This window comes from Psychrobacillus psychrodurans, from assembly GCF_050209195.1.
Lineage (GTDB): Bacteria > Bacillota > Bacilli > Bacillales_A > Planococcaceae > Psychrobacillus > Psychrobacillus psychrodurans.
The window spans coordinates 3111793-3342478 of the sequence record NZ_CP189791.1 but is presented as its reverse complement, the minus strand read 5'-3'; the positions used below and the strand labels follow the sequence as shown (position 1 = coordinate 3342478).

Below are 230686 nucleotides of genomic sequence, written 5' to 3'. Positions count from 1 at the left end.
TAGTGTATACTGAGGTAACAAGAATGAAGAAATACCAGTGATAGCTACAATCATAACCATCGGCGCTGAAACTAGTCCTGCTTGTATCGCTGCTTGTCCAATGACCAAAGTGCCTACTATACTTACCGTTGAACCCATTTGTTTTGGTAAACGAATTCCAGCCTCTCGAAGTACTTCAAATATCACTTGCATGATTAAAGCTTCTAAAAATGCAGGAAAAGGGATTTCCTCTCTACTCTGCGCTATGCGTAGTAAAAGTGTAGTAGGAATCATTTCTTGATGAAAAGTCAAAATAGCTATATAAGCTGATGGTGCCAGTAATGCAACCATTAGAAAAAAGTATCTAAGCCACCTACTAAGTGTTCCGTTTATGAACCTTTCTGTGTAATCTTCAGGGGTTTGCAAAAGGGTAAAGAGTGTGACTGGGACCATTAAAACAAATGGAACACCATCGATAAAAATAGCTACCCTTCCCTCTAAAAGGGCAGCGGCTACCACTTCCGGCCGTTCGCTGTATTGAACTTGTGGAAACGGAGAAGACCAATTATCTTCTAATGCTTCTTCGATAGAAGCATTAGAAAGAACGGCATCAACATTAAGCTTCTTTAACTTTTCTTTTACATCCTCTACAATTTGTAAACTGGCGATACCTTCGATATAAGATATATAAATAGAAGTATGAGAATATGTTCCGATTACCATAGAACTCATTTTTAAAGAAGGAGTTTTTATTTTTCTTCTAACAAGAGACAAGTTTGTACTGACTGACTCAATAAATCCTTCTCTTGACCCAATAATAACAGATTCCGCTTGGGGCTCTTCTATTGATCTTTTTTCATAACTCGTAATACGATAGGAAACTGCCTTATTTTCTATATCATTAAAGAGAATGGCATTTCCATCTGCAATCTCGTCAATAATTTCAAGTGTATTAGACAGAATCTTTGTATTTGTTATATTTGTTACATGAGATATAATCAACGGTAATTCTGGGGACACTATGCTTGTATGTTGTATTGGTCTAACAATATGTTCATGTATCTTTTCTTCGTCACATAGTCCACTTACAAAAATAAGAAGATAAGCAGATTGTTTAGAGAAAAAAGGATGAAAAACTATATCATCACAATTTTTATAGATTTTTTTCAATATTTTTGTTTTCTCTTCAAGTGATGATGGTAGAAATTCATAGGATTTAATAAATTCTTTTAGATGAAGATCTGCTGTTTTCATCAAAACTCCTCTTCCTAAATGTTTATTTAATTATTTCCAAGTTAGCTTGTTATCATTCAACTATGGAAATCTTAGAAAGAATAAAACAAACATTTTGGGGGGGATTTTCAAATCTGCATGTTCCAACTAAAAGACAACATTATTCTATAAGAATTATATTGTGCGTCATTAAGCATATAATTTAAAAGAAGTAGGTTTTTGCTAAAGACGAGCGAATGTGAGATGATTTGGATATACAATGAATCGCGAATAAAACCATTAGTATGTGAAATACTATATGGGCGTAACAGGTTGATAAATTTTGTGTAAATGAAAGCAGTAGTGGGTAAATGAATGATAGAAAGAATATCGTAACAATATGAGGAGGAATTTTGAATGGAAGAAAAAATGGGTAGCATCGAAGTGGGAGAAATCCTAACAGTATTAGATGAAGATGATCGCGAACAAGAAATCGAAGTAATCGGGCTTCTAACAATTGAAGATAAAGAATATGCAGCGGTTGCTTTTGCGGAGGATACTCAAGAAGAAACAGACGAAGACATGGACGTTTTCTTTTTCCAAGTGGTTGAAGGAGAAGACTTAGCGGAAATCGAAACGGATGAGGAATTTGAAAAAGTATCTGCAGCATTTCTTGAGGCTGAAGAAGCGGTAGAAGACGAAGAATAGGGAATTAGAAAGAGAGGAGTATTTCCTCTTTTTTTCAATTCACAAGTAAGGTAGTTTTGGTAGGAGGTATAAGGGATGTTACAGAATGAAGGTAAACTAGATATTGGCAAAACATTTAAGGTGTTAGACGAAAATGATCAAGAACAGGAAATGAAGGTTTTAGGTTATTTGAATATAGAAGACACTGAGTACGTAGCAGTTAGTTTTATAGAGGACATACAAGAAGATTCAGAAGAAGAAATAGGTATTTTCTTTTTCCGAGTAAACGACGACAATAACTTTGTCATGATGGAAAGCGAAGAAGAGTTCGAGCGTGTCTCAGCAGCATATATTAAGCTTGAGAAAAATAACTTTACTAAACAGAAAAAAAGATAATAGCTAATTAAATGAGAACATGGTACCTGATTCAATAGGTATCATGTTTTTTTTACAACTATATCTCGCTGGTTTTAAGAAATAATACAACGTGTTTAATAGAAAGGCTGAATATAAATTATTACTTAGTTACTACATTCTTTGTGATTGTAATGGAAGACGACGACTTCAGTAGATTAGAGCTTGCAATAAGCTCCATTAACACTTCCAAATACCAATTATGCTTCCGCTTTTTTCCACTACTTCTTCAGACGGAGAGACAACCGACCCTCGGACCAATTTAATAACAACTGTAATAAGCTATAATGAATCATAATAGTAATAGATAAGGGGTATGAAAAGATGGATACATATAGATGGAAAGTTGAGGAGGAACTTTTTCTTTGGAAGAGGAAAATGACAAAACGAACTGGACTAATAGGGCGTACATCTAAAAACATACAATCAAAGATTAATGGGATTATCCCTGAAAAGGTCCACCAAGTCATGACCGAAAGCATTAAAACCATGGTAAAAGCAACGCTAGTTGGCTCGAATATAAAGATGAAAAAAAGGCTACCACTAGAGCATAGCCTTCAGGAGCGGGATGACCTATTAAAGGAAAAACTCACTACGTTTAGGAAAACGGCCGTTGTAGAAGGGGCAGGAACGGGGGCGGGAGGTATTTTCCTTGGACTTGCTGACTTTCCACTACTGTTATCCATTAAAATGAAATTTCTATTTGAAGCAGCTGGGGTTTATGGGTTTGATACGGATGAATACGAGGAACGACTTTTCATTTTGCATATATTCCTTTTAGCTTTTTCTAGTGAGGAAAAACGAAAAGAAACGTTGGAAATAATAGAAAACTGGGAGCAGCAAAAGCATTTAATTGGTGAGATGGATTGGAGAGACTTTCAACAGGAATATCGGGATTATATTGATCTTGTGAAAATGTTCCAATTACTACCCGGAATTGGAGCGATGGTAGGTGCTGTTGCTAACTATAATTTGCTTGACCAACTTGGTGAAACAGCCATGAATTCATATAGATTACGTTTATTATCTAAAGATGCATAACAGTGAAATAGCTAAAAAAGTAATTCAGTAAGTTAGTTAGACTTGCTATGATAGACTAAATATAATAATAAGAAAAGAGGGTTTTATGTTTAAGAAAATAATGAAACAAATCAAAAATGCTTCCAGAGGAAGTAGTGAGCGCAAACATGGCCATTATCGTAAAGGGAGCAGCAGCGATCGTCATAGAAACTATTATAAACGAGGAAGTAGCAGCAGTAGTAACCGATTTAAACGTAATCCGTTAGGTGGGAGTAACTACTACAAACGTAAAGGACGCAGTAGTAGCTAAATTAATTTTTAGTGATTTCTAAAAGTGCAGCTTCTACATCTTTTACAATGCATTCAAAGGTGGTATAGGCTTCATCGATTTGTAGTAATTTTTTCAGTAATTTAACAGTTTTCTTTTCTAATGAAAGTTCTTCTGTCCAAGGAAGGGCTTTTTTATTTTTCGAAGAAAAGGTCGTGTATAGTAAATATAGGAGTACTTCGCCTAAATCATAATAGTCCCCTTGTTTCATCTCTAAAAATTTGGAGTCGTTCTGTTCTACCTTTGACAAGCCAAAATCAATAAGGAAAAGTTTACCTTTGTTAGTTAAAATGTTAGAAATTCGTATATCTCCATGGAGAATATACCTTTCGTGTAAGTGATCTATTAAAGAAAGTAAATCTAATATAAATGCTATTGAATGTTTGATTTATTGAGAAGATCAAGTCCTCCATGTTTATACCCTCTATGTAATTCATCGAGTAAAAATAAGAACCATTCACTGAAAAAGCTTCGTAAAACTGTGGCATGTTAGAGTGTTGCAACCTACTAATAATCGAAATTTCGTTTTCAAATAAAGCTACTCCGCTTTTTGTTCGATTTTTGCTCGGTCGCAGTTGTTTCAGGACTTTTATTTCATTTGTTTGTATATCTTTACAATAATAAATAATTCCATAGCTACCAGAACCAATAACATGTGAAATCTGATAAAGATTATTTATAATAGTCCCGCTGTCAAGAGGTCTATCTACAAAAAATTGGTATATTTTTCGAATTGAACGTATGAAAGAAAAATTACTCACCTCCTATTTACTCATTATAATTCAATTGCACTTTAATTGGATTAAATAGTTCCATATCAAATAATTGGCATTTTCTTTCTTCGTCAATCATAGAATTCAAAGACTGCAAAAGAAGGAGAGATTTTTTTATGGGTTTTAAACATGTTGGTATCATATTAGGGGCTTCTGCATTATCATTTGGACTTTTTTCTGCTAACGTAAATGCAACTTCAACTTTGAATGAACAACTGCCTGTACAAATTAAAGCAGCATCAACAGAGAATGTTTTCACAAAAGAAGATTTGATCAAGAAGTTTCGTGGATTGTTTCCGAAGCAATTCGATTTTATAACGAATGCTGATTTTCAAATGAACGGTGGATATTATTACCCTGGTGAAGAGACAATGCGTTATGATCTATACTTTACGAAAACCATCAACGGAAAGCAGTTATATGGAAATGTTTCATTTGTAGGAAAGGATCTACAAATAGAGAATTTTTCTTATCAACCGGCGACTGTAACAGATGCACTCTTTCCAGCTAAAGTTTCCAAAGAGGAAGCACAGAAAATTGCAGGAGATTTTATGAAAAAATATCTTCAGGGTGGGGAATACCAATTAGAAACAGATGCTTATGGATATTATCCGACTCAATTATTAACTGAACCTATCCGATACTCATTCTCTTACACTCGCTTAAAAAACAAAGTTTCTATTGCTGATCAACGAATAGAAGTTTCAGTTTTAGGTAATGGAGAGATAGTTGGTTTTTATAGAAATCTGAACTCTAACAAAGCATCTACCTTTGATGATGTAAAAAAAGCCCAAGCAAAGGATGCCATATTAAAAAAGATAAAAGAAAATCTATACGTAGAAAAACAATATCAGATAGAAACAGATAACCAAACCGGTGAACGCCATGTTCGACTTGTTTATCAGCCGTCACCTAATTTTCTTGGAGTACATGCTTCATCTGGAAAATATCTAACATTAAATGGATACTCAACAGCCTTTCCTAAGAAATCAAATATAGTTATGCTGGCATCAAAACCACTCCCAACAAAGAAAGAGGGAGGGACAACTATGGAAGAGGCAAAAAAAGTAGCTGAACAACTACTAAAAGTCGATTTGAAAGATGTTAAATTGAACATAGAATCAATTAGAGAGATCGATAATTATAATGGACAGGAAGTTATAAGTATTCAATATATGTACAGTTTACCAAATGGTGGTGGTACAGGAGCAAGCCTAGAAATTAATAAACAAACAGGCGAAGTCATCCAGTACCAAAATATGAAGAGTCAAATTTTAGAGCAACTAGGAGAGAAGCCTAGTGAAGTGAAGCCATTGTCGGAGAAACAGGCTCTTGAAAAAGCAATTGCCTATATTAAGAAATGGGTTCCATCTTACCTGCATAACTATGCAAAACCTATGGAAGCAGCATATTTGGATGAAATGCAAGGGGGATATATGTTTAATTTTCCGAGAGTTGCAAACGGAGTGATTGTTTCTGGTGATTATATTAGTGTAGGTGTAACGAAGGATGGTTCGTTAAATAATCTTTATGTAAATTATCAAGAGGTAGAAAACTGGCCATCGCCAGAAAAGGCTATTTCAGAAAAAGAAGCGAAAAATATATTGAATAAGGCCTTAAGTTTAAAACTAAATTATATGAAGACAGACCATAAACAAGATAATAATCATTATGATCTTGTTTACTCACCACTATTTAATGACAAGTCTTTTAGTTCTCTAGATGCTATCACTGGAGAATGGCAAAGTCTTTACGGAGAAAATACATCAACACAAGTTTCACATCCATGGGCAGAAGATGAGTTAAATTATCTTATTAGCACAAATGTGTTAGATATAAAAGATCCAAAAAAGTTTGATGGAGATGCTTCTATTTCAAAAGGAGAAGCTCTAAAGGTAATTATGAAATCACTAACTTATATGTATGATGGCTATTATTATCCTGAGCAGGAGAATCAGAAACAAACATTCGAAAATATAGATGCTGCACATCCATTATATCAATCCGTTGAGCGCGCTGTTGAAATGGGTGTAATAAAACCTGATACGAAGAACTTTGCAATAGATGAATCGATTAGTAAAGAACAGTTAGCGGTTTGGTATATACGGGCATTAGGACTGGAGCAGGCAGCTGAAAATTCTACAATCTATAAACTTCCATTTACAGATGCTGATAAAGTACAAAAGGAACTCCTAGGTTATGTCGCATTAGCTAACTCGACTGCTTTATTAGAGGCAGATGAAGGTACATTCAATCCTAAAAAAGAAGTAACATACGCAGAGTTAGCAGTTTCAACGATTCGACTTGCACATAAAATTTCGGAAAAAGGAAGAACTTTTCTTTATTAAACTGTAGATGTTTTCGATCACATAAATTTAGGTTGCATTCTTGAACCTTTGATGATATTATCGGATTATAAATACACATATTGGTCACATGTTACTGAACTTTCAGGCATGGTGGTAAAACGAGAGAGAATATTATTATTCTTTTCCTTTGCCCCATGTCTTTTTATGTTCTTATAGGCATCTTGAATCAATATATATTAATAAAACGGTTTTTTTACAACTAGAAAATACATCTACACAAAGGAGTTCTACTAATGTTTTCTAAATTTATGAAAAAAAACAAAGTACAAGTATTCGCACCACTAAATGGTCAAGTAGTTCCTTTAGAACAGGTACCAGATCCAGTTTTTAGCCAAAAAATGATGGGCGAGGGAGTAGCTATTATGCCAATCGGAGGAGATGTTGTCGCGCCAATCGATGGTACGGTTGTGCTAATCTCCAAAACAAAGCATGCTATAGGGATTCGTACAAAAGATGATACTGAGCTGCTAATTCACGTCGGATTGGAAACGGTTACATTAAAAGGTGAAGGTTTTAATGTATTTGTAAAAGAAGGAGACGTAGTTTCTGTCGGACAAAAGATTATGGCAGTGGATTGGGATTTTATTAAAGATAAAGTGCCAAGTATTATTACACCAATCGTAATTACTAATAGTACAGATAGATCTGTAGAATATGCTGATGACACAGCAAGTGTTGCGGGTGAAACGTTAGTAATGTCTGTTTCTTCGAAGTAAGTGCAGATGGTAAGTATGTGAAAGGAGGCTGACTTTCCATTAAGATCACAAAGATACTTAATAATAACGCTGTGATTGTTATACAAGATGGAAGAGAAAAAATAGCAATTGGCTCTGGCATAGCTTTTCAAAAGAAACGAAATGATATTATCATTGGTTCCAAAATTGAGAAGATTTTTGTCATGCAAGAAAATGACAAGTTAGTGCAGCTATTAAGCAGAATTCCAGAAGAACATTTTACTATCTCAGAAGAAATAATCACCTACGCTGAAGAATATTTAAACACAAGATTGAATGAGCATATTCATATAGCGTTGACAGACCATATTTCGTTTGCAATTGAACGAGCTAAGGATGGTATTAATCTTAATAACAGATTACTCCATGAGATTCGTGTTTTATATAGATCGGAGTTTGAAATCGGTCTTTGGGCAATCCAGCATATAAATAATACGTGTCAGGTAGAAATGCCTGTTGATGAAGCGGCTTACATAGCGCTTCACATACATACGATGAAAATTCAAGGGGGGGATTTACATCAGACTATAAGACAAACGAATTTAATAAAAGGTATGGTTTTATCGATTAAACAGTACTTGAACATTGAGATGGAGGAAAACGACATTTCCTATCATCGATTAATTACCCATCTGCGTTTTGCATTAACAAGGTTAAATCAGTCTGAGCTTCATATGATGGATGAAGAAATGTTAGTAATGATTCAAAAGAAATTCCCGGTTGGTTATAGTTGTGCAACTCACATAGCAAAAGAACTGAAGGATGAACATGGTATTGAGTTTCCCGAAGAAGAGTTAGGCTATATTGCACTGCATATTGAACGTTTAAGAAAGCAAGTTTAGTAATTTGGCATTATTTTATATTATTATATTTTATTTATGAACAGTAAAAAGGGGGAAAAAGATTATGATGAAATTTTTACAAAGGCTGGGACGTTCTTTAATGCTTCCAGTTGCTGTACTACCTGCAGCTGCTATATTAATGGGTATTGGATACGGGATCGATCATGAAGGTTGGGGATCTGGAAATGTCTTAGCTGCCTTTTTGATAAAAGCTGGCGGATCCATCCTCGACAATATTCCTATTCTATTTGCAGTAGGAGTTGCAATCGGGATGTCCAAAGCAAAGGATGGTGCGTCTGCTTTAAGTGGATTAGTTGCTTTCCTAGTTGTCACAACAATGCTTTCAAGTGGAACAGTTTCATTATTACAAGGAATCGATGTGGAGAACGTTGATCCTGCATTTGGAAAAATTAATAATGCATTTATAGGTATTCTTTCTGGTCTTGTCGCTGCAGTAATGTACAACCGCTTCAGTCACGTAAAATTACCTGACTTCTTAGCATTCTTCAGTGGAAAACGTTTAGTTCCTATCATGTCAGCTGTTGCAATGTTAGTTGCTTCTGCAGCACTATTTTATATTTGGCCAATCGTTTTTGGTGGTTTAGTTAACTTTGGTGAATCAATTAGTAATCTAGGAGCAGTAGGTGCTGGGCTTTATGGATTCTTTAATAGACTTCTAATACCTACAGGATTGCATCATGCACTAAACGCAGTATTTTGGTTTGATACAGTTGGTATTAATGATATTGGTAAGTTCTGGGCAAGTGAAGGTGTTAAGGGTGTAACTGGTATGTATCAGGCTGGATTCTTCCCGATTATGATGTTCGGGTTACCGGCGGCAGCTCTCGCGATGTATCATACAGCTAAAACGAAAAGAAAAAAACAAGCAGCTTCTCTTATGCTTGCAGCTGGCTTTGCAGCCTTCTTTACAGGTGTAACTGAACCGTTAGAATTTGCATTTATGTTCTTAGCTCCTGCCCTTTATGTAGTTCATGCAGCATTAACAGGTTTATCTTTATTCATCGCTGCATCCTTTAACTGGACAGCAGGCTTCGGATTTAGTGCAGGACTTGTCGATTACCTTTTGAGTCTTAGTGTACCTATAGCAAATCAACCACTTATGCTAGTACTTCAAGGGTTAGTATTTGCAGTTATCTATTATTTCTTATTCCGATTCTTAATCGTGAAGTTTAACTTAAAAACTCCTGGTAGAGAAGATGATACAGATGAGACGGATGATACTGTTGAAGTTTCAACTGATGATAAGTTTTCAAATATGGCAGCTAGAATTTATGATGGTCTAGGTGGAGATGCGAATGTTGCTTCTGTAGATCACTGTACAACCCGTTTACGTGTAGAAGTATTAGACATGGATAAGGTCGATCAAAAGAAAATTAAAGACACTGGTGTTCCAGGTATTAATGTAGTGGGACCGAAAAGTATTCAAGTTATTGTAGGAACAAGCGTACAATTTGTTGCTGACGAAATTGATAAAATTCGTAAATAGTTATTAATTGAGTTGATTTCATTTCATTTCATTTATTGGAGAGCAAGGCGCGACTCCAGAGCAAGCTGACCTATGTTTTGGCGAAGAGTAACTGAGGGAGCATATGTTTTCGCAGTAATTAGGAGATTGAAGCCTTGCGCAGAAAGCGTCCGCCTAGAGCGAAAATCAACGTTAATTATATTTGATTGCTACTTACTTTTATTCAAATTGATTTAATTGAAAAAGCCGTTTAATATGGGATTCCACATTAAACGGCTTTTCTTTATCCTTTTAGGTTTTATTAATCTATACTGTTACTAAGCAAACTGCGGAGGTGTTATAAATGAAACAAACCATTCTCATTTCAAATGTAACTATTGTGAATTATGACCAAGAGTGTATTGGAGATCTATTTATCCGAGAGGGTAAAATTGAACAAATAGGACAAGCTTTACAAGTAGAGGCAGATGTCTATATAGATGGAACTTCAAAAAATTGGATAATTATGCCCGGTTTCATCGATATGCATATTCATGGATCAGCTGGTTTTGACATGATGGATGCTACGGAAGAAGCACTTAGGGGGATTTCACGTTCTTTAGTAAAAGAAGGGACTACAAGCTACTTACCGACGACAATTACTCAGGCAGTGGAAGCAATTGAAGTTGCACTCAAGAATGTAAGTACGTTTGTAAATAATGAAGATGAAGCTGAAGTTTTAGGAATCCATGTAGAAGGACCATATATATCTACAAAATGGGCAGGTGCACAGCCGGTAGAGCATATTACAGAACCATCTGTTGAACAATTTCTAAACTGGCAACAACTAAGTGGTAATCGTATTAAACAAGTGACAGTTGCTCCTGAAATATCTGGTGGTTTTGAATTTGTACAGGTTATGAGTAAGGAAGGTATTGTCGTTTCAATTGGACATTCAGATGCCAATTCAGAAGAAGTAGAAAAGGCAGTTCAATTAGGAGCTAAACAGGCTACTCATTTATATAACCAAATGCGTCCGTTCCATCATCGAGAACCAGGTGTAGTCGGATCAGTATTGATGGAAGACCGCATGCAAGTCGAAATTATCGTCGATTATATACATAGTCATACGAGGGCAGTAAATTTTGCATACCGTTTAAAAGGTGCAGAAGAAATAATATTAATAACTGATGCTATGCGTGCAAAAGGATTAGAGTATGGGGATTATGATCTTGGTGGACAAACTGTTCATGTCACAGAAAAGGGTGCTCATCTTTCTAGTGGTGCTTTAGCGGGAAGTATACTTACAATGGATCAGGCCGTTCGGAATATGAAACTGTCGACGAATTGTTCATTGAAGGAACTTGTTTCAATGTCCTCTACAAATGCTGCGAAACAATTAGGCTTATCCCACAAAGGATATATTGGTGAAGGCTATGATGCGGATTTAGTTATATTAGATATGGAATTGAATGTACAAAAAACAATCTGTCGTGGAAATATTGTATTTGAAAATTATATGAAAATGGAGGTGATCATTTGCAGTCCTATTGGAAAGAAATAAATATTTTACTGGAGAAGGTTGCACAACAAGAAAATGAGAATATAGAGAATGCTTCAAAACTGATTGCTGAGCGAATTAAAAAGGGCGGAATACTTCAATTATTTGGTTGTGGACATTCTCATCTTTTGGCCCAGGAAGCATATTACCGTGCAGGTGGGCTAGTACCTGTTGCTCCCATTAATATAGAGCCTTTAATGCTACATAAAGGTGCACTGACTTCTTCAAGTAACGAGAAAGATCCTACGCTCATCGGACAATATAAGGATCAAGTAAGCTTTGAACCGAATGACATTCTAATTGTTATTTCTACTTCTGGTCGCAATCCAGCACCAATAGATATGGCTTTCTTAGGGAAGGAAGCTGGAATTTTGGTCATCTCACTTCAATCTTTATCTTACAGAGACCAGGAAGGCCGACATGCGAGTGGTCAAAGACTAGAGGAAGTAGTAGATATCGTATTAAATACATATGTTCCTGTCGGTGACGGACTATTAAGTAATAAGGGACTGCAATACGGACCGGCTTCGACGGTTGTTGGTGCTGCACTTCTTAATGCACTCATATGCCAAGTTATCGAGGAGATAAGTAAAGAGTCTGAAGAATTACCTGTTTTTAAAAGCGCAAATTTATCAGATAGCCAGTTTCATAATGAAACCATGTTGAAGAAATACAGAAATAGAATAGATTTTACCTAGAGTAATCATTAGTGCCAGTGACTTCACTACTTGAAGCAAATGGAGAAATTAAATAAAATGATTTTTCATTAACTGTAAGTAAATAGTGCGTAATTGCAATTTAGGAAAAAGGTGGTTTAAATATGACATTAAATTTAGAAGTATGGGAAGATAAGGATGATTTATATAGTCGTGCAGAAGAATTATTTTCAGCGCAATTAAAGAATGGTGCAACTACATTTGGATTAGCAACGGGTGGTACCATGATTCCGCTATATGAAAAACTACGAAATAGTTCGTTGGATTTTTCTCATTGTAAGAGTGTGAACTTGGATGAGTACGTGGGAATTCCACAAGGGCATCCCGAAAGCTATTATACGTTTATGCAGAATCATCTCTTCGAATCAAAACCATTCAAAGCTACATATATTCCAGATGGTGTAGCAGAAGATGTACATGCCGAAGCATTACGATATGAAGACTTATTGAAATCACTAACAGTGGATATGCAATTACTAGGTGTTGGTGTGAATGGTCATATAGGTTTCAATGAACCAGGAACGTCGTTTCATAGTGAGACAGATGTTGTCGAATTAACAGTTTCCACAAGATCTGCAAACGCAAGATTTTTTGATACAATCAATGAGGTTCCTAAGCAAGCCATTACAATGGGCATTGCCTCAATAATGAGAGCAAAATGCATTCTTTTAATAGCAGTTGGAGAAGAAAAAAGAACGGCCATAAAAGCGTTGTTAAGGGGAGATATAACGGAAGATATTCCAGTTACAAGACTTTGCAATCACCCCAATGTTATCGTTTTAACTGATTTGAAGATGAATTGAAGTTTAGTGGAGTAATTACCTTAATGGTGATTACTTTTTTTCGTTCAGATAACTTGTTGATTAGGTATTTAGTTTTAGGGTAAATTATATCAAATAGCTATTAATAATGATGAAATAACTACACTACACTTAAGTAAACAGTGATCTAACTATCGTTTAGTTAAGTGGAGTTTTTCTTCAGAATCTATAGATAATGTGTGCAAGAAAAGTATAAGAGAAAAAGAATCCCACTACTTCCCCTCGAAGGAACCTTCAAGTCGGAAGTCTTCTACCAAATATTTCCCTAAAACCTATCCTTTTTATGGTCCGATTGACTGATTCATTTTTGGAAGAAATAAAATAAAATTTACTTAAAATTAGTACGGAAAGTTCAAATAGTAGTATGGAAGGAAAATCTATATGGAAAGATTATTTAATAGTATTTCAATTGATATGTATCGATTTTTAATAAGCAATAATCCTGATGCTATTTTCTTGTTAGATGAAAGTGGCCACGTGTTGGATATTAATAAAGCAGGCACTAATATATTCGGGTACACTAATGCAGAACGATCAGAGTTACATTATCAGAATATCTTAGTTCCAAGTAGGGATTATAATGTGAAACGATTATTCGTAAAAACCTTACTTGGTGAATCCTGTGCTTATGAAGCAGACGCCTATCGAAGGAACGGGGATATTCTTCATTTACAAGTGAAAAATATTCCGATGTTAGACAATGGAGAAATTTTTGCTGTGATGATAATAGCGAAAGATGTAACTGAACTAGTTCAAACTAAAGCAACCCTGCTAGAAACTGCAGAGAGGCTGCATTCATTACTACATTCCTCTGCGGATGCGATTGATTTAATTGATACAAACGGGAATGTTTTGACAGTTAATCCGGCATTTGAAGAAATGTACGGTTGGAAAGTCGATGAACTGGTTGGCAAGCCATTGCCGACGATTCCAAAGGAGAGAATGGATACGGTAAATAAACAACGTGAGGAACTGAAAAATGGTCACCATATAAAAGGGCTGGAAGCAACCTGTTTAAAGAAAGATGGATCACCTATAGAAGTAAGTTTCACCTTATCCCCTTTGAATGACCAAAATGGTAATGTGGTTGCATTTTCTGGGATATCTAGAGACATTACTGAGAGAAAGAAAATGGAAGTAGCCCTTAGAAATAGCAAAGATAGGTACAAATCTTTACTAAATGCATCACCGGAACCCATTTATGTTTTAAGTTACGGAGTCATACGCTACATTAATCTTGCAGCAGTAGAAATGTTCGGATTTAAAAGGCCAGAGCAAATGCTAGGGAGACATGTGCTAGATTTTGTTCATCCTGATTCATGGGAAGTAGTCCAAAGTAAAATTCGACGTATTACAGTAGAGGGGAATTTCCCAAAAGAAATTGTAGAGCAAAAAATGTTACGTGCAGATCGTTCGACGTTCCTAACAGAAACAACTTCTGTAGGTATTGAGTATGAAGATGAGTCAGCAGTTCAAGTGATTTTACGAGACATTACAGAAAAAAAGGTTCTTTTAGAGAACTTAGTTCATAATGAAGAAAAGTACCGATTAATCGCAGAAAATATGACGGATTTAGTTTCGGTAATTGATGAAAATGGGCAGACGAACTATGTATCTCCTTCTTACTTTACTGTATTAGGAATACCTTTAAATAAATTGGAAGGGGTTTCTGCAAAGGATTTTGTGCATCCAGAAGACTTACCAAATGTTACGAAGGTGTTTAAACAAATTATGAGCACAAAAGGTTCCGCCAATTTGGATTTTAGACTTAAGCATACGACTAAGACTTGGTTATGGGTAGAGTCAAAAGCAACCTTCTTTATCGATGAACAATATGGAAAACCTTTTCTGTTAATCGTTTCTCGTGATGTGGAAGAAAAGAAGCAATTGAGAGAAGAACTAAAATTAATGGCTTTCCACGATAGTTTAACTGGATTGCCAAACCGAAGATTATTCGAAGAAAAAATGCAACAATCATTAAAAGAAGCGAAGCGCCAACAACGAAAATGTGCTTTACTCTATATGGATATCGATAAGTTTAAATGGGTAAATGACAATCTTGGTCATTCAATCGGGGATGAATTATTGAAATTATTTGCACATAGGGTGAGTAAATGCATTCGTGACAGAGACATATTAGCACGTCAAGGTGGAGATGAGTTCACCATTTTATTGTCTGATATCGAACATGAGGAAGATGCCCGTGCTTGTGCAGAGCGTATTCTAGAAAGCTTGCAGCAAGTTTGGGAAATCGGTGAACATAACTTTAAAACAACCTCAAGTATCGGTATTGCCTTCTTTCCACAAGACGGCGACAATATAAATAATTTATTCACTAATGCAGACTATGCATTGTATGAAGCAAAAAAGAGTGGACGTAATACTTATAGATTTTTTTCTCACTAACAATACGAAAAATTATAAATTTTGAAGGGTAAATGGTACTTAGCAAGGTAGAGTTTTAAATAATCAAACTTTTATATTAAATTTAGAGGCTGGTACAGCACCCCAAAACAGCATTTTTCTCTGTGAGAAAAATGCTGTTTTTTTTGCTGTGTACAAAACTGAGTTCCATTCCAGGGACGCTTTCCACGGGCGTGGCCTGAGCCAGTAGTCTCAGGCGTCACGCTATTCCCGTAGGAGTCGCCCCTCCATTCCCATCAATTTGATTAAATATCCATTATTTAGTAAAGCTTTCTCCTTATCCAATAAAATTTTTACTTCTGTCCTAGCCTCTTTTTTTGTGTGTAGCATTTATAGGGTTACTCGGATACTAAGACTTTTTGGTAAGTGTTAAGTTGCATAATCTAATAGTGACAGGAGTTATTAGATTGAAAAATTTCCGTTTAACAAAATAGCCTTCCTTTCATTCATTGACACTCAATCTATTAAAACATATGATTTATATAAATAGAATGAAAATTTAGATTTCTAAAAGGTTGGTGACGTTTTAGATGCAGAGTACTATGGTGGAATATGCGAAAAGTTTAGACGAGCAAGATGCTTTGGGAAAGTATAGAAATGAATTTTATATCCAACCGAATGTCATTTACATGGATGGGAATTCCCTCGGGTTACTATCTAAGCGGGCAGAAAAGTCTGTATTAACGCTGCTAGATTCATGGAAACAATATGGAATAGACGGATGGACGCAGGGGGAGCACCCATGGTTTTATTTCCCTGAAACATTAAGTGAGATGTGTGCCCCTCTAGTAGGAGCTTCAAAAGAAGAGGTTATCATAACAGGCTCTACCTCGGCAAACTTACATCAATTAGTCGCTAGTTTTTATAGACCAGAAGGAATTCGTAATAAAATATTAGCGGATGAACTGAATTTTCCATCCGATTTATATGCAATTAGCAGTCAGCTATCATTGCATGGATTTAATGGTGATGAACATATGAAACTGGTAAAAAGTTATGATGGCTATACATTACAAGATGAAGATATTATAAGCGCGATGACTGATGACGTAGCTTTAATAATACTACCTAGTGTGTTATATCGAAGTGGTCAGGTATTAGACATCAAAATGCTGACCGAAGCAGCTCATGAGCGAAGTATTATGATTGGCTTTGATTTATGTCATTCAATTGGATCTGTACCACATGAACTGGATAAATGGGATGTGGACTTTGCGTTTTGGTGTAACTATAAGCATGTGAACGGTGGGCCTGGAGCAACAGGGGGGTTATATGTAAATCGTAAGCATTTTGGTGGGAAGCCTGGACTTGCGGGATGGTTTGGTTCTGATAAAGAAAAACAATTTGATTTGTCGACTCAAATGACTCCAGCAACAAATGCAGGAGCCTATCAAATCGGAACTCCGCATATAATGAGTAGTGCTCCGCTATATGGATCTTTAGAAATGTTCGCAGAAGTTGGAATAGATGCCATTCGAGAAAAGTCACTAAAGTTAACCAATTATATGATGACGTTAATCGAACACGAATTAAGTGAATATAATTTTGTAATTGCTAATCCACGGGAAACAGAGAAGCGTGGAGGTCATATCTTTTTAGTACATGATGAGGCAGCTCGTATATGCAAAGCGTTAAAAGTGCAACAAGTTATTCCAGATTTTCGTTCACCAAATGGCATTCGTTTAGCACCAGTTGCATTGTATAACTCGTATGAGGATGTATGGAAAACAGTGCGGATTTTAAAATTGATTATGAAGGAAGAGCTTTATAAAAAGTATGAAAATAAACGTGATGTTATTGCTTAAGAAAGGAGGTATAGCATGCTAGATGATAATAGGGAAAGTGGAATACATACAGATTTTCGAGAAGAAATGACGTATGGTGAATACTTACAGCTAGATAATTTATTGGCCAGTCAACAAAGGTTATCAGGACATCATGATGAAATGCTATTCATAATTATTCATCAGGTTAGTGAACTTTGGATGAAACTTATATTGCATGAACTTACGAGTGCAATTCAAGCTATACAAGCGGATAAAATGCAATCTGCATTTAAAATGTTAGCACGAGTGACGAAAATTCAAACACAAATTATCCAGGCTTGGGATGTCCTTTCCACACTAACACCTGCAGAGTATTTAGAGTTTCGAGATAAGCTGGGCAAGGCTTCTGGCTTTCAATCCTTTCAATATAGGCAAATTGAATTTGCCCTTGGCTATAGGACTAAGCATATACTGAAGATTTACGAACAAGAGACAGAATTGTATGAAGAGCTGCAAGATGCTTTTCATGCACCAAGTATTTATGATGTTTCAATTCAAGCTTTGGCTCGAGCTGGGTTTCCGATAAATACTCAGTTATTGAATCGAGATTATTCCATTACGTACGTCGGAGATGAATCAGTAGCAAATGCATGGAAGGAAGTTTACCAAAACGTCGATAAGTACTGGAATTTGTATCAATTAGCAGAAAAGTTAGTAGACGTAGAAGACTGGCTCCAGCAGTGGCGCTTTCGTCATATGAAAACGGTAGAAAGAATAATAGGATTTAAAAAAGGCACTGGAGGATCATCTGGTGTGAATTATTTACGGCATGTATTAGACCATCGTTTCTTCCCAGAGCTTTGGGATTTACGTACAAATTTATAGGGAGGTCAGGAAAATGAACAAAGAATGGATTGATATTACACAAACTATCTCGACTAGAATAGCAACATGGCCAGGGGATACTATTTTTGAGTATGAACTAACCGCTACAAAGGAAGAGGGGGGTGCTGCAAATGTTGGGACGATAACAGCAAGTTTGCATACAGGAACTCATGCAGATGCTCCATTTCATTATGTAAGTGAAGGAAAGACACTGGATATGCTTGACGTTAATATGTATATTGGACGTGCAAAAGTGGTTAGTGTCGTTGGTGCTTCCGAGATTGGTAGGGAGGAATTAGAGGGGTTTGATTTAACGGGTGTAGAGCGTTTGCTTTTAAAAACGACGAATACAGCATCACCTGAAAAATTCCCTGAGAAGATTAATACATTGAAAGAAAATATTGGACCATTTTTAAAGGAAAAGGGTATTTTTCTAATCGGCACGGACCAACCATCAGTTGATGGGATAGAAAGTAAGGAGCTATTAGCGCATCATTCGCTGTTTAGAAATGATGTATATATTATAGAAAATCTCTTGCTGGAAAATGTGGAGCCTGGTGATTATGATTTAATCGCTTTACCCCTGAAAATTGAAGGGGCGGACGGAAGCCCCATACGTGCAGTGCTAAAAAAAATATAATAGACGGGATAGATAGCACTTTAATATGCTAGTCTATCCTTTTCTATTTTAAAAGGAGGAGCTAGAATGAAAAGGTTTTTATTTATTTTCTTTTCAACAGCAGTAATTGGATTTGTTTTTTATTTTGGGATGGATTATCAAATGAGATTAAGAGAAAAGTCAGCAATCATATTTGATATTAAGCCTTATATATCATTTGCAAGCTTTTTCTCTATTTTTATTGGAATGTTGTTACGATTACCCAAACTAATTTTAGAAATTAGAGATAAACAAAGGTGGTCGTTCGATTGGATGAAGATTATAGTAATTGGAATACCATCTCTCTATATTGCAATGATTCCACTTTTTGCTCTTGTCTACGGAATGAATTTATGGTTTTCAAATGTGGTTATGCTAGTAGGGGATATTACATTCACAACAATAGCTGGGGTTATATTTGGCTATGTATTGTTAGATAGCTTGAACAGTAAAGCTTCCACAACTAACAAAAATTAGAAATCAGGGTGAAATAGAATCCAGGTGGATAAGAGAAATGGATTTAGATTTCGTCTTCAATGCATCTGCATTAATTATCGGGATATCAGTTTTAATTTTTATTGTTTGGACTTTTATTGAGAAAAGAACCTAATAATTGGTCCTTTTTATAAGAAAGCCCAAAGTGCTAATAGTGTGCAAAAGGCTGTACTATAAATAAAATAATAGATATTACTTCAAGTTTTATATCCCAAAACTGCTGTTTTCAAAATAGTCTTCACATAAATTTAATCCTCTGTATACGTATTATCTCCTCCTACTCATATTTATTATTAGAACTACCTTCTTTATTTGTTCATAATTTACCTTCTAGCAGTGATGTAAATCATATCGGTAATTTTCAAAAACGCTTATACTAGTTGTATGAATTGATATAAGGAGTGGTTAGGTTGAAAAAAATAGTGGTTATTGGTGGCGGAATCACAGGGCTTTCTACTATGCATTATTTGCAAAAACTTAAAAATGAACAATCGTTAGATATAGAGCTAGTATTAGTTGAAGCGAACGAGTACTTAGGTGGCAAGATCCATACCATGCAGGAAGACAACTTCATTATGGAGGTTGGAGCTGATTCAATTGTTGCAAGAAACGAAGCAATCACAAATTTAATTGAAGAGCTAAATCTTGAAGATGAAAAAGTGTATAACTCTACAGGCATTTCGTATATTTACACAAACAATGAGTTACATGCGATTCCTGCAGACACTGTATTCGGTATTCCCACAAGTATTGAATCATTAAATAGCAGTACGCTAATATCAGATGCTGGGAAAAAAGAAGCTTTAAAAGATTTAGAATTACAAAATGAGAGCTTTACAAAAGAAAGCTCAGTCGGGTCATTTTTAGAGTATTTCTTAGGGAAAGAATTAGTTGAAAAACAAATTGTGCCTGTGTTATCAGGCGTTTACTCTGGTGATCTAAATAAACTTTCTATCGCTACCACACTACCTTATTTGATTGACTATAAAAATAAATACGGCAGTATAATTAAGGGGTTAGAGGAAAACAGAGCACAATTCCAAGCTGCAGCTAATAAAAAGTTCATTTCTTTCCAAAATGGACTTTCCACACTAATTGATCGCTTAGAGGAAGTGCTGAGCGAATCTACGATTATTAAAGGTGTGGCAACAAAGAAAGTAGAGAAGAAGGATGGACGTTATTCGGTTTTATTGACTAATGGGGAAACGGTTGAAGCAGATAGTGTAGTGCTAGCTACTCCTCATAATGTAGCGCAGCTGATTCTTCAAGATGAACAGTTGGATACCGATTTCAATAGACTAAAAAATTCATCCCTTATTAGTGTATATCTTGGATTTGATATTCCAGATAATCAGATTCCAGCAGAGGGCACTGGTTTTATCGTATCCGAAAATAGTGATGTGAAATGTAATGCATGTACGTGGACAAGTCGTAAATGGACACACACGTCAAAAGACAATCAATTACTTGTTCGTATGTTCTATAAGAGCTCAAGTTCAGCCTTTGAGAGTATGAAGAATATGAGTGAAGAAGAGCTAGTAGAAGTTGCGCTCCAAGATATTAAAATGAGCTTGAAATTAACAGGCAAACCTGAGGTAATAGAAGTAACAAAATGGAATGATCAAATGCCAAATTATCATCTAGCACACGGGGATGCAATTCAATCATTAACAGCTAAGATGGCTGATGAGATGCCAAATGTGGTGTTGGCTGGTTGTTCTTATTACGGGGTTGGAATTGTAGCTTGCATTAAGAACGGTAGAGAAACAGCAGAAAATATTATAAATTCAATAGTTGATTAAGTTTGCTGGCCAAAATTCATTTTTGGCCATTTTTTTATGAGGAAAATTGAATAGTAGCTTATTTGGTGAAATTTACATTTTCTTTTGTTGTGCTACGATTCAATTGGAGGTGAAGTATGCTTAAAGTAATGGATTCTTGCGAATATAATTTAATTGGTCTACAAATGTTAGCAAAAAGATTGAATGATACACATCCTCAAAAGGAGATAATCTTAGCTAAAGAAAAGGCAGCAAGAGCTGGACTGCAAGGTGAACGTAGAATAAGTGAAGTTTTTGCGAAATATACATTTCCTTTTGAATACTTTTTCGTTGAAAATATCGGATTAAATTCAAACGGTAAGTTCCAAATAGATGCTATTTTTCTTACTCCCTATTTCTTAGTAATTCTCGAAAGTAAAAATATAAGTGGGAAGTTATTTTTCAAACAAAACCCTGCGCAGTTAGAGCGCGAAACACCCAATGGTAAAGTCGATGTTTTTGAAAGCCCAGAAATTCAGTTATCGCGAAATATTCAATTACTACAAGAATGGCTGGGGAATCATGGGCTGACAATCCCAATATACGGTGTTATTGTTCTTAGCAATCCAAAAGTGAGAGTAATTGAACCACCGAAAAAACTTAGTGCTATTCTCCCGCAAACCATCCCAGTATATTTACGTAATCTTCCCCGCGAAAATGTATATTTTGATTCTGAAAAAATGAAAAAATTTGAAAATCAAATAAAAGTAGGTCAACAAACTTATATTCCTTTTCCAATGTGCACACGCTGGGGTATTAATCCTGAAAATTTAAGAAGCGGTGTCCAGTGTGAAAGCTGTAATTTTCATGGAATGGAAAAAAGAAAAAATGGCTGGACTTGTCCTCGTTGTGGTTATTTTGATAAGCTCGGACATGAAAGGGCCATAAGGGATTGGTTTATGCTGATTAGCGATACTATAACTAATAAACAATGTAGAGACTTTCTACATTTAGAATCAAAATATATCGCGCACAGAATCTTGCAATCAATGAATTTAACCAAGATAGGAACATCCAGAAACACTAAGTATAAATGGATATGGTAAAGAACCTGTGCATATACTGAAAAAGATAGAAAAAGAGAGAATCGCTAGAATGTAGCGGAGAATCACTAGAATGTAGTGGAGAATCGCTAGAATGAAGCGGAGAATCGCTAGAATGTAGTGGAGAATCGCTAGAATGTAGTGGAGAATCGCTAGAATGTAGTGGAGAATCGCTAGAATGTAGTGGAGAATCGCTAGAATGTAGTGGAGAATCGCTAGAATGTAGTGGAGAATCGCTAGAATGTAGTGGAGAATCACTAGAATGAAGCGAAGAATCGCTAGAATGAAGAAGAAAATCACTTAAATAGGATAAATAAACACTTAGCGAAGTGTATAGAAAATTCAAAACACATCTTGACGCTTTAGTGGAATAAAGGTACGATATGTTTAATTAAAAAATTGAATAATGAAATTCTTATCAAGAGAAGCCGAGGGACTGGCCCTACGAAGCTTCAGCAACCAGCCAATTAATTGGTCAGGTGCTAAATCCAGCAGACTTTACAAAGTCTGAAAGATGAGAAGGTGGTATCTAGCATACTCGTAAAGCCTTCTTTTCATGGAAGGCTTTTTTATATGGAGAGGATGGATACAAATGAGGTTATTAGAGAAATTACAGTCGTCTATACTGACAGCGGATGGGGCAATGGGTACGCTACTTTATTCGTACGGAATTGACTATTGCAATGAGGAATTAAACATTCAAAAGCCGGAAATTATTGAGAAGATACATCAGGATTATATTGAGGCCGGAGCAGATATTATTCAAACGAATACGTATGGAGCGAATGCCATTAAATTGGCGCGTTACGGGCTAGAAAACCAACTGAAAGAAATAAATGAAGCGGCTATCCAAATTGCTAAAAGAGCTGCTGCACCGGGCAACCAATTTGTCCTCGGTACGATTGGGGGCATTCGAGGAATTCGGAAAAGTGATGCCACTCTCGATGAGATTATCCATTCACTTGATCAGCAAGCCATCCAACTGTTAGCGGGAGATCCAGATGGTTTATTACTCGAAACCTATTATGACTTGGAAGAATTAAAGACTACTGTGACTTATCTTCGTACCTTAACTGATATACCAATTATAGCCCAAGTATCCATGCATGAGCCCGGTATTCTTCAAAATGGCTTACCACTTAATGATGCTCTACTTCAGCTTGAAGCAATTGGGGCGAACATAGTTGGAGTCAACTGTCGACTAGGTCCCCATCATACAATTCAAGCATTTGAAGGAGTAAACCTTCCGAATAAGGCTTTTCTCTCTGCTTATCCAAATGCGAGTTTACTGGATATAGATGAAGGGCGAATTGTCTATGAGTCCGATGCTGAATATTTTGGAAAAGCGGCGTTATATCTTAGGGATGCTGGAGTACGACTAATAGGAGGTTGCTGCGGGACGACACCAAAGCATATCGAAGCAGTAAAAAAACATATTGGTCATTTAGCACCGATTACGAGTAAGGTTGTTGAAAACAGAAAGCCGATTATTATTCAAGACGCCAAGCCGACTAACACACTGGCTCTCCATGAAAAAGCAAAAACAGAAAGGACGATTATTGTTGAGCTAGACACTCCTCGTCACCTTGACACGACTACATTCATGGAAGGTTCGGAAAAACTATATGCTGCTGGAATTGATGCAGTGACAATGGCGGATAACTCATTAGCCTCCCCGCGTATTAGTAATATGGCAATGGGCTCGATGTTAAAGCACCAAAAAAATATTAGACCGCTTGCTCATATTACATGCCGTGATCGTAATTTAATCGGTCTTCAATCTCATTTAATGGGGCTGGATGCGCTTGGAATCCATGATATTCTTGCTGTAACAGGAGACCCGACGAAAATTGGTGATTTCCCTGGAGCAACAAGTGTTTATGATGTATCAAGCCTAGAATTGATACAACTAATCAAACAATTAAACGAAGGTATTTCTTTCTCAGGAAAGTCACTACGAAAAAAAGCTAATTTCTCCGTAGCTGCTGCTTTTAATCCGAACGTTCGTGTTCTGGACCGTGCAGTGAAGCGACTAGAGAAGAAAATAGAATGTGGAGCAGATTATTTCATCACACAACCTGTCTACTCGAAAGATAAAATTCATGAAATTTATGAAGCGACTAAGCATTTATCAACCCCTATTTTCATTGGAATTATGCCACTGACTAATAGTCGTAATTCAGAATTCCTTCACAATGAAGTGCCAGGTATAAAATTGTCCGAAGAGGTACTGGAGCGTATGCGTTTATGTGGAGATGATAGAGAGCTAGCTACTGCAGAAGGTATCCAAATTTCAAAGGAATTAATAGATACAGCAGCGAAGCTATTCAACGGTATTTATATAATTACGCCATTTTTCCGATACGATATGTCTCTTGAATTAATTCATTATATTCAAGAGATTGATCGAAAGAAAGAGAGAGGGTTCAGCTATGTCCAAACATCTAATTGAGCAACAACTCCAGGAAAGAATACTAATTATTGACGGTGCAATGGGAACGATGATTCAAAATGCAGATCTTAATCCCGAAGATTTCGGAGGGGATGAATACGACGGTTGTAATGAGTATTTAAATATAGTAAAACCGGATGTTATTGAACACGTCCATCGTGAATATTTAGCTGCTGGAGCTGATATTATTTGTACGAATACATTTGGTGGGACTCCTGTCGTGTTAAATGAATATGATCTCGGTAATCAAGCACATGATATTAACTTTCGAGCAGCCCAGCTAGCTAAAATATGTGCAGAGGAATTTTCTACTTCGGATTGGCCGAGATTTGTAGCGGGGGCAATTGGACCGACGACAAAAACATTATCAGTCACAGGTGGTATCACATTCGATGAACTTACGAACGACTTTTATGTGCAAGCAAAGGCTTTAGTAGAAGGTGGAGTAGATGTTATCTTACTGGAAACTAGTCAAGATATGCTGAATGTGAAGGCTGCAACAATAGGTATCAAACAGGCGTTTAAGGAATTGAATAAAGAGCTACCTATTATGATTTCAGGAACCATTGAACCAATGGGAACGACACTTGCAGGGCAAAGTATCGAAGCGTTCTATATTTCAATCGAGCATATTAAACCACTTTCGGTAGGCTTAAATTGTGCGACAGGACCAGAATTTATGACAGATCATATCCGCTCGTTATCTGAGTTGTCGGATGGATATGTGAGCTGTTATCCAAATGCCGGCTTACCAGATGAAGAAGGGCATTACCATGAATCTCCAGAATCACTCTCTAAAAAGCTAAGAGGCTTTGCCGAAAAGGGATGGTTGAATGTTGTGGGTGGATGCTGTGGAACGACCCCTGCTCATATTCGAGCAGTCCGAGAAGCAGTACAAGATCTTGCTCCACGTAAACCGGTAGAGTCGGGTCGACAAGGGCATGTTGTTTCTGGAATTGAGCCTCTTCAATATGATGAGTCAATGCGTCCTTTATTTATAGGGGAGCGTACGAATGTAATAGGTTCTCGGAAGTTTAAACGTTTAATCGTGGATGAAAAGTTTGAAGAAGCATCTGAAATTGCGCGAGCACAGGTTAAAGGTGGAGCTCATGTTATTGATATTTGCCTCGCAAATCCCGACCGCGATGAACTAGAGGATATGACTAACTTCATGAAAGAGGTCGTGAAAAAAGTTAAAGTACCACTTGTTATTGATTCGACAGATGAAAAAGTAATAGAAGTAGCACTTAAATATTCCCAAGGAAAAGCAATCATCAATTCCATTAACTTAGAGGACGGGGAAGAGCGATTTGAAGCAGTAATGCCTCTAGTGAAAAAGTACGGTGCGGCAGTAGTAGTTGGAACAATTGATGAAGTAGGAATGGCAGTGACAAGGGAGAGGAAGTTAGAAATCGCAGAACGTTCCTATGATTTACTAGTAAATAAATGGGGACTTGCACCAGAAGATATAATTTTTGATCCTCTTGTATTCCCAGTCGGAACAGGAGACCAACAATATATAGGATCAGCAGTTGAGACAATTGAAGGTATCCGTCTAATAAAAGAGAAGCTACCACGAGCATTGACTATTTTAGGAGTTAGTAATGTATCATTTGGTCTTCCACCAGTTGGTCGTGAAGTGCTGAATGCTGTCTATTTATACCACTGTACGCAAGCTGGACTGGACTACGCGATTGTAAATACTGAAAAGCTTGAAAGATATGCGTCTATTCCTAAACTGGAAATCGACATGGCAAATGAGCTATTATTTACAACGACTGATCAGACACTTGCTGATTTTACCGATTTTTACCGCGATAAAAAGAAAGAAAAGACCGAGGATGATATACCAAAAACAGTACCAGAACGTCTTGCTTATTATGTTATTGAGGGGACAAAAGAGGGACTTATCCCTGATTTAGAAGCTGCACTTCAAATGTATGATGCTCCGCTAGATGTCATTAATGGCCCTTTGATGAAGGGGATGGCTGAAGTAGGGCGACTGTTTAATGACAATCAGTTAATAGTTGCAGAGGTTCTTCAAAGTGCAGGTGTAATGAAGGCATCTGTTGCTTATTTGGAGCAGTTCATGGAGAAAAAAGAGGATGACTCTGGTAAAGGTAAAATCGTTCTAGCTACTGTTAAGGGCGATGTGCATGATATCGGAAAAAACTTAGTAGACATCATATTAAGTAACAATGGATATAAAGTAATCGATGTCGGAATTAAAGTAACTCCAGCGACTTTAATAGAGGTTATTCGAAAGGAAAAGCCCGATATTATTGGACTTTCTGGACTCCTTGTAAAGTCAGCACAGCAAATGGTTATTACTGCTCAAGATTTTAAAGAAGCAGGTATTGATGTCCCTATACTTGTAGGGGGGGCAGCTCTCTCTCGTCGTTTTACGGAAACGAAAATTTCCGCTCAATATGATGGACCAGTCCTATATGCAAAAGATGCGATGCAGGGACTAGATCTTGCCAATCGATTGCAAAATGAAGAGGATAAAGAGACTTTATTAGTCGAACTTGGTGTTCAACAGGAAAAAAGAAAAATTGCAGAAGCTAATCGCTCAGCAAAGCAGGCAGTGGCTGTTTTAGAAAAACCAGTAAAAACCGTACGTGATGATGTTCGGGTATATGTACCAAAGGATGTTCGTAGACATGTACTAAAGGATTACTCCGTCGCGCACTTACACCCATATGTGAATATGCGAACATTGATAGGTCATCATTTAGGATTAAAAGGGTATAGTGAAAAACTATTAGCAGAGAAAGACGAGCGGGCAACAACTTTACATGAATTAGTCACTGGATATTTACAATCGGATATTTTGAAGCCACAAGGGGTATATCAATTTTTCCCTGCACAAGCGGATGGAGATGATGTAATTATCTATGACCCAACCGACTCGAAAACAGAAATCGAGCGTTTCACATTCCCACGTCAATCTGCCCAACCATTCCTTTGTCTAGCAGATTATTTAAAATCTGTAGATAGAGGAGAAATGGATTATGTGGCACTAATGTTAGTTACTGCGGGACATGGAGTTCGTGGGGAAGCAGCAAAACTGAAAGAACAAGGGAAATTCTTAGAAAGTCATGCATTACAAGCAACTGCGCTAGAACTAGCAGAGGGATTTGCCGAACGAATTCATCAAGAAATCCGAGACCAATGGGGTTTTCCTGATGCAACCGATTTTACCATGCGCGATCGTTTTGCTGCAAAATACCAAGGCCAGCGATTTTCCTTCGGCTATCCAGCCTGTCCAAATCTAGATGATCAAGCAAAACTGTTTGGCTTGATAAAACCTGAAATCATTGGAGTAGAGCTTACTGAAGAATTCATGATGGAACCAGAAGCATCCGTTTCTGCCATTGTATTTGCACATCCAGATGCTAGGTACTTTGTTGTAGATTAAAAATAAAACACTGCCTTCTTGGCAGTGTTTTTATGATGATGAAATCGATTAATGCTGAACAATAATCAATCACCTAAACAAAACAACAATCACAAAGTACGACTCTTCACTCGTTTCAATTGTGCAACGATAATTACGCTAATAATCACTAGTAAAAACCACGAGCTAATTTTCCCGATATGGACGAGAGACCAAGTTTCCGCTTGGTTAGGGTATTGCCATGCTCCTAAAAAGGTCACGATATTTTCAGCGATCCAAATAAAGAAACCAATCAATAAAAATGCGAGAATCATGGGCATTTTAAAAACCTTTTCCTTCAATTGAAAAGTTACTACTGTGCGGAAAAAGATGATTAAAAGTAAGCATTTAAGAACCCAACGAATGTCATAAGTAAAATGATGGGTAAAAAAATTGAAATAGATAAGAGTGCTAATTCCAACTGCCCAAATTGGTTTCGGCCAATTATACATATGTAGATTCATTCTTCGCCAACTTTGACAAATATAACTCGCAACACTAGCATACATAAATCCGCTATATAAAGGCACGCCACCCACCTTACTATATGCCTCCTCTGGATATGACCAAGAACCCATATGTACTTTATATAACTCTAAACCAAGACCAATAATATGAAATAAACAAATTACCTTAAACTCATCCCAAGTCTCTAATTTTGAAACAAGCATAAATACTTGTCCAATTATACAAATGAGGAGGATAAAGTCGTATCTAGGAATAAATGGGATAGCTACAAATTTTGAAAGGGCTAGAGCTGCAAATATGATTACTGGAAATATACAAGATAGTGCCTGTAAATATGTAAATAGTAGAAAAGAACGCATACGAGTACTCCTTTTAAACAGATATAGGAATATGGACGAACTTAAAAGAGTTTGGTTCAAGGTAGGCTAATCATGTATAATTTTCACTATGTATAAAACAATGGAGGAATGCTCATCAATTCAGAAAATCACTCAATAGCGAAGAACAAAATTTCTTTAAAGAGCATTTTGTCCAGCAGGTGAAAGAAAAAAGGATACAATAATGTAACTGTCACAAATATCGTGGAAAAGGCAGATTATGAATTGACTCAAGTCTAATAATAAAAAAGTTGGTCTTGACGGATGTCAGGACCAACCAGTTTTATTTCTTGTCTAGGTTTACTTCAGATGCTTCGACTTTCTTATCATCTTTTTCTTCATCATTTATAATATCTCGAGTCGAGGTTTTGAATTCTTTTAATGTTTGTCCAACTGCTTTGCCTAATTGAGGTAATTTAGATGGACCAAAGATAATCAAAGCAATAATTAATACAAGTATTAAACCGGGTATTCCTATGTTTGGCATAGAATCTCCTCCTTCTATATATAGAATCGTTATTAATATAACACATTCCGTGCAAAAATGTAAAAACGACGTTTTTTTTAGTATTCGACCATACCTTCAACTGCTCGATAAGCTAACATACCTACATTTGTATGGTGTTGGATTTGTTGGATTGAAATGAGGGAATGCCGAAGCTCCACAAACGATTAAATTTTCTACATCCGACATTAGCATGTCATTATTGATAGCAAAGTTATCAGGGCTATCTCCCATCATGCTAGAATGTGGATCTTCCACCAAAGTGAACAGCGATTGGGATTGTGTCAATAATGTGTGCTTTCATTTCCTTTACTACTTCATACCATTTTTCTACTAAAAATTCATTACATTTATGGTCCAACTACACGGATAAGTAAATCTCCATATTCATCTGTATATACTAAATCTAAGTCTAGATATTGATCTTCTTGCGGTTAGATAGCTCTTTAAGTTTATTATAAATTTCCGGTTATTTTAAGCGGATATACAAAATGGATGGAAAGTATAGCATTCAAAGATGACTATTTTTTTTCGCCCCTATTTAACTAGGAATCTAATTGTTAATCATATACGTCTTAGGTCTTAGTAATTTTCCACCTTAAGTACGTATGGAATAATTAGCAGATAGAGCATGATTAAAATAATAGAAAAGAGGCAAAAATGTCTCTTATGAACGAGGTGGCAAAAATGGGGAAAAAGATTTATATCATTCTTAGCAATACGGGTACACTATTTTCGAAGGCGATTGGCATGTACACAAGAAAAGAATTAAACCATGCTTCTATTGCTTTTGATGAGGAATTAAATGAAATGTATAGCTTTGGTCGGAAAAGTAGTCATAATCCATTCAATGGGGGTTTCGTAAAGGAAAATCCTGTTGAAGGACTGTTCCAAAGAGCTACCTGTGCCATTTATGAGTGCGAAGTTACAGATTCTGAATATATGCGGATGAAGAGTAAAATTAGCCAAATGGAACAGCAAAAGCAATTATACAAATATAATCTAATAGGTTTGGTGTTAGTTGCAGTAAATATTGAAATGGAACGTGAGAATGCTTTCTTTTGTTCTCAATTTGTCGCTACTATTATGAAAGAATGTCCATCTTCGCGATTTCATATTGCGCCACCTTTGGCACAACCGCATCACTTTGAACAACTTTCAGCATTAACCTTAAAATTTAAAGGAAATCTTCAAACATATGTAAGTAGTAAAAGGAACGTAGAACAACCTATTCATGTATCAGTTTGGAGAAAGTATGCGTTTTCGATAGCAAGCTTTATGTAATTTTGGAATATTTACTCATCGTTCTGGACAGTATATAGGGGAATGTAAATTCTATCTATAATGTTTAGGAGGATGAAGAATGGCAGAAGAGCAACCAAATAACGAGACAAATGTGGAAAATGAGGATACGCTCACTAATAGACAGGGGCATCCTGTAACGAATAATCAGCATATTAGAACTGTCGGAAACAGAGGGCCAGCAACTTTAGAAAACTATGATTTCATTGAAAAAATTAGTCACTTTGACAGGGAACAAGTACCAGAGCGCGTCGTACATGCAAGGGGTGCAGGTGCGCATGGTTATTTCGAAGCTTACGGTGCTGTTGGGGACGAGGAAGTTTCTAAATATACTCGAGCTAAGCTGTTTCAGGTAAAAGGAAAGAAAACTCCTGTATTTGTTAGATTTTCTTCCGTTATTCATGGAGGACATTCTCCAGAAACATTGCGTGATCCACGCGGATTTGCAGTTAAATTTTATACAGAGGATGGAAACTGGGATTTAGTAGGGAATAATTTAAAAATATTCTTTATTCGTGATGCGATAAAGTTCCCAGATATGATTCATGCGTTTAAGCCAGATCCTGTAACGAATATTCAGGATTCTGAACGCTTCTTTGACTTTTGTGCTAGTTCACCTGAGTCCTTCCATATGGTTACCTTTGTATATTCGCCGTGGGGAATTCCAGCAAATTATCGAATGATGCAAGGCTCTGGTGTGAATACGTATAAATGGGTAAACAATGAAGGTAAAGCAGTACTCGTAAAATATCACTGGGAACCCAAGCAAGGTATACGAAATTTAACTCAAAAGGAAGCAGAGGAAATTCAGGCAAAGAACTTTAATCATGCCACACAAGATTTATATGATGCAATTGAAAAAGGTGACTTTCCTGAATGGGAGCTTCTAGTTCAAACGATGAGCGATGATGATCATCCAGAGCTCGATTTTGATCCATTAGATGATACGAAGCTTTGGCCAGAAGATTTATTTCCATGGAAAGCCGTGGGCAAAATGGTGTTAGATAGAAACCCTGAGGATTACTTTACAGAAGTGGAGCAGGCGGCGTTTGGTACAGGGGTGCTCGTAGATGGGTTAGACTTTTCAGACGATAAAATGCTGCAAGGTCGCACATTTTCGTACTCGGATACTCAGCGACATCGTGTTGGAGCGAACTATTTACAGCTTCCAATCAATGCTCCTAAGAAGCGCGTCGCAACCAATCAAAAGGGAGGACAGATGGCGTACCGGTTAGATAGAGGACCTTTCCAAAATCCACATATCAACTATGAGCCTTCTATATTAGATGGATTAAAGGAAGCAACACAGGTAGGCAAAGAATATACTCCTATGATAAAAGGAAACTTAGTTCGCGAATCCATCGATCGTCAAAGTAATACCAAGCAAGCTGGGGAAACTTATCGCCAATTTGAACAATGGGAAAAAACGGAGCTCATCTCTAATTTAGTAAATGACCTATCTGCATGTGACCCGCGAATTCAAGAGAAAATGATTGCACTAGCGGAGGAAGCGGATGCCGATTATGGGCGACATTTAAGGGAAGGACTTGCTCAAGCTAAAAATAATGGTTCCTCTCAAAAACCGTTAGGAAATAAAGGCGGAGATCAAGCACCAGAACAAGCGGTCAAAAAAGGTCATGAAGCCGATCCATATTAACAGTAAAAACCCTGCTCTTTCTTGAGCAGGTTTTTTTATTGTTGTGGATGCGTGCAATTGGATTGTGTTTGTACGTTCAACATACTCCCCTCATGCTTGTAGTAAGGGTCTTTTAACGATAGACACCTTGTGTATTTTCAATAAAGAAATATAATAAAGGAAAGAAACTGCATAGGGGGTATACATATGAGTTTACTAGCATTCGGAGCTATTTCATTGGTTATTTTGTTTGGATTATTTGCGCTGGCTATTGCAATATTCGTATTACTGAGGATGTCTAAAAAGTAAGAGGATGACCGATCACATTATGGTTCTCATTTAATAGCCTGCAAAGCCTAGGATACCAATTGTTTTTCGTTAAACTAAGATTTTGTTATGATTAACATAAAACTAGTTACATAGGTTTCTATTTTGGAGGAAATAAAATGAAGTTGGTTTCATGGAATGTGAATGGCTTAAGAGCCTGCGTGAAAAAAGGATTTTTGGAATATTTTAATGAAGTAAATGCAGATATTTTCTGTTTACAGGAAACGAAGCTACAAGCAGGTCAAATAGAACTATCATTAGATGGGTATGAGCAGTATTGGAATTACGCTTTGAAAAAGGGGTATTCTGGAACCGCAGTGTTCACCAAGGTAAAACCGTTGTCTGTGAAATATGGAGTTGGGGATAATGATTCAGAGGATGAAGGTAGAATTATTACGCTTGAGTATGACCAATTTTATTTGGTGAATGTATATACGCCTAATGCAAAACGAGATTTAACAAGACTTCCTTATCGACTTGAATGGGAAGATGAAATGCGTAACTATTTGAATATGTTAGATGCGATAAAACCTGTTATCATTTGTGGCGATTTAAATGTGGCTCACGGGGATATAGATTTGAAAAATGCTAAGTCTAATAGAGGAAACTCTGGGTTTACAGAAGAAGAACGTGGCAAAATGACAGCTTTACTTTCAGAAGGATTTGTAGATACATTTCGTTATTTTTATCCAGACAAAGAGGGTGCCTACACTTGGTGGTCCTATATGAGTAAGGTGAGAGAGCGGAATATAGGGTGGAGGATTGATTACTTTATTGCCTCTGAAACAATTGCCCCCTTATTAAAGGACGCTTCTATAGATGCTCATGTCCTTGGAAGTGATCATTGTCCTGTCATTTTAGAGTTGAAGCAGTAACAAGGTTAGAACGATATAATTTATGAAAGGGTATTATACTTTAGGTAAATAGAGTACAATATTTTTAAATCAAACATTTCGGAGGGACCAATAGATGAATGCTTTAGCAGCCCAATTAAACGAGAAAATGCAAAATGAAAATCCAGCTATTTATAATATGTTATCGGACTTAGGTAAAAACTTATACTATCCGAAAGGTATTTTAAGTCAAAGTGCAGAAGCAGGGAAAAAAGCACATCGATTTAATGCTACCATTGGAATCGCAACGGAAAATGGCGAACCGATGCATTTCCGTCATATACAAAACAAACTAGATTATAAGCCAAATGATATATATCCATATGCAGCTCCTCAAGGTAAGGAAGCTTTACGATCAATATGGAAAGAAAAACTTTTAGTAGATAACCCTTCTATGAAAGGTAAATCGATTGGCACACCGATTGTGACAAGTGCACTAACACACGGCTTAAGTATCGCTGCAGACTTGTTCATGGATGCTGGTGATGTATTAGTAACACCACAGCAATACTGGGGTAATTACAATACTGTATTCCAAGTAAGAAGAGGCGGACGTGTCGAGACTTTCCCTCTATTCAACGAAGCCGGCGGTTTCCATGTAGAAGCCTTCCGTGAAACAATTGCTAAGCAAACGGAAAAAGCGATTGTATTGTTAAACTTTCCTAACAATCCTACTGGTTTTACTCCTTCTGTAGAAGAAGCTGAAGCAATCGTCCAAGTGTTGAAGGATGCTGCTGAAGGTGGATTGAAATTAGTTGTTTTACTAGATGATGCTTATTTTGGATTATTTTATGAGGATTCTATTAAGGAATCATTGTTCGGATTACTAGCAGACAGCCATATGAATATTCTGCCAGTAAAAATTGATGGTGCGACGAAAGAAAACTACGTTTGGGGATTACGTGTAGGATTTATCACGTATGCAGCTGATCCAGATACACTAGATGCTTTAGAACAAAAAACAAAAGGTATCATTCGTGGGACTATTTCAAGCGGATCTCATATTTCTCAAACAATTCTTTTAGAGTCGCTTCAATCCGAAGAGTTTTTACAAGAAAAAGAAGAGAAATTCCAAATCATGCAAGGTCGAGCTATAAAAACGAAGCAGGTCTTAGCGGATGAAAAGTACGCACCATACTGGACATACTATCCGTTCAATTCTGGTTACTTCATGTGCTTGAAGTTAAATTCAGTGGATGCTGAAACTTTAAGACTGCATTTACTCGATCAATACGGTGTAGGTGTAATCGCGAGCAATCAAACAGATATCCGAGTAGCATTCTCCTGTGTAGAAGAAAACGATATTCAAGAGTTATTTGATCTAATCTATGAAGGTTGCAAGGACTTAACTAAATAAGAATATTATAAAGAAAACTGTTCCAGGGTCTAAACTCTGGAACAGTTTTTTATTTGGTTCGATTTCAGAAGGAACGGCATTTCTTTCAAATTCGAAACATAAACTATTTAATCAGCACATTTCAACAGGTTGGAGGGAGGGTCAGATGCGAAGTAGGGGATTATCGGTATCCGCACTAATCTTTATAGGTTCATTAAGTATTTTTGTAGCTTTTTTTATGGTATTTCTAGTAGTAAACTTTGAAAAATCGGATGATGGAAACGATGAAGTTCCATATGCCAGCATTACAGTAAAAGAAGAACCTGATAAAGAAGGCCAAGTTGAACCTAGTCCATCAAATGATGATGAAGTTGTAAATTATGCTTCTACAGAGTGGACAACACATGGTGGAGATTACTACAACAGACGCTATTCTATGCTAAACCAAATTACTACTGAAAACATTGTGGATTTAAAACCTACCTGGGTTTCAAGCTTAGGTTCTGGAGCAGAAAATAAATATTCTGGTGAAGCAACGCCAATTGTTGTAGAAGGAATAATGTATATTGCCACAGGGGCTAATGATATTTTTGCAATTGACGCAAAAACAGGAGAACAAATTTGGGCATATACTCCAGAAATTCCTCAAGAAATGGATACTGTATGCTGTGGGTGGACAACGCGCGGGGTTGCAGTCGGCGATGGAAAAGTATACGCGGGTTTGCTTGATGCACGTTTAATCGCACTTGATCAAAAAACAGGTGAATTACTATGGGAAACAACAGTAGCGGAATGGGAAGAAGGATATACAGTAACAAGTGCACCACTTTACTACAACGGTAAAGTTTATACTGGGGTAGCTGGTGGAGAATATGGTATACGTGGTCGTGTAATGGCTTACGATTCTGACTTAGGATCAGAAGTATGGAGATTTTATACGATTCCAGGACCAGCTGACGAACATGGAGATACTTGGCCATCAGATAATGATGCTTGGTTAACAGGTGGAGGGCCGGTTTGGAATACTCCAGCAGTTGACCCAGAACTAGGTTACATTTACTTTGCTACAGGTAATACCGCTCCAGATTTAGACGGGAGTAATCGTGAGGGCGATAATTTATATGCCAACTCTGTAGTAGCGGTAAATGCGGAAAACGGCGAGTATGTATGGCACTTTCAAGAAGTGCATCACGATATATGGGATATGGATCCTGCAAATCCAGTTATTCTTTTTGATGTTGAAAAAGATGGAGAAATGCGTAAAGGACTCGGGCAGGCCGGTAAAACTGGGTGGATTTATTTCTTAGATCGTACAGACGGTACTCCACTTGTAGGTATTGAGGAAAAACCAGTGCCTCAAGATGAACGACAAAAAACAGCTGCGACTCAACCATTCCCGGTAGGAGATGCATTTGTCCCTCAAGGTGTAACTGAGGAAGACATTGAACGAGATTTAGTTAATACCTTTGAAGGTGAAATAGGTGATATTTTTACACCTTTCTGGGATGTGCCGGTTACTCTAAAACCAAGTCCTCAAGGTGGAGCAAACTGGCCGCCATCTGCATATAACCCAGACACGGAACTATTTTATGTACTAGGCAATGATACTTATGTGGCACTTTCCAAAGAAGATGAGGCCGCTTATGAGGAAGGCTCAATGTATATAGGAAGTATTATGGCACCTGTTTCCAATGCTCCTCAACGAGGAACTATTACAGCAATGGATGTTAAAACAAACAAAATTGTATGGCAAGTTGATTGGGATGCAATTGCATATAGTGGAGTTTTAACAACTGCTGGAAATTTAGTATTTGTTGGACATAATGACGGACGTTTAATAGCTTTTGATGCAAAAACAGGAGGGCAAGTTTGGGAATATATGATGGATGCAGGTGCGAATGCGCCATCTGTTACTTATGAAATAGATGGCGAACAGTATATTTCTATTTATGTTGCTGGGAATGCACTTGCTGGAACAAAGCATGGCGACAAAGTTTATACATTTAAATTAGGAGGAGCTTTACAAGAAGGGCAGGTTATAGATGCCTCGGCAAAAGGTAAAGCCGCTAAAGTGGAAACTGAAGTAACGGTAAGTGTAGATACTGGGCTTACTAGTTACAAAAATAGCTGTATAGCTTGTCACGGAGATCAAGGTGCTAATGGACACAATGGTCCAAACTTGCAAAATAGTACAGTAGCAGAAAACAAAGAGGAAGTGATTGATCGTATAATAAACGGCAAAGGCGCAATGCCATCATTTAAGGATACACTTACAGCAGAAGAAATAGATGCGATAGCGGAGTACGTAGCTACTGTCATTTCTCCGTTAGGCGATTAATAAATTTAAAACCAGTCATCCCTGGATGTCTGGTTTTATTCGTGATGGCATATTGCCATAAAATTATACGCTACACTCTATAAGCAACAAAATCTGTGTCATTAACGCTCTACTAAGTATGTGTTTCTCTGAATGGTTTGCTTCCACTCCTTAGAGATGATTACTTGCCAAGAAAAAGGGTAAATAGTGTATACTTAGTTCAATAGTTATGGAGAAGGGGATTTTCATGAAAAAAAATTATCCAGATGACGGTTTAGCATTACATACAGACTTATATCAAATAAATATGGTAGAGGCCTATTGGGCAGATAATATGCATGAACGAAAAGCGGTATTTGAGCTATTTTTCCGCAAACTTCCATTTGGTAATGGTTATGGAGTTTTTGCGGGGCTGGAAAGATGTCTCGATTATTTGCGAAACTTTCATTTTACCGATAGTGATTTAGCTTACTTACAAGATGAGCTTGGATATAGAGAAGACTTTATAGCTTATTTACGTACTGTTCGTTTCACTGGAAATGTGTATTCAATGGTAGAAGGGGAGCTTGTATTCCCAAACGAACCGATTATTAGAATTGAGTCAACGCTTGCGGAAGCACAACTTGTGGAAACAGCTTTACTTAATATTGTCAATTACCAAACGTTGATAGCGACAAAAGGATCTCGAATTAAACAGGTGATAAAAGATGAAGTTGCAATGGAGTTTGGTTCAAGGCGTGCGCAAGAAATGGATGCGGCCATTTGGGGTACTAGAGCTGCATACATAGGCGGGATAGATGGAACTAGTAATGTTCGTGCTGGGAAAATGTTTGGAATTCCTGTTACTGGCACGCATGCTCATTCGCTAGTACAAGCATATAAAAATGAATATGAAGCTTTTCATTCTTATGCGAAGCGACATAAAGATTGCGTATTTTTAGTGGATACATATAATACGTTGAAAACGGGAGTGCCAACAGCTATAAAAGTGGCAAAAGAGCTTGGCGATAAGATTAACTTCATCGGTATTCGACTAGATTCAGGTGATATTTCCTTTTTATCGAAGGAAGCAAGAAAAATGTTAGATCAAGCCGGATTCCATGATGCAAAAATTGTTGTTTCCAATGATCTGGATGAATATACAATTCTAAACCTAAAAGCACAGGGAGCTAAGGTTGATAGCTGGGGTATTGGTACGAAGCTAATAACTGGATATGATCAGCCAGCACTTGGAGCTGTTTATAAAATTGTTTCGATAGAAAACGAAGCTGGGGTAATGGAAGATACGATTAAAATTTCTTCTACTACTGAAAAAGTTACAACTCCAGGTCAGAAAAAACTATATCGAATTATAGATAAAGAAAATGGGAAAGCGGAAGGCGACTATATTACGATGCACGACGAGGATCCTACGCATGAGGAACGTTTAAAGATGTTCCATCCAGTGCATACATTTGTCTCTAAGTTTGTGACGAATTTTGAAGCAAGGGATTTACATGTAAAAGTGATCGAAAATGGTCAAATAATCTATGATATACCTGAGTTATCCAAGGTTCGAGAATACGCTCATGATAACCTTGATTTATTATGGGAAGAGTATAAACGTTCACTAAATCCCGAGGAGTATCCAGTGGATTTAAGTCAAAAATGTTGGGATAATAAAATGCGTAATATTCAAGAGATCAAGGAGATGGAACACAATTTTATTGATCAAAATGGAGGTAGGTATTAATGTCAGCTAAACAACAAGAAATTATAGCAGCGTTAAAAGTGAACCCGACCATTGATGTACAAAAAGAAATACGTATTAGTATCGATTTTATGAAGGACTATTTAAAAAAACATCCATTTTTAACTAGTATGGTTTTAGGTATTTCTGGTGGTCAGGATTCTACATTAGTTGGTAAACTTGCACAGCTCACGATAGACGAATTAAATAAAGAGCTTGGTGAGGATAAATATTCATTTATAGCAGTAAGCTTGCCATATGGTGTTCAATTTGATGAACCAGATCGTCAGGATGCACTCGATTTTATAAGACCAAGTAAACGAGTGACGATCAATATAAAAGAAGCAGTAGATGCTAGCGATAAAGCTTTAGAAGATGCCGGTATCATCCTATCCGATTTCGCTAAAGGGAACGAAAAAGCTCGCGAGCGTATGAAAGCTCAATACTCTATTGCAGCTATGCATAATGGAGTAGTTCTTGGTACCGATCATGCTGCAGAAGCGGTAACTGGTTTCTATACAAAATACGGGGATGGTGGAGTAGATATCACCCCAATCTTTCGCCTAAACAAGCGTCAAGGTAAGCAATTATTAAAAGAATTAGGTTGTCCTGAGCATCTTTATACGAAAGTCCCAACAGCTGATTTGGAAGAAAACAGACCAGCTCTACCAGATGAAGTTGCACTTGGAGTAACGTATGAAGTAATTGATGATTATTTAGAAGGTAAAACGGTACCTGAGGAAGCTCAAGAAAAAATTGAAGGTTTCTATAATCGTTCTATGCATAAGCGTCATTTACCAATCACCGTTTTTGATGACTTTTGGAAATAAGATAGAGCAGAAATAATATATAACAAAAAGTCGAACTGTCATTAAAAAGACAGCTCGACTTTTTGCTTTGTATTGTACTTAAGGCAAATTTTGGGTATGCTTATAGCGTATTGTATAAATTTTCACGCAAGTCAATATATAGGGGACCTGAGGGGGAGAATGAATGAAAGAACGAGCACAGATAGAAGCAATTATTGAAAATATAGAAAAAGTAATGATTGGTAAAAAAAATATTGCCGAACTTGCTGTAGTAGCATTATTGGCGCAGGGCCATGTGTTATTAGAGGATGTACCAGGTGTAGGGAAAACGATGATGGTGCGTGCACTTGCTAAGTCGATCGGAGCAGATTTTAAAAGAATTCAATTCACACCGGATTTATTGCCTTCAGATGTATTAGGTGTATCTATTTACAATCCAAAGGAAATGGAGTTTGAATTTAGACCAGGTCCGATTTTAGGAAATATCGTTCTTGCTGATGAAATCAATCGTACATCTCCGAAAACACAATCTGCGCTTCTAGAAGGAATGGAGGAGGCTTCGGTTACAATTGATGGAGTAACAATGCCAATTCCAAAGCCGTTTTTTGTTATGGCAACGCAAAACCCAATTGAACATGAAGGAACATATCCACTACCAGAAGCACAATTAGACAGGTTCTTATTAAAGTTAAAGATGGGCTACCCACATCCGAGCGAAGAAATTGAAGTATTAAATAGGTTAGAGCATGCATCACCGATTGATACATTAGTACCCGTCATCTCTCTAGAGGAATTAATCGAACTTCAAAAACAAGTGAAGCAAGTAAAAGTAGATGAAACGATGAAGAACTATATTGTTGACCTGTCTAATCGTACAAGACAGGATACATATATTTATCTAGGCGTTAGTCCACGTGCATCTATTGCACTAATGCGTGCTTCACAAGGCCTTGCTCTACTTAATGGCAGAGAGTATGTTACTCCAGATGATATTCAGTATTTGATGCCTTATGTATTTGGACATCGTGTCATCTTACGCCCGGAAGCACGATATGATGGAATTTCTTCTGAAGAAGTGCTTGCTCGAATTGTGAAGCGAACTCCGGTACCTATTAAAAGGAAAGTAAGTCAATGAAGCAATTGCTTAATCGATGGAAGAAGATTCGAGGAGTAATAGGCATACTGTTTCTACTAGTAATCGCATTCATATATGCAATGTTTCAAGGTGGATTTGTGAGTTGGTTTTTGTTTTATTTAATTGTCCCTATTTCTTTCTATTCGTTGCTGTTATATATGAATTCGTTAACTGATATCGTTGTTGAGAGAATTATTGAAACGCGCAAGGTTCAAAGTGGTGGGCTGTTCTCGGCAACAATTCGTGTGACTAGGAAAAGTCGTTTTCCTCTTATGTACGTTCAAATGGAGGAGAAAGTCAGCCCTTCTCTTGCAACAGAAGCTTCTTGGAAGCAACTTACCTTTTGGGGTATGAAAAAAGAATTTACATGGACCTATGAAATAGAACATATTCCTCGTGGTGAGCATGTTTTAGAGGGGACGAGTATTCAAGTAAGCGACCTATTCGGGTGGGTAAAAAAGGAAGTATTTATAACTAATCCTAAAACCATTCTAGTATTTCCTAATTTGACAGAGATGGTCTACATACCAATAGAAACGAGGTACGATCAAGGTGCTGCAGCTTCAAGAATTCAGGCAATGAAAGATACATCTATGGCAACTGGAGTTAGATCTTACCAACCTGGTGATAGGGTATCATGGATTCACTGGAAATCCTTTGCGAGAACACAAACATTAAAAACAAAAGAATTTGAAGATCGTCAATCTCAGGATATGTTTGTAGTAGTTGATCGAACTCCTTCACCTCTGTTTGAGGAAGTGGTCGATTTAACTGCTTCTATTATGCAAGCAATCGTAAGACACCAGGCATCCTCTGCGTTTCTGTCTGTTGGAGAGGATCGAATGTTTTTACCTGAAGTTCAGACGGAACAACATCTACAACGAGTACTATACCATTTAACAAAAGTAAAAGATGATTTAACAAAGCCACTAGAGCAAGTAATTTTACACGATCAGTCGTTATCCAATGCGACAACGCTTTTATATGTTACTAGTAACCTGACTTATGAATGGATGGATAGTGTTCAAAAAAATGCTACGAATCTACGAGCTTGTACTTGTTTTGTCATAAAAACCAAAACTGAAAAAAATACCAGTGAAGAGAATGCAATGTACAAGTATGCAGCTAGCAGAGGTTTTCAGGTACAGCCAATTACGAAGGATCGATTTGCCCAAGCCTTCATGGAGGTGAAACGTTCGTGAGTAAAAAAACACAGCAAACTATAATATCTGTATTTGTTTATTCATTTGTTTTAATCCTCATGATGGAATGGTTAAAGCCAGTAATTGAGCTAACAGATACGGGTCATTTAAACTTATTTGGTTGGTATTTAGTTATTTCATTTGTATTCTATTTATTAAAATTGAAATGGGTATATGTATTTCCGATTAAGCTAGTATATATTTGTTGGGTAATTGTAAATATCTATACAGATTTATCTATCTTATCAGTAGAATCTTTTAAGTTAATTTTGGAGATGTTCAAAGAAAATATTGCATCTCTTATAAGTCAAGACTGGGTACAGGTTACAGATCCCTTCCGAACATTTTTGTTTTTTATTTTATTATGGATGACTACTTATTTACTAAACTACTGGATCAGAGTACGTAAAAATTTAATGTTGTTCTTTCTATTTACAGTTCTATTTATAACGATTCTAGATACGTTTAGTCCATATAGTGGCGAAAAGAGTATCGTTATTGTATTAACTTCAGGATTTATCATTTTAGGTTTGTTATATGCACAAAAAATGATTCATGAGCAAGAAGGGAAACTTCATGGTGCATTTTTAATAGCTGGAATTGGAAGTTTAATAGGTATAGTGGTAATTAGTAGCTCACTTGCCTACGCACTACCAAAAGCTGGTCCAAGCTGGCCGGATCCAGTGCCTTTTCTATTATCAACGAGCCCAAATGCTGCGAACGGTGACGATGGAAAAGGTGTGGGAGGAGCTACACAAAAGGTTGGATATGGGGAAAATGATGAACGCTTAGGCGGAGCTTTCGCAAGCGATGATACTCCAGTATTTTATGCAACTACTCCAACTAAGCAATATTGGAAGATTGAAACGAAGGATACGTATACTTCAAAAGGATGGATAAATTCAGCATTGGAGACTCCAGTTCTTAGGGGGTATGAGTTGGGAGAGCCGATTGAATCTGATATAGCACCTGGAACAGAAGAGGAATCATTAAAGGCTAGTATTTATATGTCCCAGGCTTATTCTTTTATCATGCAGCCTTATGGAATCGAGCAAGTTGATTCAATGGAGCCAATTTATTTATCGATGAATGAAAGAAATCAAAAACTATATACTTTTAATGGAGGCAATGAAACACCTGTTGGAACCTATGATGTAACTTACAATGAGCCGTTGTATAGCTTAAAAGCACTTAGGGAAACAGTGCCTGCAGATTTAGAAGGATTACCTAATGAATTCGATCGTTATTTGCAGCTTCCCGAAACATTACCAACAAGAGTAAAAGATTTAGCAACCTCTATTACTTCTGACAGTGATAGTTTATACGATAAAGCAAAAGCAATTGAACGGTATTTCCGTTTGAATGGTTTCAGCTATAATCAGGATATGGCTGCGGTACCAGAAGGTGATACCGATTATGTGGATCAGTTTTTATTTGATACAAAGATAGGCTATTGTGATAACTTCTCGACATCGATGGTTGTTTTGCTACGTTCTAAAGGAATTCCTGCACGTTGGGTAAAGGGTTTTGCATCAGGAGAAGTAGTCGAACGTGAAAATGGTCTTCCAGTATACGAAGTGACAAATAATAATGCTCACTCATGGGTAGAGGCTTACTTCCCAGGTATAGGGTGGATGACGTTCGAGCCAACTATTGGATTTACGAATTCTGTCAATTTAAATTATGATATAGATACTGAAAAAGATCAGTTGGAAACACCTGAAAATACTCCTGAGAAAGCTACTGAAAAACCAAAAGGAGAGAAAGAAGAGAAGGAAGTTTCTATAGGATTCAGTGAAATTATGAGCAATATTGCTAAATGGGTAAATAATAATAAAGCGTCTATTTTTTGGACAATACTCGGTTTGGCTTTACTATCTATGTTTGCATATCACCATCGAAGAAAGTGGTTAGCAAAAGTATTAATACCAGTTAATCGCATGCGAAAAAATGACTGGGATACGTTTGAAAAGATGTATCATCAATTGTTAAAACAATTAGATGGATATGGAATGGCAAGAGAGCAAGGACAGACGTTATCTGCATATGCAAAATATGTAGATGCAGGCTTTGGAGAAACGCATATGCGCAAATTAACAGCAGCATATGAAAAAGGTCTATATGGTAATAATCGAGAGGGTATAGATTATGTATCGATGAGAGAAAGTTGGGAAAATTTAATCAATCGGCTTAGCGGTTGATTTTGAGAGCAACAACCTGTAAACTGAAGTCAAATAAAATGACCGATGTTGCCCTCGTATATGTCCGATGATATGGTTCGGATGTTTCTACCAAGTTGCCATTAACAACTTGACTATGAAGGTGGATGCAGTCATGTCTTTTTCAGACATATGCATTCACCTTTTTGATGTAGAAAACATAAACGCGTAGAAAGAGGTATGCTTTCTAACGCGTTTTTTTATCATTCAATGAGACAGAGGGTATAATTGGATTACTTATAAGAAGAGGTGGAGCTAATGTCTTTAACACCATTGTTAAAAGAACAAGAAAAGATTGTCGTTCTAGATTTCGGAAGTCAATATAACCAACTTATTACACGTCGTATTCGTGAATTTGGCGTATATAGCGAACTACTTCCACATACAGTTACAGCTGAGGAATTGAAGAAAATAAATGCAACGGGAATTATCTTCTCGGGTGGTCCTAATTCAGTTTATGATGAAAATGCATTCCATATCGACTCTGCAATTTATGACTTAGGTGTGCCAATTTTAGGTATTTGCTACGGTATGCAGTTAATGTCTCAGCATTTTGGTGGGAAAGTAGAAAAAGCTTCTCATCGAGAATATGGTAAAGCAGAGATCAATGTGAAAAACGCAACACCTTTATTTGGACAACTTCCGGAAAACCAAGTCGTTTGGATGAGCCATGGAGATCATGTAACAGTTGCTCCTGAAGGCTTTGAAGTTATTGCAACAAGTCCATCTTGTTCAGTAGCTGCAATGGCAAATGAAGCTAAAAATTTCTATGCTGTACAATTCCATCCTGAAGTTAGACATTCTATCTACGGGATTGAGTTAATCCGTCAATTCGTATTTGATGTTTGTCATGCAAAAGGTGACTGGTCGATGGAAAGCTTTGTTGAAATGCAGCTTCATAACATTCGCCAAGAAGTTGGAGATAAAAAAGTTCTTTGTGCATTAAGTGGCGGTGTAGATTCGTCAGTAGTTGCGGTATTAATCCATAAAGCAATTGGTGACCAACTAACTTGTATGTTTGTCGATCATAACTTAAACCGTAAAGGTGAAGTGGAACAAGTTATGAAGACTTTCACAGAAGGCTTTAACATGAACGTCATAAAAATTGATGCTCGTGAACGCTTCATGAATAAATTAGCTGGTGTTTCAGATCCAGAGAAAAAACGTAAAATTATTGGTAACGAATTTATTTATGTATTCGATGAAGAAGCATCTAAATTAGATGGTATGGACTTCTTAGCACAGGGTACTCTTTACACAGATATTATTGAGTCTGGAACTGCAACAGCTCAAACGATTAAATCTCACCATAATGTTGGTGGACTTCCTGAAGATATGCAGTTTAAACTAATCGAGCCGCTAAAAACTCTGTTTAAAGATGAAGTGCGTGCTTTAGGTTTGGAACTTGGTTTAGATGAAAAAATTGTTTGGCGTCAACCTTTCCCAGGTCCTGGTTTAGGAATTCGTGTGCTAGGTGAAATAACAGAAGAAAAATTAAAAATAGTTCGTGAATCTGATTTCATCCTTCGTGAAGAAATTGCAAAAGCTGGACTTGACCGTGATATTTGGCAGTACTTCACAGTGCTTCCTGATATCCGCAGCGTTGGAGTAATGGGCGATGCACGTACGTACGATTACGCAATCGGTATCCGTGCAGTAACCTCTATCGACGGAATGACATCTGACTGGGCACGTATCCCATGGGATGTTCTAGAAAAAGTAAGTGTTCGTCTTGTCAATGAAGTGCCTCACATTAACCGCGTAGTGTATGACATTACGAGTAAACCACCAGCTACTATTGAGTGGGAATAGGACTGTATTTTATTAGTAATTAAAGTGTCTTGAAAACCTTATATACCAACGCTTGTTTAGGGTTTCGTATAAGGTAATAATTACTTACCTGCAACTATCGGTTTCATAAATTACTCTCTTTTATTTGTGTTATTTCACAAGTAGAAGAGAGTTTTTTTCATGACTAAAATTAGATGTCTTTCGATTAAAACAGAAAATAGGAGGGAGGAATCAAGGTTAACTGAACCACTTTTAAAAACTAAAAAAAATCCAAACTGCTAGATTTGGATAATTGAAACAGTAATAACTTATCGTGGGGGAGTTTGTACAGAACATTAAAATGAAAAAGAAAAACCAGTGTAACACTTTATTTTCGTGTTTATGAATGGTTTTTCTTTTTTTGGGTGACTAATTAGTGAACAGTTATTTTGTAAATGAACTAAATGCTGATTTTAAAAAAAGAATATACCCAAGTACTTGGACGATTCTATCCCTCTGTTTTAGCATATTTTTTAGTTTCAAAGCTTCCCTAATGATGCCCGATGCCGTACATAGCCAATCAGCATGGGAGTGGCTATCAGAAGACTGATCATAACCGGCACAATAGAGCCCTCGAGTCCAAAATCCCCCCCCGTGAGAAGTTCAGCACCGTTTACTTTCACAGTAAACAGACCGACTGAAGAGTGTCCAGAAACCGGAATACCAAGTAAACCCTCACATGCATTCCAGGCAAAATGCAGTCCCATGGCAAACCACAAATTCCGTCGCCACATGAATGCTGCTCCGAGCAGAAGACCTGCTTCTATAGAAATGGCGAACGAGCTCCATAGTGTTGCCCCTGTATTTCCAAGATGGGCAACTCCAAAGAATAGTGAGGTCACAGCGAGTGCGAGCCAGTTTCCTGCTAATTTACTGATGGCTTGGAACATAAGCCCACGAAAGATGAGTTCCTCAATAATGGCTGCGCCTAAAGCTGCTTCAATGGAGGATATAAGAACAGAACCCATATCCGCACTCGCCCATTGAAAGGAGTAACCTCCCATAGCAACTATTATAAAAGTGGATACTATGATAAAGATTGCCCCAGTTAGTAATCCCATGCCAGCTTCAAATCCTATGCGGTGTGTTGATATCTCTGGAATTGACCGACTTGCCAGGTATTTCATCGTAAGCTTGTAGACCATAATGGCAACAAAACCCGCTGTTAATGTTAAAAGAAGGGAAAAAATTCCCTCTACTTGTTCTGCTAGAGCACGGAATAGTGAATCCACGAGAATAATACCGATTGACCCTGCAATCATCCAGATGATTGGAAAGCGCCAAAATCGACTCCATGTACTTAATTTTCCACCAATCTGCTGCTTCACTTTGTGTGCAGACGTTTTCTTCATTCTTGCTTCAGCTCCTCTATTGCTTGATAGTTATGAGTATAGGTTGAAAAAGTCATAAAGAGAAAGTGAGCTTTTGTCATTATTTAAACATGACCAAAAAAGCCAGCAACAATAATAAGTTGCTAGCTTCTTAGATATCGGTTTCTTAATGATCCATGATTCCGGAATCTCGGGCTTTACGGGCGGCCTCACGCCTTCCACTCACATTAAGTTTCGAATAAATGGTTGAGATGTAATTTTTAATAGTTCCTTCACTAAGAAATAGTGCCTCAGCAATGTCTTGATTGCGCAAGCCTAAAGCCAGCTTATGCAGCACTTCAATTTCACGGGTACTGAGTCCGTATTCATTACTTTTTGTGGAGGAGTTATTGTTCATACTTTTAATCATTTTACTCGCCATCTCCTGAGTGATTAAAGTCCCTCCCGCATGAACTACCCGTATGCCTGCAGCCAGATCCCTAGGATGAATAGCTTTGAGCAGATAACCTTCTGCTCCATGGCTTAATGCTGCCAATACATACTCTACTTCTCGATAGGAGGTCAGCATAATAACTTTGATTGCAGGTATACGTTCTTTTATCATGGCAGTTGCGGCAACGCCGTCCATGACCGGCATATTGATATCCATCAGCACAATATCTGGATGATACTGCTCACAGCCTTTAATTGCTTCTTCGCCATTCTTGGCTAACCCGACAATTTCTAAATCTTCTTCCATGGAGAGTACTATGTGCAGACTCTCCAGAATTAATTCCTGATCATCGGCAAGCAGCACTTTGATTTTCGCCATGCAGCATCAATCCTTTCAGCGGAATTTCACAACTGACTTCGGTGATTGCTGCATTTCCCACTTTAGGTGACACAAACAGTCTACCTCCCAATCGCTCAACTCGATGTTTCATAGTAGTCAAGCCAAAGCCATATTCCAAATTGTTTTCAATCGGTTTTCCATTATTTTGAATTAATAATTGCAAATTGGACTCGGAAAATCGAAGCTCCAAATGCAGTTGAGACGCTTTTCCATGTTTTAGTGCGTTTGTAAAAGACTCCTGAATGACTCGAAGGATTGCTTGCCGCACTTCAAAACGCATCGGTTGCTCTGTTCCAAACAGACTCAAAGTGAGGACTGTTCCAGTGTACTCCCGGAAACTGACCACAAGCGCCTCAACCTGTCGTATAAGATTCGACTCCTCTTCTTCTCCCATCTCGTGGACAATGTTTCTCATTTCGTCCAGGTTTTGTTCAGCTAATGCTCTTAAACGAATTAACCGATCTTTTACCTCGGCAGGTTTGCTATCCAAAAGGGCAATGGAAGCATCAAGACTCATAATGAGTGAGATAAAGGAGTGCCCCAGTGTATCATGGAGTTCCTTGGACATGCGGTTGCGCTCTTCAAGTAAAGTCATCTTCTCAATCTCATCTGCATAGTGGGTTAACAGCTTATTTTGTTGCTCCACTTCAGCTACCAGTTCATTTTTCTGGTAATACGCTTTGGCTATTAAGCTTACCCATAAGCCGATGAAGCAGAATAACAGATTGTCTGCTCCGATACTCAAGGTTTGTTCCCATGGTAACTTTAAGAAAGACTGAAAGGTAAAAGGAATCAAAGTAACTGCAGGAATGATCCAGAACGTCTGCTTAGTCAATAAGTATCCCATTGTAAGGCTCGGTAATAAGTAGTCTGCTTTTGATGTCAAAGCCGGATCGAAGACAGAATTCACATAATAAGAGCCACCTAGCAATAGCTCCAGTATACAGAACCAGACTTTGTTCATCCGTCGTTGAGGAAACCAAAATATCATAGGGATGATAAGTGCTATCATCAACCAGATGAAGTTTAATAATGTTCTGTTCGAAAGCTCACTTTCTGTGAAAAACCGGGACAATAGCAAAATATAATGGTATAAACGCAGGGCAAATATGCCCCAATCCATGAAAGATAATATTTTTTTTATATCGCCATCCCCACTTTTCCAATAAAGTAAATCACACCAATGAATCAAGTGTATCATTAAAGCTTTCTTCCAACAATTTACTTTTTCTTATAAGGAGAAATCTTTTTGCAACTATTCCATACTCCATTAGTTGCTTCGTTAATGACTTATGAGGTACTACGCTATGTAACCTGAAACTCAGCAAGTTCAGCAAGTATTGTCTCGATTTATTGTAGTATCACCTCACACTAACCTTGTAGTGTATTACATAAAGTATAAGCCCCAGCTACTTTTAGAGGGAATAGTTAATTAATAATAGCCTTGTGTCCATATTGCAAAAGGACGCAAGGCTATTTTTTAAGACTTAGGTAAAACAGATAAATAAATGGCTATACTTCCGTTAGTTTTATAAATTTCAAAATCCGTTTTATAAGCTCTCGGTAAATCACTTTCCCAAATTTCTTTCCATGCCATACCAACGCCATTTAAATCTTTAGATTCTACTTCCCAAACGTAATATTCTCCACTATCAATAGTGATGCTATCTTCTCCAGCCATTTCTTCCGTTCCAATCATAAAGTCAAAGTCACCGGTAAAATCACTTTCATAGTTACTATAGACTGCATAAATATCGCTATTTACTTTATTCTGTAAAAATTCCTCCCACTTCTTCGGAAATATACTACTATCATTATTGTTTGTTCTAACCTTATTTCCATAGATTACTTTAGTATCTTTCACTTAAAATCTCCACCCTTCTATAAGGAATATATCATGGTATATATGACAACTGATTGTCATCATTTATTTTTTTGTGGATTTTATTCAATTCATTGTAATATTCTTGTTTCAATGTTTGTGGGTTAATCACATCAACCGTACTACCGAACATTAATAAAAAAGGTGTCAGATTTCTATTGCTATCATATTTGAAATTGACCTTTATATAATTGTTTTGTATTTCAATTTCTTCTTCCAAAAAAAAATCATATAATTTCCCTAATTGATTTCTATGGAAAATTAACTCAGCCTGCTCGTAAATAGTTGTTAAGTCAATTTCTTTTCCTTCCATTTGGATAGATTTTTCATCTATTAAGAGGTGCTCTCTAATTCGAGTAAGTTTGAACATTCTTCTATCTTTTCTTTTTTCACAATATGCTTCCAAATACCAGCTACCATTTGTTAGAACTATGTTACTAGGAGAAATAACGCGACTAGTAATATCTCCATTTAAAGAAATGTACTTTATTTTTAACTTTTTTTTCTGTGATATGGCACCTCTTAAAGTAGTTAGCTTTTCTTTGGTCTCTTGTTCTATTTCTGTTCTATGGATGGTAGGAGAGTAGAAGGAAAGGTTACTAAAAGATTCATCACCCTTTAAATTCTCTAGCTTTTCAATGAGAACTTGGTTATCCTCTTGTAATATATTATGTTGCATTCTTAAAGATTCTATAATTTTTAGTTTCTCCTTATCTGAAAACAAATATTTATCCATCTTGTAGGATGGCATCAGTCCAACACCTCCATTTCGACCATGAATGGTTATGACTGGGAGGCCAGATAATCCTAATGATTCAATATCTCTATAAATCGTTCTTTTACTTACTTCTAGTTTTTTGGCTAGTTCATCGGCTGATACTACTTCTTTATTTAACAAAGCAACTAGTATAGACAATAGTCGTTCGATTTTTATCATTATGCACACTCCCTCTATACGAAATTGAGATTATCGGTCAGATTCATTTATTATACTATGGCTGAAATATACGTCAGTGTTTTGTTTTTTGAACTCTTAGAATTAATATATTAACGAACTATTTTGTTGTTTATTCGAATAATGTTCGGATTTTGTATTGATTTTCTAAAATAATGATGTTATATTACTAACATAATTTAATTATGTCGTCGTATAACGTTGGGAATAAGGCCCAAAAGTCTCTACCGAATCACCGTAAATGATTCGACTACGATTAAGTGGAAGAAGAATAATTTTTCCCTTACTAGAGATACTAAAGCAGACGACTGATTCACTAGTCGTCTGCTTTTTTCTGTTATACGGACAATAACTGGAGGAAATTATGAAAAAGTATTTTCAGTTTGAAGAATTAGGAACTAACTATCGCAGTGAAATTATTGGTGGTTTAACAACTTTCCTAGCAATGGCGTATATTCTTGTAGTTAACCCAATGATACTATCACTTGAGTCGGTTGAAGGATTACCTGATTTTATGCATATGGATAAAGGAGCGGTGTTTACAGCTACTGCACTAGCGGCAGGTCTTGGTTCTATATTAATGGGCGTATTAGCAAAATACCCAATCGCACTTGCTCCAGGAATGGGATTAAATGCATTTTTTGCTTTTACAGTTGTTTTGGATTTTGGGATATCGTGGCAAATCGCTTTAACCGGAGTTTTTGTAGCAGGAATTATCTTTATTCTTCTTTCTTTAACCGGTATTCGTGAAACAATTATTAATGCAATTCCAACGGAGCTAAAATTTGCAGTTGGCGCTGGAATTGGTTTATTCATAACCTTCGTAGGTTTGCAAAACTCTAAGATTATCATTAGTGATCCTTCTGTAATCGTAGGTCTAGGAGACTTAACAGATCCTAATATTTTATTAACAATTTTTGGCCTTGTAATTACTGTAATTATGATGGTAAAAGGCGTTAAGGGCGGAATTTTTTACGGAATGCTGATTACTGCAATCGTTGGGATGATTTTCAGCCTAGTACCATTACCAACTGGAATCGTTAGTAGTATTCCAGATGTCAGCCCAACATTTGGGGCTGCACTTGATCCAATTTTTAACGATCCATCTTCTTTATTAACAACGCAATTCTTAGTTGTAGTACTTACTTTCTTGTTTGTAAACTTCTTTGATACAGCCGGAACATTAATATCTGTAGCAAACCAAGCTGGATTGATGAAAGATAACAAATTACCGCGTGCGGGTAAAGCGCTACTAGCAGATGCAATTGCTACAACAGCTGGAGCGGTAGCAGGAACTTCTACTACTACTAGTTATGTAGAATCGACTGCGGGTGTAGCAGCTGGTGCTCGTTCAGGATTTGCAGCAGTAGTGACAGGAGTATTAATGTTATTGGCATTATTCTTCTATCCAATATTAAGTGTAGTTACTTCTTATGTTACTGCACCTGCATTAATAATAGTTGGTGTGTTAATGGTATCTTCTTTAGGTAATATAGATTGGAAGAAATTTGAAGTTGCAGTGCCTGCATTCTTCGTAATTATTGCAATGCCATTAACATATTCTATTGCAACAGGTATCGCAATTGGATTCTTATTTTACCCAATTACAATGATTGTTGCTGGACGTATTAAAGAAATACATCCAATTATGTATGGTCTATGGGTAATATTCCTTTGTTACTTTATTTTCCTATAAAATGTTTCAACAAAGAGGGGGCATCTTGCCTCTCTTTTTTTGTTCCTTCTATAAAGAGAGTTTCTAATTAGGGAATGGTTGTCATGTAAAAGAATTGGGTGGCTTAAACGTATTTAAGTTTATGATGAAATACAAATAAGAAGATATAACATACTGAGTTAAACTAAACTCATAAAGTTTAATACTAAAAAAAATAGACTAATTTAAGTTTGTAGTAGGGCTATGAAGCTAGTGTTCTAAAGGGTTGTAATCAAATCTAACTTATTGTTGCATTTGTCAGAATAAAGTGTTATCATATTTTACACAACTTCTTTACTAAAAGGTGTTGACGAAGTTGTTAAAAGGGTGTTAAGATACAAAGGTCGCTGAAACAAGACGACAACTTACAACAACATGAACATTGAAAACTGAACATGCAAAACGTTAAGACATACAGCTTATCAGCTAACTTTGTTAGTCTGATAGCAAAACAAATTTGACATCATTTAATGATGATGCCAGCAAAACAAAATGAGCTTTTAAACTAGTTCTATTTGTTGGGTTTCGAGATGCAAGTAGTTCGAGGAAACAAGTGAGTGAAAGAGGGAGCGTACTAACGTACGTGACCGACTGAGCGAACGAAGTTGACGAAGAAATGCGCCGCATATCGGAAACCAACTATTATGGAGAGTTTGATCCTGGCTCAGGACGAACGCTGGCGGCATGCCTAATACATGCAAGTCGAGCGAATGACGAAGAAGCTTGCTTCTTCTGATTTAGCGGCGGACGGGTGAGTAACACGTGGGCAACCTGCCCTGTAGATTGGGATAACTCCGGGAAACCGGGGCTAATACCGAATAATCCATTTCCTCACATGGGGAGATGTTAAAAGACGGCATCTCGCTGTCACTACAGGATGGGCCCGCGGCGCATTAGCTAGTTGGTGAGGTAACGGCTCACCAAGGCGACGATGCGTAGCCGACCTGAGAGGGTGATCGGCCACACTGGGACTGAGACACGGCCCAGACTCCTACGGGAGGCAGCAGTAGGGAATCTTCCACAATGGACGAAAGTCTGATGGAGCAATGCCGCGTGAGTGAAGAAGGTTTTCGGATCGTAAAACTCTGTTGTGAGGGAAGAACAAGTACGAGAGTAACTGCTCGTACCTTGACGGTACCTCATTAGAAAGCCACGGCTAACTACGTGCCAGCAGCCGCGGTAATACGTAGGTGGCAAGCGTTGTCCGGAATTATTGGGCGTAAAGCGCGCGCAGGCGGTCCTTTAAGTCTGATGTGAAATCCCACGGCTCAACCGTGGAAGGTCATTGGAAACTGGGGGACTTGAGTACAGAAGAGGAAAGCGGAATTCCAAGTGTAGCGGTGAAATGCGTAGAGATTTGGAGGAACACCAGTGGCGAAGGCGGCTTTCTGGTCTGTAACTGACGCTGAGGCGCGAAAGCGTGGGGAGCAAACAGGATTAGATACCCTGGTAGTCCACGCCGTAAACGATGAGTGCTAAGTGTTAGGGGGTTTCCGCCCCTTAGTGCTGCAGCTAACGCATTAAGCACTCCGCCTGGGGAGTACGGTCGCAAGACTGAAACTCAAAGGAATTGACGGGGGCCCGCACAAGCGGTGGAGCATGTGGTTTAATTCGAAGCAACGCGAAGAACCTTACCAGGTCTTGACATCCCGCTGACCGGCCTAGAGATAGGCTTTTCCCTTCGGGGACAGCGGTGACAGGTGGTGCATGGTTGTCGTCAGCTCGTGTCGTGAGATGTTGGGTTAAGTCCCGCAACGAGCGCAACCCTTGATCTTAGTTGCCAGCATTCAGTTGGGCACTCTAAGGTGACTGCCGGTGATAAACCGGAGGAAGGTGGGGATGACGTCAAATCATCATGCCCCTTATGACCTGGGCTACACACGTGCTACAATGGACGGTACAGAGGGTCGCAACCCCGCGAGGGTGAGCAAATCCCATAAAACCGTTCTCAGTTCGGATTGTAGGCTGCAACTCGCCTACATGAAGCCGGAATCGCTAGTAATCGTGGATCAGCATGCCACGGTGAATACGTTCCCGGGCCTTGTACACACCGCCCGTCACACCACGAGAGTTTGTAACACCCGAAGTCGGTGGGGTAACCCTTACGGGAGCCAGCCGCCGAAGGTGGGACAGATGATTGGGGTGAAGTCGTAACAAGGTAGCCGTATCGGAAGGTGCGGCTGGATCACCTCCTTTCTAAGGATAATATCGGAATACGAATCTTTATTCGTATCTTAACGTTTTGCAGTTCAGTTTTGAATGTTCATTTTTATATGAAGATTCGATACTTGTTCTTTGAAAACTGGATAAAACGACATTGAAACAATAAACAACAAGAAATTCTGTTGTGATTATTTACGTAATCACAACGTGTAAGACTTTTTAACTTTTAGGTTAAGTTAATAAGGGCGCACGGTGAATGCCTTGGCACTAGGAGTCGACGAAGGACGGCACTAACACCGATATGCTTCGGGGAGCTGTAAGTGAGCTTTGATCCGGAGATTTCCGAATGGGGAAACCCACTGTTCGTAATGGAGCAGTACATTTGCGTGAATACATAGCGCATCTGAGACACACCCAGGGAACTGAAACATCTAAGTACCTGGAGGAAGAGAAAGAAAAATCGATTCCCTGAGTAGCGGCGAGCGAAACGGGAATAGCCCAAACCAAGAGGCTTGCCTCTTGGGGTTGTAGGACGCTCTATATAGAGTTACAAAGGAATGAGTTAGACGAAGCGATCTGGAAAGGTCCGCAGGATAGGGTAAAAGCCCCGTAGTCCAAAATTCATTCTCTCTTGAGTGTATCCTGAGTACGGCGGAACACGTGAAATTCCGTCGGAATCCGGGAGGACCATCTCCCAAGGCTAAATACTACCTAGTGACCGATAGTGAACCAGTACCGTGAGGGAAAGGTGAAAAGCACCCCGGAAGGGGAGTGAAATAGATCCTGAAACCGTGTGCCTACAAGTAGTTAGAGCCCGTTAATGGGTGATAGCGTGCCTTTTGTAGAATGAACCGGCGAGTTACGATTACATGCAAGGTTAAGTTGAGAAGACGGAGCCGCAGCGAAAGCGAGTCTGAATAGGGCGAATGAGTATGTGGTCGTAGACCCGAAACCAGGTGATCTACCCATGTCCAGGATGAAGGTAAGGTAACACTTACTGGAGGTCCGAACCCACGCACGTTGAAAAGTGCGGGGATGAGGTGTGGGTAGCGGAGAAATTCCAATCGAACCTGGAGATAGCTGGTTCTCTCCGAAATAGCTTTAGGGCTAGCCTCAAATGTTAGAATCTTGGAGGTAGAGCACTGTTTGGACTAGGGGCCCATCCCGGGTTACCGAATTCAGACAAACTCCGAATGCCAATGATTTATGTTTGGGAGTCAGACTGCGAGTGATAAGATCCGTAGTCAAGAGGGAAACAGCCCAGACCACCAGCTAAGGTCCCAAAGTATTTGTTAAGTGGAAAAGGATGTGGCGTTGCTTAGACAACCAGGATGTTGGCTTAGAAGCAGCCATCATTTAAAGAGTGCGTAATAGCTCACTGGTCGAGTGACGCTGCGCCGAAAATGTATCGGGGCTAAACAAATCACCGAAGCTGTGGATTGATACCTTTGGTATCAGTGGTAGGAGAGCGTTCTAAGGGCGTTGAAGTCAGACCGGAAGGACTGGTGGAGCGCTTAGAAGTGAGAATGCCGGTATGAGTAGCGAAAGACGGGTGAGAATCCCGTCCACCGTATGACTAAGGTTTCCTGAGGAAGGCTCGTCCGCTCAGGGTTAGTCGGGACCTAAGCCGAGGCCGATAGGCGTAGGCGATGGATAACAGGTTGATATTCCTGTACCACCAAACCACCGTTTGAGTAATGGGGGGACGCAGAAGGATAGGGTAAGCATGCTGTTGGTTATGCATGTCCAAGCAGTAAGGTGTGAATGTAGGCAAATCCGCATTCTATAACATTGAGCTGTGATGGCGAGGACGTATGTCCGGAGTTCCTGATTTCACACTGCCAAGAAAAGCCTCTAGCGAGGTGATAGGTGCCCGTACCGCAAACCGACACAGGTAGTCGAGGAGAGAATCCTAAGGTGAGCGAGAGAACTCTCGTTAAGGAACTCGGCAAAATGACCCCGTAACTTCGGGAGAAGGGGTGCTCTTTTGGGTGCATAGCCTAGAAGAGCCGCAGTGAATAGGCCCAGGCGACTGTTTAGCAAAAACACAGGTCTCTGCAAAACCGTAAGGTGAAGTATAGGGGCTGACGCCTGCCCGGTGCTGGAAGGTTAAGAGGAGTGCTTAGCGCAAGCGAAGGTGCGAATTGAAGCCCCAGTAAACGGCGGCCGTAACTATAACGGTCCTAAGGTAGCGAAATTCCTTGTCGGGTAAGTTCCGACCCGCACGAAAGGCGTAACGATCTGGGCACTGTCTCAACGAGAGACTCGGTGAAATTATAGTACCTGTGAAGATGCAGGTTACCCGCGACAGGACGGAAAGACCCCGTGGAGCTTTACTATAGCTTGATATTGAATTTTGGTGCAACTTGTACAGGATAGGCAGGAGCCTTAGAGCCCGGAGCGCCAGCTTCGGAGGAGGCGTCGGTGGGATACTGCCCTGGTTGTATTGAAATTCTAACCCATACCCGTAACCCGGGTAGGAGACAGTGTCAGGCGGGTAGTTTGACTGGGGCGGTCGCCTCCTAAAGTGTAACGGAGGCGCCCAAAGGTTCCCTCAGAATGGTTGGAAATCATTCGAAGAGTGTAAAGGCAGAAGGGAGCTTGACTGCGAGACCTACAAGTCGAGCAGGGTCGAAAGACGGGCTTAGTGATCCGGTGGTTCCGCATGGAAGGGCCATCGCTCAACGGATAAAAGCTACCCCGGGGATAACAGGCTTATCTCCCCCAAGAGTCCACATCGACGGGGAGGTTTGGCACCTCGATGTCGGCTCATCGCATCCTGGGGCTGTAGTCGGTCCCAAGGGTTGGGCTGTTCGCCCATTAAAGCGGTACGCGAGCTGGGTTCAGAACGTCGTGAGACAGTTCGGTCCCTATCCGTCGTGGGCGTAGGAAATTTGAGAGGAGCTGTCCTTAGTACGAGAGGACCGGGATGGACACACCGCTGGTGTACCAGTTGTTCTGCCAAGAGCATCGCTGGGTAGCTATGTGTGGACGGGATAAGTGCTGAAAGCATCTAAGCACGAAGCCCCCCTCAAGATGAGATTTCCCATTACGCAAGTAAGTAAGATCCCTCAAAGACGATGAGGTAGATAGGTTCGGGGTGGAAGCGTGGCGACACGTGCAGCTGACGAATACTAATCGATCGAGGACTTAACCAAATTTGTTTAACGTAACAATGTCGTTTATCCAGTTTTGAGTGAACAAACACTCTATATATGAGGGTTTCAAGATACAAGTAGTGCTAGGAAACAAGTGAGAGAAGGAAGGAACGTACTAACGTACGTGACTGACAGATCGAATGAAGTTGACAACGCAATGCGCCGTATATTGAAAGCCGAATGAGTCTAGTGATGATGGCGAAGAGGTCACACCCGTTCCCATACCGAACACGGAAGTTAAGCTCTTCAGCGCCGATGGTAGTTGGGGGTCTCCCCCTGTGAGAGTAGGACGTCGCTGGGCACCAAGGAAAAGTCGTTATCGAATTATCGGTAGCGGCTTTTTTGTATAATAAATAAGCCGTAGGCAGTCTATATCTATAAGAGAGTATGCGAGGAAGTAGAGGGGCAAAGAGTTCGAGGAAGCAAGCAAGAGAGACTCGGAGCGTATAACATACGCGAGAATTGAAAGAGTGCGGCTGACGAAGAAATCTGCCGACCATCTGCTTTCGCAGCCCCGGAGACGGAAGTTAAGCTCTTGCGCCGATGGTAGTTGGGGGTCTCCCCCTATGAGAAGTAAGAGCCGCTGGCATCAAAGAAAAAGTAGGTACCGAGTTATCAGTACCTACTTTTTTGTAAGTTGATATAAGAGAGTAAAAATTTCCGAGCTTAATTTCATTCTAGAGCACTATAGTCACTTTTAAAGAAAGAGTTTCTTCCATATGTTACTTGCTCACTCCATTCAGAATAGCAAAAGGTTTTTATATAGTAGTTGCTAAGAATAAGAAAATATCTTTCAAAGCTTCTTTACCATTTTAGGATATGGAAGATTTTTCAAGTGTATATAAATGGGAAGCTTTTTAAGCAACTCCAGTGCCTTCTGTTCATTGTATTTTTTTTCTATCTCTTTAAGTCGCATTATTTCTTCTTGTGAGTAGGAGGAGAAACCATTCTCTCCAGCTTCTTTAAATTTTCTTATCCATGTAGTGATTGAATTGACGCTTACATTCAATTCTAATGCTAGCTCTTTACGCCCTCGTCCATTTTTTAGAACTTCTAGTACTGCATACATCTTTTGTTCCTGCGTTGTTTGTGTATATCTTTTCCTAAATTGTCCATGCATTGTCTGATCCCCCTATTTAGAAATTGGTGACACTTTTACTAATCTTCATGAAATAAGAGTACAACTATTCTTCATTTTAACACTTCACTCAATTAGTGTATTGTACTACCTATTATATAATTTGTCATCAGAATATTTAAAATTTATCCGAAGTATAGTCATAATTACTGTTTAAAACACTAGTTATAGCTTGAATTCCTTGAAATTGTGACTCTATATGCGATAATGAAGAACAATATAAAACAAATAGTAGGAGTTGGTTGGGTGGATTCATCAGCAATTTTGATGGTAGTAATAATTTTTGTTATCAATATTGTCTACGTTACATTCTTTACTTTGCGAATGATCCTTACACTGAAGGGTTACCGCTATATTGCTGCTTTAATAAGTATGGTAGAAGTGGTTATATATATAGTAGGGCTGGGTTTAGTTTTAGATAATTTAAATGAAGTTCAAAACCTGATTGCTTATGCGGTAGGATATGGAACAGGAGTTATCATTGGTACTAAAATTGAAGAGAAAATGGCACTTGGTTATATTATGGTTAATGCGATCTCCACAGAAATGGAATTAAAATTACCAGAAATTTTAAGAGCAGAAGGCTATGGTGTGACAGATTGGCAAGCAAATGGGCGTGAAGGGAATAGACAAGCTCTTCAAATTTTAACTCCTCGTAAATACGAGTTAAAGCTATATATGCGACTGAAAGAAATTGATCCGAAAATATTTATCATCGCATATGAAGCTAAAACGATTCACGGTGGATTTTGGGTAAAATCAGTGAAGAAAGGAAAATTATTTAAATGAAGAAAGAGACAAAATGGTTTGAAGTGGAAGAGAATGAAAGCATTACTGAGTGTATAGAAAGAATGACAACAGATGGTTTCCAGATCGCTGGACGGAGAGAGGAACCGCTTTTTGCAGAGGTTGATGGTCAACCTATTCCGGTAAGACAATTAATAATGTTAAAAGGAATTAAAGAAATATAATAGCGATAATTAGACCTAAAACCGAACATTAAAGTTATCTGAAAATTAATCGTTCGTATTTAAGCGTTGACGTCTTCCATTTAACTTGTTAAAATATGAATAGAAATAGACGATTATATCCCCATATATGCTAAAGGATTGGCTTTAGCGTCTCTACCAAGTCACCGTAATGACTGGACTATGAGGGAAAGCGACTTATGGATACTGCAAAAGGATGTGTTTGTTTATGTTTTTTCCGACACAAACTGGGCATTTATGTTCCCTAAGTAAACTGCTTTTCTTTCATAGAGAGAAAGTAGTTTATTTGGGGAATTTTTTATGCTTACAACATTTATGCCTTAGGTTAATCCATTAAGCTCGATGTAATCGCCTGAGTTTTAGTTTCGATGCCGAGGTGAATTTGACAGAAGGGACGATAAATTTTGAATACAAAAATTGGTGTGATAATGGGTAGTTCTAGTGACTGGGAGACAATGAAATATAGCTGCGAGATTCTTGAAGAGCTTCATATACCTTATGAAAAACGAGTAGTATCTGCACATCGAACACCAGATTTAATGTTTGAATATGCAGAGGAAGCAAGATCACGCGGAATACAGGTCATTATTGCAGGAGCTGGAGGCGCAGCGCATTTACCAGGTATGGTTGCGGCTAAGACAACACTTCCGGTTATCGGGGTGCCAGTTCAATCTAAAGCACTAAACGGATTAGATTCATTATTATCGATTGTTCAAATGCCAGGTGGAGTACCGGTGGCAACCGTTGCAATCGGAAAGGCTGGGGCTACAAATGCAGGATTACTTGCCGCTCAAATCCTTTCTATCCTAGATCATGAGTTAGCAGAACGTCTGGAAAAGCGAAGAGAAGATACGAAAAACAAAGTATTTGAAAGCAATGGTGAGCTTCAATGACAAAAGTTATTTATCCGGGACAGACGATAGGAATAATTGGTGGAGGGCAGCTTGGTAGAATGATGGCATTAGCTGCAAAGGAAGCTGGATTTAAGGTAGCAGTTTTAGATCCTATGATAGATTCACCTTGCGGACAGGTTTCCGATATACAGATTGTTGCGTCATACAATGACGAGGCTGCGTTAGAGGAGTTAGCAGAGGTAAGTGATGTCATAACTTATGAGTTTGAGAATATAGATTATGCTGGATTAAAAAGACTATCAGAGATTGCTTATGTTCCTCAAGGAGCGGAATTAGTGAGAATTACACAAGATCGTATTCTTGAAAAAACAGAAATTCAGGCAGCTGGCGTGCCAGTTGCGAAATTTGTCGAAGCTAATACGTATGAAGAGCTAGAACAAAGAATCGATAAAGTCAGCTTTCCATGCGTAGTCAAAACCTCTCGTGGAGGATATGACGGCAAAGGGCAGCAAACAATTCAATCAAAAGAACAACTAACCTTAGCTAAAAATTTGTTTGCTCATTCTGCATGTATCGCAGAGGCATTTGTACCATTTACAAAAGAAATTTCGGTCATTGTACAGCGCAATGGAAATGGTGAAACATACTGCTTACCAATTGGTGAAAATATTCATGTAAATCATATTTTGCACGAAACGATTGTTCCAGCGCGTATTGATGAATCACTTGCTTCAATGGCAATAGAGGCTGCTGAAAAAATTGCTAACCATCTAAATTTAATAGGCACACTTGCGGTTGAAATGTTCGTTTTAGAGAATAATGAATTATTAATAAACGAATTGGCACCAAGACCACATAACTCTGGTCATTACTCGATTGAAACATGCAATATTTCTCAATTCCATCAGCATGTAAGAGCAATCTGCGGATGGCCACTTAGAGAACCAAAACTTTGGACAGGAACAGTTATGGTGAACATATTAGGACAGCATGTAATTCCTGTGACGAATAGTCTTTCCAAATACCCCAACTGGTCAATTCATTTATATGGCAAAAACGAAGCGAAAGAGAATAGAAAGATGGGACATGTCACCATCCTATCATCAGATATCGAACAGACATTAATGGAGATAGAACAATCTAAAATTTGGTTATAGCCTAGGAGGAAGTTAAATGATAGAACGTTATACACGCCCGGAAATGGGAGCAATTTGGACAGAACAAAATAAATACAATGCGTGGTTAGAAGTAGAAATCCTTGCCTGTGAAGCTTGGGCTGAAATTGGAGATATTCCTAAAGAAGACACAGTGCTTCTTCGTAAAAATGCTTCCTTCGATGTAGACCGTATTTTAGAAATTGAAAAAGAAACTAGGCATGACGTAGTAGCGTTCACTCGTGCCGTATCAGAAACTTTAGGAGAAGAGCGCAAGTGGGTACATTACGGTCTGACTTCTACTGACGTAGTAGATACAGCTCTTTCTTATATTATTAAACAAGCAAATGTTGTTTTACGTAAAGATATTGAAAACTTTATCGAAATCTTAGAAAACAAAGCAAAAGAGCATAAATACACAGTAATGATGGGGCGTACGCATGGAGTTCATGCAGAGCCAACTACTTTCGGTCTAAAGCTAGCTCTATGGACAGAGGAAATGAAACGTAACCTAGAACGATTTGAAGCTGCTGCAAAAGTAATTGAAACAGGTAAAATGTCCGGTGCTGTTGGAACATATGCAAATATTGATCCGTTTGTAGAGCAATATGTATGTGAAAAATTAGGTTTAGCCGCATCACCAATTTCTACGCAAACATTACAACGTGATCGTCATGCACAATACTTAAGTGTTATCGCATTAGTTGCTACATCAATCGAGAAATTTGCTACAGAAATTCGTGGTCTTCAAAAATCAGAAACACGTGAAGTAGAGGAATTCTTCTCAAAAGGTCAAAAAGGTTCTTCTGCAATGCCACATAAGCGCAATCCTATTGGGTCTGAAAACATGGTTGGGCTATCAAGACTTATCCGTGGTTACATGATGACGGCATATGAAAATGTTGCTTTATGGCATGAAAGAGATATTTCTCATTCGTCTGCAGAACGAGTAATCTTACCTGATGCAACAATTGCACTTAACTATATGTTAAACCGCTTTGGTAATATCGTGAAAAACTTAACTGTGTTCCCAGAAAACATGAAACGCAATATGGATTCAACTTTAGGTCTAATATACTCTCAACGAGTTTTGTTAGCATTAATTGATAAAGGGCTAGCTCGTGAAACGGCATATGATACTGTACAACCACTTGCGATGCAAGCGTGGGAGTCTCAAACTGCTTTCCGTACTTTTGTAGATGCGAATGAGCAAGTTACTTCATTGTTATCAAAAGAAGAGCTAGATGACTGCTTTGACTATAACTATCACATTCAACATGTAGATATGATTTTTGAACGTTTAGGACTTAACTAAGCTTTAAATTGATTAGGGGGAATTGAAAGTGGAAAAAGGTCGCCTATTATACGAAGGTAAAGCAAAACAATTATTCGAAACAGAGGATGAAAATATCCTCTTTGTATCATATAAGGACAGTGCTACAGCATTTAACGGTGAGAAAAAGGAAAACATCGATGGAAAAGGTATTTTAAACAATAAAATCACTACTATCCTTTTTGAGCAGTTAAAAAGTCAAGGAATTGAATCCCACTTTGTAGAACAAATCTCAGATAATGAGCAACTTGTTCGCAAAGTGGATATCATTCCACTTGAAGTAGTAGTCCGTAATATTGCAGCTGGTAGTCTATCAAAGAGATTAGGAATTAAAGAGGGAACACCTTTAAAGCACACTATCGTAGAATTTTATTACAAGGATGATGAACTCGGAGATCCTTTATTAACAAATGCTCATCTAGAATTACTAGCACTTGCTACACCAGAGGAAATAGATACCCTTCAATCAAAAGCATTAGAAATCAATCAAGTGCTTATGCCCATTTTCAAGGAAATAGGAGTTACCCTAATCGATTTTAAACTAGAGTTTGGAAAAACAGCAAACGGAGAAATCCTACTTGCGGATGAAATTTCTCCCGACACTTGTAGATTGTGGGACGACAAAACAAATAACAAACTAGACAAAGATGTGTTTAGACGTAATTTAGGAAGCTTAACAGAAGTTTATGAAATAATACTTTCCCGCCTAGGAGGATTATCAAAATGAAAAAAGTTAAAGTATATGTGACATTACGTGAAAGTGTTTTAGATCCACAAGGTTCTGCAGTTATGGGAGCTCTTCACTCGATGGACTATAAAGAAGTGAAGGACGTTCGTATAGGGAAATTTTTAGAGCTTCAAATTGAAGAGGGAACACGTGACATAGATTCAGTAATAAAGGAAATGTGTGAAAAGCTTTTAGCTAATACAGTAATCGAAGACTATCGTTATGAAGTTGAGGAGGCTGTAAGCAAATGAAGTTTGCGGTAATCGTATTTCCTGGATCGAACTGTGATTTAGATATGTATCACGCGATCAAAGACGAGCTTGGGGAAGAAGTAGAATATGTTTGGCATGATGCAAAAGATTTAAGCAGTTTTGATGGTATTTTATTGCCAGGCGGATTCTCATACGGCGATTATTTACGCTGTGGAGCTATGGCTAACCAATCAAATGTTATGTCTGAAGTCGTTAAAGCAGCTGAGGCTGGTAAACCTGTTCTAGGTATTTGTAATGGATTCCAAGTGCTAACAGAAGCTGGATTACTACCTGGAGCCCTTCTACGCAATAAAAACCTAAAATTCATGTGTCGTACAGTTGACTTAAAAGTGGTGAACAATGAAACTCAGTTTACAACTGTATATGAAAAAGACGAAATAATTCAAATTCCAATTGCACATGGTGAAGGAAACTATTATTGCGACGAAGAAACACTTGCTAGATTAAAAGCTAACAATCAGATTGTTTTTAAATACGCATCAGAGGGTCCTAATGGAAGCATCGAAGATATCGCAGGTATTGTCAATGAAAAGGGAAATGTCCTTGGTATGATGCCACATCCAGAACGTGCTGTAAATGAACTAATAGGTGGATCAGATGGGCTAGCGTTATTCAAATCAATAGTGAAACAGTGGAGGGAAACTCATGTCAGTCATGCTTGAACCAAATCCAACGCAAATTAAAGAACAAAAAATATATGCTCAAATGGGTATGTCAGATTCAGAATTTGAAATGGTTGAGAAAATTCTAGGTCGTCTACCGAACTATACTGAAACTGGCTTATTTTCAGTTATGTGGTCGGAACATTGTTCGTATAAAAACTCTAAACCTGTTTTAAGTAAGTTCCCTACAAAAGGGGAACATGTTTTACAAGGACCGGGTGAAGGTGCTGGAATCGTTGATATTGGCGATGGTCAAGCAGTCGTATTCAAAATGGAGTCTCATAATCATCCATCTGCGATTGAACCTTATCAAGGTGCCGCAACAGGCGTAGGCGGTATTATCCGTGATGTTTTTTCGATGGGAGCACGTCCAATTGCAATGCTGAATTCACTTCGTTTTGGAGAACTCAAGACTCCACGTGTGAAATACTTATTTGAAGAGGTAGTAGCTGGTATCGCTGGTTATGGTAACTGCATAGGAATTCCAACAGTAGGCGGAGAAATTCAATTTGACGATTGTTACGAAGGAAATCCACTTGTTAATGCAATGTGTGTTGGACTGATCAATCATGAGGATATTCAAAAAGGGATAGCAGCTGGTGAAGGTAACACAGTAATGTATGCTGGAGCAAAAACTGGACGTGACGGTATTCATGGTGCAACATTCGCATCGGAAGAGTTAACTGAAGCTTCTGAAGAAAAACGTCCAGCCGTTCAAGTAGGAGATCCTTTCATGGAGAAACTTCTATTAGAGGCTTGTTTAGAAGTGATTAAGTCGGATGCATTAATTGGTATTCAAGATATGGGAGCAGCTGGATTAACTTCCTCGTCTGCAGAAATGGCTTCTAAAGCTGGCTTCGGTGTAGAAATGAACTTAGATTTCGTACCACAACGTGAAACTGGGATGACAGCCTATGAAATGATGCTTTCTGAATCACAGGAACGTATGTTAATCGTTGTGAAAAAAGGTCGTGAAGATGAGATTGTTAAAATCTTTGAAAAATATGACTTAGATTGTGTAGCTGTTGGTAAAGTTACAAGTGATAAAATGCTTCGTTTAATTCATAACGGAGAAATAGTAGCAAATGTACCTGCAGATGCACTTGCAGAAGAAGCACCAGTTTACTATAAACCCTCATCAGTACCTGCTTACTATACAGAATTCCAAGCGTTGGAAAATGTAGAGCCAGCAGTGTCAGATTATAAAGAGACTTTACTAAATCTACTTCAACAACCTACAATTGCTTCTAAAGAATGGGTTTACGATCAATACGATTATCAAGTACGCACAAGTACAGTTGTAACACCTGGTTCAGATGCTGCGGTAGTTCGAGTTCGTGGGACTAATAAAGGACTAGCTATGACAACAGATTGTAATTCACGTTATATCTATTTAGACCCAGTTGTTGGCGGTAAGATTGCAGTAGCTGAAGCTGCTCGAAATGTTGTTTGTTCAGGTGCAAAACCGCTTGCTATTACGGACTGTTTAAACTTTGGTAACCCAGAGAATCCAGAAATCTTCTGGCAAATTGAGAAATCTGCAGACGGTATTTCTGAGGCATGTATCGCATTAGAATCACCAGTAATCGGTGGGAATGTATCTTTATATAACGAACGTAGTGGGACTGCAGTTTATCCAACACCAACAATTGGCATGGTTGGACTTGTAGAAGACCTTGCACATGTAACGACCCAATCGGTGAAACAAACTGGAGATATTGTATACGTAATTGGTGAAACAAAAACAGAATTTGGTGGATCAGAGCTTCAAAAATTAGTAGAAAAACGTATTTTTGGACAAGCACCATCAATCGATTTAGAAGTAGAAGTAGCACGTCAAAAAGCTCTTTTAAACGCAATCAAATCTGGGGTTGTACAGTCTGCACATGATATCTCGGAGGGGGGATTTGCAGTAGCTTTAGCTGAAAAAGCTTTCGGTGCTACTGGTCTTGGAGTAGAAGTAACTATTACTGGATCGGCTACAAGTGCGTTATTCAGTGAATCTCAATCACGCTTTATCGTAACGGTAAAACCCGAACATGCTAAGAAGTTTAAAGAAATCGTAGCAGATGCAGTACAAATTGGTACAGTAACTGATTCTAATAATATAGTAATCTCACATGAAGACGGAACTACTTGGATTAGCGGTTCTGTTGATGAATTCCGTTCCGCTTGGAAAGGAGCAATATCATGCTTGCTGAACTCAGAGGCTTAAACGAAGAATGTGGTGTATTCGGGATATGGGGACATCCAAATCCTGCAGCCATGTCTTATTACGGATTACACGCACTTCAACACAGGGGTCAAGAAGGTGCTGGAATTATCGTGACGGATGGCAAGTACCTACGTGCAGTAAAAGGGGAAGGTCTAGTAAACGATGTATTTAATAACGGCAAACTAGAGAAATTAGAGGGGCACGCTGCAATAGGCCATGTTCGCTATGCTACCTCTGGTGGCTCTGGCATTGAAAATGTTCAGCCTTTGTTATTTAATTCGACAACTGGAGGCCTTGCGATTGCACACAACGGGAATATCGTAAATGCAACACGTTTAAAACGTAACTTAGAGCAGCAGGGTAGTATTTTCCAAACTACATCTGATACAGAAGTTCTTGCGCATTTGTTGAAGAAGAGTAATCTTGCTTCATTTGAAGATCGTGCAAAACAAGCATTACGCTTATTAGATGGAGCTTTTGCTGTTATTATCATGACCGAGCATGCGATGTATGTGGCGCAGGATCCACAGGGCATGCGACCTCTTTCTTTAGGGATGTTAGACGGTGCATGGGTAGTTGCATCTGAAACAAGTGCATTCGATTTAATTGGTGCAGAGTTGGTCCGTTCGATTGACCCAGGTGAATTATTAGTAATAAATGAAGAAGGGTGTCGTTCAGAGCGTTATGTAGAAAAAAAAGACCGTGCTATTTGTACGATGGAGTATGTCTACTTTTCTCGTCCTGATTCAGATATTGATGGTATTAATATTCATATGGCTAGAAAACGTCTTGGTAAGCAGCTTGCAAAAGAATTATCTATTGATGCAGACGTTGTAACAGGTGTACCAGATTCAAGTATTTCTGCTGCCATTGGTTTTTCAGAGGCAACAGGTATTCCTTATGAGCTTGGTCTTATTAAAAACCGTTATGTTGGCAGAACATTTATTCAGCCATCACAAGATCTGCGTGAGCGTGGTGTCAAGATGAAGCTGTCACCAGTACGACAGGTTGTGAATGGCAAACGGGTAGTTATGGTAGATGATTCAATTGTTCGTGGAACTACTTCTCGTCGCATTGTGAAAATGTTGAAGGAAGCTGGAGCAACAGAAGTTCATGTTGTTATTAGCTCTCCTCCTTTGAAGAATCCTTGTTTTTATGGCATTGATATTAGTTCGGATTCTGAACTGATTGCTGCTAATAATACAATTGATGAGATGTGTGAATTGATCGGAGCGGATTCGTTAACATTCTTATCGGTTGAAGGAATGGTAGAGGCAATTGGTAGATCAGATGCTGAAAAAAACTGTGGGCAATGCTTAGCATGCTTCACTGGAGAATATCCGACAAGTATTTACGCGGATACGAAATTACCACATGAAAAAGAGCTTGTTCGATAGGAGGATTTTACATGTCAAAAGCATATGAAAAAGCAGGCGTTAATATTGAAGCTGGATATGAAGCCGTGCAAAGAATGAAATCACATGTCGAGCGTACAGCTAGAAAAGGAATCATGGGCACTTTCGGTGGTTTCGGTGGAATGTTCGATTTATCTTCATTGAATTATAAGGAACCTGTTTTGATCTCTGGAACAGATGGTGTTGGAACAAAATTGAAGCTTGCATTTATGACAGATTCACACGATACAATCGGTGTAGACTGTGTAGCAATGTGTGTTAATGATATCGTAGCACAAGGGGCCGAGCCCTTATTTTTCTTAGATTACGTAGCAGTTGGTAAAGCTATTCCTGAAAGAATTGAACAAATTGTTAAGGGTGTAGCAGACGGCTGTGTACAATCTGGAGCAGCATTAATCGGTGGAGAAACAGCAGAAATGCCTGGTCTTTACGAGGAAGATGAGTATGATCTTGCTGGATTTGCTGTAGGAGCTTGTGAAAAATCAAAAATCGTAACAGGTGAGAATATTACAGAAGGCGATGTGCTAGTAGGTATTGCATCAAGCGGTGTTCATTCAAATGGATATTCACTTGTACGCAAAATAGTATTTGAAGAGCGAGGCTACTCTCCGAGTGATGTTGTGGAAGGATATGAGGCGTTAGGTGAAATTGGTAAAGCCCTTTTAACCCCTACGAAAATTTATGCAAAGCCTGTAATGGAAATGCATCAAGAGCTTTTTATTCATGGGATGGCACATGTGACTGGCGGAGGGTTTTACGAAAATTTACCACGGATGATGCCTGATGGTCTTGCTGTTGAAGTTGAACTGGGTTCATGGGAAGTGCTGCCTGTCTTTGATTTCTTAAAAGAAAAGGGCGAGCTAGCGGACCGTGATTTATATAATGTGTTTAATATGGGAATAGGCTTTGTACTTGCACTTTCTACAGAAGAAGCGGAAAAAGCAATTTCAATTGCTGAAGCTCATGGAGAAAAGGCATTTACAATTGGTCGTGTTGTGCAAGGTGAAGGGGTAATCTTCAACGGAACACATGACGGGAGTTTAGTGTAATGACCGAAGTAGTAACGAAATTTGCTGTATTTGCCTCAGGAAGTGGTACAAACTTTCAGGCAATTTATGATGCAGTGCAAGAAGGAAAACTCGCTGGTGAAGCAGTGCTAGTAGTTACAGATAAGCCAGATGCTTTTATAGTAGAACGTGCCGAGAAAGCGGGCATAGCTACGTTGGCTATTAAGCCTTCAAGTTTTTCTTCTAAGTCAGCTTATGAACAAGCAATTTTAGAAAAACTAACCGAACTAAACGTGGAATGGATTGTCCTTGCAGGATATATGCGGCTGATTGGAGATGTTTTATTAGAAGCATTTCCAAATCGAATTATCAATATCCATCCTTCCTTACTACCCGCATTTCCGGGAAAAGATGCCATCGGACAAGCTATGGAGCACGGAGTAAAGGTAACTGGAGTCACGGTTCACTATGTGGACGCAGGCATGGATACTGGCACTATCATAGCACAGCAAGCAGTAGAGGTAGTGGAAGGCGATAGAGTACAAACCGAAAAACGAATCCATGATGTAGAGCATGCATTATATACGAAAGCTTTACAGCAGTTATTTGGGAAGTAATTAATACTTAGGATGTGCGCCATACATGCCGCAAGAGCACGAAGAGTGGATAAACTTGAAAAAGGATGTAGGGACAGAGCGACTCATCCTTGAAAGCCTAGTGTGCGGCAGTGCATGTCCAACCGTATGAATAGTCATCTATAGGCAAATATTTTGTTTACTTGCTTTGGCGCGTTAGTTACTTGCGTTTAGCATAGCAATACTTGCTTAACTTTATAAGATACTTGCGCTTATGATACGGTTACTTGCTCTCGGGTATGATTTACTTGCGTAGCGGTAAAAATATCCATTTCATTCGGTGTATAGCAGCAAGTAGCCGTAAAAGTAATAGGCAAATATTTTGTTTACTTGCTTTGGCGCGTTAGTTACTTGCGTTTAGCATAGCAATACTTGCTTAACTTTATAAGATACTTGCGCTTATGATACGGTTACTTGCTCTCGGGTATGTTTTACTTGCGTAGTGGTAAAAATATCCATTTAATAACTTTATTACAACTCTTGTTTGCGGATGCGGCAGCGCATGTCCAGCTGATGCGGCAAAGTTTAAGTTCTAATCTCAGCGGTAATATTCCAACAACAATGAACACAAATAGAACTACCAATTTAAGGAGGAATTATGGTGTCAAAACGTGCGTTAATTAGTCTTTCAGATAAATCAGGAATTCTCGAGTTTGCAAAAGAGTTGGATCTACTTGGCTATGAAATTTTATCAACTGGTGGAACGAAATCATTTTTAGAACAAAATGGTGTGGCAATTACATCAGTAGACCAAGTTACGAAATTTCCAGAAATTTTGGATGGTCGAGTAAAAACATTGAACCCAATGATACATGGTGGTTTATTGGCAAAGCATGACGACCCTTCACACCAAGCACAGCTAGAAGAGCATCAAATAACTCCTATTCAAGTAGTTTGTGTAAATTTATATCCTTTCCGTGAAACGATTTCTAAACAAGATGTGACATTTGAAGATGCTATTGAAAATATTGATATCGGCGGACCATCAATGCTTCGTTCGGCAGCGAAAAATCATCAATACGTAACAGTTGTAACAGATGCATCTGACTATGCTGAAGTACTTGCTCAGTTAAAAGAGAGTGGTGAGACGACAATTGAAACAAGACGCAAACTTGCTGCAAAAGTGTTCCGTCACACTGCTGCATACGATGCATTGATTGCTGGTTATATGACCGATTTAGCTGGTGAAGAATTCCCAGAATTGTTGACACTTACATATGAACGTAAGCAATCTTTACGTTATGGTGAAAATCCTCATCAACAAGCAGCATTTTACAAACGACCACTTGGTTCTGATTTTTCGATTGCTTCTGCAACACAACTACATGGTAAAGAGCTATCCTATAATAATATCCAGGATGCTAATGCTGCTATTCAAATCGTAAAAGAGTTTAAACTTCCAGCTGCAGTAGCGGTGAAACATATGAATCCGTGTGGTGTTGGGACAGGCGAAACAATTTCGGATGCTTTCAATAAAGCCTATGAAGCAGATTCAACGTCTATTTTTGGTGGGATTGTTGCATTAAACCGTGAAGTAGATGCAGCAACTGCAAAAGTATTAGCAGGTATTTTCTTAGAAATTATTATTGCTCCTTCATTCTCAGATGAGGCGATTGCTATGCTAACAGCGAAAAAGAACATTCGTCTTTTAACTATTTCTTATGAGCAAACCAAAAAGGATGCGTGGAATACAGTCTCTGTGGAGGGTGGATTACTTGTTCAATCCCCTGATACATTCGGGTTAAAGGATGCAGATGTAAAAGTAGTAACCGATCGGGAGCCAACTGCCGATGAATGGAAAGCATTAGAGCTTGGTTGGAGCGTAGTTAAACATGTTAAATCAAATGCAATTGTAGTGGCAACTGAAGATATGACCATTGGTGTTGGTGCAGGTCAGATGAACCGTGTAGGCTCAGCTAAAATTGCTTTAGAGCAAGCAGGACAACGTGCAATAGGAGCAGGTCTTGCTTCAGATGCATTTTTCCCAATGAACGATACAGTGGAGATAGCTGCTAAAGCAGGTATTACAGCTATTATTCAAACAGGTGGGTCAGTGAAAGACCAAGATTCTATCGACAAAGCGAATGAATATGGTATTGCGATGGTATTCACTGGCGTTCGTCATTTCAAACACTAAGGAGGAATATCTAGATGAATATTCTCGTAATTGGTAGTGGTGGCCGTGAGCATGCAATAGCCAAACAATTCATGGATTCACCTTCAGTTGAAAATGTATTTGTAGCTCCGGGTAATGACGGCATTGCAAAGGATGTCCAGATTGTTCCCATTGATGTGCTGGCTTTTGAAGAACTGGTAACCTTCGCAAAGGATAATAACATTGACTTAACATTTGTAGGACCAGAGCAACCACTGGCAGCCGGCATCGTAGATTATTTTGAAGCAGAAGGTTTACGAATATTTGGCCCCACAAAAGCAGCAGCTCAAATTGAAGGAAGTAAGGCGTTCGCAAAAGAAATTATGGATAAATACAATATTCCTACAGCTGCATATGAAACTTTCACAGATGTAGCTAGTGCGAAGGCATATATTGAAAAGCTAGGAGCTCCAATCGTTGTAAAAGCAGATGGACTTGCAGCTGGTAAAGGTGTCGTAGTTGCCATGACAGTGGAAGAGGCAAACCAAGCTGTGGAAGACATGATTGGCAATCAGTTATACGGAGAGTCCTCATCACGAGTAGTTATTGAAGAGTTTTTAGCCGGAGAAGAATTCTCTTTTATGTCATTTGTCCATAAAGGACAAATTTATCCAATGGTCATCGCACAGGATCATAAGCGTGCCTATGATGGCGATAAAGGACCTAATACAGGGGGAATGGGTGCTTATTCACCAGTTCCACAAATCTCCTCGGACATAGTTGACATAGCGTACGAAACTGTCGTAGTTCCAACTGTGAAAGCAATGACAGCAGAAGGAATCACTTTTACAGGTATTCTTTACGCAGGATTGATTTTGACGAATGAAGGACCAAAAGTGATCGAGTTCAACGCGCGCTTCGGAGACCCGGAGACGCAAGTAGTATTGCCCCGAATGACTAGTGATTTTGGAAAGTTCATGTTAGCCTTGATGAATGAAACACCATTTGAATTAACATGGTCAGATGAAGCGGTGCTTGGTGTTGTAATCGCATCCGATGGTTACCCAGTTGACGTGAAAAAAGGAGCTAAGCTTCCAGATTTAACTACATTAACTAGCGCAGGATTATATGTTTTCCACGCCGGGACTAAAGTAGAAGACGAAGACTTTATAGCTAATGGTGGACGTGTCATCCTCGTGGCAGCGAGCGAGTCTAATCTAAAGGAAGCACAACAAAAAGTATATGAAGGCTTAGCTGATTTTGAATGGGATGGTCTATTCTATCGTAAAGATATTGGCTGGCGTACATTTCAATAATTGATGAACAGGCAAAGAAAAACAATATGTTTTTCTTTGCTTTTTTAAAGAAAGTATATAAAAGCCTCTCTTGAATATTGATTATTAATTAAATATAATCCTGCAATGATTTCCGTGGTATATACACATTTATGCTATAAAATAGTAAACTAATTTGGTGAAAATATCCTTCCAACAGTATATAAAGACATAAAGCAAGTAGCCTACAGAAGGAAACAAGTAATGATAAAATAAAATTGAATCAGTCATAAACGTTCAAGCCTGTCGATGTCTACTGAAAACGCTAGAAATAGTTTTTAACTTAAAGTATTGTGACTCCATTTTGTTAGATTTTACATGTGGATTTCAAGTCTTTATTTCCTAACTTTACCATTATATTTCAATGAAATTAAAATTCGCTACTTTGCTTTACTAAAGTACTATGCTAATATTATTTTTATGAGTAAACAAAAAGAAAGGAGAATGGATGGAATGCAATATCCCATTTGGAAGATTGAAGAAATAAGGCATCAGCTCGATGTGGTCAATGGAATGCAGTCACCAGACATTGTTATTACTAATGCAACGTTTCTGCATAGTCATTTAAAGAAATGGATTACAGGAAACATTTGGATTGTAAAAGATCGGATTGTTTATACGGGTTCTGAAATGCCGTTAGTTTCCGACCAAACAGAGGTATATGATGCAACTGGTCAAAAAATTGTACCAGGTTATATTGAGCCTCATGTACATCCATTCCAGCTTTATAATCCACAAACCTTTGCAGATTATGCTGCTCAATTAGGAACAACTACATTTATCGCAGATAACTTAACTTTTTTCTTGATGCTTGAAAATAAGAAAGCGTTTTCATTAATAGATGAACTACAAAAAAGGCCATTTTCTTTTTATTGGTGGGCACGTTTTGATTCTCAAACGGAGTTAGAGAATGAAGAAGAATTGTTTACTTCAAAAACGGTAGGAGAATGGATAAAGCGTCATGATGTCATAATGGGCGGTGAGTTGACAGGTTGGCCACGCTTACTTTCAGGTGATGATCAAATGCTTTATTGGCTGCAGCAAGCTAAGACAAATGGTATGAAAATTGAAGGGCATTTTCCTGGAGCCTCTGAGCGCACGCTTGCAAGGATGCGTTTATTAGGAGCAGATGGAGATCATGAGGCGATGACCATTGAAGAAGTGGAGCGGCGTATTCTTCATGGATATGCGGTAACACTCCGTCACTCGTCGATACGTCCAGATTTACCACAACTATTAAAGGATATTTTAGAAAAAGATCTTCATATTTTTGATCATTTAATGATGACGACAGATGGAGCAACTCCTTCGTTTCATGTGGATGGAGTTATGGATAAATGCATTCAAGTCGCACTAGATGCAGGAGTGAAACCGATTGATGCATATTTGATGGCATCCTTTAATGTGGCGAAATACTATAATTTGTCTAATTTACATGGCGTAATTGCAACGGGACGTTTTGCAAATCTCAATTTCTTAAAGGATGAGCAAAGTCCTGTCCCATTAAGTGTGTTATCCAAAGGAGTATGGTTGAAGAAAGAGCAACAAAAGACTAGAACATTAGAGCCAATTGACTGGTCTCCTATGCCAGACTTAAACTTGTCGTTTGATGTATCAGAAGCAGACTTTCAGTTCTCGATACCGTTTGGAATAGAAATGGTAAATGATGTAATTACTAAACCCTATTCCATCTCATTTGATACAACCGACATCGAGCTATCAAAAGATCACGATGAAAGTTTTCTATTGTTATTAGACCGTAAAGGGAAGTGGAAGGTATCCACACTTATTAAAGGTTTCGCAACTTCTCTAATGGGCTTCGCTTCTTCGTACTCTAATACAGGAGATATTATATTAATTGGGAAGAATAAAAAAAGTATGCAACAAGCCTTTCGGGAAGTTAAGAAAATGAATGGTGGAATAGTCATTGTAGAAGATGAGCAAGTTGTTTGTTCTATTGAACTTCCAATAGGCGGAGTACTTTCTAATAAGTCAGTAGAAGAATTAATAGAAGAAGAGCTAGTATTAAAAAAAGAACTAGCTAATAGAGGATTTAAGCATGGGGATGCGATTTATACATTGTTATTTCTACAAGCGACACACTTACCATATGTAAGGATTACGCAAAGAGGAATTTTTGATGTGATGAAAAAACAAGTATTATTTCCAGCATTAATGAGGTAGGGGGACGTTGGTTGTGTTCAAACGATGGGGAATTTTAATAGCTGCTAGTGTACTTCTCGTAGCTTGTTCCAGTAAAGAAGAAGTAGCAGATCCAGTAGAAGAGATCATAGAAGATGTAGTGGAAGAAGTAGAAGTACAAGCGGAGGAAGAAGTGCTGCCGTATAGGGCTCCCTTCACTGGTATTGGCTCAGAAAAAGAATTGACACAAAGACCCGTATTAGTCACTATCAACAATCATCCGCTCGCACGTCCACAGTCGGGAATAGCAAAAGCAGATATCATTTATGAAATGTTAGCAGAAGGCAATGTGACAAGATTTTTAGCAGTGTACCAAAGTGAGATTCCAGAAAAACTTGGACCTGTTAGAAGTGCTAGAGATTACTTTGTTGACGTTGCCAAAGGGCTAGACGCATTTTATATTGCACATGGATATAGTCCAGATGCTCAAAAAATGCTGAGTTCTAGAGTAGTTGATAATATAAATGGAATGCAATACGATGGCATATTATTTGAGCGATCAAGTGAAAGAAAAGCTCCTCATAATTCGTATATTACAAAAGAAAAGATTTTAGCAGGTGCGGAAAAAGTAGGAGCTTCGATGGAAATGAGTAAAATACCTAGGTTCTCTTTCTATGAATCCTTTGAAGGGATAAAAATTGGTAATCCCGTATCTAATTTTTCTATCCATTACGGATCGGGCTCATCTTTTGAGAATGAATATACGTATATATCGGATGAGGGTATTTATGAGAGAGAGACCGCTGGAGTTCTTACAACAGATAAAGAGACAGACAAAGCTATTAAAATTGCAAATGTAATATGCATGGAAATTCCACATAAAGTTATTGATAGTTCTGGTAGACGTCAGTTATCTTTGAATGATGGAGGAAGAGCTTATATATTCCAAGCAGGTATTATGAAGGAAATCGAATGGGAAAATATTGATGGAATTCTTATGCCGATGGAAAATGGGGTTCCTGCAAAACTAGTACCGGGACAGACTTGGATCAATTTTATACCAACTAGTCCTGGATTAGAGGAAATGGTAACTTATTTACCTTAACTAGCCTAGGTATTGTATGTAATAAGTGAAAATCCAGATACGAAATAATATAGCCAATTAAATAAAGAGGAGATGACCGCAATGCAGATTGAAAAAATTAAAGGTAATCAAACCGAACAACTATTTAAAGCGGTACTAGAATTAAAGGATATGGAAGAGTGCTATCGATTTTTTGATGATCTATGTACGATAAGTGAAATTCAATCCTTGGCACAGCGTTTCGAGGTCGCACATTTATTGCGCTTGAAAAAAACATATGAATCTATAAAAAAAGAAACTGGGGCAAGTACTGCAACAATATCACGTGTAAGACGTGCATATGACTATGGTAATGGTACCTACGATGAGATGTTAGGGCGACTATATCCTGATGAAAATCCAGTACCAACAATAAAAGAGTAGGAAGAAAAATATAAGTTTTCAAAATATGTTAGAACATGTACTGAACAGCGATGTCTGTTCAGTTTTTTTGTTATAATGGATGAATGTTAACTAATTAGATGTAGGTGAAAAAAATGGAATATAAAGATTGGCGACATATATTTAAGTTAGACCCGGCAAAACCTATAGGTGCAGATGCTCTAGAAAAAATCTGCGAATCTGGTACAGATGCAATTATCATCGGTGGATCTGACAATGTAACACTCGACAATGTGATTGATTTGCTCATGCGTATTAGAAGGTATGCAGTTCCTGTGGCATTAGAAGTATCTACGATTGAATCTATTACACCTGGGTTCGATTATTATTTTATACCGAGTGTATTAAATAGCTCTGAAACGAAGTGGGTAAAGGATTTACATCATGCAGCTACCAAGGAGTTCGGAGAAGTTATGAATTGGGATGAGATTATCCCAGAGGGGTATTGCATTTTAAATCCCGATTGTAAAGCGGCAAAATTGACGAATGCAGTGAATCCGAGCAGTGAAGAAGATATAATAGCTTATGCGGAAATGGTGGAGTATTTATTTAAATTTCCAGTCTTCTACATGGAATATAGCGGAATGTATGGAAACGTAGAAACTGTGAAAAAAGTAAAGAATCGTATAAAAAACACAAAGCTATTTTATGGTGGGGGTATACTAACAGAGGAGCATGCAAGACAAATGGCTACCTATGCGGATACAATCATTGTGGGCAATCAAGTATATGACAACTTGGCAGAGGCATTAAAGACAGTTCAAGCTGTAAAGACATTGAGTAAACAATAGAATTACGATATGATTAGGGAACAAATGTTCTCGAAAGGAAGTGCACTATGGAAATCATCGCGAAAAACCTATTGAATGGTATGAATAAAGAACAAGAAGAAGCCGTGAAGACAACAGAAGGTCCACTTCTTATTATGGCTGGTGCAGGTTCAGGGAAAACGCGTGTATTAACGCATCGAATCGCATATTTAATCGTGGAAAAAGAAGTATACCCATCGAAAATCTTAGCAATCACCTTTACAAACAAAGCGGCAAGAGAAATGCGTGAACGTATTAACGGCTTATTGGGAGCAGGAACAGGGGAAAGAATGTGGGTGTCAACATTCCACTCCATGTGCGTACGTATTTTAAGAAGAGATATTGATCGAATTGGATACACAAAAAACTTTTCGATATTAGATACAAGTGATCAATTAACGGTTATTAAAAATGTGCTAAAAGAACAAAATATTGATTCGAAACAATATGACCCTCGCTCGATGCTTAATGCCATCAGTGGTGCCAAAAATATTTGTATCGATTCGGATACGTATCGTGCGCAGATGAATGAGATGAATCCATTTGAAAAGACAGTGGCAAATGTGTATCAAAGCTATCAAAAAAAATTGAGAAAGAACCAATCCCTCGATTTTGATGATTTAATCATGTTGACATTGACATTATTTAAACGAGTTCCTGATGTGCTTGAATTTTACCAAAACAAGTTCCAGTATATCCATGTAGATGAATATCAGGATACGAACAAAGCACAGTATGAACTAGTGCAGATGCTTGCTAAAAAGTTCAAAAATATTTGTGTCGTTGGTGACTCGGACCAATCAATTTATCGTTGGCGTGGAGCTGATATTCAGAATATCTTATCGTTTGAAAAAGATTACCCAAATGCAAAAGCAATTATGCTAGAGCAAAATTATCGTTCATCACAACGAATCTTACAGGCAGCAAATGACGTCATTGGTAATAACACGAGTAGATATCCGAAGGTTTTGCGAACGGAGAATCTAGAAGGGGAAAAAATCGAGTTATTCCGAGCGATGAATGAACAGCAGGAAGCACAATATGTAGTTCAAAAAATTCAAGACTTGATGGAACTAGAAAATCGTACTTTAAATGATTTTGCTATTTTATACCGTACGAATGCTCAATCCCGTGTGATGGAGGAAGTGCTCGTTAAATCGAATATGGCTTACACAATTGTGGGCGGCACAAAATTCTATGATCGTAAAGAGATTAAAGATTTACTTGCCTATCTACGTTTGATAGCCAACAACGATGATGATTTGTCTCTTGCTCGGATTATTAATGAGCCTAAACGAAACATTGGAGCGACATCCTTTGAACGTATGGCGCTCTATGCACTGGACCAGGACCGCTCGATTTTAGACGCGTTAAGTGAAGTGGACTTTATGGGGATACCAGCTCGTGCAGTAAACTCAGTTATTCAATTTCAAGGGTTAATCAATAACCTGACCCAAATGCAGGAGTTTTTGTCTGTAACAGAAATTGTCGAGCAAGTGCTAGATAAGACAGGATATCGCACGATGTTGAAAAATGAAAAAACAATTGAAGCCGAAAGTCGCTTAGAAAATATTGAAGAGTTTCTGTCTGTAACGAAAGAATTTGAGAAACAGAGTGATGACAAGTCGTTAGTTGCATTTTTAACTGATTTGGCACTTATCTCAGATATAGATAAATTGGATGAAGATGAAGATGTATCTAAAGGGAATATTATTTTAATGACAATGCATGCGGCAAAAGGGTTAGAATTCCCTGTAGTATTTATCATTGGGATGGAAGAAAACATCTTCCCACATTCACGATCACTTGGTGACGATGATGAAATGGAAGAGGAACGACGCTTGGCCTACGTGGGAATCACTAGAGCAGAAGAAAGACTTGTAATTACCTGTGCGCAGTCTCGAACTATTTTTGGTCGTGGAAGTTTTAATAGCCCATCTCGTTTTATCAAAGAAATTTCAGATGATATTCTGGAAGTCGTTGGTTGGACAAAAGATATTGGCAAAAATCCAGAAAGACATGCAAAAGCTATTGGTAATACTCGTAAAGCAGTAGTTACTCGTCCAGCATACAACGAGTCTGGTGGAGAAAAAATGGGCTGGCAAGTTGGAGACAAAGCGACTCATAAAAAATGGGGTGAAGGTATGGTTGTCAGTGTTCGTGGAGAAGGTGAGAATACTGAGCTAGATATTGCATTCCCAAGTCCTACGGGTATTAAGCGTCTGCTTGCAAAATTTGCCCCAATCGAAAAAGTATAATCACAACAGGAGGAACCCTGGATGGATCAGTTAGAACAACGAGTACAAGAGCTACACAAATTGTTGAATGATTATGGACATGCCTATTATGTATTAGATGATCCTATTGTTCCGGATGCCGTATACGACCAATACTTGCATGAACTAATAGCTTTGGAGGAACAAAATCCAGATTTAATATTACCAGATTCTCCTACTCAGCGAGTTGGTTCCATCGTAAGTGAAGGCTTTAAAAAAGTAACTCATGCCAATCCAATGCTAAGCCTATCCAATGCATTTGGCGAAGAGGATTTACGTGATTTTGATAAACGCATTCAAGGTATTATCGGTGAGTCACCAACGTATGTATGTGAATTGAAAATTGATGGTCTTGCAATTTCCTTATTGTATGAGGATGGACTTTTAAAAAGAGGAGCTACCCGTGGGGATGGTTCCACCGGTGAAGATATTACAAGTAATATTAAAACCATTCGTTCGATTCCAATGCGCTTAAAAGAAAAGGTAACCATAGAGGCAAGAGGGGAAGCATACATGCCAAAGTCTTCCTTCTCTAAGTTGAATGAAGAACGTACAGCACAAGCAGAAGTCTTATTTGCCAATCCACGCAATGCGGCAGCAGGTTCCTTACGTCAGCTCGACCCTAAAATTACTGCTAGTCGTAATTTAGCCATGTTCGTATATGGTATGGGTGGTGATGGTGAGGATCAGAATATAGACAATCATTTGGATGCACTAGGATTTATGAAGAAACAGGGGTTACCAACTAATAAGGAAACAAAAAAATGTACATCCATTGAAGAAGTACTTAGCTTTATAGAAGAATGGACGAAAAAAAGACATGACATTCCATATGAAATTGATGGGATTGTTATTAAAGTAAATGACTATGCACAGCAAGAAGAGCTAGGGTTTACCGCGAAGAGTCCACGCTTTGCGATAGCGTACAAATTTCCGGCAGAGGAAGTAGTTACTAAAATTATCGATATTGACTTAACGGTTGGTCGTACGGGTGTTGTCACTCCAACTGCTATTTTAGAACCGGCACAAGTAGCTGGATCTACTGTGCAACGTGCAACACTTCATAACGAAGATTTAATCCGTGAAAAGGATATTAGAATTGGTGATCATGTTATTATCAGAAAAGCTGGAGATATTATTCCAGAAGTAGTTTCCGTTATAATGGAAGAGAGAAAAGGCACGGAAGTACCATACGAAATGCCAAGCCATTGTCCTGTTTGTGAAAGTGAATTAGTTAGAATCGAACAAGAAGTCGCACTTCGTTGTGTAAATCCACAATGTCCCGCTCAAATCCAAGAAGGTATTTACCACTTTGCGTCTCGCAATGCCATGAATATTGATGGACTTGGTGAAAAAGTGGTTGAACAGCTGTTTAGAGAACAATTAATAAAAGATATTTCAGATCTATATAATCTGACAGTGGACGATTTAGTAAAGCTTGAGCGTATGGGACTCAAATCGGCAACTAATTTAGTGGAAGCAATAGAAGCATCTAAAGCAAACTCAATGGAAAAAGTATTATTTGGACTTGGAATTCGCCATATTGGGGAAAAAGCGGCAAAAATATTATCCGAGAGTTTTCATAGCTTTGATGCGCTAATGAAAGCAACAAGAGAAGAGCTTATAGCGATTTTTGAAATTGGAGACAAAATGGCTGATTCATTAGTGACCTATTTTGAGCAAGAAGAAGTCCGATTATTGGTTAATCGCTTAAAAGAAGCAGGATTGACACTAAAGTATACTGGTAGAATTATTGATGCGAATGTAATGGAAAAAAGTCCATTTGCAGGGAAAATAGTTGTTTTAACAGGTAAACTAATGCAACTATCTCGTACAGAAGCAAAAGAAAAAATAGAGTCATTAGGTGGTAAAGTTGCTGGAAGTGTCAGTAAGAAAACAGATTTGGTCATTGCTGGAGAAGAAGCAGGATCAAAACTTGAAAAAGCCACAAGCCTCGGTATTGAGGTTTGGGATGAACAAAAATTATTAGACTCCATAGCGGAGTAAAGGGAGTGGCGAACATGACCAAAAAACATATAGGCATGTTGACGCTGGCTTTATTACTAATGGTCTCTGGTTGTACTCCTTCTTTAGATGACAAAACAGAGGTTATACAAAATACAGAAGAAGAAGAGACCAAATCAGTAATAATTCCGAGTTTGCAGCTAGACGAAACATATTATCGAACATTATTACCTTACGAGGAAAGTGCGAGTAGAGGATTAGTAGTATCCAACTTATCTAGTAAGTATGATATGAAGGAAGTGGAAAATGGACTTCTTCGTATTTCTCAAAATGAGTTTTCGCCAGAAAAGTATTTGTTCCAGGAAGGGCAGTACTTAGATACGAGTACCTTAAAAGATTGGCTAGCAAGAAGCAATCAAGAAGAAGGTGGATTAAATCCCAGTGATGTAGGTTTAACTGGAGAGGAAAAAGCAAAAAAAGCTCCGGTTTATATTACGCATATCGTGGAACAAAACTATTTAGAAAAAGTAGATAATAAGGTAAGTCTCTCAGGAATTTCCATAGGATTGGCGTTAAATTCAACTTATTACTACGAGAAAGAAAAATATGGTGCTATATATGAAGAGAAACTGACCCAGGCTCAGATTGAAGAGAATGGCAAACGAATTGCTGAAGAAGTAGTTACCCGTTTACGTAAAATGGATGGTCTTGCTGATATTCCAATTGTAGTCGGCTTGTTCAAACAAAATAGTCGGAACGCAGTTGTTCCAGGAACATATTTTACGTATAGTACAGCGGCTGCAGGAAAAAATGTATCTGACTGGAAAGCAATTGACGAGGAGTATGTTCTATTTCCTACTGCGGACTCTCAAGAAAAATACCGTGATTTAGATACAGTTTTCCGCGGCTTCAAACAAGATGTAGAAACATACTTTTCCAATTATACGAGTATTATTGGGACAGGTTATTTCAAAGATAAGCAACTTCAAAAGTTGACAGTCACTATTCCTATACAGTTTTATGGAACTGCAGAGGTTATTGGGTTTACACAGCATCTTGCAGGCTTAGTAAAAAATCTCCCTGCGATGAATATTGAAGTACAAGTGAATTCTATAGATGGTGCAGAGGCATTACTAGTGAAAAAAGCTGGTGATGAAGAACCGTATGTGCATATATACACACAATAAGCAGTAAAGAGGTACTCTCTGTTCAAGCAGAGTGAAAAATGATATGATATTTCGTATGGTTACCTGAATTCGGAGGTGTGATAAATGGCGGAGTTAACGAAAGAAGAAGTAAAGCATGTTGCCCATCTTGCGAGACTTGCAATTACAGAGGAAGAAGCAGAAAAGTTTGCACTTCAACTAGGAGCAATCACGGAATTTGCTGAGCAATTAAAAGAGTTGGATACAACAAATGTAGAACCTACTACACATGTCCTTCCATTAGTAAACGTGCTACGTGAAGACGTAGCTACTAAAGGTTTGGAAAGAGATACGATGATGTTAAATGTGAAAGACCAAGAAGCTGGTCAAGTAAAAGTACCATCAATTATGGATTAATAAATGTAAGGAGGGAAAATCATGACGTTATTTAATCGCTCATCGAAAGAATTACAAGGGCTTATACATAATAAAGAAGTTTCTTTAGTGGATTTGACAAACGAAGCTTTTGCACGTGTAGAAAAACTTGATGGCGAAGTAGAAGCCTTCTTAGCTTTGAATAAAGAAAAAGCATTAGAAACAGCTACAGAATTAGAAAAAATACCTTTTGAAGAACGTGGACCATTATTCGGTTTACCAATCGGAGTAAAGGATAATATCGTAACAGAAGGATTAGAAACTACTTGTGCAAGTAAAATTTTACAAGGATTCAATCCTATTTATGATGCAACGGTTGTGAAAAAGTTACGCGAGGCTGGTATGATCACAATCGGTAAATTGAATATGGATGAATTTGCAATGGGTTCTTCTAATGAAAATTCAGCCTATAAAACAACTAAAAACCCTTGGTCATTAGACCGTGTTCCTGGTGGTTCTTCAGGTGCATCAGCAGCAGCAGTAGCAGCTGGTGAGGTGCCGTTCTCGCTAGGTTCAGATACTGGTGGATCTATTCGTCAACCAGCATCCTATTGTGGTGTTGTCGGTATGAAACCTACGTACGGACGTGTTTCTCGTTTCGGTCTAGTAGCGTTTGCTTCTTCTTTAGACCAAATTGGTCCGATCACTCGTAACGTAGAAGACAATGCACTACTTCTAGAAGCAATTTCTGGAGTTGATGCAAATGATTCTACTTCAGCAGATGTTGATGTTCCAAACTTTGTAGCAGCTTTGACAGGAGATATTAAAGGTCTTCGTATCGCCGTACCTAAAGAATATTTAGGAGAAGGTGTAAGTGAAGCAGTTCGCCAATCTATTATGGATGCGTTGAAAGTATTAGAAGAACAGGGAGCAACTTGGGAAGAGGTTTCATTGCCACATTCTAAATACGCTTTAGCTACATACTATATTCTTTCATCTTCTGAGGCTTCTTCCAACCTTTCTCGTTTTGATGGAATTCGTTATGGCTTCCGTGCTGAAAACGTTGAAAACTTATTGGATCTTTATAAAGAAACTCGTGCACAAGGATTTGGTGACGAAGTTAAACGTCGTATTATGCTAGGTACTTATTCATTAAGCGCAGGTACTTACGATGCTTACTATAAAAAAGCACAGCAAGTTCGTACACTTATCAAACAAGATTTCGATAAAGTTTTAGCGGATTATGATGTAATTGTCGGACCAACGGCACCAACTCCAGCATTCAAAATTGGAGAAAACGTAGAAGATCCATTGACGATGTATGCAAATGATATTTTAACAATTCCAATTAACCTTGCAGGTGTACCAGCAATTTCTATCCCTTGTGGATTTGAAGATGGATTACCACTAGGTCTACAAATTATCGGGAATTATTTTGACGAGTCAACGATTTATCGCGTAGCACATGCTTATGAGCAATCTACTGATTTCCATAAACAAACTCCTCAGATTTGGGAGGGAAAATAACATGAACTTTGAAACAGTTATTGGATTAGAAGTACACGTAGAGTTAAAAACTAACTCGAAAATCTTCTCATCAGCACCTAATCATTTTGGGGCTGAACCAAACACAAACACAACAGTAATAGACCTAGGATACCCGGGTGTATTACCTGTATTGAATAAAAACGTAGTCGATTTTGCAATGCGTGCAGCACTTGCGCTAAATATGGAAATCGAGCAGAATACAAAGTTTGACCGTAAAAACTATTTCTATCCAGATAATCCGAAAGCATATCAAATTTCGCAATTTGATAAACCAATCGGTAAAAATGGTTGGGTTGAAATTGAAGTAAACGGTGAGAAAAAACGTATTGGAATTACTCGTCTTCATATGGAAGAAGATGCTGGGAAACTTTCCCATGCAGATGGATATTCTTTAGTTGACTTTAACCGTCAAGGAACTCCGCTAGTTGAAATCGTTTCAGAACCAGATATCCGTACACCTGAGGAAGCTTATGCTTACTTAGAAAAAGTAAAATCTATTATCCAATATACAGACGTTTCAGATTGTAAAATGGAAGAAGGATCTTTACGCTGTGATGCGAATATTTCTATTCGCCCTTATGGTCAAGAAGAATTTGGTACTAAAACTGAGTTGAAAAACTTAAACTCGTTCAACTTTGTACGTAGAGGACTAGAGCACGAAGAAGTTCGTCAAGCAGAAGTATTATCTGCTGGTGGAATCATTGAACAAGAAACTCGTCGCTATGATGAGAAAACTGGTAAAACGATTCTTATGCGTGTTAAAGAAGGTACGGATGATTATCGTTATTTCCCAGAGCCAGATTTGGTGGATCTTGTAATTGATGACGCATGGTTAGAACGTGTGCGCTCAGAAATCCCGGAGCTACCAGATGCTCGCAAACAACGCTATATAGAAGAGTTAGGATTATCTCCATACGATGCACATGTATTAACATTATCTAAGGATATGGCTAACTTCTTTGAAGCAACTATTGCTGATGGAGCTGACGTAAAACTATCTGCTAACTGGATGATGGGTGAGGTGTCTGCATACTTAAACGCAGACCAAAAAGAATTGAAGGATATAGAACTAACTCCTGCTAATCTTTCTGGAATGATTAAATTGATCTCGGATGGTACTATCTCATCAAAAATCGCGAAAAAAGTTTTCAAAGAGCTTGCTGACAACGGTGGAGACGCTGCAGAAGTCGTAAAAGCTAAAGGCTTAGTACAAATTTCTGACGAAGGCGCACTACGCGAAATCGTAACAGCAACACTTGATGCTAATCCCCAATCTATCGAAGACTTCAAAAACGGGAAAGACCGCGCAATTGGCTTCCTAGTTGGACAAATCATGAAAGCAACAAAAGGCCAAGCAAATCCGCCTCTTGTTAACAAAATCTTGAACGAAGAAATCGTAAAACGCTAATACTCAAGGATGCCCATTTCATTTGGGCATCCTTTTTGTATGGAAGTATCCGCTCCGGAGCACAAGTAAAGCCCAATAAGGAAGCTTTTCGGCAAGGCGAAAAGCTAAGAGCATTTAAATCTTCCAGATAATCCCTCTTAGCAAGTAAAAGCATCAACTCCGCAAGTAAACCGGTCTCGAGCGCAAGTATCTAACCAACTCCGCAAGTAAATCCACCCTGAGCGCAAGTAAAGCCCACCCCGCCGCAAGTAAATCCCAATAAGGAGGCTTTTCGCCTTGGCGAAAAGCTAAGAGCATTTAAATCTTCCAGATAATCCCGTTTAGCAAGTAAAAGCATCTACTCCGCAAATAAACCGGTCTCGAGCGCAAGTATCTAACCAACTCCGGAAGTAAATTCACCTCGAGTGCAAGTAAAGCCCATCCCACCGCAAGTAAATTCAAATAAGGAAGCTTTTCACCAAGGCGAAAAGCAAAGAGCATTTAAATCTTCCAGATAATCCCGTTTAGCAAGTAAAAGCATCAACTCCGCAAGTAAACCGGTCTCGAGCGCAAGTATCTAGCCAACTCCGCAAGTAAATCCACCTCGAGCGCAAGTAAAACCCATCCCACCGCAAGTAAACCCAAATAAGGAAGCTTTTCACCAAGGCAAAAAGCAAAGAGTATTTAAATCTTCCAGATAATCCCTTTTAGCAAGCAAAAGCATCTACTCCGCAAGTAAACCGATTCCGAGCGCAAGTATCTAACCAACTCCGCAAGTAAATCCACCTCGAGCGCAAGTAAAGCCCATCCCACCGCAAGTAAACCCACTTATAGAAGGTTTTTCTTATATATAATCGGTGCTCTCTCGTATAGCATACAAGCCTCTCATTCACCCATATTTTAGGGATACAAAAACTAAATAGTATTTATTTCGATGTGTGTTGATGCTATGATGAAAGAATATTTTACGTAATGGGGAGTATGCAAAGTGGAGTTATGTTTTATTGGTGGTGGGCACGTTTTAAAAGGTGAGTTGGATGAAGTATTTGAAGAATTGTCGAAGAGGATTAAACCAAATTCGAAAGTTTTAGTTGTTCCTTTTGCAACGGAAATTTCAAAGTATGATAGCTGGATGGAAAGTTTAATACAGGTTTTCTCTAACATTTCAAATGTTAGACTAGATTTATTACATGAGGAACTTTCCACAAAAGAAATGGTTTCGATGATAAATGAGAGTGATGTTCTATATTTAATAGGTGGCAGACCAGAAAAGTTACTCAAGATAATCGAAGAAAAAGAACTTTCTTCAAGCATTAGAAATTATCCTAGGTTACAAATTGGTTATAGTGCAGGTGCTTTGGCATTTTGCCGGGAATGTATTTTAACAAAAGACGATGATTATCCAGAGTCGTTAGTGATAAAAGGTTTAGGTTTAGTAAACTTTAGCGTGGAAGTACATTATAACGAAGCATCTGATGATGAATTATTTGCACTTTCCACTGAACGTACTATTTATGCTCTCCCAGATGGAGGCGCCATTTTTTATAGGGATGGAGAAATACATAAAAAAGTGAATGACGTTATTTTATTTCAAGCGAAGAAGAAATCAATAGTATAAAAAGGTTATGGAATAGTCTAGCTTGTTTGAATAACGATTGAAAACGAAGTATACTTAGAAAAAAGGAGGCAACTCACTTGTCTACAGAACAACAATATTTTGAAAATGCAAAGCCACTAACTCAATATATGGATGATATGACTACGAAGAAAGAAGAATCTTTCAGCATCTACAATAAATTCGATGTACCCGCAGATGATGAATTTATTGAAGTATTAAAGGAAAAAACACCACATATACTAGTTATTACAGAAGACTGGTGTGGCGATGCGATGATGAATAATGCTATTTTACGTAAAATTGCAGAGGCTGCTAATATTGAAGTACGTGCTGTTTATCGCGATGAAAACTTGGATTTAATAGATCAGCATTTAACAAATGGTGGCCGTTCAATTCCTGTTTATTTGTTGTTAAATAGAGAAGGTGAAGTGGTTTCTAAATGGGGTCCACGCGCAGAGTTAGTTCAACAGTTCGTAATGGATGGTAGAGCAAAGTTTCCTGCAAAAGAAGATCCTTCTTTTGAGGAAGTACAAAAAGAATTTTATGCGCAAATGACTAATGAGTTTGTCAGCAATCAGGAATTTCATCTAGCTGTATATGAAAGCATACGTAATACTTGGATTCAAGCACTACAAAAATAAAATATTACTAACCATATTCCTAAAGGAGTCGGCTAGAGTCGACTCTTTTAATAGTGTCATGGAACTTTTTGTAATGATATATAGTCTTTATGAGAAGTAAGTATTGTGAAGCAGAAAGGAAATAAGTATGAAACGTGCAAGAATTATCTATAATCCAACTTCCGGAAGAGAGTTATTTAAAAAACATTTACCAGAGGTTTTGGAAAGCTTAGAGATCGCTGGATATGAAACATCATGTCATGCGACCACAGCTGAAGGTGATGCCATCGAGGCAGCGAAGAAGGCGGTAGAAAATGGCTTTGATATTATCATTGCATCTGGAGGAGATGGAACGCTTAATGAGGTAGTTGCAGGTGTAAGTGAATTTGAGAAACGTCCTAAAATTGGGCTAATTCCGATGGGAACGACAAATGACTTTGCTAGAGCTGTTCATATTCCAAGAGACATAAAAAAAGCAGTGGATATTATTATTAAAGGTGATTCGATTCCAGTGGATGTAGGCTTAGTTAATGATCGCTATTTTATTAATATTGCTGGTGGCGGTCGAATTACGGAACTTACTTACGAAGTACCGAGCAAACTTAAAACGATGCTTGGGCAGCTTGCCTATTATTTAAAAGGTATAGAGATGCTTCCATCGATCAACGCAACAAAGGTTAGAATTGAATATGATGGGGAAGTATTTGAAGACGAAGTAATGATGTTCTTAGTTGGTTTAACGAATTCAGTAGGTGGATTTGAAAAACTTGCTCCAAATTCGAGTATTAACGATGGGTTATTTTCTTTATTGATTCTAAAAAAAGTGAACATTGCTGAATTTATTCGTGTAGCGTCTTTAGCCTTACGCGGAGATCATTTAGCAGATCCACATGTGATTCATAAAAAAGCAAAACATATTAAAGTTACTTCTGATGATAAAGTTCTTCTTAATCTAGACGGGGAATACGGTGGGAATATTCCTGCAACATTCCAAAATTTATATAGACATATAGAGGTCTTTGTTCCAATCGATGAAATTCGAGAACAGGATAGACCGTAAGCAAAAGCTCAGCATTATATATGTTGAGCTTTTTTGTATGCAATTTTAAAGCCTTAGAAAATCGAAATTCCCTGCCTAGCTATCATAATTTTGTATTACCTTCATAATAATAAAGTTCAATAACTTTTATTTTGGGTATTATGTAGGTAAAGGAGTGAAGCACATGTATAAGAAACAGGAAAAGTATTTAATGTGGCTTGCTTTTATTGTGGCAGGAATCATGATGCTATCGATTGCGGGGAGAATATTTGGTAATTAGAAAGGGGGAAGAATGATGAATGAAGAATCCGTATTTTTTAGTCGCGTACTAACCGAATTGACCTTATCGTTTCATATTATTTACGCAACTATTGGTGTTGGTGTTCCTTTAATGATTATGATAGCCCAATGGGTAGGTATTAAAAAGAATGATGAACATTACATATTACTAGCAAGAAGATGGGCAAGAGGATTCGTAATTACTGTAGCGGTTGGTGTAGTGACTGGAACAGCGATTGGTATGCAACTTTCTTTACTCTGGCCGAACTTTATGGAACTAGCGGGAAATATTATTGCCCTTCCACTATTTATGGAGACATTTGCTTTCTTTTTTGAAGCTATTTTCCTAGGAATTTACTTATACACATGGGATCGATTTGAGAATCAAAAGAAGCATCTTCTGTTACTTATTCCAGTAGCTGTTGGAGCATCATTTTCCGCTGTTTTTATCACAATTGTAAATGCATTTATGAATGCACCCCAAGGGTTTGATGTATTAAATGGAGAGTTAGTGAATATTAGCCCACTGCTAGCTATGTTCAATCCTGCTATGCCCACAAAGGTAGCACATGTAGTAGTGACTGCGTATATGACGTCTGCATTTGTGTTAGCGGCAATTGCAGCTTTCCGTTTATTGAAAGGCTCGAATCATATATATCATAAAAAAGCATTATTCTTAACGATGAAGGTTGGCTTAGTATTCTCAATTGCTACTGCTATTATTGGTGACTTTTCAGGGAAATATTTAGCTGAATATCAGCCAGAAAAGCTAGCAGCTGCGGAATGGCATTTTGAAACGGAAGAAAGTGCACCACTAATTTTATATGGAATCTTAGATGATGGAGAAGTGAAGTATGCGATAGAAATACCTTTTGCTTTAAGTATTCTAGCGCATTTTAATCCGACTGCTGAAGTAATTGGTTTAGATCAGTTCCCTGCAGATGAAACACCACCGTTATATATCCACTATCTTTTCGATATTATGGTGACGATTGGTATGTCGATGGTAGTACTTTCGGGATTATACTGGCTAGGTACGAAGCTAAAATGGGCATTTGTTAACTCCAAGTGGTATCGTTGGCTCATTGTTCTAGGTGGACCGGCATCAATTATAGCGATTGAAGCAGGATGGTGGCTTGCAGAAGTCGGAAGGCAACCTTGGATTCTAAGAGGTATTATGCGAGTCGAAGATGCTGCAACGACCAGTCCCCATGTGGATATTATGCTCATACTATTTGCAGGACTGTACTTGGTACTTGGTATCGGAAGTATTGTAGTTTTAACACGTATGTTTAGGAAAAACCCAGTGGAACAGGAAATAGAGGATAGACATGTAGAAAAAGGCGGTGATATATTATGACATTAGAAATCATCGGAATCTTTGTGTTATGGACGTTTCTTTTTGGCTATTTGGTCGTTGCATCTATAGACTTTGGCGCAGGTTTTTTTAATGCTTACAGTTTACTCACTGGTAAGCAACGAATTCTAACGAATATTATACAGCGCTACTTGTCACCAGTTTGGGAAGTAACGAATGTGTTTCTTGTATTTTTCTTTGTTGGCATTATCGGATTTTTCCCGAAGACTGCTTTTTATTATGGTACGACCTTACTAGTACCTGCGAGTATAGCGTTAATATTACTTGCAATCCGTGGCTCCTACTATGCTTTTGAAACGTATGGTTCTAGAGGGCATAAGGGATATTCATTTATGTATGGTCTTGCTGGTCTATTTATCCCAGCAGCACTTTCCATTGTATTAACTATTTCAGAGGGCGGCTTTGTTCATATGATTAATGAATCACCAACTCTCGATTATGAAGCGCTATTTACAAGTCCTCTCACATGGTCGATTGTAGTGCTAAGCCTTTCTTCTGTTTTGTATATTTCATCAGTGTTTTTGACCTGGTATGCCAATAAAGCAGGTGATTTAGATGCAACAAGGCTGATGAGAAAGTATGCGCTCATTTGGGCACTTCCCACCATTATAACAGCGGGCGGAATTATGGTGGAGCTCCGTTCACATAATCTGGAGCACTATGAAAATATGCTCGATATATGGTGGGCATTTGCATTGTCGTTATTGCTCTTTATCGGAACAGTATGGTTATTATGGTCGAAACGAAGTTACGGACTGGCATTTGTGCTACTAGGAGGGCAATTCTTAATAGCGTTCTTCTCATACGGATTTGCGCATCTTCCATATTTATTGTATCCACACTTAACGATATATGACAGCTTTACAAATGAAGCGATGGCTATTGCCTTAATCGTCGCTTTTATAGCTGGGCTTGCTCTGTTAATCCCATCGTTGTATTTATTACTAAGATTATTTTTATTCAATAAAGACTATGTACGTGGAAAAAAAGAAAATAACCACGCGTAAGGAGGAGAGATTATATGACAGAGTTTATGATATTTTACGCACCATTCATCGTATTAATCGGCTCCATTATCGTAGCCTTTTGGGCTGCTTCTAGGGACGGAGCAGTGAAGGACGAATAAAAGGTAATGACCTCAATCGTATAGATTGAGGTCATTTTTTATATTGAGGATAGCCCTAAAAAGATTAAAATAGCCCATAGACAATTAAATAGATCCCATAAATCTAAAAATCTCCACTAAAACTTGCACTAAAACCCTAAAATTTATTAAAATAGCCCATAACTTATCAAATATAGCTCATAAAATACATTTTTGCCAATAAAATAGTCTCTTAATACTGGATAACAATAAAGGCTATTCCAGTATTATATTAAACTTAATATGCTAAAATTATAGGAGTATGAAAGGTGGAATTTATATGAGATACGATGTACTATTGTTTGACTTGGATGATACATTGCTCGATTTTGGAATGACTGAACAGAATGCACTCCGTCTTTTATTTGAAGAGTATGGACTTCCAAATGGTTTAGAAGATTATTTTACTAGTTATAAATCGATTAGTAAGGTGTTATGGGATGACCTTGAGTATGGTCGCACATCTTTAGCAGAATTAAAGGTCGAACGTTTTAAACGATTATTTATAGAACATTCCTTAGATATAGATCCGATACTATGCGGTCAAAAGTACATAGAAAATTTAGGAAAAGAAGTTCATATGATTGATGGAGTAGAGGAATTGTTTGCAAGCTTAACAGATTTTCGAATTGCACTCCTTACTAATGGATTTAAAGACGCCCAACATGCTAGAGTAAATGGCTCGGCATTAAAAAATCTCTTTGAAATCATAATTACCTCTGAAGAAACAGGATTTCAAAAACCGCAAAAAGAAATTTTTGCATATGCATTAGAACGACTTCAAATTTCCGATCCATCGCGTGTATTAATGATAGGAGATTCACTTTCATCCGACATCCAAGGTGGAAATAATTTTGGAATTGATACATGTTGGTTTAATCCAAAAAGAAAACTAAATCATACTGATATCCAACCGACATTTGAAATTCATACCTGGGATCAGTTATCAAAAATCGTAAACAAGCAAATTACAGAAGTAAAACAATAATTAAGGGACCTCAAAATTGAGGTTTTTTTGTTTATATCCACCTTTAGAAACTATACAGTTTTTCAAAAAAAGGATAAATGATGTCAAATAGCACACGATAAAACAAAACAAGAGAGGAGGAAATGTAAATGAGTAAACGTTGGTTAAGTGTAATGACAGCGATTTTAATGACTGTTGGGTTGATGGGTTTGACGTCAATGGAGGCAAAGGCCGACATGCCAACAGATGTAAAATTAACGTCGGAGCAGCAAGAAGAGATGAAGGCCTTACAACAAGAAGCTCTTAAGCAAAAGAAAGAAATTATCAACAAATACGTTGAGTACGGCGTCTTTTCGAAAGAAAAAGGTCAAAAAATAATAACTCATTTAGAGCAACGTTATATAAAAATGGAACAGAATGGGTTTGTTCCAATCTTTCATGACGACTATAAAAGACATCGAAGTAAAGAATCCTAACCAATAAAGTATTAGCAACCAAAGTAATAATTTTGGTTGCTTTTTTTGATTTTTAGCGTAAGTTAAAATGTATGGAATTTCACGAGAAACTTTATGCAGAAAGCTAATCGTATTCCAGGAAAAGCAATAAATCGAGCTAGAAGACCCCAAAAATACATATACAGATAAAATAACGGAAAAATATATGATTATGCGTATGAGTCAGCAGACTTGTACGCATTCTTTTTGGTATAATGAATCAATCATAACTAGAACGGAGTTTAACATTGAATACACCAGTACAAAAAAATGATCAGTTAACAGTCCATATTGAAGATTTAACACATGACGGAGCAGGAGTCGCAAAGGTCGATGGATATCCTCTATTTATAACTGGAGGCTTACCGAACGAAACTGTCGAAGTACATGTGCTAAAAACATTAAAAAACTATGGCTTTGCCAAATTGAAAAATATCGTGGAACCTTCACCATTTCGTGTAGAAGCACCATGCCCAGTGTTTTATGAATGTGGGGGCTGTCAGCTTCAGCATATGACGTATGAAGGGCAGCTTGAGTGGAAAGAAAGTATGGTTCGCAATGTCATGAAACGTATAGGGAAGATAGATGCGCCTGTGCTTCCTGTAAAAGGCATGGACAAGCCGTGGGAATACCGCAACAAATCTCAAATTCCATTCGATTTAGAAGATGGTGAAGTAATCGCAGGATTCTATCAATCGAAATCACATCGAATTGCAGACACGAATACTTGTTTAATACAAACAGATGAAGCAGATAGATTACTAAGAGCAGTAAAAGAAAATGCGTTGAAACTAGATTTAATTCCATACAATGAAGAAACGAAAAAAGGCCAGCTTCGCCACCTAGTCGTACGTAAAGGACGAGCAACTGGAGAAGTGATGGTTGTACTAGTAACGAAGCATGCGAAATTATCGAAGCAAGAGGAAATTATTCAGTTCATTCGTGAAGTAGAGCCGAATGTGAAATCGATTGTTCATAATGTAAATAACCGAAACACAAATGTGATCTTTGGAAATGAAACAAACGTTATCTGGGGCAAAGCTGTTATTGAAGACTTAATCGGAGATGTTCGCTTTGAAATTTCGGCTCGCTCATTTTATCAAGTAAATCCAGAACAAACTGAAGTACTTTATAAACAAGCTTTGGATTATGCTCAGCTTACAGGTGATGAAACAGTTGTTGATGCTTATTGTGGTATTGGTACAATCTCTCTATTCTTAGCACAAAAAGCAAAACAAGTACTTGGTGTAGAAATTGTTCCACAGGCTATTGAAGATGCAAAAAGAAATGCGGAGCTGAACGGTTTTACTAATACTTATTTTGAGGCTGGTCCTGCAGAGGAAGTTATACCTAAATGGTACAAAGAAGGAAAACAAGCGGATGTCTTGGTAGTTGATCCGCCAAGAAAGGGCTGTGACGAAGCACTACTTACGACAATTATTGAGCAACGTCCTAAGCGTGTTGTTTATGTTTCTTGTAACCCTGCCACCCTTGCTCGTGATTTGAGAATTTTAGAAGATGGCGGCTATAAAACAAAAGAGGTTCAACCAGTGGATATGTTCCCGCAATCAACGCATTGTGAAGTGGTTACTTGGTTAGAGTTGTTATAAGAAACTTTTAAGAGCGGATTCTGATTAGTAGAATTCGTTCTTTTGTTGTTTTAAAAAGGAGTAAAGATGTTTTATTGTTGAAGTTATTGAACGAAATAGGCTATTGGGCATGCACACTTGAATGGCGGATTTATATGAGCGAGTGATAGCCTGGAACGCTATAAGTCTTTAATGAAAATAGGTGTCACCGAGAAATTAATAAACAAAGCAATATTGCGACAAATTTTAATCTATTTTTTAGTACCACTAGGTTTGGCAATTGTTCATTCAATAGTAGGAATAATTGCAGTTAGTAATATTTTTACATTCCATTACCAAAGTATATTAGTAAGTTCTTTAATCCTTATACTAATCTATAGCGGATATTTTTATGCAACATATGTTGGTGTAAAAAATGGCTATGATAAAGTTGAAATAACATGGTGGCAATAGGTTTAGTGGATTTTAGTTGAATACTGAAGTGTGTTTTATGTTCCCCTGGTCTAATAGTCGGGGGATTTTTTGAACTCCGATGAGGATTAATGAATATCTGATACTCATGCATAGAGATAGATAAGAATACACACCCTGTTATTAGTAAAGAATGGGGGAGTTTTGTTGCATATTACAAAAGTATTTTGGTATGCCATTACTATATGTATTGCAATTGTGCTTTTGGGAACTCTTGCTCCCGATTATTTAAATGAATTTACCGCATCCGTGACCGATTTTATTTCTAATCAGTTTGGATGGTTTTACACACTTGTTATCGTTTCACTAATCAGTTTTTGTATTTATATGATGTTCTCACGTTTTGGTAATATAAAGCTGGGAAAAGATGATGATGAACCGGATTTCAGCTTGCCTGCCTGGTTTGCGATGTTATTTAGTGCAGGTATGGGAATCGGACTCATGTTTTTTACGACAGCAGAGACCATCTCCCATGCTTTTATAAAATCACCAAACGCGGAGCCGGGTTCGGAGCAGGCGATTTTGGAATCGCTTCAATACACTTCGTTACATTGGGGTTTCCACGGCTGGGGATTATACGCTGTAGTTGCACTAATCTTTGCTTATTTTAAATTCCGTGTAGGCGCTCCTGGTTTGATCAGCGCAACTCTTGAACCGCTATTCGGCAAAAAAATGATGCGCGGCACGGTTGGCCGAGTAGTCGATACACTTGCTATTTTTGCTACAGTGGTCGGCGTTGCCTCTACACTTGGATTTGGCTCGGCCCAAATCAACAGTGGGTTAACCTTTTTATTTAACGCACCGAATGCTTTTTGGTTTCAACTAATTATTTTAGTTGTAGCCACTGTCATTTTCATCGCATCCGCATGGTCAGGTATTGGAAACGGCATTAAATATCTAAGTTCGATCAACTTGTGGCTCGCACTTTTACTGTTGCTTGCACTATTTATCGTAGGGCCAACAATGTATATTACAAATATGTTTGTAACGACAATCGGTAATTATATAAGCAACTTTATACAAATGAGTTTCGATTTAAAGCCAGTAAACGAAGCTCAAAGGGGCTGGGTTAACGACTGGACCATCTTTTATTGGTCATGGTGGATATCATGGGCACCATTTGTTGGAATGTTTATTGCGCGTGTATCAAAGGGACGTACAATTAGACAATTTATAATTGGTGTATTAATCGCCCCTACCCTTGTGACGTTCATTTTTTTCGCTGTTTTTGGTGGGTCAGCATTGAACTTAGAACAACATGGCATTGCCAAACTGTCCAAATTGGCTACAGAAACAGTAACATTCGGCATGTATGAACATTATCCAATTGGTATGATACTATCTTTTTTGACGATAGTTGTGATTGCGATATTTTTCATTACATCTGCCGATTCAGCAACATTCGTACTCGGTATGTTTAGTACAGGAGGACAACTTAATCCATCAAACGTCGTGAAAATAGTTTGGGGCCTGCTTCTCTCAGCGATGGCTGCAATTGTTATGTACTCCGGCGGTCTTGACGGTTTTCAAAATATGCTCATAATTGCAGCACTCCCATTTTCTATTATTCTTATTCTAATGGTCATATCGTTTTACAAAACAATCAAACGAACCGAATGATTGGAGATCAACAATATTTTACAGCGAGGTGGAATGATAAATGAAGCTTGTAAACGTACGTAAAGGCCAATTTGTTTATTATCAAAATAAATTGCATAAAGTGTATTCAGTAAAGGCATTTTTTAAACAGTCAATTCATCTCATTCGCCTTGAGAATTTTAAACAACAGCTTGCTATGGCGAAAGAAATTGATTTTTATAAGCCTAAACATTTAGATAGTTTTGCTTACAATCAAAAACGTTTTACACTCAATAAGGACGTCAAGGCTAAAGTCGGTGATTACATTTTAGTGATCAATCCAAAACCTGATTCGCTGGATCATCACCATCTCAATGCTATTGAAATCGTATCCTCGGTTGAAAGAAATGGCGTGATTAGTAATCTGTCGAATGGAATCAGACACGATGAATACTGGGTGATGGTTCCTGGACTTGAGGATGGCGCGACGATTATCGACTTACAGGACCCGAATGCAGAAATGGCTGAGGAGTTGGAATCACAACCGGTAGAAACCGATTTGTCGGAAACGTATACACCTAGAATTGGCGATGTCTATCAAAAAAATGACAGTGATCCAATCGTGCAAGCAATGGTTGTTTCCATTCAAGGGCAGAATGTTTATCTAGGTGGCAATTTAGAAGTAGAAATGTCCATATTAACCGACAATGAAAAGTGGAGTTATGTGCTAAATGTGATGGACTAATGCGAGCGAGGTAGGAGCGGATGGCTACACACTTATTAACCTAATTTCCTCCTCCTACCCCTTCTCCTTACTAAACTTAGGGAAAAAAAGGGAATCACAACTTTATTGTAACTCGAAAAGAATGGGAGCAAAGAGTGTGAAAAGAACGTTTGGTCTCAAGACTTTTAGTTAACCGTGAAATGAGGGTTTGGACGATTTATAGATGGAACATTAATTCAATAAATTAATAAAGCAGATTGTTTAGAAGTGCAATGATGCATTTCTAAACCGACTGCTTTTACATTTATACTAGTTTTAAATCATGAATGGTGGTGGTAAGTAAGTATTGTAGAATTAGTTTGAGAAGAATAGATGATTTTACATTATAGAGAAGCTTAATAGACCTTGTTTTAAATGTCTACATTAGTGTTGGTATTCCATTACTCGCTAAAATTTTCTGATTATTTAATGAATAATATCCCTTTCTAGTGTATATTTAGGATATATAAATAACTAATTACGCAGCAGGACAGTTGCGTTAGTTGAAAGGAATGTTCAATGAAAAGGATTATTTTTTCGACAGAGAGTGGAGCGGATTTACCGAAGGACCTGGTTGAAAAATATCAAATTCAAGTCGTACCCATGCACGTCATTATGGACGGGAAGGATTATTTAGATGGTGAGCTATCGGTAGAGGAAGTTTTTGATTATCATAGTCGCACAAAAAAAATACCATCTACTACAGCAACGAATGTACATGAGTATCATGAATTGTTTACAAAAATTAGAATAGATTTTCCAGATAGCATCATTATTCACATTGGATATACCTCTAAAGCATCTGCGTCCTTTCAGAGTGCGTTAATTGCCGCGGAAGGTTTTGAAGATCTTTTTTTCATTGATGCACTAAACGTTACAGGTGGATTAGCTGCAATCGTGATGTATGCGGCAACTTTACTCGAGGAAGAACCTTCCATTAGTCATGTTCACTTAATAGAAAAAATAGAATCTGTGGTTCCTAAAACAAGATTGGCTTTCCTTCCCGGTAGTTTAGACTTTCTCAGAGCGGGTGGACGGGTAAGTAATGTAGCTTATATTGGAGGGTTATTATTAAAAATAAAGCCCTGTATAGAGTTAATAGAAGGAAAGCTTGTTTCCACTAGAAAATATCGTGGGAGTATGAACATTGTGGCGGAAAAGCTCATGCGAGATTTCTTAAATCAATACGATATTGATAGAAAACAGCTGTATTTGATCTACTCTATCGGACTAGATGAGAGTATTAAGAGTCGAATGAATGAAATTGCAAATGAAACAGGTTTCGAGAAAGTAACATGGATGCAAGCTGGCGCAATGATTTCTACCCATGCAGGACCTGGTGGTTTTGGAATTGCAGGAATGGAATGTTAGAAATAATTACTATTAATTATACTTAACATATAAAATTATCTATAATTTGCGCTCGCATGGTGTACTAAGAATATATTAGCTCTGTGTCTAAACCGAACCGAGCATATATTAAAGATTTATTTATATTTTTCAAGGAAGAGCTTTTTCTTTAGAAAAAAGTTTAGTTAAAAGAAATTTAATTTGGCTGAATTTTATGGGCTATAAATGAAGGAATCACTAAAATAATTAATCTATAAGTATATGAAAATTTCATTTATAATTTTATAACTAATATTACTTTGTGTGTGCAGTTATAAAATTTGGAATATAAAACCTAACCTCAACAAAAGTAACTGTAGGAATGAATTAGATTTAATCCGTTTTATCAATATAAAATAAGGGGAATTGAATTTATTCCCAATGGGGAGTAATATACTTAAAGTAGAAATGAACTAGAGGGTAACAGTTAGTCGCGTTTGTAGAAAAAAGCTTGTTAGAAAATCGTTAATATTTGTTATGAAATATTCCATATTGGGGTGATTGTTTGTTTAATGGTGTGATACCAGCTATTCGTAATATGAAGGATTTCGAGAAAGTACTTAAAACAGATCATGAATACATCATTTTTTTAGAGTCTCGTCTCTCACAGGTAGAGAGTATTGTTAAGTATGCTAAGCAGAATAAGAAAAAAGTGTTAATGCATGCAGATCTTATTCAAGGGTTAAAAGCAGATGAATATGGACTTGAATATTTAATTAATAATGTGAAGGTGGACGGGATAATTTCAACGAGAGTAAACTTTGTTGCTTCTGCAAAAAAAAATAATCTAATAGGTATTCAACGTTTATTTGCATTAGACAGTCATGCACTTGATCATAATTTAAAAGTTTGTAAAAAAATTCAACCAGATTATATAGAGGTTCTACCAGGCATCATTCCTAGTATTTTGAAGGAAATTCACGATAAAACAGGAATTCCAGTTATTGCTGGCGGACTAATTCGTACAAAAGATGATGTTGAAAATTCTTTGAATAGTGGTGCTTTTGCAGTTACAACCTCTAATACAGATCTTTGGTAAGAGAGTTATTTAAAAATACTAAATAAGGTTTGACAGCGTTTTCAAGAAAATATATACTAGCTATTAAGTTAATAATTTGTGAAGAGAACAGGAGACACATTATTTCCTTGAATGCAATTTATTCAAGGGGATTTTAATGTGTCTTTTTTTGTTCTCTAAATACCTTATTAAAAACAAACCAAAATGGGGGTGGAAAGGAGGTCATTGTATTACGTTTTGGGAATTCTGAATACAATATTTTTAAGTAGAGTACTATTTTAAAATTAAGGGGAGGAAATTTTATGAAAAGGTTAAAGAATCCAGTTGTATTGTTAGTGATTTCTTTACTGATAATTTTGGTCGGAAGTTTTACTGCTTCCCAATTTAACAATTCTAGTGGGGATGTTGATGTTTCACGGATTTATTTTGATACGCCAAGAGGGGAACTTTCTGGTCTTTTGTATAAGCCAGATGGAGCCAGTGAACAACCAAAACCAACAATTATAGCAACACATGGCTATTTGAACTCTGCTGAAATGCAGGATGCTCAAGCTATCGAAATGTCAAAAAGAGGTTATGTGGTTTTAGCATTGGATCAATATGATCATGGTCATTCAACAGGTACAATGGAGAAACCAGTTCCATTCTTCTCTTTTTGGCCACATGCAATCTATGATGCTGTTCAATATATGTATGAACAAGATTATGTGTTAAAAGATGAAAATGGAGATGGGATCATTGCAGTTTCAGGTCACTCGATGGGTGGTTTTTCTTCAACTAACGCAGTTATGTTAGATGAAGTTGATTTTCAAACAACGGGAGTTCGTAAAATCCATAGTTCTCTAACAATGGGTTCGGATTATCAATGGTTGAAGACACTTGGATTTACAGATGAACAAATTAACAATTCTTATGGGCCAAGAACTTCTGGAAAAATTGCTGGTCAATATGATGAGTTTTTCTTTGATGCAGCAGCATCAGGAGCTGGAGCACCTGTTGTGAAGAAAGATTATGTTGGCACAGAAGAAGGGTTGGGATTCTTAGGAAATCCAAAAACTCCAAAAGCTGGCGAAGTATATGAAGTTAATGGTGGAAAAAGGGTTATCTATCAACCCAATGAAACACACCCGTGGAATCACTTTTCAAAAACAACTACAGGGTACGCAATTAATTTCTATGAAATGGCATTTGCTGATTACAGCAACCTTGTAACAACTGAAGAAAAAGGACAAACTTGGATGTTTAAAGAGTGGTTCTCGTTCGTGGCACTAATTGGATTCTTTATGATATTTATTCCAATTATTACACTTTTAACTAAGTTACCATTCTTTAATAGCATTTATACGAAAAAAACAGCATCACTTCCTGAAGCAAAAACAAATGGTGCAAAGTTAACAGGCTTACTACTAGTAGTATTCGGTGGGTTATTCCCAGCATTATTCTTCTCTGCTTTATATAGTGGTAATGGTTACGGAATGACATTATTAAGACAAGGTAGTATGATCATAATTGCTTTATCTATCATTGTTCTGATTTACTCATTTGCGAAAAATTTAGAGCGTAATATTAAAACTGGGTCGCTTATTATGCTTGGGTTAGGTATAATTCAATATTTCTACTTAAAGAATCAAGCTGATTTAATTAAGACAACAGAATATTTTGGAGCACCAACTGTAAACCCAATTGTTTTTTGGGCAATCAATGTAGCGATTGTAACCTTAATGATTATGGTCGGATACCACTATTCTTCTAAAAAATCTGAAGGTGCAACAATTGAGAGTTATGGAGTAAAATCAAGTATTAAAACAATCATTGCTTCATTTTTAATAGTGGTTGTAGCTGTTGTTATTGGTTATGCAGTACTTTATCTTGTGGATGCTCTCTTCAAAACTGACTTCCGTATCTGGACATTAGCTGTTAAAACATTTGAAGATCAGCATGTGATCGCATTACTAAAGTATGCACCATTATTCTTCATTTACTACTTTATTATTGGTATATCTGTCAACATGAATACTGCTACTAAAAACTATGACGGATTTAAGGGATATCTTATCTCTATATTCCATTTTATAGGTGGTTTAGTACTTTACTTGGGTTACCAATATGGACTACTGTTTATGACGGGAACGGCAGGATATCCAGGAGAATCATTATCATCGATTATAGTAATTGGACTTGTACCAGTCCTCTTAGTTGCTGCAATCTTTAATCGTTACTTCTATAGAAAGACTGGAAACGTTTATGTAGCAGCTTTTCTTAATACATTATTAATGACAATGATTACACTAGCAAATACAGCACTTTATACAATACTTTAATAGCTTGCGATAATTAAAACATTAAAAAAGAGCAAGGAACAAGTTCCTAAGCTCTTTTTTATACCCACTGGGTTTTGACAGTAATATGTTATAAGCGCTGTCCTTTTATCGAGGTTTTATGTAGCTTGCATACTAGTAGTTACAACTAGATTTTTACTATAAGATTATTATCGAATTAGATTGATAGGCTATTAGTAGAATATAATTTTCACAATTTGGGAGGAAAACATATGGAAAAGTATATTTTAGCTCTTGATCAAGGTACAACAAGTTCTCGTGCTATTATATTCAATAAACAAGGAGAGATAGTCGGAACGGCACAACATGAATTCGAGCAGTTTTTTCCAAAACCAGGCTGGGTGGAACATGACGCAAATGAAATTTGGACTTCAATTCTGGCTTGTATTGCTGAAGTTTTACGTAAGGCAGATATTGATCCTGGGGATATAGCAAGTATTGGAATTTCAAATCAACGCGAAACAACCGTAGTATGGGATAAAAACAGCGGAAAACCAATTTACAAAGCGATTGTTTGGCAGTCTCGTCAAACAGAAGGTATTTGCCGAGAGCTAAGAGGAAAAGGATACAATGATCTTTTTAATGAAAAAACTGGACTGCTTTTAGATCCCTATTTTTCCGGTACAAAGGTAAAATGGATTCTTGATAATGTGAAAGGTGCTAGAGAAAAAGCGGATAATGGCGACTTACTTTTCGGAACAATTGATTCGTGGTTAGTTTACAAGCTATCTGGTGGAAAAGTCCATGTAACAGATTATTCAAATGCATCTCGTACACTAATGTTCAATATTTATGACTTGAAATGGGACGATGAGCTACTAAACATTTTAACAGTACCAAAGAGCATGCTTCCTGAAGTACGTCAATCCTCTGAGGTATATGCAAATACGGTGGACTATCACTTCTTTGGTTACAATGTACCGATTTCAGGTATTGCTGGTGACCAGCAAGCAGCTTTATTTGGGCAGGCTTGCTTTGAAAAAGGAATGGTTAAAAACACTTACGGAACCGGTTGTTTTATGTTGATGAATACTGGTAAGAAAGGCGTTAAATCTAAACATGGTCTTCTAACTACTCTGGCCTGGGGCGTTAATGGAGAAGTAGAATATGCTTTAGAAGGCAGTATTTTTGTAGCAGGTTCTGCAATCCAATGGTTACGTGATGGTTTACGTATGATTGAGAACGCACCTCAAAGTGAAAACTATTCAACTAAAGTTGATTCAGCAGATGGGGTGTACTTTGTTCCAGCATTTGTTGGTTTAGGAACACCTTATTGGGATAGTGACGCTCGAGGTGCTGTTTTTGGACTAACTCGTGGGACAACAAAAGAGCACTTCATCCGTGCAACACTTGAATCACTAGCTTATCAAACAAGAGATGTTTTAGAGGCAATGGTTGCAGATTCTGGAATTGAATTGAAATCTCTTCGTGTTGATGGCGGAGCTGTCAAAAACGACTTCTTAATGCAATTCCAAAGTGATATCTTAGGTGTTCCAGTTGATCGTCCAGTTGTTAATGAAACAACAGCTTTAGGTGCAGCCTTCCTTGCAGGTCTAGCTGTTGGATATTGGTCTGAAAAAGAAGAAATTGCGAAACAGTGGAAGAAACAACAGACATTTACGGAGGAATTAGCCGAAGATAAACGTGAAGAACTATACAAGGGATGGAAGAAAGCAGTCGCTGCAACAAGACAATTTAAATAAGAATATAAAAGATAGGATTTTTACCTTTCTTCACGAAATGAACAACTTTCACCAAGTAAAAAGATTTTGAATCATATTAGTATCGTGATATACTATAAACAAGTTAATATTATGGATGGAGACTTCGAGAGACCAAGTCACTCTACTTTTTTCAGTATTGAAAAGTAGAGTTGATTTGTGGTCTCTTTTTTTGTTTTCTGATATTTCTTGAAACAAAGAGGAACGTCGAGGATATATGAACTATCTGAGTTCTTTTGTAGGGGTTAAGAAACTAAATAGATAAAAACATTTAAATATTTTCATAATGAAGGGAACGATTGGTATGCAATTTACAAACTTATTAAGATCGGAAATTAAGGAGACCATTAACAAGGAATCCTTAGACCTCCTTGTTATAGGTGGGGGTATTACAAGTGCAGGAATTGCTTTAGATGCTATTACAAGGGGACTAAAAGTGGCAGTTGTCGAAATGCAGGATTTTGCTGCTGGTACGTCTAGCAGATCTACAAAGCTTGTACATGGCGGATTACGTTATTTAAAGCAATTTGAAATCGGAGTAGTAGCAGAAGTTGGCAAGGAACGTGCGATAGTGTACGAAAATGGTCCACATGTTACGACCCCAGAGTGGATGATGCTTCCATTCTATAAAGGAGGAACGTTTGGTCCATTCACAACTAATATTGGTCTAAGGGTGTATGACTTACTAGCTGGAGTTAAGAAGAGTGAAAGAAGAAAGATGTTTAAACCTGAAGTGGCGCTTGGGCGTGAGCCTTTATTGAAACAAGAGGGAATAAAGGGTGCGGGATATTATGTAGAATATAAAACAGATGATGCGCGCCTAACCCTTGAAGTCATGAAAAAGGCTGTAGAGGAAGGTGCATACGCTCTAAATTATATGAAAGTTAGTGATTTAGTGTACGAAAACAGCAAGGTGGTTGGAGTGAAAGCCGAAGATTTAGTAGATGGCTCTGTACAAGAAATAAGGGCTAAGAAAATTGTTAATGCTGCTGGTCCCTGGGTAGATACCTTAAGAGAAATTGACAAATCTAAAAAAGGTAAAACATTGAAATTAACAAAAGGGATACACTTAGTTTTTGACGGAAAAAGATTTCCTTTAAAACAGGCAATTTATTTTGATACTCCTGATCGTCGTATGGTATTTGCGATTCCAAGGGAAGGTAAAACTTACGTAGGTACAACCGACACAGTCTACAAAGGGGACATTGCACATCCTAAAATGACTGTCCAGGATCGGGACTATGTCCTAAATGCAATAGACTTTATATTCCCAAAAGTAAAGATTACAGCGGAGGATGTAGAGTCAAGCTGGGCTGGACTTAGACCTTTGATTCATGAAGATGGAAAGTCCCCATCTGAAATTTCTCGTAAGGATGAAATATTTGTCTCAAATTCAGGGCTTATTTCCATTGCTGGTGGTAAATTAACTGGCTATCGAAAAATGGCAGAAAGTATAGTTGATTTAGTAACCAAGCAGCTTCATGAAGAAGATGGAAATAGTTTTCCTAAGAAACAAACAAAGAACTTACCTATCTCCGGTGGTGATGTTGGTGGTTCAGAAGGTTTTAAAACATTCTTGATCAATAAAATGAACACGGGTAAGAAAATAGGCTTATCAGAAGAAGAAGCTAAGAAGCTTATTTATCGCTATGGTTCAAATGTAGATATTGTCTTTAACACTTACAGAGATGATAAAGTAAAGGCTAAAGAGGAAAAGCTTGATCCAGTAGTTTATGCTAGTTTAAGATACGCTATTGATCATGAGCTTGCTTATAAACCAGTAGACTTCTTCATTAGACGTACAGGAGCTATCTTTTTTGATATTGACTGGGTTCGAGAGCATAAAGATTCTGTTACCCAGTTTATGAAAAAAGAATTTAACTGGACCGATGAGCAGGAAGAAGATTATAAACAAGAACTGGAACAGCTTATTTATGAAGCAACTCATCCCGTTGAAAAAGAAGAATTTTAATAAAAGAGCGATTTGCCTTTAATCACAGGCAAATTGCTTTTTTTATAGCGATAGAACTTAAATTTCCGAAGATGTTAAATGTATCAATTAGATAAAAGGATATAGATGTTCAATATAAAACAAGATATATAGGGTTGATGCACAGATTGTATTTAAATTTATATTAGCTAAAAAAGATGGAAAAAATGTTCATAACGTTTGGAGTATTAAACACTTAACAGTGGAATTGGAGATTGGTCGATATTCGGAGATGGAGCATCTAAACTTCCAGGATAAAACAAGGTAATAGTGAAATTTTAAACATTGAACTTTTTAGCAAACATGTTTGGAGATAATTTTAAAAAGCTAGGTTATACTATAATAATGACTTGTAGAAGTCGATTTCATAATTACTTATTTAATTTAAATATACGAGTGTTACATTGGAGGGGAAGGCAGCAACTCCAACGGGACCAACACGAGTGATAGACTACAGGCTCGAGACGCCCATGGAAACCGCCCGCCTAAAGCCGAAATCAATGCTATAGGGATTTCATAAATTAGTATGATTGAATGAAATTAATTTATATATTTACTCGCCGATTACACCATGATGAGAGGAATTGAACTTTGAATATGAAAGAGAATTTTTGGCTTGATTTACCACGACCATTTTTTGTACTTGCACCAATGGAAGATGTGACGGATGTTGTTTTTCGTCATGTCGTAAGTAAAGCAGGTAGACCGGATGTATTTTTTACAGAGTTTACAAATACTGAGAGCTATTGTCATCCGGAAGGACAGAAAAGTGTTCGTGGACGTTTGATATTTACAGAAGATGAACAGCCAATGGTTGCACATATATGGGGAGACAAGCCCGACCATTTCCGTGAAATGAGTATTGGCATGGCAGAACTTGGCTTTAAAGGAATAGATATTAATATGGGTTGTCCTGTACCGAATGTAGCAACGAGAGGGAAAGGAAGCGGCCTAATTTTACGTCCAGATGTTGCAGCTGAAATTATACAAGCAGCAAAAGCGGGAGGATTACCTGTCAGTGTTAAGACGAGGCTTGGTTACTCGGAGTTAGAGGAGTGGCAGGACTGGCTAACACATATTTTGGAACAAGATATTGCTAATCTATCAATTCATCTACGTACAAGAAAAGAATTGAGCCAAGTAGATGCACATTGGGAGCTAATCCCGGAAATTAAAAAATTACGTGATCGTATCGCACCGAATACGCTATTAACGATTAACGGTGATATTCCTGACCGGGAAACTGGGTTGAAGCTCGTCCGCCAATATGGCGTTGACGGGGTTATGATTGGACGTGGTATTTTTAAAAATCCTTTTGCATTTGAAAAGGAACCGAAAGAGCATAGTACTTCAGAATATCTAGATCTTCTAAGATTACAACTAGATCTTCAAGATCAATATTCAGCAGAATTGCCACGTTCCATCACAGCACTACACCGCTTCTTCAAAATATATGTCAAAGGATTCCGTGGAGCTGGCGAACTAAGAAATCAATTGATGAACACAAAATCGACGGATGAAGTGCGTGCATTGCTTGATAACTTTGGAGAAGAGGGTTGATGTAACTCTCAATTCACTATCTTTTGTTTTAAGGATGTATTAAACCACCATCCCCCTTATTCCCACCTACAGTCTGCACACTCCGAAACAGTGTGGGGTTAAAATCATTATAGAAACCCTTGGATGTGTCTGATTTTAGGCATTTCAAGGGTTGTTTTTATGTTAGGAATTTGTATGAGAATTATGGAGATTAAGATAGGGCGAAAGGCAATGCAGTATTCAATGAAGAAGATAATTTTATATATTGCTACTTAATTCCTTCTTTATTAAATAAGTATATCCATAAATTTACACCCTTAAATTCAATTTAATGTATACTATAAATATCCTGTTAAACAAGTAGGAAAGTCTTTTTCTAGGAGATTTACGATGAAATTAGATTGTTTAATTGTAGATGACGAAATTGCATTAGCAGAAACAACTTGTGAATATTTTAATATGTTTGAAGTCAAAACAGCATTTGTGACAAATGCGGAAGAGTGCGAACGTTTTTTGGAAGAACATAAACCATCTTTGATTCTTCTAGACATCAATCTCGGTAATGAATCGGGGTTTGATTTGTGTAAAAAATTGCGTGAAACAACGCAGATTCCTATCTTATTTATAAGTGCTCGTTCTAGTGATGATGATGTTTTAATTGCTCTTAATATAGGTGGCGACGATTATATTCATAAGCCATATACATTAAGTATTTTATTAGCTAAAGTAAAAGCGGTACTCAAAAGATATGGCAATAGTTCTAGCATTCAACAAGATGTATTAGAGTACGGACAGATCCAAATTGATACGAGACTTCATCGTGTACGAGTAGATGGTATTGATATTCAACTAAAAACAATGGAATATAAGCTTTTGTATTATTTAGCGAAAAATAAAAACCGCATCATCACAAAAGATGAACTGTTTCAAAATGTATGGAAAGATACCTTTGTAGGGGATGGGACCCTAAATGTACATATTCGGCATTTACGTGAGAAAATTGAACGTAATCCAAAGGACCCGCAAATTATAAAAACTGTATGGGGAACAGGATATGTATTAGAGGATACTAACAGATGAAAATAAAGCTGCTAATGTGTATGATTTTGGTTGTTTTTGCTATAGGAATTACTTTCTCGATAATTATTATTAACAATAAAGATATTTCAAAAGTGGATCTTGTAGCCATAAATGATGTAGTTAAAACGGTCGAAAAAAATTGGGGACAAGTTAGTGAAGAAACTTTTTATAATAGCGATATAAAACAACCATTTTCTATTATAGATCACTTAGAAAACGTGATTTACCAAACACCAGGAAATCATTTTAACAATATATACGATGCCATAGAAAATAGAGATACATTTATAGATTTGAAGCAAAATAACGAAATTGTAGGGAAGATAATTATCCGTAATAATGAGCAAGAATTAATAGATCAAATGAAAAGGGAACTCGTCATTTCCGTAAGTTTCATTTTCGGTTTATTAGCGATATTTAGTATATTTTATCTTTACTATATTAACAGAACGTTATTGAAACCTTTTCAGCAGCTTCAATATTTCGCAGTGAATGTGGCAAGAGGTAATTTGGAGATGCCTTTAAAAATGGACGCGAACAATTACTTTGGTGCGTTCACGGAAAGCTTTGATTTGTTGCGTGATGAACTCGATGCTTCACGTCAAAGAGAGTATGAATCCAACCGTAGTAAAAAAGAGCTTGTTGCCACATTAAGTCATGATATTAAAACACCGGTTGCTTCAATAAAAGCGGTTAGTGAATTAATGCTTATGCAGGTAAAAGACGATAAGGTGATCAAGCAAGTAAATACTATTTATTCGAAAGCTGATCAAATCGACTTACTTGTTACGGATATGTTTCATGCCACATTAGAAGAGCTGCAACAATTAAAGTTAACGGTATCCGAAGAATCGAGCGAAGTGCTTGTTGATATGATTGAAAATGTCAATTATGATCATCAAATCGTATATGATTCAATTCCACACTGTATTATTTTAACGGATCCACTACGTATGCAGCAGGTATTAGACAATATTATAAGTAATTCATATAAATATGCAGGAACAAAGGTCACTATTAAGTCCGAGATCAAACATGGCTACCTTGAGCTCTACATTATAGACTTTGGATCGGGAATTGAAGAAGAAGAATTACCTCTACTGTTCAATAAATATTATCGTGGGAAAAATGTCGGTGGCAAGAATGGTTCAGGTCTTGGTCTATATATATCGAAGTACTTCATGGAGAATATGTATGGTCAAATTAGCTGTTACAACCGAAAAGATGGTTTTACAGTTGTCCTGAAAATCATGCTAGCATAAGAATTAAGAATTAGTTAAGAATTGCACAAAGATTTAATAAGAATTCATTTTGTATGATAAGACTGTAATCTACATTACGGTCTTTTTTCTTTGAGTTGAAAATACAAACATGAGCTTAATAAAGGGAGAGTGCTAAAAGCATGACAGAGGTAATTATTAAAACGGAGAAGCTATGTAAAACCTTTTCGAACGGTGGAAATCAACAGCATGTATTAAAAAATCTAGATATTAGTCTAATAGAAGGGGATTTTACAATCATAATGGGTAGTTCAGGATCTGGAAAATCCACTCTACTGTATGCAATTAGTGGTATAGATAAACCAACATTAGGTGAAATCGATTTTGGTGGTAAAAATTTAGCTAAATTGAACAACGATCAACTGGCGATATTTCGAAGAAACAATTGCGGCTTTGTCTTTCAGCAGATTTATTTACTAGATAATATGAGTGTCCTCGATAATGTACTGGCTAGTGGTCTTTTAGTAAATAAGAATAAGCGTGAAGTCGTGCAAAAAGCGAAAGAATTATTAATACAAGTAGGGATTAGTGAAAACGCATGGACTAAATTTCCGACACAACTTTCTGGTGGGGAGGCACAGCGAGTTGGAATTGTTCGTGCATTGATTAACAGTCCAAGAATACTTTTTGCTGATGAGCCAACCGGTGCATTAAACTCAGCATCAAGTGAAAGTGTGTTAGATATTTTTACAAAGGCAAATCAAAACGGGCAAAGTATTGTCATGGTCACTCATGATATGAAAACAGCATTACGTGGAAATCGAATTTTATATTTGCGAGACGGTGTTATTTGTGGTGATTTGAAATTGGGTGAATACAGTGAACAAAAAAATCTAGAACGGCATGAAAAGATAAAACATTTTCTAGCAGAAATGGGGTGGTAAGATGAAAATCTTGAACCTTGCAATGGCAAATATTAGGAAAAGTAAGTCTGCTACCGTTTCTTTATGTATATTCATTTTGGTTGCTACGCTACTTCTTAATGTTGGCCTAATGGTTGTTACTCAACTAAATGCATTTTTTGATCAAAAAGCAGAGCTATTAAAAGATCCTCACGTAACGATTGTGATGGATCAAACAAGTTATCATTCAACTCATGAAGATTTTTTAAAGAAATATTCTGGGATAAAAAAGACCGAAACAGAAGAGATTATCCATATGAACCTTGCTAATTATAAATTTGGTAACGGTGAATTAACGAACAGTGCTGTTATTTTTAATGCAGATGCTAATCGAAATATTGGACCGTTAAAGTTAATCGAAAAGGTGAATACTTCAAGTTCCAATGATATATATGTACCTTACACTTTTAAAACGGATGGTGGTTATGAGTTAGGCGATGGCTTTAGAATCACATATCAAGACAAGGACTTTGAATATCGAGTTGCAGGATTTTTTGAAACAACGATAATGGGTACACATAACATCGGTGTTATGAAATTTATGTTACCTAAGACTTCCTATCAAACACTAGCAGAGGAACTTGACTATCAATCAAATGAGTTAATCATATCGGCAGTGATGGAGGATAGAACAAAATCATCACAGTTAAAAAATGATTTTATTCAGAATGTAAAGAAGTCTCAACTAGAGGACACTACTTACATTTTTGGTTTAGATATCGAATTAGTTAAAAATGTAAATTCATTAACTATCAATCTAATAGCCACAATATTAGTAGCTTTTTCTGCGATTATTGTACTGGTCTCACTAATTGTCATTAAGTTCCGTGTTTCTAATAGTATTGAAGATGGAATGGTAAATATAGGAGTACTTAAATCAATTGGCTATACAAGTCGGCAAATTTTAACATCAACTCTTCTTCAATATATCATGATTACTCTTAGTGCGAGCGTGGTAGGAATTGCATTATCATATACTTTAATGCCCTTGTTTGGAGGTATTATTTCGACTATTTCTGGTTTAATATGGATTCAAAGCTTTGATATGGTTGTTAATATGATCAGTATTTTCTTTGTAACCATCTGTGTTGTGATCGTAACTTTGTTATCTACCTTTCGCATAAGAAAAATTCTACCTGTTGCGGCACTTCGTGGAGGAGTTCATACACACAGTTTTAGAAAAAACCACATTCCTTTGGCAAAAGCAAGAGGTGGTCTTCATTTTCTACTTGCTATAAAGTCAATGTTGGTAAATTTAAAACAAAATATAATGATTAGTCTAATTGTTATGGCGTTAACTTTTGCGACAGTTTTTTCAGTTGTGATGTATTACAATATTGCTTCAGACAAATCGGCATTCGTTAACTTATTTGGATCAGAACCTGCAAATGTTTATATAGCTGTTAAGTCAGATGCAGACATAAGAAATCTTATAAGCGACATTGAACAAATCGATCATGTAAGGAAAGTGAATATATTAGACACAATTGAAACAAGTATTGATGGTGAAACAGTTTATACAAACGTTACTGATCAGTATTCCCAGTTAGAGAATAATGTTGTTTATGAAGGGCGTCAGCCAAAGTATGAAAACGAAATAGCTATCTCCTGGGTAGTTTCAAATCAAACCAATAAAGGAATTGGCGATACGGTTGACGTAGAATATGGGGCTGAAACAGTAAGTTATTTAGTAACAGGTCTTAGTCAATCGGTTGGTAATTTAGGACAGATATCTTCATTAACAATGGAAGGTATTCAACAATTACAATCAGATTATAAAGGTACTACTCTCTATGTCTATTTAGACGGAGTATCTAATAAAGACTTTATCAAGAATGTCCAGGAACGGTACGGGAATTTTATAGGTGAAACATTAGATATCGATGAAAATATAGAAAGCCAAACCGGAATGTATACATCTGCAGTGTTTGCAGTTATGCTATTAGTTTTGACAATTACCGTTCTAGTTGTTGTGATGATTCTGTATTTGGTTATAAAAACAATGATTATTAAGCGAAAGAAAGAATTTGGAGTAATGAAAACAATAGGCTATTCAACAATTCAACTGATGAACCAAATATCTATCAGTTTTCTACCCGTGATTTTTACAGGTGTTACAATTGGTGGGGTGCTAGGCTATTTTTTCACTAATCCTATGCTTTCCGTATTACTTTCAAGCGCAGGGGTTAAACGTATGGAGTTTACTATTAATTTACAAATTATTCTAATGCTTTGTGCAAGCATCCTTATACTAGCCTATTGTATTTCAATGTTAGTATCCTTAAAAATAAAGAAAATTTCCGCTTATAGTTTAATTACAGAATAGATCGATTGATTCCATGATTAAAACAAGTGAAAGGAGTTAGAAAATATTTAGATTTGTAAGCTGAATATTTCTAAAAACATTGCTATACTAACTTTTGAGTAACAATATATAAATTTGATAATTCCCCATTTTTGAAAGAATAAAATGGTACTGAATGAGTTAGACAAATTTGGTTGTATAGTCCCGAAATAACCTAAAATATTTATAATAAACCTGTGCCTTCAAGTTGGGTAATATTACGAAACCTAGTAAAAAGATAAGGAGGAATTAATATGACAAAGAGTAATACGGAGTTGACATTAGAACAACGAGAGGGATTACTCACAGTATTAAAAAGCCGTTTTGAGAAAAATATGAACCGTCATGATGAGATTGAATGGATTAGTGTCCAGACAAAACTAGAAACAAATAATGACAAATTGTGGTCGCTTAATGAAATGGAAAAAACAGAAGGGGAACCGGATGTTGTTGGTTATGATAAAGAGAAAGACGAATATATTTTTATAGACTGTTCAGCAGAAAGTCCTAAAGGCCGTAGAAGTGTTTGTTACGACCGTGAAGCGTTGGAGTCAAGAAAAAAACATAAACCAGAAAATAGCGCTATTGATATGGCAAATGAGATGGGCATTGAACTGTTAACGGAAGAACAATATCGAGAGTTGCAAAAACTTGGAAATTTCGATTTGAAAACGTCGAGTTGGGTTCAAACACCTGATGATATAAGAAAACTCGGTGGGGCTCTATTTTGTGATAGTCGCTACGAGACTGTTTTTGTGTACCACAATGGAGCAGACTCGTACTATGCTGCAAGGGGATTCAGAGGCACTCTAAGAGTTTAGATTTATCCCGCATTAACGGGTAGTAATACACCCACTTCAAGGCTTGGTTTAAGCAACAAAGCATAAGTGGGAGACAACTGACCGTAAACGCCCGAATGGTTCAACTAACAATCAGTGGGGGATGATGGAAACCCCCACTGATTTAAGTTTCACTTTATACAAAGCACTATTTGTATTTTAGAGTTAAGGTGTCAGCTCGTCATACAGTTTTGAATTGTATGGGGAGCTGACACCTTTTAATACGTAGATAACATTAATAAAGTCGAAAATAACAGCAAAATGTATTATTAAAAATGAGGGTAGTTATGAAAGTTGAATTTGAAAATAATATAATTGAATATAATGTTCAGTATGGAAATGGGAAGAAGCTGTCTATTCATATAGATTCGTCGGGTTTCATTACTGTTAAAGTTCCAAAAGGTACAAGTAAAGAAATGATTGATAGTGCAATATTAAGCAAAGGGAAATGGATACTAGAAAAAATCCATGAAATTAGAAAAGCTCGAGAATTACCTAAGGCAAGAGAGTATCACGCTAATGGAAAGTTCTTGTACATTGGTAAAGAAAGATTTCTCCACGAATTAATAGATTGTAGTGATTTAAATGAAGAGGTTCTTAAGAAAAATCTCAAGAAGTTCTATAAGGATAGATGCAAGACTATTGTAGAGGAACGTATAAAAATATATCAAAAACTGCTGAAAGTTAAACCTAAAATCATTGAAATAGTTGAGTCTAAAGTCAAGTGGGGTAGCTGTAGTTCGGATAAAAAGATTACCTTTAACTTTCGTCTTGCTATGGCTCCAGTAGAAGTAATCGATTATGTGATAATCCATGAATTATGTCATATAACTCATATGAATCATGATCGATCCTTTTGGAGGCGCGTTGGAAGTATTATGCCAGATTATAAAGACAAGGAAGAGTACTTAGCAAGGCACAGTAATTCGATGTCTCTTTAAGAAACGACCACATTTCCGAAAAATGTGATCGTTTTTTTGCACTTAACAACTTTATCTGGTAGATACATTCGTGTGAATTCAAGCAAACGTGAGTGTTGTGATTTCCATGTTTGTTTCTGACACAGGAGACGTTACAATTTTCATCTTCAATGCATATCTAATTAAATCTTTTAACTGTGCTTATACCCTCCGTGTATCTTAGTTGTTTGCATATTTTATAAAGAGGGGAAAAGTTGTATTGTCCTCTTTGATTAATTTATAGGAGGGAGGAATGGACATGCTATTTTTTGTAAAGGAAATACAGAAAGTAAGTAAAAAAGTGGGGCCGGAGGGACGGAATGCAATGAGATTACAAGATCCTCGCATAAATGGTCAATTGCTGAGGGACCATAAAGCCCGGGAGACAGAAGCTAAGGAATTAGAGAATCGTAGAAATCGCTTATTGAACGGAGATAACTGATATGGATATAAGGCGTTGCTTCACCGAGTAAGGTGTGGCTACGTCTTTTATTTTATCAATATGAATCTATAATATTTGATGATATAAAGTGCAATCTGGAACTATTTAAACTAATTTTAAGAAGTAACAATTTCAACAAAGCAAGTAAAAGTTCTTTATAATGCTCAAGTTGTGTTGAATATTTAGTTATAGATTAAAGTGCCTTCAACTTCCACCAATTTGTTTCTATTCGGTTGATTTCTGAAAAACTTTGCAGGAATGATTGATAGAAAAAGCGAATCTAAAGGAGATAACATAGTAAAAGGAGACGATAAAATGCATACGAATCATTCGATAATAACGATTGAAGCAACTGTACATGCACCGATTGAAAAAGTGTGGGAATATTGGACAGTGCCTGCCCATATAACGAAGTGGAATAATGCTTCTGATGAATGGCATACACCATACGCAGAAAATGATTTAAGAGCCGGTGGGAAATTTGTTTCTAGAATGGAAGCGAAAGATGGAAGCTTTGGTTTTGATTTTGGAGGCATTTATGATGAAGTACGTAACCACGAGTTCATTTCTTATAAATTAGAGGATGGAAGAAAAGTTCAAATCACTTTTATCGCCGAAGAAAACGACACGAAAGTGGTAGAAGTATTTGAAGCTGAAGCAGCTAATCCGATTGAAATGCAGCAAGAAGGATGGCAGGCGATATTAGACAATTTCAAAAGACATGCGGAGCAACAGTAATTTTACATGTATAGAAAAGGTGCTTGGTTCTATTAGTGAACCAAGCAACTTTTCTATACTTTTTTATTGCTGAAAAAAATAGATTTTTGATCACTTCACAGCCTTTAAAATAATCCGATAAACAAGTATAAGGTTATAGAGAGTCAGTTTTCTTATTGTGAGAATGTGTTGATAATCGTAAGTTTATAAAGGGTTTTATAGGAAATAGAGTTTGAGTTGTTAAGAACAGGGGGGGCAAAGTTGAAACTAAAAGGAAAGCTGATTAGTACTTATTTGATAATTACGGTATTCATCTTTGTAGTGGCAGGCGTGTCATTGTTAGCACTTGGTGCTACTAACCAACACTCGAAAGAAATGTATCATAATCGTGTTATACCTTTAACGGTTGTTGTTGAAATGGCAAGCTTAACAGAAAATACGAGGGTACAAATGCTGTCTGCAGTGTTAAATGAAAGTCCTGAAAAGACGCAAACAGCAAAATCGAATATGGAAGAAGTGTCGTTACTCATCGAACAGTACCGGGGGCTAGTACTTGATGAGAATGGAGAAAAAGCCATTACGAAATTTGAAACAGATTGGAATGCATTTACAACTATAGTACAATCGAATATCGGATTAGTTAATGCTGGTAACTATAATGATGCCCTTGTTGGTCTAAGAGCGGGTGAGGAAGCATTTGCGGTTTCTAGAGATAGTTTACTAGTATTAAAAGATAGAAATATCTCCCTTGCGGAGGAACTGAATAATATCAACAAGTCAGCATTTGAAACAAATCGATTCATCGTATTTGTTATTACATTTGTTGCATTGATAGTAGCCATTGTTATTGGTGTTGTTATGGGCAACAAAATTGGAAATCCAACACGTAAAGTAGCAGAAAGACTGGTGGAAATTGCATCTGGTGATTTAACTAAGTCACCATTAATTACGAAGCGAAAAGATGAAATTGGAATATTGGTCAATGCCACAAATGAGATGCAACAAGATTTACAAAATGTTATTTCTGAAATACATTTGGCTTCCAATACATTATCAAGTCAATCTGAGCAATTATCTCAATCAGCAGAACAAGTTAAAGTTGGTAGTGAGCAAATCGCAACCACAATGCATGAGCTTGCAAATGGGGCCGAGACACAGGCGTCCAGTGCATCGGATATTTCTGAAATGATGGATGGTTTTGCACAAGCTATTCAAAGTTCAGACGAGTCGAGCAGAGGTATTGTTGAAGATTCTCACCTTGTGACACTAGGTGCCGAGGATGGACAGAAGTTAATGGAACTATCCGTTAATAAAATGAAAGATATCGATGGAATTGTCAAAGGCTCTGTGGACCGAGTAAAAGGATTAGACGACAAGACGAATGAAATATCAACTCTAGTTGAGGTTATTCAATCTATCGCCGATCAAACAAACTTACTGGCTTTGAATGCAGCAATTGAAGCAGCAAGAGCAGGCGAGCATGGAAAAGGATTTGCAGTTGTAGCGGATGAGGTGAGAAAGCTTGCCGAGCAAGTATCCCATTCAGTTGGAGAAATTACCGATATTGTCGCAACCATACAAAATGAATCTCAATCAGTAGTTACCACTTTAGAAAACGGTTATAAAGAAGTAACAGATGGAACAGAACAGATTCAACGTACTGGTGAAAAATTTAAAGAAATTACAAGTGGTATTCATGCAATGACAGAAAAAGTTGAGCAGATTTCAAAGAATTTAGCACAAGTTAGCGCAAATAGCCAACAGATTAATGCATCTGTTCAAGAAATTGCTTCAGTTTCAGAGGAATCTGCTGCAGGTGTAGAAGAAACAGCTGCGTCTGCTGAGGAATCCGTTGGTTCAATGGAAGAAGTAGTAGCAAGTTCCCAACACTTGGCGACAATTGCTATGAATCTTGCTGATGCAGTTTCTAAATTTAAAACAACTAAAACAGCAGAATAAAAAGTGCCTGGTTCTAATGCAATTCTGAATTGTGTTAAACCAGGCATATTTACTTCTTATGAAAATAATTTAAAAGTTAAATTTGTAAGGCAATAACATAGTGGAATTGAAATCGTGTAAAATGGAGAAGATGTTGGTTATATTGAGAGTTTTATAGGAGGTTAATAAATGGAAAATAATGATATATTAATCAGATTAAGATATGCCCTAGATATTAAAAACAAAGACATGGTAGAGATTTTTAAGCTAGGTGGCATTGAACTTACAAAAGAAGATGTACTTAAAATTCTTACTAAATCAAAAGAAGTTAATGATGATGAAGAAGTAGTGGAAGATGAAAATCATATGAAGTGTAACAACAAGATGTTGGAATCATTTTTGAATGGATTAATCACACATAAAAGAGGTAAACAGGATCCAAAACAAACACAACCTACTAATAATCCAGAGCCTGCAGAGCAGCAGAAGGATCATGTGAATAATATACTCTTGAAGAAACTAAAAGTAGCTTTACAGTTAACAACGGAAGATATGCTGGAAGTATTAGATGATGGTGGGATTATTGTATCTAAAGGTGAACTAGGTGCTATTTTAAGAAAACCAGGGCATCGTAATTATAAGGAATGCGGGGATAATTTTGCGCGCAAATTCCTTAAAGGTTTAGCGGTAAAATATAGAAATTAATAAAGAAGGGCGAATTCATAATTGAGTTCGCTCTTCCTCTTTATCTATAGACAATTGAAAATGCTATAATTTCACGGTTTGTTGCAATGTGGATAATACTTCTTGTAAAGAATTCAGCTCTTCTTTATTCAAAGGAATCATAGGTAAGCGAACACCACCTACAGGAATTCCTTTTAAATTTAATGCCGATTTTACAGGAGTTGGATTTGGTGCTGCAAATAGTGCTTTCATGATAGGTAAAAGACTGCGATGATCCTTAGCAGCTTCTTTTACATTGCCACTATTAAACTTTTCAATCATAGTTTGCATTTCGTTCCCAATAACATGTGATGCTACTGAAATAACTCCTGCTCCACCAATCGATAGTACTGGGATTGTTAACCCGTCATCACCGCTATATAGTGAAAAATCCTCAGGTGTATTTTGAACAATTTCAGTCATTGTATCTAAATTCCCGCCAGCTTCTTTAATAGCTACGATGTTGGGAATATCGGAAAGTCTTACAATGGTTTCTACTGACATATTGACAGCACTCCGACCGGGAATATTATATAACATAATCGGTAAAGATGTAACTGCAGCAATTGCTTGGAAGTGTTGGTACAATCCTTCTTGTGATGGTTTGCTATAATAGGGAACAACAAGCATAATACCATCGACACCTGCATCAGCTGCTTGTCTTGTTAAATCGATGGATGCTTTTGTGTTATAAGAGCCGGTACCAGCAATTACTGGGACTCTACCATTCACAACTTCTACTGTAAATTTAAACAGTTTAACTTTTTCTTCCTCTGTTAATGTCGGAGACTCTCCGGTTGTACCAGATATGACTAAACCATCTGTTCCATTGGCTATTAAATAATTTATTAAGTTCCGTGTAGCTGGAAAATCGATTTCCTCATTATGATCAAAAGGAGTCACCATAGCCGTTAATATTTGTCCAAAATTCATAACTTCTCCACATCCTCTAGTTTTATTATTAAAAATTCAGGGAGAAGGGCGGTATCAATTATGCCTCGACGTAATTACATACAGATATTGAATTACACTAGCGAAATTCAAAATCTATGACATCCGCCGGAGGTATAACTTGACGGTTGTTTAGTCAAGTTATGTAGACGCAAAAAAGCAACAACGAGGGCTCGTTGTTGCAATAGAAATAAAGTAATATTTCCGTGCGTAAGATAGCCCTCCATATAGTCTCCTATATGACAATTCAGTGTTTATTCAACAGCAGAACCAGCTTCAAGAAAAATGAGATTCTTTCAACTTCGGCAAATTCCCCTTTCCACAAATGTCAAAGGATCTCATTATCCTCCAAATGTGTACTGATGGTCTTCGCGCCTCTATCCTTACTTCAAATGTATTTGAAATAAGAGAATATTTAATTATTAAAATAATACATGTTTTTTAATACTAATGCAACAGTTTACCTGTAAAATAAATATAAAGCTATTTAAGGTCAGTATAATTAATAAGTTTCATACGTTAAAACCATACTATTCAAGAGGTGAAAAGGATGTATAAATTATTGTCTCATAATGATTTAGATGGTGTCGGATGTGGCATTTTAGCAAAGCTTGCTTTTGGTGAGCAAGTGAAGGTGCGTTATAATTCGATTTCCTCCCTAAATCGAGAGATTGAATACTTTTTAGAAAATGATGAGCCAGATACATTTTTATTTGTAACTGATTTGACTCCAAATGAAGACAATGAAAAAAGGCTTAATGATTTTTATAATGCAAAAGGAAAGGTCCAACTAATTGATCATCACAAATCTGCCTTACACTTTAATGATTATGAGTGGGGATATATTCTAGTAGAAGATCACGAAGGCAAATTAACTTCAGCTACTTCATTGTTATATGAATATCTTGTAACAAACAAATTGTTGGAACCAACTGCAGCACTCACAGAATTTGTAGAATTAGTTAGACAGTATGATACGTGGGAATGGGAGAAGAATGAGAACCTCCAAGCTCACTCGCTTAACTCACTATTCTATTTAATATCGATGGAAGAATTCGAAGAAAAAATATTAGAGAGACTTCGTACAAGTGATCATTTTGATTTTGATGAATTTGAAAAGAAAATATTGAAAATGGAAGCAGACAAGATTGACCGTTATATTCGTCGAAAGAAAAGAGAGATAGTCCAAGTAACCATAGGGGAACATTTGGCAGGAATTGTGTATGCAGAAACTTACCATTCAGAGCTAGGCAATGAACTAGGAAAAGAATATCCACATCTCGACTATATAGCGATAGTAATTATGGGGGGGAAAAGAATTTCCCTTCGTACTATATATGATCATATTGATGTATCTGAAGTTGCTGGTCAGTTCGGCGGCGGAGGACATCAAAAAGCATCTGGATGTACCTTAACAGAAGAAGCTTATAAGTTATTTGTTTTGGACACATTCCATCTGCTACCGATACTAGAAGATGCAAAAAGAAATCAATATAATTTGAAACAATCATCATTTGGTTCATTTTATATGAATAGAAAAAATGATACGTTCATTTTGTATTCAAAAAATAATCAGGATTGGATACTTGAAAAAAATAAAGCCGAAATAGGACAAACCTTTACTAGTTTTGAAGAAGGAGAGCGATTCCTAAAAAGAAACTATGAGGCAGCTTTGGTAAGGGATGACTTGTTCGTTGATTACTTAATGAGTGAAGTGAAAAAAAGAGACAATTCATGATGACTTTTCAACTCTAAGGATTTTAATCTAATTACTTGCGTTCGTCTGTTAAATACTTGCTTTCAAGAAGTTAGTACTTGCGGAGTGTCCTTACTTACTTGCTTTCAATCTGGATTTACTTGCTCTCGAACTAGCTGTATTCGCGGAGTGGTAATTTAAACCAAAAATAGCTACCTCTAATAAAACCGGAAAATTGAATATAAATAGAATGATAAGGTATCATTAATGCCGACAGACTAATTATAAAAACCATGAAACCGCAGAAATTTAGGGGGCAAATTAAATGGAAATTGGAATAACAACGTTTGTAGAAACAACACCAGATGTAAAAACAGGCAGAGTAATTAGCCATGCTGAGCGTATACGTGAGGTTGTTGAAGAAATTGTATTAGCGGATCAAGTTGGGTTAGATGTATTTGGTGTAGGGGAACATCACCGAAAGGATTATGCGGCTTCTGCCCCAGCTGTTCTTCTAGCTGCAGCTGCTTCACGGACGAAGCAAATCAGACTCACAAGTGCTGTAACAGTACTTTCTTCTGATGACCCAGTGCGAGTGTTTGAGGAATTTTCTACATTAGACGCTATTTCTAATGGTCGTGCTGAAATCATGGCTGGACGTGGTTCCTTTATCGAATCTTTCCCACTTTTTGGCTATGACTTAAAAGACTATGATGAACTGTATGAAGAAAAGTTAGATTTGCTATTAAAAATACGGGAGTCTGAAATGGTTACATGGGATGGTAAGCATCGAGCTGCTATTCAGAATCGCGGGGTATATCCGCGTCCCGTTCAAAACCCTCTACCGGTTTGGATTGCAAGTGGTGGAACTCCACAATCTGTTGCACGAGCTGGTTTCCTTGGATTGCCACTAGTGTTGGCGATTATCGGAGGAAGTCCATTACAGTTTGAACCACTGGTGAGGCTATATAAGAAAGCTGCTGGTGAAGCTGGCCATGATGTGTCGAAGCTGACAGTTGCATCCCACTCGCACGGTTTTGTTGCCGAAAGTACCGAAATGGCAGTAGATAAATTTTTTCCGCCGACACAGCAAGCGATGAACGTTTTAGGCAGAGAACGCGGATGGGGTCCGTATACGCGTTCAACCTTTGATGCTGCACGTAGCTTGGAAGGTGCTTTATACGTAGGAGATGTGAAGACCGTAGCTGATAAGATTATATTTCTCCGTAAAAATGTTGGTATCACACGTTTTATGCTTCATGTACCAGTTGGTTCAATGCCTCATGAAGACGTGATGAAAGCAATAGAATTACTAGGTAAAGAAGTGGCACCGATAGTTCGTGCGGAAATAGCTAGATGGGAAGCAGAAGGTGAAAGTAATAAATAAAGTTCTTTCGTAAAAAAATATATATGAGTAGCTCTAAGGGAACGATTTCCGTTCTCTTTTTTTTAAAAGAAAGTATATAAAATTCACCTGTGAACACTGGGTTCGAGGCATTTTCAAGAATAATTAATCTCGCTGACTTCCGTTTCAGGTATGGTACAAAGGTTAAGAGTGCCACCTCGTATGGCAACGCCTTCGTGCCCCACATCCTGTGGGCCTCCGCGGGGGAAGCGGTGAACCATCATCGCCCATTGGGATACGTTGTGATGGTTCATCTAACTCCCTCATCCCGCAGGAGTCGCTACCTTGCACTACAATCAAAGTAATGAGTAATCCTCGAGAAGATTTTCCTTATTACTAGCGTTAATTTCAGCTGGACATTTTATCATATAATTCACTTTTATTTAGTTGTTCTTGCTTACAATTATCAGTTTTTGTACATGGTTGATTGGTGCGCAGTTCTGAGCGGAAATCAACGGCATATCTAGGAAAGAGGACCGGGCGTCATTTTGCCTGGTTTTTTTTATTTTTTTATTATGAAGCAATGATTTCACTCATAGAAATAGAAAGAGTAGTAAATTCAGATGTTTAAAACAAGTTATAAATAGGTTGAATGTTATAATAAGAATAATATTTAGTATGAAATGTATAAAAGAGAAGTGAAGGTGAGTAATGATATGAAAGAGAAATTAATCATCAATGCCGATGAGTGCTACCAGCAAGCAGAGGAGAAGGCCAATCATTATTTCCAATCACTTTATGCGCAGGCCCAAAAAAAGACATATGTGAAAGTTCTAACGGAAGATATACATTTGTGGAAACATAAACATATCCGTCATCATTCCATATTTTCCTTGTTTTCAAGAGGGAAAGGAAAAACTAATACTAGCGGGTATCACAATTATATAAAGTGGCTCAATTATACAGGGAAATTAGATAATTATTTGAATCGAAGCATTTCCTATATTTTTATGCGAGATTTAGGTAAAGCATTGAACTCTCCAGACACCGAAAAACGAATTGGCAGTATTGTGGATAGTTTAAAAACTCAGCTCACATCTACGACGGCTGACCGTAAGAATGATGGAGAGCTGTTCAGTATGACTGCTTTGTATCGCCTTGCTCAGAAAGAAGGAGTAGAATCGACTTTCATATGGTTGATCAACAAACTAAAAAATGTATCTACAAATATTCCAACAGGAATGAATGCAGAGCATGCACAGCGAAAACTTATTAAAATCATTGCTGGAGTAATTATGCAAGAGAATGAAGAGATGGACGATGGAGTTACTGTTGAAGATAGGAAACAGAGGCTTGATAAAGCAATTAGGCTCGGTTATTCCTACGGACTTACCTATCCTTTTATTGACGATCTCCTAGATGCAGAAATTTTATCGGACGAAGAAGAAAAACAATACGCTTATCTGATACGTAGCACACTTACTACAGGAGTAGTGCCAGAACTAGGTGATTGGGTTGGAAATAATGCAGAGTTAATCAGATATATTCACACAGAACTTCGAGAAGCTTTTGAATATATAAAGGCGCATCAACGACCAGAGACAAGAAATAGTTTTTTTGAGCAATCTTATGTGTTTTTTAATTCCCAAGAAGTGGATCGAGAAAAGGATTTAACTAATGCAAAATATACGAATGAAGAGCTGTATATACCAGTTATTCTAAAATCTGCTTCTTCTCGATTGATTGTTCGTTCTGTAATTGGAGCTCCTGAAGATGAGGGATTTGATAGCCGAACATTTTTTTATGGTATTTACAATCAACTAGCAGATGATTTTGCAGATATGTTTGATGACCTGAAGGATGGTGCGGTAACTCCTTATACGTACTACTTGAAGTATCACGATAAACGGCCAGATCTAATAAATCCATTTGAAATGTACTGGACAGTAATTTCTAATTTGATTCATCAAGTTTATCATTCAGATAAAATGACGCGTGAAGTTATTTTAGATCGGGCTATAAACGGGTTAAAACGATTCAAGGAGCGAGCAGGTACGGAAAAATACAAAGAGGTAATGAACCTTTTTGCCTCGGGGAATCCTAAATTCAATAAACTAATTCAAGAGATGGTACGAAAAGCGGATGATGTAGATTTCTTCGACAAGCTGCTGCGTGATCATATGATTACAAGCTTGAAAAATGACAGACAAGGGCAGGAAGACTTTATAGAAACTGCTAAAGCTATACGTAGTCAGATTAATAGTGTCCTAGATATCCCGAAAACTAATGAGATGTCTGATTCTATAATAGATGCTGCAAACTACAGCTTACAAGGAGAAGGAAAGCGATTAAGACCAATAGTTACGTGGTTTATGGGAGTCAACGCTTATGGCTTAAATAGCTCAATACTTGAACCACTCTTAAAATCTTTAGAATATATGCATACAGCTTCTTTGATTTTTGACGATCTTCCGTCCCAAGATAATGCTGCGCTTCGCAGAGGTCGTCCAACACTTCATGAGGTTTATACAATTTCTATTGCCGAGTTAACAGGCCTTTTCCTGACCCAGAAGGCAATCTTAGAGCAAACCACTTTGGACCAGTTCGATTCAAAAGCTGTGCTGCGACTTATTCAATATTCCGCACAAGTAACTGCGGATATGTGTAGGGGGCAGGCAATGGACTTGGATTCAAAAGGGCAACAATTGTCTTTAGAACAACTAAATAGAATGTGCTTTTACAAAACTGGGTTAGGATTTGAGGCATCTATTCTAATGCCAGCAATTCTTGCAAACACTAGTAAATTAGAAATAGATGCATTGAAAAAATTTGCCCGTCATGCAGGTATTGCGTTTCAGATTAAGGATGATCTTCTTGATGTGGAAGGTGATACAGCTTTACTTGGGAAATCGACTGGTAAGGATACAGAAAATAACAGCTCCACTTTCGTATCTATATTAGGTGTGAATGATGCAAAAAAAGAAATGTGGGAAAATTATTGTATTGCGATGGAATCATTACAAGATGTACCGCGGGATACAGCTTTTTTAAAGCATTTCTTGGATTATATTATAAATCGCGACAAGTAGGACTGGGTTATATTAACCTCTCCTTTAATGCTAAATTAAAGTGATAAGCTAGGCTAAATCCTTTAGTGGAGTACTTCACACTAATTGAATGAAGTAGAAGGTGACGACTAAGCCCTTCGAAAACGATAGAAACAGGTTTTGACCTTAAAGGACCGAGCATGTTTGTCTGTTTTTTTTAATTCTTCCAGAACTTGACTGGTTATTTGTCTGTTTTTAATTATGGCCGTATTGAAACCGGAGTTCCTATTGGGATAATACGTGCTAATTCTTCAACGTCTTTATTGTGCATGCGGATACAGCCGCGTGAAACTGCATTACCTATGGAACTAGGGTCATTGGTACCGTGAATCCCGTAATGTTCTTTAGATAAACTCATCCACATGGTACCGAATGGTCCACCAGGATTGGGTGCTTTGTTTATAATGATAAAATCTCCAACAGGTGTATTATATAATATTCTTCCTACAGCTATAGGATACTCTTTTTGTATAAGACCGTCTTTTCGTAATCGTAGCAGGCGATTGTTTATAGAAACCTCAATTTGGTATGGAAGAGTATTTGGGTCAGGGTAACCTGGTATAACAATGGATTGACCAATATAAAGTACATTTGGATTTATGGATTGGTTAGCGTTAATGATTTCGGTTATAGGGGTTCGGTAGTCTCTAGCTATTTGACTTAGTGTTTCCCCTTGTTGAACAGTATGAATCATTGTAAACACCTCCGTTATTCATTGTTAAAATAGTATATTATATGCAACTTTTAAAAAATGCTTCATCATATCGTGTTTTTTAATATATTATCTGCACTCGGAAAGTCTTTTAATTTTAGTATAAGGACATAGTTTCGCGAATAGAATCTCTTATAACAGAATTCTAAAGGTGGAATGAGATTGAAAGTACTATTTATATTTCTATTATTTGTTGTTTATTTCGCATTATCACTGTCATTAGAAAGTACAAACGCAATTGGGCTATATCTAATCATTTCATTGGGATTATTCTTTTGGGGAGTCATAGAGTGGAGACGTTCTATTAATAGGAGGAACGCTGAAGATAGAGCGAGATGTGAAGAGTTGCTAGCGGAGATTCCGCATACTCAATCACTGATTTCGGACAATTTGTTAAATGTAATGCTAATCGATGATGTAAATAATATTTTATATATACTCCAAAGAGATTCTTTGGTAGAAGATTTTAGTATTGAAAATGTTCCGTTTTCTCAGGTGCTAGAGGTTGCAATAGTAGAGGAAGAGCGTGTTTTAAACTTATATCCTAAGGAGGGGCTATTGGGAAGCACGCTAGTGAATAATGAAGAAATATTGGAAGAAGATTCAGATGAGGATGAAGAAGAGGAAGAAGTAGAAGAAGAATCTATAGAAGCATTGTGTTTAAAAATAGTAGTTGATGATTTAACCAAACCCATTTTAGAATATCCATTTATAGTATTTGGTGAACCCCTTGCAACAGACTCTGAGAAATATATAGAAGTAAATTCACTTTGTGACGAATGGTATCAAAAAATATGTATAATTATTAAACGCTATGAACATGACAAAGTAGTTGTGAGACTCTGGCAATAGCATAGCTTGTAGCTGTAATGCAACTTAATATTCGCTATTATTCTGCATTCGCAAAAGGGTCCAATCAAAAGTAGAGAATGAATATGTTAGGTGGCTGGGACAAAACTAATCTATGAACTTGAAAAACGTGAAATCAGTAACTCAATTTCACGTTTTTCACTTTATTTTGAAATTTGAAGGCAAGGGTATACCCTCTGACCAATAAAGTTGAAATGATGCCTTTGAACGGATTTCTTCCAGACAAACGTGAATTTATTGGCATTCATTTCTATTTTTTTCCATCGATAAATATCGCCTCTCGATCAATTAGCTTCTCTTCTACTAACTGGCAACGGAACTGAACGTAGCACTGACGAATAAGTTCTTTCATATAGGGGTGGATACAGAAACGATTGATGGTACGGTAGCTTGGCTCAAATCCCTGAGCGAGCCACATCATGCGGATACTATCTTTACTTGATATAGAAGAGATATTAGTTGTTTGGAGTGAAGGGCTACAGGCTCGACCCATGGCCCCAGGAAAGCGTCCACCGTAACGGAAAACAACGGCTACGAAGTATATATAAAAATAAAGCAGTTCAATTTTACTCCAAAGTAAAATTTGAACTGCTTTTAATTTTAAAATGTTTTTTTACAATTCAAATTAGTGAAAAAATGATTATATAGACCTGTTATTTTGTTTAGAGATAGTGTTATTATATCTTTAAAACACAAAACGAAAATAGGTATTTATATATAAACTGGAAGGAGGTTAAAAAATGTTGCAAAACTCTATTAATATAAAAGCAGAAACTATTGAGGAAGCAGTTCAAACTGCTTTAAATATACTAAAGTGTTCAATCGAGGATATTAATGTGGAAGTAATACAGTCTCCTTCCAAAAGTCTATTTGGATTAAGAAAGCTTCCAGCTGAAGTGAAGATTACTAGAATTACATCTGACAACATAGTAAAGAAAACAACTAGTTTGGAAGATACACCATATTCTTTTGAGAAAACAGATGAAAATTTAGAGGAGTTCATTGAAGATTTTTTAGACTCCCAACTAGTAGAAGATGACGGAGAAAAACAACTAAACTTCAAGTTAGATCAAAAACCGAAGTTTGGTAATTCAGTGCATACTGATGAACGTCTTTTTGGTGTATGGATTCAAAATAATAAAGTAATAGTTCAAGAAAGTGCTCAACGGCTTCCAATAATAGAAGCAGATAAAAATTTGAAGGTGTTAGTGAATGGTCAAAAACTAACGAAACCTCAGTTGGTTACTAGCAAAGACAAAATAATAGTTGAACTAGAAGGTGAAGTAATTCCATCGAGTTTTTGGATTGAAGTAAAGGATAATAATATGATGGCGACGCTATCGATTAATCCTGGAAAGAATATCATAAGAAATTTAGAAGAGACAGAACCTCAAGAACATCTTTTTATTAGTGCTCAAGAAAATATAACTTATTTTACTGATATTTCAATAGAAGATGTTCTAACCCAGCTAAAATCATTAAAAATAGAAAATGGAATTATTCATTCGGCAATTCATGAAGCATTAAATAACGGAGAAGGCGAAGCTATAATTGCAAAAGGTACATATCCCGTTGAAGGATTAAATGGGGATATTGAAATTCTAGTTGAGGGTTGGCTAGAGGATAAGGGCGAAGATGATAATAGTGATAAATTAGAAAAAGTGGACTATAGAGAAGGTCAAACTATTTTGTCAGTTGAAGTTGGAGAAGTGATTGCGAAGAAAATACCCTCAATATTAGGAAAGCCTGGAAAAGATTTGTTTGATAATCCTGTACCTCCTAAACCTGTATCTGATGTGATTATAAAAGTGGGAAAAGGAGCAGTACAAAAGGATGATCAAATAGTTGCAATCGCTACTGGAAGACCATTTATAGAATCCAGAGGAAAGTTAGTGAAAATGGATGTTATAAAAGAGTATGTCCATAATGGCGATGTAGGTTTGGAAAGTGGTAATATTCGATTCCCTGGTGATGTAAGAATAACGGGTAATGTATTAGACTCTATGGCTGTTGATGCGGAAGGTAGAATTTATATAAACGGTACAGTTAATAGATCAATCGTCCAGTCTAATTACTCAATGAAAATAGAGCAAAACGTATTTTCATGTGAACTATCTGCCGGGAAGATAAATCATGTGATTGCCTCGCTGATCCCAATACTTTCTGAGATATTAACATATTCAAACCATATTTTAGCTGCGATCAATCAAATCCTGATGGTAAGGCGTGAAAGTAATCCGAAAGAAGAAACGATTAAACTGTCGTACCTTATCAGATTGTTATTAGAAAAAAAATATATGGACTTTAGCGAGCTGACTAAAAAGTTAATTACTATAATAAATAATAATGAAAATAGCTTAGATGAGGATTGGAAATCTCTTTCAAATACTTTAAATAAGCATTTTATCAATGTCTCCAAAGATCAAAATATTCAGTTGCAGACATTAGAACAGTTCATAAACTGGATGCAGGAAATGTATGAAACATACTATTTGGCGCCTGAACCAAGAGTAGCTATAGAAGTGCCCTACGCCATTAATTCTACTCTATATTCAAGTGGGAATGTTCATATAATAGGACAAGGTGTATACCATTGTAATATTCAAGCAGATTATAACATCATTGTTAAAGGGGTTTGTCGCGGAGGAAATTTAAGTGCTGGAAATGAGATATTTCTGGATGATGTTGGTTCTGAAAATGGTGGTAAAACGACTATTCAAGTTCCTTCTAATGGTAAGATACACATCAACTATGCTCACGCTGATACCGTTATTCAAGTAGGAAGAAGAATTCATACCTTTAAAGTAGGAACTCCAAATATAGTAGCCTCTTTAGATATAAATGGGAATTTAAGCTTATATAGGTAGAGAGCAGTAACGAGAGGAGCTATGCCGGATGGACATTGAAATAACAAACTCGCATATTGATCAGGTAGCAGTTATTAATATAGATGGAGAAATCATTCAAATAAATCGGTTATGGGAAGAGAATGATAACAACCCTTTTGCTGTTCAAACAGGCAACGATTATTTGAAATTGTTAAATGAGTTGGATGAATTAGCTGCATACAATGGAATTACAGATGTGTTAAATGGAAAAATGACATACTTTCATACCACCTATGCTAGTTCCTTGTCTACAGAAATAAAATCTTTTTCGATGCTAGTCACCCCGTTACTTGAAGATAAAATTATAATAGGGGCAACTATTATCCTTAGAGATGTTAGTGAAAATGAAAATGAGCAAATGGAAGTTTATGATGTTTTAGAGAGTATGACAGATGCTTTTATTTCTTTGGATAAGAACTGGAAGTTTACCTATATAAATAAGGAAGCAGAAAGGTTGTTGTTTGCTTCAAAAGAGGAGTTATTAGGGCAGGATATTTGGGGGAGATTTCCAGAGGCAATTAATACAGTATTTGATGAAAACTATACTAAAACAATGAAAAAAAGAGAACAGACCCGCTTTGAAGCATACTATGAACCATTCGATGCCTGGTTCGAGGTCAATTCCTACCCAAAGGAAAATGGAGGTATATCCGTTTACTTTAATAATATCAACGATAAAAAAGTAAGAGAAAGAATGCTATGGGATACTGCGCATCATGATTACTTAACAGAAATTCCTAATCGTTTGCTGTTGTATAAAAATCTAGAAAATAAAATAGCTGACAGTATTCCTTTTGTAATATTCTTTTTGGATTTAAATAACTTTAAACTTATTAACGATGCGTATGGACATGACATTGGAGATGAGTTTTTAGTAGAAGTTACAAACCGGCTGAAAGATGAACTAACAAGTAAATACTTTCTTTCTCGATTTGGAGGAGATAAATTTATTCTTTACACGGAATATATCGATGAATTTCAAGTGCAAAGTGATGCTTATCAAATTTTAGCGGTCATCGAGAAGCCATTTAAGAACACTGCATTACCACCAATGAATATGTCCGCAAGCCTAGGGGTTAGTATATTCCCAGAGGATGGTAATAATGTAGATTCTTTGATCACTGCTGCTGACACTGCTATGTATGAAGCAAAGAAAATTAAAGGTGATCAATGGATTAGATATAATCGAGAAATGTCAAAGTTATTAAACAGAAGACTTATTATCGAAAAAAGTCTAGAACAAGCAGTTATAAACAAAGAAATATACCCTGTTTTTCTACCTCAGGTAGATATACTAAACAATAAGATTACGGGAATTGAAGTGCTAACTAGATGGAATCATCCTGAATTAGGTGTTATACATCCTAAAGAGTTTATTCCTGTAGCAGAAGAAACCGGTCAAATAAGGATGTTAACGGAATATATAATTGATACATCATTATTCATATATACTAGATGGGGAAAAATATATAATTTTTCAGAGGAAGTCTCTTTTAATATTTCCTCCACTTTATTAAACGAACCTTCATTCGTGTCGTTTTTATTGTACCAAGTAAATAAGCATTCCATTTCAAGAGATAAGATTGCAATTGAGATTACGGAAAATTCACAGATTTATTCTTCCTCTGTTATTTTAAATCATTTACATGATATCCGTGAAGCAGGTATTCGCATAGTTATCGATAATTTTGGTATTGGTTATTCGAACCTAGCTTATATAGTTAATCTTCCATTATCCAAAGTTAAAATTGACAAGTTTTTTATAAATAGTATTGGTAACAACCAAAAGGCAGAAGCAATTCTCCAATCAATAATAGGTTTAGCAAATAATATGAAAATCGATATACTTGTTGATGGCATTAAAACAAAAGAACAGATAGAATTCTTGCATGTTCATAAATGTACATTAGTTCAAGGTCCCTTTTACGATGATCCACTTACCGAAGAACAATTTAACTATCGGTTACAACAGTTTGGTATTCAATATTCTGATAGATTATAGAAATATTGATGATTAGCTGGCTTTGGTATGGTTCCGAAGCCAGCTGTTTTTGAGTTCTTTATAAAAAATATCGTCTGGGTTCAATTTTCCGTAATGGGAGAGAAGAAATCATCCACTAATTGAAGTCTCAATTTATCTGGGTTCATTACAATATAAAATTCATTAATTTTGTCACCCTCAATGTAAAAGCTGATGACACTGTGTAAATTATTATTCATATAATTTATCATTGCAGGCTGACCATTGACATTTTTTATCACAAAATAATAATCTGGAGAGGTCTTCTTCGCAATACCATATAAAAACGCCAACACCCTCGGTAAAGAATGAATAGGACGTATAGCTGCTTTTACTTTTCCACCTCCATCAGAATAGAGGGTAACATTTTCGGATAAAAGCTCTAGTAATATATTCATATGTTGTTGTTCAAAAGCATGGATAAATCGGTTAATAATAGACTTGTTATTTTCAAAGTTTAGACTTTCACTTTCTATACCAGAGATTTTTTGCTTCGCTCGACTTAATATTTTTCGGCAGTTATCCTCTTTCTTCTCTAAGACATTTGCAATTTCTGAATAGGAGAATTCAAAGACTTCTCTTAATAGTAAAGCTGCTCTTTCATCTGGTGCCAAATGCTCCATCATCCTTAAGTAAGCAATACTTAAACCTTCTTTTTGTAGAACATTATCAAATGGATCAAGAGCATGTGTTTCCTCAAACAATAAGGGTTCAGGGTTCCATGGGCCCACATATTTTTCCCTTTTGTACCGTGAAGACTTTAAGCTATCTATACAACGGTTTGTCATCATCTTACAAAGATAGGCTTTTACGTTTTCAATTTTGTCTTCCTCAACTTGATAGACTTTTAAAAAAACTTCATGTACAAGATCTTCGGCTTCTACTACAGATCCTAGCATACGATAACCTATAGAAAACAATAAAGATTTATACTGTTGGTAAAGTTCATTGGTAATTTGCACAATATCACCTCTGCTCTTTTTCTATTATTTCTTCCGCAGCTTGTTTTGCGCTACTTACTGCTCCTTCAGCCAAAATGGAATGAGATGAGACCCAGTCCCCTGCTAAATATAATCCGGAAATCTCCAATTTAGAACGCTGTAACTTTTTTTCATCTCCTATTTGAGGTAAGCGTTGATTCACCGTAATAGTAGGCATAAAACGGCTTGAAATTTTGTTTTCTTGCCAGCCAGGCTGTATCTTTTCTAAAAATTGCTCTAGCTCGTATTTAAGTTCTTTTCCATCTATATTATCATTTGGGTGAAGATATTTGAAAACGTGAAGCACGATAGTATTTTTGTTTTCGGAAAGAATAGCTGCATTTGAATGAACAGAATAGTAAAAAGGCTCCGTTATTTCCATAGCAAAAAATCGATTTGGTTTAGGAAGCTGTCTTAGTGCGACATCTAAAGCAGCCCCCTTTATAGGTAATAGCTTAGTAAAGAAATCCATTTGCATTTGCGTGATATTTTCACCTAACATTTTCATAAGCTCTTGAGGGCTGGTTGTACTGAGTAAATACTTACATGTTAACTCCTCTTTAGTAGAAAGAGACAACCTAAAAATATTGTCTACTCTTTTAATTTCATTAACTATTATGCCTGTTTGTATTTGTACTCCAGAGCAAACCGCCTTGTTGTGTAGCTGGTCAATAATTGTTTGCCATCCTTTGTCTATATAAAGTACACCCTTCATTACCATCTGTAGATGGGCAACTATGACACTTGCACTTACTTTCTCTGGGGCATGACAGTAGGTTGCTAGCCTACCGAGAATAAGGAGTAGAGCTTGAATATTTTTGGAATTGGTTAATTGTTGAATCCATTGTTGAAAAGTTTGCTCTGAAAGCTTTTCGATATCCGTACTTTTAAGTTTCAATAAAACCTTCAACCACTCCGCACGCTCTTTCCAGCTCAAAAAGTCAGTTGTAAATACTCCTAGTGGGTTAAAAGGAGTAGCATATTCCACCTGGTCATTTATTAATAATCCCTGTAATTTTGGTGACTTACCATATAGTTCTATGCCGAGTTCTTGAAGAATAGGTACAGCGTTTCCTTTTGCATAAAGTGCATGTGGGCCCAGATTAAAAAACTCCTGATTAATCTTATCCGTTCTAGCTCTACCACCAACTTTTTTATCTTTTTCAATGATTAGTGTAGACATCCCTGTTCTAGCCAAATAATTAGCTGCAACATAACCCGCCAAACCACCACCAACTATTACAACATCCCATGTTCCTTCCATAAGATGAATCCCTCCTCTGTTAGTTCATAACTTAAGACGGAGCTGGAGAATGATTTGTGACACTTTAAAAAAGTTTTTTACAAAAGGCAAAAAAGGAATACAAGATTAAAATTAGACGAGAGCGAATTAGTGATCACAGCTCGGCATACCTGGAACAATTCCACTAATTCCACTCGTTGGAGTTAATCTTTTTTGAGTGGATTGTTCATGGAGAATATTTACTATTATTTTCTGAATCACTTTTGACTCAGGTGTTTCATTTAAATGAAATGCAAGATTGCATTCTTCCATTGGGTCCCTTGTAACATTATATAATTCATACTGATCTTCGACTGGGGATTGCTTAGTTGTTGTTATACAAATAGCAACTTCCTTCGTATCTGAAACTGGTTGGGAATCTTTCAGATCTATCTCTTTATCATCTATTCCAGGATTACTCCAAAATTGAGAGTTATCAAAATAACGAGTAAGCTTCCATATCTCTTCTGTTTTTTCTTTTCCAGTAGGCAATTTCAAGATCACCGTTTCTAAATGATTCGGTTGAATTACTGATTCATATGGTTTTCCAGTTACAGTAAATTGGTTCAATCCTTTCGTTACTTCATCATCCGTCATAAAATATATAGGTTCGTTTGCTCGAGTGAATTTGTTATTCCCATTTAGCAATTCGGAGAGATCTCGTCCTACCAAGGGATGCACTTCGGTATGGCTTTTTTTGAGCTCATTTTGAACATCGGTAACATCGATATTTGCGAGACCTAGGAGTGTTGGGATAATGTCCAAATGGCTAGTGATCATGTCAGTTTCCATTGTAGTAGAAAACTTCGAGCTATGAATAATTAGTGGGACGTGCAGGGATTCTTCATAAGCATTATGCCATTTTTGAAATAAACCACCGTGAGCTCCAGTTAGGCTTCCATGATCTGCTGTAAAAACGATAATCGTATCCTCATAAAAAACAGAAGAATGAAGAGCCTGAAATACTTTATACATCTCATCGTCTACCTTTTTTTGAAGAGAATAGTAAAGCTGTCGATAAAGTAGTGAATCGAAGGTAGGCTGTAGTGCTTGTTGATATACATCACGATAACTCAACTGAGCAGATGGTTTAGTGAGTAGGTTTTCATTAGCTGTAGGAGCAGGTGGAACAAAAGGGAGAGTCGGATCAATTTCAAAATTAAATGAGGGATTAAATCGAGTGAAAAGTCCAAGGAGAGTAATATCATGTGGATTTACAAAGGAGGACACAATGAGCCAGGGCTGATTGTCATCTGAATGTGCATTTTTCTCAAGCGAATGAATTAAATCGACGACCTCGGCTGCATAAACCTCATCCCGACCACTTATCCCGACACCAGCAGAAGACCCCGAGTTTCGAGGATTTGACCCATGAGGTTCAGGACCAATCCAACCATCGAAACCATAATTGTTCAATCGATTGGCGTGTTCATAAAGCTGTTCTTGTGCACGATTAGATACACCAGTTTTAGTGTTGTAGCTAGGTAGGGCATTATGTGTACCAGGGATTAGAATATCCTCATCGGAAAGATGCCATTTGCCTTTCCAATAGGTTTGATACCCTGCAGTACGAAAGTATTCTCCTAAAGTAGGAACCGTATTATGATCTAACCAAAATACATCAGGGTCGAATGCGCCTTTAGCAACACCAGTTGTTTGTGTCACACCGTGAAGTGATGGATATTGTCCAGTAAAAAGAGTTGCCCTGCTTGGTGAACAAGCCGTACTTCCAATATAATGATTTAAAAATGTCATCCCATTATTTCTTAAAAGCTCTTGTGTTTTTAAATTTTTCATTCGCCATTCTTTTATTGCCTCTGTTTCGTAAACAGTCGGAAATCTCTCTTCATCTACAATCATAAAAAGAATATTTGGTCGCTTTTTATGTTGATGAGAACTTGAAAAGACTTTATTTGATTTGTTCAATTTAAAAACTCCTCCATTTATTTTGTCTATCTATTTAGCTTATGAAAAATGAAGGAGGTGTAATGGATATTTAGTCTAGAGAGATGTCCAATTATTAATAGAGGAAATAGTTACGAAACGTACATACTTTCTAATATTTGTACAACTTCTTCAACGGGAATTTTCATATCATCATTTAACCATTTTCGTATTACTTCGATGGTTCCTCCTGTTGAAAATGAGAAATAATATTCTAAATATGTATCATTAGCATTTGGTAACTTTTTCTTTTCTGCGATTGAATTTTCATAAGTAAAGTTCAAAATTGTATTAAATACTCGAGAGCTACTTTTTTCATTTAAAATGATTTTGCAGAACTCTTTGTTTTCAATTATTAAATTCAAAACTCCATAAAGGGAGTCGTCTCCTGAATTATTTATTTTACTCATCATATTCTCTATCATTTCATCTTCAATACTTCTCATTAAATCAAACGGATCATTGTAATAAGAATAAAAAGTTCCGCGATTAATATCAGCTTCTTTACAAATCTCAGTTACTGTAATTTTATTTAAGTTTTTTTCCTGAAGTAATAGTAAAAAAGCATCTATAATTACTTTTTTACTATATAGGGTTCTTCGGTTTCCTTTTATGCCTACCATGTATTTCTCCTCCTACTTATTATTCAAATTAATTTATTATGTCTTTAATTGGACAGTAGTTTTAAAAAATGTTCTTTTAATAACAGGTAGTTCAACATTGTTTATTGTTATCTTTCAATAGCTTTAATATACTATTTCTGTGCCATTAAAACAACAGGATGTATAAATAATAACTCGTTGTTTTAATAGGGAGGGTAATATTAGGATGAGAGGAAGCTTTAAATGGCAAAGTATCTTTACAAGTTAGGTAAATGGGCAGCAAACAATAACAAAAAAGTAATCGGCAGTACATTAGCGATTCTGATTGTTATAGCAATCTTTGCACTAAATTTGGGACCAAATTTTTCGGAAGAAATGACTATACCAGGAACAGAATCAGAAAAAGCGCTTCAACTCATGAAAAAAGAATTTCCATCTAATACAGGTGGTCAAGTACAGTTAGTATTAAAAGCACCGGAAAATAAAACCTTAGATTCCGAAGAGGTTAACAAAGTAATTACAGACACATTGATAGCGATAAAAGACAAAGATAAACATGTTGTTTCTGTAGTTACTCCGGTTGAATTAGGTAATTTAAGTAAAGATAAAAAAATCGGTTATGCTGTTGTTGCTTACGATGTGGCAGCCGATAAAGTATCGGAAAAATCAAAGGACAATATTATTGAGAATATAAAAGAGACTCGTGATGCTGGAATTCAAACGGAGTTAGCTGGTGATGTTGTATTTTCTGAACTGGAAATTGGAGGAATCACAGAAGCTATTGGAGTAGTTGTAGCCTATGTTATATTGGCAATTACTTTTGTCTCCTTCTTAGCGGCAGGAATGCCAATCTTAATGGCAGTTATAGGACTAGCTATTGGTCTATTATTGATAGTGATTGGAACAAATTATTTAGATATCACTTCTGTTTCGATAACCTTAGCTGCAATGTTAGGATTGGCAGTAGGTATCGATTATGCTCTCTTTATAATGACTCGGTTTAGACAACAAAGGAAAGAAGGATACTCCGTTTCAGAGTCTGTAGCAATTGCAACTGGAACAGCTGGAAGTGCAGTAGTGTTTGCGGGGATAACTGTCATTATTGCACTATTAGGTTTATCTGTTGCACAAATACCATTTTTAACTATGATGGGTCTTTCTGCAGCACTTTGTGTTCTATTGGCAATATTGATAGCAGTTATTGTGGTTCCTGCCTTTTTAGGAATGATGGGCCAAAAAGTAGGACCAGATAGAAAAAATACTTTTTTAAGCAAAATCAAAAGTGATAAAAAACAAACTACTTCCGATAGATGGGGGAATTTTGTAGCAAAACACCCGTGGAAGGTTGCGATTGTTGGAATTGTAGTTCTTGCTATAATTGCGACTCCTATGCTCCATATGGAACTTGGTCTCCCAGATAACGGTTCGAAAAATGAACAGACAACGGAAAGAAAAGCATATGATTTACTAACTGAAGCTTATGGACCTGGCCATCATGCAACGTTACTTGTAGTTGCTAAAACCTCAAGTGAAACTACCAATTTACAATTGGCGTTAAATGATACTATAGAAGAGTTAAGTGGTTTATCAAATGTAAAAAGTGTTAGCCCTGCAATTCCTGGACCTTCAGGTGAGCTATACCTTATTTCTATTACTCCAGAGACAGGGGCAAACGATTCAGCAACAAAAGATCTTGTAAATGATATTAGAAAAAGGTCCGATTTCTTGGAAAAATCCGATGATATAACATTAATGGTTACAGGTTCTACAGCAGTAAATATTGATATATCACAAAAATTGAGTGATGCATTGCCAGTATTTGCTCTATTAATTATTGGATTTTCATTCGTTTTATTAGTACTAGTATTTAGATCTATTCTAGTTCCATTAAAAGCAGTTCTGGGCTTTCTACTTTCATTAGGTGCAACTCTAGGATTTACGGTATTTATTGTACAGGATGGAAACTTGATTGGTTTATTTGGATTTCCTATTGCAGATCCAGTATTAAGTTTCTTACCAGTAATTGTGATAGGAATTTTGTTTGGATTAGCAATGGACTATGAGGTCTTTTTAGTTAGTAGAATGCGTGAAGTTTTTACACATACAGGAAATGCACGAGAGGCTGTTTTAGCAGGGATGAGAGATAGTGGTGGAGTAGTTACAGCTGCTGGTTTAATAATGATTTCAGTATTTACTGGATTTATGTTAGCACCAGATCCAATGATTAAATCAATGGGCTTAGCACTCACATTTGGTGTTCTATTCGATGCATTTGTAGTAAGAATGGCTATTGTACCTGCAGTAATGATTATAATGGGGAACTCAGCTTGGTACTTACCAAAGTGGTTAGATAAAATACTTCCGAATTTAGATATAGAGGGAGAAGCATTTATGAAAGAAGTGGAAAAAAGCAAAAAATAATATTTCGATGATTAATCCAAAAAACTCTTAAACTACACACGTTTTTATGAACAAAAAAAGGACCTATTCTACTGCTCGTTAATGCGGGACAAACGCCATAAGATTACCGAAAAAAGGGGATGCTGGTTGTGACATAGGTCACAACCAGCATCCCTAAAAATTTACATGGTAATAATATAACAACAAGTCTGTCCAAAGCACTTCGGAAAGCTTAAAAATAGGTTTTGAATGTAAAGGACGTGGTGTCTTTTTATCCGATTTTTTTATTGAAATTAATAATATTTTAAACTAGCCATTTTATTTAACTTTTTCTAGCATTTCTAAAAAAGCGGGAGGAATGGTTATTTGTTGGTTTGAATTGCTTAGTAACTTGGTTAACTCATCTACTTCGCTAATTTTATTTTCACCTTTAATTATTTTAACTTCATTATGCAATCTTTCCATTTTCTCATCTAGTGCAAATGCGGAATCTGCTGCTTCTTTCAACTCGATTAATAGTTGTTCTGGTACAAATTGGTCGTATTTATAAAAGATTTTATGTTCAAGGCTTGCCCAAAAGTCCATCGCAATAGTTCGTATTTGCACTTCTACTGTCACAATTTCCTTCCCGTCCGACATAAAAACAGGAGTTTCCAATAAAACATGTAAACTCTTATAGCCATTGCTTTTTGGGTTTTTGATATAGTCTTTTACTTTCAATACTTTTATATCACTTTGTTTTTCTAACATGTCAAACACCCGATAAATATCAGAAATAAAAGAACAAGTTATCCGCATGCCAGCAATGTCTTTCACATTTTCTCTGATGCTTTCTACTGAGATACCCTTACCTTTTCTATTAAGTTTTTTCAATATACTTTCTGGGGATTTCAATCTAGAATTTGTATGTTCTATTGGATTATACTCATGGATCATTAGAAATTCTTCGCGTAAAATTTCAATTTTTGTTTCAAGCTCATTTAATGCAAATTTATACAACAGCATCATTCGTGTCATTTTCTTTTTCATCTGCTGAAACTGTTCTACTTGCTCTTGATTCATCTATAAGGACTCCTTCAATAATATGCCTGTGAAAATAATAACAAATTTGTCCTTGCTAAACAAACTTATTGCTAAGTAAAACCAGCAAAAGGAATTATATTTGGGCTTGCTATCTTTAAAGATTACGAATTAAATTTCTCTAGTATCTAGAGTTTTTACAAGTAAAAGTTGTTTGCAATTTCATATAATTATAGAGCGTTCGAGCATGTCTACCCTTTTGAGTATTATTGTTTATTTTAGGATGTAGACGACGGAGAAATTCGCGATCACATTCACAACGATTATTTCCTCTTCTATAACAATCATCATGTGCTTTACAAGCTGCATCTACGTCATTTATCGGCGCACCAGGACCGCTACAACCGGGTCCACACCAATTATACCCGGGGAACACGCAAAAACGGGGCTTTCCATTTCCTCTACGTGCCAAATTAAAAACCTCCTTAGAATGTTTTATTACTTATAGTCTATTCGGTAGCTTTAATAATGTATAAACTCTTACCCATTCAAGAATGTCCGCTAGTTGGTGATAAGTGCCAACTAACAAAACAAGCAAGTGATGTAGAAGATCTAATTCAACAAGGGGTAGATTTAATCCTTATTAATCCAACAGATTCAGAAGCTGTAGTTCCAACAGTTGAAGCTGCAAATGCTGCTGATATTCCAGTTATTACAGTTGACCGCAGTTCTGAAGGTGGGGATGTAGTAGCTCATATTGCTTCTGATAATATTGCTGGAGGCGAACTAGCTGGAGAATATTTACTTGGGTTAGTTGGAGAAGGTGCACAAGTCGTTGAACTTGAGGGTATTGCAGGTTCTTCTGCTGCTCGTGATCGTGGTGAAGGATTTAACAATATTGCAAATGGTAAATTAGAAGTTGTTGCTAAACAAACAGCGAACTTTAATCGTGCAGAAGGTTTAACAGTTATGGAGAATATTTTGCAAGGTAACCCAGATGTAAAAGCAGTTTTTGCACATAATGATGAAATGGCTCTAGGTGCACTGGAAGCAATTGAAGCAGCTGGAAAAGATATTCTAGTAGTTGGTTTTGATGCTACAGGGGATGCAGTAAAATCAGTAGAAGACGGTAAACTTGCTGGTACAGTAGCTCAAAAACCAGATTTAATCGGTCAAAAAGCTGTAGAAGCAGCAATGAAATCACTAAAAGGTGAAAAAGTAGAAGCTTCTATTCCAGTCGAATTAGAATTAATCAAAAAATAATAAGCATTTTGGTTCCACATACAATAAAAACTAAACAAATAACTAGTATAAGAAATAGCGTCCATGACCGAAATATCGGTTATGGACGCTGTTTTAATAAGTGTAAAATATGCACTTAGTGTCAAAAACATTGTATAAAAAATTACTTTTGCTTCTAATAGTAATTCCCCTTTGCCATGTGAGTAGAATAACTAAAGGGAATTTTCAACAAATTGTTCTTCTGATATTACTTGTACTCCATTTCTTTTAAGTAAGGCAGAAGTAACTCCATTTCCAATAATTTTCTTCCCCTTAAATTCACCATTGTAAATCATTAAACTACCACAGGATGGGCTATTCTCTTTAAGAACAACTATCGTTGCATTTATCTTTTTAGCCTTTTCTAGAGTAGCATAAGCTCCTTTAATGTAAATTTCAGTAACATCTCTACCAGACTTCTCAATAACCTTAGCTTTTCCATCAAGTACGTCTTCGCCGTCTCCTCCTATTATTTCAGCAGGTTCTCTGGGAGTTGAAAATCCTCCCAGTAATTCTGGACATATTGTAATTGCTTTATTTTCTTCTACTAATTTACGTAACTTACTATTTAGACTGTGAGTTCCATTATATCTTACCTCTAACCCTGCTAAACAGGAGCTTACTAATATCATTAACTAACAACCCTTCAATATAATCTCATTCCTTAATAAAGGTATATCATTCATGGCAGTTGAATAAGCATAATACTTACTAACTTTCTAAAATACATTGGAAACGTTCCACACCTGGATACTTTTCTCCTAAACTCTTTATTTTAAATCCACAATTCTTATAAAAATTCACAGCCTCTTTATCGGTCTCAGCAAAAATACTAGTTAATGAATGTTTAACTTTTATAAAACTAATCATTTTACTTCCTATACCTTGTCCTCTATGGTTTGGAGAGACTGCAATATGTTTTATTTCACAACGTTTTAGACCTAAAAGCTCTATTCCTATACAACCGACAACTTCATCTTCAAAGTCATATCCATACAATGCTAGAACTGGAGATTGGATATATAATCCATATTCTCTCTCGATATTCCTTTCCGAGGCTGCGAAGGATAATAGTTTTCTCAAGTTAGGTTGAATAGGTGGTGATTTCATTTCTTTCACAAAGAACGCCCCTCCTGGCATTAACCTGCAGCTTATTTCAATAAGATAAAAGAACTCGTTAGTTTGAATATGATTATGAAAATATTGAAGTTACTATTCAAATCAATAAGAGAAGATGGAACCTCATAATAAACCGCAATTATTCTTCTAAAACTTCTAAATGTAATAAATCATTCTGGTCACTTTGTAATTCAGATGTATACCATCCTGATTGGATAATATCACTTTTATTACGAGCGAAATATTTGTATTCCACTTGTGGTTCACTACCAAATATTACGCCTATATAATACGGATTCGAGGATTCATAGCCGTCCTCACGGTGAGGCACTGTCCTATATTCCCACGTTTCCCCAGGGTACTGTTCTTCCAAATGCATCTGTATATAACCTAATTTTTTTTCGATTTGAATATCAATCCAATATGGACGTACAAAATAAAAGAGAACAAAGGACACCCAAAATAGAAGAGCGAATCCCTGAATAATTTTTCTCCATATTCCTTTGAAAATAAAAGAAACTAATAGAACAACTAGTAAAATTCCGCCGACTATCATCAATTCAATTAATTCTACTGGATGCAATGAATCCCCCCTTTTGAATCAGTTTGTTCTTCAACTAAACTCCTCCGTTTATTTAAGTGTAATCTTTAATAAACTTTTTAATATTTTAACATAAATATCCAGTTGAAGTGGAGTAATTAAATAAGATGTAATGTGGTTGTCAGCATGTCATTTTACAGCCCAGAACCTGGCTCTAAAACAACATTGTATTTTCTGGAAATGGACTTTTTAAATGGATTGAATAGTCAAAACTTTTTTGACAACTATACTGGAAAATAATACTATTGCGTTAAACGATATATCGTTTTGCATGATTAAGGAGGCTTTGCAGTGGAATATAACAGTGGTCCTATGACGGAAGCAATGTACTATGTGTTATTAGCACTAATGAATCCAAATGACAGATATAGTCTGATGAATGTAATAACAGAGATTTCACATGGAAGAGTGAATATGGGATCTGGAACACTTTATGGAGTTCTTGTGCGTATTCAAAAATCTGGTTTAATAACTCTATCGGAGGATGATGGTAGAAGAAAAAATTACATAATTACAAATGAAGGGAAAGAAGCTCTGCAGAGTGAATATAATCGGTTAGTAGCGTTAGTTAATGATGGAATAATTTTGAAAGAAGGTGATTTGAATGAAAGTACTAAAACTGAGACCAAGTAATTATTGGCGTATTGGTGAGCATGAGAGTTGGTTTACCGATATGGCCAAGGAAGGGTTGCATCTAAGAAAGGTCGGCTCAATATTTGTGCATTTTATTAAAGAGAAGCCTAAAGAGACGAGGTACAGGATAGTTGCAATACATAATAAAGAGATTACATTTGAGCAACAGCAAATGTATGCTGAAAGTGACTGGTCTTATGTTACAAGGTATGGAATGTTTAGTGTGTTTTCATCTCCAGTTGAGTTAAATGCCCCTGAATTACATACGGATCTTGAGGAACAAGCCTATACCCTCAAAGCTCTTGAAAAAACGATTGTTAGTAGTGCTTTACTGGCAACAATTATTACTTTAATACTAATTGGATTAATCTATTTTTTTTTATTTGTTAACTCCACACCTACTTTATTCTTCGTTGAAGGTGAAATTATTCAACCTCTGCCTTTATTTATAATTATTTATTTTACTTATAGCTTAATAAGTGCCGCAGTTGGAATACGTTCTTTAAGAAATAAACTAAAAGAAGGTAATGCAATTGATCATGCTGCTCCTTGGAAGAGGATGCGCAAGGTTAATTTATTGATATCAAATGTATTTATTGTTTTAGCTATTGTTACTGCAGCTATTCCATATATTCAGCTTGGCATGAAAGAGACTCTAGAACTACCTACAAATGATATTGATGTACCTATCGTGAGGCTTTCGGATATTGAACAGAGTACCGAAATGGTAAGAGAAAAAGCTTCTACGCGAGGGGATATTGATAGAGGCAATAGTTATACCTATAAATGGAGTATAATGGCTCCAACTCAATACGAAGCACGAGAGCATGGTATCGTCTATGGGGAAGAATGGAATGATGCTAGTGGTGTCTATTCGCCAAGTACTTATTCGAAGGTTTATAAAATCATTTTTCCATCTATGAGTGAAAACCTTGTAGATGATTTGATAGAGTGGCATGGTATGTTCGAAGGAAAAGAAAAGTTATTAAAGGTGGAACATAGTAGCTTTGATCATTTGATAATTAAAGAGGATATCATGGCTATGCAGAGATGGATATTCTTTTAAAAAATGTCGAGCAGCAAATTAGATTAATAGGAGAGTAATTCTTTTATAAATTACGATTCAAACTTGGAGGTATTTAGATTAATAATCGGCATAAATAAAAGCTCAAAACAAAAAACTATTGTATTATCTGTTAAAATTTTTTATCTAATTTTACTATTAAAATAAAGTAGGTTATAAACTGCAAAGAGGTGGTGAAAATAAAAACAATGAATAAGCAATTAGAAAATGAGATTACTATTCAAAAAAAAATGGTTGATGTCCTTTCGAAGTATGAGAGTGGAGAATTATTTAATAATGAATTGCCACAGCTGCCAAACTCCAAACATTTGACAGAGTATATGAAAGAAGTGCTAGGTGATTGTAGGGAAGATTTGCAAGTCGCACTTTGTATAATCGATCTTGACCATTTCAAAAGCTATAATGATTTTCACGGTTATATAGAAGGAAATCGTTGCTTACAACAAGTCACAAATTGTATCAAAACAATTTCAAGCGACAGACAAGGGTTACTTCTTCATGCTGATGGAGATGAATTTATTTGTTTTTTAACCGATATTAGTGCAGCAGATTTTGTTCAATTGGGAGAGACTTTAAGAAACGCCATTGAACAATTAAGCTTACTATTCTGTTGGGAGCAGCATTCTTTTCAAGTGACTATTAGTGTCGGTGGTGTTCATGGTTTAAGGAGCAGCTTTAAGGACGAAGCTGAAATGTTTTCTATAGCATATGAAGAGTTATATAAAGCCAAGTCTAATGGACGTAATAATGTGAAAATTAAATTCAAATGATGAAAGTTACTAGATTATATAGGAATCTAGTAACTTTTTTTTTCTCTAATACTAGGACAGGGATATTAGAAGAAGGTTAAATTAAATGGCTTGCTCAAACAGGTAGATGGGATTATGAAGGCCCGTTGAAAATAGAACTGCTTTTCTTTATTTTTCGGCACAATCCTATAAAAGATACAGAAAGAAGGAAGCCTTGCTCATCTGAGAAGGGCTTTCTTCTTACTAATTCATGAAGGAGTAGCAAAGCAACAATTTCTTTCCCCATCGGTAGGAAAAAAATTTGCCTTTATCTAAATTCAATGAAGGCTTAAGATTATAAGTACGAACAAATAGATCCAATTTTGTTTATTTTCTAATATTTTTAACGCAGGTTATTTTGATCATTTAAAGTGCCAGATTTTTGAATACCTCGGACACTCAGAGAATATGTAGAAAAGCCAAAGAACTAGAGGGTGGGATAAGAGTGCTAACCATAAGAGGATTTAGGTTATTAACAAAGCTTTTAGAAGCCAGTGGTCCTATATATCTGAAGGATTTATCTGAAGAGTTTAATGTAAGCACGAGGATGATTAAATACGAAATGGATGACGTGAAAAAATGGCTCTGTGAGCAAGGAGGAAAAGTATTTTCACAACCAAATAAAGGGATTTGGCTTGATTGTGACGAGGAAAAACGATTAGCAATTATTCATGCCTTACCGGAAGTTGAAAGAAATAATGTTTATCTGAACCAAGAGGCTAGAGTAGGAAAAATGATTTTGTATATGCTGGTGAACACTGGATATGTAACTGCGGCTACTTTTTCCGAACAACTAGATGTAAGTCGAAATACTTCATTAAATGATATTAAACAAATGGATGAATTGCTCCGACCATGGAATATAGAGTTAGAAAAAATGCGCGGGACTGGTTATAAGTTAATAGGGGAAGAACTTTCGCTAAGGCTGCTGTTTGAACATTTGATCCATGCTGATTTGACGAATAATGATGTATATAAAATTATGAGTCGAGTAACAAGACGAGATGATTTAAGTGGTGGGCTGCAAATGATTAAGGATATACTTCCAATTTATAAAACTATTGAAAAGCAAATGTCTGAGTTAATTTCTTCCACACCCAAACATGTACTCTATGAATCAGAGGTATTGAGAATATTATTCCGACTTACCATCTCGATTACTCGTATGAACGCCGGATTTACGATGAAAGATTATCGGATTTTAAATAAAGCAGATCACAATGATTTAACAGTTCAACTAATGGAGAAGGTGTGTCAACAAATGCAGTATCCTTTGTTTGAAGAGGAATACCGCTATGTGTCGGGTGAAAGTGATAATGATCTCAATCAAATTGACATACTAAAGGTGACAAAAGAAATAATTCAGTATGTGAGTGAAATACAAGGTATTCACTATCATAAGGATCCAAAATTATTTAATAATCTGTTTGCTCATCTTTCTCAGCGTTTCCAAAAAGGTGAAATCAATTTTACAGAGATTAATCCTTTTACGAAAGAGTTAAAGAGAGAATATTCAGCTCTATTCACAACCATACAGAGTGCGTGCCAATTGTACCTTACACCTCAAAAAATTTCAGCGCCTGATTCATTTATATCATTAATAGTCCTCCATTTCATCGTCTCTTTTGAAAAGAAATTTGATCAAAAAGGTAAAATTCGTACTTTATATGTTTGCTCTACTGGAAAAGGTGTTGCACGCCTTATTAAAAATCGTGTTGAAAGAGAAATTTACGATATCGAAATTGTTAAAAATTGCTCGATTATGGAAGTAGATGAAATTTGCATACAAGAGGAGGTCGATTTCATTATTAGTGTCTTTCCGATTGAAACAGATCTTCCGTTAGTAATCGTAGATTCCCTGCCAAGTAAGAGGGATATTGAAAACATTAAAAGTAAAGTGAAGGAATTACTTCGTTTTAAAAATTTTCAATTCAATAACTTGCTAGAAAGTACTGAGGAGAAAATTAGTGATAAAGATAATGAATTTATCAGTCAAGAAATTATCTTAAAAGGATTTGAGGTTAACCAAGAAATTCAGTTAGCTTTTATAAACGAGATAAGTGAGTCAAAGAAGCAGGCACTCATGCTGCATATTTCTTTAATGGTCCATCGCTACTATTTCGATAAACAATACGATAACTATTCCTATTCAATAAACAACTCTTATGACGTAGAGAATATTAAAACGATAAAAAAAATTTTAGATACACACGAATTACAGGTTCACGAAGCAGAGATTTATGCAATACTACATTATTTAAAATAGCTGGAGGTGTTCTTGTGCTAGAAGAAATCATCATAAAAAATGGTATTGTCATAGATCCAGAACAAGACACAATTGAAGTGAAAGAAATTGGTGTACGAGACGGGTTATTAGTAGCACCTCAAGATATAAGTCCTTCAAATGTAAAATATATCGATGCTGAAGGCTGCTATGTTTCTCCTGGTTTCATCGATATGCATGTGCATATCTTTACAGAACACACAGAACTAGGGATTGAGGCAGATCTTGTTGGTATTGAGCAAGGAGTTACAACAGTAGTGGACGCTGGGAGTTCCGGGTATTCAGATTACTCGACTTTTAAGGAAAAAGTGATTAAACCGAGTCGAACGGAAGTTCTTTCATTTCTTAATATATCACGAAAAGGCTTAACTAACGGCTTATCTGAACTTGCCAATCTGGAAGATTTAATGAGTTTAGGAGAAGCGAAAGAGATTTTTGAAAAGGAACCAAGCATCGTGGGGTTGAAAGCACGTATGAGTGGGAGTGTTGTTAAAAACAGAGGCATTAAACCTCTTGAACACGCTCGTATGGTAGCAGATCATATAAACGTTCCCATTATGGTCCATATCGGAAACCCACCTCCAAATTTGGAAGAAATCTTTCCTCTTTTACGTAGAGGAGACATTGTGACGCATGCATTTCATGGGAAAAAATATGGAATTTTAAATGCAGAAGGTTTACTGATCCCAGAAGCGATGGAGGCTTTAAAGAAAGGCGTATTATTTGATATTGGACATGGCACCGATAGCTTCAGCTATGAAACTTTGATGAAGTTTAGAGATAAATACGATGATTCGTTTACAACCAGTACTGATATCTATCTTAAAAACTATCAAAACCCTGTTGGTAGCCTGATGAATACAATGTCCAAGTTGTTGGAATTAGGGATTCCCTTAATGGAAGTTGTGAAAACGGTTACATCTAGAGCTGCAAAGTCTCTAAGCTCAAGTGATATAGGGACGTTAGCTTTAGGGACGACAGCCGATATCACGATATTTAAAAAGATAGAACAACGAACGATATTAACTGACTCTATGGGAGTAGAACTAGAGGCGAGTCAAATACTCAAACCACATATGGTACTGAAAGATGGGAAGGTTGTACAACTATGAATACACAAAATTCAAAAGAGCAAGAGATAATCAGTAAAAGCGGGAATCCAGATTTATGCATAGACGTTTTAAGCTATTCAAAAGATTTTTTAGAGTCTAAAAAAGTTCTCATGACAGTACCTCAATGGCTTTCATTTGTTTCACATATTTCTGGAATGGTTTATCGCTCAACGAATGAAGAACCAATTCAGTCGGTGGAAAAAGAAATATTTAATGAAGTCTCGTCAGAGTCTATTGAGATGGCAAGTGAAATTTGTAAGCAACTTAGTAATTTGCATGAAGATGAAAAATATCTTTTATCAATTCACTTTGAAGCTGCAAAACTAAATGAAGAATAAATAGGAGGAATGTGTGATGAGCAAAGTTATTGTTGTGATTGGTGATCGATTAGGAAAAGGGCAAAATGTTGGGAAAGGCGTAGAGGCAGCTGGGGGCACTGCTATCGTTATTAGTGGAATGGCTGCTGATATGAAACTAGGTGACAAGATGAAGGAAGAGAATGCAGATTTGGGCATTTCTTTTTGTGGCAGTGGAGGAGCAGGAGCTATTACAGCACAGTCAAAGTATGGTTACCCAGCACAATACGGTATGCGTTCCATTGAAGAGGGGTTAACAGCTCTTAGGGAAGGTAAAAGAGTACTTGGTTTTGGGTTTAATGACTCTGAAGAGTTAGGAAGAAGACTAACAGAAGAGTTACTAAAAATAAGGGGGTAATTTTATGAAAAATGTTATTGAAACAAAAGTACGTACCGAGGGCAAAGGTGATTCGAAAGAAAAAGCACTGAACATTGCCCTAGGCAATATTCAGAAAAAAGTTATGAAAGATTATAAGGGAAATATGATTATTCGGATTGAGCCTATTGACGTCGATGTTGTAGAGGCCAAAGAGTTTTCGTATATAGAACGCTTTTTGTTCTTCTTTTTTCCACGAAAAAGAAGCAAATACAGTGTTGTACTAGATGTAAAGATAAATTTATTTCTTTTGAATATAGAGGAAATCAATTTCAACAAGGTGGAACAAAAAAATAATATAAAAAGTCACGCAATGGGAAGTCTTTTTCCAAAATAAAAGGAGGAATGAATAGTGGAATTACTAGTGATTATCATTAAGTCAATCATCATTGGAGGATTTGTTGGCTTTGGTGTTGGGGCTGGTGCAGCTCGGATGTTTCATGCTCCAAGTTCACAAGGTATGGGCGCATTTCGGACTCTGGGAGAGCTAAATGCATGTGCGGGGGATGCTGCGTCACATTTTTCTTTTGGTTTAGGATTCTTTTTTAATGCTTGGGCATCTTCTGTTGGTGCTGGTGCATTCACGCAGGATGTGGATCATCGAATCATACCAAACTGGGCAGCTGCAGTATTAATGAGAAAAGGAAAACGTCCAGAAGATACATTGCATAATCCGAAGAAGATGGCAATTACGGGAGCTATTATCGGGATACTCGTTGTTGCATTCTTAAATTCAACGGCATCGGCAATTCCTGAATCACTGCAAGCAATTGCACTAAAAGTATTAGTACCAGCGGCGAACTTGCTCATCAATCCTGTAATGCCAGTTATCTTCTGGTTAGCAGCTTTGGATTCTGGCAAACGCTCTGGAATCTGGGGAACAATTTTCGGTGGAGCAGCACATTTGGTCATGGGAAATGCAGTTCCAGGTGTTGTTTTAGGGATATTAATAGGTAAAGGTGTAGATGACGGCGGTTGGAACAAGATTACGAAAACGCTATTGGTTTCTGTAATTTTACTGTTTGTATTAAGTGGGTTTTTCCGAGGATTTGATATTGCTTTTCTCCAAGGATTTAATTTAGAAGCACCTGAATGGTTGATCGATTTACACAAATTAATCGGATATGAGGTGAAGTAAATGGGTGGGAACAATGAAATTAATATGAAGAGTTTTTGGTATGCAGATTGGTCATTTCCACTTTTGGTAGCCCTATTGTCTTCAGGAGTATTTGCTGGTACACATATGTACTATGTATATAAAATTGGGGCATTTAATGATGTGGCAATTGTTGCGATGCTTGAAGTAGGTCTGCAAGGAGGGGGCTATGGAGTTGCAGCAGCATTTGGAGCTAGTTTTCTATTTGCACGTATTCTAGAGGGTTCTCTTGTCGGGATTTTAGATATTGGAGGAGCTATCCAAACGGGAATAGGAATTGGAATACCAGCTCTACTTCTAGCTTCAGGGATCACTGCACCACTTGAAAACTTCACACTATCTTTACTTACTGGAGCAGTTTTAGGACTTGCAATTGGTTATACAGTCATAGTAATTCGTAAATTTACAGTGGGGCAATCTAATTCCACTTTTGGTGCAGACGTCATGATGGGGGCGGGGAATGCATCGGGTAGGTTCTTAGGGCCTTTGATCATCATTTCCGCAGCATCGGCGTCAATTCCAATCGGAGTTGGAGCTATTGTTGGAGCCGCAATTTTTTATGCTGGAAAAAAACCAATTGTAGGTGGTGCAATAATAGGAGCAATGCTTTTAGGTGCATTTTTCCCAATTTCATTAGACTGAGGTGAAAAAGATGGATATTTTTACACGATTAGGTTTAAAGCAGGTGATTAATGCGAGTGGAAAAATGACGGCTCTCGGAGCATCAGCTGTGAGTGAGGAAGTTGCGCAAACATTGAAAGAGGCCTCGCAGAATTATGTAGATATCGATGAAATTATGGAACTAACAGGGACAGTGATTGCTGAAGTAACAGGGGCTGAGGATGGCTGTCCAACAAGTGGTGCAGCAGCAGGAATAGCGATTAGTGTTGCATCAGTGATTGCCGGTACTAATCTGACACATATTGAAAGATTACCATATTCAGATGGATTGAAAAATCAAGTGATTGTTCAAAAAGGACAGCAAATTCATTTTGGAGCAAGCATTGCACAAATGATCAGTTTAGGTGGAGGCAAAGTAGTAGAAGTAGGTCAAGCAAACAAAGTAGAAGCAGAACATATCGAAGAAGCCATTAATGAACATACGGCCGCACTTATGTATATTAAGTCTCATCACGCTATTCAAAAAGGTATGCAGTCAATTGAAAAAATGATTGAGATTGCAAAAAAGTATCAAATTCCTTTTATTATGGATGCTGCTGCGGAAGAAGATTTTCAGAAGTATATTGCGATGGGTGCAGACATCGTTATATACAGTGGTGGTAAAGCATTAGAAGGCCCAACATCGGGGTTTATTTGCGGTAAAAAAGTATTAATGGAAGCATGTAGGAAGCAATATCAGGGGATTGGACGTCCCATGAAGATTGGAAAAGAAGGAATGGCCGGTTTGATGGTGGCGTTGAAACAGTATTCTCACAAAGGTGAAAATATCGAGCTTCAAATTAGTAGAATGAAATTACTTTGTGAAGATTTAAATGGGGTTCCTGGTTTAACGTGCATGATTAAACAGGATGAGGCAGGACGAGAAATTTACCGGGCAAATATCGAGGTGAACAGTAAGGAAGCAGGCATGGACGCAGCTGAATTACTGCATGCTCTAGAATCAGGAAACCCAGCCATCTATTTACGCCATCACTATGTGAATATAGGAATATTATCAGTTGATCCGAGACCTTTACTTAAAGGACAAGAAGAAACTATTGCAGAGAAGATTAGACTAATATTAGCTCGAGGAGTGATATAATGCCATTTAAACATCGTGTTATTTTTAATGTATTGGCGAAGGATTTAAAAAATGCAAAGGAACTAGTGCAAATTGCTGGAGACCGTGTATTAGTCGGAGTGATGGTCAAGAACTTCCCGACAGAAGAGGCTGCTATCCAATTAGTAAAAGAATTCAAAGGAAATAATATCCCAGTATCGGTTGGGTTGGGTGCAGGAGAACCAGCGATGTGGAAAAAAGTGGCCGAAGTGTCTGTAGCAACCCTACCGGATCACATCAACCAAGTGTTCCCTGCATCGGGTTATACGCTTGGAAGATTGGAAAAAACTACAGAAAATGTTCCTCTGATCAACTCCATGATTGAGCCAACTGGCACTCCTGGGCAAGTATATATTTCCACAGGTCCATTGAGTTCTGCTCACCGCGAGAAGGTTACTTGTGAACTAGCCGCAACGATGATTGCTGAAATGGGGATTCCGTCCATTAAGTTTTATCCGATCGAAGGAGTAAAGTGTCTCGATGAATTAGCAGAAATGACGCAGGCTGCATCAAAAGCAGGTATTAAAATCATTGAGCCAACAGGTGGAATTGACTTAAGTAATGTCCATGAAATTGTACAAATATGTCTAGAAAACGGTGCGGAACTTGTCATCCCACACCTTTACTCATCCCTTATTGACAAAGAATCTGGTGAAACTAAATCATCAGCGATGAAACAATTAGTGGAGCTAGAGTGGTAAAGATTTCTGGATAAGTGTTTGCGTAAGGAAATGTCTGGTGATGAAATTAACATACGGCCGTTGCTTGGCATAGGTACTGATGAAGTATCAAAGAGTGCTTCCCAATATTGATGTCCGTAACTCGTCAATTGAAGAAAAGGGATATTGAACTGCTTGCAACAAGAGTGATTCAACTGGAAACTTTCGAAATTTAATTTTTAACAAAATCTAGTTAATAAATGGTAAAATACAATAAAAATTAAATAAAGGAAGATAAAATATGTGCATTCAAAGAGCTACATTAAATGAGCTTGATTCACTGACGGAACTTTTTGATTTATATAGATTGTTCTATAAACAAGAATCGAATCTTGAAGGTGCGAGAGCTTTTTTAAAAGAAAGATTAGTAAAAGAAGAATCAGTAGTTTTCATAGCCTATGATGAGAATAGTCCAGTTGGTTTTGTACAGTTATATCCATCATTTTCTTCCGTAAGTATGAAACAATCATGGATCTTAAATGATTTATATGTGAAAAAGAGTGCACGCAATAATGGATTTGCAGAAAAATTAATAAAAATGGTCATTAATTTTGCAGAGGAAACAGATGCAAAAGGAATTTTACTTGAGACCGGTAAGGAAAACATTCCAGCACAAAGACTTTACGAAAAAATTGGTTTTATAAGAGATTCAAATTACTATTACTATTTCTCAGTTTAGCAAATTACTTAATGGGCCAAAAATGTGAAAAATATATTCAAATGATGAAAGCTACTTGGGGGTGAAACCAGTAGCTTTTTTATATTTTTTTCAAAGGAAATTCAAAAGCTTGTGCCGAATATAATAGAGTAGATTAAGAGTGGGGGGAGACAGAAAATGGATTCTGCATTTGAAATGTTTTCAGCTGTTCATATAACTTCAATGATTACCTTGTGTTTTCTAATCCTTCTTTTATTTTATAATAGGAATAGATGGACTATTCAACAACAGAAAGTCCAATTCATGGAACGATTTTTCGCTCTTACTTTATTCATAATAGATGGTTGTTATTATATATGGCTTGTTCAAACAGGAAGATGGGATTGGGGTAACTCATTACCATTAGAACTATGCAGTATTAGTCTGATCATAACAATTGTTTTGCTTTGGACTGGAAAAAAGAAGCTTTATTCATTTGTTTTTTTCGCTGGTATTGGAGGAGCAATCCAGGCAGTTGCTACACCTGTTTTGGATTTAAACTTTCCACATTTCAGGTTTTTCCATTTTTTCTATACGCATTTTGGAATCATTTTAACCGCGCTTTATTTTACTTGGGTGAGAGGTTACAAGCCAACCTTTAAAGGCGTTATCCAGACAATGATTACGTTAAATGTATTGCTACCATTCCTATTTTTTATAAACTTTTTAGTGGAAGGCAATTATATGTTTTTACAGGAAAAGCCAAGAGGTGGAAGTTTGATGGATTTTTTAGGGCCCTATCCATGGTATATTTTATCACTAGAATTAGTGGCGTTTATTGTATTTAGCTGTTTATGGCTTTTGTTTAAGGAGCGTAACAAGCAAGGGGAGGGTGTAAATGTTAAATAATCCAACGACCTTTTCTGAATGGTTAACACCACATTCCATAGAATGGTATCAACAGCTCTCAGAGTTACAGCGCATTTATAAATATACTTGGAATTCCACCATTACTAAGCCCAGTGGAGAGTCTATTTTTGATGAAGAAGTGTCAAAAATGATAAAAAACAAAAAAGTTCTAGATGTTGGTTGTGGACATGGTGATTTTACTAAATTCTGTAGCTCGATTGCTAAACAGATTGTAGGGTTTGATGTAACTGAAAATTTCTTAGAAGTTGCTAAGGTGAATGAAAAGTCGAACCTTACATTCATTGTTGGAAATAGCAAACAAGGATTACCTTTTGAGAAAAATGAGTTTGAATGTGCATACACTCGAAAGGGACCTACATCTGCTTATCCAGCCCTTACAGAAGTAGTGATTAAGGGAGGATCAATTCTTGGACTTCATCCAGGTGATGGAGCAGCAAAAGAACTACCTCTAATTTTTCCAAATCTATTTGACTACTCTTTTGGTACACCAATACTAAATAAAATAAATAAACAATTGGAGATTAGTAGCTTCACTTCCATTGAACTGGAGCATGTAACAAGTATAGAATATTTGCATTCTCCTATCGATGTATTAAAGTTACGTTGCTTTGGTCAAAAGACATCTATTTACGAAAGGTTAAAGGAAGAGGATTTATCAAAGGTAACTAAAATATTTGATGAAAATAGTACAGAGCAAGGCCTAGCTGTAACCAATTCTTTCTATATCATTCGTTTAATTGTTTAGACGAATCGAGTGTTTTATATATTTCTGGTAGGGAACAGAAAATAGAAGACACTTAAGTAGGAGGAATAATTATGAGCAAAACTATTTTTATTACTGGTGCTGGAAGCGGACTTGGAAGAGGTGCAGCAATTGGACTTGCTAAGAAGGGTCATCGTTTAATCGCTACAACAGAAAACACTTCTCAAAAAACAGACCTATTACGAGAGGCCAATGAATTAGGGTTAAAGATGGAAATATTCAAGATGGATATTACGAACGAACGTGACCGTGCACAAATGGAAGATTATGATTTTGATATATTTGTTGCAAATGCAGCTATCAATGAAGGTGGACCGTTAGGAGAAGTACCGATGGATCGATTTCGTGCATTGTTTGAGGTGAACGTTTTTGCTACGTTAGAAACTGTACAAATTGCTGCCAAAAAATTCGTAAGGCAGGGCAGTGGGAAGATTGTATTTATGAGTTCCATTGCAGGTGTATCAGCAACACCATATGTAGGTCCATACACTGCTACAAAGCATGCAATCGAAGGAATTGCCAAGACCCTACAAAAAGAGTTGAAAGAGTTTGGAGTGCAAGTGGCAACGATTAACCCAGGACCATATAATACAGGGTTCAATGATAGAAGTGCAGAAGAAAAATATAAATGGTACAATGAAGACAGTAATTTTACTAACAAGGAAGATATGCAAAAACAAGAAGCGCAATTAGAAGACCAATTTGATCCTGAAGATATGATTGAAAAAATGATAGATATCATACCAGCAGAACATCATAAATTTCGCACTATGCATCCAGAAGAAACTGAACAGCAAGCCAAGAAAGCTCAACAAGAATGCTGGGATATGGAAATTTAGTATCTTTCATATAGGAGGTAGAGCTAACCAATACATCGGTGCTCTACTTTTTTTATGTAAATAGGTTAAGACGTTTAGGTAATTGGGTTTAAAAAGAGTTTAATACATAAAGAAGAGAGGTTACGATATGAACTTATTTAAAAAATCGGGTTGGAGCAAAGTTATTCTAGTAACGTTAAGTATTATTATGCTTGGAGCCTGTTCGGATGAGGAAACACCAAAAGAAACAGATACGCCAGGTAAACAATTAGCGATCATAAAGAATTATGAACTTTCTACCAGAAATCTTGTTTTGGATGAGGTTGAATGGATAGAGGAATCGGACAAAGATAGGATTAAGGAGTTAGGGCTGGACGTGGAGAAGGACTTACCAACTGGTTTTGTGATGTATAATGAAACAAAAGAAGAATCTACTATGAAAATAGCCGAGGATGCAGAGTTCTTACTTGTTAATCAAGAGAATCCCTCGGAGCCTAGAGTAGTGGAGGAGAAGGAATTTATCACCTACTTACTTGGTGTCAAAGGACCTTATTATGTGACAGTTGAAGATGATGTAGTAGTGAAAGTTGAAGAGAAATATATGCCATAATGGCGGAAAAGCACTCGAGTTACTGTTTAGAAACAGTAACTTGAGTGCTTTTTTGTTGCGAGTATATAGACGTTAGGGATATGGGCTATTTTTTGATTTTATGGGCAGTGGTAATAGTTTTATGGGTTATATTGGTGACTTTATGGGCGATACCGTGATTTTTTGGTGGATAACAGCAGTTTAAGGGCTAATTCCACAGTTTTATGGGCTATCTCCGGATTAATATAAAAAACATCGTGTTCAAAATCACAGCTACAAGTGATTTAGAACACTTTTTAGTATGTGCTTTATTACTAGAATAGAAGTAAGAAGAAATACAAGGAGGACGAAATAGATGGGATTCAAAAATGTAAAAAAACAGAAGGAATCTTATAGTGGAGCATTATTTGCCTCTCTCGTTTTTGTTGGAGTACCGATTATTTTATGTATCGTTCTACTACTAGTTTTATATATGAATCGAGTTTGAAAGGAGGAGAAACAGTATGAAAATGCATCGCGCAGAAGAGGTTTGGCTAATTATCGGAGTAGCAATTTTAGTTATTTCGATGGCAATCACCGGATATCAAGCTTTCGCTTTGGATATGGGGACACCTAGTGGGCTAGAGACAATAGATCCACAGAAAGTTGATGAAACAGCACCTTTTGATAAGCCTGGTGTTTATAAAACGGGAGACAATGAATATGAGGTCGTTATGACCCTACAAATATTCTCTTTCACTCCAATGGATATCGAAATTCCAGCAGGAGCAAAAGTAACTTTTGTCATGACATCTAAGGATGTTGTACATGGTTTCCAAGTGGCAGGCACTAACTTAAATGCAATGGTAACACCAGGGCATATCCAAAGGGCAACACAAAAATTTGATGAAGCCGGTGAATATTTAGTTTTATGTAATGAGTATTGTGGGGCGGGACATCAGATGATGAGTACTACAATCACAGTTAAATAGAGGAAGGAGGATCATCATGGAGGCAGTAGCAAAGAAAACAATGAAACAAAAAGTAAATAACGTGTTAGGAGCCAATCCTCTGGATGCACGATTTTCTATTGCACTTTTTATAGTAGCGTTTATCGCGTTTTTTATTGGAGGAGTATTAGGTTTGCTTCAAGGCCTTAACCGTGCTGGAATATTAGAATTACCAACATGGCTAAATTATTATCAAGTACTGTCAGCACATGGAGTATTATTAGTTCTGGTGTTTACTACAACATTTACTATTGGATATTTTTATGCAGCATTATCTCACACGTTAGGAGGGTTACTTCCGAAGGTTAGAAAACTTGGATGGATTGGCTATGGATCAATGGTAGTTGGGGTTGTCTTTGTTGCAACAACTATTATCATGGGTGATGCATCTGTTATGTATACGTTCTATCCACCTATGGCAGCATCTGGTTGGTTTTACGTTGGATTAGTATTTCTAGTAGTAGGTATTTGGCTATGCGCATTTGGTGCATTCATCAATGTGGCAGACTGGAGAAAGAAACATAAAGGACAGCATATTCCTTTACTCGCATTCTTTGCAGTTGGTGTGTTCGTGCTTTTGTTCTTCGGTAGTATAGGTGTAACAATTGAAGTATTAATGATTATACCTTGGGCATTTGGTTGGACAGATACGATTAATGTTCTATTAAGTCGCACGCTGTTCTGGAGTTTTGGACATACGTTAGTAAATATTTGGTATCTGACTGCAGTATCTACTTGGTATATTGCTATACCGAAAATTATTGGCGGTAGACAATGGAGTGACACGCTTACTCGACTAGTTGTAATACTATTAGTAGTTTTAAATATTACTGGTGGATTCCATCACCAAATTGTCGATCCAGGAATTACTGAAGGTATTAAATTCATGCATGTATTTATGAGTCTATCTATCGGATTCCCTTCATTAATGACTGCATTTGCAATGTTTGCGATATTTGAACGCTCTGGTAGAAAGAAAGGTGCGAAAGGTCTGTTAGGCTGGATTAAAAAATTACCATGGGTCGATGTTCGATTCCTCGCACCAATGATCGCGATGATAGCCTTTATACCCGCTGGAGCCGGAGGTATTGCTCAAACAAATAACCAACTAAACACTGTAGTACACAATTCAATGTGGGTTGTAGGTCACTTCCACTTAACTCTAGGAGTGACGGTTGTATTATCATTCTTTGGAGTTGCTTACTGGTTGATTCCTCATTTGACTGGACGTGTTCTTACACCTCAAATGAATAAATTAGGGGTAATTCAAACATTAGTTTGGACAGTTGGTATGGCATTAATGTCTGGGGCTATGCACTATGTTGGCCTATTTGGTTCTCCAAGAAGAACTTCTTATACAACTTATGGAGATAATGCGACAGCATTAGGATGGGATCCTTATCTATTGCTGCTAGCAGTTGGTGGTACATTGTTAATGGTTGGTGTCGTGCTAATGGTCTACATCGCATTCAATCTAATGTTCTTTGCACCAAGAGGACAAACGGAATTCCAAATCGCGGAGCCAGAGGAAAATGCTGCGCCAACACCGAAATGGACAGAACGGTGGACATTATGGATTGTCCTAATGATTTTAGTAGTTTCCATGGCATACGTAATTCCGGTTGTAGAGATGATTGTAAATGCACCACCAGGATCACCACCATTTAGAACTTGGTAAAACGTACTAGAGATAGTCTTTAGAGGCTATCTCTTTATTAATAAATATGAGGTTGTGATTGTTATGAAGAACAAACAATACAATTCAATAGCAATCTTTGTTGTCCTATTATTTGGAGCTATATTATTTTTTATTGGAACGGACGGATTCACTGCATATACAGTTGAAACTGCCAGAGTGAATAAATTAATGGAGGAGAATCCAGTTTTCCCTGAAGTTACATTAGAAGATAGCAAAGAAAGAGTATATTCCTTTTCAGAGTTCGAGGGAAAATATGTGATGCTGACATTTATATATACTGCCTGCTCAGATGTTTGCCCACAATTAGAATTCAATTTAGCCGAGGTATATAAACAAATTCCACCCAAGTATATAGGTAAGGATATCGTTTTTTTAAGTATTAGCTTTGATCCAAAGAATGATGATCCGGCAACTCTTGAAAAGTATCGCTATTATTTTGACAGTGACGGTGAAACGTGGAGAATGGCAAGAATATCAGATCAGCAGCAGTTAGAAGGATTACTTATGGATTTTGGAGTGACTGTTATCCCTGATGAAAATGGCAACTTCCAGCATAATTCTGCCTTTTATCTAGTAGATCCAAATGGAATTTTAGTCGAAGTGATGGATTATGAAGAAATTGAAATAGCGGCGGATAAAGTAAATTCTATTCTCGATTCGAAAGAGGGGGAGTAGTTTGAAGTACGGACTAGTCCTATATATTTTCTTGATGCTACCACCTGTTGCGAATTTAGCAGAATCAGTTATGGCTATTCATATGCATATGCAAATGACGTTGTTTGTTGTCGTTGGTGTACTAATGGCTCCACTTTATCAAAAGATATTCCCTAGATTCTTTGAAAAATGGAATAGTAATGGGGTACCTGGTATTCTTCTCTTTATGGTGATACTCGGTTACTGGTTGCTTCCGAGAACGATGGATGAAGCACTGTCGATACCCGCAGTCGAATTATTTAAATTTATAAGCTTACCATTTTTAGCTGGAGTTCCATTACGAGACAGCTGGGGTAAACTAAGTAACGTAGGAAAAAATACATTATATGTTCTACTGAGTGTAATTTTTGGGGTCATGGCATGGCTCTATATCGCATCACCCGTCCAACTATGCAACAATTACTTAATCATCGAACAAAAAACACTAGGCTGGGGCTTCGTATTTTTTGCAGTCAGTATTATGATTTATTTCATCTCAACACTGATAATTGATCCCTCTGATTACGAATAAAAAATCGGACAATTTGTGTATCAAATTGTCCTTTTTATATTGGATGGATTTCGAAAGTGGGTGAGAAACTGAAGATAATGCGAGAGTTCGAATCGTTTATGAGAAAGCTCCTCTTATACGTAGTGCACCATCGTTTATCCGAGAAAATCCCTCTCTTATCAAGTGGATTTGCGATTTGCGAGAGTGACCTTGCTATTTAACAGGTTGAACTTGCTATACTATTAACTAAACTTGCGATTCTCCATAGTGATCTTGCGATTCGACTATTTTCACAAAATCCCTAAAATAAAAATAGACTTACCCATGAAGAGCAAGTCTATTCCCAACCTCTTTATAACAGTTCTTTCGCTCGGTCACTCATTTTACTCGGACTCCATTCTGGCTCCCATACGAGATTTACCTCGACCTCTCCAACTTCTTCTAGTTGACTGACTCGGTGTTTAACTCCATTTGTAATACTGTCATGCATGGGGCAGCCGGGGGTAGTGAGCGTCATAGTTATTATTACATTGTTGTTCTCATCTGAACATACTCCGTAAACCAACCCTAAGTCCACGATATTTATACCTAACTCTGGATCGACAACATCATATAATGATTGTTCTACCAATTTCCCGTAAGACATTTATAAGAACTCCCTTCCTGAATGCTATTTAAATAAAATACGAATGATGGAAAATGCATATAAAAAGGATGTTACAGTTAGCAATGCTTGGAAAGTCAAAACGACTAAACTGATTTGTAATAATGCTCCTGTAGTCAATCCAATAATACTAACGACAAACAAACTAAATAATACAACGCTCATTTTTTCGTCAATCATATCCTTCATCGTTGGAACTTTTTCTTTACCGATTTTATCTGCGTATTTATGTGTCCACCATAGAAACGGTACAATCTTATACAAGTATCCTAAAATACTAAATATAATCCAGCTCATTACGTAAAAAAATATTAACCAACTCCAAATGGATGAATCATTTATTCCAAACAGACTGAGTATTAAAGCAAGAGAATGAATTACCAAACCGTTTCCTATCGCAATTAACGAAAATGCAAAAGGCTTATCTAATTTCTTCTTTAAGCGTTTATGTAAAATTGCTCTCATATCTAATACAAAAAAAGAGAAACCGATAAAAAGAAATAGCCAGCCGATTGTAGTTAGTGCATCCAAATCAACCCAAAAGGACACAATTAGTATAAGCAGTCCGAACACATAGGTTGAGAAGGAAAGACTAGTCCATTTCAATGTAAATCCGTGAGAAAGGCTAAACATGGGCACTAACTTGTAAGAGAAACCGAATATTAAAAGTGTAAACCATCCTGCTACACCTAACGTAATATGAGAATATAGAATTGAATTATGGCTTTCTATTCCACCGTAGGCAATATTCCAAGCGAGTACAAAGCCTGCCAGAATAGTGAGGGCAAAGCTCGAAACAGCTGCAATGACGAAAAATAAACTCATATTTCTCTGTTTTTGTTTACTGATTGTCATAGCCATTTGAATGATAAATAAAGTAATACCAAAGATTGTTAGGATTCCTCCATAAATAGCGAATGTAGGCTTAAATCCAAGAGTTAGAGTAAGGCTAGTTATTCCTACAACTGTAATTCCAAATTGGAGATAGCCCATTTTTTGATTCCAAATTGGAGTTAAAAATGCAACAGGAACTAATTGATACATTGCCCCCAAAGCAATCATTACTGCAAAGCCGAGTAACAGGAAATGTGCACCCATCCATAAACTAGGAAGTCGAAATTGACTCGATACTAACAAATTACTATTCAGCAAAAGAACACCTTGTGCTACAACAAAAGCTATTAATGCATATAAAATAAATGCTAATGGAAGTTTAATATTTGTATCCGATTTTAAACTTGTTGGTTTCATGTTATTCACCAGACTTTGTAATTGTAATTTTAAAGCTTCCATCTTCTAGTGCTTCTGTGTTATGTAAATAGCCAAGCTCATTTAACTCTTCATATAAAAACATTGGTCTACGATCATTTATAATAGTAATTGTTTCACCTACATGTAAGTTTCCTAACTTTGTTAATGTGCGCATCATCGGCTGCGGTGGTTCTAAGCCACGATTATCAAGAATCACTGTTATCCACTTCTTTCTGTATATAAGTAGTTTGCCAATGTTTTTTCTCTAGCTTAATCACTTCGTAAACGAATCCTTTTTTACTTAATAGTTTGTGCAATGGTATCGGATTAAATGGTGCATGAAGCACGAAAATCTGACCAGGCTTTAACTGTTTAACCGCTCCCATAATCTTGTCAAAAGGCTCTTTTTTAAGTAATAAATCCTCTCTCACGTCAAGCTCCACAATCTTTTGTGTATCCATAGTATCCCACCTTTATGTTGTTAACTATATGATAATCATTTTCAATTACCGATGTAGTGAGCTACGTCACTTAATGTAAAAAGGCTTAAGAAAGTCAGCATAAAGTTTATTATTGAAAAGGAATTAGATGTTATTAGTAGAATGTAATAGAGAATGTTCAATGAGTAAGTAGGTAGATCTATTTAACTACAACTGTGAGGGGGGCTATTTATCAAATTAAAATTAACAATTGGCATCATATGTTTAATGGTTTTATGGGGGTGCACAGAAAAACAGCTAATATCGGATGAAACGATTCGTATTGGAGTTATTGGCGATAATCTAGAACAATTTGAGTATTCAAACGTCACTTATGAATCTTTAAAGGTTGAGGAATTGCTAACAAATGACGAATTGAAAACGAAGTATAATTTTCTGATGATTAGTAACGAACATTTTAATACTGTATCGGATAGTGATTATATATTTCGTTTTGACAGTATACAGATGCCTATTTTATTTGTTGATTTAACAAAAGGTTGGATGCCCTTTATTAGCCCACTAAACATGCAAATGCCTAAATTATATAATGAATATAACGATGAACCGTTTAAGAAATCAATCGTTTCAACTTATGAACTTTCAGGAGTGTTTAGTGGAGTATCATTTCAATATGCAACAGATGAAAAATTATCACAAGAAGAATTTGAAGAACTAGCGACTTTTATTTCAGATAATAAGCTTGCGAAAGTGGAGTCCTAAATATTAACTTTTCAATTTTTGGGGGTAAAAATGCCAATCTTTCAGTCAATGAATAAAAAATATAGCAACGCAATTGAGTGGGTTAAAGAAAATTCATATGGAATAGATTCATTATCAGAATGTGGTATGGATCATTTTGAGTTTTTAGAACAAGTTCTTAAAGATAAGCGGATAGTTTGGCTTGGCGAAAATGGTCATGGAATTGCAGAGCATTCCTTACTAAAGACTAGTCTGATAAACTTCCTATACCATAGAATGGGATTCAAAGTCGTGGCATTTGAAAGTGGATTAAGTGAATGTTATAGCTCTAACTACATAAAAGATAAACTTACAGTTAACGAACTAATGAGTAAGTCCGTTTTTTCTTTATGGAAAACAGAAGAAACATTACCATTGTTCCAACAAATAAAAGAGAATGATGACTTAAAACTTATAGGCTTTGATTTTCAGCCATCCAGCAAAGAGAGCTTACTTTTAGATTTCCTTGAAAGTATCGATATTAATTTCACATTAGAATTTAAAGAGCATATCAAAAAGCTAGACTATATGTTAATAGATTGGTATAGGGATATCGGAAAATATAAAGCGACAAGAAAAAAAGTTCCAAAATATATTTACACTAGTTTTCAAAAAGATAAAATAGTGCTCTTTGACCTCATTACTCAGTTAGATATAGAGCTGGAGACTTGGAAAGAAGAATTTCATCGCAAAGGTCTACATAACCCGTATATAGTAATTCAAAAGTTATTAGATAATAAACGGAAATTTATAGATAGATTAGACGCTAAACACGGGGATTACTTAAAATTTAGAGATCAAATAATGGCGGAGAACATAGAATGGATTTGCCATAAACTATATCCAGATGAAAAAATAATCATTTGGGCACACAATACTCATATTTATAAAAACATTCAATCATTATATAGCTACAAGCCAATGGGTTCTTTAATGAGTCCTAATCTAACCAGTCAATCATATTATCTTGGTCTGTTTATGTATGAAGGAAATGCAGCTTTAAATAATGGTAGCGTTTATGAGTTAAGAAAACCTCCAAAGAAGAGTTTGGAAGATTATATGAATCATAGTCCCTCTCCAGTATTATTTCTAGATTTTTCTTGCGTTTTACCAAATGAATCTAATAAATGGATTTTTAATAAAACGATTATTATGGAATCAGGAACGATGCAACAGATAATTACTCCTGTAGAGCAACTAGACGGAGTATTCTTTACAAAAAAAGTATCACCACCTCGTTATATATAAATGTTTGCTGCAACGAAATTTTACTAAGAAATGGAGTAGAATTAATGACTACTGAAATCATAAAACAAAACAAGAAAAGTTGGAATGTGGTAGCTCACCATTTTAATGGAGTAGATGCTTTGCCTAATTATGGTCCCTTTGCTCAAACTGAAAAGGAATTAGGATTATTAGAAGACGTGGCAAACAAGAGAGTACTAGATATTGGTTGCGGAAGCGGACACTCATTATTGTATATGGCGGGAAGGAGGGCTAGAGAACTATGGGGAGTCGACCTTTCTGAGAAGCAGATTAAGACTGCCGAGGAAACGCTAAAAGGTTTAGAAACTCATTTATTTTGTTCTCCTATGGAAGTTGATATTGGATTACCGAAATTGTATTTTGACTGTGTGTACTCTATTTATGCTATTGGATGGACTACTGATTTGACTACTACCTTTAGATTAATTTATTCCTATTTGAAGCAAGGAGGCAGCTTTGTATTTAGTTGGGATCATCCGTTATATCCTCATATTTCCAGTCAAAATGGGCAACTTAGTCTTAATGGTTCATACCAGGAGGAAGGAGTAACAACATATCCGAACTTCAAAGGTGAAAATGCTCCGATGGTAATTCCTAAAAGAAAGCTAAGTACATATATAAATGAATTGATAAAAGTAGGATTCACGATTGACTCTGTAATAGAAAGTGATGTATCAGTAAATTATGAAACGGCTCCAGAAGAAGTATCTGATCGATATTATTCTTTATATAAAGCAAAGAGATTCCCGACTACTATGATTATTAAAGTTACAAAAAAATAGTATGTGCTTTTAGATGGAGGAGAGAAATTGGAAGAAGACAATAAGTTCACTTTATATTTTCATACGTTTGTAGGTGCATTAGGTCTGATTCTTTTAACAGTAACTATCATCAAATATTATGAAACTATTGAAGTTAGTTCAGGTTATTTGCTACCTTTCTTTGGGTTTATTTTTACGTTTTCATATATAAATTATCTGGAAAATAAAGCTGGTGTTAGTAAAAAAGTTATTTGGATCAGATCTATTTCGTCAATCGTTATATTGCTGTTAATTTCAAAGGTATTATTTTTTTAATATGTCAATTTCTAATAATCATAAAAAAGGCATCCAATTAATTTGGTTGCCTTTTTGTCTTAAAACAATTCATCTTTTAATTTGTCCATGTTCAAAATAATATTGCCTGCTGGATCAGAGCTTATTAGTTTTGACTTTTTTAAAGAAGTAAGAGTTCTGCTAACTGTTTCGCGGCTCGAGCCGATCATATTCGCTAAATCTCGGTTTGTGAACTGCGTTGTGAAGATATAGTGATCGTCATCAAATTTCTTCCCATGACTTTTTACTAAGCGTAATAATAATAGAATAATTTGCTCGTATGTATTGTGTAACATTTTTTCTTCTAAACGATTTTGTAAGTCTACGATTTTATCTCCGAGTATTCTGAAAATCTTTACACAAATTTCTGGATTAGTTTTTAGAAATTCCTCAAACAAATGAATAGGTATATATATTAAAATTGCATCCTCTAATACCTCGGCATGAGCGGGATAGGTGCCTTTTCGAAAGAATCCCATATGAGGGAACATTTCACCTTCGCCGAGAACATTGACGATTTGTTCTTTTCCTTGCATATCAGTACGATATATTTTTATCTGCCCTTGATGAATAAAGTAAACATTAGTTAGTGGATCGTCTTGCATAAAAATATGTGTTCCTTGGCGATATAACCGATTCTTTGCCAAGTCAAGTATTGGTTCTATTTCTGCATTGGTCAAATCTTTAAATAAGGAAAACCGTTGTAGAAGTGCTTGTATCGATTCTACGTTCATATAGCTCATCCTTTCCCTGCGATTGTCCTTTTCATTGTACCATCAATAGTTTCTCTTTGGAGAACAATGACAAGTGATTAAAATCATAGGGGATATGTGTTTATCCTCACTTCAGTTTAGAATGGTAAGCATTATGATATGAACAGAATCAAAAATATTGGAGGGAAACTAAAGTGAGTAATATTCAATTTGCAGTAAAACTAAACGCACCAGATATTGAACCAAGAATTCGTCATCCTAGAATATTCGAGGCATTTGATGCTTTACAGTCTGGAGAGTTTTTGGAGCTTTCCAATGACCATGATCCAAAACCATTGCTCTATCAATTTATGATGGAACGTGAAGACACATACACATGGGAATATATTGAAAATGGTCCTGATCATTGGAGAGTCGCTATCGGCAAAAAATAATATTTCACTTAAAGATCCTAGAGAGAGCTATTTCGGGATCTTTTTGTTTATTATTTGTCATATCTTCCTATTTATTATGTGAATAATATCACTTCGGATTAAAAGTGAAAATGTTAAAATCCAAGTATAAGTTAACTTACGGTCATTTTAGGAAATAAATTAGGAGGAAAAAAATATGTTTTCAAGAGATTATAATGAAAATCCATTTATCGTTATCTGGGAGTTAACCCGTGCATGTCAGCTTCATTGTTTACATTGTCGTGCAGAGGCTCAGCATCATAGACATCCATTGGAGTTAACGCTAGATGAAGGGAAAAAGTTAATAGATGATATTTATGAGATGGAAAATCCATTGCTTGTATTTACAGGTGGGGATCCTTTGGAACGACCGGATGTATTTGATATTGCAGAGTACGCTATTAAAAAAGGAGTCCGTGTATCTATGACTCCATCAGCTACTCCAAATGTAACAAAAGAAGCAATGCAAAAGGCAAAAGATATTGGACTAGCTAGATGGGCTTTTAGTATAGATGGTCATTGTGCTGAAGTTCACGATCACTTTAGAGGTACAACTGGATCGTTTGATTTGACGATGAAGGCTATCGAATATTTAAATGAATTAGAGATGCCTTTACAGATTAATACCGTTATTTCAAAATATAACTATGAATACTTGGATGAACTAGCAGAAATGGTGGAGAAGCTTAATTGTGTCCTTTGGAGTGTGTTCTTCCTAGTTCCAACTGGTAGAGGGAAAGAAACAGATATGATCTCACCCGCAGAGCATGAAAAAGTGTTTAGATGGCTTTATAACCTCTCTAAACGTGTGCCATTTGATATTAAAACAACTGCTGCACAGCATTATCGCCGTGTAGTTATTCAACAAAAACTACGTGAACAAAAAGGATTGAGCGATGAAGATCATATTTTCTATGAAGATGCATTGACTATGGGGGATACCGGTAAAATTGATGGATTGGGTCGAGCGCCAAAAGGAGTAAACGATGGAAATGGCTTTGTCTTTATTTCGCATACAGGTGATGTTTTCCCAAGTGGACTACTCCCGATAAAAGTTGGCAATGTCCGTCAAACTCCATTAGCAGATATTTACCGTAATTCTGATGTATTCCAAAACCTTCGGAATCCCGATAAATATAAAGGGAAATGTGGAGTGTGCGAGTACAATAAAGTGTGCGGAGGATCCAGATCCAGAGCATACAATCTAACAGGGGATTATATGGAAAGCGAACCATACTGCGTGTATATTCCACAGTCCATGCGCAAGAAAAAAAAGCAACCATCCGTATAACGTGAAGACAAGTAATAGAGGAAAAGCTATTACTTGTTTTTGTTTTGGATAAGTTTTTACCTGAAAAGTCTAGGCAAGGTATACTTAAAACGAGTAGTAGAGTACTAGTCTGAAAAGTTAATTAATTTTTTATTTGGTTAAATAATTATATAGAATAGAGGATAGACAAATGGATATATCTTTTAAAACTACAGAAGGTAGATTTAATTACCGAGTGGCGGGTTTAATAGTGAAGGATAACAAGTTACTAATTATGCAAGATAAAGGTCAGCCATACTTTTATGTTCCAGGTGGACGTATTAAAATGAACGAAAAAAGTGAAGATGCAGTGAAGCGTGAAATTCAAGAAGAGCTCGGCGTTGAAGTGAAAGTAAACCGAATGCTTTGGATAAATGAAAATTTTTTCAAAGAGGAGACCTCTGAAGAACAATTTCATGAAGTTTGCTTCTTTTATTTGGTAGAGTTAAAAGAGAATGAAGACCTCAAAGGCAATGAATTTGTAGTTGATGAGGAAGGGAAGATACATACGTATTATTGGAAAACACTTGATGAAATTAAATATATTAATCTATATCCACAGTTTTTAAGAGAGAAAATAGTAGACCTACCTTTACATATAAATCATATTGTGGAAACTTGAAATAAGGTATGTCACTACTATATGGGAGAGAATCTATTGATGAAAATTAAAGTGAAGAGCAGTGAATTGCAGAGTAACGACGATATCTGGAATGCTAGTGAAAGACTAAGTATTTATGCAACAGCTATTTACACGGAGATGCTTGAAATAGTGGAATAATAAAAAACGCTGAATATTCTCAGCGTTCTTATTAGGGTTTGGCATTAAGGAGATATTTCTATTTATTAATAAGTCGTCACTTTAGTAAACTTTTGCAATGTATAAATCCAACGTTGCCACCAAGTAAAGTTATCTTGGAACTCTTTCAACTCTACTGTGTACATAGCATCTTCATTATTCCAAAGTCGTTCAAAATAGCTTTCCATTTCTATTACTAACTTGCTATCATTTGGCGCAATTACCTTCAAATTATTTTCTAGATTATAATCGTCTAATGTTCTTTCGGTGTAGTTAGCGGAGCCATTCGAAATAATCGTATGCTCATCCGTTTGAATCCAAATTGCTTTTGTATGATATTGACCGATAACGGTATTATACCAACGAACATTTAACTTTCCTTTCGTGTCTTCGACCATTTCCTGTACGACTGGACGATTTGGAAGTCCGGATTTTTGCTGGCCAAATGAATTTTCGTTTGGGTCGAGTATCATATTTACTTCTACACCACGATTTGCTGCATCAATTAGTGCATTAACGATATCTCGTTTAGCAACAAAAAACATCCCAAGCCAAATTTTGTCTCCTTTTTTTGTTGCTGCTATGTCCTCAAGTAACGAATCAAGGATCTTTTTCTCAGTTAAATACTGAACTTTATACTGTCCGTCAGTTTCTTTCGTATCAACACGAGGCAATTTAGGTCCCCCTGAAAACAAAGAAACAGCTTCCTCTGATTTTAAAATATCATTTATAATAGGACCAGTAACTTTCAAAGCAATATTTCCATGAAATCCACTTGCATCATGAGGGTTAGAAGACGTTACCATAGCTTCTTTCTCCGTTACTACGGCCTTCCGATGATTGGCCTTCACATTAAGTAATGTTAAATAAGAGGCAACCGTCATCTTTGGTGCTTCACTTGCCATCGCATTCGAAATCCAGCCCCTGCCACCGAAGTCAAACCATTGGAAAAAAGTGCGATAAATCCCCGAATAGACGGGAGTAGAATCTCGCAAAGGATCTAATTCGGTATAAACAATTTCTACTCCAGCTTCCCTCATTTTCTGAAACCATTTATTTTCATAGGATCCATAGCCTTTGTTCAATGGGTCAGTGATAAATATTACAGGCATTTCTGGATGATCTATCTTTTTTTGAGCTAATGTTGAAGACAAAGTATCAGCGATCTTAGGAAAATCTTCCTTTTCATCGTAAAAGCCATCAACCAAGAAAAAATCTACTACAACAAAATCCTCAGCCTCCTCGATCATGTTATATACTTCTTCAAATATATAGTTTTCGTGTATGATGCCAGTTCCTTTTCGGTCCTGTGCATACGTTAAATCAGTTATCATTTCAACTGAATCCGTATTATGTACCTCTCCTTTAAAGGAAAGTCCTTCTGGTAAAGGTTTATATGTATGCCACAGTATTACAGCAATATAAATAAGCGCAAATACACCTAAAGAACCCATCATGATTCTCTTTCTTTTACTCCATGGCTTGCTTTTCTTTTTAGCCATTTTTCTTCCCCCTACTAATTCTCTTTTTAAGTGCTTTTCCCCTATATAGATGAATACAAACCACTTATAGTAAACCAATAGTTGATATTGGTTATGAATATGGGAGTTGGTTCCATATATAACAATTGGTTCTGGATATTTATGTTAAAATAAAAATAATATATTGTGAAAGTTCTCACTTAAACGAAGTTGGTGTGTATAAAAAAGGAGGAAATTATCTTGATAATGGAAGATGCAAAAGAAACTCTATTGCTGAATAGCGACAACAATTTTAAAGCACTGCTAGAAATAATTGAATCTGTACCTAGTAGAAAAAGAGGTATTCCTATTGAAACTCAAGAAAGAGATAAGAATTTTCGTGATGTATTAATGCATCTGTATGAATGGCATGCAATGCTTGAAAGATGGTATAGAGAAGGTATGGATGGAGATATTCCTTTTATGCCAGCACCTGGTTATAAATGGGGTAATATCAAACTACTTAATATGCAAATTTGGGAAAACTATCAAGATGTAACATTAAATCAAGCTATAAAAAAATTGAAGCTGAGCCATGAAAGAGTAATGGATTTAATTAGGTCACATACCCATGAAGAAATCATAACTAAAAAATTCTATAAGTGGACGAAAACAAGTAATTTATACAGCTATTTTGCAGCAAATACTTCCAATCATTACATGTGGGCTATAAAAAAATGTGAAGTAATTGCAATCTATTTAAAAGATGAAGAAGTGGACAAGTTTGTTAAATAATGCAATATCTAATGGGTGCTTTACTTCAAGTTCAATAAGGAGAGTAGCGCCTTTCTTCATTATTAATCTAATTGAAGTAGCTTAGTTGAAGAGTGTTGTTTTTTCTTATGTTCAACGATTGGGCAAGATAATGAAATTGAAAACTTATGTAGTCATAGGGAGGAAGTATTATGTATTTAGTTTTATCAATTGTTCTAAGTACTATTTTAGGTGTTGTTCTAGTTTCTTTAGGTACATATATAGCTGGATTCATTGCTTTCGGAATTATTGTAGGCTGTTTGTTTAGAGGACTGTATTTACTAAACGACATACGCAAGATCCTTGACAGTTCACCTAGAAAAGACAAAGTTCAAGCAGCGTATGAAAGTTATTTGAATGAGAAGGATAATGGTATCCATTAAGATTATTGCTCTAGTTGAACAAGTGGCGACCTGTAAAGATTAATTCAAATGCAAAACAGGAAAAGTTCTAACTACTATATAATAGGAAGTTTAGTTGAATAAAAGCTATAGATGGGAGGTATGGATATTGAAAGTGGATACTTATTCTCTTATCTCATTTATAATTTTGTGGGGACTACCTACTTTCATGATTGTTAGAACGTATCTAAAAATGGATTATAATGATAAAAGAATAGCAATCAATGATTTCAGAACACACCGTTTTATATTTACAACAGGTTTTATTATACTTGGTGCTTTTTTTATACATTTAGGACTTTTACTCAACCTAAGCATACTAAAATTAATTGGATTCGTTTTCCTTACTCTAGGAGGATTTTTATCAACACTTAATAAGTGGAATAAAAGTAAGAATAAAAGTGTCTTGGTGAAAAAAATATTTACATACACACTTATCGGTATTACTACTTTTTTTCTGATTTTGCTAGGCTTTTACTACTTAATAATAAGGGTCGGGCAAGGTGAGTTTTTTCAGTACGATAATGGTGTGACAATTGAGGTTTACAATTCAAGTAAACAAGAAATAACGGATTTAAACTTCTTTTTTTCATTTTATAGCAATTATGATATTCTTCTGGATTTGGGGAATATTGACAAATTAGAACCGGGAGAAACAACTAGTATATATAGACCCCACATAATTGGGACTGGAAATGACCGGAGTTTATATTTTCAATATCCAATAAAAAAATCTGAAAAACAGGTTGATAGCCTAGCTTATGTAGCGTCTAATAAACCAAGTAAGGTAGTTGTTATTATAGAAATAACTGGTACTGATAATAATGGTAAACTATTATTCAGGGCAAAAGGGTTTGCAGATGTTCATGGCCAATTTGAATATGATCTGACCTCTACAAGAGAATAAAAGTTACATGATGACCAACAAGTACTTATACTAAACCAGCTAATACTTTGTGAATACTTATTAATGAAAGATAGAATCAGTTCATGCAATACTGTACTGATTTAGACCTCCATTTTCCGTTATGTCAACGAGATAAGATACTATCTAATAATAAGAAAATTCCAGTACACCCTAAGAGGATATACGTGAAAATCCTAAATGCTTTTTGATTGAGATGTTTAAATAGAACTTGTCCTATTATCAGTCCTATAAATACAACTGGAATAGCATATAAGCTTGAGCGCCAAATAATCATTTCTGTTCCAGTTAAAAATATCTGAGAAACTAGACTAATGAAATATATAAATAAATAGAATGCTAGTGTTGTGGCTCTTGTTCTTTCTTTTACTGATTTTGTTCCAGCAAAATATATTAATAATGGTGGTCCAGGCATGCCAATACTTATTGTTAAGAGACCAGATAATCCACCAATAATATAATCTCTTACTGTAGTTGATTTAAAACTAATATTTAAAATTAGCAATAAAGTTAAGATCAATAAAATGATACTAATGACTATTTTAAAAGTACTAATATCAATAGATATATAAATTAACCCACCAAATGGAATACCAATAATGCTTCCTAAAACCAACTTTTTCAATAAATGTTTATCAATATCCTTCTTAATTTTCATTATTAAAGCACAAGAGATAATTAATGAAAGGATAATATTTATTTGGATAGCTTCATGAGGGTTAAATATCATCAATAAAAACGGTGTGGCTAAAATCGAAAATCCAAATCCAGTACTTGTTTGTAAAATGGATGCCACGAGTATAATAAAAATATATACATAGAAATTTTCCAAAGTTATACCTCCTATAAGAATACGACAATATTCGATTCTACTAAACTTTATCAAATAATGATAGGTTTTAGAATTGGTACTCCTATGAATGGTTTGAGATATTCTTTACAGCATCTGTTGATATTGGAACTCATATAGAAGTTTGATGAAAACTCGAAACTGTCTCAGCAATGAGGCAGTTTTTTATTGTTGAAAAAAATAATAAAATGGGAGGTTTTATTTAATTATTAAGTGGAACGATAGCATTGTTGACATGTTTTTTTGTTCATGGTAAAATTACTTTGAATTAAAGATACTTAAATTAGAGATAAAATATTGGAGGAATATATATGAATCACTTAAAAGGTCTGCACCATGTTACTGCAATTACAAGTAGTGCCGAAGAAAATTACAAATTCTTCACTAATGTATTGGGAATGCGACTTGTTAAAAAGACAGTAAACCAAGATGATATTCAAACTTATCATTTGTTTTTTGCAGATGATGTCGGTGGAGCTGGTACGGATATGACATTCTTCGACTTCCCGAATATTCAAAAGGGGACGCATGGGACTAACGAAATATATCGTACTGGTTTCCGTGTACCAACTGACGCAGCATTAGAATACTGGGTAAAACGTTTTGATCGATTAGATGTGAAGCATACCGGTATCCAAGAGCAGTTTGGAACAAAGGTACTGTCATTTGTAGATTTTGATGACCAACAATATCAGCTAGTATCAGACGAAAACAATAAAGGTGTTGCAGCTGGAACACCGTGGCAAAAAGGTCCGATTCCACTAGAGTATGCTATTACTGGTCTAGGTCCAATTACCATTCGAATTGCTGAATTTGACTATATGAAAGAAGTGCTTGAAAAGGTTTTATTGTTCAAGGAAATAGGACAAGAGGAAGCATTCCACTTATTTGAAGTAGGCGAGGGTGGTAATGGTGCACAAGTGATAGTGGAGAAAAATATCATTCTTCCACCAGGACGTCAAGGGTTTGGAACAGTTCACCATGCAGCATTCCGAGTAGAAGATAGAGCTGTGCTAGATGAATGGACAAATCGTATGGAAAGCTTCGGCTTCCAAACTTCCGGATTCGTCGATCGTTTCTTTTTCCAATCATTATATTCAAGAGTAGCGAACGGAATACTATTTGAATTTGCAACTGATGGACCAGGATTTATGGGAGACGAACCATATGAAACACTTGGAGAAAAATTATCATTGCCTCCGTTCCTAGAACCAAAACGTGAACAAATTGAAGGGTTAGTTCGTCCAATTGATACAGTACGCAGCACAATTGAGTTTATAAAAGAATAATAACAGAGTGAGCCGCTTCCTTAAGGAGGCGGTTTTTCTATGAATTAAACTAGCGTTTTTGGAAGAAATATCCTTTTAGCAAGTAAATAACCTATGGGAGCAAGTAAATCCGGTTCGTGAGCAAGTAACATAGCAAAGAGAGCAAATAAAGGCCCCACAAGCGCAGGTAAACAGTTAGTGAGAGCAAGTAACGACTAACTTTTAAGGACAATAAGAGCAGAGCATAACCGACGATTTTCACAAACCCAAAATTTTTTCACAAAATAGAGTATTCTATGGCTTTATCTTCATGTTTTTAGGGTAAACATGGTTGGAAGTAAATATAGTAGAAGAAAGGAGGGAAGTGAGTTGATTCGTTTTGAAAATATTACGAAAGTGTTTCCAGATGGAACAAAAGCTTTGCAGGGTGTCACTTTAACAATTCCGAAAAAGCAATTAGTGGTCATCATTGGACCAAGTGGATGCGGTAAAACTACGCTTCTAAAACTTATCAATCGAATAGAAACTCCTACCTCTGGTGAAATTTATGTGGAGGAAAAAGCTATCTCTAATGTAGATCCTGTTGAACTGAGGAAAACAATTGGATATGTTATTCAACGAATTGGTTTGTTTCCACATATGACCATAGAAAAAAATGCTGCGCTTGTCCCAAATTTAAAAGGGTGGCCAAAGGAAAAAACGACAACACGTATTCATGAATTAATGAATATGGTAGGACTTGAACCAGACCAGTTTTTGCGTAAATACCCACTTGAATTAAGTGGGGGTCAGCAACAACGAATAGGTGTAGTGAGAGCCCTAGCTGCGAACCCGGATATAATATTAATGGATGAACCATTTAGTGCATTAGATCCGATAAGTCGCGAACAATTACAAAATGAGATAAAGCACTTGCAAGAAAAAATTAACAAAACAATCATCTTTGTTACGCATGACATTGATGAGGCATTAAAAATAGCAGATATGATTGTCGTCATGAAAGATGGCATGGTCGAGCAAGTTGCTACACCTACACAGATAATAGAAAATCCTATTAATGACTTCGTGAAAAACTTTATTGGAATAGAAAGAATTAATCGGAAAAAGTCTATTGGAAAAAGGGAACTACAGGACTTTGCGTCTTTTTTTGATAACGAATGGGAATCATTCTATTTAGAGGTCGATGCTTCTATGTTAGTGGAAGAGGCTATCGCTTTATTAGAAAATGAAGGTGCAAAGGGACTGCTAGTAAAGCATAGCAACGAGGTGCTAGGCTTTGTAAATCAATCTATACTTCTTCGAGCAATGCTTGCTAAGGAAGAGGTGGTATGAGTGAGTAACTTTATAGATACAATTCAAAGTCGTTCAGATTTAATACAAGAAGCGTTTATGCAGCATATTTACTTATCCTTTGTTGCTTTAGCTGTTGGGATTGCAATTGCATTACCTTTAGGTATATTAGTTGCAAGGTATCGTAGAATAGCTGAGCCAGTTATAGGAATCACCGCAATCTTTCAGACAATACCAAGCTTAGCGCTATTCGGTTTCCTAGTTCCGTTAATAGGGATTGGCGCTAAAACAGCTTTGATTGCCTTAATCATTTACGCCCTCTTACCTATTTTACGTAATACATATACTGGTATTTCAAATATTGATGAATCTATGATTGAGGCTGGAAGAGGAATGGGCATGACGAAGAGTCAGCTTCTGTGGCAGATTGAATTTCCACTTGCTTTGCCATTTATAATGGCAGGTATTCGAACTGCCACAGTTCTTACTGTAGGAATTGCTACACTAGCAACATTTGTTGGAGCAGGAGGGTTAGGGGATGTAATTTACCGTGGATTGCAATCTTACAATAATTCGCTTGTTTTAGCTGGAGCATTACCCGTTGCATTATTAGCAATTTTGTTTGATCTGATATTGAAATGGATTGAGAAAAAGGCTACACCAAAAGGAATGAATACTGGAGGATGATGGGATGAAAAAGTTAATGGGGATAATGGGACTTGCAGGAGTTTTACTTTTAAGCGCTTGCTCGGATTCTGAGGAAACATTAGTAATTAGTGGGAAACCGTGGACGGAGCAATTTATACTACCACAGATTTTAGGGCAATATATTGAACAGAATACAGATATTAATGTGGAATATAAAGAGGGTCTGGGAGAAGTAGCAATTATGACTCCTGCTTTGGAAAAAGGCGATATTGATCTATACGTGGAGTATACTGGCACAGGTTTAAAGGATGTGTTGAAGGAGGAATCTGAGGTAGGAGAAAGCTCAGATAGTGTGTTGGAAAAAGTTAGAAAAGGTTATGAGGAACAGTTTGATGCTACGTGGTTAAGTCCACTTGGATTTGAAAATACCTATACATTAGCTTATACGAAAGATAATGAGTACAGTGCAGAAACTTACTCTGATTTAGTGGAAGCTTCTAAAACCGGGGGGATGGTATTTGGGGCACCACATGCATTTTATGAAAGAAAGGGAGATGGCTTTGACGATCTAATAAACACGTATCCATTTGTTTTTTCAGAAACACAAAGCCTAGATCCAAATGTAATGTATGAAGCGTTGAAAAATGGCGATGTCGATGTTATACCAGCGTTTACGACTGATGGACGTATTGAACGATTTGATTTGCAAACGACAAAGGATGATTTAGGGTTTTTCCCTAAGTATGATGCAGCTCCAGTCGTGCGTATGGATGCTCTAGAAAAGTTTCCCGAGCTAGAAGATGTGCTAAACGAGTTAGCAGGTAAAATATCGGAAGAAGATATGCTGAAAATGAACGCAAGAGTGGATATTGATGGTGATAAGCCGGAGGATGTAGCTCATGACTTTTTAGTTGAGAAAGGATTAATAGAAAAATAAAAAAACACCCGGTTCTAGTTTTTTAGAATCGGGTGAAATTATTTAGATTAGCGTCTTAAAATTTAGTCGTTTATCTAAAGCAATAATAATCGGAATACCGACAGCTAATACGGTGAATTCACCAGCTGCAACGGTCAACCATGTATAGAAGAATGGAAAATCTAGCGCGAGCATTAGTTCAAATGCGATAATACACATGGTAAATGTAAAGAGAACTGTATTAATAACCATGCGTGCTATGTTTCCTTTTACATACTTAGTCGCTAAAATCGTTAATGATAGCGTAATGATAGAATGCGCTACTCCAAATGTTAAGTCGTAAGCAGCCATTGGAGAGAACATGTTTGTGATGAATACTCCTAATACAATTCCAAAAAAGTATTTTTTATTAAATACGATTAAGTGATTAAACATCTCCGCAATACGAAACTGTACTGCACCAAATGCAAAAGGAGCCACTAGTAGAGATACCGCCACATAAAGAGCGGCAATAACACCAGTTACTGCTATAGTCTTTGTTTTCATTTTATTCATTTCTCCTTAGTTTTTTTCCGTGGGAGGTTCTCGAACCACGTTAGTTTTCACAAAGAGTTATTCTATGCGAATTGTTATCAACTGTCAAGGGAAATTGTAATATATGAATATTGTAATCCTATGATAGAATGGAACACAGCAACGAAAAGGAAGGTTTTTTATGAGAAAGATAGTAATGATAATTTGTATTTGTATAGTATTTTTACTTTGTGGTTGTACTATAAATCAGCAAGCGAACACGACAATAGAAACTTCTCAGACACCTGTAGGGGCTAGTAATAAAATGAAAGTCCATTTTCTAGATGTAGGACAAGGTGACTCTATATTCGTACAATCTCCGAATGGTAAAAATTTACTAGTAGATGGAAGTACAAAAGACGCTGGAAAAGAAGTAGTAGCTTATTTAAAATCGCATGATGTCGAGAAACTCGATTATGTAGTAGCGACACATCCAGATGCTGATCACATCGGCGGACTTATTTCCGTTTTGAACTCTATCTCTATAAAAAACTTTGTGGATTCAGGTAAAGTACATACCTCTCAAACGTATGAGGAAATGCTTCAGCTTATTTTAGATAAAAACATACCGTTCATTGTGCCAAATATTGGAGATGCGATTCCCCTAGATGATGATTTAGATATTACTGTGTTAAATGTTGGAGAAGAATCAGATGATAATAATGAAGCATCTATTGTCTTAAAAGTAACTTATGGGGAAGTTTCCTATTTATTGATGGGGGACGCAGATATTCGTATAGAGAAAGAAATATTAGAACAGTCGAACGTAAAGTCAACTGTATTGAAAGCAGGACATCATGGTTCAGACACGAGTAGCTCGGAAGATTTTATACAGGCAGTAAAACCAGAAGTTACGATTCTTAGCTATGGGAAAGATAATTCCTATGGGCATCCAGATGCAGAGGTCAAGTCAAGGTTGGAGCGGATTAGTTCACAAATATATGGCACTGCAGTAGTTGGCAATATAGTTGTGGAAACAGATGGAGTAGATTATAACGTATTGACAGATGGAAACGTAGAACCAACTGAAATTGCTGATACCGTAACTGAAGGGATTAATATTTCAAGTAAAGACCTCCGAGGTGAAATAGTAGGCATTACCAATTCTGGTGGTACTACTGTTAGTTTAAAGGATTGGCAATTAGTTTCCGTAGCGGGCAATCAAACATTCAAGTTTCCAAACATAAGCTTACTGGCTGGGGAGACGATTTACGTCACAAGTGGTCCGGAAGCAAAAGAAAGTTCGGGCTATTTGAAATGGACGAAGGGACAAATGTGGAGAAATGATGGCGATGCAGCTACATTATTAAATAGCAAAGGAGAGGTTGTGAGTGAATTTGAATAAATACACGTTAGACCGTTTCGAAGGGGACTTTGCAGTCTTTTTGAAATACCCAAATGAAACCGAGAGCCTTCAAATTCATTGTTCTGATTTAAAAGCTAGCCTAAATCAAGGGGACATAGTGAATATTTCAGTAATACAAGATAAATATGAAATTGAGCTACTTAGTGAACAAACAATGGACCAAAAGGAAAGGATCAGCCAATTACTTAAACAATTAAAAAAAAGAAACTGAGCGAAATTACACTATGTAGGTTTTTAAAAATTTCTACTTGTATTAAAATAGGAAGTAGCGCAACTTGGAGGTGAGCAGAATGGCAAAAAGTATAAAATTGCTAGACAGTGCAACGCCTCATGCAAAGCCTAATGATGGAAAGGCGAACTTTGTATGAGAAGCTATAAATTAAATTATATCGCCATTTCATAATGTTGGCTTTGCACCTTATTTAAATAGTAAAAATAAGGAGCGAGCGTAAAATGACATATATCAAGGCAACTTCCGTTTTACCTGAGGAGCTAGTGAAGGAAATTCAAAAGTATATTCAAGGGGAAACGATTTATATTCCAAAGCCGGGAAAAACTTATAAACAATGGGGAACAGTTTCAGGTGAAAGGAAACGTATCGATGAGCGAAATAATTCTTTAAAGAAAGCGTATAGAAATGGTGTTTCTATGGGACAGCTTGCAAATGAGTATTATCTCTCGGTCGAAACTGTTAAGAAAATTGTTTATACAAAGTAAAAGAATATACTGGTAGCTCATTTAGGGGCTATCAGTTTTTTTTGTATTCATATGGTGAAAATAATTCCTAATCATCTTATCCATTTATTAATCAATTATTATTCGATACAATTGAACTAACGAAAATAATTGTGAATGGAGAGGTAAATATGAATCCTTTCATTAGAAGTGACCAATACAACTATATAAAAAAACAGACACAGGCATTGGTAAATGGACATGCAACGGTAAATGATCGTGGAGTATTAAATGCCCTAAGAGCACTGTCATTAGAGAAAGTACTTGGGCTATTTGAGGAATCTACAGAAGATCAAAAAAGCCTATTGAATCCAATTGTAGAAATAAAAGAAAAATTAGAAGCAGAAAGTTTTTTAGAAACCCTAAAGCCTTATGTTATCCCCTTTAAAGAGATAAGCGAGACTGCTATCAAAAAGATTTTTCCGAAAGCGAAGAAACTCAAAATTCCTTCATTAGAGAATATAGACTTTAAAGAATTATCTTATTTAGGCTGGTTGGATAAAGGGTCCAATAAAAAATTTCTTGTTATTGAATACAAAAATAAATTAGTAGGAATTTCTGGGGGTTATAAAAACTCCAATAAAAAAGGGATTTGTGCATTATGTAATCGAACTGAAGAAATTGGAATGTTTACTTCATCGGTCAAGGGCATGACTCAGGATGCATTTATAACGCGAGGAAATTATATTTGCCAAGATAGTCAAAAATGTAATGAGAACATCATTTCCTTGGACAAATTAAATCAATTTGTAGAGCTAATTGAAAATAAATAAATAAATTAAGAGGGATTATATGGAGCAGGAGCTACTAAAAGTATTTAACGAGCAGCATCAGCAAATAGGTGTAGATACCCGAGAGGAAATTCATCGTCTTGGTTTATGGCATGAAACATTTCAATGCTGGTTCATTGGTAACCATGAAGGAAAACAATATGTTTACTTACAATTACGCAGCAATTTGAAGAAGGATTATCCGGGATTGTTGGATATTACTGCCGCGGGTCATTTATTGGAAAGTGAATCAGTTTTTGATGGGATACGCGAGGTAAAAGAAGAGCTTGGAATTGATATCATTTTTGAGGAATTGTATTCACTTGGTGTTATAAAATACTCTGTTACGACGGATGATTTAATAGATAATGAATTAGCACATGTATTTTTATACGACTGCGTATTGGATTTGGAACAATTTACTCTACAGGTTGAGGAAGTGTCTGGCGTAGTAAGAGTGGAGCTAACTCAATTTGTGAGTTTATGGCAGAGTGAAATAGAGGAAATAGAGATTATCGGTTTCGAGGTAGAGGAAGATGGAACAAGAAGACCAATTCATCACATGGTTGATAAAGAGAGCTTTGTACCACATGAACAATCCTACTATGAAGTAATATGCGAAGAAATGATTTCTTTTACATCAAAAAACCAACTTTCTAGTTAAGAAGGTTGGTTTTATCTATGTCTAACTCCACACAAGTCGACGCTTGCACTTTTCTATTATTCTAAGATTTTAACTTTGACACTTTTACGACCCCATTTATAGGCTTCGCTTTTCGATGAAAAAAATACATCTATTTTATTCCCTTTGATTGCACTACCTGTATCTCCAGCTACTGCGTATCCATAACCTTCGACATAAACTTTGGTGCCAAGTGGAATTACTTTTGGATCTACTGCGATGACTTTTACATCTGGATTGCGTTTAAGGTTAATACCTGTGCTAGTGACACCAGAGCATCCGTTACAAGTTGCTGTGAATGCACTTGCAGAGACAACAATCTCTTTAACTACTTTATCATCTGTCGTTCTAGAGGGAGTTTTCTTTTTCTTCGCAGCAGTAGCCGCTTTTGATGATATTTTTAAACTTTGATTGAGTTTGATCGTATCTGATTTTAGATTATTCCAAGACTTTAAAGTTGATACAGATACTTTGTGTGTTTTAGCAATTTTATACAAAGTATCTCCTTTTTGTACAGTGTAAGTTGAAGATGCGGCTAGGCTTGTGCTTGTCCCGCTAACCAATAGTGCAAATGTGATGATGAGTGTCCAAAGAATTCTTCTCAAATACTCTACCCCTTGCTTTTTCAGTCTAAGCACATCTTACCAATACTTTGTTACGAGAATATTACGACAACTTGGCAATGTCATTACAATTCTTAATAATTTTACAAACCTAAATTAACATTAGTAGATTATAGTCTATTAAAGAGATTGACGATTTATACCAATGTAATTAAAAATTATAGCCCATAAAATTTTCAACATAGCCCATAACTCCACTCTATTAATCGATAAATTGAAAGACAGTCCATGAGTTTCTAAATTTAGCCCATAACCGCTCACTAATAGCTCATAAACTAAACAACATAGCCCTTAACTCATCCACACTTATATAACATAAAAAGAACCTCACTAGTTTTCGCTAGAAAGGCTCTCCCTCTATCATCTTAATACTACACTTCAATCTCACCATTGAAGACACTTACTGCAGGACCTGTCATATATACACCTTCATCGGTATAACGTATGATAAGTTCCCCGCCTAGTAATTTTACGGTAATATCGGAATCTTTGTCGCAGTTACCATTTAAAACTGCCGCAACGACTGCAGCGCATGCCCCAGTTCCGCAGGCAAGCGTTTCTCCACTACCGCGCTCCCATACACGCATATGAATAGTCTTACGATTCTCTACAGAAATAAACTCTGTATTTACGCTTTCCGGGAAAAATGAGTGTTGTTCAAATTTTGGACCAATTAATGGTAAGTCTACCAACATTGGATCTTCCACAAAAATAACACAGTGAGGATTGCCCATAGACACTGTTGTGATGTGATATGTTTTGTCTTCTACTTGAAGTGGTAAGTTTATTAACGGATTTGTTTCTTTTGATTGGACGGGTATAAGTGCAGGTTCTAAAATGGCTTTGCCCATGTCTACTTTGGCAAAATTCATTTTGCCATTTTCAATATAGAGTTCCATTGTTTTAACGCCACTAAGGGTATCAATTGTTAACACTTCTTTTGTAGCGATATTATTATCGTACACGTATTTAGCAACGCAGCGGATAGCATTTCCACACATTTTCCCTTCACTACCATCTATGTTGAACATTCGCATCTTTGCATCTGCAATATCGGATGGACATATTAATACTATCCCATCCCCACCAATTCCAAAATGGCGGTCAGATATATGCTGGCTTAGTGTATTAGGGTCATCGATAGTATGCTCAAAACAGTTAATATAAATATAATCATTTCCGCAGCCATGCATCTTAGTAAAAGGTATTTTCATCTTCAGCGTAACTCCTTTTTGGCGCAATCTTCTTATTTGCCCGCATTTGTAAAAGCCCGAACGGTTCGGTCAATAGAAAACCCAAACTGATGGAATTTTCACTTTTATCATATTATAGCATAGGGGGCAATGAGAAAATACGTTATGGAGTTTTACTATTAAACGTGTCCCCACCTTGAATTGTTCCTTTTTCATAACCTTTATAAAACCAACCTTTACGTTGTTCAGAGGTCCCATGTGTGAAACTTTCTGGAACAACATAGCCCATAGCTTGTTTTTGAAGTGTGTCATCACCAACAGCACTTGCAGCGGTCAATGCTTCATCTAAATCTCCTTCTTCCAGATAGCCCATTCCTTGGGCATGCTTCGCCCATACTCCGGAGAAATAATCTGCTTGAAGCTCAAAGCGGACAAGGTACTTATTGAATTCTTCTTCACTTAGCTTCTGTCGAAGAGGCATAACTTGTTCAGTTGTCCCAAGTAAAGTTTGAACATGGTGACCAACTTCATGCGCAATAACATAAGCCATTGCAAAATCGCCAGGAGCATTGAACTTCGTTTGTAATTCCTGATAGAAGCTTAAGTCGATATCTAATTTTTGATCACCTGGACAATAAAAAGGTCCAACTGATGCACCAGCTGCTCCACAAGCAGAATCGACACTATCTGTATATAACACTAAAGTCGGCTCTATGTATTCCATTCCATTTTCTTGGAATATTTTAGTCCAAACCTTTTCCGTATCAGCTAGTACAACAGAAACGAATTCGGATAGTTCTTTTTCTTGTTCAGTTTCCTCATACGGAACATTGCTTGATTGATCTGTTGTACCAAGATTTCCAATCAACTCATCAGGGTTTCCACCAAGTAAGGAAATGATGATAACAATGATTAAACCCAAGCCTCCGCCCACTCCAGCAATAGCTTTTCCGCCACTCATACCCCTGCGGTCTTCTACATTAGAACTACCAGCTCTACCTCTCCATTTCATCTAACACACTTCCTCTTCCATTACAGTTTTATGTATATTGTTTTTATACCCAAAATTTTTCAAATTAGACATTCATTGTGGACAGATTGCTTTATAATGAATAAAAAGGGGGATTTGTCATGCTTAAAAAACCAAAAATGCTAAAAGCTGGAGACAAGGTGGCGACGATTAGTTTGTCATGGGGAGGAGCTGGGGAACCAGATCTTCGTTGGAGATATGAACAGGGAATAGGAAGATTACGCGACGTTTTTGGATTGGAAGTTATAGCGATGCCAAATAGCTTAAAGGGTGGAGACTATTTATACGAAAACCCACAGGCTCGTGCAGAGGATCTAATGAATGCATTTAAGGATCCTACCATTAAAGGTATATTTTCTAATATTGGTGGTAGCGAAAGTATTCGATTATTACCATATATTGATTTTGATGTAATTCGAGATAATCCAAAAGTATTTATAGGCTATTCGGACTCTACTGTAACGCATCTATTCTGTCATAAAGCAGGCATATCCTCCTTTTATGGACCAGCTATATTAATGGATTTCGCAGAAAATGTAGAAATGCATGAATATACGGTAGAGGCTTTGAAGAAGACTTTGTTCTTGAGTGGCCCAATAGGTGAAGTGAAACCTGCAACAGAATGGACAAGTCAAAGATTAGAATGGATTGTTGAAAATAAAGATAAAAAACGTCAAATGAATCCAAATAATGGCTATGAATTATTACAAGGTTCAGGAGTAGTAAAAGGCAGATTAATCGGGGGTTGTATCGAAGTTTTAGAATTTGCTAAAGGTACATCGCTTTGGCCGGCAGAAGAATATTGGAAAGATAGTATTTTATTTTTTGAAACGTCTGAAGAGCTTCCAACACCTGGAAATTTAGAATATTGGCTACGCAATTATGGCTCGCAGGGAATTCTTCAGCAAGCGAAAGGAATAATTTTTGGTAAGCCTCAAAATGAGAAGTACTACGAGGAATACAAGGATTCCATTCGTTTAATTATGAAAGAACTTTCCTTAGAAAATCTACCAATTTTATATAACTTGAACTTTGGACATACGGAACCTAAATTTGTGCTGCCATATGGGGCAAAGGCGGAGATTAATTGTGAAAATATAACGTTCTCTATTCTAGAAAGTGGAGTGGAGTAAACAATGTCCTCTTATATCGTAATAGGTGGCGGGATTCTAGGGGCGTCGGCTGCGTACCATCTTGCAAAACGAAATGTGAGAGTTACGCTAGTAGATCGCCAGGATATGGGCCAGGCATCTGCTGCAGCTGCGGGGATAATTTGCCCATGGATCTCTCAACGAAGAAATAAAAAATGGTACACATTAGTAAAAAATGGAGCGTACTACTATAAACAACTTGTAGAGGAATTAGAAACTCTAGGAGAGACTTCTACAGGTTATAAAAAGGTGGGGGCCATTGCTCTTCAAAATGATCCGAAAAAATTACAGAAAATGCTAGAGAGAGCGTTGGAAAAAAGAGTAGATGCGGCTGAAATAGGTGAACTGAAAATATTATCACCAGAAGAAACTAAGGAGCATTTCCCTCTAATTTCAGAAGAATTCACTTCTTTGTATGTAGAAGGTGCTGCACGAGTGGATGGCGGTGCAATGCGTGATGCATTGATAAGTGCTTCCAAAAAACTAGGGGCGGAAGTAATTTATGGCAATGCTTCAATTTCGAATGGTATTTTAATAGTGGATGGTCAACAAATGGAAGCTGATGCCATCGTTTTAACTGCAGGTGCATGGGGCAATGAGATACCTCAAGAGCTTGGTGTTAATATGAAAGTTAGTTTTCAAAAAGCACAAATCATGCATTTTCAAGTGAATAATTTGTATACTGGAGAATGGCCGGTTGTCTTGCCACCAACAAATCAGTATTTATTGACCTTTGATAATGGCAAGGTTGTGGCTGGATCTACATACGAAGAAAACACTGGTTATGATGCCAATGTGACAGAAGCAGGTAAGAAAGAGCTTCTCAAGAGTGCTGTAAGTATCGCTAGTTCACTTAATAGTGCTTCTATTGCAGAGGTACGAGTGGGGTTTAGACCATATACACCAGACTTTCTTCCGGTAATTGGAAAGTTACCTGGCTATGAGTCCATTTATTTCTCCAACGGATTAGGGGCATCAGGTTTAACAGCAGGACCTTTTGTTGGTGCTGAGTTAGCTAGATTAATCTTAGGGGAAGAAACAGTTTTAGATCTAACTGATTATGCACCAATATAAAGATAGATACGGGGGATGGGATTGTGAATTATTCACAAGTAGAAGAAGTAAACGATATGACTGTGGTTGAGGCTTTAGAAAAGAATTTAGCTATTATTCGATTTGATTTAGATCGCCGTGTAGCTTACGTTAATGAAAATTTTGCAAAAGAAATCGGCTATACTGCAAGTGAGTTAATGGGGAAACAGCATAGAGATTTATGTTTTCCAGCTTTCGCAAATAGTCCAGAATATGAAAAGTTTTGGAAGGATTTATTTGGTGGGAAAAACTTTCAAGATAAGGTGGAGCGTAAAACAAAACAAGGTACTAGTGTTATGTTAGAAGCGACTTATATGCCGATATTCGGCTCTGCTGGAAAGGTGCTCGGAGTTACTAAAGTTGCAACGAATGTAACGGAACGTCATGAAATATTAATGGGCGTGACTGAAGAACTGAAAGAGATGTCCATGGAATTAAGTACTCGCGCAGAGGTTGGAACAACTAGAAGTGAGGAATTATTGCAGCGAATTGATGAAATTGCAATTGGCTCAAAAGAAAATACAGATACTTTGCAAAGCTTACAAGTACAAGCAGATTCGATTCGAGGAATCGTCCAAACAATTCGAGAAATCGCGGCTCAAACGAATTTACTTGCACTGAACGCGGCAATAGAAGCAGCACGGGCAGGAGAGCATGGACGTGGGTTTAATGTTGTTGCCCAGGAAGTACGTAAATTAGCGGGAAGAGTAGAGAACTCAATCGTAGAAGTACGTGAAAACATCGAAGGAATAGCGAAGCAAGTAGAGAAAGTAACGACTAGTAATAGTAATTCACAGACAAGTATAGAAAAAAGCCAGGAAGAAATACGCTCTGCTTTGGAGGAATTCAAAGACATCTCATCAGCAGCAATAAAATTAGAAAGCCAAACGGCAGAATTTGTGAAGCTGATTTAAAGTTGTCATAATGTATTTTCTCACTCCAATCATGCTAAAATAGTTGAGGTATAGGAGGTGCAACAAATGAGTAAATATCTCATAGGATATATTGAAATTGAACGTCAAATAGATTTCTACTATCAAATGAAACAGGTTGAAAAACAATTCGAACTTCATTTATCAATGGAGGGGTTCGTATCTGATCGACATAAGTTTAAATTACAGCATGTACATGATGTATCTCATAAGCCATTCTCATTTGGAGGCGGCCTATTATACCTTCACACAAATCAAGGTGTTTTTCCATTCCAAATTCAAGAAAATCCAACTAGCTTTATACAAGGCTTTAAGTCACTGAAAACTGAACACTCGTGAACATCTACGTTTTAGTAAAGCGTGGATGTTTTTTTGTGTCACTGTTATTGCGAGTATAAGACTTCCGCCCGTGCTTATAGAGTTGTGTCACGGGCGGATACGCACTGTGCCTGGGGGCATGAAGTGAAATTGCGGGCGTATGGCTTCGGCACGGGCTTATAGAGCTGTTTCTAGGGCGGATATGCACTATGCCCGAGCGCATAGTGCAAAATTTTGGGCGTAGGACTTTTGCGCGGGCTTATAAAGGCGTGTCTTGGGCGGATAAGAACTTTGCCCGGGAGCATAGAGTGAAATTGCGTGCGTAAGACTTCCTTGGGTGCATAGTAATTTTAAGGAGAGTTGATACATTATGCTACTTCAAATGAAAGAGGCCAAAGTTATAGTTTGCGACTGAATTTTATGAATCATTGAACATATTTGAGGGTGATTGTAAATAGGGATAAGCGTGCTATAATGAGAAATATTCAAATAGCAACAACTCGTATAATAGCAGGGATATGGCCTGCAAGTTTCTACCAGCTTACCGTAAACAAGCTGACTATGGGTGGCGATGAAATACTTGGTTTATGGCATTATTGTCATAATCTATTTTATTTCGATTCGACTTTTTTAGCTCGAATGACATTGCTCCACTCCATAACTGAGTGGCTGCAATATCATTTGGGCTTTTTATTTGTCCAAATTAAAACTGGAGAGGGAATGATTAATTATGAAATTACTACAAGATCAAATTATTAAAAACGGTAAAGTTTTATCAGAAAATGTATTAAAAGTAGATACTTTTTTAAATCATCAAATCGATCCTGTATTAATGCAAGCAATAGGTAATGAGTTTGCTGCACGTTATAAAGATTGTGGAATCACTAAAATACTAACGATTGAATCTTCAGGTATTGCACCTTCTATGTTTGCAGGACTTACATTAGGTGTTCCAGTTGTATTTGCAAGAAAACGTAAATCATTAACGCTTTCTGACAATCTATTTACTTCGAAGGTGCACTCTTTTACTAAAGGAGAAACGAATGATATTTCAGTTTCTAAGGATTTTATTAATAATGAAGATACGGTACTAATCATTGATGACTTCTTGGCTAATGGACAAGCTGCATTAGGACTTTTAGATATTGTAAATCAAGCAGAAGCAGAAACTGCAGGTGTTGGGATAGTTATTGAAAAAGGTTTTCAGCCTGGTGGAAAACTTATTCGTGATAAAGGTATTCGTGTAGATTCACTTGCCAATATTAAATCATTGTCAAACGGTAAAGTTGAGTTTTTTGAGGAGGAAACGATAAAATGAATAGCGCTTTAAAAAACACTGCGCTCGGTATTCAGCATGTCCTTGCAATGTACGCAGGAGCGGTAATTGTACCATTAATCGTTGGGGGAGCAATTGGTCTAACGACAGAACAGCTTACGTATTTAGTAGCTATTGATATATTAATGTGTGGTGTGGCAACAATTTTACAGGTTATGAGTAACCGATTTTTTGGAATAGGGCTCCCTGTAGTATTAGGATGTACATTCACTGCAGTTGGACCAATGATCGCTATAGGTGGGGATTACGGGGTTTCTGCTATTTATGGAGCAATTATTGTTTCTGGTGTAGTTGTTATATTAATAAGTGGATTTTTTGGGAAGCTTGTAAAGTTTTTCCCTCCCGTTGTAACTGGTTCTGTTGTAACTATTATTGGAATTACGTTAATACCCGTTGCTATCAATAATATGGGGGGCGGACAAGGAGCAGAAGACTTTGGTTCCGTTTCTAACATTCTGCTAGCCTTTGGTACCCTTTTATTTATTGTATTGTTATACCGCTTCTCTACAGGTTTTATAAAAGCTATTTCTATTTTAATAGGGATTGTTGGTGGAACAATTGTCGCAACATTTATGGGGAAAGTTGACTTTTCTCCTGTGCGAGATTCAGACTTTTTCCATATGATTCAACCATTCTACTTTGGTACCCCAACTTTTGAAGCTTCACCTATTATTACAATGACTTTAGTAGCGATAGTATCGTTAGTCGAATCGACTGGAGTATACTTTGCACTCGGTGATATGCTTGGGAAGAAAATAGAAAAAGAGGATCTAACAAAAGGCTATCGTGCGGAAGGAATTGCCGTGGTATTAGGTGGTGTTTTCAACTCATTCCCTTATACAACGTTTTCTCAAAACGTAGGGCTTATGCAAATCTCAGGTGTTAAGACGAAAACAGTCATTTATATAACTGGAGCAATGCTTATCGTACTTGGCTTCATCCCTAAGATTGCTTCTCTTACGACAATCATTCCTGAGTCCGTGTTAGGTGGGGCAATGATTGCTATGTTCGGGATGATTGTAGCACAAGGGATAAAAATGTTAAGTAAAGTAGTGTCCGATACTGAGGATAATTCGATGATAATAGCATGTTCAATTGGTATTGGACTTGGTGTGACAGTGGTTCCTGAGTTATTTGCTGAGTTACCAAAGAACATGGAAATATTGACGAGTAATGGGATTGTAGCAGGAAGCGTGACCGCAATTGTTTTAAATATCGTCTTTAACATGATTCCTAGAAGAAAAATTTCATAACTTTCTAGAGACTGCGAGGGAGATAATCCTTCGTAGTTTTTTTATTTAGCTGTGTATAGTGTACTTCCTAGCTATTTTCTCCATACTAATGGAAGAGGTGATAAAAATGACAATTGTACGTCTAGGGTATGTTGCGATGAGTATGGAACTAAAAAATGCTTCCCCATCCAAAACAATGAAATTCTCTCAATTTCAAAAATACAGAGATCGTGAAGCTGCAATTTCTAAATTAGAACAGATTACGCTAGCTAATTTAGAAAATACGCATAGACTTCTTAAACATAATATGTTTAGTGAAATTCATTTTTATCGCTTAACTTCTCGGTTAATTCCGTTAGCCAACCATGTAGATCTTCCCGATTGGGATTTTATGATACCGTCGATAAAAGAAAAGCTAAATGAAATAGGTGAGTTTACGAGAAAACATAATATGAGAATTGATTTTCATGCAGACCATTTTGTTATACTGAATTCCTCCAAACCAGAAGTATTAATTAATTCATTAAAAACATTAAATATGCATTATTTGCTGTTAAAGGAAATGCAGATTGATCCTACACATCGCTGTGTTCTTCATATTGGTGGTAACTATAAAGATACAGAAAAATCATTGGAACGTTTTATAAATAATTGGAATGATGTTCCTAGCTCCATTCAAAAGATGATCATACTAGAAAACGATGATACTTCTTTTACATTTGAAGATACCCTTTATTTGTGCGAAAAATTAAAAGTTCCACTTGTTTTTGATTATCATCATCATCTTGCCCATCACCGTAATAAAAAATGGGAAGATAATTGGAGTCGAGCAGTGGCAACTTGGGGTGAATCTCCCCTTCCTATCAAAATGCATATTTCTAGCCCCAAAAATGAGGCTGAATTTCGTCATCATTCGGACTATGTGGATGTGAATATGTTTTTCCACTTTTTAAGAGAAATCAAGGGTACGGTTTCGCAGATTGATTGTATGATTGAGGCAAAAAAGAAGGATGAAGCCTTGTTTTTCTTAATCGACGAGATTAAAAAAAGGAAAGATGTTGAAATGATTGATGGTTCCTCATTTTATTTAAAGTAATCAAATCCCGTCGTATTAAGGATTTATGAATCTGATATTTTTTCTTCGAGGTGGATATGACACCAATGAAGGCATTTTTTCATACTATACTTTGGGGTGAAAAAAATGCCAAGAATAGCTTACCGAAGTAAAGACGTGGATTTAATGGCTAGGATGATGAGAGCGGAAGCAGAAGCTGAAGGACAGCAAGGAATGTTATATGTAGGAAATGTAATTGTTAATCGTGCTAACGCAGATTGTTTAGACTTTAAAGATGTAAGAACAATCGAAGATGTCATTTTTCAAGTACAAGGAAATAACTATTCTTTTGAAGCTGTTCAAAAGGGAAATTTGTTTTATGAAAGAGCGAGAACTGTTGAAAAAAGATTAGCAAAAAAGGCCCTAGATTATTGGAGAGACCATCCAGCGAAATTTTCTCTTTGGTATTTTAATCCATATGGTCCATGCCCACCGACATGGTACGATCAGCCTTTTACAGGTCAATTTAAACAACATTGTTTTTATGAACCAGTAGCTGGAACATGTGAAAGTGTTTATAGGGGATAGGGAGCAAGAGCCTTACTACATTGTTTAATGTGGTGAGGTCTTTTTATGGGCGATTGTAATTGGTTTATGGGCTATAATTGAAACATTATGGGGTATATTGATATGTCTATGGGCTTTAGTCGAAACATAAGGCTATATAAAGAGATTTATGGCCTATATTAGCTATTCAGTGGGCTATCCGAAAGTAATCAATCATTCTTCAATTAGGTTAAGCTCAAGGAAAAACAGCTATTTCGTAAATCGAAATAATGTGGTAATATAGTTTAATCTATGATACGAGTTGTGAGGAAAAAATGATGAGAATGAGAATAAGAGATTGGGATCGTAGTTTGAAGGTCCGTTTATTTGGAGAGTTTTTTAGTAATTTAAGCTTTTGGATGGTATTTCCTTTTTTAGCGATTTATTTTGCTGATGAATTTGGAACTAGTATGGCAGGGATACTATTGGTAGCATCGCAAGTATTTTCGATTGGAGCAAATTTAATCGGAGGATATTGTGCGGATAGGTTTGGTAGAAGGACGATGTTATTTTTCTCTGCAACAGCAGAAGGATTAGCATTTATTTTATTTGCCTTTGCAAATTCGCCTTGGTTCGATTCACCGATGCTCAGCTTTGTGGCCTTTACGATTGCAGGTATGGCTGGTTCCTTGTATCATCCTGCAAGTCAAGCAATTGTCGCAGATGTTGTGCCGGAGAAAGACAGAAGTACAGTATTTTCGGTGTTCTATACGTCTATTAATATTTCAGTAGTTATAGGACCAATAGTAGGAGCAGTATTATTCTTTAATTATCGTTTTGCTCTTCTATTGGTTGCAGGTATTATTTTCTGTTTGGTAGGTTTGGCCATTAGATTTTTAACAGAAGAGACATTACCGACGGATGTACGAGCACAAATGGCAAGCGGCTCTAATAATTGGATGCAGATTATAGTCAAGCAGGTTAAAGCCTATGGATTAATAGTAAAGGATAAAGTTTTTTTCTTATTTGTCATTGCTGGTATTTTGTTAGCACAAACATATATGCAATTGGATATGCTTATACCAGTTTATATGAAAGAGGCTATCGATAAGCAGGTGCTTGGTAATTTGTTTAATAGAGAGTGGGCTGTAACTGGAGAAGGATCGTTCGGTATTCTACTTTCGGAAAACGGATTGTTGGTAGTGTTATTTACAGTGTTTGTCACTAGATGGATGACGAAGTATCGGGAGAAGTGGGTGTTCTTTCTATCCTCGTTCTTATATGCAGTGGCAATGCTGATTTTCCCAATGACAGCGAACTTCTGGGTCTTCCTCATTGCAATGGCAATCTTTACATTAGGCGAATTAGCAACGGTTGGGTTGCAGGAAAGCTTTGTTTCAAAATTAGCACCTGACGATATGCGAGGACAGTATTTTGCAGCGGCAAGTTTGCGCTATACCATTGGTCGGACGATTGCACCTTTAGTATTTCCGCTAGTTACATGGATTGGGTTTACGTGGACATTTGTTATACTAGCAGCTTTAGCATTACTGAGTGGATTCATCTATCTGCTAACGTTTAAAGAATATAATAAACGAAATAAAGGGATGGTATTATAATACAAACTTCAATAAGTAGGGGTGTCATTCCTTTGGGTTTAATAAGGAACTTAGGCAGCGCCGGGTCGTAAGGTATTGCCTGAGTGACCATATCTTGTATTCGGGCTTTAATGAACAGTTGAACGACTACACTATGATTCAGAAGGCACCTGGTGCAGGGTTAAATGCCTGTTGATGCGTTATAAATTGGACAAGGGGTGTTCTCTTAATGAGAACACCCCTTGATTTTGTATAGGTATAACATAACTTTTGAATTTTAAATTTCATCCCGAAAAGCTCGGGGAATAATTTCCATGAAAGAAACACTTTCAATGCCGCGGTAAATTGTTCCACTGGTTGCCTTCTAACCTAAGCAACGTAAACCCTACCTTCTTTTACGTCCTTGCGACCCTGTAGCCGCTCCAGTGTGAATAAGTATTATCAAAAACACATATAGCAGAATGCCAATATCTAAAAACTATGCCGTACCAAATGTTAACTATTGAATTATCTCATACAAAAATATAAATGTCAAATATCGTCAAAAATTAGGAAATAAAATGATATACTATTTTAATCAAAACTGGGTAAAGCGGGTGAAGAAATGGAACAGTGGGATATTGTAAATGGGTTCAGAGAAAAAGTAGGAAAGACATGGATAAGAGGAGATGAAATGAGTGAAGGAGATTTTCATCAGGTAGTACATATTTGGATCATGAATAAAAATGGCCAGTTTCTAATTCAACAGCGCCAGCCATGGAAAATAGGATGGCCAAATATGTGGGACTGTTCTGCTGCAGGTTCTGTTTTAATGGGGGAGACTAGTGAAATGGGTGCTATTCGTGAAACTAAAGAAGAATTAGGCATTGAGTTACAAATGGAACATGCAGAGGTGATATTTACTGTAAAATTCTCTCGTGGTTTTGATGACCATTGGCTAGTAAAACAAGATATTGATGTGGAAAAATTAAATCTGCAATACGAAGAGGTAGCAGATGCAAAATGGGCAACAGTTGATGAAATATTTGAGCTTGTCGAAAGAGGAGATTTCATCCCATATCATATTTTAAAACCACTGTTTGAGATTAGCAGGTCATCTATTTCACTAAGGAAGGCTAATTTATCAGATGCTGCGGAGTTATTCGCGATGCAAAAAATAGTTTTTCAACCTGTTTATGAAAAGTATCAGGATCATGACACAAGTCCAGTCTTTCAATCGTTCGAAAGATTTATAGAACGACTAAAAACAGGGGATTACTATAAGATTTATGAAGATGATTTATTGGTAGGAAGTGTTCATGTTTATCCGAAGTCCTCTGGTATTATGCGTTTACATATGATCAATATTTTACAACAGTTTCAGGGGAAAGGAATTGCTCAAGAAGTAATGAATCGATTAGAAAGTATATATCCTGAAGCGGAGAACTGGGAGTTAGATACTATAAAACAGGAACAGAGAAATTGTTATTTATACGAGAAGATTGGCTATATCCAAACTGGGGATGAATGGAAAGTAAATGAGAAAATGACCCTTGTTCATTATAAGAAGTCAATTGGATTTAACCATCTGAAACCAATTTCAACATGAATGGACGGAAAATATAGCTGTGTAATATTAAATGGGTATTAACAATTTTTGTTATATGACGATACTTATTAGTGGGAAGTTTTTTTGTCTTACGTGTCTAAAGTAGGGAAAATGTTATAAGTTAAAATACCTATTTAAGTGAAGATGAAATTCAACTTTTTCATATTTTAATAAGGAAGTGTTAATAAATTATGGCAGAAGGAACTTACACAATGAAAGTTAATGTCGCGGAAAAGACTGTTGATATGACGGTGAGTGGGACTTTTACTCCTGAAAAAGCTAAACAATTTGTTGATGATTATCAGCTTAAGTTATCATCAGTTAATACAAGTGAATTCGTTCTGGAATTTGATTGCAGAGATTTGGACGTAGTAACAAAAGAAATGATACCAGACCTTGAAAATTGTTTAGCACTATATAAATCTTCTGGATTTAAGAAAGTAGAAGTAGGTATTAAGAAAAGTGCTATAATCTCCATGCAATTAAAACGTTTGGCGAGTAATGTAGGGTTAACTCAGTTTGAAGTAGTTCAAAAATATTAATACTTGCAAAAAGGTAGGAAGCTAGTTATAGGATCCTGCCTTTTTTATTTGATATTTACATGAATCAATTTAAGAATATTATATAGTTAAATCCGAACAAAGCTGATTTCCGCTCTAGGCGGACGCTTTCCGCGGGCACGGCTTCAATCTCCTCGTCACTACGAAAACATGTGCTCCTGCGGTTACTCGTCGCAAAGACAGTGGTCAAACAAAGTTCGACCACTGTCTTTCCTGCGGGGCTTTCAGCTCGCGCTGTTCCCGCTGGAGTCGCCGCCTGCCACTCCAATCAACGGGATCGCTTTTAAAAAACGAATAATATATTGCGATATTAAGTATACATTCGTATTTTTTTATGAAACAAGTAATATTGAAATTGATTTACATAGCAAAGATTATAACTTTAAAGCACAAAATAATGTTTGAGTTAAGAAAATAATTATTTGTATTTCAGTATAATACTAAAATTAATTAGTGAGGTTTATTACAATTATGACTAACGTTAGAATAAAAGCGGTTGATGTTTACCATGCGAAAAAACAAGTAGATAATGACGTTTACCTTGAACATTTTAAAAAACAAGGGAAAGATATTACAAACTTCTTGAATATTATGGGCAGAAAAAAGCGTTATATCATTGATAATCTTAAAGAAAATACTATTACGATGGCGATTGAAGCGACAAATCAGGTGTTGAAAAAAGCGGGATTAAAAGGTAAGGATATAGATATGATTGTTTTTTCTACACAAGTACCAGAAGTGACTGTTCCAACCAACGCTATGTTCATTCATAATGCTATTCAAGCAAAAAAAGGAACTGTTATTTTTGATATGAACGCAAATTGTGCCGGTATGACGATAGCAGTTGAACAGGCATCACGATATATGAAATCTAATCCACATGTTAATACAGCACTTGTAGTAGGTTCTGATTATCTTTCATTAGTGGCTGATCCAACGGATGCAATGACTTATGCTAACTTTGGGGATGCTTCTTCTGCAATTATTTTAGAAAAGACTGAGAGCGATATAGGATTTGTAGACGCGATGTTTGAAGTGGACTCAAGTAACCGAAATAATATCTTATATCCACACAAGGGACTATCTCAAACAATTAAAGCAGGTGAAAGTGCAGAATCCATGCTTTGGCTACCATTTGACGGAACAATGTCACTCCCTTATACGTATGAAATGTTTGAAGTCATTTTAGAAAGAAATCAACTTAAAATTGATGATGTTGATGTTTTTTGCTTATCTCAATTTGCTAAAGTTAATATGGATGAAATTCAAAAACATTTTGATATACCCGAAGAAAAGGTTATTTATGTAGGAGATAAGTATGGTTATACTGGTACAAGTAGTCCATTTATTGCCCTTCATGAGGGAATCGAATCTGGAAAGATAAAGCGTGGAGACTTAATATTGTTTTGGACAATTGGTGGAGGGCACGAGTTCATTACTATGTTATTTAGATACTAAAGTAAAATGCAGCGGCAAAGACGCCCACTATGAAAAGCCAAAGGACTGAATTTTCACTAGAACTACAATTTGCCAAGAACATAGAAGCAGGCTATCTCTATATAAGAGGTAGCCTGCTTTGTTATCCAACTGTTACTGCAGAGAAAAATTCATTGTAAAGGGCACGCAGTATTTTGTTCTCATTGCTTTCATGAACTCCAAAAGAAAGGCTAACCTCTGAGGAACCTTGGTTAATCATTTCAATATTTGCGCCAGTGTTTGCTATGGCAGATGCAGCACGAGCTGCAAGTCCAGTGCTATTATTCATACCCTCTCCTACAATAACAATCATCGAAAAATGATGTCGGAAATGTGCATCATCTGCATTAAGTTCATTCAATACACGATTCATAATACGTTCTTCTTTTTCTGCGTCTAATTGATGACTGCGCATGATAACGGAAATGTCGTCTAACCCCGATGGAGTGTGTTCATATGAAATATGCTCCTCTTCTAGAATTTGGAGCAACTTACGACCAAAGCCGATTTCTCGGTTCATCAAATATTTACTTACATATAAAATAGAAAATCCGTTATCAGCAGAAATACCAGTTACAGGGCGCTTGTTAGCTTTCCGTTTAGCTACTATCTTCGTACCTGGAGCTGATGGGTTATTTGTATTTTTAATACATACTGGAATTCCACTTTTGTATACCGGCATTAGGGCTTCATCATGGAAAACGGAGAAGCCCGCGTAAGAAAGTTCGCGCATTTCTCGGTAAGTTATCTCTTCGATTTCGGCAGGATGGTTTACTACTTTAGGATTAGCACAAAATACAGAATCGACATCAGTGAAGTTTTCATATAAATCCGCTTTGACCGCAGCAGCAAGGATAGAACCAGTGATGTCAGACCCTCCACGATCGAAAGTGCGTAGAATTCCGTTTGGTGTATATCCAAAAAAACCTGGGAATACAACAACACCAGAAATGTTGTTTAATGCATGTAGATTATCATATGCCAAAGGTAGAGCTTGGGCTCGTTCAGGAAAATCGTTTACAACTAATCCAGCAGTCTTCGGATTAACATATTGAGAGTCAAGTCCAATGCTAGTGAAATAAGTAGAAATTAGCTTTGCATTGTTGTCTTCTCCACTTGCTTTAATATTGTCTATAAATAATTCAAGAACGCTTTGGTCCTCTCTGATACGTGCTCGTAAGTCTTCCTCAATGACGTCACAAATTGTCTCATCTAGCGCTAGCCCCTGTGCAATTTCTTTATACCGATTCACTACTTGGCAGAGTTTTTCTTCTACTTCTTCATTATGTATTGCGGCAACGGCTAATTCTATTAGTAAGTCTGTTACTTTTTTATCAGCATCGAAGCGTTTACCAGGCGCAGACACAACAACGAATTTTCGAGATGGATCTGCTTTAACAATTGCTGCCACTTTTTTTATTTGGGCTGCGCTTGCTACAGATGTTCCGCCAAATTTGCTTACTTTCATCTAATCAAATCCTTACTGTTTTATTATATTTGTACTTACCGAATAAACAAATGGTTTTTTACAGTGTACAAATTATATCGTTAGAGGTCAATAACATTGTAGTTATTTCTTTAATTTTATTTTTTTAATACGAACTTTAATTTGGAATTTAATATTAGTGTTCGTACTTCGAGGTATAATTAGTACATTAAATTTAATTTCATTGTTTTTATTATTAGAACACGAATTATAAAAAATATAAAAAATTTTTATGAATGAGTGAAAATGCATAAAATCAATGTTTTTGGAATGTAAAAGAAAATGGTAGCGTTTACAAATTTTTTAACTATATTGACAATTCAATTCATGGTAAGTATGATGGTTTTAATTCAATAAAGCGTAAACAATATTGACGGAGATAGACTGTACTTGTTGAGATCTTAAGAGAGCTGATGGTTGGTGTAAATCAGTGGTTTCGTTTGTAGGGTAGCACTCTAGAATTGGTGGACTGAAACAGAGGATTTAGGTTCATCCGTAAATGCGCGTTAAGCATACTAATTGAGAATCTGCGAGATGATTGCAGTAAAATTTGGGTGGTACCGCGTGAGTTATTATAAGCTCTTCGCCCCTTACATAATTGTAGGGAGTGGAGGGCTTTTTTATGTTTTCAAAATAAGGGGGAGAATCATAATTTGTCTGAGGTAAGTAATCGTACAAAAATATTGTAGTAAAAGGAGAAGATTAATATGACATTCAATATTCTAATCAGTGATCCACTAAGCGAAGATGGTATTTTTCCTCTAAGAGAAGCAGAAGGATTTAATATTGTTATAGATACCGGACTAACTCCAGAACAACTAGGTGAAAAAATTGGTGAGTTTGATGCATTACTAGTTCGTAGCCAAACCCAGGTTACTCGTGAAATTATTGAAAAAGGATCTAACCTAAAAATTATTGGCCGTGCTGGAGTTGGAGTGGATAACATCGATTTAACAGCTGCAACAGAGCGCGGTATCATCGTAGTTAATGCACCTGATGGAAATACAAATTCAGCAGCAGAGCATTCTATCGCTATGCTTATGTCACTTGCGCGTAATATCCCACAAGCCTTCCATTCTTTGAAAAACAAAAAATGGGATCGTAAAACATTTATCGGTGTAGAAGTGAAGAACAAAACTCTAGGTGTCCTGGGTTTCGGAAGAATCGGACAAGAGGTAGCTTTCCGTGCAAAAGGCCAACGTATGAATGTAATTGCATATGATCCATTCCTAACTGCAGAAAAAGCAGAAAAATTAGGTGTTCAATTTGGATCTGTAGAGGATGTCATTAGAGCTGCAGATTTTATAACAGTGCATACACCACTATTAAAGGAAACTCGTCATTTAATTAATAAAGAAGCTTTTGAAAAAATGAAAGATGGTGTGCAAATTATTAACTGTGCACGTGGTGGGATTATCGATGAAGATGCTTTATACGATGCAATCGTGGCGGGTAAGGTTGCAGGAGCAGCACTAGATGTATTTGAGGAAGAGCCATTTGTAGAACATAAACTTTTAACGCTTCCACAGGTCATTGCAACTCCTCATTTAGGTGCTAGTACGGTAGAAGCACAGGAGATTGTGGCAATCGATGTATCCTATGACGTAGTAAGCTTCCTACAAAATGGGACTGTGAAAAATCCAGTTAACCTTTCTTCTGTACCAAAAGATGTCCTAGCTAAAATTGAGCCATTCTTCAATCTAGGTGAACAATTAGGTTCATTCCTAAGCGATCTTGCAGAAGGAGTGCCTGAGGAGGTTAATATTACTTATTCAGGAGAATTGGCAAATTTAGATACTCGCCCATTATCACGTAATGCTATAAAAGGACTATTAAAAAGCAAATTAGGCGAATCAGTTAATGATGTAAACGCGAAATTTCTTGCAGACCGTTTGGGTATAACTGTAAACGAATTAAAAACTTCAAAGTCAAAAGGATTTACAAGCTTAATCACGGTTGAAGTGAGAACGGCAACTGGTACGAGAAAAGTTGCAGGTACATTGTTAAACGGTCTAGGTGGTCGTATCGTACGTGTAGATGACTTTATCGTAGATGTAATTCCATCTGGTTACTTATTGTTCATCCGCCATAAAGACCAACCGGGTGCTATTGGTCGCGTAGGAACATTGCTTGCTTCGGAAGGTATCAATATCGCAGCGATGCAAGTGGGTCGTTCTGAAGTAGGTGGGGATGCGATTATGATGATTTCTATTGATAAACATGTAGAAAAGTCTGGCATTGAACAGCTTAAAGGATTAGAAGACATCTTTGATGCAACACCAATTGATCTATAGGAGAACAGAGGCTCTTAGGTTGTTTGACGATAAACATTAAAAAAATCTGACTCTTGGACAAGTGATTGTCTTGGAGTCAGTTTTTTTATGCTTAGGAAATTTGTGGAACATGAAGTTAAGAGAATTAATAATCCTATGATTTTCGTTCCATGTGGACGCTTCCGCGGGCGAGGTCGAGCCTCCTCGTACGCTACGCTACATGTGGGGTCTCGACTTTCTCGCTTATCCCACCGGAGTCGCCACATTCCACTTCCATCAATAAGTGTGAAGTCTTCCCTACAATCAAAGACAAATCTATGGTTTAGTTCTTAAAGGACTGGGCGTCTTTGTGCCTGGTTTTTCTTGTTATGCGAGCAGCGTCAATAGTTCGCGTAAATTCTCAATTGTATACGTAGGTTTTACTTCTTCACTGATAGGTTTTCCTTCGCGGTTGATCCAAACGGATTGCATGCCCACCTTAGAGGAACCTAATATGTCGGTCATTAGATTATCACCGACCATCAATACTTCATCTGCCGTTAATCCGACAATTTCTAATGCATGTTTAAAAATGGCTGGATCAGGCTTCCCTTTACCGAATGCTCCAGAGATGAGTATATGGTCAAAATAGGGAGATATTTCCGGTGTGATTTCCAATTTGATATTTTGTAAGCTAGGTGAGCCGTTTGTCATTAATAATAATATATATTTGCCTTTCAACTGGTCTAAAACTTCATAGGTATCTTCATATACAAATGGGCTTTCTTTGCGCATTTTTGGGAAATATTCTGCTAGCTCTTTGCCTAAATCTTCATTTTCAATCCCCAGCTTTTCTAATCCCGAGGTCCACGCTAATTGTTGATAAGCAGGTATGGTGGATTTCATTTTTTGGAAATCCTCAGAAGGGTCGTCAAATGTTCCCCATAGTCCTTCAAAAGGATTAATACCGATCATTTGAGTGAATGGTCTTGTTTCATATGTATCGTACAATGCGCTTGCTTCTGCACGAACGGATTGTTCTAATGCAAGTGGATCGACATTAACCTGTGTAGCAGCATAAGAACATGTTTTTTGAAATGCGACGGATACACTTTTGTTATCCCATAGTAAAGTATCATCTAAGTCAAAGAAAATTGCTTTTTTCATTATCTGAATCCTCCAGCACGTATTTGATTAATACTTTACCGTACTAAAGAGTGGTTGTCACTAGAACGGAATCATTTTTTCTAGAATTCCACCTTCCCGTATAATTCCTTCTATATCTTTGATGGTAATTGGGAAGTAGGGGAAGCCGTATACGTATGGAGTCCATTCGTACACTTGAAAATAAATGACAAGGGAGTGATCAGCGATGTAAAAGTCTTGGTCACTACGTATTTGTGTAAAATCCTCTAAAAGAGGTACATCCCACTCTACCATTTTCTTTTCAATCATTTCAGAGAGAACTTTCACATAGTTGCTATCCGGCTTAAACAGGTCGTTAAGTACATACTGTTTGCCAGTCTTGACATCGAAGGTAAGAGATTTAGTAATTGTAAGACCGTGCGCACCTCCTGTAAATGAATAGACAGTCAAACTTAAGCTCAGAACTCCTCGTTCATTTGTTTTAATCTCATAGGTACCGACCATTTCTACTAAATGCTCACTGTAAAATCCTTGTTCTATTAAAAGCTTGTTTAGTGCATGAATAATATCTGCATTTATCTTTTTTTCTACTGCTGGATGAGGTAAGTTAGTTACAATAGGATAATAAACGTTAATACTTGGTGAACTTTTCTTAATATATTTCGTTTCTATACGAACAGGTAGATCCAAGGCAAACAACCTTTCTTCAGAAGTAATAATTAATGATATGAGTGGGAGAGTAATCATATGTTTTTAAATAGAGTATCCCTTTTCAAAGAGCCACAAGTGGAAAGTCAATATCCTTTCACAATTCCAGCTATTAGTAACTTTGAAGAACTAGAGCTAACCTCTCCTGTAACTTTTTTTGTGGGAGAGAATGGGACTGGAAAATCCACTTTATTAGAGGGAATTGCAGATAAATGTGAATTTAATACCGCTGGAGGTAGCCGCAATAATTTATATGATGTGGACGCTTCAGAAAGTGCACTTGGGAAGTACCTTAGACTTTCCTGGATGCCAAAAGTTACGAATGGTTTCTTTTTAAGAGCAGAATCCTTTTATCAATTTGCTTCACATATTGACCAACTGGAAAGAGACAATCCTGGACGGGGTGTCCTTGATAGCTATGGTGGTAACTCTCTTCATGAGCAATCACATGGAGAATCTTTTCTTTCTTTGTTTCTAAATCGCTTTAACGGACAAGCTATCTATCTTTTAGATGAGCCTGAAGCAGCATTATCACCACAGAGGCAATTGGCATTTTTACGTATAATGCATGATTTGATCAAAGAAAATAATTGTCAATTTATCATTGCTACTCATTCACCAATAATATTAGGCTACCCAGAAGCGACAATCCTAAGCTTTGATGACGATGAGATTGAGGAAATCAGCTATGAAATGACAGGGCATTACCAAATTACAAAATATTTCTTAGACAATAGGGAAAAATTTTTAGAAGAGTTATTTGAAGGTGAGTAGATGTATGTAATCATAAATTATATAGATGATATGTTGTTTTTTATAGGGATCGCATTTCCATTGATCGTCATTTGGCGACTGTTTCGTTGGAAAAAGAGAGGGTTCCAGCTAAAAGAGTTTTTACATGAGCTTGGCATTTTAGTTTTTTTCTCTGTGCTTGTTGGTTTATTTTCTCAAACAATAATACCAAAAATAGGTGAGGTGCCTGCCTATACAACTGGGGTCAATTTGGAGTTGTTTCGTGTTGTGAAAGAAACGTATAATGCGATTGTATACCTAGGATTTTGGCAGCCTTTTTATATTAACTTTCTTGGTAATATAATTCTTTTTATACCTATTGGATTTCTCTTACCTCTACTCTTTAATAAAATGGAGTTTTTCATTTTTCCTATATTGGCAGGTCTATGCATATCTTTATTTATTGAAATAATGCAGGTTCCTCAAAGCAGGAGCAGTGACGTTGACGACTTATGGTTAAATACGCTCGGTGCTTTTCTTGGCTATCTATGCTATTTCTTTATTCGCAAAGCTTTCCCATCATTTACAAAGGCTTTTAAAAAAAGTTTATGAAAGCTAAGAATGGGTAAATAGATAATTGTAATAACATTGTAAGGAGACATTCAGTATGATGAAAATTAGAGAATCAAAAACAGAGCAAAAACGGGATGAAATTATTGAAGAGTTTGTAAACAAAGGTATATTTAAAATTGATGGAAGACAACTATATGAGTTAAATTTTTATGAATTAATGAAAGAACATACAACTGAAGATGAAAGAAGATAAGTGCCTTTTTTAAAGGGCACTTTTTTTGAGAAAAAAAGTAAGTCCAATGTATTATCTATAAACAATAGTCGATATAAAAAATATGGTACACTTGACTTAAATACGGATAAGGTGGAAACAAAATTGACTTTTATAACTAATTTAAACGAGACATTACAGAAAAAATGGCAGGATGCAAATTTTACATCTCCAATGCCTATACAATCTAAACTAATTCCACATTTCTTGGACGGCTCTGACGTAGTTGCAGAATCACCAACAGGAACTGGGAAAACACTAGCTTATGTGCTTCCAATCTTGCAGAAAGTTGATCCTGCCAAGAAACAAATACAAGCAATGGTAATCATTCCTTCTCAAGAACTTGGTATGCAAATTGTGGAGGTATTCCGTGAATGGGTTAAAGATACTAATATCTCAGTTGCTCAATTAATTGGAGGAGCAAATATTAATAGACAGATTGATGTTCTTAAAAAGAAGCCGACAATTGTTGTCGGAACTCCTGGCAGATTACAAGAGCTAGTAAAAACTAAAAAACTAAAAATGCATGAAATAAACATCGTTGTTTTAGACGAAGGGGACCAACTTTTAAGTAGAGAGCATCGTACAACTGTTAAAAGCTTAGTCGATGCAACAGTTGAAAGTCAGCTGATTGTGACTTCTGCAACTATTACGGAAGAAATAGAATTAGTTGCAGAACGTATGATGAAGAATCCAGTTCGCATTCAAGTATCCGCAGAGGACATTCCTTCGCAAGGTGAAGTTGTCCACAGCTTCGTGAAGACTGAACCTCGCGATAAAACCGAGTTACTGCGCAAGATTTCTTATTTAAAAGGGATGCGTGGCCTTGCATTTGTAAATAGTCTAGATCAGCTTTTAATGAAAGACGCTAAACTTGCATACAGAGATGCACCGATTGTGTCTCTTCATTCAGAAATGAAAAAGGATGAACGAAAGAAAGCATTGGATGATTTTAAAAGCGGTAAGGTGAGTTTACTAATCGCTACTGATGTGGCAGCAAGAGGCTTAGATATTTCTGGTCTAACACATGTTATTCATGTAGATGTACCACATTCAGTTGAACAGTATTTACATCGTTCAGGGCGCACTGGTCGTGCGGGGGCTGATGGCGAGGTTATGACATTGTTAACTTATGCCGATGAAAAGACTTTTAAAAAGTGGACAAAAGAGCTTCCTAAAAAACCAGTTCAAAAAGTATGGTACCGTGGTGAATTAATCGAAGGATCGTCTAAAACTATTAGTCAAAAGGGGAAATAATGATGGATTTTCAACAAAAGCTTGAAGAGTATGCAGAATTAGTAGTAAAGGTTGGTCTGAATATACAGCCAAACCAACCACTACTTATAAATACGACTACGGACACAATCGATTTTACACGATTAATAGTGAAAAAAGCATATGAGGCTGGCGCGAAAAGAGTTGACGTAAACTATACAGATGAAGTAAATGCACGTGCATTTTATGATTATGCACCTGATGAAGCGTTCAATGAATTTCCTAAATGGGCTGCTATGCAACGTGATGAACTAATCGAAAATAAAGGTGCATTATTATGGATTGATGCAGATAACCCAGACTTATTAGAAGGTGTTTCGATTGACCGTATATCTAACTTTCAAAAGGCAAGTGGCAAAGCGTTAGAGAATTATCGAAAAGCAGTGATGAATGATGTTATTACATGGTCTATCGTTGCAATGCCTTCAGAAAAATGGGCTGCAAAGGTATATCCAAACCTAAAGCCGGAGGAACAAATGCAAGCACTTTGGGAGTTAATATTCCAGGTAGTACGCATCGGAGAAGGAACAGCAGTTCAAAAGTGGAAAGAACATATTGATAACCTTGAAAGTAGAGCAACTCTACTAAATGATAAGCGCTTTAAAAAGCTGCACTATAAAGCAGAAGGAACAGATATTCAAGTTGAACTTCCGAAAGAACATATTTGGATGTCAGGAGCAAGTAAAAATGGTCAAAACGTTCCGTTCATTGCTAATATGCCAACAGAAGAAGTATATACTGCACCACTTAAAACAGGAGTAAATGGCTATGTGAAAAATACAAAGCCTTTCGTCTATCAGGGAAATGTAATAGATGATTTTACTCTAACTTTTGAAAATGGAAAGATTACTTCTATAAAAGCTGCAACTGGTGAGAAGCTATTACAAGAGCTTATTGGAACAGATGATGGAGCGAAGTATTTAGGAGAAATAGCTTTAGTGCCACATAAATCACCTATTTCCGCTTCAAATGTATTATTCTTTAATACATTATTTGATGAAAATGCCTCTAACCATTTTGCTATAGGGGAAGCATATCCTACATGTGTTGAGGGTGCTCGTGGTTTAACTCAAAGTGAATTAGAACAAATAGGTATTAACACATCCATTGTACATGAAGACTTTATGATAGGTAGCGGGGACATGGACATTATGGGAGAACTAGCAGATGGAACAATGGAGCCTATATTCATAAAAGGTGCATGGGCTTTTTAAGGAGTTGGTCAGCTTGAAAAAATGGGTCTGTACTTTAATTATTCTAGTTGTTTCATTTGGAACTATCACAGTAGATGCCAAGGGCTCCGAAGTTTATATTGCGATTGGAGATTCCCTAGCAGCAGGACAAACACCGAATCGAGCTATAGATACCGGCTATACAGATTTAATAGCACAGAAGCTAACTAGGACTGGTCAACTTGCATTTTATTCAAAAGCGTTGGCATTCCCAGGTTATACAACTGCAGATGTGCTTACTAAGGTTCAAACGGACGAAGCAAAGGAAACGTTGAAAAACGCTACATTAGTCACAATATCAGCGGGAGCCAATGACTTACTGCAAATGGTGCAAGTGAATTCATCAAGTGGTTCTATTGCTTATCAGCAACTCCATGCTGATTTTGCATTAAATAATGTTCGAAAAAATATAGGGCAGATTATTAAAGAGGTACAGGCAATCGCGCCAAAAGCCAAAATTTATGTAATGGGTTATTATTTTGCCTATCCTCATGTGAGAGCATCTCAAAAGGAAGGTATAAAAAAAGAGCTAGACCGATTGCATACAATTTTAAAAAAAGAGTCTGAGGTCAATGGTGCGACATATGTGTCTGTGGAAGAACCATTCGGTGTAAATGCTACTAAGTTATTACCAAATCCCGCAGACGTCCATCCAACGATGGAAGGATACCGTATAATGGCAAATGCATTCTTTTCGCAATACAACAATGGATTAGTAGTTACACATAACGAGTTGCCAACACCTAATCCGCTTACTTTTGAACAAATTTTGAATGCATCTAGAGAACAAGAGAAATCTCCTGTTTCAAGATCAGTAGAAATGGACCAATACTATTCTTTATCAGAAATGAAGCCATTAATTTAGCATTTTGAATGACTTATGGTATTTGGACCTTACCCAATGTTTTGAATAAGTTGATGAATGTTGTGCAAACCTAAAAAAGCTGTCCTCCAAATCAAAAGAGGACAGCTTTTTAACGTACATTTTTTTTAGATTTTATGACTTTACGTATAATAGGATAAACAATTGGTGCCAATTTAATTGCTGTTTTGACTAGGTTTTTTACTTTCATCGGTATCGCTCCTTGGCTTTCGATATTAATAGTTATGTACCCTCAAACTCCAATACATAAACTCTCTCTTTATCGTAAAACTTTAATGCCCTGGACTATATTCCAAATCATTACTATTACATATACGAGCATGTAAATCGCGATAAGTATTAAAGGTCCGGCAGCCATCCATAGGGAAGGCTGTTCATTAAATCCCGATGCAATGGGGGTGAAGCTTGTAAAAACACTAATGAATAAAATTATTAACAATATTACAGGTATAATGTGGGAAATTAATGATTTTTTCGCATGATATTTTACATTAGAATCTTGTGATATAAAATAAACGATAATAGGCAATAAAAAAGGAGCAAACAATACACTAAAATAAGAAAGTGCTGATAAAATTTTAGGGTTATCCAGTCTATTCAACCTCCTTTCCTCAATTTTTAACAAAATACTCAGCTATATGTTTCATTTCTTAAATAAGGAAACTAAAATATTCTTGTAATTTTCCAGAGAGGAAATAGATACATATTCTTTTACACCATGCCAATCCCCTCCACTTGGTCCAAACTCAATTGCACCTGCTCCAGCTTCCGCGTAGAAGCGAGCATCGGCAGCTCCATGCTGCCCAAATAATACAGCAGGTTTTCCGATGAACTGTGAAGTAACATGTGCAATACGTTCGATAAAAGGATTAATGGCTTCCGTTGTTACTGCAGGTGCAGTCGCTTGAATCTTAAATTCACTTTTAGGGAATTTCTCTGCCAACTTTTTAATCTCTGAAGTAATACTCTGCATATTCTGGCCAGGAACAAAGCGAAGATCATAGCTTATTATACATTCATCGGGAACAACGTTATAGCGATCACCTGCTTGTATTTTCGCCAAGTTTAAGGAAGGATAATCATAGAACTCATTGCTTGCAGTTAAAAAAGAGAGAGTGCGTAGCTGTTGGTCAAACAGAAAAGCTTGCTCAATTGCATTTTTTCCTTCCCATGGACGGCTACCATGACTAGGTTTACCTTTCAGTATTACATCAAACTGAATAATTCCTTTTGCCTGTAAACCAATTTGGAGGTGGGTAGGCTCGCCGCATATAACAAAGTCACCAGTATATCCTTGATCAACTAAAAACTTGGTAGTTTTACCGTCGGTTTCCTCATCCGTTACAATATGAAGCTGAATTTTTTTAGTAAGACTTTTAGATTCTTTAGAAAGCTCGTAAAAAGCTTGCATCATCGCAGCAACTCCTGCTTTCATATCAGCAGTTCCTCGACCATATAAAAGATCACCTTCTATAAATGGCTCGAATTGCTCTGGGTTACCTGGAACAACATCTACATGCCCATTCCAAATCATACATTCATCACCAATTCCTATTTCTGCTACTAGCATCAACTTTCCCTCATGCTGTAAGACAGTTGTATGAATCCCACGTTCTTCTAGCCAACTTTCACAGAATAATAAAGCATTATTTGCACTTTCGATTGTGTCACTTTTGATACGTACCAGATCTTTTAGTAATGTAAGCATGTGAACATCCCCTTTTGCATATATTTATTTCATTAGTATAACAAATGAAACAAATAAGGTTGCATTAGGCATTTTATTCAGATACAATGAATTCGAACTAAATAATTCAAACCACAAGGGGCGCCACAATAGTGGCTGAGATAGTACCCTTTGAACCTGTAAGTTAGTGCTTGCGTAGGGATGTGGATGGAAACTGACAATCGCGCGATGTCTGGGTCTATCCCGGGGGTCGTTTTTTTGTGGTCAAAAAAAGGGGATTGTCATGAAAAATCAACGTGTATTAATATTAATGGAAATCGCTATTTTTGCGGCGTTAGGATATGTTTTAGATATGATTGGCTTTGGAATGCCACAGGGCGGCTCCGTAACATTCGTTCTTGTACCTGTTATTTTAATGGCCTTTCGTCGTGGTATAGTTGCAGGTCTTGCTACTGGATTTTTAATAGGTGTGCTACAAGTGGTAACAGGGCGATTTTATGCAGCGCCATTATCATTTGAAATAGTTATTGCACAGGTTGCAATTGATTATTTCATCGCCTTTATGGTTGCAGGGTTCGCTGGGTTTTTAAGACCTGCATTTTTACAGGCATTTGAACAAAAAGATAAAGTGAAAATGATTACAGCGGTTGTCTTAGGAGCATTAATAGCTGCTTTTCTTCGTTATTTAGCACATGTGACTTCAGGTATTCTATTCTTTGGTGAATTTGCTGGCGATCAAAACGTCATTTTGTATTCATTAATCTATAATTCTACTTATATGATTCCTGTATTTTTAATTGCTGCTTTCATTTGTTCCATTTTATTTGTTAAAGCTCCGCGCCTTGCACTGCCGAATTCTCACTAAATATGATATGATTAGAGTACATTTAGTGAAGAAGGGATCTTGTTAAGATGATTGTACAAACTGACGAAGAGTTAGTGGCATTAAAAAAAATAGGGCGTATTGTTGCAGAAGTAAGAGATGTGATGAGGGCTGCAACTAAACCTGGTATTACAACGAAAGAACTGGATGAGATTGGCGGAAAGTTATTTACAGAGCATGGTGCGATTTCTGGACCAATGGGTGAATATGATTTTCCAGGATATACTTGTATCTCCGTCAACGAAGAAGTTGCTCATGGTATCCCGGGTTCTCGCGTAATTCAAGAAGGCGATATTGTGAATATTGATGTGTCTGGATCTTGTGATGGATATTTTGCAGATACAGGTATTTCTTTTGTTGTTGGTGAGGGATATGAAGAAAAAGAAAAATTATGTGCAGTGGCAGAGAGTGCATTTGAACGGGCTATGTTGAAGGTGAAAGCAGGCTCTCGTTTAAACCAAATCGGAAAAGCGGTTGCTAGAGAAGCTAAAGATAATGGCTTGCATGTTATTATGAACCTAACTGGGCATGGTATTGGAAAATCGTTACATGAAGCTCCACAACATGTCTTGAATTATTATGATGCATGGGATCCTACGATATTAAAAGAAGGAATGGTTTTAGCAGTAGAGCCGTTTATTTCTGCAAAGGCAGAGCATATTGTAGAATCTGGTGATGGTTGGACATTTGTAACTCCCGATAAATCGTTAGTAGCACAGATTGAGCATACAATTGTTGTAACAAAAGGTGCTCCTATATTTTTAACTAAATTAGACTAAAACAAAAAGCCTTCGAAATTTACTTTTTCGAAGGCTTTTTTTAAATTAAGAATATGGATTAACATACTGCGGATTTCCGTGGGTGTTGAAGTTTTAGGAGAGTGGCGGACAGGCAATACGTCATAATATTAACAAAAAAAGGGATGCTTAGTTGTGAGGTCTGTCACAACCAAGCATCCCTAAAAAGTTTTAACTTTAAAGGGGTCTTGTGCTTTTCTTAAAGAATATAATCCCCACGATTAGGACGCAGCTTAGAAAAATGGATGCTGCGGTTAGGAGTAGTTCGCTAAAGTTGTGGTGAATTGCTACTCCAATGAAAGTCCAGATAAAAACAATTGGCATAAGACGGTCTAAATAATGATAACGAAAATGAAGAGCTATAGCTGTCGCAATGGTTAAGAAAATAACTCCCCAAAGTGATTTTGTCATACCAAATCCATCAAATTCATAAAACGTTAGGAGATAAGATAGGTTTGTGAAGAAACTGATAAATGTCCAACCTAAAAGGAAGGAAATTGGCAATCGATTTTTTCGGCTTAAATCATCTAAAGGATAGGTTAGATACAATTTAAACAAGCAGCTTAGTAAGACTGTGAGAAAACCAAAAGCGTATCCAAACAGTTCGTAATGCCAGCTTAATATACACAAAATATATAACACAGAGGCTATTCCGTATAATAGAATACGCTTCGTAGGAATAGGACGAGAAGATTTATAATCCTTCATATTGTTCCAAATCCACCAAGCTAATAATATAAAAATAACAATCCATATGTAAAACACATAATTTGCTGGAGTAAAAAATACGGGAAGTCTGTTGAATATCTCGCCACTAGTTTGACCATTTATGGGTAGTAAAATAGATAATAGTTTAACAATTACAGTAGATATAAAAAATAACATTAAAAGGATTATTTTAAACATTCAGCTGCCTCCTTCTATTTAATAAGTATACCTTTGATATATAGCAACAACAAATTAGAATTATGAATGTTATGTGACGAAAATCAAACAATCTGTATTAGAAAAACATGATATACTAGAATTCTAAAATAATTGTCAATATAGGAGGAATATTTAGATGATTGAACAAACTTATCCGGTTGTCTGGGATCTCGATCGCTTTTTTGAAGGGGGAAGTAACTCACCATCTCTAAGAAGCCATTTGGATAAAGTAAAAGAAAAGCTAAGCAGCTTTGAAACTAAACTAAAAGACTTTGATTCACCAACATCTATTGCCGATGTCTCAAATATCGAGAAAATGGTTAATGAGCTAAAAGATATAGCAACTAATTTATCAGAAGGTGGAGCAGTAATTGGGTGTTTTTTAGCACAGGATACAACGGATAAGCAGGCGGCATTGTTACAGGGCGAGGTAGGGTCGCTATACGCTAAGTTCTCTTCTCAAATGCTAACCATTCAACAAGTGCTAAGTAAAACGAAGGAAACTGTGTGGGAGGAACTGCTTCAAACGACAGAACTTTCTCCTTTTGCATTTGTGTTAAATGAATGGAGAGATGAAGCAAAGCGAATGCTCTCTGAAAAAGAGGAAGACATGATTACGACACTAGGAGTGGATGGCTATCATTCATGGGGTCAACTTTATGATTTACTAGTCGGTGATATTCGCATTAAACTTACTATAGATGGTGTACAAAAAGAAATGTCGGTTGGTCAAGCAAATAATCTTAGTTCCCACGAGGATGCAATGATTCGTAAAGAGTCATTTGAAGCGTTAGAAGCTGCTTGGACAGATAAAGAGGAGTTCTTTGCGAAAACACTAAATCATATTGCAGGCTTCCGTCTTGCAATTTACGAAAAAAGAGGATGGGATTCAGTTTTAGAGGAGCCTCTTCATATTAATCGCATGAAAGAAGAAACACTAAATGCAATGTGGGGTGCTATCTCGAAAAATAAAGCTCCATTCGTAGAATACTTAAATAAAAAATCGGCAATGCTAGGCGAAAAACAAATGCATTGGTATGACTTAGATGCACCAGTTAGTACTTCTACAGAGAAAATGGATTATCAACAAGGTGCGGAGTTTATATTAAAGCATTTTAAAGAATTTGGACCGAAATTAGAATCATTTTCAAGAAATGCATTTGAAAAGGGTTGGATAGAGGCAGAGGACCGTCCAAACAAACGTCCGGGAGGATTTTGTACAGGAATGCCTGTATCAGAGGAATCACGTATTTTCATGACGTATAGTGGATCAATGTCCAATGTCTCTACATTAGCTCATGAATTAGGTCACGCCTTCCATTCATACGCTTTAAGACCAGTACACTGGATGAATCGTCAATATGCAATGGGTGTTGCTGAAACTGCCTCTACATTTGCCGAAATGATTGTAGCGGATGCTGCAGTAAAAGAAGCAAAAACAGATGATGAAAAAATTGCTTTACTGGAAGATAAAATTCAACGTAGTGTAGCATTTTTTATGAATATCCATGCTAGGTTCTTATTTGAAACTAGATTTTATGAGGAACGTAAAAATGGAATTGTTTCTGCTGCACGCCTAAATGAATTAATGGAGTTAGCCCAACAAGAAGCATATGGTGATGCATTAGATACAACACATCCGCACTTTTGGGCATCAAAGTTGCATTTTTATATTACGGAAGTACCGTTCTACAACTTCCCTTACACATTTGGTTACCTATTCTCTTTAAGTATTTATGCAAAAGCTATAAGCGAAGGCGCAAACTTTGAGGAAAAATATATTGCTTTATTGCAGGACACAGCTGTAATGTCAGTAGAAGATTTAGCGATGAAACATTTAAATGAAGACATTACACAGGAAGCATTTTGGCTAAAAGGTATTGATCTGTGTATTCAAGATGTGAGTGAGTTTATCCAATTAACTAACGCAAAAGGGTGAAGGTGTTTGATTTATCTAGAAGGAGATACATGCTATTTACGAACATTAAATACGAAAGATGCACCAGCCTTAGCGGATCTTACTTATCGTAATAAGATGTATTGGTCCGTTTATGAACCTCTGCATCGGGATGATTATTACACAACTTCTGTTCAACGGGAGAAGATTCGTGAATCTCTCACGTTATCGAAGGAAAAAAGAGAATATAGCTTCGGTATTTTCGAACATCAAACAGAAAGAATGATTGGTAGTGTATCACTATACAGTATTAAGAGAATGCCATTTTCAAGTGGGCTTATTGGATATTCCATGGATGAGCTTTATATTGGAAAAGGGATTGCTTCTGAAGCAGTTCACCTAGTAAAAATATTTGGATTTGAGCACGTCCAATTAAATCGTATCGAAGCATATGTATCTCCGCATAATAACGGCTCTATTAAAGTTTTAGAAAAAAATGGTTTCATGCAAGAGGGACTTCTACGAAAACTGCTTTATATCAATGGTAAATGGCAAGATCATTATATATATGCATCCTTAACTGAAGAGCATTGAAAGGGCAAGAGTATACTTGAGAAATTTAAAAACGGCTTATTCATGAAAACTGAATAAGCCGTTTTTTATACTATTTCTGTCGATTTCCTGGGAAATAATTTATTTTTTGTCGACATTACCGTCTGTCAATAAATCTAATCGACCAGTTTCAGGGTCAATAATCAGTCCGTGAACAGGAATTTCAGGAAGCATAAGTGGATGATTTCGAATCATTTCTACACTATGTAATACACTGCTTTCTACGTTAGAAAAACCTTCTAACCATTTTTCTAAGTTCACACCGGAATTATTTAGGATATCTAATACACGTGGATCTACTCCTCGAGTAATCATTTTATCCATAATTTTATCGGTTTGTATAGCACTCATACCACAGTCATGATGACCAATTACATATATTTCATCGGCTTGTAACTCATAAACAGCTACGATAAGGCTCCGCATAATTCCACCAAATGGATGGTTAATGATTGCTCCGGCACTTTTAACTATTTTTACATCACCATTTTTAAAATTCATGGATTTTGGGAGCATTTCTGTTAACCTAGTATCCATGCAAGTTAAGATAACAATACGTTTATTTGGAAACTTGGTAGTTAAAAAAGGTTCGTATAGTTTATTTTCCACGAAGTGATCATTGTATTTTAAAATCTCATGTAAGCTTGGCATAGTATTCCTCCTTTAGGTTGTAATTATATTTTATAGGAAATGAAAGATAATTGCTTTACTTAATACTTGAACCTGACTAAAATGAGACTTTTGCTGAGAAGGGCTTTCGACAAGAGCTCATAGTGACTACCTTGGAGAGGCATGGGGAGCATGAAACAGCTTGCTTCCTAAATATAAAGAGCTATTACACCTTCCTAAACATTTACTTGCCCGGCACAAGAAGTTACTTGCTGAGATCCATCTTTTATTTTTGATTAAATACTACTTACTTGCGGAACGGTTATAAAGTTTATAATAATTAGAATGCAACATAATCTATAAGTATGTAAAAAGCAAGGGAGTTGTTCGCCATAGTGGACAACTCTCTTGCTTTTATAGTAGAGATAACTTTATTCGAAAGAGGAATAAACCAAATTTCAATGAATAAAGTTCCACTTTATTTTGCTAGTTTTTGTTTTCGGTCTGATACAAAGAAGGATTTTCCTGTCCCTATAACCACGGACTGTAATGGCTCAGGTGCTAGATGAACTGGTACTTCAATGACCTGGGTTAACCACTCGGAAATATCCTTTAGTAATGCTCCACCACCAGTTAAGATTACGCCATGGTCAACTATATCTCCTGCAAGCTCAGGAGGGCAGGTTTCTAGTGTTGCGCGTATTGCTTCTAAAATAGTTTCCAATGATTCAGATAGAACACCCTGTATCTGAGTAGAAGATAAATGAATAGTCTTAGGTAATCCACTAACAACATCTCTACCAGTAGCTTGCATTTGTTCTACTGCATGAGGAACCAATGCATGTCCTATAGTCATTTTGATATTCTCAGCAGTGGCTTCTCCAATAATAACATTGTACTCTTTTCGAACAAAGTGAATAATTGCTTCATCCATACGATCTCCAGCTGCCTTTACTGTATGGGACGCTACTACTCCACCAAAAGAAATAATGCCAACTTCTGTCGTACCACCACCAATGTCTACAATCATACTTGCGACAGGCTCATCTACTGGAAGACCTGCACCGATTGCTGCAGCTACGGGTTCTTCCATTAATTGAACATCTTTTGCTCCACTTTGTCTTACAGCATCTTGTATAGCTCTTCTTTCTACAGAAGTTGCACCAGATGGTGTACATACAATTACAGTCGGTTTTCTTAAAGAAGTACCAAGTTTTTTCCCTGCTTTTTGCATTATAAGTTTTAGTAGTTGTGTTGTAATGTCAAAATCAGCAATTACTCCATCCTGTAATGGACGTATTACCTCGATTGAAGTAGGTGTTTTGCCAATCATTTTTTTTGCTTCTTCACCGAAAGCTACGATTTCACGCGTTTTAGTATTAACTGCTACTACTGTAGGTTCATCTATTAATAAGCCTTTGCCTTTTGTATAAACTAATGTATTTGCTGTACCTAAATCTATTCCAATATGTGAGTTTGAAAACATTTGTCTTCCTCCTATTCCAATCATACTTAGTAATTATAATAGATAAATAGTAGGTTGCCATTTGTAACATAATGGAAGTTTACATATATTTCAGAGTATCTTAGGTCATTTGAAATAGTATAGCGAGATAAATTGAACGAATAGTAATAGTTTGTCATCTAAATGTAATAGAAATGAAGTTAATTTGAAAAGAAAAAGAGAAGAGATAACAAATAAAAAAAACAACCGTCAGCTTACTCGACGGTTGTTTTATGAGTTATTGAAAAGGTTTTGGATCTATTGTAGATGCATCTTTAGAATTCATACCTTTTCCAAAGTAATGCAAAATTACATAGCCTACGATTCCCATAATTGCAGTAAAACCAAGCACTGTAACTGTGTATAAAGCCATTTTATAACACCTCACTTGTTTTCTTGTACTTATTATAACGTAAAAATGAAAGAATTGTAACTAGAAATATATAGAATTTAAGTTAACAATATTAAAATGCCCAGTTTCCATTTCGGAATATTGGCTCTGAAGTTCCATCTTCTTTAATACCGTCAATATCCATTTTTTCTGAACCAATCATGAAATCTACATGTGTAATACTTTCGTTTAAGCCATTTTCTGCTAATTCTTCGCGACTCATTTTCTTGCCGCCTTCTATACAGAAAGCATATGCACTACCGATTGCTAAGTGATTAGAAGCGTTTTCGTCAAATAATGTGTTATAAAATAATAGATTCGAGTTAGAGATTGGTGAGTCATGTGGTACTAGTGCTACTTCACCTAAATAGTGTGACCCTTCGTCCGTTGCAACTAAGTTCTCAAGCACCTCTTGACCTTGTTCAGCTTCCACTTTTACAATGCAACCTTGTTCAAATGTAATAGTGAAGTTATCAATAATATTCCCGCCGTAGCTCAATGGTTTAGTACTTGCTACATAACCGTTAACACCTGTTTTTAATGGAACAGAGAATACTTCCTCAGTTGGCATGTTAGCCATAAAAGAAAATCCTTTTTCGTTTGTGCTACCAGCCCCACACCATAGATGTCCCTTTGGTAATTCAATCGTTAAGTCTGTACCAGGAGCTGTATAATGAAGTTTTTTATAATTTTTCTCGTTTAGATAATCTACCTTTGTATGTAGAAGATTATCATGTTCAATCCATGCTTCTGTAGGATTTGTGACATCTGCACGCACTGCTTGGAAAATTGCTTCCCAAAGGGCAGGTACTTGTTCTTCCTCAGGTAATTTAGGGAATACCTTCTTAGCCCATTCTGTAGATGGAGATGCTATTACTGACCAACTGATTTTGTCCGATTGTACATATTGACGATATTTGCTTAATGCTTGACCCGCAGCCTTTTGGAACGCTGAAATTCTAGAGGAATCCACTCCTTTTAAAAGGTCAGGGCTTTGACTAACAACGCTTATAAATGCAGCTCCGCCTTCTGCTAACAATTCTTTTTCTTGTGCTTTCCAAGAAGGGAAGAAATCAAATGAGTCCCCAGGTGCAAGTTCATAGCGTAATCGTGTGATTTCATCATCTGTTAAATCTACGAATACTTGTTTAGCTCCAGCTACATAAGCTTTTTTAGTAATCAATCGAACTAATTCAACGCTATCAGTGGAAGCTGCAATAAATAAATTCTGTCCTGGTTGAATATTCACTCCTACTTCTACAACAAGAGAAGCATAGTTTTCTAATTTTGTATTAAAAGATGTCATATGGATACTTCCTTTCTATTATTATCTCCATAGTATCAGTTTTGCGCTTGTATTATCAATATTCAAATTAGTCGATAAGTTAAATTTTGTTCATAATTCGAAAATTTAATATAGTCAATCGGTAGATTATTATTAAAAAAATATGAATATAGCCGAAATAAAGGAAAGAAATAGAATGTGGGGGAAGTTGAATGGATAAGTCTACAGTATTCGGTTTAATAATAGGGTTTGTTTCATTATTAGTTGGGATGGTTTTAAAAGGTGTTACATTGGGTGCATTATTAAATCCGGCAGCAATCTTAATCATCATTTTCGGTACGATTGCTACAATAGTTATTGGATTTCCAATGGCAGAATTAAAAAGAGTACCTAAGATTTTTGGAGTTATTTTTAAAGAAACAAAACTAGTACCAGATGTGGAAGTAATTAAAATGTTCTCAAGCTGGGCAGATTTAGCAAGAAGAGAAGGATTATTGGCACTTGAAAGTAAGTCAACAGATGTAGAAGACCCATTTTTAAAAAACGGTCTTACGTTAGCAATTGATGGACAAAATGCAGATTATATTAGAGATGTACTTACAGAAGAAATTGACGCACTAGAGGAAAGACATTCAGGTGGTGCTCAAATTTTTACTCAAGCGGGGACATATGCTCCCACACTTGGTGTACTTGGGGCCGTAGTAGGTTTAATAGCTGCCTTAAGTGATATGAGTGATATTGATAAATTAGCACATGCAATTTCTGCTGCCTTTGTAGCGACTCTATTAGGGATATTCACTGGGTACGTTTTATGGCATCCATTTGCGAATAAATTAAAACGTAAATCTAAACAAGAAATCAGACAAAAGACAATGATGCTAGAAGGTATCCTTTCAGTATTAGAAGGAGATTCTCCACGAGTTATTGAACAAAAATTAGCTTCCTATCTATCTATGTCAGAGCGTAAAAAAGTATTGAATGAAAGCGGGGAGGCTGGCCTTGGCAAAGAAGCATAAAAAACATAAGCATGAGGAAGAAGTAAGTGAAGCCTGGCTACTTCCGTACTCTGATGTTTTAACATTATTATTAGCCTTATTTATCGTATTATTTGCTACTAGTTCTGTAGATCAACAAAAATTGGAACAAATGTCTCAAGCGTTCAACGAAGTCCTTACTGGTGGAACCGGTATTTTTGAACAGCCATCTCCTTTGGAAGTGCCAGATGCTCCTGATGATTCAGGTCAGGGAGAAGATGGAGAGAGCACTGCATATATGGAAGACCAGCAAGCACTCTCCGAAATTCAAGATAGTGTGGATGAATATATAGCAGTAAATGCGCTAGAAAAACAGTTTGTTACTAAACTAACCGATGAAGGTTTACTTGTTACGATAAGAGATAGTATATTATTTGATACTGGAGAAGCAGAAGTAAAAGGTGAGTATCGTTCAATTGCTGAAGATATATCCGATTTACTTGTATTTGATCCTCCTAGAAATGTCGTTATCACTGGTCATACAGATAATATTCCTATCTCTAGTAGTGAATATTCTTCCAACTGGGAGCTAAGTGTAATGCGATCAGTGAATTTCCTGAAAATATTAGCAGGAAATAATACGATAGATCCGCTATATTTTAGTGCGAAAGGTTACGGTGAATTTAGACCTGTAGCTTCCAATGATACTCCAGCAGATCGGGCAAAAAATAGAAGAGTTGAAGTATTGATTCAACCACGCGTTCTAGAGGATGGTACTTTAAACGACCAACCTGAATAATAATAAAGACTGGCAACCAAAAGATGGTTGTCAGTTTTTATTTGACTTTATAAAACAAAAGTTTATAATTAAAACAAATGTTCAGTGAGGAAGAGAGGTGTAAGCAAATGAATACAAAAGAAGTGAGTATTTTAAAGTACCTGCGAGAAAATCCATATGCATCTCAAATGGAAATAGCAAACGAACTCAAAATGTCTAGACCGGCAGTTGCCAATATTATTTCCCAATTGATAAAAAATGGGAACATCACAGGAAGAGCTTATATTTTACCTGAGAACAAAGAAATTATTTGCATAGGTGGAGCCAATGTAGATAGAAAATATACAGTGATCAATAAGCTCCAAATGGGTACTTCTAACCCTACATCTAGCATACAAAGTGTAGGAGGAGTTGCAAGGAACATTGCGGAAAATTTAGGTAGATTAGGACAAACTGTACGTTTGTTATCAGTTGTTGGAACAGATATGGAATATGAAGCTATTGAAAAAGCCTCTAATAATTGGATGAACTTATTTTCCATTGAAAAGCTACCAAATTACACAACTGGAACATATTCGGCAGTGCTAGATTCAAGTGGAGAAATGCTTCTTGCTCTAGCAAATATGGATATCTATGAACAGTTGACTGTAGATTATTTGAAAAAACATGAAACACATTTAACGAATTCTCAGCTCATAATTATAGACATGAACTGCTCGAAAGAAGTGATTGAATACATCCGAACTGTTTCTATTGGGCATAATATACCACTTGCTTTAATACCCGTATCCTCACCTAAAATGGATAGAATGCCTGATTCATTAGAGGGCATTGGATGGTTAATCGCAAACAAAGATGAAGCAGAAATGTATTTAGGTATAAATATTGAGGATAAAGAATCATGGGAAGTAGCAACAAGATTATTTGTGCAGAAGGGTATTTCCCATGTAGTTATAACCTGGGGTAGTGAGGGCATAATGTACGCAGGTAGTGACATGGAAACTTCCTATTTTCCAGCAATTAAGGTAGAGGATGTGATTGATGTCACTGGTGCAGGGGACGCATTTGTTTCCGCTACTTTATATGCTTGGTTGAATGGTGAGGATATTACAACGACCATACAAACAGGCATGGTAAACGCTAGTAAAACTATTCGCTCCAGCGATACGGTAAGAACTGAGCTTTCTCGAAATAATTTAACTAATGAGATGGAGGAAAATAAAAAATGAAACAATATATCACTTATTCAGAAGAAGTAGCAAAAGGAATGCAAGAAGGAAAGGCAATCGTTGCGCTAGAATCTACAATTATCTCTCATGGTATGCCATACCCGCAAAATGTTGAAACTGCTAGAAAAGTAGAACAAATTGTGCGTGATAATGGTGCAGTTCCAGCGACTATCGCTATCATGGACGGAAAGATTAAAATTGGTTTATCCGATGCAGAATTAGAAACGCTAGGAACAAGTAAAGATGCAAGAAAAACTTCTAGAAGAGATCTTGCTTACGTTGTATCTTCAAAAGAAATTGGTGCAACTACAGTAGCAACAACTATGATTTGTGCTGAAATGGCTGGAATTAAGTTATTTGTTACCGGTGGAATTGGCGGTGTACATAGAGGCGCAGAAACGACTATGGACATCTCAGCAGATTTAGAAGAACTATCAAATACTAATGTTGCAGTAGTTTGTGCTGGTGCAAAATCTATTTTAGATATTGGTTTAACTTTAGAATACTTAGAAACTAAAGGTGTTCCTGTTGTAGGTTTCCAAACAGATTCTTTCCCAGCATTTTATACAACGACAAGTGAATTTGATGCAAACTTCCGTTTAAACAATGAAAAAGAAGTAGCAGAAATGTTGAAAGCTAAGTGGGATCTTGGGTTAAATGGTGGAGCAGTAATTGCAAATCCTATTCCTACTGAACATTCATTGGAAGAGTCTTACATTAATACGATTATCCAAACTGCTCTACAAGAAGCTGAAGAAAATGGTATCAAAGGGAAAGACGTAACTCCATTCTTGTTAGGAAAAGTAAAAGAACTAACAGAAGGTAAATCTTTAGAATCCAATATCGAACTTGTTTATAATAATGCTCGTGTTGGATCTAAAATTGCAGTTGAATTAAATAATCTATAAGAAAGAAGGCTATCTATTATCAGTAATGATGACAATAGATAGCCTTTTATTAGTATTCAATTCTATAAATTAAAGCTGTGAATTCGTGTGTGTTCTGGTAAAATTACCCGTTCCGCAAGTAAAAGGTAATGATCCGCAAGTAAATATAGGATTAGAGCAAGTAAATCATTCACGACAGCAAGTAAGTCATAGATGGAAGCAAGTAAACAATGGGTTAGAGCAAGTAACGAAAAAATAATAAATAAGCTGGCACAAAATTTTCCAGTGAATAAAGACAGTGTTCCTGGTAATACGATAGTGATATAACTGTTATATTATAATAGGTTGTCTCAAAAAACGTATATTTTATATACAAAAAATGGTTAATCGTGATGTTATTCACGACTAACCATTTTTAATGAACATGATTCTGTACTTATTTTCTTAAGTTTCCTAGTTCAGATGCAATTGCTTGCATTTCACTGGGACTAAAAGTATCTCTTTTTTTAACCATTTCGTATAAGTAAACAAGATCATCATATTGTGTTGCATTGAAATCCTCTGATCTCATTGCATCTACATTGACCATACGAAGTTTCTCTTTAATTGTTTCAATCATATACGTGACATTTTCTGCTGAGGGTTGTGATAAATTCATTCGTAGTAACCTGCCTTTCATACATTAGAATTAATCATTTCACGCTAAGCCTGCAATGTCAAACACTAAATAGATTTTGCTGCCTCTTTTTCTTCTTTTAATTTCTCTTGAATTTTTTTCGTTTCATAAATAATTACACCAGAAAGTCCTAGTAGTCCAATTAAGTTAGGAATAGCCATTAATGCATTAGTTATATCTGAGAAAGTCCAGATTAAATCTAATGAAACAACAGATCCTACAAATACCATCAAGACAAAAGCAATACGATACACAATTAGAAGTGAAGGATTTTTGAATAAATATTGGAAACATTTCTCTCCGTAATAAGCCCAGCCAATTATCGTGGATGAAGCAAAGAATATCAATCCAATTGCTACTACAATTGGTCCGAAGTCACCTAAGAAGTGTCCAAACGCTCCAGTTGTAATTTCATTTGCAGCTAAACTTTTGTCGGTATATATTCCAGACATGACAATTGTGATACCAGTAATTGAACAAATGATAAATGTATCAAAAAATACCTGAGTCATCGAGATAAGCCCTTGGCGACCAGGAAGGTCTGTTTTTGCCGCAGCTGCAGCAATAGGGGCTGAACCTAAACCAGCCTCATTTGAGAATACCCCACGAGCAATACCATATCTAATAGCAGCACCGATTGCTCCACCTGCCGCAGCTTCAGTTGAAAATGCCATCTTGAAAATGGTTACAAATGCTTCAGGAATAGCTGTAACATTCAAAATCATAATAATTAAACCAGAAACAATATAGAAAACCGCCATTACAGGAACAAAAATCGCAGTAACTTTACCAATGGATTTAATACCACCTAGAATAACTAAAGCAGCAAAAGCAGTTAATACAATTCCAGTTATCCATGTTTCAATTCCAAAAGTATCATTTACAACTCCTGCAACAGAATTGGATTGTGTTCCATTTCCGATACCAAATGCTGCCACTGCCCCAAAAATTGCGAATAAAACAGCCAACCACTTTTGTTTTAAACCATGTTCTAAATAGTACATAGGTCCGCCGGCCATTTCACCATTGGCATCTTTAACACGATATTTAACAGCTAGTACCGCTTCTCCATACTTTGTCGCCATTCCAAAGAATGCAGAAATCCACATCCAAAATATTGCCCCAGGACCACCTAGAACTACCGCAGTGGCAACCCCAACTATATTACCAGTACCAACCGTTGCGGCCAATGCTGTAGTGAGAGCCTGAAACTGTGAGATATCTCCTTCTGCAGACTTATCATGATTTTTGGAGAAAACTTGCTTCAATGCAGCAGGTAACAAGCGTAATTGTAAAATTCCTAAACGCAATGTTAAATAAATACCAGTACCTACTATTAATACTAAGAGTGGAATTCCCCATAAAAAGGATGATACCGTTCCTAAAAACTCATTCAATTGTTCCATCAACATTACCCCCTATGTTATTGTCTAAAAAGAAATCTATCATCCTTTCATATTATTTACCCTTGTTACAATATTCGTAAAATTCAGTGTGCTAGTCAAGACTATTTTTTAAATAAATGAAAATATTGTTTGATTCTATTTTGGTGAGGGTATAATTAAAGCATCTATATAGTTAAACTTGGAGGTAATTTGGATGAGTGAAAATAAATTTTTAAAAGGTATTATATGTGGTGCAGTTGTTGGTGGAGCTCTAACAATGCTTGACAGAAAAACAAGAGATTCAGTTATGAACAAAACAAGATACATTCGAAATGAAATTCAATATTACAGTAAAAATAGGGAAGAATTAAAAACAAATATCGAACAGCAAATAACAAAATGGAAATCGGTCTATGATCAGTTTTCATCAGATGCAATGTATTTAACTGAAAAAGTTAACGAGGCAAAGGAAATCACCCCTCAGGTTAAAACATTATTAACAGATACGAAAGATGCATTTTCTCAATCAAAAGAGGAGTACAAATCAATTGTAGTTCCAGAAAAGGAAGAAAAAAGTATTTTTGAACCAAAAAAGTAATCGTTGCACAGAAAGGAGAGGATGGAGTGAAAGATATTCATGAGAAAAAAGATAATAAAAAAACTTCATCCTCAAGCCCCAGCTGGTTCGAGAAGTTAAAATTTCTAAATATAAAAAAGAATGAAAAGAAGGAAGAAGTGCATCATGATCTTACTACATGGTCTGGTTACATAAAGCATTTAATACTACATATTCAGAAAACGGATATTGCAGGCTTTGCAGCACAATTAGCCTATTTCTTCCTATTATCCCTATTTCCATTATTAATTTTCATAATAACCTTATTGCCATACTTAAACTTAGACGAGGCACAAGTCTTTCGTCTCTTAGAAAACTATGCACCACAGGAAGTATATATTCTTATTGAGGAAACATTGACTGAAGTTTTGGTGAGTAGGAACGGTGGGTTACTATCTATCGGGATTATTGGTACGATTTGGTCTGCTTCAAATGGGATGAATGCAATTGTAAAATCTTTAAACCGTTCATATGCACTTGAAGAAACAAGACCCTTTTTCATCGTTAGACTATTATCTATTGTATTTACGTTATTAATGATTATGTTATTTATAGTAGCGCTAGTATTACCGGTATTCGGTCAACAAATTGGTACAATTCTATTTTCATACTTTGGTTTTGAAGAAAGCTTTGTAAAGCTTTGGAATAATTTGAGATGGACGATTAGTCCCTTAATTATGTTTGTGGTATTAATTGCATTGTACTGGATAGTTCCAAATACAAAATTATTCCTAAGAAGTGTATTACCAGGAGCTGCTTTTGCAGCATTTGGTTGGATTATCGTATCATTAGGATTCTCGTTTTATGTTAGTAATTTCTCTAACTATTCTTCTACGTATGGAAGTATCGGAGGGATTATTGTATTAATGTTATGGTTATATATTTCTGGAATCATCTTGTTGGTTGGTGGTCAGATAAATGCAGTTATGCAGGAACGTAAAATAGCTTTAGAAAAAAAGGAAACAGAAGGACGCGTCTAATCGATGTCCTTCTGTTTTTGTTTAAAGATTAAGAAGGTATATAAAAAGGTCCAGTGAATACTGGGCTCATGGAGCATGAGAGAATGAATAATACTGTGATTTCCGTACCAGGGGGTCAGTTCATCTCGAGAATTTCTCGGTGTTCCCGCTGGAGTAGCCACCTTACAATCTAATCAAACGGGGGTAGTACCCCACTAGAAGATTTGGAGAAGCATATCGCTTAGATGATAAGATTAGTCAACGCAAATATAGGGACAAAATGATTGGTAATCGCTGATGAAATAGAAATACTATTTTTCGCTGATAGAGGAAAGCAGACAATTTTATTCTACTAGTGGAAATAAAGAAAAATAGGGAGTGTTTATAAACTAAAGAAGCGAAATAGCACCAGAAATTGTATCTTCTGGCGCTTACCTATGAATTGGAAAGTCTCTTTTCTCTTGTTATCCAAAAACGCACTAACCTGTTTCTAATTGTTGTAGAAGGGCTAGGGACAGGAGAACGCCATAAGATTACCGAAAAAGTGAGTATTGGTTGTGACGGCAGTCACAACCAATACTCACTACAAATTCACTAGGTAATACTATAGCAAAACGTCGGTCTAAAGCACTTCGGAAACGATCGAAACAGGTTTTAACCTAGAAAGATCGGCTGTTTTTAATTCTCTTATATATTCCTATTGAGCATTCGCAATCCATTTAATATGACTAATATGGTACTACCTTCATGACCTATTACCCCTAACGGCAGGTCTACTACTTGAAGGAAATTCGAGACGATTAAAAGTGCGATTATAGTTATTGAAAAAATGATATTCTGCTTAACGATTCGACGCATTTTACGTGACATTTTCACTGCATATGCAATTTTAGATAGGTCATTTTTCATAAGAACGATATCTGCAGTTTCTAGTGCAACATCTGTTCCTTCTCCCATGGCAAATCCAGTTGTTGCTGTTGCAAGCGCGGGAGCATCATTGATGCCATCACCAACCATTCCAACAAAGCTATGTTCCTTAAGTAACGCTTTCATATGTTTCACTTTAGTTTCTGGTAGACACTCGGCAATATATTGATCAATTCCAGCTTCTTTTGCGATCACACTTGCCGTTTTGTCATTGTCACCTGTAAGCATTACTGTTTTAATACCTAGTGCTTGGAGCTGTTTAATCGCGACTTTTGCTTCTTCTCTAACTGTGTCTTTTAAAGCAGCAACAGCAGCGATTCCTTTTCCATCTCGCATGAAGATGACAGTTTTCCCTTCTTCTGTAAGGGTAGAAGCAATTCCGTTATGAAAGGTAAAGGCATCGTTTTTATTAACAAAATCAGGTTTTCCTACTAATACTGATTCTCCGTCAATTGTAGCTTGTATTCCAAATCCAGGTTTATCTTCAATATGGATTAGTGGAAGAGATCCTACGCCTTCTATTTTAGCAAAAGCTGTAATTGCTATAGCTAGGGGGTGATTGGATTGTCCCTCGATAGTTGCTAGTGTTGTTAAGGCTGACATTCTATCTAAATCTGGTCGTACTAAGAAATCTGTAACGACTGGCTTACCGGTAGTTAGCGTACCAGTTTTGTCCAATGCAATTGCATTCATTTCACTAATGTTTTCCAGATGTACTCCGCCTTTGAATAATATACCAACTTTAGCACCGTTCGAAATTGCTGCTAAAGTGGCTGGCATAATAGATGCTACGAGAGCACAAGGTGAAGCCACTACCAATAAAACCATCGCTCGGTAAAATGTTGTGTTCCAGTCCCAATCAAGTACAAAGTGAGGAAGGAAAAGCATAAATGCTACTGAGATTAAAACAATTTTCACGTAGGTACTTTCAAAGCGTTCAATAAACTGTTGAGCAGGAGATTTTTCATCCTGAGCTGTTTGCACAAGATTA

At 36.7% G+C, this 230686-nt stretch carries 209 protein-coding genes, 3 rRNA genes, 8 riboswitches and 1 other annotated feature (2 of these 221 running past the window's edge); of the genes, 165 read left to right on the top strand and 47 right to left on the bottom strand.

All coding sequences use genetic code 11. From position 1 onward, the window contains the following. Positions 1 to 1233 carry the 5' portion of a spore germination protein gene (locus ACQCPR_RS16455; RefSeq protein WP_427137569.1) on the bottom strand. 264 nt of this gene lie to the left of the window's left edge, so the window shows 1233 of its 1497 coding nt (coding positions 1-1233); it begins with the start codon at positions 1231 to 1233; its stop codon lies beyond the left edge, outside the window. Between the two features lie 387 nt (positions 1234 to 1620). On the opposite strand from ACQCPR_RS16455, the gene ACQCPR_RS16450 reads away from it, so the two are divergent. The 3 genes from ACQCPR_RS16450 (at position 1621) to ACQCPR_RS16440 (ending at position 3333) form a co-directional block, all read left to right on the top strand. After that, on the top strand, positions 1621 to 1899 hold the full coding sequence (locus ACQCPR_RS16450) for a DUF1292 domain-containing protein (RefSeq protein ID WP_090569188.1): 279 nt from the start codon (positions 1621 to 1623) through the stop codon (positions 1897 to 1899). Positions 1900 to 1974: 75 nt separating this feature from the next. Then, positions 1975 to 2274: a DUF1292 domain-containing protein gene (locus tag ACQCPR_RS16445; RefSeq protein ID WP_090569033.1), complete on the top strand. Its 300-nt coding sequence runs from the start codon at positions 1975 to 1977 to the stop codon at positions 2272 to 2274. Positions 2275 to 2616: 342 nt separating this feature from the next. Next, complete coding sequence (locus ACQCPR_RS16440; protein WP_340880441.1) at positions 2617 to 3333, top strand: EcsC family protein; 717 nt, start codon at positions 2617 to 2619, stop codon at positions 3331 to 3333. 290 nt (positions 3334 to 3623) lie between these two features. On the opposite strand, the gene ACQCPR_RS16435 is transcribed toward ACQCPR_RS16440, so the two are convergent. Continuing rightward, positions 3624 to 3962 (bottom strand): hypothetical protein, encoded by a 339-nt coding sequence (locus tag ACQCPR_RS16435; RefSeq protein ID WP_427138962.1) that lies wholly within the window; start codon positions 3960 to 3962, stop codon positions 3624 to 3626. Continuing rightward, positions 3934 to 4401 carry a protein kinase domain-containing protein gene (locus ACQCPR_RS16430; RefSeq protein ID WP_427137568.1) on the bottom strand — a complete coding sequence of 156 codons (468 nt, stop codon included), beginning with the start codon at positions 4399 to 4401 and terminating at the stop codon, positions 3934 to 3936. Before ACQCPR_RS16430 ends, ACQCPR_RS16435 begins: the two co-directional genes overlap by 29 nt. Positions 4402 to 4529: 128 nt before the next feature. Between ACQCPR_RS16430 and ACQCPR_RS16425 the strand changes: the two genes are divergently transcribed. The 16 genes from ACQCPR_RS16425 (at position 4530) to metH (ending at position 27885) form a co-directional block, all read left to right on the top strand. Next, entirely contained in the window at positions 4530 to 6761 is a 2232-nt protein-coding gene (locus tag ACQCPR_RS16425; RefSeq protein ID WP_427137567.1) for a YcdB/YcdC domain-containing protein, read from the top strand. A gap of 254 nt (positions 6762 to 7015) precedes the next feature. Next, positions 7016 to 7498 (top strand): PTS glucose transporter subunit IIA, encoded by a 483-nt coding sequence (locus ACQCPR_RS16420; RefSeq protein WP_340880437.1) that lies wholly within the window; start codon positions 7016 to 7018, stop codon positions 7496 to 7498. 38 nt (positions 7499 to 7536) lie between these two features. Beyond that, a complete protein-coding gene (locus ACQCPR_RS16415; RefSeq protein WP_093495983.1) occupies positions 7537 to 8358 on the top strand; it encodes a PRD domain-containing protein in 822 nt (273 codons plus the stop codon). 64 nt (positions 8359 to 8422) lie between these two features. Further along, positions 8423 to 9865, top strand: a complete 1443-nt coding sequence (gene nagE, locus ACQCPR_RS16410; RefSeq protein WP_269922486.1) for an N-acetylglucosamine-specific PTS transporter subunit IIBC — start codon at positions 8423 to 8425, stop codon at positions 9863 to 9865. 322 nt (positions 9866 to 10187) lie between these two features. Further along, positions 10188 to 11387, top strand: a complete 1200-nt coding sequence (gene nagA, locus ACQCPR_RS16405; protein ID WP_427137566.1) for an N-acetylglucosamine-6-phosphate deacetylase — start codon at positions 10188 to 10190, stop codon at positions 11385 to 11387. Further along, a complete protein-coding gene (locus ACQCPR_RS16400; protein WP_427137565.1) occupies positions 11363 to 12082 on the top strand; it encodes a sugar isomerase domain-containing protein in 720 nt (239 codons plus the stop codon). Before nagA ends, ACQCPR_RS16400 begins: the two co-directional genes overlap by 25 nt. Before the next feature lie 122 nt (positions 12083 to 12204). Then, complete coding sequence (locus tag ACQCPR_RS16395) at positions 12205 to 12903, top strand: glucosamine-6-phosphate deaminase (protein ID WP_427137564.1); 699 nt, start codon at positions 12205 to 12207, stop codon at positions 12901 to 12903. 399 nt (positions 12904 to 13302) lie between these two features. Then, entirely contained in the window at positions 13303 to 15327 is a 2025-nt protein-coding gene (locus ACQCPR_RS16390) for a PAS domain S-box protein (protein WP_427137563.1), read from the top strand. 548 nt (positions 15328 to 15875) lie between these two features. Beyond that, complete coding sequence (kynU, locus tag ACQCPR_RS16385; RefSeq protein ID WP_427137562.1) at positions 15876 to 17150, top strand: kynureninase; 1275 nt, start codon at positions 15876 to 15878, stop codon at positions 17148 to 17150. 15 nt (positions 17151 to 17165) lie between these two features. After that, the gene (kynA, locus tag ACQCPR_RS16380; RefSeq protein WP_427137561.1) at positions 17166 to 17996 is read left to right on the top strand and encodes a tryptophan 2,3-dioxygenase; all 831 of its coding nucleotides are present in this window, start codon (positions 17166 to 17168) and stop codon (positions 17994 to 17996) included. Between the two features lie 13 nt (positions 17997 to 18009). Further along, positions 18010 to 18636 (top strand): arylformamidase, encoded by a 627-nt coding sequence (gene kynB / locus ACQCPR_RS16375; protein WP_090569068.1) that lies wholly within the window; start codon positions 18010 to 18012, stop codon positions 18634 to 18636. 66 nt (positions 18637 to 18702) lie between these two features. Then, on the top strand, positions 18703 to 19131 hold the full coding sequence (locus ACQCPR_RS16370) for a hypothetical protein (RefSeq protein WP_427137560.1): 429 nt from the start codon (positions 18703 to 18705) through the stop codon (positions 19129 to 19131). A 428-nt stretch (positions 19132 to 19559) separates the two neighbouring features. Continuing rightward, the gene (locus tag ACQCPR_RS16365; protein WP_427137559.1) at positions 19560 to 20951 is read left to right on the top strand and encodes a protoporphyrinogen oxidase; all 1392 of its coding nucleotides are present in this window, start codon (positions 19560 to 19562) and stop codon (positions 20949 to 20951) included. A 116-nt stretch (positions 20952 to 21067) separates the two neighbouring features. Then, positions 21068 to 22015 (top strand): NERD domain-containing protein, encoded by a 948-nt coding sequence (locus tag ACQCPR_RS16360; RefSeq protein ID WP_427137558.1) that lies wholly within the window; start codon positions 21068 to 21070, stop codon positions 22013 to 22015. Between the two features lie 409 nt (positions 22016 to 22424). Further along, a riboswitch (SAM riboswitch) is annotated at positions 22425 to 22533 on the top strand. A gap of 71 nt (positions 22534 to 22604) precedes the next feature. Next, positions 22605 to 24464, top strand: coding sequence for a bifunctional homocysteine S-methyltransferase/methylenetetrahydrofolate reductase (locus ACQCPR_RS16355; RefSeq protein WP_427137557.1), 1860 nt, complete (start codon positions 22605 to 22607; stop codon positions 24462 to 24464). Continuing rightward, on the top strand, positions 24445 to 27885 hold the full coding sequence (metH, locus tag ACQCPR_RS16350; RefSeq protein WP_427137556.1) for a methionine synthase: 3441 nt from the start codon (positions 24445 to 24447) through the stop codon (positions 27883 to 27885). The genes ACQCPR_RS16355 and metH overlap by 20 nt, the downstream gene beginning before the upstream one ends. 89 nt (positions 27886 to 27974) lie before the next feature. Here metH and ACQCPR_RS16345 read toward each other — a convergent pair whose 3' ends face one another. The 3 genes from ACQCPR_RS16345 to ACQCPR_RS16335 all read right to left on the bottom strand — a co-directional run bounded on the left by ACQCPR_RS16345 (position 27975) and on the right by ACQCPR_RS16335 (position 29487). Beyond that, positions 27975 to 28730 (bottom strand): DUF817 domain-containing protein, encoded by a 756-nt coding sequence (locus ACQCPR_RS16345; RefSeq protein ID WP_090569084.1) that lies wholly within the window; start codon positions 28728 to 28730, stop codon positions 27975 to 27977. Between the two features lie 301 nt (positions 28731 to 29031). Next, the gene (tatA, locus tag ACQCPR_RS16340; protein WP_090569087.1) at positions 29032 to 29235 is read right to left on the bottom strand and encodes a twin-arginine translocase TatA/TatE family subunit; all 204 of its coding nucleotides are present in this window, start codon (positions 29233 to 29235) and stop codon (positions 29032 to 29034) included. Between the two features lie 96 nt (positions 29236 to 29331). Continuing rightward, complete coding sequence (locus tag ACQCPR_RS16335) at positions 29332 to 29487, bottom strand: GMC oxidoreductase (RefSeq protein WP_427138961.1); 156 nt, start codon at positions 29485 to 29487, stop codon at positions 29332 to 29334. A 453-nt stretch (positions 29488 to 29940) separates the two neighbouring features. On the opposite strand from ACQCPR_RS16335, the gene ACQCPR_RS16330 reads away from it, so the two are divergent. The 11 genes from ACQCPR_RS16330 (at position 29941) to guaA (ending at position 45970) form a co-directional block, all read left to right on the top strand. Beyond that, positions 29941 to 30537, top strand: coding sequence for a hypothetical protein (locus ACQCPR_RS16330; RefSeq protein WP_139176027.1), 597 nt, complete (start codon positions 29941 to 29943; stop codon positions 30535 to 30537). 79 nt (positions 30538 to 30616) lie between these two features. Further along, a complete protein-coding gene (locus tag ACQCPR_RS16325; RefSeq protein ID WP_090569094.1) occupies positions 30617 to 32212 on the top strand; it encodes a catalase in 1596 nt (531 codons plus the stop codon). A gap of 425 nt (positions 32213 to 32637) precedes the next feature. After that, positions 32638 to 33393, top strand: coding sequence for an exodeoxyribonuclease III (locus tag ACQCPR_RS16320; RefSeq protein ID WP_090569097.1), 756 nt, complete (start codon positions 32638 to 32640; stop codon positions 33391 to 33393). A 94-nt stretch (positions 33394 to 33487) separates the two neighbouring features. Continuing rightward, entirely contained in the window at positions 33488 to 34768 is a 1281-nt protein-coding gene (locus tag ACQCPR_RS16315; RefSeq protein WP_090569101.1) for an aminotransferase class I/II-fold pyridoxal phosphate-dependent enzyme, read from the top strand. Between the two features lie 145 nt (positions 34769 to 34913). Next, positions 34914 to 37085 carry a PQQ-binding-like beta-propeller repeat protein gene (locus ACQCPR_RS16310; RefSeq protein WP_427137555.1) on the top strand — a complete coding sequence of 724 codons (2172 nt, stop codon included), beginning with the start codon at positions 34914 to 34916 and terminating at the stop codon, positions 37083 to 37085. A gap of 226 nt (positions 37086 to 37311) precedes the next feature. Further along, entirely contained in the window at positions 37312 to 38796 is a 1485-nt protein-coding gene (locus ACQCPR_RS16305) for a nicotinate phosphoribosyltransferase (RefSeq protein WP_093496736.1), read from the top strand. Beyond that, positions 38796 to 39623 carry an ammonia-dependent NAD(+) synthetase gene (gene nadE, locus ACQCPR_RS16300; protein WP_090569109.1) on the top strand — a complete coding sequence of 276 codons (828 nt, stop codon included), beginning with the start codon at positions 38796 to 38798 and terminating at the stop codon, positions 39621 to 39623. The genes ACQCPR_RS16305 and nadE overlap by 1 nt, the downstream gene beginning before the upstream one ends. 163 nt (positions 39624 to 39786) lie before the next feature. Next, positions 39787 to 40737, top strand: coding sequence for an AAA family ATPase (locus tag ACQCPR_RS16295; RefSeq protein ID WP_093496737.1), 951 nt, complete (start codon positions 39787 to 39789; stop codon positions 40735 to 40737). Further along, positions 40734 to 41939, top strand: coding sequence for a DUF58 domain-containing protein (locus ACQCPR_RS16290; RefSeq protein ID WP_427137554.1), 1206 nt, complete (start codon positions 40734 to 40736; stop codon positions 41937 to 41939). The genes ACQCPR_RS16295 and ACQCPR_RS16290 overlap by 4 nt, the downstream gene beginning before the upstream one ends. Further along, complete coding sequence (locus ACQCPR_RS16285) at positions 41936 to 44140, top strand: transglutaminase domain-containing protein (protein ID WP_427137553.1); 2205 nt, start codon at positions 41936 to 41938, stop codon at positions 44138 to 44140. The genes ACQCPR_RS16290 and ACQCPR_RS16285 overlap by 4 nt, the downstream gene beginning before the upstream one ends. A 34-nt stretch (positions 44141 to 44174) precedes the next feature. Continuing rightward, positions 44175 to 44276, top strand: a riboswitch (purine riboswitch). A 140-nt stretch (positions 44277 to 44416) separates the two neighbouring features. Continuing rightward, on the top strand, positions 44417 to 45970 hold the full coding sequence (gene guaA / locus ACQCPR_RS16280; protein ID WP_427137552.1) for a glutamine-hydrolyzing GMP synthase: 1554 nt from the start codon (positions 44417 to 44419) through the stop codon (positions 45968 to 45970). A gap of 497 nt (positions 45971 to 46467) precedes the next feature. Here guaA and ACQCPR_RS16275 read toward each other — a convergent pair whose 3' ends face one another. The 5 genes from ACQCPR_RS16275 to ACQCPR_RS16255 form a co-directional block, all read right to left on the bottom strand. After that, entirely contained in the window at positions 46468 to 47340 is an 873-nt protein-coding gene (locus tag ACQCPR_RS16275; RefSeq protein WP_427137551.1) for a CPBP family intramembrane glutamic endopeptidase, read from the bottom strand. Between the two features lie 145 nt (positions 47341 to 47485). After that, complete coding sequence (locus ACQCPR_RS16270; protein ID WP_090569144.1) at positions 47486 to 48130, bottom strand: response regulator transcription factor; 645 nt, start codon at positions 48128 to 48130, stop codon at positions 47486 to 47488. Continuing rightward, on the bottom strand, positions 48099 to 49352 hold the full coding sequence (locus tag ACQCPR_RS16265; RefSeq protein WP_427137550.1) for a sensor histidine kinase: 1254 nt from the start codon (positions 49350 to 49352) through the stop codon (positions 48099 to 48101). Before ACQCPR_RS16265 ends, ACQCPR_RS16270 begins: the two co-directional genes overlap by 32 nt. Before the next feature lie 279 nt (positions 49353 to 49631). After that, on the bottom strand, positions 49632 to 50015 hold the full coding sequence (locus ACQCPR_RS16260) for a GyrI-like domain-containing protein (RefSeq protein WP_427137549.1): 384 nt from the start codon (positions 50013 to 50015) through the stop codon (positions 49632 to 49634). Positions 50016 to 50046: 31 nt separating this feature from the next. After that, positions 50047 to 50970, bottom strand: a complete 924-nt coding sequence (locus tag ACQCPR_RS16255) for a helix-turn-helix transcriptional regulator (protein ID WP_427137548.1) — start codon at positions 50968 to 50970, stop codon at positions 50047 to 50049. Between the two features lie 189 nt (positions 50971 to 51159). Continuing rightward, positions 51160 to 51261: riboswitch (purine riboswitch) on the top strand. 91 nt (positions 51262 to 51352) lie between these two features. Here ACQCPR_RS16255 and ACQCPR_RS16250 point away from each other — a divergent pair. The 4 genes from ACQCPR_RS16250 (at position 51353) to rrf (ending at position 58324) form a co-directional block, all read left to right on the top strand. Next, the gene (locus ACQCPR_RS16250) at positions 51353 to 52684 is read left to right on the top strand and encodes an NCS2 family permease (protein WP_090569153.1); all 1332 of its coding nucleotides are present in this window, start codon (positions 51353 to 51355) and stop codon (positions 52682 to 52684) included. A gap of 659 nt (positions 52685 to 53343) precedes the next feature. Next, positions 53344 to 54898 (top strand): 16S ribosomal RNA (locus ACQCPR_RS16245). A 196-nt stretch (positions 54899 to 55094) separates the two neighbouring features. Next, positions 55095 to 58023, top strand: a 23S ribosomal RNA gene (locus ACQCPR_RS16240). A 185-nt stretch (positions 58024 to 58208) separates the two neighbouring features. Further along, a 5S ribosomal RNA gene (gene rrf / locus ACQCPR_RS16235) occupies positions 58209 to 58324 on the top strand. The 16S, 23S and 5S rRNA genes sit together here, the layout of an rRNA operon. Before the next feature lie 492 nt (positions 58325 to 58816). Here rrf and ACQCPR_RS16230 read toward each other — a convergent pair. Then, positions 58817 to 59143, bottom strand: a complete 327-nt coding sequence (locus ACQCPR_RS16230) for a transposase (protein ID WP_427137547.1) — start codon at positions 59141 to 59143, stop codon at positions 58817 to 58819. 285 nt (positions 59144 to 59428) lie between these two features. Here ACQCPR_RS16230 and ACQCPR_RS16225 point away from each other — a divergent pair, with 285 nt between their 5' ends. From ACQCPR_RS16225 to ACQCPR_RS15970, 52 genes are all read left to right on the top strand, one after another. Continuing rightward, positions 59429 to 59950, top strand: coding sequence for a DUF2179 domain-containing protein (locus ACQCPR_RS16225; RefSeq protein ID WP_427138960.1), 522 nt, complete (start codon positions 59429 to 59431; stop codon positions 59948 to 59950). Next, positions 59947 to 60132 carry an NETI motif-containing protein gene (locus ACQCPR_RS16220; RefSeq protein WP_090567968.1) on the top strand — a complete coding sequence of 62 codons (186 nt, stop codon included), beginning with the start codon at positions 59947 to 59949 and terminating at the stop codon, positions 60130 to 60132. Before ACQCPR_RS16225 ends, ACQCPR_RS16220 begins: the two co-directional genes overlap by 4 nt. Positions 60133 to 60233: 101 nt before the next feature. After that, a riboswitch (purine riboswitch) is annotated at positions 60234 to 60333 on the top strand. 221 nt (positions 60334 to 60554) lie between these two features. Next, positions 60555 to 61043, top strand: coding sequence for a 5-(carboxyamino)imidazole ribonucleotide mutase (gene purE, locus ACQCPR_RS16215; protein ID WP_090567971.1), 489 nt, complete (start codon positions 60555 to 60557; stop codon positions 61041 to 61043). Then, positions 61040 to 62161, top strand: a complete 1122-nt coding sequence (purK, locus tag ACQCPR_RS16210; RefSeq protein WP_090567974.1) for a 5-(carboxyamino)imidazole ribonucleotide synthase — start codon at positions 61040 to 61042, stop codon at positions 62159 to 62161. The genes purE and purK overlap by 4 nt, the downstream gene beginning before the upstream one ends. A gap of 16 nt (positions 62162 to 62177) precedes the next feature. Continuing rightward, positions 62178 to 63473, top strand: a complete 1296-nt coding sequence (gene purB, locus ACQCPR_RS16205; protein ID WP_269922225.1) for an adenylosuccinate lyase — start codon at positions 62178 to 62180, stop codon at positions 63471 to 63473. 28 nt (positions 63474 to 63501) lie between these two features. Further along, positions 63502 to 64218, top strand: a complete 717-nt coding sequence (gene purC / locus ACQCPR_RS16200; protein ID WP_093495228.1) for a phosphoribosylaminoimidazolesuccinocarboxamide synthase — start codon at positions 63502 to 63504, stop codon at positions 64216 to 64218. Continuing rightward, entirely contained in the window at positions 64215 to 64469 is a 255-nt protein-coding gene (gene purS / locus ACQCPR_RS16195; protein ID WP_090567985.1) for a phosphoribosylformylglycinamidine synthase subunit PurS, read from the top strand. Before purC ends, purS begins: the two co-directional genes overlap by 4 nt. After that, positions 64466 to 65152, top strand: coding sequence for a phosphoribosylformylglycinamidine synthase subunit PurQ (purQ, locus tag ACQCPR_RS16190; RefSeq protein ID WP_090567988.1), 687 nt, complete (start codon positions 64466 to 64468; stop codon positions 65150 to 65152). The genes purS and purQ overlap by 4 nt, the downstream gene beginning before the upstream one ends. Next, on the top strand, positions 65136 to 67367 hold the full coding sequence (gene purL / locus ACQCPR_RS16185) for a phosphoribosylformylglycinamidine synthase subunit PurL (protein ID WP_427137546.1): 2232 nt from the start codon (positions 65136 to 65138) through the stop codon (positions 67365 to 67367). The genes purQ and purL overlap by 17 nt, the downstream gene beginning before the upstream one ends. Then, the gene (gene purF, locus ACQCPR_RS16180; protein WP_427137545.1) at positions 67343 to 68764 is read left to right on the top strand and encodes an amidophosphoribosyltransferase; all 1422 of its coding nucleotides are present in this window, start codon (positions 67343 to 67345) and stop codon (positions 68762 to 68764) included. The genes purL and purF overlap by 25 nt, the downstream gene beginning before the upstream one ends. Before the next feature lie 11 nt (positions 68765 to 68775). Beyond that, a complete protein-coding gene (purM, locus tag ACQCPR_RS16175; protein ID WP_427137544.1) occupies positions 68776 to 69831 on the top strand; it encodes a phosphoribosylformylglycinamidine cyclo-ligase in 1056 nt (351 codons plus the stop codon). Beyond that, a complete protein-coding gene (gene purN / locus ACQCPR_RS16170) occupies positions 69831 to 70406 on the top strand; it encodes a phosphoribosylglycinamide formyltransferase (RefSeq protein ID WP_090567997.1) in 576 nt (191 codons plus the stop codon). Before purM ends, purN begins: the two co-directional genes overlap by 1 nt. 619 nt (positions 70407 to 71025) lie before the next feature. Next, positions 71026 to 72561 (top strand): bifunctional phosphoribosylaminoimidazolecarboxamide formyltransferase/IMP cyclohydrolase, encoded by a 1536-nt coding sequence (purH, locus tag ACQCPR_RS16165; RefSeq protein ID WP_427137543.1) that lies wholly within the window; start codon positions 71026 to 71028, stop codon positions 72559 to 72561. 14 nt (positions 72562 to 72575) lie between these two features. After that, a complete protein-coding gene (gene purD / locus ACQCPR_RS16160; protein ID WP_427137542.1) occupies positions 72576 to 73835 on the top strand; it encodes a phosphoribosylamine--glycine ligase in 1260 nt (419 codons plus the stop codon). Between the two features lie 471 nt (positions 73836 to 74306). Further along, entirely contained in the window at positions 74307 to 76037 is a 1731-nt protein-coding gene (locus tag ACQCPR_RS16155; RefSeq protein WP_090568007.1) for an adenine deaminase C-terminal domain-containing protein, read from the top strand. Between the two features lie 13 nt (positions 76038 to 76050). Beyond that, positions 76051 to 77100: a DUF3048 domain-containing protein gene (locus ACQCPR_RS16150; protein ID WP_427137541.1), complete on the top strand. Its 1050-nt coding sequence runs from the start codon at positions 76051 to 76053 to the stop codon at positions 77098 to 77100. An 81-nt stretch (positions 77101 to 77181) separates the two neighbouring features. After that, on the top strand, positions 77182 to 77502 hold the full coding sequence (locus tag ACQCPR_RS16145) for a YerC/YecD family TrpR-related protein (RefSeq protein WP_090568010.1): 321 nt from the start codon (positions 77182 to 77184) through the stop codon (positions 77500 to 77502). Between the two features lie 113 nt (positions 77503 to 77615). Next, the gene (locus ACQCPR_RS16140) at positions 77616 to 78311 is read left to right on the top strand and encodes a heptaprenylglyceryl phosphate synthase (RefSeq protein ID WP_427137540.1); all 696 of its coding nucleotides are present in this window, start codon (positions 77616 to 77618) and stop codon (positions 78309 to 78311) included. A 47-nt stretch (positions 78312 to 78358) separates the two neighbouring features. Then, the gene (gene pcrA, locus ACQCPR_RS16135) at positions 78359 to 80587 is read left to right on the top strand and encodes a DNA helicase PcrA (protein WP_241598281.1); all 2229 of its coding nucleotides are present in this window, start codon (positions 78359 to 78361) and stop codon (positions 80585 to 80587) included. Positions 80588 to 80608: 21 nt separating this feature from the next. Then, on the top strand, positions 80609 to 82612 hold the full coding sequence (gene ligA, locus ACQCPR_RS16130; protein ID WP_427137539.1) for an NAD-dependent DNA ligase LigA: 2004 nt from the start codon (positions 80609 to 80611) through the stop codon (positions 82610 to 82612). Between the two features lie 14 nt (positions 82613 to 82626). Then, a complete protein-coding gene (locus ACQCPR_RS16125; protein WP_427137538.1) occupies positions 82627 to 83757 on the top strand; it encodes a CamS family sex pheromone protein in 1131 nt (376 codons plus the stop codon). Positions 83758 to 83841: 84 nt separating this feature from the next. Continuing rightward, complete coding sequence (gene gatC, locus ACQCPR_RS16120) at positions 83842 to 84132, top strand: Asp-tRNA(Asn)/Glu-tRNA(Gln) amidotransferase subunit GatC (RefSeq protein ID WP_090568021.1); 291 nt, start codon at positions 83842 to 83844, stop codon at positions 84130 to 84132. Between the two features lie 21 nt (positions 84133 to 84153). Continuing rightward, positions 84154 to 85617: an Asp-tRNA(Asn)/Glu-tRNA(Gln) amidotransferase subunit GatA gene (gene gatA / locus ACQCPR_RS16115; protein ID WP_090568024.1), complete on the top strand. Its 1464-nt coding sequence runs from the start codon at positions 84154 to 84156 to the stop codon at positions 85615 to 85617. Between the two features lies 1 nt (position 85618). Continuing rightward, the gene (gene gatB / locus ACQCPR_RS16110) at positions 85619 to 87046 is read left to right on the top strand and encodes an Asp-tRNA(Asn)/Glu-tRNA(Gln) amidotransferase subunit GatB (protein ID WP_090568027.1); all 1428 of its coding nucleotides are present in this window, start codon (positions 85619 to 85621) and stop codon (positions 87044 to 87046) included. Positions 87047 to 88013: 967 nt separating this feature from the next. Next, positions 88014 to 88643, top strand: a complete 630-nt coding sequence (locus ACQCPR_RS16105; RefSeq protein WP_340930643.1) for a Type 1 glutamine amidotransferase-like domain-containing protein — start codon at positions 88014 to 88016, stop codon at positions 88641 to 88643. Positions 88644 to 88720: 77 nt separating this feature from the next. Then, positions 88721 to 89284, top strand: coding sequence for a thioredoxin family protein (locus tag ACQCPR_RS16100; protein ID WP_241598292.1), 564 nt, complete (start codon positions 88721 to 88723; stop codon positions 89282 to 89284). 127 nt (positions 89285 to 89411) lie between these two features. Continuing rightward, complete coding sequence (locus tag ACQCPR_RS16095; protein WP_241598293.1) at positions 89412 to 90323, top strand: diacylglycerol kinase; 912 nt, start codon at positions 89412 to 89414, stop codon at positions 90321 to 90323. Between the two features lie 271 nt (positions 90324 to 90594). Beyond that, positions 90595 to 91941, top strand: coding sequence for a cytochrome ubiquinol oxidase subunit I (locus ACQCPR_RS16090; RefSeq protein WP_241598294.1), 1347 nt, complete (start codon positions 90595 to 90597; stop codon positions 91939 to 91941). Continuing rightward, positions 91938 to 92966, top strand: coding sequence for a cytochrome d ubiquinol oxidase subunit II (locus ACQCPR_RS16085; protein ID WP_093495211.1), 1029 nt, complete (start codon positions 91938 to 91940; stop codon positions 92964 to 92966). The genes ACQCPR_RS16090 and ACQCPR_RS16085 overlap by 4 nt, the downstream gene beginning before the upstream one ends. A gap of 14 nt (positions 92967 to 92980) precedes the next feature. Further along, the gene (gene cydS / locus ACQCPR_RS16080) at positions 92981 to 93085 is read left to right on the top strand and encodes a cytochrome bd oxidase small subunit CydS (RefSeq protein ID WP_416235963.1); all 105 of its coding nucleotides are present in this window, start codon (positions 92981 to 92983) and stop codon (positions 93083 to 93085) included. A 298-nt stretch (positions 93086 to 93383) separates the two neighbouring features. After that, on the top strand, positions 93384 to 94091 hold the full coding sequence (locus ACQCPR_RS16075; RefSeq protein ID WP_427137537.1) for a YjjG family noncanonical pyrimidine nucleotidase: 708 nt from the start codon (positions 93384 to 93386) through the stop codon (positions 94089 to 94091). Between the two features lie 128 nt (positions 94092 to 94219). Next, positions 94220 to 94546: a YckD family protein gene (locus tag ACQCPR_RS16070; protein ID WP_090568045.1), complete on the top strand. Its 327-nt coding sequence runs from the start codon at positions 94220 to 94222 to the stop codon at positions 94544 to 94546. A 266-nt stretch (positions 94547 to 94812) separates the two neighbouring features. Next, the gene (rlmD, locus tag ACQCPR_RS16065) at positions 94813 to 96174 is read left to right on the top strand and encodes a 23S rRNA (uracil(1939)-C(5))-methyltransferase RlmD (protein WP_427137536.1); all 1362 of its coding nucleotides are present in this window, start codon (positions 94813 to 94815) and stop codon (positions 96172 to 96174) included. A gap of 171 nt (positions 96175 to 96345) precedes the next feature. Continuing rightward, positions 96346 to 96606 carry a hypothetical protein gene (locus ACQCPR_RS16060; RefSeq protein WP_427137535.1) on the top strand — a complete coding sequence of 87 codons (261 nt, stop codon included), beginning with the start codon at positions 96346 to 96348 and terminating at the stop codon, positions 96604 to 96606. A 162-nt stretch (positions 96607 to 96768) separates the two neighbouring features. Next, positions 96769 to 98244, top strand: a complete 1476-nt coding sequence (locus ACQCPR_RS16055) for a BCCT family transporter (RefSeq protein ID WP_427137534.1) — start codon at positions 96769 to 96771, stop codon at positions 98242 to 98244. A 40-nt stretch (positions 98245 to 98284) separates the two neighbouring features. Beyond that, positions 98285 to 98947 (top strand): hypothetical protein, encoded by a 663-nt coding sequence (locus tag ACQCPR_RS16050; protein WP_093495199.1) that lies wholly within the window; start codon positions 98285 to 98287, stop codon positions 98945 to 98947. A gap of 537 nt (positions 98948 to 99484) precedes the next feature. Beyond that, positions 99485 to 100336, top strand: coding sequence for a DegV family protein (locus ACQCPR_RS16045; protein ID WP_427137533.1), 852 nt, complete (start codon positions 99485 to 99487; stop codon positions 100334 to 100336). 523 nt (positions 100337 to 100859) lie between these two features. Next, positions 100860 to 101393, top strand: coding sequence for a glycerol-3-phosphate responsive antiterminator (locus ACQCPR_RS16040; protein WP_269922250.1), 534 nt, complete (start codon positions 100860 to 100862; stop codon positions 101391 to 101393). Between the two features lie 281 nt (positions 101394 to 101674). Further along, the gene (locus tag ACQCPR_RS16035; RefSeq protein WP_427137532.1) at positions 101675 to 103693 is read left to right on the top strand and encodes an alpha/beta fold hydrolase; all 2019 of its coding nucleotides are present in this window, start codon (positions 101675 to 101677) and stop codon (positions 103691 to 103693) included. Between the two features lie 230 nt (positions 103694 to 103923). Next, on the top strand, positions 103924 to 105414 hold the full coding sequence (gene glpK, locus ACQCPR_RS16030) for a glycerol kinase GlpK (protein ID WP_427137531.1): 1491 nt from the start codon (positions 103924 to 103926) through the stop codon (positions 105412 to 105414). A gap of 322 nt (positions 105415 to 105736) precedes the next feature. Then, complete coding sequence (locus ACQCPR_RS16025; RefSeq protein ID WP_427137530.1) at positions 105737 to 107404, top strand: glycerol-3-phosphate dehydrogenase/oxidase; 1668 nt, start codon at positions 105737 to 105739, stop codon at positions 107402 to 107404. A 615-nt stretch (positions 107405 to 108019) separates the two neighbouring features. After that, positions 108020 to 108982: a tRNA dihydrouridine synthase gene (locus ACQCPR_RS16020; RefSeq protein ID WP_427138959.1), complete on the top strand. Its 963-nt coding sequence runs from the start codon at positions 108020 to 108022 to the stop codon at positions 108980 to 108982. Positions 108983 to 109351: 369 nt separating this feature from the next. Beyond that, positions 109352 to 110041: a response regulator transcription factor gene (locus ACQCPR_RS16015; RefSeq protein ID WP_427137529.1), complete on the top strand. Its 690-nt coding sequence runs from the start codon at positions 109352 to 109354 to the stop codon at positions 110039 to 110041. Then, the gene (locus tag ACQCPR_RS16010) at positions 110038 to 111303 is read left to right on the top strand and encodes a HAMP domain-containing sensor histidine kinase (protein ID WP_090568066.1); all 1266 of its coding nucleotides are present in this window, start codon (positions 110038 to 110040) and stop codon (positions 111301 to 111303) included. Before ACQCPR_RS16015 ends, ACQCPR_RS16010 begins: the two co-directional genes overlap by 4 nt. Positions 111304 to 111443: 140 nt before the next feature. After that, positions 111444 to 112205, top strand: coding sequence for an ABC transporter ATP-binding protein (locus ACQCPR_RS16005; protein WP_427137528.1), 762 nt, complete (start codon positions 111444 to 111446; stop codon positions 112203 to 112205). Between the two features lies 1 nt (position 112206). After that, positions 112207 to 114549, top strand: coding sequence for an ABC transporter permease (locus ACQCPR_RS16000; RefSeq protein ID WP_427137527.1), 2343 nt, complete (start codon positions 112207 to 112209; stop codon positions 114547 to 114549). A 272-nt stretch (positions 114550 to 114821) separates the two neighbouring features. Continuing rightward, a complete protein-coding gene (locus ACQCPR_RS15995) occupies positions 114822 to 115388 on the top strand; it encodes a DUF4256 domain-containing protein (RefSeq protein WP_427137526.1) in 567 nt (188 codons plus the stop codon). Positions 115389 to 115693: 305 nt separating this feature from the next. Beyond that, positions 115694 to 116347, top strand: a complete 654-nt coding sequence (locus tag ACQCPR_RS15990; protein ID WP_427137525.1) for a M48 family metallopeptidase — start codon at positions 115694 to 115696, stop codon at positions 116345 to 116347. 271 nt (positions 116348 to 116618) lie between these two features. Continuing rightward, positions 116619 to 116807 (top strand): hypothetical protein, encoded by a 189-nt coding sequence (locus ACQCPR_RS15985; protein WP_427137524.1) that lies wholly within the window; start codon positions 116619 to 116621, stop codon positions 116805 to 116807. Between the two features lie 315 nt (positions 116808 to 117122). After that, positions 117123 to 117545, top strand: coding sequence for an SRPBCC family protein (locus ACQCPR_RS15980; RefSeq protein WP_090568083.1), 423 nt, complete (start codon positions 117123 to 117125; stop codon positions 117543 to 117545). A gap of 240 nt (positions 117546 to 117785) precedes the next feature. Beyond that, positions 117786 to 119483: a methyl-accepting chemotaxis protein gene (locus tag ACQCPR_RS15975; RefSeq protein WP_427137523.1), complete on the top strand. Its 1698-nt coding sequence runs from the start codon at positions 117786 to 117788 to the stop codon at positions 119481 to 119483. A 168-nt stretch (positions 119484 to 119651) separates the two neighbouring features. Next, on the top strand, positions 119652 to 120167 hold the full coding sequence (locus tag ACQCPR_RS15970; RefSeq protein WP_427137522.1) for a DUF1456 family protein: 516 nt from the start codon (positions 119652 to 119654) through the stop codon (positions 120165 to 120167). Between the two features lie 63 nt (positions 120168 to 120230). On the opposite strand, the gene dapA is transcribed toward ACQCPR_RS15970, so the two are convergent. Continuing rightward, complete coding sequence (dapA, locus tag ACQCPR_RS15965; RefSeq protein WP_427137521.1) at positions 120231 to 121118, bottom strand: 4-hydroxy-tetrahydrodipicolinate synthase; 888 nt, start codon at positions 121116 to 121118, stop codon at positions 120231 to 120233. A gap of 226 nt (positions 121119 to 121344) precedes the next feature. Beyond that, positions 121345 to 121524, bottom strand: a riboswitch (Lysine riboswitch). Positions 121525 to 121686: 162 nt separating this feature from the next. Here dapA and ACQCPR_RS15960 point away from each other — a divergent pair. The 3 genes from ACQCPR_RS15960 (at position 121687) to ACQCPR_RS15950 (ending at position 127266) form a co-directional block, all read left to right on the top strand. Further along, positions 121687 to 122874 (top strand): DHH family phosphoesterase, encoded by a 1188-nt coding sequence (locus ACQCPR_RS15960; RefSeq protein ID WP_427137520.1) that lies wholly within the window; start codon positions 121687 to 121689, stop codon positions 122872 to 122874. A 283-nt stretch (positions 122875 to 123157) separates the two neighbouring features. After that, entirely contained in the window at positions 123158 to 124219 is a 1062-nt protein-coding gene (locus ACQCPR_RS15955) for an LLM class flavin-dependent oxidoreductase (protein WP_427137519.1), read from the top strand. 674 nt (positions 124220 to 124893) lie between these two features. Then, on the top strand, positions 124894 to 127266 hold the full coding sequence (locus tag ACQCPR_RS15950; RefSeq protein ID WP_427137518.1) for a polyprenyl synthetase family protein: 2373 nt from the start codon (positions 124894 to 124896) through the stop codon (positions 127264 to 127266). A gap of 217 nt (positions 127267 to 127483) precedes the next feature. Here the strand turns inward: ACQCPR_RS15950 and ACQCPR_RS15945 are convergent, their stop codons facing one another. Beyond that, positions 127484 to 127978, bottom strand: a complete 495-nt coding sequence (locus ACQCPR_RS15945; protein WP_427137517.1) for a L,D-transpeptidase family protein — start codon at positions 127976 to 127978, stop codon at positions 127484 to 127486. Between the two features lie 180 nt (positions 127979 to 128158). On the opposite strand from ACQCPR_RS15945, the gene ACQCPR_RS15940 reads away from it, so the two are divergent. From ACQCPR_RS15940 to ACQCPR_RS15930, 3 genes are all read left to right on the top strand, one after another. After that, the gene (locus tag ACQCPR_RS15940) at positions 128159 to 128848 is read left to right on the top strand and encodes a hypothetical protein (RefSeq protein ID WP_427137516.1); all 690 of its coding nucleotides are present in this window, start codon (positions 128159 to 128161) and stop codon (positions 128846 to 128848) included. A gap of 758 nt (positions 128849 to 129606) precedes the next feature. Then, positions 129607 to 131733, top strand: coding sequence for a flagellar assembly protein A (locus ACQCPR_RS15935; RefSeq protein ID WP_427137515.1), 2127 nt, complete (start codon positions 129607 to 129609; stop codon positions 131731 to 131733). A 28-nt stretch (positions 131734 to 131761) separates the two neighbouring features. Further along, complete coding sequence (locus tag ACQCPR_RS15930) at positions 131762 to 133756, top strand: EAL domain-containing protein (protein WP_427137514.1); 1995 nt, start codon at positions 131762 to 131764, stop codon at positions 133754 to 133756. An 80-nt stretch (positions 133757 to 133836) separates the two neighbouring features. Here the strand turns inward: ACQCPR_RS15930 and ACQCPR_RS15925 are convergent, their stop codons facing one another. The 4 genes from ACQCPR_RS15925 to ACQCPR_RS15910 form a co-directional block, all read right to left on the bottom strand. Further along, positions 133837 to 134736 carry an RNA polymerase sigma-70 factor gene (locus ACQCPR_RS15925; RefSeq protein WP_427137513.1) on the bottom strand — a complete coding sequence of 300 codons (900 nt, stop codon included), beginning with the start codon at positions 134734 to 134736 and terminating at the stop codon, positions 133837 to 133839. A gap of 4 nt (positions 134737 to 134740) precedes the next feature. After that, positions 134741 to 136018, bottom strand: a complete 1278-nt coding sequence (locus ACQCPR_RS15920; RefSeq protein ID WP_427137512.1) for a phytoene desaturase family protein — start codon at positions 136016 to 136018, stop codon at positions 134741 to 134743. Positions 136019 to 136144: 126 nt separating this feature from the next. Further along, on the bottom strand, positions 136145 to 137962 hold the full coding sequence (locus ACQCPR_RS15915) for a sulfatase-like hydrolase/transferase (protein WP_427137511.1): 1818 nt from the start codon (positions 137960 to 137962) through the stop codon (positions 136145 to 136147). A 110-nt stretch (positions 137963 to 138072) separates the two neighbouring features. Further along, positions 138073 to 138603, bottom strand: coding sequence for a TetR/AcrR family transcriptional regulator (locus tag ACQCPR_RS15910; protein ID WP_093495175.1), 531 nt, complete (start codon positions 138601 to 138603; stop codon positions 138073 to 138075). A gap of 222 nt (positions 138604 to 138825) precedes the next feature. On the opposite strand from ACQCPR_RS15910, the gene ACQCPR_RS15905 reads away from it, so the two are divergent. After that, positions 138826 to 141003 carry an MMPL family transporter gene (locus ACQCPR_RS15905; protein WP_427137510.1) on the top strand — a complete coding sequence of 726 codons (2178 nt, stop codon included), beginning with the start codon at positions 138826 to 138828 and terminating at the stop codon, positions 141001 to 141003. Positions 141004 to 141300: 297 nt separating this feature from the next. Here the strand turns inward: ACQCPR_RS15905 and ACQCPR_RS15900 are convergent, their stop codons facing one another. Both ACQCPR_RS15900 and ACQCPR_RS15895 read right to left on the bottom strand, forming a co-directional pair. After that, positions 141301 to 142044, bottom strand: a complete 744-nt coding sequence (locus tag ACQCPR_RS15900; protein WP_093495173.1) for a GTP pyrophosphokinase — start codon at positions 142042 to 142044, stop codon at positions 141301 to 141303. A gap of 139 nt (positions 142045 to 142183) precedes the next feature. Beyond that, complete coding sequence (locus ACQCPR_RS15895) at positions 142184 to 142438, bottom strand: phospholipase (protein WP_333474081.1); 255 nt, start codon at positions 142436 to 142438, stop codon at positions 142184 to 142186. A gap of 92 nt (positions 142439 to 142530) precedes the next feature. On the opposite strand from ACQCPR_RS15895, the gene ACQCPR_RS15890 reads away from it, so the two are divergent. After that, entirely contained in the window at positions 142531 to 143265 is a 735-nt protein-coding gene (locus tag ACQCPR_RS15890) for a substrate-binding domain-containing protein (protein WP_427137509.1), read from the top strand. 191 nt (positions 143266 to 143456) lie between these two features. Here ACQCPR_RS15890 and ACQCPR_RS15885 read toward each other — a convergent pair whose 3' ends face one another. The 3 genes from ACQCPR_RS15885 to ACQCPR_RS15875 all read right to left on the bottom strand — a co-directional run bounded on the left by ACQCPR_RS15885 (position 143457) and on the right by ACQCPR_RS15875 (position 144985). Further along, positions 143457 to 143915, bottom strand: a complete 459-nt coding sequence (locus ACQCPR_RS15885) for a DUF523 domain-containing protein (RefSeq protein ID WP_427137508.1) — start codon at positions 143913 to 143915, stop codon at positions 143457 to 143459. Positions 143916 to 143994: 79 nt separating this feature from the next. After that, the gene (locus ACQCPR_RS15880; protein WP_427138958.1) at positions 143995 to 144393 is read right to left on the bottom strand and encodes a GNAT family N-acetyltransferase; all 399 of its coding nucleotides are present in this window, start codon (positions 144391 to 144393) and stop codon (positions 143995 to 143997) included. Between the two features lie 148 nt (positions 144394 to 144541). After that, positions 144542 to 144985, bottom strand: a complete 444-nt coding sequence (locus ACQCPR_RS15875) for a hypothetical protein (RefSeq protein WP_427137507.1) — start codon at positions 144983 to 144985, stop codon at positions 144542 to 144544. 309 nt (positions 144986 to 145294) lie between these two features. Here ACQCPR_RS15875 and ACQCPR_RS15870 point away from each other — a divergent pair, with 309 nt between their 5' ends. The 22 genes from ACQCPR_RS15870 (at position 145295) to ACQCPR_RS15765 (ending at position 162941) form a co-directional block, all read left to right on the top strand. After that, positions 145295 to 145636 carry a PadR family transcriptional regulator gene (locus tag ACQCPR_RS15870; RefSeq protein WP_427137506.1) on the top strand — a complete coding sequence of 114 codons (342 nt, stop codon included), beginning with the start codon at positions 145295 to 145297 and terminating at the stop codon, positions 145634 to 145636. After that, positions 145608 to 146702: a DUF2812 domain-containing protein gene (locus ACQCPR_RS15865; protein WP_427137505.1), complete on the top strand. Its 1095-nt coding sequence runs from the start codon at positions 145608 to 145610 to the stop codon at positions 146700 to 146702. Before ACQCPR_RS15870 ends, ACQCPR_RS15865 begins: the two co-directional genes overlap by 29 nt. Positions 146703 to 146908: 206 nt before the next feature. Next, positions 146909 to 147490 (top strand): GGDEF domain-containing protein, encoded by a 582-nt coding sequence (locus ACQCPR_RS15860; protein WP_427137504.1) that lies wholly within the window; start codon positions 146909 to 146911, stop codon positions 147488 to 147490. Between the two features lie 463 nt (positions 147491 to 147953). After that, positions 147954 to 149774 carry a BglG family transcription antiterminator gene (locus ACQCPR_RS15855; protein WP_427137503.1) on the top strand — a complete coding sequence of 607 codons (1821 nt, stop codon included), beginning with the start codon at positions 147954 to 147956 and terminating at the stop codon, positions 149772 to 149774. A 14-nt stretch (positions 149775 to 149788) separates the two neighbouring features. Next, the gene (locus ACQCPR_RS15850) at positions 149789 to 150904 is read left to right on the top strand and encodes an amidohydrolase/deacetylase family metallohydrolase (protein ID WP_427137502.1); all 1116 of its coding nucleotides are present in this window, start codon (positions 149789 to 149791) and stop codon (positions 150902 to 150904) included. Further along, positions 150901 to 151242 carry a PRD domain-containing protein gene (locus ACQCPR_RS15845; protein ID WP_269922290.1) on the top strand — a complete coding sequence of 114 codons (342 nt, stop codon included), beginning with the start codon at positions 150901 to 150903 and terminating at the stop codon, positions 151240 to 151242. The genes ACQCPR_RS15850 and ACQCPR_RS15845 overlap by 4 nt, the downstream gene beginning before the upstream one ends. 16 nt (positions 151243 to 151258) lie before the next feature. Then, positions 151259 to 151618 (top strand): SFCGS family glycine-rich protein, encoded by a 360-nt coding sequence (locus ACQCPR_RS15840; protein ID WP_427137501.1) that lies wholly within the window; start codon positions 151259 to 151261, stop codon positions 151616 to 151618. A gap of 4 nt (positions 151619 to 151622) precedes the next feature. Beyond that, a complete protein-coding gene (locus tag ACQCPR_RS15835; RefSeq protein WP_427137500.1) occupies positions 151623 to 151973 on the top strand; it encodes a DUF4312 family protein in 351 nt (116 codons plus the stop codon). 15 nt (positions 151974 to 151988) lie between these two features. Further along, a complete protein-coding gene (locus ACQCPR_RS15830; RefSeq protein WP_269922292.1) occupies positions 151989 to 152774 on the top strand; it encodes a DUF4311 domain-containing protein in 786 nt (261 codons plus the stop codon). Beyond that, a complete protein-coding gene (locus ACQCPR_RS15825) occupies positions 152775 to 153434 on the top strand; it encodes a DUF4310 family protein (protein ID WP_090568187.1) in 660 nt (219 codons plus the stop codon). A 10-nt stretch (positions 153435 to 153444) separates the two neighbouring features. After that, positions 153445 to 154554 carry a DgaE family pyridoxal phosphate-dependent ammonia lyase gene (locus ACQCPR_RS15820; protein WP_427137499.1) on the top strand — a complete coding sequence of 370 codons (1110 nt, stop codon included), beginning with the start codon at positions 153445 to 153447 and terminating at the stop codon, positions 154552 to 154554. After that, on the top strand, positions 154554 to 155273 hold the full coding sequence (locus ACQCPR_RS15815; protein ID WP_427137498.1) for a KDGP aldolase: 720 nt from the start codon (positions 154554 to 154556) through the stop codon (positions 155271 to 155273). The genes ACQCPR_RS15820 and ACQCPR_RS15815 overlap by 1 nt, the downstream gene beginning before the upstream one ends. Before the next feature lie 259 nt (positions 155274 to 155532). Then, positions 155533 to 155970, top strand: coding sequence for a GNAT family N-acetyltransferase (locus ACQCPR_RS15810; RefSeq protein WP_269922295.1), 438 nt, complete (start codon positions 155533 to 155535; stop codon positions 155968 to 155970). 156 nt (positions 155971 to 156126) lie between these two features. Beyond that, the gene (locus tag ACQCPR_RS15805) at positions 156127 to 156837 is read left to right on the top strand and encodes a TIGR02206 family membrane protein (RefSeq protein WP_427137497.1); all 711 of its coding nucleotides are present in this window, start codon (positions 156127 to 156129) and stop codon (positions 156835 to 156837) included. Further along, positions 156827 to 157603 (top strand): class I SAM-dependent methyltransferase, encoded by a 777-nt coding sequence (locus tag ACQCPR_RS15800; RefSeq protein WP_427137496.1) that lies wholly within the window; start codon positions 156827 to 156829, stop codon positions 157601 to 157603. Before ACQCPR_RS15805 ends, ACQCPR_RS15800 begins: the two co-directional genes overlap by 11 nt. Before the next feature lie 71 nt (positions 157604 to 157674). Further along, positions 157675 to 158460 (top strand): SDR family oxidoreductase, encoded by a 786-nt coding sequence (locus ACQCPR_RS15795; RefSeq protein WP_340930600.1) that lies wholly within the window; start codon positions 157675 to 157677, stop codon positions 158458 to 158460. 127 nt (positions 158461 to 158587) lie between these two features. Next, positions 158588 to 159049 (top strand): hypothetical protein, encoded by a 462-nt coding sequence (locus ACQCPR_RS15790; RefSeq protein WP_340930598.1) that lies wholly within the window; start codon positions 158588 to 158590, stop codon positions 159047 to 159049. A gap of 334 nt (positions 159050 to 159383) precedes the next feature. Continuing rightward, positions 159384 to 159515 (top strand): hypothetical protein, encoded by a 132-nt coding sequence (locus ACQCPR_RS15785; RefSeq protein WP_269922300.1) that lies wholly within the window; start codon positions 159384 to 159386, stop codon positions 159513 to 159515. A 16-nt stretch (positions 159516 to 159531) separates the two neighbouring features. Then, complete coding sequence (locus ACQCPR_RS15780; protein ID WP_269922301.1) at positions 159532 to 159999, top strand: cytochrome c oxidase subunit II; 468 nt, start codon at positions 159532 to 159534, stop codon at positions 159997 to 159999. A gap of 16 nt (positions 160000 to 160015) precedes the next feature. Beyond that, a complete protein-coding gene (locus ACQCPR_RS15775; protein ID WP_427137495.1) occupies positions 160016 to 161695 on the top strand; it encodes a cbb3-type cytochrome c oxidase subunit I in 1680 nt (559 codons plus the stop codon). A gap of 63 nt (positions 161696 to 161758) precedes the next feature. Continuing rightward, a complete protein-coding gene (locus tag ACQCPR_RS15770) occupies positions 161759 to 162391 on the top strand; it encodes an SCO family protein (protein ID WP_427137494.1) in 633 nt (210 codons plus the stop codon). Position 162392: 1 nt separating this feature from the next. Beyond that, on the top strand, positions 162393 to 162941 hold the full coding sequence (locus ACQCPR_RS15765) for a hypothetical protein (RefSeq protein WP_427137493.1): 549 nt from the start codon (positions 162393 to 162395) through the stop codon (positions 162939 to 162941). A 331-nt stretch (positions 162942 to 163272) separates the two neighbouring features. Here ACQCPR_RS15765 and ACQCPR_RS15760 read toward each other — a convergent pair whose 3' ends face one another. The 4 genes from ACQCPR_RS15760 to ACQCPR_RS15745 are packed head-to-tail and all read right to left on the bottom strand — an operon-like array spanning position 163273 to position 165296. After that, positions 163273 to 163566 carry a metal-sulfur cluster assembly factor gene (locus ACQCPR_RS15760; protein ID WP_090568225.1) on the bottom strand — a complete coding sequence of 98 codons (294 nt, stop codon included), beginning with the start codon at positions 163564 to 163566 and terminating at the stop codon, positions 163273 to 163275. A 24-nt stretch (positions 163567 to 163590) separates the two neighbouring features. Continuing rightward, a complete protein-coding gene (locus tag ACQCPR_RS15755) occupies positions 163591 to 164835 on the bottom strand; it encodes a hypothetical protein (protein ID WP_427137492.1) in 1245 nt (414 codons plus the stop codon). 1 nt (position 164836) lies between these two features. Continuing rightward, complete coding sequence (locus ACQCPR_RS15750) at positions 164837 to 165052, bottom strand: DUF2249 domain-containing protein (RefSeq protein ID WP_427137491.1); 216 nt, start codon at positions 165050 to 165052, stop codon at positions 164837 to 164839. Then, positions 165042 to 165296 (bottom strand): DUF2249 domain-containing protein, encoded by a 255-nt coding sequence (locus ACQCPR_RS15745; RefSeq protein WP_090568233.1) that lies wholly within the window; start codon positions 165294 to 165296, stop codon positions 165042 to 165044. Before ACQCPR_RS15745 ends, ACQCPR_RS15750 begins: the two co-directional genes overlap by 11 nt. Before the next feature lie 246 nt (positions 165297 to 165542). Here ACQCPR_RS15745 and ACQCPR_RS15740 point away from each other — a divergent pair, with 246 nt between their 5' ends. The 4 genes from ACQCPR_RS15740 to ACQCPR_RS15725 are packed head-to-tail and all read left to right on the top strand — an operon-like array spanning position 165543 to position 168397. Beyond that, a complete protein-coding gene (locus ACQCPR_RS15740) occupies positions 165543 to 166037 on the top strand; it encodes a hypothetical protein (RefSeq protein WP_427137490.1) in 495 nt (164 codons plus the stop codon). A 30-nt stretch (positions 166038 to 166067) separates the two neighbouring features. Further along, entirely contained in the window at positions 166068 to 167303 is a 1236-nt protein-coding gene (locus tag ACQCPR_RS15735; protein WP_427137489.1) for an erythromycin esterase family protein, read from the top strand. Positions 167304 to 167347: 44 nt separating this feature from the next. Next, positions 167348 to 168103: a class I SAM-dependent methyltransferase gene (locus ACQCPR_RS15730; RefSeq protein ID WP_427137488.1), complete on the top strand. Its 756-nt coding sequence runs from the start codon at positions 167348 to 167350 to the stop codon at positions 168101 to 168103. 27 nt (positions 168104 to 168130) lie between these two features. Next, positions 168131 to 168397 (top strand): hypothetical protein, encoded by a 267-nt coding sequence (locus ACQCPR_RS15725; protein ID WP_427137487.1) that lies wholly within the window; start codon positions 168131 to 168133, stop codon positions 168395 to 168397. A 59-nt stretch (positions 168398 to 168456) separates the two neighbouring features. Here ACQCPR_RS15725 and ACQCPR_RS15720 read toward each other — a convergent pair whose 3' ends face one another. Next, positions 168457 to 169149, bottom strand: coding sequence for a Crp/Fnr family transcriptional regulator (locus ACQCPR_RS15720; protein WP_427137486.1), 693 nt, complete (start codon positions 169147 to 169149; stop codon positions 168457 to 168459). A 173-nt stretch (positions 169150 to 169322) separates the two neighbouring features. Here ACQCPR_RS15720 and ACQCPR_RS15715 point away from each other — a divergent pair, with 173 nt between their 5' ends. The 4 genes from ACQCPR_RS15715 to ACQCPR_RS15700 all read left to right on the top strand — a co-directional run bounded on the left by ACQCPR_RS15715 (position 169323) and on the right by ACQCPR_RS15700 (position 171670). Then, a complete protein-coding gene (locus ACQCPR_RS15715; protein WP_427137485.1) occupies positions 169323 to 169562 on the top strand; it encodes a DUF2249 domain-containing protein in 240 nt (79 codons plus the stop codon). A gap of 175 nt (positions 169563 to 169737) precedes the next feature. Continuing rightward, positions 169738 to 170871 carry a TIGR04053 family radical SAM/SPASM domain-containing protein gene (locus ACQCPR_RS15710; protein ID WP_090568257.1) on the top strand — a complete coding sequence of 378 codons (1134 nt, stop codon included), beginning with the start codon at positions 169738 to 169740 and terminating at the stop codon, positions 170869 to 170871. 169 nt (positions 170872 to 171040) lie between these two features. Further along, entirely contained in the window at positions 171041 to 171511 is a 471-nt protein-coding gene (locus tag ACQCPR_RS15705; protein WP_427137484.1) for an NUDIX hydrolase, read from the top strand. A gap of 36 nt (positions 171512 to 171547) precedes the next feature. Continuing rightward, entirely contained in the window at positions 171548 to 171670 is a 123-nt protein-coding gene (locus tag ACQCPR_RS15700; RefSeq protein ID WP_427137483.1) for a hypothetical protein, read from the top strand. A gap of 65 nt (positions 171671 to 171735) precedes the next feature. Here ACQCPR_RS15700 and ACQCPR_RS15695 read toward each other — a convergent pair whose 3' ends face one another. After that, on the bottom strand, positions 171736 to 173190 hold the full coding sequence (locus ACQCPR_RS15695) for a phospholipase D family protein (protein WP_427137482.1): 1455 nt from the start codon (positions 173188 to 173190) through the stop codon (positions 171736 to 171738). Positions 173191 to 173415: 225 nt separating this feature from the next. On the opposite strand from ACQCPR_RS15695, the gene ACQCPR_RS15690 reads away from it, so the two are divergent. From ACQCPR_RS15690 to ACQCPR_RS15680, 3 genes are all read left to right on the top strand, one after another. Next, on the top strand, positions 173416 to 173943 hold the full coding sequence (locus ACQCPR_RS15690; protein ID WP_427138957.1) for a ClbS/DfsB family four-helix bundle protein: 528 nt from the start codon (positions 173416 to 173418) through the stop codon (positions 173941 to 173943). A gap of 170 nt (positions 173944 to 174113) precedes the next feature. After that, the gene (locus ACQCPR_RS15685) at positions 174114 to 174344 is read left to right on the top strand and encodes a hypothetical protein (protein ID WP_427137481.1); all 231 of its coding nucleotides are present in this window, start codon (positions 174114 to 174116) and stop codon (positions 174342 to 174344) included. 127 nt (positions 174345 to 174471) lie between these two features. Further along, the gene (locus tag ACQCPR_RS15680; protein ID WP_427137480.1) at positions 174472 to 175269 is read left to right on the top strand and encodes a hypothetical protein; all 798 of its coding nucleotides are present in this window, start codon (positions 174472 to 174474) and stop codon (positions 175267 to 175269) included. 124 nt (positions 175270 to 175393) lie between these two features. Here the strand turns inward: ACQCPR_RS15680 and ACQCPR_RS15675 are convergent, their stop codons facing one another. Then, positions 175394 to 176119, bottom strand: coding sequence for a sulfite exporter TauE/SafE family protein (locus tag ACQCPR_RS15675; RefSeq protein WP_427137479.1), 726 nt, complete (start codon positions 176117 to 176119; stop codon positions 175394 to 175396). A gap of 329 nt (positions 176120 to 176448) precedes the next feature. Here ACQCPR_RS15675 and ACQCPR_RS15670 point away from each other — a divergent pair, with 329 nt between their 5' ends. The 4 genes from ACQCPR_RS15670 to ACQCPR_RS15655 all read left to right on the top strand — a co-directional run bounded on the left by ACQCPR_RS15670 (position 176449) and on the right by ACQCPR_RS15655 (position 180280). Beyond that, entirely contained in the window at positions 176449 to 177426 is a 978-nt protein-coding gene (locus ACQCPR_RS15670; protein WP_090568279.1) for a ring-cleaving dioxygenase, read from the top strand. A gap of 348 nt (positions 177427 to 177774) precedes the next feature. Next, complete coding sequence (locus ACQCPR_RS15665) at positions 177775 to 178737, top strand: ABC transporter ATP-binding protein (RefSeq protein ID WP_427137478.1); 963 nt, start codon at positions 177775 to 177777, stop codon at positions 178735 to 178737. After that, positions 178738 to 179382: an ABC transporter permease gene (locus tag ACQCPR_RS15660; protein WP_269922319.1), complete on the top strand. Its 645-nt coding sequence runs from the start codon at positions 178738 to 178740 to the stop codon at positions 179380 to 179382. Between the two features lie 4 nt (positions 179383 to 179386). Further along, a complete protein-coding gene (locus ACQCPR_RS15655; RefSeq protein ID WP_427137477.1) occupies positions 179387 to 180280 on the top strand; it encodes a glycine betaine ABC transporter substrate-binding protein in 894 nt (297 codons plus the stop codon). Positions 180281 to 180322: 42 nt separating this feature from the next. On the opposite strand, the gene ACQCPR_RS15650 is transcribed toward ACQCPR_RS15655, so the two are convergent. Next, a complete protein-coding gene (locus tag ACQCPR_RS15650) occupies positions 180323 to 180805 on the bottom strand; it encodes a QueT transporter family protein (RefSeq protein WP_090568286.1) in 483 nt (160 codons plus the stop codon). A 9-nt stretch (positions 180806 to 180814) separates the two neighbouring features. After that, positions 180815 to 180859, bottom strand: a riboswitch (PreQ1 riboswitch). Between the two features lie 115 nt (positions 180860 to 180974). Between ACQCPR_RS15650 and ACQCPR_RS15645 the strand changes: the two genes are divergently transcribed. The 5 genes from ACQCPR_RS15645 (at position 180975) to ACQCPR_RS15625 (ending at position 184367) form a co-directional block, all read left to right on the top strand. Continuing rightward, entirely contained in the window at positions 180975 to 182177 is a 1203-nt protein-coding gene (locus tag ACQCPR_RS15645) for an MBL fold metallo-hydrolase (RefSeq protein ID WP_427137476.1), read from the top strand. After that, the gene (locus tag ACQCPR_RS15640) at positions 182164 to 182409 is read left to right on the top strand and encodes a DUF3006 domain-containing protein (RefSeq protein ID WP_427137475.1); all 246 of its coding nucleotides are present in this window, start codon (positions 182164 to 182166) and stop codon (positions 182407 to 182409) included. The genes ACQCPR_RS15645 and ACQCPR_RS15640 overlap by 14 nt, the downstream gene beginning before the upstream one ends. A gap of 242 nt (positions 182410 to 182651) precedes the next feature. Beyond that, positions 182652 to 182915, top strand: a complete 264-nt coding sequence (locus tag ACQCPR_RS15635; protein WP_090568295.1) for a CD3324 family protein — start codon at positions 182652 to 182654, stop codon at positions 182913 to 182915. 149 nt (positions 182916 to 183064) lie between these two features. Beyond that, the gene (locus ACQCPR_RS15630; protein WP_427137474.1) at positions 183065 to 183706 is read left to right on the top strand and encodes a FusB/FusC family EF-G-binding protein; all 642 of its coding nucleotides are present in this window, start codon (positions 183065 to 183067) and stop codon (positions 183704 to 183706) included. Positions 183707 to 183725: 19 nt separating this feature from the next. Next, on the top strand, positions 183726 to 184367 hold the full coding sequence (locus ACQCPR_RS15625; RefSeq protein WP_427137473.1) for an NUDIX hydrolase: 642 nt from the start codon (positions 183726 to 183728) through the stop codon (positions 184365 to 184367). 56 nt (positions 184368 to 184423) lie between these two features. Here ACQCPR_RS15625 and ACQCPR_RS15620 read toward each other — a convergent pair whose 3' ends face one another. From ACQCPR_RS15620 to ypfJ, 3 genes are all read right to left on the bottom strand, one after another. After that, positions 184424 to 184990, bottom strand: a complete 567-nt coding sequence (locus tag ACQCPR_RS15620) for a LysM peptidoglycan-binding and 3D domain-containing protein (RefSeq protein WP_269922327.1) — start codon at positions 184988 to 184990, stop codon at positions 184424 to 184426. A 389-nt stretch (positions 184991 to 185379) separates the two neighbouring features. Then, the gene (gene dapF / locus ACQCPR_RS15615) at positions 185380 to 186222 is read right to left on the bottom strand and encodes a diaminopimelate epimerase (RefSeq protein ID WP_427137472.1); all 843 of its coding nucleotides are present in this window, start codon (positions 186220 to 186222) and stop codon (positions 185380 to 185382) included. A 142-nt stretch (positions 186223 to 186364) separates the two neighbouring features. Continuing rightward, positions 186365 to 187213, bottom strand: a complete 849-nt coding sequence (gene ypfJ / locus ACQCPR_RS15610; protein WP_427137471.1) for a KPN_02809 family neutral zinc metallopeptidase — start codon at positions 187211 to 187213, stop codon at positions 186365 to 186367. A 119-nt stretch (positions 187214 to 187332) separates the two neighbouring features. On the opposite strand from ypfJ, the gene ACQCPR_RS15605 reads away from it, so the two are divergent. The 12 genes from ACQCPR_RS15605 to ACQCPR_RS15550 all read left to right on the top strand — a co-directional run bounded on the left by ACQCPR_RS15605 (position 187333) and on the right by ACQCPR_RS15550 (position 200096). Then, the gene (locus ACQCPR_RS15605; RefSeq protein WP_427137470.1) at positions 187333 to 188364 is read left to right on the top strand and encodes a S66 family peptidase; all 1032 of its coding nucleotides are present in this window, start codon (positions 187333 to 187335) and stop codon (positions 188362 to 188364) included. Between the two features lie 3 nt (positions 188365 to 188367). Then, entirely contained in the window at positions 188368 to 189456 is a 1089-nt protein-coding gene (locus tag ACQCPR_RS15600) for an NAD(P)/FAD-dependent oxidoreductase (RefSeq protein ID WP_427137469.1), read from the top strand. Between the two features lie 23 nt (positions 189457 to 189479). Beyond that, positions 189480 to 190388 carry a methyl-accepting chemotaxis protein gene (locus ACQCPR_RS15595; protein ID WP_427137468.1) on the top strand — a complete coding sequence of 303 codons (909 nt, stop codon included), beginning with the start codon at positions 189480 to 189482 and terminating at the stop codon, positions 190386 to 190388. 66 nt (positions 190389 to 190454) lie between these two features. Further along, complete coding sequence (locus ACQCPR_RS15590) at positions 190455 to 190745, top strand: hypothetical protein (protein ID WP_093495106.1); 291 nt, start codon at positions 190455 to 190457, stop codon at positions 190743 to 190745. Between the two features lie 459 nt (positions 190746 to 191204). Continuing rightward, positions 191205 to 191306, top strand: a riboswitch (purine riboswitch). 148 nt (positions 191307 to 191454) lie between these two features. Beyond that, on the top strand, positions 191455 to 192042 hold the full coding sequence (locus ACQCPR_RS15585; RefSeq protein WP_427137467.1) for a xanthine phosphoribosyltransferase: 588 nt from the start codon (positions 191455 to 191457) through the stop codon (positions 192040 to 192042). Continuing rightward, positions 192039 to 193313, top strand: coding sequence for a nucleobase:cation symporter-2 family protein (locus tag ACQCPR_RS15580; protein WP_427137466.1), 1275 nt, complete (start codon positions 192039 to 192041; stop codon positions 193311 to 193313). The genes ACQCPR_RS15585 and ACQCPR_RS15580 overlap by 4 nt, the downstream gene beginning before the upstream one ends. A 106-nt stretch (positions 193314 to 193419) precedes the next feature. Continuing rightward, positions 193420 to 194388 carry a UV DNA damage repair endonuclease UvsE gene (uvsE, locus tag ACQCPR_RS15575; protein ID WP_427137465.1) on the top strand — a complete coding sequence of 323 codons (969 nt, stop codon included), beginning with the start codon at positions 193420 to 193422 and terminating at the stop codon, positions 194386 to 194388. A gap of 105 nt (positions 194389 to 194493) precedes the next feature. Then, entirely contained in the window at positions 194494 to 194934 is a 441-nt protein-coding gene (locus ACQCPR_RS15570) for a cell wall hydrolase (RefSeq protein WP_090568329.1), read from the top strand. Positions 194935 to 195230: 296 nt separating this feature from the next. Continuing rightward, positions 195231 to 196511, top strand: a complete 1281-nt coding sequence (locus tag ACQCPR_RS15565; RefSeq protein ID WP_427137464.1) for an MDR family MFS transporter — start codon at positions 195231 to 195233, stop codon at positions 196509 to 196511. A gap of 583 nt (positions 196512 to 197094) precedes the next feature. Then, positions 197095 to 198078, top strand: coding sequence for a GNAT family N-acetyltransferase (locus ACQCPR_RS15560; protein ID WP_427137463.1), 984 nt, complete (start codon positions 197095 to 197097; stop codon positions 198076 to 198078). A gap of 212 nt (positions 198079 to 198290) precedes the next feature. Further along, on the top strand, positions 198291 to 198620 hold the full coding sequence (locus ACQCPR_RS15555; protein ID WP_427137462.1) for a hypothetical protein: 330 nt from the start codon (positions 198291 to 198293) through the stop codon (positions 198618 to 198620). Between the two features lie 489 nt (positions 198621 to 199109). Next, the gene (locus ACQCPR_RS15550) at positions 199110 to 200096 is read left to right on the top strand and encodes a ketoacyl-ACP synthase III (protein ID WP_427137461.1); all 987 of its coding nucleotides are present in this window, start codon (positions 199110 to 199112) and stop codon (positions 200094 to 200096) included. 121 nt (positions 200097 to 200217) lie between these two features. Here the strand turns inward: ACQCPR_RS15550 and ACQCPR_RS15545 are convergent, their stop codons facing one another. Further along, entirely contained in the window at positions 200218 to 201582 is a 1365-nt protein-coding gene (locus tag ACQCPR_RS15545) for an aspartate kinase (protein ID WP_427137460.1), read from the bottom strand. Between the two features lie 379 nt (positions 201583 to 201961). Next, positions 201962 to 202194: a binding site (T-box leader), on the top strand. A 113-nt stretch (positions 202195 to 202307) separates the two neighbouring features. On the opposite strand from ACQCPR_RS15545, the gene serA reads away from it, so the two are divergent. Beyond that, positions 202308 to 203894 (top strand): phosphoglycerate dehydrogenase, encoded by a 1587-nt coding sequence (gene serA, locus ACQCPR_RS15540; RefSeq protein ID WP_427137459.1) that lies wholly within the window; start codon positions 202308 to 202310, stop codon positions 203892 to 203894. Positions 203895 to 204239: 345 nt separating this feature from the next. Here serA and ACQCPR_RS15535 read toward each other — a convergent pair whose 3' ends face one another. Together ACQCPR_RS15535 and ACQCPR_RS15530 are read right to left on the bottom strand one after the other, a co-directional pair. Next, complete coding sequence (locus ACQCPR_RS15535; RefSeq protein ID WP_427137458.1) at positions 204240 to 205019, bottom strand: HAD family hydrolase; 780 nt, start codon at positions 205017 to 205019, stop codon at positions 204240 to 204242. Positions 205020 to 205079: 60 nt separating this feature from the next. Continuing rightward, positions 205080 to 205688: a DUF3298 and DUF4163 domain-containing protein gene (locus ACQCPR_RS15530; RefSeq protein WP_093495095.1), complete on the bottom strand. Its 609-nt coding sequence runs from the start codon at positions 205686 to 205688 to the stop codon at positions 205080 to 205082. Between the two features lie 57 nt (positions 205689 to 205745). Between ACQCPR_RS15530 and ACQCPR_RS15525 the strand changes: the two genes are divergently transcribed. From ACQCPR_RS15525 to ACQCPR_RS15500, 6 genes are all read left to right on the top strand, one after another. Further along, positions 205746 to 206480, top strand: a complete 735-nt coding sequence (locus ACQCPR_RS15525; RefSeq protein WP_427137457.1) for an AAA family ATPase — start codon at positions 205746 to 205748, stop codon at positions 206478 to 206480. Further along, positions 206481 to 207050: a VanZ family protein gene (locus tag ACQCPR_RS15520; RefSeq protein WP_340930548.1), complete on the top strand. Its 570-nt coding sequence runs from the start codon at positions 206481 to 206483 to the stop codon at positions 207048 to 207050. Positions 207051 to 207105: 55 nt separating this feature from the next. Beyond that, on the top strand, positions 207106 to 207264 hold the full coding sequence (locus tag ACQCPR_RS15515; RefSeq protein ID WP_090568357.1) for a Fur-regulated basic protein FbpA: 159 nt from the start codon (positions 207106 to 207108) through the stop codon (positions 207262 to 207264). A 123-nt stretch (positions 207265 to 207387) separates the two neighbouring features. Then, positions 207388 to 208539, top strand: a complete 1152-nt coding sequence (locus tag ACQCPR_RS15510; RefSeq protein WP_090568361.1) for a DEAD/DEAH box helicase — start codon at positions 207388 to 207390, stop codon at positions 208537 to 208539. 2 nt (positions 208540 to 208541) lie between these two features. Continuing rightward, positions 208542 to 209771, top strand: a complete 1230-nt coding sequence (locus ACQCPR_RS15505; RefSeq protein WP_427137456.1) for an aminopeptidase — start codon at positions 208542 to 208544, stop codon at positions 209769 to 209771. A gap of 13 nt (positions 209772 to 209784) precedes the next feature. Continuing rightward, positions 209785 to 210654, top strand: a complete 870-nt coding sequence (locus tag ACQCPR_RS15500; protein ID WP_340930546.1) for an SGNH/GDSL hydrolase family protein — start codon at positions 209785 to 209787, stop codon at positions 210652 to 210654. Between the two features lie 277 nt (positions 210655 to 210931). Here the strand turns inward: ACQCPR_RS15500 and ACQCPR_RS15495 are convergent, their stop codons facing one another. Continuing rightward, positions 210932 to 211273 carry a DUF4870 domain-containing protein gene (locus tag ACQCPR_RS15495; protein WP_340930545.1) on the bottom strand — a complete coding sequence of 114 codons (342 nt, stop codon included), beginning with the start codon at positions 211271 to 211273 and terminating at the stop codon, positions 210932 to 210934. Between the two features lie 42 nt (positions 211274 to 211315). Beyond that, positions 211316 to 212380, bottom strand: a complete 1065-nt coding sequence (locus ACQCPR_RS15490) for a M20 family metallopeptidase (RefSeq protein ID WP_340930543.1) — start codon at positions 212378 to 212380, stop codon at positions 211316 to 211318. Positions 212381 to 212486: 106 nt separating this feature from the next. Beyond that, positions 212487 to 212578: riboswitch (TPP riboswitch) on the top strand. A 64-nt stretch (positions 212579 to 212642) separates the two neighbouring features. Between ACQCPR_RS15490 and thiT the strand changes: the two genes are divergently transcribed. Beyond that, on the top strand, positions 212643 to 213224 hold the full coding sequence (gene thiT / locus ACQCPR_RS15485) for an energy-coupled thiamine transporter ThiT (protein ID WP_090568369.1): 582 nt from the start codon (positions 212643 to 212645) through the stop codon (positions 213222 to 213224). Positions 213225 to 213271: 47 nt separating this feature from the next. Continuing rightward, entirely contained in the window at positions 213272 to 214021 is a 750-nt protein-coding gene (gene map, locus ACQCPR_RS15480; protein WP_427137455.1) for a type I methionyl aminopeptidase, read from the top strand. A 195-nt stretch (positions 214022 to 214216) separates the two neighbouring features. On the opposite strand, the gene ACQCPR_RS15475 is transcribed toward map, so the two are convergent. Next, positions 214217 to 214945 (bottom strand): tryptophan-rich sensory protein, encoded by a 729-nt coding sequence (locus ACQCPR_RS15475; protein WP_340930540.1) that lies wholly within the window; start codon positions 214943 to 214945, stop codon positions 214217 to 214219. A 157-nt stretch (positions 214946 to 215102) separates the two neighbouring features. On the opposite strand from ACQCPR_RS15475, the gene ACQCPR_RS15470 reads away from it, so the two are divergent. Both ACQCPR_RS15470 and ACQCPR_RS15465 read left to right on the top strand, forming a co-directional pair. Next, positions 215103 to 216905, top strand: a complete 1803-nt coding sequence (locus tag ACQCPR_RS15470) for a M3 family oligoendopeptidase (protein ID WP_340930538.1) — start codon at positions 215103 to 215105, stop codon at positions 216903 to 216905. Between the two features lie 6 nt (positions 216906 to 216911). Then, positions 216912 to 217457 carry a GNAT family N-acetyltransferase gene (locus ACQCPR_RS15465; protein WP_090568382.1) on the top strand — a complete coding sequence of 182 codons (546 nt, stop codon included), beginning with the start codon at positions 216912 to 216914 and terminating at the stop codon, positions 217455 to 217457. A 99-nt stretch (positions 217458 to 217556) separates the two neighbouring features. On the opposite strand, the gene ACQCPR_RS15460 is transcribed toward ACQCPR_RS15465, so the two are convergent. The 4 genes from ACQCPR_RS15460 to ACQCPR_RS15445 form a co-directional block, all read right to left on the bottom strand. Next, complete coding sequence (locus tag ACQCPR_RS15460; protein WP_090568385.1) at positions 217557 to 218126, bottom strand: beta-class carbonic anhydrase; 570 nt, start codon at positions 218124 to 218126, stop codon at positions 217557 to 217559. Positions 218127 to 218562: 436 nt separating this feature from the next. Next, positions 218563 to 219570 carry a rod-share determining protein MreBH gene (mreBH, locus tag ACQCPR_RS15455; RefSeq protein WP_090568387.1) on the bottom strand — a complete coding sequence of 336 codons (1008 nt, stop codon included), beginning with the start codon at positions 219568 to 219570 and terminating at the stop codon, positions 218563 to 218565. Between the two features lie 256 nt (positions 219571 to 219826). Next, positions 219827 to 219961 carry a hypothetical protein gene (locus ACQCPR_RS15450; RefSeq protein ID WP_269915757.1) on the bottom strand — a complete coding sequence of 45 codons (135 nt, stop codon included), beginning with the start codon at positions 219959 to 219961 and terminating at the stop codon, positions 219827 to 219829. Positions 219962 to 220052: 91 nt separating this feature from the next. Next, on the bottom strand, positions 220053 to 221285 hold the full coding sequence (locus ACQCPR_RS15445) for an aminopeptidase (protein ID WP_427137454.1): 1233 nt from the start codon (positions 221283 to 221285) through the stop codon (positions 220053 to 220055). A gap of 191 nt (positions 221286 to 221476) precedes the next feature. On the opposite strand from ACQCPR_RS15445, the gene motA reads away from it, so the two are divergent. The 4 genes from motA to ACQCPR_RS15425 all read left to right on the top strand — a co-directional run bounded on the left by motA (position 221477) and on the right by ACQCPR_RS15425 (position 225153). Next, entirely contained in the window at positions 221477 to 222280 is an 804-nt protein-coding gene (gene motA / locus ACQCPR_RS15440) for a flagellar motor stator protein MotA (protein ID WP_269922350.1), read from the top strand. Beyond that, positions 222264 to 223037, top strand: coding sequence for a flagellar motor protein MotB (gene motB / locus ACQCPR_RS15435; RefSeq protein WP_090568395.1), 774 nt, complete (start codon positions 222264 to 222266; stop codon positions 223035 to 223037). The genes motA and motB overlap by 17 nt, the downstream gene beginning before the upstream one ends. 107 nt (positions 223038 to 223144) lie before the next feature. Then, positions 223145 to 224245: a carbohydrate kinase gene (locus tag ACQCPR_RS15430; protein ID WP_090568398.1), complete on the top strand. Its 1101-nt coding sequence runs from the start codon at positions 223145 to 223147 to the stop codon at positions 224243 to 224245. Beyond that, the gene (locus tag ACQCPR_RS15425; protein ID WP_090568401.1) at positions 224242 to 225153 is read left to right on the top strand and encodes a pseudouridine-5'-phosphate glycosidase; all 912 of its coding nucleotides are present in this window, start codon (positions 224242 to 224244) and stop codon (positions 225151 to 225153) included. The genes ACQCPR_RS15430 and ACQCPR_RS15425 overlap by 4 nt, the downstream gene beginning before the upstream one ends. Before the next feature lie 415 nt (positions 225154 to 225568). On the opposite strand, the gene ACQCPR_RS15420 is transcribed toward ACQCPR_RS15425, so the two are convergent. Together ACQCPR_RS15420 and ACQCPR_RS15415 are read right to left on the bottom strand one after the other, a co-directional pair. Next, on the bottom strand, positions 225569 to 225790 hold the full coding sequence (locus tag ACQCPR_RS15420; protein ID WP_090568404.1) for a DUF1128 domain-containing protein: 222 nt from the start codon (positions 225788 to 225790) through the stop codon (positions 225569 to 225571). A 65-nt stretch (positions 225791 to 225855) separates the two neighbouring features. After that, the gene (locus ACQCPR_RS15415) at positions 225856 to 227214 is read right to left on the bottom strand and encodes an alanine/glycine:cation symporter family protein (protein ID WP_090568406.1); all 1359 of its coding nucleotides are present in this window, start codon (positions 227212 to 227214) and stop codon (positions 225856 to 225858) included. Between the two features lie 193 nt (positions 227215 to 227407). Here ACQCPR_RS15415 and ACQCPR_RS15410 point away from each other — a divergent pair, with 193 nt between their 5' ends. Together ACQCPR_RS15410 and ACQCPR_RS15405 are read left to right on the top strand one after the other, a co-directional pair. Beyond that, entirely contained in the window at positions 227408 to 227791 is a 384-nt protein-coding gene (locus ACQCPR_RS15410) for a YtxH domain-containing protein (RefSeq protein WP_427137453.1), read from the top strand. Between the two features lie 26 nt (positions 227792 to 227817). Continuing rightward, the gene (locus ACQCPR_RS15405) at positions 227818 to 228789 is read left to right on the top strand and encodes a YihY/virulence factor BrkB family protein (RefSeq protein ID WP_427137452.1); all 972 of its coding nucleotides are present in this window, start codon (positions 227818 to 227820) and stop codon (positions 228787 to 228789) included. A gap of 666 nt (positions 228790 to 229455) precedes the next feature. Here the strand turns inward: ACQCPR_RS15405 and ACQCPR_RS15400 are convergent. Next, on the bottom strand, positions 229456 to 230686 hold the 3' portion of the coding sequence (locus ACQCPR_RS15400; RefSeq protein WP_427137451.1) for a heavy metal translocating P-type ATPase. The gene runs 680 nt beyond the window's last position; 1231 of the gene's 1911 nt are visible here — the last part of the coding sequence; the start codon falls outside the window, past its right edge; its stop codon occupies positions 229456 to 229458.

What these genes read in the sequence shown, in the direction of transcription:
- ACQCPR_RS16450 (WP_090569188.1), top strand. Translation starts at nt 1,621, where the DNA reads ATGGGTAGCATCGAAGTGGGAGAAATCCTAACAGTATTAGATGAAGAT.
- ACQCPR_RS16445 (WP_090569033.1), top strand. Translation starts at nt 1,975, where the DNA reads ATGTTACAGAATGAAGGTAAACTAGATATTGGCAAAACATTTAAGGTG.
- ACQCPR_RS16440 (WP_340880441.1), top strand. Translation starts at nt 2,617, where the DNA reads ATGGATACATATAGATGGAAAGTTGAGGAGGAACTTTTTCTTTGGAAG.
- ACQCPR_RS16425 (WP_427137567.1), top strand. Translation starts at nt 4,530, where the DNA reads ATGGGTTTTAAACATGTTGGTATCATATTAGGGGCTTCTGCATTATCA.
- ACQCPR_RS16420 (WP_340880437.1), top strand. Translation starts at nt 7,016, where the DNA reads ATGTTTTCTAAATTTATGAAAAAAAACAAAGTACAAGTATTCGCACCA.
- nagE (WP_269922486.1), top strand. Translation starts at nt 8,423, where the DNA reads ATGATGAAATTTTTACAAAGGCTGGGACGTTCTTTAATGCTTCCAGTT.
- nagA (WP_427137566.1), top strand. Translation starts at nt 10,188, where the DNA reads ATGAAACAAACCATTCTCATTTCAAATGTAACTATTGTGAATTATGAC.
- ACQCPR_RS16395 (WP_427137564.1), top strand. Translation starts at nt 12,205, where the DNA reads ATGACATTAAATTTAGAAGTATGGGAAGATAAGGATGATTTATATAGT.
- ACQCPR_RS16390 (WP_427137563.1), top strand. Translation starts at nt 13,303, where the DNA reads ATGGAAAGATTATTTAATAGTATTTCAATTGATATGTATCGATTTTTA.
- kynU (WP_427137562.1), top strand. Translation starts at nt 15,876, where the DNA reads ATGCAGAGTACTATGGTGGAATATGCGAAAAGTTTAGACGAGCAAGAT.
- kynA (WP_427137561.1), top strand. Translation starts at nt 17,166, where the DNA reads ATGCTAGATGATAATAGGGAAAGTGGAATACATACAGATTTTCGAGAA.
- kynB (WP_090569068.1), top strand. Translation starts at nt 18,010, where the DNA reads ATGAACAAAGAATGGATTGATATTACACAAACTATCTCGACTAGAATA.
- ACQCPR_RS16370 (WP_427137560.1), top strand. Translation starts at nt 18,703, where the DNA reads ATGAAAAGGTTTTTATTTATTTTCTTTTCAACAGCAGTAATTGGATTT.
- ACQCPR_RS16360 (WP_427137558.1), top strand. Translation starts at nt 21,068, where the DNA reads ATGCTTAAAGTAATGGATTCTTGCGAATATAATTTAATTGGTCTACAA.
- ACQCPR_RS16355 (WP_427137557.1), top strand. Translation starts at nt 22,605, where the DNA reads ATGAGGTTATTAGAGAAATTACAGTCGTCTATACTGACAGCGGATGGG.
- metH (WP_427137556.1), top strand. Translation starts at nt 24,445, where the DNA reads ATGTCCAAACATCTAATTGAGCAACAACTCCAGGAAAGAATACTAATT.
- ACQCPR_RS16345 (WP_090569084.1), bottom strand. Translation starts at nt 28,730, where the DNA reads ATGCGTTCTTTTCTACTATTTACATATTTACAGGCACTATCTTGTATA.
- tatA (WP_090569087.1), bottom strand. Translation starts at nt 29,235, where the DNA reads ATGCCAAACATAGGAATACCCGGTTTAATACTTGTATTAATTATTGCT.
- ACQCPR_RS16335 (WP_427138961.1), bottom strand. Translation starts at nt 29,487, where the DNA reads ATGGGAGATAGCCCTGATAACTTTGCTATCAATAATGACATGCTAATG.
- ACQCPR_RS16330 (WP_139176027.1), top strand. Translation starts at nt 29,941, where the DNA reads ATGGGGAAAAAGATTTATATCATTCTTAGCAATACGGGTACACTATTT.
- ACQCPR_RS16325 (WP_090569094.1), top strand. Translation starts at nt 30,617, where the DNA reads ATGGCAGAAGAGCAACCAAATAACGAGACAAATGTGGAAAATGAGGAT.
- ACQCPR_RS16320 (WP_090569097.1), top strand. Translation starts at nt 32,638, where the DNA reads ATGAAGTTGGTTTCATGGAATGTGAATGGCTTAAGAGCCTGCGTGAAA.
- ACQCPR_RS16315 (WP_090569101.1), top strand. Translation starts at nt 33,488, where the DNA reads ATGAATGCTTTAGCAGCCCAATTAAACGAGAAAATGCAAAATGAAAAT.
- ACQCPR_RS16310 (WP_427137555.1), top strand. Translation starts at nt 34,914, where the DNA reads ATGCGAAGTAGGGGATTATCGGTATCCGCACTAATCTTTATAGGTTCA.
- ACQCPR_RS16305 (WP_093496736.1), top strand. Translation starts at nt 37,312, where the DNA reads ATGAAAAAAAATTATCCAGATGACGGTTTAGCATTACATACAGACTTA.
- nadE (WP_090569109.1), top strand. Translation starts at nt 38,796, where the DNA reads ATGTCAGCTAAACAACAAGAAATTATAGCAGCGTTAAAAGTGAACCCG.
- ACQCPR_RS16295 (WP_093496737.1), top strand. Translation starts at nt 39,787, where the DNA reads ATGAAAGAACGAGCACAGATAGAAGCAATTATTGAAAATATAGAAAAA.
- ACQCPR_RS16290 (WP_427137554.1), top strand. Translation starts at nt 40,734, where the DNA reads ATGAAGCAATTGCTTAATCGATGGAAGAAGATTCGAGGAGTAATAGGC.
- guaA (WP_427137552.1), top strand. Translation starts at nt 44,417, where the DNA reads ATGTCTTTAACACCATTGTTAAAAGAACAAGAAAAGATTGTCGTTCTA.
- ACQCPR_RS16275 (WP_427137551.1), bottom strand. Translation starts at nt 47,340, where the DNA reads ATGAAGAAAACGTCTGCACACAAAGTGAAGCAGCAGATTGGTGGAAAA.
- ACQCPR_RS16270 (WP_090569144.1), bottom strand. Translation starts at nt 48,130, where the DNA reads ATGGCGAAAATCAAAGTGCTGCTTGCCGATGATCAGGAATTAATTCTG.
- ACQCPR_RS16265 (WP_427137550.1), bottom strand. Translation starts at nt 49,352, where the DNA reads ATGATACACTTGATTCATTGGTGTGATTTACTTTATTGGAAAAGTGGG.
- ACQCPR_RS16255 (WP_427137548.1), bottom strand. Translation starts at nt 50,970, where the DNA reads ATGATAAAAATCGAACGACTATTGTCTATACTAGTTGCTTTGTTAAAT.
- ACQCPR_RS16250 (WP_090569153.1), top strand. Translation starts at nt 51,353, where the DNA reads ATGAAAAAGTATTTTCAGTTTGAAGAATTAGGAACTAACTATCGCAGT.
- ACQCPR_RS16230 (WP_427137547.1), bottom strand. Translation starts at nt 59,143, where the DNA reads ATGCATGGACAATTTAGGAAAAGATATACACAAACAACGCAGGAACAA.
- ACQCPR_RS16225 (WP_427138960.1), top strand. Translation starts at nt 59,429, where the DNA reads ATGGTAGTAATAATTTTTGTTATCAATATTGTCTACGTTACATTCTTT.
- ACQCPR_RS16220 (WP_090567968.1), top strand. Translation starts at nt 59,947, where the DNA reads ATGAAGAAAGAGACAAAATGGTTTGAAGTGGAAGAGAATGAAAGCATT.
- purK (WP_090567974.1), top strand. Translation starts at nt 61,040, where the DNA reads ATGACAAAAGTTATTTATCCGGGACAGACGATAGGAATAATTGGTGGA.
- purB (WP_269922225.1), top strand. Translation starts at nt 62,178, where the DNA reads ATGATAGAACGTTATACACGCCCGGAAATGGGAGCAATTTGGACAGAA.
- purS (WP_090567985.1), top strand. Translation starts at nt 64,215, where the DNA reads ATGAAAAAAGTTAAAGTATATGTGACATTACGTGAAAGTGTTTTAGAT.
- purQ (WP_090567988.1), top strand. Translation starts at nt 64,466, where the DNA reads ATGAAGTTTGCGGTAATCGTATTTCCTGGATCGAACTGTGATTTAGAT.
- purL (WP_427137546.1), top strand. Translation starts at nt 65,136, where the DNA reads ATGTCAGTCATGCTTGAACCAAATCCAACGCAAATTAAAGAACAAAAA.
- purF (WP_427137545.1), top strand. Translation starts at nt 67,343, where the DNA reads ATGCTTGCTGAACTCAGAGGCTTAAACGAAGAATGTGGTGTATTCGGG.
- purM (WP_427137544.1), top strand. Translation starts at nt 68,776, where the DNA reads ATGTCAAAAGCATATGAAAAAGCAGGCGTTAATATTGAAGCTGGATAT.
- purN (WP_090567997.1), top strand. Translation starts at nt 69,831, where the DNA reads ATGACCGAAGTAGTAACGAAATTTGCTGTATTTGCCTCAGGAAGTGGT.
- purD (WP_427137542.1), top strand. Translation starts at nt 72,576, where the DNA reads ATGAATATTCTCGTAATTGGTAGTGGTGGCCGTGAGCATGCAATAGCC.
- ACQCPR_RS16155 (WP_090568007.1), top strand. Translation starts at nt 74,307, where the DNA reads ATGCAATATCCCATTTGGAAGATTGAAGAAATAAGGCATCAGCTCGAT.
- ACQCPR_RS16145 (WP_090568010.1), top strand. Translation starts at nt 77,182, where the DNA reads ATGCAGATTGAAAAAATTAAAGGTAATCAAACCGAACAACTATTTAAA.
- ACQCPR_RS16140 (WP_427137540.1), top strand. Translation starts at nt 77,616, where the DNA reads ATGGAATATAAAGATTGGCGACATATATTTAAGTTAGACCCGGCAAAA.
- pcrA (WP_241598281.1), top strand. Translation starts at nt 78,359, where the DNA reads ATGGAAATCATCGCGAAAAACCTATTGAATGGTATGAATAAAGAACAA.
- ligA (WP_427137539.1), top strand. Translation starts at nt 80,609, where the DNA reads ATGGATCAGTTAGAACAACGAGTACAAGAGCTACACAAATTGTTGAAT.
- ACQCPR_RS16125 (WP_427137538.1), top strand. Translation starts at nt 82,627, where the DNA reads ATGACCAAAAAACATATAGGCATGTTGACGCTGGCTTTATTACTAATG.
- gatC (WP_090568021.1), top strand. Translation starts at nt 83,842, where the DNA reads ATGGCGGAGTTAACGAAAGAAGAAGTAAAGCATGTTGCCCATCTTGCG.
- gatA (WP_090568024.1), top strand. Translation starts at nt 84,154, where the DNA reads ATGACGTTATTTAATCGCTCATCGAAAGAATTACAAGGGCTTATACAT.
- gatB (WP_090568027.1), top strand. Translation starts at nt 85,619, where the DNA reads ATGAACTTTGAAACAGTTATTGGATTAGAAGTACACGTAGAGTTAAAA.
- ACQCPR_RS16095 (WP_241598293.1), top strand. Translation starts at nt 89,412, where the DNA reads ATGAAACGTGCAAGAATTATCTATAATCCAACTTCCGGAAGAGAGTTA.
- ACQCPR_RS16090 (WP_241598294.1), top strand. Translation starts at nt 90,595, where the DNA reads ATGATGAATGAAGAATCCGTATTTTTTAGTCGCGTACTAACCGAATTG.
- ACQCPR_RS16085 (WP_093495211.1), top strand. Translation starts at nt 91,938, where the DNA reads ATGACATTAGAAATCATCGGAATCTTTGTGTTATGGACGTTTCTTTTT.
- cydS (WP_416235963.1), top strand. Translation starts at nt 92,981, where the DNA reads ATGACAGAGTTTATGATATTTTACGCACCATTCATCGTATTAATCGGC.
- ACQCPR_RS16075 (WP_427137537.1), top strand. Translation starts at nt 93,384, where the DNA reads ATGAGATACGATGTACTATTGTTTGACTTGGATGATACATTGCTCGAT.
- ACQCPR_RS16070 (WP_090568045.1), top strand. Translation starts at nt 94,220, where the DNA reads ATGAGTAAACGTTGGTTAAGTGTAATGACAGCGATTTTAATGACTGTT.
- ACQCPR_RS16060 (WP_427137535.1), top strand. Translation starts at nt 96,346, where the DNA reads ATGAAAATAGGTGTCACCGAGAAATTAATAAACAAAGCAATATTGCGA.
- ACQCPR_RS16050 (WP_093495199.1), top strand. Translation starts at nt 98,285, where the DNA reads ATGAAGCTTGTAAACGTACGTAAAGGCCAATTTGTTTATTATCAAAAT.
- ACQCPR_RS16045 (WP_427137533.1), top strand. Translation starts at nt 99,485, where the DNA reads ATGAAAAGGATTATTTTTTCGACAGAGAGTGGAGCGGATTTACCGAAG.
- ACQCPR_RS16035 (WP_427137532.1), top strand. Translation starts at nt 101,675, where the DNA reads ATGAAAAGGTTAAAGAATCCAGTTGTATTGTTAGTGATTTCTTTACTG.
- glpK (WP_427137531.1), top strand. Translation starts at nt 103,924, where the DNA reads ATGGAAAAGTATATTTTAGCTCTTGATCAAGGTACAACAAGTTCTCGT.
- ACQCPR_RS16025 (WP_427137530.1), top strand. Translation starts at nt 105,737, where the DNA reads ATGCAATTTACAAACTTATTAAGATCGGAAATTAAGGAGACCATTAAC.
- ACQCPR_RS16020 (WP_427138959.1), top strand. Translation starts at nt 108,020, where the DNA reads ATGAAAGAGAATTTTTGGCTTGATTTACCACGACCATTTTTTGTACTT.
- ACQCPR_RS16015 (WP_427137529.1), top strand. Translation starts at nt 109,352, where the DNA reads ATGAAATTAGATTGTTTAATTGTAGATGACGAAATTGCATTAGCAGAA.
- ACQCPR_RS16010 (WP_090568066.1), top strand. Translation starts at nt 110,038, where the DNA reads ATGAAAATAAAGCTGCTAATGTGTATGATTTTGGTTGTTTTTGCTATA.
- ACQCPR_RS16005 (WP_427137528.1), top strand. Translation starts at nt 111,444, where the DNA reads ATGACAGAGGTAATTATTAAAACGGAGAAGCTATGTAAAACCTTTTCG.
- ACQCPR_RS16000 (WP_427137527.1), top strand. Translation starts at nt 112,207, where the DNA reads ATGAAAATCTTGAACCTTGCAATGGCAAATATTAGGAAAAGTAAGTCT.
- ACQCPR_RS15995 (WP_427137526.1), top strand. Translation starts at nt 114,822, where the DNA reads ATGACAAAGAGTAATACGGAGTTGACATTAGAACAACGAGAGGGATTA.
- ACQCPR_RS15990 (WP_427137525.1), top strand. Translation starts at nt 115,694, where the DNA reads ATGAAAGTTGAATTTGAAAATAATATAATTGAATATAATGTTCAGTAT.
- ACQCPR_RS15985 (WP_427137524.1), top strand. Translation starts at nt 116,619, where the DNA reads ATGGACATGCTATTTTTTGTAAAGGAAATACAGAAAGTAAGTAAAAAA.
- ACQCPR_RS15980 (WP_090568083.1), top strand. Translation starts at nt 117,123, where the DNA reads ATGCATACGAATCATTCGATAATAACGATTGAAGCAACTGTACATGCA.
- ACQCPR_RS15970 (WP_427137522.1), top strand. Translation starts at nt 119,652, where the DNA reads ATGGAAAATAATGATATATTAATCAGATTAAGATATGCCCTAGATATT.
- dapA (WP_427137521.1), bottom strand. Translation starts at nt 121,118, where the DNA reads ATGAATTTTGGACAAATATTAACGGCTATGGTGACTCCTTTTGATCAT.
- ACQCPR_RS15960 (WP_427137520.1), top strand. Translation starts at nt 121,687, where the DNA reads ATGTATAAATTATTGTCTCATAATGATTTAGATGGTGTCGGATGTGGC.
- ACQCPR_RS15955 (WP_427137519.1), top strand. Translation starts at nt 123,158, where the DNA reads ATGGAAATTGGAATAACAACGTTTGTAGAAACAACACCAGATGTAAAA.
- ACQCPR_RS15950 (WP_427137518.1), top strand. Translation starts at nt 124,894, where the DNA reads ATGAAAGAGAAATTAATCATCAATGCCGATGAGTGCTACCAGCAAGCA.
- ACQCPR_RS15945 (WP_427137517.1), bottom strand. Translation starts at nt 127,978, where the DNA reads ATGATTCATACTGTTCAACAAGGGGAAACACTAAGTCAAATAGCTAGA.
- ACQCPR_RS15935 (WP_427137515.1), top strand. Translation starts at nt 129,607, where the DNA reads ATGTTGCAAAACTCTATTAATATAAAAGCAGAAACTATTGAGGAAGCA.
- ACQCPR_RS15930 (WP_427137514.1), top strand. Translation starts at nt 131,762, where the DNA reads ATGGACATTGAAATAACAAACTCGCATATTGATCAGGTAGCAGTTATT.
- ACQCPR_RS15920 (WP_427137512.1), bottom strand. Translation starts at nt 136,018, where the DNA reads ATGGAAGGAACATGGGATGTTGTAATAGTTGGTGGTGGTTTGGCGGGT.
- ACQCPR_RS15910 (WP_093495175.1), bottom strand. Translation starts at nt 138,603, where the DNA reads ATGGTAGGCATAAAAGGAAACCGAAGAACCCTATATAGTAAAAAAGTA.
- ACQCPR_RS15905 (WP_427137510.1), top strand. Translation starts at nt 138,826, where the DNA reads ATGGCAAAGTATCTTTACAAGTTAGGTAAATGGGCAGCAAACAATAAC.
- ACQCPR_RS15900 (WP_093495173.1), bottom strand. Translation starts at nt 142,044, where the DNA reads ATGAATCAAGAGCAAGTAGAACAGTTTCAGCAGATGAAAAAGAAAATG.
- ACQCPR_RS15890 (WP_427137509.1), top strand. Translation starts at nt 142,531, where the DNA reads ATGTATAAACTCTTACCCATTCAAGAATGTCCGCTAGTTGGTGATAAG.
- ACQCPR_RS15885 (WP_427137508.1), bottom strand. Translation starts at nt 143,915, where the DNA reads ATGATATTAGTAAGCTCCTGTTTAGCAGGGTTAGAGGTAAGATATAAT.
- ACQCPR_RS15880 (WP_427138958.1), bottom strand. Translation starts at nt 144,393, where the DNA reads ATGAAATCACCACCTATTCAACCTAACTTGAGAAAACTATTATCCTTC.
- ACQCPR_RS15865 (WP_427137505.1), top strand. Translation starts at nt 145,608, where the DNA reads ATGAAAGTACTAAAACTGAGACCAAGTAATTATTGGCGTATTGGTGAG.
- ACQCPR_RS15860 (WP_427137504.1), top strand. Translation starts at nt 146,909, where the DNA reads ATGAATAAGCAATTAGAAAATGAGATTACTATTCAAAAAAAAATGGTT.
- ACQCPR_RS15845 (WP_269922290.1), top strand. Translation starts at nt 150,901, where the DNA reads ATGAATACACAAAATTCAAAAGAGCAAGAGATAATCAGTAAAAGCGGG.
- ACQCPR_RS15840 (WP_427137501.1), top strand. Translation starts at nt 151,259, where the DNA reads ATGAGCAAAGTTATTGTTGTGATTGGTGATCGATTAGGAAAAGGGCAA.
- ACQCPR_RS15835 (WP_427137500.1), top strand. Translation starts at nt 151,623, where the DNA reads ATGAAAAATGTTATTGAAACAAAAGTACGTACCGAGGGCAAAGGTGAT.
- ACQCPR_RS15825 (WP_090568187.1), top strand. Translation starts at nt 152,775, where the DNA reads ATGGGTGGGAACAATGAAATTAATATGAAGAGTTTTTGGTATGCAGAT.
- ACQCPR_RS15820 (WP_427137499.1), top strand. Translation starts at nt 153,445, where the DNA reads ATGGATATTTTTACACGATTAGGTTTAAAGCAGGTGATTAATGCGAGT.
- ACQCPR_RS15815 (WP_427137498.1), top strand. Translation starts at nt 154,554, where the DNA reads ATGCCATTTAAACATCGTGTTATTTTTAATGTATTGGCGAAGGATTTA.
- ACQCPR_RS15810 (WP_269922295.1), top strand. Translation starts at nt 155,533, where the DNA reads ATGTGCATTCAAAGAGCTACATTAAATGAGCTTGATTCACTGACGGAA.
- ACQCPR_RS15805 (WP_427137497.1), top strand. Translation starts at nt 156,127, where the DNA reads ATGGATTCTGCATTTGAAATGTTTTCAGCTGTTCATATAACTTCAATG.
- ACQCPR_RS15800 (WP_427137496.1), top strand. Translation starts at nt 156,827, where the DNA reads ATGTTAAATAATCCAACGACCTTTTCTGAATGGTTAACACCACATTCC.
- ACQCPR_RS15795 (WP_340930600.1), top strand. Translation starts at nt 157,675, where the DNA reads ATGAGCAAAACTATTTTTATTACTGGTGCTGGAAGCGGACTTGGAAGA.
- ACQCPR_RS15790 (WP_340930598.1), top strand. Translation starts at nt 158,588, where the DNA reads ATGAACTTATTTAAAAAATCGGGTTGGAGCAAAGTTATTCTAGTAACG.
- ACQCPR_RS15785 (WP_269922300.1), top strand. Translation starts at nt 159,384, where the DNA reads ATGGGATTCAAAAATGTAAAAAAACAGAAGGAATCTTATAGTGGAGCA.
- ACQCPR_RS15780 (WP_269922301.1), top strand. Translation starts at nt 159,532, where the DNA reads ATGAAAATGCATCGCGCAGAAGAGGTTTGGCTAATTATCGGAGTAGCA.
- ACQCPR_RS15775 (WP_427137495.1), top strand. Translation starts at nt 160,016, where the DNA reads ATGGAGGCAGTAGCAAAGAAAACAATGAAACAAAAAGTAAATAACGTG.
- ACQCPR_RS15770 (WP_427137494.1), top strand. Translation starts at nt 161,759, where the DNA reads ATGAAGAACAAACAATACAATTCAATAGCAATCTTTGTTGTCCTATTA.
- ACQCPR_RS15760 (WP_090568225.1), bottom strand. Translation starts at nt 163,566, where the DNA reads ATGTCTTACGGGAAATTGGTAGAACAATCATTATATGATGTTGTCGAT.
- ACQCPR_RS15755 (WP_427137492.1), bottom strand. Translation starts at nt 164,835, where the DNA reads ATGAAACCAACAAGTTTAAAATCGGATACAAATATTAAACTTCCATTA.
- ACQCPR_RS15745 (WP_090568233.1), bottom strand. Translation starts at nt 165,296, where the DNA reads ATGGATACACAAAAGATTGTGGAGCTTGACGTGAGAGAGGATTTATTA.
- ACQCPR_RS15740 (WP_427137490.1), top strand. Translation starts at nt 165,543, where the DNA reads ATGGTTTTATGGGGGTGCACAGAAAAACAGCTAATATCGGATGAAACG.
- ACQCPR_RS15735 (WP_427137489.1), top strand. Translation starts at nt 166,068, where the DNA reads ATGCCAATCTTTCAGTCAATGAATAAAAAATATAGCAACGCAATTGAG.
- ACQCPR_RS15730 (WP_427137488.1), top strand. Translation starts at nt 167,348, where the DNA reads ATGACTACTGAAATCATAAAACAAAACAAGAAAAGTTGGAATGTGGTA.
- ACQCPR_RS15720 (WP_427137486.1), bottom strand. Translation starts at nt 169,149, where the DNA reads ATGAACGTAGAATCGATACAAGCACTTCTACAACGGTTTTCCTTATTT.
- ACQCPR_RS15710 (WP_090568257.1), top strand. Translation starts at nt 169,738, where the DNA reads ATGTTTTCAAGAGATTATAATGAAAATCCATTTATCGTTATCTGGGAG.
- ACQCPR_RS15705 (WP_427137484.1), top strand. Translation starts at nt 171,041, where the DNA reads ATGGATATATCTTTTAAAACTACAGAAGGTAGATTTAATTACCGAGTG.
- ACQCPR_RS15695 (WP_427137482.1), bottom strand. Translation starts at nt 173,190, where the DNA reads ATGGCTAAAAAGAAAAGCAAGCCATGGAGTAAAAGAAAGAGAATCATG.
- ACQCPR_RS15690 (WP_427138957.1), top strand. Translation starts at nt 173,416, where the DNA reads ATGGAAGATGCAAAAGAAACTCTATTGCTGAATAGCGACAACAATTTT.
- ACQCPR_RS15685 (WP_427137481.1), top strand. Translation starts at nt 174,114, where the DNA reads ATGTATTTAGTTTTATCAATTGTTCTAAGTACTATTTTAGGTGTTGTT.
- ACQCPR_RS15670 (WP_090568279.1), top strand. Translation starts at nt 176,449, where the DNA reads ATGAATCACTTAAAAGGTCTGCACCATGTTACTGCAATTACAAGTAGT.
- ACQCPR_RS15655 (WP_427137477.1), top strand. Translation starts at nt 179,387, where the DNA reads ATGAAAAAGTTAATGGGGATAATGGGACTTGCAGGAGTTTTACTTTTA.
- ACQCPR_RS15650 (WP_090568286.1), bottom strand. Translation starts at nt 180,805, where the DNA reads ATGAAAACAAAGACTATAGCAGTAACTGGTGTTATTGCCGCTCTTTAT.
- ACQCPR_RS15645 (WP_427137476.1), top strand. Translation starts at nt 180,975, where the DNA reads ATGAGAAAGATAGTAATGATAATTTGTATTTGTATAGTATTTTTACTT.
- ACQCPR_RS15635 (WP_090568295.1), top strand. Translation starts at nt 182,652, where the DNA reads ATGACATATATCAAGGCAACTTCCGTTTTACCTGAGGAGCTAGTGAAG.
- ACQCPR_RS15630 (WP_427137474.1), top strand. Translation starts at nt 183,065, where the DNA reads ATGAATCCTTTCATTAGAAGTGACCAATACAACTATATAAAAAAACAG.
- ACQCPR_RS15625 (WP_427137473.1), top strand. Translation starts at nt 183,726, where the DNA reads ATGGAGCAGGAGCTACTAAAAGTATTTAACGAGCAGCATCAGCAAATA.
- dapF (WP_427137472.1), bottom strand. Translation starts at nt 186,222, where the DNA reads ATGAAAATACCTTTTACTAAGATGCATGGCTGCGGAAATGATTATATT.
- ypfJ (WP_427137471.1), bottom strand. Translation starts at nt 187,213, where the DNA reads ATGAAATGGAGAGGTAGAGCTGGTAGTTCTAATGTAGAAGACCGCAGG.
- ACQCPR_RS15605 (WP_427137470.1), top strand. Translation starts at nt 187,333, where the DNA reads ATGCTTAAAAAACCAAAAATGCTAAAAGCTGGAGACAAGGTGGCGACG.
- ACQCPR_RS15600 (WP_427137469.1), top strand. Translation starts at nt 188,368, where the DNA reads ATGTCCTCTTATATCGTAATAGGTGGCGGGATTCTAGGGGCGTCGGCT.
- ACQCPR_RS15590 (WP_093495106.1), top strand. Translation starts at nt 190,455, where the DNA reads ATGAGTAAATATCTCATAGGATATATTGAAATTGAACGTCAAATAGAT.
- ACQCPR_RS15585 (WP_427137467.1), top strand. Translation starts at nt 191,455, where the DNA reads ATGAAATTACTACAAGATCAAATTATTAAAAACGGTAAAGTTTTATCA.
- ACQCPR_RS15580 (WP_427137466.1), top strand. Translation starts at nt 192,039, where the DNA reads ATGAATAGCGCTTTAAAAAACACTGCGCTCGGTATTCAGCATGTCCTT.
- uvsE (WP_427137465.1), top strand. Translation starts at nt 193,420, where the DNA reads ATGACAATTGTACGTCTAGGGTATGTTGCGATGAGTATGGAACTAAAA.
- ACQCPR_RS15570 (WP_090568329.1), top strand. Translation starts at nt 194,494, where the DNA reads ATGCCAAGAATAGCTTACCGAAGTAAAGACGTGGATTTAATGGCTAGG.
- ACQCPR_RS15565 (WP_427137464.1), top strand. Translation starts at nt 195,231, where the DNA reads ATGAGAATGAGAATAAGAGATTGGGATCGTAGTTTGAAGGTCCGTTTA.
- ACQCPR_RS15560 (WP_427137463.1), top strand. Translation starts at nt 197,095, where the DNA reads ATGGAACAGTGGGATATTGTAAATGGGTTCAGAGAAAAAGTAGGAAAG.
- ACQCPR_RS15555 (WP_427137462.1), top strand. Translation starts at nt 198,291, where the DNA reads ATGAAAGTTAATGTCGCGGAAAAGACTGTTGATATGACGGTGAGTGGG.
- ACQCPR_RS15550 (WP_427137461.1), top strand. Translation starts at nt 199,110, where the DNA reads ATGACTAACGTTAGAATAAAAGCGGTTGATGTTTACCATGCGAAAAAA.
- ACQCPR_RS15545 (WP_427137460.1), bottom strand. Translation starts at nt 201,582, where the DNA reads ATGAAAGTAAGCAAATTTGGCGGAACATCTGTAGCAAGCGCAGCCCAA.
- serA (WP_427137459.1), top strand. Translation starts at nt 202,308, where the DNA reads ATGACATTCAATATTCTAATCAGTGATCCACTAAGCGAAGATGGTATT.
- ACQCPR_RS15535 (WP_427137458.1), bottom strand. Translation starts at nt 205,019, where the DNA reads ATGAAAAAAGCAATTTTCTTTGACTTAGATGATACTTTACTATGGGAT.
- ACQCPR_RS15525 (WP_427137457.1), top strand. Translation starts at nt 205,746, where the DNA reads ATGTTTTTAAATAGAGTATCCCTTTTCAAAGAGCCACAAGTGGAAAGT.
- ACQCPR_RS15520 (WP_340930548.1), top strand. Translation starts at nt 206,481, where the DNA reads ATGTATGTAATCATAAATTATATAGATGATATGTTGTTTTTTATAGGG.
- ACQCPR_RS15515 (WP_090568357.1), top strand. Translation starts at nt 207,106, where the DNA reads ATGATGAAAATTAGAGAATCAAAAACAGAGCAAAAACGGGATGAAATT.
- ACQCPR_RS15505 (WP_427137456.1), top strand. Translation starts at nt 208,542, where the DNA reads ATGGATTTTCAACAAAAGCTTGAAGAGTATGCAGAATTAGTAGTAAAG.
- ACQCPR_RS15490 (WP_340930543.1), bottom strand. Translation starts at nt 212,380, where the DNA reads ATGCTTACATTACTAAAAGATCTGGTACGTATCAAAAGTGACACAATC.
- thiT (WP_090568369.1), top strand. Translation starts at nt 212,643, where the DNA reads ATGAAAAATCAACGTGTATTAATATTAATGGAAATCGCTATTTTTGCG.
- map (WP_427137455.1), top strand. Translation starts at nt 213,272, where the DNA reads ATGATTGTACAAACTGACGAAGAGTTAGTGGCATTAAAAAAAATAGGG.
- ACQCPR_RS15475 (WP_340930540.1), bottom strand. Translation starts at nt 214,945, where the DNA reads ATGTTTAAAATAATCCTTTTAATGTTATTTTTTATATCTACTGTAATT.
- ACQCPR_RS15470 (WP_340930538.1), top strand. Translation starts at nt 215,103, where the DNA reads ATGATTGAACAAACTTATCCGGTTGTCTGGGATCTCGATCGCTTTTTT.
- ACQCPR_RS15460 (WP_090568385.1), bottom strand. Translation starts at nt 218,126, where the DNA reads ATGCCAAGCTTACATGAGATTTTAAAATACAATGATCACTTCGTGGAA.
- mreBH (WP_090568387.1), bottom strand. Translation starts at nt 219,570, where the DNA reads ATGTTTTCAAACTCACATATTGGAATAGATTTAGGTACAGCAAATACA.
- ACQCPR_RS15450 (WP_269915757.1), bottom strand. Translation starts at nt 219,961, where the DNA reads ATGGCTTTATACACAGTTACAGTGCTTGGTTTTACTGCAATTATGGGA.
- ACQCPR_RS15445 (WP_427137454.1), bottom strand. Translation starts at nt 221,285, where the DNA reads ATGACATCTTTTAATACAAAATTAGAAAACTATGCTTCTCTTGTTGTA.
- motA (WP_269922350.1), top strand. Translation starts at nt 221,477, where the DNA reads ATGGATAAGTCTACAGTATTCGGTTTAATAATAGGGTTTGTTTCATTA.
- ACQCPR_RS15430 (WP_090568398.1), top strand. Translation starts at nt 223,145, where the DNA reads ATGAATACAAAAGAAGTGAGTATTTTAAAGTACCTGCGAGAAAATCCA.
- ACQCPR_RS15425 (WP_090568401.1), top strand. Translation starts at nt 224,242, where the DNA reads ATGAAACAATATATCACTTATTCAGAAGAAGTAGCAAAAGGAATGCAA.
- ACQCPR_RS15420 (WP_090568404.1), bottom strand. Translation starts at nt 225,790, where the DNA reads ATGAATTTATCACAACCCTCAGCAGAAAATGTCACGTATATGATTGAA.
- ACQCPR_RS15415 (WP_090568406.1), bottom strand. Translation starts at nt 227,214, where the DNA reads ATGGAACAATTGAATGAGTTTTTAGGAACGGTATCATCCTTTTTATGG.
- ACQCPR_RS15410 (WP_427137453.1), top strand. Translation starts at nt 227,408, where the DNA reads ATGAGTGAAAATAAATTTTTAAAAGGTATTATATGTGGTGCAGTTGTT.